Genomic DNA, 226,674 nt, shown 5'->3' with positions numbered 1-226,674 from the left:
CATCGGCGCGGGCCTGGGCGGGTTGACGCTCGCCCGCGTGCTGCACGTCCACGGCATCGCCGCCACCATCTATGAAGCGGATGCGTCGCCGCAGGCGCGCAGCCAGGGCGGCATGCTCGACATCCACGCGGACACCGGCCAGCGCGCGCTGCAGGCGGCCGGCCTGCAAGAACAATTTCGCGCCATCATCCATGCGGGCGGCGAAGCGAGCCGCGTGCTGGACCAGCACGGCACCGTTTTGCTCGACGAAGCGGACGACGGCACGGGCGGCCGTCCGGAAGTGCCCCGTGGCGAACTGCGCCGCATCCTGCTCGACGCTCTGCCGGCCGGCACCGTGCGCTGGGGCCACAAGCTCACGGCCATCACGGCGATGGACGACGGCCGGCACCTCGTCCACTTTGCGCATGGCGCCACGGCCACAACCCAGCTGCTGGTGGGCGCGGACGGCGCCTGGTCGCGGGTGCGGCCCTTGCTCTCCAACGCACAGCCCGCGTACTCGGGCATGTCCTTCATCGAAACGTATCTGCACGACAGCGACCGCCGGCACGGGGCCAGCGCGCAAGCCGTCGGCGCGGGCGCCCTGTTCGCGCTGGCGCCCGGCAAGGGCATCCAGGCCCACCGCGAACCCGATGGCGTGCTGCATGCGTATGTGGCCTTGAGCAAGCCTGAGGAATGGCTGGCCAGCATCGATTTTGCCGATGCGCCCGGCGCCAAGGCCCGCATTGCGGCGGAGTTCTCCGGCTGGGCGCCGGCGCTGACGGCCCTCATCACGGATAGCGACACGCCGCCCGTGCCCCGTCCCGTGCATGCCTTGCCGATCGATCACCGCTGGCACCGCGTGGCGGGCGTGACCTTGCTGGGCGACGCGGCCCACCTGATGGCGCCGGCCGGCGAAGGGGCCAATCTGGCCATGTTCGATGGCGCCGAGCTGGCGCGGGCGCTCGCTGCCCGCCCAGGCGACGCGGAGGCGGCCCTGCTGGCATACGAAACGGCGCTGTTTGCGCGCAGCAGCGCGGCCGCGGCCGAGTCGCAGCGGGTCTTCCGCCTGTGCTTTGGCGACGACGCCCCGCACAGCCTGCTCGATTTCTTTGCGCAGCAGCAGGAAGCCGTGTAAGCCGATCGGGCCGCCCCCGGCGCAAACACCGACGCCAGCCGCGTTTATCGGGGATAATACGTCTTTCCCCATTCCCAGCGTCCGTGCCCCGATGAAATACCCCGCAGTCCTGCCTTTCGGCGATATCCTGCCGCGCCTGAGCGAATTTGATGCCATCATCGATGTGCGCAGCCCGTCCGAATACGCGGAAGACCACTTGCCGGGTGCCATCAACCTGCCCGTGCTAAACGATGAAGAGCGCGTCCGCGTCGGCACGCTGTACAAGCAGACCAGTGCCTTCGAGGCGAAAAAACTGGGCGCGGCGCTGATTGCCAAGAACATCGCCCGGCATATCGAGGACGGTTTCCTCGGCCATCCGCAACAGTGGAAGCCGCTCGTGTACTGCTGGCGCGGCGGCAACCGCAGCGGCGCCATGGCGCATATCCTCGCGCGCATCGGCTGGCCCGTCACGCAGCTGGACGGCGGCTACAAGGAATACCGGCGCCACGTCAACGCCGAACTGGCCACCCTGCCCGCCCGCTTCGATTTCATCAACGTGCTGTGCGGCCCCACGGGCAGCGGCAAGAGCCGCCTGCTGCAAGTGCTGGACAAGCAAGGCGCGCAGGTGATCGACCTGGAGCAGCTGGCGGCCCACCGCGGCTCCGTGCTGGGAGGTTTGCCGGAAGAACATCAGCCGTCGCAAAAGGCGTTCGAGAGCGCCCTGTGGCAGCAGCTGCGCCATTTCGACCCGACAGCTCCCGTCTTCATCGAGTCCGAAAGCAAGAAAGTGGGCCGCTTGCGCGTGCCCGACGCGCTGATGGAACAGATGCGCGCGGCCGCCTGCACGGACGTGCAGCTCGATACAGCCCAGCGCGTGCAGCTGCTGATGCAGGACTATGCACATTACGTGGGCGACCCCGGGCGCCTGAACGTGCAGCTGGCATTGTTGACGCAGCTGCACGGCAAGGAGAAAATTGCCCATTGGCAGCAACTGGCGACGGCTGGCCGCATGCCCGAGCTGGTGGAAGAACTGCTGGTGCAGCACTACGATCCCGTCTACCGCCAGTCGATCCAGCGCAATTTCAGCCGCTACGCGCAGGCGACGCCGCTGGTCTTGCCCGACATTTCCGAACATGCTTTTGAGCAAGCTGCGCGTGCATTATGTGCTATCGTCGGCGATACCCGTACCGCCAGTGCCGCCTGACGCCTGGCTTGCTTACTTCTAATTATTTATTTCAGCAGGATGATGACCATGTCCGATAGCGATGCAACCCCAATCCGATTGACCGAATTTGCCCATGGCGGCGGCTGCGGCTGCAAAATTGCGCCGGGCGTGCTGGCCGAGATCCTGAAAGGCAGCGGCGGCTTTCCCCTGCCGAAGGAATTGCTGGTCGGCATAGAAACCTCCGATGACGCGGCCGTCTACCAGCTCAACGACGAGCAGGCGCTGATCGCCACCACGGATTTCTTCATGCCCATCGTCGACGACCCGTTCGACTTCGGCCGCATCGCCGCCACCAACGCCATTTCCGACGTGTACGCCATGGGCGGCACGCCCATCATGGCGCTGGCCCTGGTCGGCATGCCGATCAACAAGCTGCCGGTGGAAACCATCGGCCTCATATTAAAAGGCGGCGAAAGCATCTGCGCCGAGGCCGGCATTCCCATCGCGGGCGGCCACACCATCGACTCCGTCGAACCGATCTATGGTCTCGTCGTGCTGGGCCTGGTCCACCCGTCGCAGGTAAAGCGCAACGCGGGCGCGCGCCCCGGCGACAAGCTGGTGCTGGGCAAACCGATCGGCGTCGGCATTTTGTCGGCCGCGCTGAAGAAGACTGCGCTGGACAAGGACGGCTACGCCTCCCTGATCGCCAATACCACCAAATTGAATACCCCCGGCAAGAAGCTGGCCCTGCTGGACGGCGTGCATGCGCTGACGGACGTGACGGGCTTCGGCTTGCTGGGCCACGCGCTGGAACTGGCGCGCGGCGCCAAGTTGCAGGCACGCATCACCATGAACGACGTGCCGCTGCTGCCGCAAGTGCAGCAACTGGCCGAGAACGGCAATATCACGGGCGCATCCAGCCGCAACTGGCAAGGCTACGGCGCGCAGGTGCAGCTGGCCGACAGCCTCAGCGCCATCGACAAGGCCATCCTGACGGACCCGCAGACGGCCGGTCCGCTGCTGGTGGCGTGCGCGCCGGAAGCCGTCGAGCAAGTGCTGGCGATTTTCCGCGCAGAAGGGTTTGCCGACGCCACCGTCATCGGCGACGTGCTGGAAGGCAGTACCGGGGTTTCCGTCATTTAATGAACCATTTTTTTTGCAAAGGCAGTCCCATGACCACGTTCTCAAAATTCCCCGCCATCCTGGCCACCGTCGCCGCCACCCTGGCCATCCACAGCGGTCTGGCGCAGGCGCAGCAAGTGCTGCGCGTGTCCGCCATTCCCGACGAAGCGCCGACGGAGTTGCAGCGCAAGTTCAAGCCGCTGGGCAGCTACCTGGAAAAAAAGCTGGGCATGAAGGTGGAATTTACGCCCGTCACCGATTACGCGGCCTCCGTGGAAGGCTTGATCAATCACAAGCTGGACATGGTCTGGTTCGGCGGTTTTACTTTCGTGCAAGCGAACGTGCGCAGCGGCGGCAAGATCGTGCCCCTGGTGCAGCGCGAGGAAGACACGAAGTTCCGCTCGGTTTTTGTGACCACCAGCAAGGACATCAAGCAGTTGTCTGACCTGAAAGGCAAGAACTTCACGTTCGGCTCGGAATCGTCCACCTCCGGTCACTTGATGCCGCGCTACTACTTGCTGGCCGCCAAGATCAATCCGGACACGGACATGAAACGCATCGCTTTCTCGGGCGCGCATGACGCCACCGTGGCGGCCGTCGCCGGTGGCAAGGTGGATGCGGGCACCTTGAACATTTCCGTGTGGGAAAAACTCGTGGAAGCGAAAAAGGTCGATCCAAGCAAGGTGCGCGTGTTCTACACGACGCCCGGCTACTACGACTATAACTGGAGCGTGCGCGCCGACATGAACCCGGCCGTGCGCCAGAAGCTGACGGACGCCTTCCTGGCGCTGGACCCGTCCACGCCGGAAGGCAAGGAAATCCTGGAATTGCAGCGCGCCACCAAGTTCATCCCGACCAAGGCGGAGAATTACAAGGATATCGAAGCGGCCGCGCGCAATGCGGGTTTGCTGAAGTAATTTCCGACACGCGGCAGAAATCCGGGGTCAGACCCGTCGGGTCCGCCCCCGGCTCGTTGCCCCGGACTTCAATAGATGTAACAACTCTCCAGCAATCGTAGCCAACAAACGCATGACATTTCAACTTCACAAGGTCAGCGTCCACCACGCGGGCGCCGCCGGCCATGCGCTGGCCCTGCGCGAACTGAGCCTGGACGTGGCCCAAGGTGAACAGATCGCCCTCATCGGCCCTTCCGGCGCCGGCAAGACCAGCCTGCTGCACACCCTGGCGTGCGCGCTGCGCCCCGCGTCCGGCACCTTGGCCATCCTCGGCACGTCCCCCTGGCAACTGGCCAGCCGTGAACGCCACGCCCTGCGCGCGCGCCTGTTCCTGGCGCCGCAGACGCCGCCCCTGCCGCCGCGCCAGCGGGTCGTCAACGCCGTGCTGGCGGGCCGCCTGCCGCAATGGCGCTTGTGGACGGCCATCCGCTCGCTGCTGGCGCCCGTCGATCCGCGCGCCGCATGGGAGGCTTTAGGTAAATTCAACCTGCAGGACAAGCTGTATGCGAGAGTCGACCGCCTGTCCGGCGGCGAACGCCAGCGCTGCGGCATGGCCCGCGCCCTCGTGTCGGATGCGGAAATCTTCCTCGTCGACGAACCGCTGTCCGCGCTCGACCCCACCCTGGCCCTGCAGACCATCGCCGTATTGCAGGCCGAGGCGACACAGCGCCATGCCACCCTGGTCTGCAGCCTGCACCAGGTCGAGATCGCCCGCGCCTGCTTTCCGCGCATTATCGCCTTGCGTGACGGCCAGATCGTCTTTGATGCGCCCAGCAGCGAAGTCAGCGACGCCATGATCGAAGCCCTGTACCGTAACCAGGCCGACCCAGCGCCCCAGTTCGAGGCCGTGGAAACGCAACTGGACGCCGCGAGGCCCCTTTGCTGACGAGCACCGCCATCCCCCGCGACCCCGCCTGGCGCGGACGCCTGACGGCTGCCGCCATCGTTCTCATCGTGCTGTGGCCGATGCTGGTGCAGGCCGAATTCAAGCCGTGGATCTTGTGGGATGCGCAAAGCCTGGCCGCCACCTGGCAATTTATCGCCAGCTTCGTGCCGCCCGCCCACTCGCTGGAATTCCTGCAACTGGTGGCCACATCCGCCTGGGAAACCATCGCCATGGCCACGGCCGGCATGGCGCTGGCCATGCTGGGCGCCATCCCCCTGACCCTGCTGGTGACGGAACGCTTGTCGATTTCGCGCATCGGTTCCGGGCGGGTGTCGCCACTGGCCGCCGCCCTGCGCCACGCCGTCCGCGCCCTGCTGGTGCTGCTGCGCAGCGTGCCGGAACTGGTGTGGGCATTGTTATTGGTGCGCATCGTGGGACTGGGACCGACGGCGGGCGTGATCGCCATCGCCCTCACGTATTGCGGCATGCTGGGCAAGGTCTACGCGGAAATCCTCGAGTCGTCGGACTCTTCCGCCTGCAACGCCCTGCTGCACAACGGCAGCGGCCGGCTGCAAGCCCTGCTGTACGGCGCCCTGCCCGAATCGGCCGCCGAACTCGTGTCGTACACGATCTACCGCTGGGAATGCGCGATCCGCGGCTCCGTCGTCATGGGATTCGTGGGCGCGGGCGGCCTGGGCCAGCGCATGGATGAATCGATGAAGATGATGGCTGGCAGCGAGCTGGCCACCATGCTGATGGTCTTCGTGTTGCTGGTGGCGGGCGCCGACGCCGTCTCCGCCATGCTGCGCCGGAGGCTGGCATGAAGACGAAAGCGATGCTGCCGGGCTTGCCTACCCCTGCGCCCGTGCGCTGGTCCACCTGGGCCTTGCTGGCAGGTTTATTACTGCTGGTCATCGCCAGCTTCGCCACCTTGCCCCTGAAATGGGGCGAGTTCTTCAGCGCGGACGCCGTGCGCACCACCGGCGACTTCCTGCACGGCTTCGCGCCGCCTGAGCTGGCGCCGGCCTTTCTCATGAAAGTGGGCGTGGCCACCTTCGAGACCCTGGCCATGTCCGCCATCGGCACGGTGATTGCCGCCGTGCTGGGCGCCCTGCTGGCCCTGCCCGCCAGCGGACGCTTCGGCAATGTGGCGCGCAACGCCACGCGGGGCGTGCTCAATGTGCTGCGCTCGATTCCCGAACTGGTATGGGCGTCGATCCTGCTGATCGCCGCCGGCCTGGGCCCGTTCGCGGGCACCTTGGCGCTGGCGCTGCACACGGTGGGCGTGCTGGGACGGCTGTTTGCCGATGCATTTGAAAACTGCCCGCCCTTGCCTGCCGCCACCCTGCGCATCAACGGCGCGAAGCCCGCTGTGGCATTCCTGTACGCCACCTTGCCGCAATGCAGCCCGCAGATGATGTCCTACACCCTGTACCGCTGGGAAAACAATATCCGCGCCGCCGCCATCCTCGGCGTCGTCGGCGCCGGCGGCCTGGGGCAGATGCTGAAATACCATTTGTCGCTGTTCCAGATGCCCGGCGCCGCCACCGTCATCATCGCCATGCTGCTGATGGTGGCGGCCGTCGATGGCCTCAGCTACCTGCTGCGCCGCGCCATGACCCGTTAATCTTTTACCTTACCAAGGAGTGCCCATGGCAGGCTGGTGGACCATCATCTCGAGCGACACGCCGGAGCGCATGGCCGACATGACGCACGTCAACAAGGAAGCCTTCCTGGCCACCTGGGAAGCGGGCCTGTTCGGTGCCGACTGGATCGCGCAGCTGTGCCACGATGGCAAGGCGACCCAGCTGTCGTCGAACGGCTTCCCCAACCGCTACACGGCCTCGGCGGACGTCATCGTTCCCTTGCTGCTGGCCGGCATCGCCGAGGCGCAGGACGGCGAATTCCCCCAGGACAAGCTCACGGCCTGGCCCGGCAGCATCACCGTGCACCCGCAGCGCGTCGCCGCCTGCGCGCCCGGCCAGCTATTGACCATCGAAATATGGGACCAGTCATGACGCAATACAGCATCCGCCAGGAAACCGCGGCCGACATCGGCGCCATCGATGAAGTGACGCGCCAGGCTTTTTTGCAGGCCGAACACACGGACCATACGGAACAGTTCATCGTCCGGGCCCTGCGCGCCGCCGGCGCCCTGAGCGTTTCGCTGGTGGCCGAGCTGGACGGAGAACTGATCGGCCACGCGGCCGCCTCGCCCGTCCGCATCAGCGACGGCACGCCCCGCTGGTATGGGCTGGGCCCGGTTTCCGTTGCCCCCGCGCACCAGGCCCAGGGCGTGGGCAGCCGCCTCATCACCGAATTGCTGGCAGCCTTGCGCCAGCTGGGCGCGGCCGGCTGCGTGGTGCTGGGCGAACCCGCGTATTACGGCCGTTTCGGCTTCCGCGCGGAAAGCGCGCTGGTCTTGCCCGGCGTGCCGCCCTCGTATTTCCAGGCTTTGGTGCTGGAGGGAGCGCTGCCATCCGGCAGCGTCAGCTACCATCCCGCCTTTGACGCCAGGAGCTAGCCAGAGGCCGGGTGCGCATGCAACAGGGGCGCGAACAGGGACCACGCACGGCAAGGATGCTGTTAATATTATCAAATACTTACCTGGCATGCATTGTCGCGGCGGCATGCGCCACGCCGTTCAAGCCCATACGTAAGCTATTTTCCTGCGCTGCAGGCCACCTTTGCATAGACTGTCGCCAACATGATAAAACTGCTCTTGGGCGCCCTCGCCGGCTGCCTGCTGCTAGCCAATGCCAGCGCCGCCCCTGTCGAAGACTTTATCGGCACCTGGAAACTGGAACGCACCACCGTGCCGAACTATATCGTCATCAAGCAGGAAGGCGCGCACCTCGTCGCCCTGCGCTATACGCGCAACGTGCTCACCAGCAAGATCGTCGAACGGCGCTTTCCCGCCAGCTATGCGCACGGCGATGTCAGCATCGCTTCCGGCGACACGGTCATCGAGGCGCGCAGCGTCAACGACGCGGCGACCGTGACGATGCTGGCGGAAGCGTACAAGAAAATTTCCGCCTCCACGGCCCCACCCACCAGTTAAGGAATGCCGCAGCCTTGAATCCCGTTCTCATCCGCCCCACCACCGCCAGCGACTGGCCGGCGCTGAAGTCCACGCGCCTGGCCGCCCTGCTCGACGCTCCCACGGCCTTTGGCGCCAGCCACGCCAGCGCGGCTGCTTTTTCCGACGACGACTGGCAGCAACGCGCCACCAGCACCCCGCAGCGCACCTTCTTCCTTGCCTGGGATGGCGATCAAGCCATCGGCCTGGCCGCGCAAGTGGCGGCCGGCGACGGCGAGTGCCACCTGATCGCCATGTGGGTGCGCTCCGACTATCGGGGCCGGGACGTGGCGGCAGCCTTGGTCGACGCCGTCAAGCAGCGTGCCATGAACAATGGCCACGCCAGACTTGTACTCGACGTGGCGCCCGAGAACACCCGCGCCGCCGCGTTCTACGAGAAACAGGGTTTTGTCTTTTTACCGGAATGGGAAGCGCTGGACAGCCACCCGCATATCCAGGTGCAGAAGATGGAGTGGCGAGCGCTGGCATAAGCAGCGCATATCACCACGGCTCGCCATGCTTCCGCTTGCCGCTTCTGATCGGGCTGCCTCTTTCAACCAAGAACAAGTATCGTTATCTTATGAATATGAGAAACGTCCTCTTCTTTGCAATCGCTAGCTGTATCGTGTCGCCCGTGCCTGCGCGCACTTGCAAGATGGTTAACTGCGATATGGATGATCTCGGGCGATTCATGGCGTCGGACGGTGCATCGCTTGTGCGCGCAATCCAGCGTGAGTTGCCTGATGTGTTGCGCATGCCGCTTGACGGCCGGGTGCCGGCGCTCCCGGTCATGAATGGAAATCCACCGCCAGCCCAAACGGCCCTGTCAGTGGCATTTGCGCGCGCCTGGAAACAGGGCTTTATTGAAAAAGGTGTTGAAAAATCACGAAGCGCGCTGCTGGCATGCCAACGCGAAACATCCATTGTGTTAACCGTGCCATTCATGCGCAGCGAAGGCCAGCAGGCGCACTGTTTCCGATTTTAACCGGATGCATTCGCAACTATGCTCCAGGGAAACCAAGCCTCCACACGAGCGCTCCGGCGAGCGAAACAGCTACTGACAGTATCCGGCGATTGCATCCGCAGCCGCATCGTCGCGCCTACTTGACCCGCTGCTTCTCCAGCTTGCGCGCCAGGGTGCGCCGGTGCATGCCCAGCCGTCTCGCCGTTTCGGAAATATTAAAATCCGTCTCGGCCAGCATTTCGTGGATGCGTTCCCATTCCAGCGTCTTGATGCTGGTGGCGCGGCCCGTCAGTTCGATGTCGGCGTTGCCCGCCACGTGGCCGAAGGCGGCCTCGATGTCGTCCGTGTTGGACGGTTTCGCCAGGTACTGGCAGGCGCCCAGCTTGATGGCTTCGACGGCCGTGCCGATGCTGGCGTAACCCGTCAGCACGACGATCAGCATGTCCGGGTCGTGCTGGTGCAGCATCTGCACGCAGGCCAGGCCCGAGGTGTTGCCGTTAAGTTTTAAATCGACGACGGCGTAGTCGGGGCAATGCTGTTCCAGCAAGGCGCTGGCCTCGTCGAAATTGGTGGCCAGGATGACCTGGTAGCCGCGCCGCTCGAACGAGCGGCCCAGGGTGCGGGCAAACGCGGCGTCGTCTTCCACGATCAGTAACAGACGGTCATCCTGCATGGTGGTCGCTTTCTCTTTCCAGTTTGATGGCCGCCAGCGGCAAGGCCAGGTGCACCACCGCCCCGCCCTGCACCCGGTTGCGCGCCGTCACCGTGCCGCCCAGGGTACGCGCGACGTTGACCACCAGGAACAGGCCGAGGCCGCCACCGGGCTTGCCCTTGCTGCTCTGATACGGCTTGCCCAGGTGCGTCAGCATCGACGGCTCGAAGCCGGGGCCCGCATCGGTAATGACCAGGTGCAAGGCATCCGCTTCGCGCGTGGCTTCGAAGCGCAGCCAGTCGGGCGACGCCTCCAAAGCATTGTCGAGCACGTTGCAAATGGTTTGTTTCAGGGTCGAATCGAAAACGACGGGGACGTCGTGCTCGATACGGTTATCGTACTCGAAATCGTGGATGGGCCGGCTGCTGCGCCACTCGTCCACCAGGTCGTTGAGGAAGGTGTTGATGGTCGTCTTGACGGACGACTCGCCGCGCGCCTCGCCCGCCGACAATAAAATGCCGCTGACGATGCTCTTGCAGCGCTGCAACTGCGCCTGCATTTCCGTGATTTCTTCCAGCAATTCGCTGTTCTTGCTCAGTTCCGGCATGCGGCGCCAGTCGCCGAGGATGACGGACAGGGTTGCCAGCGGCGTGCCCAGTTCGTGCGCGGCGCCCGAAGCCAACAAGCCCATGCGGATGATGTGCTCCTCTTCCGCCGCGCGCTGGCGCAAGTCGGCCACCTTGGCGTCGCCGGCGCGCTGGTTACGGTTGATGCGCGTGATAAACACCACCAGCAAGGCGGCATTCAGGATGAAGCAGATCAGCAAGCCCTGCACGTACAGGCTGGAAAAACCCCGCTCGGGGTCGATCGGCAGGATCAAGGGGCCGGGCAGCAAGGCCAGGCCGGCCAGGCACAGGCTGGTAATGGCCACCATGATCCAGGTCGACCACACTTCCAGCAGGACGGCGCTGAGGATGACTTGCAACAGGTACAGGAAGGCGAACGGGTTGCTGATGCCGCCGCTCAGGTAGAGCTGGGCCGTCAGCACGGTAACGTCGACCAGCAAGGCGAGGAACAGCGCCGTGTTGGACACGGGCTGGCGCTCGTGCCAGCGCAGCAGGCTGGCCAGATTGAAGGCGATGAGGCAGGACAGCACTTCGAGCATGTAGGGCACGGGCAAGGCAATGCCCAGTCCTACCCCCACGCCGAAGATCGTGCTGATCTGGCCGATCACGGCCAGCCAGCGCAGCTGGATCAGCAGCTTCATGTTCTGGTGGCCGGCCGGGTGTTCCATCTCGGCCGCCACCGCACCGCGTTCCAGCACTTCGCGGTTGGGCAGGATCTCAATCCTGCCCGGCATGATCACTTTCTTGCGTACTGTTGCCAGCGGCGCGGCGCGCGCGGCGGCGCCTGTCGTCGCGCACGAGCCACCAGCTGATGCCGGCCACCATCAGTGCCAGCGCAAACCAGGTCAGCGCGTACACGAGGTGGCTGTTGTGGAAGGAAATCACGGTCAGGCCGCCGACGGGCGCGTCGCTGGCCGTTTCCGATTTTGCCTGCGCATCGACGAAGTATGGCGCCACATTGGTGAGCATGTGCGAGGCGCCGATGGCAGCCACGTCGCGAGAATACCAGTGCTGCGTGGCAGGACTGTTTTCGCGCAGGAAGCCGCCGCCCGTCTCGCTGATGCGCAGCAGGCCGTCCACGTGGACGATGCCGGCCGGGGTACTGGCGGCGATGCCTTCACGTTTCGGCACGAAGCCGCGGTTGACCAGCACGGTGCTGCCGTCGGCCAGGCGCAATGGCGTGATCAGCCAGTAACCGCTGCCCAGTGCCGTCGTTGCCTGCACCAGGGTATTGAATAGGGGGAGATAGGTACCGGAGAGTCGCACATGGCGGTATTCATCCGTTTGTTGCGTGACCTTGGCCCAGGCTGCGGGTCCAGGTGCGTCCGTTGCGGGCGCATGTACGCGTTGTTCGACGCGCTCGATCAGGTCAAGCTTCCAGAAGAGGCGCTTGACTTGCCAGGTGCCCAGGGCACAGAAACCGGCAAACAAGATCCCCGCCAGCAAGGCCAGTGCAATTTTTGAATATTGCACGACCATGCCGCGTGGGCCTGGCGCGGCATCTTGCGATGCGGCGCCAGGGGCGCGCCCGGTGTTGCTGGGGCGCGTTTGACTCATCATGGAGCCGTTTTCGTATGCATGTACTCAGGCATCAGATCCGGCATCATGTTGTGATTCATGTGGTACATGACCCACAGGGAACCGGCCATGGCAATGCCCACGATCATGATCGTGAAGATCAGCGCCATCATGTTCCAGCCGCCTTCCGACTTGGTGTTCATGTGCAGGAAGTACACCATGTGCACCACCACTTGCACCGCCGCGAACGCCAGCAGGACCAGGCCCATGGTGCCCGAGTTGGTGATGGCTTTCGTCATCACCAGCCAGAAAGGAATGGCCGTCAGGATCACCGACAGGATGAAGCCGATGGCATAGCTTTTCAGGCTGCCATGGTCGTGCTGGTCATGGTGGTGGCTATCGCCGTGTGTATGGTCGCTCATGGCAGGACTCCCATCAGGTAAACAAAGGTGAAGACGCCGATCCAGATGACGTCCAGGAAGTGCCAGAACAGCGACAGGCACATCATGCGACGGCCGTTTTCCGGGGTCAGGCCATGCTTGTTCAACTGGAACATCAGGGTCACGAGCCAGATCACGCCGAACGTCACGTGCAAGCCGTGGGTACCGACCAGGGCGAAGAACGAGGACAGGAACGCGCTGCGCTGCGGACCGGCGCCTTCGTGGATCAGGTGCATGAACTCATACATTTCCAGCGACAGGAAGGCCAGGCCGAACAGGCCCGTGATGGCCAGCCAGACCAGGGTGCTGCGCAATTGCTTGCGCTGCATGGCCAGCATGGCGAAGCCATACGTGATCGACGACAGCAGCAGCATGGCCGTGTTGACGGCGACCAGCGGCAGGTCGAACAGCGCGGCGCCCGTCGGGCCGTCCGCGTAGCTGCGGCCCAGCACCGCATAGGTGGCGAACAGACAGGCGAAGATCAGGCAATCGCTCATCAGGTAGAGCCAGAAACCCAGCAGGCTGCCGTTTTCCGGGTGGTGCTCGCGCACGAAGTAGCTGCGCGAGCTTGGTGCGGCGCCAGCGGCGCCGGTGTTATGGGCGATGGTATCAGACATGGCTGCTCAGCAATTTAGTATAAGCGTCTTCGGTACGGATTACTTCTTCCGCAGGAATGTAGTAATCGCGCTTGTAGTTAAAGGTATGGACGATGATGGCGGCCATCATGATCACGAAGCCGACGCTGGCGACGAGCCACATTTGCCAGATCAGGCCAAAGCCGACCAGTGCGGACAGTGCGGCGATCACGAAACCGGCCCAGGTGTTCTTCGGCATGTGGATCTTCGTGAAACCGGACGTCGGACGCTGGTAACCGTGTTTCTTCATGTCGGTCCATGCATCGAGTTCGTGCACTTGTGGCGTGAAGGCGAAATTATAGTCTGGCGGTGGCGACGACGTCGCCCACTCCAGCGTACGGCCGCCCCATGGGTCGCCGGTGACGTCGCGCAGGGCGTGACGGTTGCGGAAACTGACATAGAACTGCATCAACAGGGAACCGATGCCCAGCGCGATCGAGACGGCGCCAAACCAGGCGATGATGGTCCAGATTTGCAGCGATGGATCTTCAAAGTGGTTGACACGACGGGTCACGCCCATCAGGCCCAGCACGTACAGCGGCATGAAGGCCAGGTAGAAGCCGACGAACCAGAACCAGAACGAGCATTTGCCCCAGAACGTGTCGAGCTTGTAGCCGAAGGCTTTCGGGAACCAGTAGTTGATCGCAGCAAACACACCGAAGACCACGCCGCCGATAATCACGTTATGGAAGTGGGCGATCAGGAACAGGCTGTTGTGCAGCACGAAGTCCGCCGGTGGTACGGCCAGCAGGACGCCGGTCATGCCGCCGATGGTGAAGGTGACCATGAAGCCGATCGTCCACAGCATGGGCAGTTCAAAGCGGATACGGCCGCGGTACATGGTAAACAGCCAGTTGAAGATCTTCGCGCCCGTCGGGATCGAGATGATCATCGTCGTGATGCCGAAGAAGGAGTTGACGCTGGCGCCCGAACCCATGGTGAAGAAGTGATGCAGCCATACCAGGTACGACAGGATCATGATGACGCAGGTAGCGTAGACCATCGACGCATAGCCGAACAGGCGCTTGCTGCTGAAGGTGGCAACGACTTCCGAGAACACGCCGAACAGCGGCAGGATCAGGATGTAGACCTCTGGGTGGCCCCAGATCCAGATCAGGTTGACGTACATCATGGCGTTGCCGCCCAGTTCCGTCGTGAAGAAGTTAAAGCCGGCAACGCGGTCCAGCGACAGCATGGCCAGGACAGCCGTCAGCACCGGGAAGGCGGCGACGATCAGGATGTTGGTGCACAGTGCGGTCCAGGTGAAGACGGGCATTTTCATCCAGGTCATGCCAGGCGCGCGCATCTTGACGATGGTGGCGATCAGGTTGACACCGGACAATAGCGTCCCGACCCCGGCAATCTGCAGGGACCATATGTAATAGTCTACCCCCACGTCCGGACTGCCGACGATGCCCGACAGCGGCGGATAGGCCAGCCAGCCCGTGCGGGCGAATTCGCCGACGAACAGCGAGGCCATCACCAGGACGGCGCCCATGGTGGTCATCCAGAAGCTGAAGTTGTTCAGGAAAGGGAAGGCCACGTCGCGCGCGCCGATTTGCAGCGGCACCACGTAGTTCATCAGACCCGTCACGAAAGGCATCGCAACGAAGAAGATCATGATCACGCCGTGGGCGGTGAAGATCTGGTCGTAGTGATGCGGTGGCAGGAAGCCGGCATTGTCGCCAAAGGCGATTGCCTGCTGGGTACGCATCATGAGCGCGTCGGCAAAGCCGCGCAGCAGCATGATCAAGCCCAGGATCATGTACATGATACCGATTTTTTTATGGTCGATACTGGTGATCCAGTCGCGCCACAGGGTACCCCAGACGCGGAAATACGTCAGCGCCGCAACGAGTGCGATGCCGCCCAGGGCGACCATCGCAAAGGTCGCCAGCAGGATAGGTTCGTGAAATGGAATTGCATCCCAAGTCAGACGGCCGAATATAAGCTTCGTCAGATCAATATGGTCTAGCATTGTTACTCTCAGAGAAAAAAGGGAGGCGCCAGGCAAGCGGCGCCAGTATCTGCAGCGCGAACACGATGCGCTGCGGGATTCATGCAGTCGTTACTTGGCTTGAACGCCCTTTTCAACTACTGCATCGCTAGCGACTACTGCCGTTACGGCCGCTACCGGGCTATTTGCCACCGCCAGTTTGTATGGCTCGACCGGCGTCACGCACAGGGCGTCGGAAACGATGGTACGGTTCAGGATTGCCTTGTACAGATCGCTAGGAACAGCGCTGTAGTGGCGGACCGGGTCGCGTTCGCTAGGCTGGGCCAGCGACAGGTAGTCGTCGCGGTTCAGCGCGCCGCCGCCGGCACGCGCCGTGGCCACCCATTTGTCGAAGTCCGCATCATTCACGCCGTGGAACTTGAAGCGCATGCCCGAGAAACCGGCACCGCTGTAGTTGGCGGAAAAGCCCTTGTATTCACCAGGCTTGTTGATGACGGCATTCAGCTGCGTTTCCATGCCCGGCATGGCGTAGATCTGACCGGCCAGCGCAGGGATGAAGAACGAGTTCATGACGGACGACGCGGTGATCTTGAAGCGGATCGGGCGATCGACGGGCGCGTACAGTTCATTCACGGAAGCGATGCCTTGTTCCGGGTAGATGAACAGCCATTTCCAGTCCAGGGCCACGACTTCGACGATCATCGGCTTGTGGCTGGCAGGAATGGGGCGGTTGGCGTCGATACGGCTCAATGGGCGGTATGGATCAAGGGTATGGGTGCTGATCCAGGTCAGCAGGCCCAGCACGATGATGATCAGCAGAGGCGCGCCCCAGATAATCAGCTCGAGGCGAGTCGAGTGGTCCCAGTCCGGCTCGTATTTGGCCGCGGTGTTGTTTTTTCTATAGCGCCATGCGAAAAGCAGGGTCAGGGCGATTACCGGAACGATAATCAACAGCATCAGCAATGTCGAGATGACAATCAGATTGCCTTGCTGAACTGCGATGTCTCCGGACGGATTCAGTACCACCGTATTGCAACCAGCTAACAATGCGAGAGGTAAAAGAAGCAGTCCGCGACGAACTTTTAATGAAAACATACAGGAAAGTCCAGTACAGGGGATGAAGATATGGTACTGTATTCTCACTGGAGCGCGTTGGCAATTGGACGTTTTGTCCTACCCCATGCTCGGATTTTCACCCGGTAGTTGAGGAGTATTCCTACGACTACCTGATGAATAGTCCTACTCCGGGCGTGAGACACCCGGGGTATGTTACGCGTTGGCCGAACTCGAAACTATATTGGAGACGATCATCATGTCCAGCACACGCGCACACAGCGGGGATGTACCCGCCGACTTTTCCCCCCACTCCCTGCGCGACGCACGCGGGGCCGGCACGGTCGAATCGCATATCGACCCCGGTGAGATCGCCGTCGGCGTGATCATCGGCCGCGCTTCCGAATACTTTGACTTCTTTGTGTACGCCATCGCCTCGGTGCTGGTGTTTCCGCGCGTCTTCTTCCCCTTCGAGGAACGCCTGGAGGGCACATTATATGCATTCCTGATTTTCTCGTTCGCCTTCATCGCCCGTCCCTTCGGCACCGTGATCTTCATGGAGATCCAGCGCCGCATGGGGCGCAGCGCCAAGCTGACCTTCGCCCTCTTCCTGCTGGGCGTATCGACGGCCGGCATCGCCTTCCTGCCAACCTATTCCCACCTGGGCTTTGCCGCCATCATCTGGCTGTCCGTGCTGCGCATCGGCCAGGGCGTGGCGCTGGGCGGTTCGTGGGATGGCCTGCCGTCGCTGCTGGCCCTGAATGCGCCGGAAAACAAGCGGGGCTGGTACGCCATGCTGGGCCAGCTGGGCGCGCCCGCCGGCTTCCTCATCGCCGCCGGCCTGTTCTGGTTCATGCTGACCACCCTGACGGACGAGGACTTCCTCGACTGGGGCTGGCGCTATCCTTTCTACGTGGCCTTCGCCATCAACGTGGTAGCCCTGTTTGCCCGTTTGCGCCTGGTATCGACGAATGAATATGCACGCCTGCTCGACGAACGCGAACTGCAACCCGTGAGCGTGTTTGAAATGAGCCGCGGCCAGGGCCGCAACGTGCTGATCGGTGCCCTCGCCGCGCTGGCCAGCTACGCCCTGTTCCACCTGGTGACCGTGTTCCCCCTGTCGTGGATTTCCGTCTACCAGACGCGTTCGGCCCCGGACTTCCTGCAGATCCAGATGCTGGGCGCCGTGCTGGCCGCCATCGGCGTGGTGATTTCCGGCCTGCTGGCCGATAAGGTTGGCCGCCGCACCACCCTGGGCGTGCTGGCCGTGCTGATCGCCATCTTCAGCGCCTTCGTGCCGACCCTGATGGGCGGCGGCAATACGGGCCAGGACGTGTTCATCCTCGTGGGCTTCAGCCTGCTGGGCCTGTCCTACGGCCAGGCCGCCGGCGCCGTGACGGCCAACTTCCCTGCCCGCTTCCGCTACACGGGCGCGGCCCTCACGTCCGACCTTGCCTGGCTGGTGGGCGCCGGCTTTGCCCCGCTGGTAGCGCTGGGCCTGTCGGCCAACTTCGGCCTCGCGTATGTCAGCTTCTACCTGCTGTCGGGCGCCGTCGCCTCGCTGGCCGCCCTGAGCCTGAACCGGGCACTGGAAATCCGCGACTGATATATATAGTCAGTAGCGATATGGCCCGTACCGTATAGTTGGTGCCGTATTGCCAGTACTAATCAGCTGCAGGCCAAGAGCGCCGGATTCGTCCGGCGCTTTTTTATTGCTATTTCAATTGAGAAATAATTCTTTTTAACAATTATTAATATCGAGGAATGTTAAAATAGATAACAGATTACTGATATAGACCATCCGTGCACTTTCCCGCTCGTGCCGGCGCCAGCCTGCTGTTCCTTTTCCTGTCCCCGCTGTGCCATGCCGGCGCGCCAGCCGCCCCCCCCCCATCAAGGTGGAAGGCTATCAGATAAGGTGGGCCTCGAAATATTACCCGGCCGAAGCCAAGGCCAGACACGCGCAAGGCAGCACTGAAGTGCAGCAAAGCTTCATCAATGGCAAGGCCGTCGGTGCAGCCACCCTGGTATTGTCGCCCAAGGCGCCTGAACTCGATGCCAAGGCGCTGGAGCTCGTGCACGGCCGGGACTCAAGTCGAATGGAACGGACGAGGCGCCCGAGGCCGTCACCTATATTTTCCCCGTCGACTTCGTGCGCGACACCGTTGGCACCCTCAACAGCAAGCCATGCTCGGAAATCACGGAAGACATCGCCTACTTCAAGACAAGCAACCCTGGCGCCGAGATTGGCAACCGGCCCTTCGACGACATGGTGCTGGGCATGCTGGTCATTCAAGGCAGGGGGATAGGCAATACTGCGCGCAAAATGGCGAACCTCGGCAAGGCCTTCAGGCTGGCCAATCCGGCAGCCGCAGCGGAGTGCGAATAGCATGCTGACGCCCTGTTTATCGAGGTATTGCACAGGCAGCTGCGCAATGTCTCCTGATACCGGCCCGCTAAGGCAGGCGGGGCCGCCAAGCCGCACTACCGGGCCGGATGCGTCCGCCCCATGTTTCACGCCGGGCAGCTCACTACAAGCTGACTACTGTATCGCCAATTGCCGGCCGCCCGTGCCCGCTTTCTTGGGCAGGTCCAGCAGCAGCACGCCATCCTGGTAGCGGGCCTGGGCGCCAGCTTCGTCCACTTCATGCGGCAGCACGAAGCTGCGGTGTTGCTGGCCGTACTCGCGTTCGCTGCGCACGACCTTGCCGCCGCCATCGCGCGTCACTCTTTCATCCTTGAGTTCGGCGCTGATGGACACGCGGTTGCCATCGATCGACACCTGGATGTCGTCCTTGCTGACGCCGGGAATGTCGGCTTGCACCAGATAACTGTGTTCGGTTTCGGAAATGTCGACGCGGATGCGCGGCGCGGCGCCTTCGCGCAGGCGCAAGGCGGGCGCGAAGAAGTCGTGCATCAAGTCTTCCATGTCGCTGAAGGGATCAAAACGCCCCAAGGTGTGGAGCGGATCGCGGTGGATCAGGTGATTGGCCATGATGTCCTCCTGCCTAGCCTGTTGAATCATATGCCTGTTAAATCATATGCCTGTTGAACGATATGCCTGTTGAATCATCGGTCCGCTGACACACAGGCTGCTGTCCGGGCACAGGGGCAAATGGCGCAGCGCGCAGCGGTCTGCGCGACGCCACCATCCTGCATCTTAGCGCGAGAAGTTATGCGGACGTTGATCTGTCTCAATGCTTCAGACATTGACTTCCTGATAATGGGTGTTTGTACGGTGCCACGCATTTAGATGCCACGCGCGACCGCAAGCCCCTGCAAGGCTGCTATGCTAGCGCACGCCACGCATGGCGCCCAGAATAAATTGCAATTCAGTTAAAATTGATTTTTTGTGACACCCCCTCCCACCACGGACATGATGAATACCAAGACACCGATCGACTCCTTCAGCTTCCGCCGCATCCTGGCCCGCAATGTCACCTTGCCGCTAGTCATCGGGGTCGTCACCGCCCTGGTCTTCGTTGGCCTGATCGCCTACCTGCTCTCCGCGCTGCGCTCGGTCGAACATTCCGAGCGCGTCATCGGCAACGCCAATGAAGTCATGAAGCTGTCCGTGGATCTGGAAACGGGCATGCGCGGCTATCTGCTGACGGGCGATGAAACCTTCCTGGCACCATATAAATCGGGCAAGGCGAAGATCAGCGTTGAAATGAACACCCTGCTGGAACTGGTGCAGGACAGCCCCATCCAGGTGGACCGCCTGCGCCGCATCCGCGCACTGCAAGGCCAGTGGATGGAATATGCGGAAAGCGTGATCGCGCAGCGCCGCAACAACCAGGAATTCCTCGCGCGCGTGCGCCAGGGCGAAGGCAAGCTGGAGTTTGATGAAATCCGCCGCGAATTCCTCACCTTCCTGTCCATGGAGCAGCGTTTGCGCCAGGAACGGGCCGACACGGCCGAGAGCCGCACCATGCTGGCCGTGGTGATCTTCCTGATCCTCAGCCTGGGCATGTCCGGCATGCTGGCCTACCTGGGCCGGCGCGAACTGCTGCGCCTGTCCGACATCTACAATGAAGCGCTGGAACAGCGCGGCAAGGATAACGACGTGCTGCAAGAGCAAGCCTGGCTGCGCACGGGCCAGACGGAACTGGCCGCGCACACGAGCGGCCAGCTGGCCCTGCCGCAACTGGGACGGCAAGTGCTCGATTTCCTCGCCAACCGCCTGGACGTGGCCGTCGCCACCCTGTACGTGACCGATGACGACGGCAGCCTGCGCCGCACTGCCGTGTACGGGTTCAACGAACAAGGCGTGAAGGACAAGCAGGTATTCAAGCTGGGCGAAGGCCTGGTGGGCGAGACGGCGCGCGAGAAAAAGCTCAAGCATGTGAAGCAAGTGCCCGAGAATTACCTGACCGTGACGTCGAGCCTGGGCCGCGGCGCGCCGCTGGAGCTGATTTTGACACCCGTCAACAACGAAGGCGACGTGAATGGCGTGATCGAACTGGGCTTTACGCACCCTGTCAGCCAGCGCGCCAAGGAATTGCTGAACCTGATCGCCGCGAATGTCGGCACCTCGCTGGAGGCGGCCCTGTACCGCCAGCGCCTGCAAAACGTGCTGGAAGAAACGCAGCAATTGAATGAAGAGCTGGAAGTGCAGCAGGAAGAGCTGCGCACTGCCAATGAAGAGCTGGGCGAGCAGTCGCGCGTGCTGGAACAGTCGCAAGCGCACCTGGAAGAACAGAAGGCCGCCCTGGAGCAATCGAACGAACAGCTGGCCGTGCAGGCGCTGTCGCTGGACCAGAAAAACATGGCCATCGGCCAGGCCCATGCCCAGCTGGAAGCGCGCGCCGAAGAGCTGCAGCGCGCCAGCCGCTACAAGTCCGAGTTCCTGGCAAACATGTCGCACGAACTGCGCACGCCGCTGAACAGCTCGCTAATCCTGTCCAAGCTGCTGTCGGACAATAGCAGCGGCAACCTGACGCCGGAGCAAGTAACGTTCGCGCAAACCATTTATTCGGCCGGCAACGATTTGTTAACTCTCATCAACGACATCCTTGACATTTCCAAGGTCGAGGCAGGCAAGCTGGAACTGAACCCGGAAGCCGTGCCCTTCGATGAACTGCTGAGCAGCATGAAAATGCTGTTCGGCGCGCAGGCGCAGCAAAAGAAACTGGCGTTCAACGTCAGCGTGGCGCCCGACACGCCCGCCTCGTTCATCAGCGACCGCCAGCGCCTCGAGCAAATCCTGAAGAACCTGCTGTCGAACGCCATCAAGTTTACCGATGCGGGCACGGTGGGCCTGCACGTCGATACGGATGAGGCGGGCAACGTGCGCTTCCAGGTACAGGATTCCGGCATCGGCATCGCCGACGACCAGCAGCAAAAGATTTTTGACGCCTTCCACCAGGCCGACGGCACCACCAGCCGCCGCTACGGCGGCACGGGCCTGGGCCTGTCGATCTCGCGCGACCTGGCAGCCTTGCTGGGCGGCACCATTGAACTGTCCAGCACGCCGGGCCAGGGCAGCACCTTCAGCCTGATACTGCCGCCGGCCATGCCGGAACGCGCCGTGCCGGCCGAGACGCCAGCGCCGCCGCCAGCGTCATTCCCGCCGACGGCCAAGGCCGCCGTGCATGCCGCTCCTGCCGCGCCAAAAGCGGCGCCTGCCGTCAAGCCCGTGCCGCTGCCCACCTTCCAGGATGACCGCGACAGCACGCCGCCAGGCAAGAGCGGCCAGCGCTCCGTGCTGGTGATCGAGGATGAGCCGTCGTTTGCGGGCATCCTGTTCGAGCTGGCGCATGAAATGCAGTACCGCTGCCTGGTGGCGCACGGCGCCGAGGAAGGCTTGCGCCTGGCGGAACAATTCCTGCCTGACGCCATCCTGCTCGACATGGGCTTGCCGGACCGACCCGGCTTGCTGGTCTTGCAGCAGCTGAAGGAAAACCCGCTGACGCGCCATATCCCCGTGCACATCGTGTCCGGCAATGACCAGATGCAGGAAGCCATGCAGCTGGGCGCCATCGGCTACGCCACCAAGCCGCGCACGCGCGAGCAATTGAAGGAAGTATTCCGCAAGCTCGAATCGAAGTTTACGCAAAAGATGAAGCGCATCCTGCTGGTCGAGGATGACGAACGCCAGCGCGAGAGCGTGGTCCACCTGATCAGCGACGATGACGTGGAAATCACGGCCGTGGCGCTGGGCGAACAGGCGCTGGAATTGCTGAAAACGCAGATTTTCGACTGCATGATCATCGACTTGAAGCTGCCCGATATCCAGGGCAACGAATTGCTCGAACGCATGGAGCACGAGGAACTGTGCTCGTTCCCGCCCGTCATCGTCTACACGGGCCGCAACCTGAGCCGCGAGGAAGAAGCGGACCTGATGAAGTACTCGCGCTCGATCATCATCAAGGGTGCCCGTTCGCCCGAGCGCCTGCTGGACGAAGTCACCCTCTTCCTGCACAAGGTGGAGTCGGAACTGTCGACCGAGCGCCAGGGCATGCTGCAACAGGTGCGCAGCCGCGAGCGCGTCTTTGAAGGGCGCAAGATCCTGCTGGTGGACGATGACGTGCGCAACATCTTTGCGCTGACCAATGCGCTGGAGCAAAAAGGCGTGGTGGTGGAAATCGGCCGCAACGGCTTCGAAGCCATCAGCAAGCTCAACAGCGTGGACGATATCGACCTGGTCCTGATGGACGTGATGATGCCGGGCATGGATGGCCTGGAAGCGACACGGCTGATCCGCGCCGATGGCCGCTACAACAAGCTGCCCATCATCGCCATCACGGCCAAGGCCATGAAGAATGACCAGGAAGAATGCCTGCAGGCGGGCGCCTCCGATTACCTGGCCAAGCCCATCGACCTGGACCGCCTGTATTCGCTGCTGCGCGTGTGGATGCCGAAGATGGAACGCATGTGATGGCAGCGATGATGGCAGCAATTTAATGGAATACATGGAGCCGGAACGAATGGAGCGCACCTGATGCCAACGCGCTACACGGACGCGCAACTGCAAGCGCTGATGGAAGCCCTCTATCAGCGCTACAGCTACGACTTCCGCGACTACACCCTGCCCTCGCAGCGGCGCCGCCTGAATCACGCGATCGAGCGCTTCCGCTGCGCGAACCTGGCCGCCCTGCAGGAACTGGTCTTGGGCGACCCTGCCGCGTTTGGCGAGCTGCTGCAGATTTTGACCGTGCCCGTGACGGAAATGTTCCGCGACCCGGCGTTTTTTCTCGCCTTGCGCGAGCATGTGGTGCCCGTGCTGAAAACGTATCCGTCGCCAACGATCTGGGTGGCCGGCTGCTGCACGGGCGAGGAAGCCCTGTCGCTGGCCATCGTGCTGCACGAGGAAGGCATGCTGGAGCGCAGCCGCATCTACGCCACGGACATCAATCCGCAGGCACTGGCCACGGCCGCCGCGGGCGTGTATCCGCTGCACCGCCTGGCCGAATATGACGAGAATTACGTGGCGGCCGGCGGCCTGGGCCAGCTCAACGAGTATTACACGGTCGAGCACGCCACCGTGCGCTTCCAGCAGCGCCTGCTCGACAAGATCAATTTTGCCGACCACAGCCTGGCGACCGACAGCGTCTTTGTCGAAACACAGTTGATTTGCTGCCGCAATGTCTTGATTTACTTCAACAAGACCTTGCAGGAGCGGGCGCTGGGGCTGTTCCATGACTCGCTGTGCCACCGGGGATTCCTGGGCCTGGGCAGCAAGGAAAGCGTGCAATTCACGCGCTTTGCCAACGACTTCGAGCCATTGCCGGGTCCGGAAAAACTCTACCGCAAGCGTGCGCCATCGCGCGCCGCTTCCCACTACGCTGGACGGCAAGGTTTTGCCAGGAATGAAACATGATCACAGAAACCAGGACCAAATTACTCATCGTCGACGACTTGCCGGAAAACTTGCGCGCGCTCAATGCGCTGATCCGCGAGAGCGACCGCAGCGTCTACCAGGCGTCGTCCGGCGAAGAAGCGCTGGCCTTGCTGCTGGAGCACGACTTCGCGCTGGCCATCCTCGACGTGCAAATGCCGGAAATGGATGGTTTTGAACTGGCGCAACTGATGCGCGGCACGGAAAAGACGCGCCACATTCCCATCGTCTTCGTCACGGCGGCCGGCAAGGAAATGAATTTCGCCTTCCAGGGCTATGAAAGCGGCGCCGTCGATTTCCTGCACAAGCCGCTCGACATCAATGCCGTGCAAAGCAAGGTCAACGTTTTTGTTGCCCTGCACCAGCAGCGTAGCGAGACGCGGCGCCAGGTGCAGGCGCTGGAGTACAGCCGCCAGCAGCAGGAAGCGCTATTGAAGGAATTGCGCGCCACCCAGGCCGAGCTGCAGCGCTCGCTGCGCCTGCGCGACGAATTCATGTCGATGGTGGCGCACGAATTGCGCACGCCATTGAATACCCTGTTCCTGGAAACGCAGATGCGCACCGTTAACCTCGAACGGGGCAACCTGGCCGCCTTCGAGCCGGACAAGCTGGGCAAGATGGTGGCGCGCGACGGGCGGCAGATCCGCAGCATGGTGCGCCTGATCGACGACATGCTCGACGTTTCGCGCATCAGCAGCGGCAAGCTGTCGATCCGCCGCGAAGCCGTCGACCTGACGACCCTCGTGCGCCGCGTGGCCGACGACCTGTCGCCGTATGCGGCCGCCACGGGCAGCGTGCTTGAGGTGCTGGCCTTCGAGCCCATCAACGGCTACTGGGACGCCTTCCGCGTCGAGCAAATTGTTGTCAACCTGATCAGCAACGCCGTGCGCTATGGCCAGGGCCAGCCCGTGGAAATCAGCCTGGCGCACACGCAGAACAGCGCCGTCATCGAAGTGCGCGACCATGGCATCGGCATCAATGCGCGCGACCAGGAACGCATCTTCGACGCTTTCGAGCGCGTCATGCACCAGGACCGCACGGGCGGCCTGGGCCTGGGCCTCTTCATCACCAAGCAGCTGGTCGATGCGCACGGCGGCGCCATCACGCTGCAAAGCCAGCCTGGCAACGGCGCCCTGTTCAGCGTCACCCTGCCGCTGGCCGGCAGCTGAGGCGCGCATGAGCAGCGCACACAGCCCTGGCGCCAGCGGCGTGGCCTTCCTGCTGCAGCTGGAGCGCCGCCTGCGCCTGCTGCACGAGACGGGCGACATTCTTGCCCTGTCGGCGCAGATGCTGGGCCAGCGCCTGGGCGCGCAGCAAGTGGCGTGCTTCGACATCGCCCAGACCCTGCACTGCCCGACCCTGCAGCATGCGTGGAGCGATGGCCTGGCGCCGGGCGCGGCCGGCGAATATTTCCTCGGCGACTATGCGGCGGGCCTGGCCGATGCGCTGGCGGCGGGACAGGCGCTGGCCATCAGCGATGTGGGCAGCGATCCGCGCACGGCCATGCCGGCCGCGCTGGCCACCTTTGCGCGCCTGGGCATCCGCGCCTTCTTGAACATTCCCATCGCCAAGGATGGCCAGCTGGCGGCCCTGTTCGTCGTGCACAGCCGCGCGGCGCGCGTGTGGCATGCGGACGAGATCGAGCTGGCCGTGCAAGTGTCGGAGCGGGTCTGGTCCACCATCCTGCGGGCCCAGGCGGAAGAACAGCTGCGCCTGCTCAGTGCCAGCATGGAACGGCAAGTGGCCGAGCGCTCGCGCGAGTTTGGCCGCACCTGGCAGGTCAGCCCCGACTTGCTGGGCGTGCTCAACCTGGACGGCTATTTCGAGCACACCAACCCCGCCTGGCAAACCACCCTGGGCTGGTCGGCAGAGGAAATCCGCACGACACAATTCTTTAATCTGATCCATCCCGACGACTTGCCGCGCACCTATGCGGCGTGGGATGCGGCAAACCAGGGCCAGCCGGCGCTGCGTTTCGAGAACCGCTACCGCCACAAGCTGGGCGGCTGGCACTGGCTGTCGTGGGTGGCCGTGCCGGAAGGCGACAAGGTGTATTGCAGCGCGCGCGATATCACCATGGAAAAGAAACTGGAAGCGGACCTGGCGGCGCGCAACAGCGAGCGCGAGAGGCTGTGGCGCAGCGCGCAAGACCTGATGGTGGCCGTGCACGCGGACGGCAGCTTCGTTGCCGTCAACCCTGCCGCCAGCAGCATCCTGGGCTGGCTGCCCGAGGAAATGCTGGGCCGCAGCCTGTTCGAGTTCGTGCTGCCGGAAGACGCGCCGGCCACGCGCCTGGCGCTGCAGCAGGTGTCGAACACGGCCATGCCCAGCTTCGAGAACCGCTACCGCCACCGCGACGGCGGCTACCGCTGGCTGTCTTGGGTGGCCGCCCCCGAGGGCGACCTGATTTTCGCCACGGGCCGCCACATCACCCTGGAAAAGGAGGCGGAAAGCAGCTTGCGCAGCATGCAGGAATCCCTGCGCCACAGCGAGATGGCCCTGCTGCAATCGCAAAAGCTGGAGGCCCTGGGCAAGCTGACGGGCGGCGTGGCCCACGATTTCAATAATGTCCTGCAAATTATCTCCGGCAATCTGCAACTGCTGCAGATGACGGTGGGCGACGATCCGCAGGCGGCCAAGCGCATCGCCAGCTCCACGGCCGCCGTGGACCGGGGCGCGAAGCTGTCGGCGCAGCTGCTGGCCTTTGCCCGGCGCCAGCCGCTGAAACCGCTGGTGACGGACCTGGCGCACCTGCTGCGTTCGACGGGAGACCTGCTGCGCCGCGCCACCGGCGAGACCATCGAAACGCGGCTGCTGCTGGCCGACGACAGCTGGCGCGCCCTGGTCGACCCGCACCAGCTGGAAAACGTCATCCTCAACCTGGCCATCAATGCGCGCGATGCCATGGACGGCCAGGGCCAGCTGACCATTGAGCTGGGCAATATCGTGCTCGATGCCGCCTACGCGGCCCGCCATGCGGACGTGGCGCCCGGCGAGTATGTGCAGCTGGCCATTTCCGACACGGGCACGGGCATCCCGGCCGAGCTGCTGGACAAGATTTTCGAGCCCTTTTTCACCACCAAGAGCGAAGGCGAAGGCACGGGGCTGGGCCTGTCCATGGCATATGGCTTCCTGCGCCAGAGCGGCGGCCACCTGAAGGTGGACAGCGTGCCCGGCCATGGCAGCACTTTCCGCATCTACCTGCCGCGCTCGCTCGAAGCGGAAACGGAACTGCCGCTGCAGCTGAGCGGGCCTGTGCTGGGCGGCAAGGAAACCATCCTGGTCGTGGAAGACGACGTGCAGGTGCAGACGACGGTGGTCGACATGCTGCGCGGCCTCGGCTATTTCGTGCTGCGTGCCAGCGATGGCGAAAGCGCCTTGAACATCATCGGCAGCGGCATTCCCATCGACCTGCTGTTTACGGATGTGGTGATGCCAGGCAAGGTGGCCAGCACGGAACTGGCGCGCCAGGCCCGGCTGATGCTGCCGCAGCTGGCCGTGCTGTTTACGTCGGGCTACACGCAGGATGCCATCATGCAGGGTGGCCGGCTGGAACCCGGCGTCGAGCTGTTGAGCAAGCCCTACCGGCGCGAAGACCTGGCGCGGCGCATCCGCCATCTGCTGGCCAACGGCCAGCACGTGACGGCGCTGCACCAGTACCGCGCGCAGCTGCCGCCCCAGCCGGACGCGGCGGCCCTGGCGCCCGCGCCGCACGCGCGCCATATCCTGCTGGTGGAAGACAATGCGGATGCGCGCGCCATGACTGGCGAGCTGCTGGGCATGCTGGGGCACGTGGTGACGGCCGTCGGCACGGCCGAGGAAGCCCTGGACCTGCTGGGCACGCCGGGGCTGGATCTGCTGCTGACCGATATCAGCCTGCCGCACATGTCGGGCGCGGAACTGGCGAAAGTCGCCGCGCGCGACTATCCGCGGCTGGAAGTGGTGTTTTCCACGGGCCATGCACCCGCCAATTCCGGCGTCAGCGACCCGCAGGCGCGTTTCCTCGTCAAGCCGTTTACCATCGAGCAGCTGCAGCAAGCCTTGCTGGCGCCCGGCCGCTGATCAATCCGCGGGCAGGCGCGCCTTCAGGGCGCCGGCCAGCTCTTCCAGGCTGAATGGCTTGCGCAGGAAGCGCGCGCTGGCGTCCTGCATCAGGCTGGCGCCCCAGTCATGGCCGGAAGCAAAGATCACTTCCAGCCCCGGCCAGTGCTCGCGGGCATGGCGCGCCAGCTCCAGGCCGGACATCGTCGGCAGGCTGATGTCCGTCACCAGCACGTCCAGGCCCGGCAAGGCCAGCAGCGGCAAGGCGTCCTCGGCGCTGGCCACGCCATGCACGGTATGGCCCAGCATATGCAGCATTTCCGTCGTCATTTCGCGCGCATCGTCGTTGTCTTCCACCAGCAGGATGCGCCGTCCGGACGGATCGGGCGCGCCCACCAGGCGGCGGTCGGCCAGCAGATGGCGCAGGCGCCGCGCCAGGTCTTCGCGCCGGTAGGGCTTGCTCAGCAGCTCCACGCCCGGGTCCAGCTTGCCGTCCTGCATGATGGCGTTGTGCGTATACCCCGAGGTGTACAGCACGGCCAGTTCCGGCAGCAGCAGGCGCGCCTGCTGCGCCAGTTCCTTGCTGCTGACAGGTCCCGGCATGACCACGTCGGTAAACAGCAGGTCGACGGCCACGCCCGTGCGCAGCAGGGACAAGGCCGACGCGCCATCGTCCGCATGCAGCACGTCATAGCCTAGGCCGCGCAGCATGTCGACCACCGTATGCTGCACGGGCGCATCGTCTTCCACCACAAGGATGGTTTCGCCGCCGCCCAGCACGGGGCCGCCCAGCCCGGTCGGCGGCTCGGCCAGTTTTTCCAGCGAACGGGGCAGGTAAATCTTGAAGGTCGTCCCCGCGCCCGGCGCGCTATGCACCTTGATGTGGCCCGCGCTCTGGCGGATGAAACCGTACGCCATCGACAAGCCCAGGCCCGTGCCCTCGCCTTCGCGCTTGGTGGTAAAGAACGGCTCGAAGATCTGGTCGATCACCTCGCGTTCCATGCCGTGGCCCGTGTCCGTGATGGTCAGCAGCACGTACTGGCCCGCCAGCACGTCCGCATGCAGGCTGGCGTAGGCGGCATCGAGCGTGACATTGCTCAGGGTGAAGGTCAGGCGCCCGCCCTTTTGCATGGCGTCGCGCGCATTGATGGCCATGTTCAGGAGCACGTTTTCCATCTGGTTCGGATCGACCAGGGTATGCCACAGGCCATCGCTGATGAAGGTCTCTTCGAAAATATCTTCGCCCAGGGCGCGGCGGATCAGCTCATGCATGCGGCGCAGCAAATGCCCCAGGTCCGTCACCAGCGGATTCAGCGGCTGGCGCCGCGCAAAGGCCAGCAGTTGCGACGACAGCTTGGCGCCCCGCTCCACGGCCGAAGCGGCCGAATCGAGGCGGCTGGCCGCCTGCGGGTTGTCGGCCACCGTCAGCTTCAGCAATTGCAGATTGCCCGAGATGATTTGCAGCACGTTATTGAAGTCATGCGCCACGCCGCCCGTCAGCTTGCCGATCGATTCCAGCTTTTGCGCCTGCAGCAAGGCTTGTTCGCTGCGTACCAGCGCCAGCCGCGCATCCTTTTCATCCGTGACGTCGCGGCCGATGGCGTGGATCAGCTTTTGCGCAGGCACGGCAGTCCAGGAAATCCAGCGGTAGCCGCCATCGCGGCGACGGTAGCGGTTTTCCATGCGCAAGGTGGCGGCGCCGTGGGCCAGGCGCGACAGGTCCTGCAAGGCCGCCATGCGGTCATCGGGATGCACGAGGCTGATGAAATCCATGCCCAGCGACTCGATCTCGGGCCGGTCGAGGATACTCGTCCAGGCGGGATTGACGGCAATGATCATGCCGCGCATGTCGGCCACCAGCATGATGTCCGTCGACAGGCGCCACATGCGGTCGCGGTCGGCCGTGCGGTTGGCCATTTCCACTTCCAGCGAGGAATTCAGGTAGGCCATCTTTTCCAGCACGTTTTTCTGTTCCTGCACGTCCGTGTTCGTGCCGACCCAGCGCAGCACCTTGCCCGCCTCGTCGAACAGGGGCAAGGCACGCGCCAGGAACCAGCGGTACAGGCCGTCGCTGACGCCGCGCATGCGGAACTCGTACTCGTAGGCGCAGCAGGCGGCGAGGGCCTGGCTCCAGCTTTGCTGGGTCGCCATCTGGTCATCGGGATGCACGCAGTGACGAAAGCCGCCCGCCACCAGCGACTGCAGGGTCTGGCCCGTGTAGTCGCAGACCTGTTCGTTGACCCAGTAGGTGGCGCCATTGGCGTCCGCCAGCCAGGCCTGGTTGGGCATGGTGGAGGCCAGCGAGCGGAATTGCGCCTCGCTGTCGAGCAAGGCGTTGCGGGCCCGCCGGTGTTCGTCGATATCCTCGCAGGAGCCGTACCATTTCACGGGATTGCCGGACTCGTCTTGCCGGCAATACGCGCGCGAATGCACCCAGCGATACTGTCCGTCCTGTCGCCGCACGCGCATTTCCGCGTCGAAAGACTGGCAGCTGCCCACGCACTCGCTCCAAGCGGCCAGCGACTGGTCGATATCGTCCGGATGGATGGATTCCTGCCAGTTGGTGCCCAGGCCGCTGCTGCCCGTCCATTCGCGCCAGCGTTGCGCCACGTAATCGAGCTTGCCATCGAGATCCGCCGTCCACAGCACCTGGGTGTTGAGTTCGATGGCGTAGTGAAAATGTTCGCGGCTGTCGCGCAGGCTCTTTTCCAGCTGGCCCCGCTCGATGACGTGCGCAGCAACGCGCGCGGCCAGCGCCAGCAAGTCGATCTCGGGCTGGGTGGGGTGGCATGGCGTTTGGAACAGCAGGCCCAGCACGCCCAGGATATGGCCGCTGGCGCCAAACACGGGAGCGACCCAGCAGGCACGGTAGCCATGCAGCATGGCTTCCATGCGTCCGGCGCTCCATTGCAGGTCGCGCGTGATGTCGCCGCAATACACGGGCGCGCCGGAAAAGGCGGCCGCGCTGAACGGCGAAGCCTGTTCGCCGCCATGGCGCAGGGCCAGGCAAAGGTCTTGTGGCAGACTCGGTGCGGACAGGCCGCAAAAGCGGTCGGCGTCGTCGATCAGGACGAGGCCGGCATGCGTTGCCTCGTCGGATTGCTGCTCCAGCGCCAGCAGCAAATGTTCCAGGGCGTGCGCCAGGTCGACACCTGCCCCGATGCTTCCCAGCGCACTATGTTCGGCGTCCAGCAATGAAAGAATGTTGTTTGCGTGCACCGTGTCGATATGCGGATAACTGATGCCCGGAATATACCATGTGGCAACGCTTTTCTTGAGAGGGAGATGAAACGGCGTTTTATATTATTGCGCGCCCCGCTCCCGTGCGCTGTTCCAGTGCAAACCGCCTATGCTAAAGTGTTGCCATCCTCTTAAGCGCCTTCCATGACCATGTCCCTGCCTCCCTCGCTGATCGCCACTGCCCTGCTCGCCTCCGTCCACGGCGCCGTCGCCGCTCCCATGAGCCTCGACGATTACCTGGCCCTGCACGGTCCCGCTCCCACAGTACAGATCGCCTATGGCGCGGCGCCGTCGCAATACGCGCAGCTGTTCCGGCCGGCAGGCACGGGACCGTTTCCCGTCGTCGTGCTCGTGCATGGCGGCTGCTGGACGGTGGAGTTCGGCGGCATCACGCAGATGCGCAACGTGGCCGGCGCCCTCGCCGCGCAAGGCATCGCCGTGTGGAATGTGGAATACCGCCGCGTCGACGAGGCCGGTGGCGGCTATCCGGGCACGTATCACGACATGCACGCGGCACTGGACAGCCTGCAGCAACACGCCGGCCAGTACCAGCTCGACACGGCCCGCATCGTGGCCATGGGCCATTCGGCGGGCGGCCAGCTGGTGCAATGGATCGCCGGCCGCGGCCAGCTGCCGAAGAGCAGCCCCCTGTACCGCGACACCTTCCTGCCCGTGAAAAACATCGTCAGCCTGGGCGGCCTGGCCGACCTGCGCCATGAAAAGGAATTGATCAAGACCAGCTGCGAGCGCGACATCGCCCAGCTGGCAGGCAGCGCCAGCGCGCAGCGTCCCGACATCTACAGCGACACCAACGCGGCCGACCTGATGCCCAACGGCAGCCGCACCGTGCTGGCCACGGGCGAGCTCGACACCATCTCCCCGCCGCGGGTGGCGCACGACTACGCGGCCAAGGCCCAGTTGGCCGGCGACCATGCGGAAGTGCTGATCCTGCCCGGCGCCAGCCACTACGACGAGATCGCGGCCACGTCGAACGCGTGGAAGATGATCTTGCCGGTGATCCGGCAGATGCTGGGCATGGAGGCGCCATGAAACGCGCTATCGCCTTTGCCCTGCTTGCCGCATCTGCCGCCCCGGCCTTTGCCGCCGCTCCCCCGCCGCTGGAAAGCGGATTGCAGCACGCCATGCAGCTCAAGAAAGGCACGGACGAGCGCACCGGCACGTCCGGCAAGGCCATCCAGGCCTACATGCAGGCGGGCCTGATTGACAAGAAACCCAACCAGCGCGCCGACTACACCGACTACTACCTGCTCAAGCAGCCGGCGTCCTTCCTGGGCCACGAACTGGTGCTGATCGAGGAGGAATACATGGCGCAGTACATCGGCTGCTGCGTCAGCCCCGGTGTGGGCGTGACGGTAAGGGTGCACGGCAGCACGCAGAACCTGGCCCAATTCGCCCGCAGCCACCGCTGCTCCCTGACCGAGCATGTCGATTTCGCGCATGAGCTGCGCGATGTGGCGATCCGGAACAAGGTGCCCAAGGGCCACTATGCGTCGCTGAGCTGCCGCGAACGGGATGCCCAGCGGGATGAATCGTGACGTTTTCACGCGTGGCTAAGCCGTGCGTACATCATGAGCAAGTGAAAGCTGTTATGCAATCAATCGAAGATATCGACTCCAATGCAGTGGTCGCAAAAGCTCAAAAAAACCTGAGCGAATCATATTGTCTCTACAAAAGTGGCGAAGATGGATTGGCGCAAGAATTTGTCGAGATAAAGTTGCGCGCGGGCGAAGACAGTACGCATGTACGGCGAGCCCAAGCAACGCGGCCCTGGGTATTTTCTCAGGCCCGCGACGCCGGCCCGCCGTTGTTAATCAAGCAGCTCCGCCAACAAACTACTGCACGCGGGCCAGATACTGCGCCAACTGGCCAAACGTCGCCTTGAACCCCTCCTTCATCGACTCAAACCCCTGCTTGAACGTCTCATGCTGCTCGTCGCTGGCCTTGTGCGGCGTCGAGCGCAGGGTCATCGTCGTCTTGCCGTTCTCCTCCGTGAGGGTCATGGTATTGAACGACTCCAGCGGCCAGGTGGCGCTGACGGGGTGCTGCACGGCGTTGCCCTGCTTGTCGGCGAAGGACAGGATGGAGACGATTTTTTCCGGCGCGTCGATCTCCTGGTAGGTGAACTTGCCCCACATCTCGTAGCCATTGTCGGCGCGCATGCCGTAGTGGAAGATGCCGCCCGGCCGCAAGTCCAGCGCCAGCACGCTCAATTCAAAACCGACAGGCCCCCACCATTGCGCCAGGCGCTCCGGTTCCACCCACGCGCGAAACACCAGGTCGCGCGGCGCGTCGAAGGTTTGCGTGATGACAAAGTCGCTGCTGTCGCGGTGCTGCCCTTCTTGCTTCTGCTCTGCTGTGCTCATATGTGCTCCTCGTTGGGGTGGACTGGCACCCAATGTACCAGTGCGGCCAACAAACGGGAAGGCCTGCACGTGTTTCAAAACAGCATGCTAAAATATTAGTTCGATACCTAACTATTAGATGACTCACTTTATGACTTCTATCGAAGAGCGCTTTTCCGCCGCGCTCCACAAGACGGCGCGCGGCTGGCGCCATGCCATCGACCGGCGCCTGAAGGACCTGGACCTGGGGCAAGCGAGCTGGATGTGCATCGCCATGATCGCCAAATCGCCGCAGCCGCCCTCGCAAAGCGAACTGGCGCACCAGCTGGGCGTGGAAAACCCCACCATGGTGTCGATGCTGGACCGGCTCGTGAAATCAGGCTTCGTGCTGCGCCAGCCGTCGGAGACGGACCGCCGCGTCAAGCTGGTGGTGCTGACCGAGGCGGGCATGCGCGTGTATGACACGGTGCGCAAGGAAGCGGACGGCTTCCGCAAGGAGCTGCTGCAAGGCATCGACCCGGCGCAACTGCTGGCCGCCACGGAGTTGCTCGAAACGCTGCAGCGCACGACGGAAATCGGCGGCACGGACCAGGGTGGATGCGCCTGATGAGTTCCGCCTCCGCCAGTGCCGCAGCGGCCCTGCCCGCTTCACAGGACCCCACCCTGAACCGGCGCATGATCACCATTTCGATCATGCTCGCCACCATCATCCAGGCGCTCGACGGCACCATCGCCAACGTGGCCCTGCCCCACATGCAAGGCAGCCTGTCCGCCTCGCAAGACCAGATCACCTGGGTGCTGACCTCCTTCATCGTCGCCGCCGCCATCGCCACGCCGCTCACGGGCTGGCTGTGCGACCGCTTCGGCCAGAAAAACACCTTCCTCGTCTCCGTGGCCGGCTTTACCATCGCTTCCGTGCTGTGCGGCCTGTCGGGCACGCTTTCCGAGATCGTCGCCGCCCGTTTGCTGCAGGGCGTGTTCGGCGCGGCCCTCGTGCCGCTGTCGCAGGCGGTGCTGCTCGACATCAATCCACGCGAGAAGCACGGCTCGGCCATGGCCATCTGGGGCATGGGCGTGATGATCGGCCCCATCCTCGGTCCCACCCTGGGCGGCTGGCTGACGGACAGCTACAGCTGGCGCTGGGTCTTCTTCATCAACATCCCCATCGGCGCCATGGCTTTCTATGGCATCTGGCGCTACATCCGCAAGGATGCGCCCAAGGGCCGCATGACCTTCGACATGTTCGGTTTTGCCACCTTGAGCCTGTCCATCGGCGCGCTGCAGATGCTGCTGGACCGGGGCGAGCAGAATGACTGGTTTTCTTCGACGGAAACGTGGATCGAAGCCATCGTGCTGGCCATGAGCCTGTGCTACTTCATCGCCCACACGGCGCTGCGCCCGGCCGGCAAGTCCTTCCTCGACTACCGCCTGCTGAAGAACTCGAACTATGTCAGCGGCCTGCTGTTCATCTTCATCGTCGGCCTGGTGCTGTTCGCCACCCGGGCGCTGACGCCATCGATGCTGCAAGGCCTGATGAATTACCCGGCAGCAATCGCCGGCCTGGTGACGGCGCCCAGCGGCCTGGGCACGATGATGGCCATGCTGATCGTCGGCAAGCTGACGGGCAAGATCGACACGCGCATCCTGCTGGGCGTGGGCTTTTCCATCACGGCGTTCTCGCTGTGGCAGATGGCCAATTTCACCCTGGACCTGGTACCCAAGACCGTGGTGTGGAACGGCATCATCCAGGGCATCGGCCTGGGCCTCGTGTTCGTGCCCCTGAGCGCGGCCACGTTTGCCACCCTGTCGCCCGAGATGCGCGCGGAAGGCACGGCCATTTACAGCCTGGTGCGCAATATCGGCAGCAGCATCGGCATCGCCCTCGTGCAAACCCTGTTGGTGCGCAATACGCAGATTGCCCATGCGTCCTTGACGGAGCACATCAATATTGCCAATCCTGCCCTGCATGACCCCGGCATTGCCCAGGTGTTCGATTTGGGCACGAGCACGGGCATGGCGGCCCTGAATGGCGAGATCACGCGGCAAGCCTCGATGATCGCCTACCTCGACGACTTCTGGATGATGATGTGGCTGACCATCCTCGTGCTGCCGCTCTTGCTCCTGATCAAACCCCCGAAAAAGAATGCGCCTGTCGTGGTCGACCACGCGGCGATGGAGTAAACACCATGCGAACCACAATGAAACTTTCCCTTACCGTACTGGCGTTGAATCTGGCCCTGGCCGGCTGCGCCAGCATTCCGCCCGACACGCACGTGTTGCCGCAGCAAGATCTGGCCAAGATGCAGCTGGCGGCCGACATCCACCTGGCCAGCGAAGGCTGGCCAGCCGCCCAGTGGTGGCGCCAGTTCCAGGACAGGCAGCTGGACCAGCTGATCGAGAGCGCCCTGTCCGCCAGCCCCAGCCTGGACGTGGCGAATGCCCGCATCGGCTCGGCCCTGGCCGCGTTCGATGCCCAGCATGCGGAGCGCGGCCCCAGCGTAGACCTGGGCGCGAACGCCAGCCGCCAGCGCTACTCGGGCAATGGCCTGATGCCCGCCCCCATCGGCGGCAATTACTACAACGAGGTGACCGTGGGCGTGCAAGCCCATTACGACCTGGACTGGTGGGGCAAGCACAAGGCGCAGATCGCGGCCAGCCTGGGCGAAGTCAATGCGCGCCGCGCCGAGTACGCAATGGCGGAACAGATGCTGGCGGCCGAGATCGCCCGCCACTACTTCAGCATGCAAAGCAGCTGGGCCCGCATGGATAACCTGCATGCGCTGGTGGACTTGCAGCGCCAGCTGGTGGTCGACAAGGAAAAGCGCATCGCCAACGGCCTGGGCGTCAGCGACGACCATTTGTCCGCGCAAACACGCTTGAGTCTGCTGCAACAGCAGATCGCCCTGCTGGAAACGCAGATCGTCACGGAACGCGAAGCCTTGCGCGCCTTGCTGGGTCCATCCCTGGGGGCGGATGGCGCGGCCCTGTCCAGCTTGCAGCCGGCGCAGGCGCAAGCGCTGCCGCACGCCCTGCCCGGCAAGCTGGGCATGGAATTGCTGGCGCGCCGGCCCGACTTGCAGGCGGCGCGCTGGCGCGTGCAGGCATCGCTGAGCAAGATCGAGGCGGCGCAGGCGGCGTTCTATCCCGATATCGACCTGGGCGCGTCGTTCGGCCTGGACGCGGTGAAACTGGGCAAGCTGCTGCAATCGGGCAGCCGCACCCTGTTCATCGGACCGGCCTTGTCGCTGCCCCTGTTCGACAGCGGCCGCCTGCAGGCGCAACTGGGCGGCGCGCGCAGCGAACGCAACGAGCTGATCGCCGACTACAACCAGAACGTCTTCAACGTGGTGCGCGACGTGGCGCAGGCCGGCGCGAAGGTGCAGGGGGTGGAAAACCAGCTGCGCCTGCAGGAAGACAACCTGCGCGCCAGCGAGGCGCAGCTGCGCAACGCAAATGCGCGCATGAAACAGGGGCTGGCCGACCGGGCCAGCCAGCTCAACGCGGAAATGACCGTGCGCGGCCAGGTCGACCTGGGCATGCAGCTGCAAAACCAGCGCCAGAACGCGGAAATCAACCTGAATCTGGCGCTCGGCGGCGGCTACCGGGGCAGCAGCGATTTTACGGCCAGCGCCCAACAATAAAAAATCCAACATTTGACTACGGAACACATCATGAGCAGCGATAACACGAGCACCCCAGCAAGCACACAGGCAACGACGCCAGCCGACAAGCCGGGCAAGCGCAAGACCGTCCTCATCGCCATCACGGCCGCCTTCCTCGTGGCGGGCGTGGCCTGGGGCGCCTACTACCAGCTGGTGCTGGCCAAGGAAGAAGTGACGGACAATGCCTATGTGGGCGGCAATATGGTCACCCTGTCCGCGCAAGTGACGGGCAATGTCGACGAGATCCGCGCCGACGAGACGCAGATGGTAAAAGCGGGCGCGCCCCTGATCACCCTGAACGGCATCGATGCGGACCTGGCCCTGAGCCAGGCGCAGGCGCGGCTGGGCAATGTGGTGCGCCAGGAACGCGAGCGCTATGCGAACGTGGCGCAGTACGACGCCGTCATCGAGCAGCGCCGCCTGGCCCTGGCCACGGCGCAAGGCAACCTGGCGCGCCGCGCGCCGCTGGCGGCGGACCACACGATTTCCGGCGAAGACCTGGCCCATGCGAAACAGGCCGTCGATGATGCGAAAGCGGCCTTGGCAGTGGCACAGCGCCAGGCCGAGTCCGCCAAGTCGGGCGTGGCCGGCGTGAACCTGGCCAGCCATCCGGCTGTCTTGTCCGCCAAGGGCGACGTGGTGCAGGCATGGCTGGCCGTGCGCCGCAACGCCGTCGTTGCGCCCGTCTCCGGCTATGTCGCCAAGCGCAGCGTGCAGCTGGGCACGCACGTGACCCCGGGCACGCCTTTGATGTCCATCGTGCCGCTGGACCAGCTGTGGATCGACGCCAACTTCAAGGAGTCGGAGCTGCGCAATATCCGCGTGGGCCAGGCCGCCAGCATCGAGACGGACTTATATGGCAGCAAGGTGGTGTACCACGGCAAAGTGCTGGGCATGTCGGCCGGCACGGGCAGCGCGTTTTCCCTGCTGCCGGCGCAAAACGCCACAGGCAACTGGATCAAGGTGGTGCAGCGCGTGCCCGTGCGCATCACCCTGGACCCGAAGGAACTGGCCGCCCACCCGCTGCGCATCGGCCTGTCGACCACCGTGACGGTCGATACCAGCCATGGCGAAGGGGCGACGCTGGACCAGCCGATGGTGGCCTCGACCTTGTATACCACCAAGGCCTTGACGCAGCCGGTGGGGGAAGCGGAAAAGCTTGCGGATACGATTATTGCGCAGAATCTGGCGCATTGAATCTATGTAGAACCGTAGATACCGTAGATACCGTAGATACCGTAGATACCGTAGGTCGGATGAGGCGCGAAGCGCCGTCATCCGACAACCCGGCAGGCGCCAACAAAGTCGTCGGATGACGGCCCGATGGGCCTGATCCGACCTACGTGGCTACTTGGCTTTGCCCGCCGCCGCCACCTGGTCGAGGATATGCTTGGGCACGGCCGCATAGTGCTTGAATTCCATCGTGTAGGTGGCCCTGCCCTGGGTCAAGGAACGCAGCGTTGTCGAGTAACCGAACATTTCCGCCAGCGGCACGAGGGCCTTGACGATGCGCCCGGAGCCGCCGGGGATATCGTCGACGCCCTGCACCATGCCGCGCCGGGCCGTCAGGTCGCCCATGACGTTGCCCATGAATTCTTCCGGCGTTTCCGCCTCCACCTGCATCATCGGTTCCAGCAAGACGGGATTGGCCTTGCGCATGCCCTCCTTGAACGCGATGGAACCGGCCATGCGGAAGGCGTTCTCGTTCGAATCGACGTCGTGGTAGGAGCCAAAGGTCAGGGTCGCCTTGACGTCCACCACCGGATAGCCGGCCAGCACGCCCGCCTTCAGGGTTTCCACGATGCCCTTGTCGACAGCCGGAATGAATTCACGCGGCACCACGCCGCCCTTGATGGCGTCGACGAACTGGTAGCCCGTGCCGGGTTCCAGCGGTTCGAGTTTCAGCACCACGTGGCCGTACTGGCCCCGGCCGCCCGACTGCTTGACGAACTTGCCCTCGATATCTTCCACCGTGCGCGTGATGGTTTCGCGGTAGGCCACCTGCGGCTTGCCCACGTTCGCTTCCACGCCGAATTCGCGGCGCATGCGGTCGACCAGGATTTCCAGGTGCAGCTCGCCCATGCCAGACATGATGGTCTGGCCCGACTCTTCATCCGTATGCACCTTGAACGACGGGTCTTCCTGCGCCAGGCGGTTCAGGGCAATGCCCATCTTTTCCTGGTCCGGCTTGGTCTTCGGTTCGACCGCCTGCGAGATCACGGGTTCCGGGAAAATCATCTTTTCCAGCACGATGATGTGATCGAGCGCGCACAGGGTGTCGCCCGTCGTCACGGCTTTCAGGCCCACGGCGGCGGCGATATCGCCCGCATACACTTCCTTGATTTCCTTGCGTTCATTCGCATGCATCTGCAGGATACGGCCCAGCCGCTCGCGCGCGCTCTTGGTGGGGTTGTAGACCATGTCGCCCGAGTTCACCACGCCCGAATACACGCGGAAGAAGGTCAGCTGGCCCACGAACGGGTCCGTCATGATCTTGAAGGCGAGGGCGGAAAAATGCTCGTCGTCGGCCGGGTGGCGCTCCACCTCGTTGTCGTGCTCGTCATGGCCCATGATGGGCGGCACTTCCAGCGGCGACGGCAGGTATTCGATGACGGCGTCGAGCATCGTCTGCACGCCCTTGTTCTTGAAGGCGCTGCCGCACAGCATCGGCACGATTTCATTGCGGATGGTGCGCGCGCGCAATGCCTGCTTGAGCTCGGCCTCGGTAAACGTGTCGCCATTCAGGTAGCGTTCCGTCATGTCCAGGCTGGCCTCGGCCGCGTGCTCGACCAGGTGCTCGCGCCATTCCTGCGCCTGCGCCTGCAATGCGGCGGGAATCTCGCCATAGCTGAACTGCACGCCCTGGCTGGCGTCGTCCCAGGTGATGGCGCGCATTTTCAGCAGGTCGATGACGCCCGTGAAATGGTCCTCCGCGCCGATCGGCAGCTGGATGGGCACGGCCACGCCCTTCAGGCGGTCGGCGATCTGCTGGCGCACGCGCAGGAAGTCCGCGCCGATCCGGTCCATCTTGTTGATGAAGGCGATGCGCGGCACGTGGTATTTGTTGGCTTGCCGCCAGACGGTTTCCGATTGCGGCTGCACCCCGCCGACGGCATCGTAGACCATCACGGCGCCGTCGAGCACGCGCATCGAGCGCTCCACTTCAATCGTGAAGTCCACGTGGCCGGGCGTGTCGATGATGTTGATGCGGTGTTCGGGGAAGTTGCCGGCCATGCCTTTCCAGAAAGCCGTGGTGGCGGCCGAGGTGATGGTGATGCCCCGCTCCTGCTCCTGTTCCATCCAGTCCATCGTGGCGGCGCCATTGTGCACTTCGCCTATCCTGTGGTTGACGCCGGTATAGAACAGGATGCGCTCGGTCGTGGTGGTCTTGCCGGCGTCGATATGGGCGCTGATGCCAATATTGCGGTAGCGCTCGATAGGTGTTTTGCGGGTCATCACAATCTCCATGGCTAGCCCCGGCACGCCAGGGTTTGCGCCGGTTTTCCAGTGTAGCAGACATCGATTTGGGCGGCAGGCGGTGACCGGCTTTTACCATGCGCGCAACACTGTCAGTCTCGCGCACGGTAGACGCGCGGAGCAAATTGCGGATTCAGCTATACTTTCATAAGTACTAAATCAACAAAGATTAATCAGTATCAATACGCATGGCATCCTGCCGTGCAAGGCGACGCCGCCGGCATGCAGCCCAGGTGCGCACCGAACGACATGCCCCACTCAGCCTATGACTATCCAACTAAGAAAAATAATTCTCTCCTCCCTGCTGGCCTCGCCAGCGCTGGCCATGGCCGGCGAACTGGAACAGCAAATGCAGCGTTGCGCCGTGCTTGGCGATGCCAGCGCCCGCCTGGGTTGCTTTGATACCCTGGCCAAGGCGGCGGAAAAGGCCACCATCGCCGCCGGCGGCGATCCCAAGACGGCGGCCGTGGCCCTGGCAGTGGCCGCCGATGTCGCCCCCATCACGCCCGTCAGCCCGCCTGGCGTGGCCACGCCGGAAGCCGTCAATGCCGCCATTCCCGCCATCGCGCAGGCTGGCGCGGCGCCGCCGGAAGCCCCCATTTCGCGTACCCAGCAGTCGTGGGAATTGAACGAAGCGTCGAAACGGGGCCTGTTCAATTTCCGCCCCCACCGCGATACCTACCTGTTGCTGGCCAATTACAGCGATGCGTCCAACGATGAACCGTTCCAGGACTTCACGCCTGGCGGCATCAAGAGCCAGCACGTGGAACTGACTTTCCAGCTGAGCTTCAAGATGAAAATGCTGGAAGATATCGCCGGCACGCCCATCGACATGTGGTTTGGCTACACGCAGCAAAGTTTCTGGCAGGCGTATAACCGCAAGGCCTCGAGCCCGTTCCGCGAAACCAACTATCAGCCCGAGCTGATGCTGGTCATGCCGATCAATAAGAATGTGGCGGGCCTCGAATTCAATTACCTGAACTTCGGCCTCGTGCACCAGTCGAATGGTCAGACGTCGACCCTGTCGCGCAGCTGGAACCGCGTGTATGCGGAACTGGGCATGGAAAAAGACAATCTGGCCATCACGGCCCGCGTCTGGCACCGTCTCGACAATAGCGCCGTCGACAATGACAATATCGACATCATCGATTACATGGGGCATGGCGATTTGCGCTTGAGCTACCGCAACAAGGGCCATGAATACGCCGTGACGGCGCGCCGCAACTTCAGCAAGAAGCATGGCTCCATGCAAGCCAGCTGGGCTTTCCCGCTGAAAGCCAACCTGAAAGGCTATCTGCAATTGTTCTCCGGCTACGGCCAGAGCCTGATCGATTACAACTATTCGCAAAAATCGATCGGCGCCGGTTTCATGGTCGACCTGTAAAGCATCATGACACCAATAAAAATGGCGCCGACGGCGCCATTTTTTTATGCGAAACATGTTTTTAGCGCCGGCCGCCGCCCAGCACTCTGGCCGGCAGCATGACGATGGCGCGCAGCAATTCCAGCACGCCTTCCACGCCAACGCCGATCAGGCGAAATGGCAGCAGGAACAGCCACGCCAGCGGGTACAGAACCAGGGCCAGCAAGGCCAGGGGCCAGCACAGCATCAGCAATAACAGCCACAGCACGAATCCCAGCATGTTGTCCCCCTCAATGAAATGTGCGGAGCAAGCCGTGCTTGCCCCGCTACCGTGAGGGCACTATAGTAAAGCGCCGCCACGGCGGCAATCGCCATGCGATGAACTGCACGATGGGGGGATGGACGGGGCGAATGCGGGAATGAACGGTGGCGGATGGCGCGCTTACTGGCCGACGCAGATGACCTTGGTGACGTACTCGTGCGCGTTCGGCTTCTTGCTGGTGGCCCATTTGATGGCCTGGTTGGCATCCTCGATGGTCATGATGGTGGCCTTGTCCTTCGACTTGATGAAGGAAACGCCTTCAAACACGCCTTCCTTGCTGCGCATTACCTTGGCAAACACGGGCGGCCTGGTCTCGCCGTCGCTGATTTTATTCTGTTGCACGAGGTAACGCTGATCGATCTGTTCCATGATAATAAAGCTGTCCGGTGGGTAAAAGACGAAATATACCCTGAATGGACAAACGCCGCAGGATGAAATCGCTGCGGCGTTGCCTTTACCTGCATGGCGCTCCAGCAGATGCTCAGGCGTAGACGGCGTTCTGCACCACAGGCTGCAGGCTGACGTCGTAAATCACCTGCGCGCGCATCGACGCTTCCAGCGAAGGAATCGAGCCGCCGGCGCGGTACTGGAAGCTCACCTGCAGCACGTCGCCCGCCTTCACGGCCACCGGTGCTGCCAGCGGCAGGCACATGTAGTGATTCAGCCAGTCGATGGTGGTGGACCGCTCGGGCACCACGGCCAGGATATTCTTGGTGACGAAGCGCAAGGCGTTCAGGGTGCCGCTGCGCTCGACGACGAACTTGCCGTCGAACCCGAACACGCTATCCGTCGGCTGGCTGAAGTCGATGATGCTGTAGACGGAGGGTGGCGCCAGTTCCTGCACGCCGGGATGGATGGCCGTGGTTTCCTGGAATTGCACGATGGGCGCATAAAAGCCTTCGAAATCATATTCCTGCTGCATTGGCTGCACGGCCATGATCACGGCCTCGGGCAGGAAGATGGGCAGCGGGCCGCCAAAGCGGGCCAGGTAGCGGCGCTTGAACGATTCGATCACTTCCACCTGTTTTTCACGCAGCATGCCCACGTGGATCATTTCACAGATGACCACATCAACGGGCTCGGGCGGCAGGTATTCGAAGGCGTCCGCGTGCACCACTTCGACTTTCTCACCGTTCGGATTGAGCGCCAGCATCTTGCGCGCTTCCTTGACCATGTCCGGATTGAACTCCACGCACCACACCTTGTCGGCGCGCGCGGCCGCAAACCACGACAGCACGCCCGTGCCGCCGCCCAGCTCCAGCACTTTCATGCCGGGTTTTACCGCGTAATCGATGGCCGACTTGAACCCGTGCATGCGGTTCTGGTCCATCAGCATATTGTGGTGGTAATGGACGGGGATAAATTGCCCCAGGTAACAACTCTCGATTTCTCGTTCATTCAGCATGTCTGTCCTCTTGGAGCCTGGCTCCGATGGCCGATCGGTTTTGTCATTCCAGAAACCAGTGATATCGCACGGGCTGCGCGAGGGGCGGCGACAAACCAGCCGGCGCCTGACGTTGATGTGATTGCCCATGCGGTGATCTCCTGATTAATGCGACACGATCATTATCGTGAATCGGGAGCGGGAACAAAGGGCTGAGGTGAGAGGCAATTCCATGCCAGTTTGAGCGCTGGCATGGAAAGTATTGCTAAAAAATATATTATTTTCGTGCAGCGCGCGCCTGCTGCGCCGCCGTGATGATGGCCACCACGCCGGGCTTGTCGGCCGCCTGGGCAAACTGCACGGCCGTCCAGCCATGGTCGCTCTTCAGGCTGGCGTCGGCGCCCCAGGACAGCAGCAGCTTGACGGCGCCCTCCTGGCCTTCGCGGGCCGCAAACATCAGCGGCGTGATGTTCGCGGGGGCGCGCGCGTCGACCACGGCTTCACGGTCGAGAAAAATCTTCATGATGGGCAAATCGCCGGCCGAGGCCGCATAGTGCAGGGCCGTCCAGCCGCTCTGGTTGACCTTGGCGCCCTTGGCCAGCAAGGCGTTGACGGCATCGGCCTTGTGCTTGTAGGCCGCCATCATCAGCGCCGTATTGCCGTTCGCCGAGCGCGCTTCCAGATCGATGCCGGGGGTATTGAGCAAGAGGTCGAACACCTTGTCGGCATCGTCGCGCAAGGCCAGCACGAGCGGGACGTCGCCGCGCTGCGCGTCCGGCAGGTTCGGATTCATGCCCTCGGCCAGCATGCTGCGCACGCCGCCGGCGTTGTCGACTGACACGGCGCGGAAGAAGGCATCGGGCGACGGCGCCGCCTGGCCGCCGGCGGCCCAGCACAGCACCATCGCCAGCGCGAGTTTTTTCATCATGTCTGACCTTAAGTAGTTACGGCAACTGATTGAAAAGCTTGAAGAAATTATCCGTCGTCTGCTTCGCCACCTGGTCCAGCGGAATGCCTTTCAGGGTGGACAGGTATTCCGCCACGTGGGCCACGTAGCCGGGCTCGTTCATGCGGCCACGGAAGGGCACGGGGGCGAGATACGGCGAATCCGTCTCGATCAAAATACGCTCGAGCGGCACTTCCAGGGCCACGGCCTGCAAGTCTTTCGCGCTCTTGAAGGTGACGATGCCGGAGAAGGAAATGTAGAAACCCATATCAATGGCGGCGCGCGCCACTTCCAGCGATTCGGTGAAGCAATGCATGACCCCGGCCACGCCGCCGTCCGCCACGCCGGCGCCCTCTTCGCGCATGATGCGGATGGTGTCTTCACTGGCTGCCCTTGTGTGGATAATCAATGGCTTGCGCGTGATTCTTGAAGCTTTGATGTGAGTGCGGAAACGCTCGCGCTGCCACTCCAGGTCGCCCGTCAGGCGGAAATAGTCGAGGCCCGTCTCGCCGATGGCGATGATCTTCGGATGGTCGGCCAGACGCACCAGGTCTTCCACGGACGGCTCGGGCGTGTCCTCGTAATCGGGATGCACGCCGACGGAGGCGAAGATATGCGGATACTGCTCGGCCAGGGCCAGCACCTGGGGAAAGTCCGGCAGGTCGACGGACACGCACAAGGCGTGCGTCACCTTGTTCTCGGCCATCTTGGCGAGAATCTCGGGCATGCGAGCGGCCAGCTCGGGGAAATTGATATGGCAATGGGAATCGATATACATAAGGCGGGATTGTACCGGAGCACAGGAAAACTGGCAGGGGGAAAGGGTACCGCAGTACCCCGGGCATTCAGGACTGCGAGGCGGGATGGTCTGCCAGCGGCACGAAGTTGCCCGTCGACTCGTCGAGCGCGTCGAGCGAGCCGTTCTCGATGTCGTAGACCCAGCCGTGCAGGGTCAGCCGGTTTTGCGAGATGGCCAGCGCCACCGACGGATGGGTGCGCAGGTTATTCAGCTGCGCCACCACGTTGGCGCGCACCATGCCGTCGATGCGCGACTGTTCCGACGGATGGTCGATCGACTCGTTGATCATGCGCGCCGCATCGGCATGGTGCAGCCAGCTGCGGACGGCCGGCATGTGGTCCAGACAGGCGCAGGTGGCGATCGCCTTCATGGCGCCGCAATCGGAATGGCCGCAAATGACGATATCGGAAACGTTCAAGGCAGACACAGCAAACTCGACCGTCGCGCTCACGCCGCCCGGTTCCGGGCCATACGACGGCACGATGTTGCCCGCGTTGCGGATGACGAAGAGTTCACCCGGCTCCCGCTGCGTCACCAGCTCCGGCACCATCCGGCTGTCCGAGCAGGAAATGAACAGGGCTTTCGGCGTTTGTCCCGTGGCCAGCGTCTTGAACAGCTCGCGGCGCTCAGGAAAAACTTCCTTTTGAAAGCGTAGAAATCCAGCAATAATGTCGCGCATAAAAAATAGGAATCGTTATCTGAACCGATATTATCGCTGAATGCGGCGTGTCGCGCCTATTGCCCTGCCGGCGGCTGCCACAGTTCCACCTTGTTGCCCTCCGGATCGATGACCCAGCCAAACTGACCGTACTCGGAATCCGGGGCCTTCTCCAGCACCGTGCAACCCTCGTCGCGCAAGGCTTGCAGCAGGGCGTCGAGGTCGTCGACCCGGTAATTGATCATGAAGGACGCCTTGCCGGGCGCAAATTGCTCGTTGTCGGGCGCGCTGACCGACCAGATGGTGGTGCCGCCCGCGGGCTTGCCATCGGCGTCCGTCCACGCAAACGCGGCGCCGCCCCAGGGCTGCACGTCGAGTCCCAGGTGGCGCTGGTACCAGGCGCGCAGCGCGGCCGGGTCTTGCGCGTGGAAGAAGATGCCGCCGATGCCAGTCACCCGTTTCATTGACGCCTCCGTTGCGGGCCAGTGCCGCGTGGTTTGCATGGAAGACTTGACTGTAACACCGTGGCATGTCGATGGCAAACTGGCATGGCGAGAATGTTTCCGGCCTTGACTTGCCTTACTAGGCAGCAACGTTATCAAGCTGTATAGTGGATCGCTGGCGCGCAGCCATGGGGCCGCGCGCACATAATATCTGGAGTGTTTTCATGCTGCGAATGGCCCGTCCCCTGATACTGATGTTGCTGGCCTGCGTGGCGCAGACAGCGCTTGCACAAGACCAACAAAACAAGGCCAGCGAAGCGGGCCTGTGCAAGCAGGTCTGCGTCTCGGCACGGCAGGATTGCCGGGCGCAAGTGCAGACAGCCACGGAAAACGATACCAGCCCCATCTTGTCGATGAAGCCCAGCAGCAATCCGTACGCAGCCGCCGCCAGGGAAACGGGAGCCCAGTCGCAGCAGTTGCGCCCTACCGAAGCCCAGGCTTTCCGCGAACGGCGCGCCGAACGCTTGCACGCCTGCGAGGTACAGTACCGCAGTTGCACGCGCAGCTGCGGCTGAAGACGGTCAGCCGACGCGCTTGCCCAGGATAATCAGGTCGCGTTCCACGCCGTCGAGGTTCGCCACTTTCGGCAGATGCGCCCACGTCTCGAAGCCGAACTTCTTGAACAGGCCCAGGCTGGGCGCGTTATGACCGAAGATGAAGCCCAGCACCGTATGCACGCCCACCGCTGGCGCGTGGGCGATGGCCTGCGTCAGGCCGTAGGCGCCGATGCCCTTGCCGCGCGCTGCCTCGGCAATGTAGACGGACAACTCCGCCGTGCCCGAATACGCGGGACGACCGTAAAAATTCGAGTACGACAGCCAGCCCAGCGGCGTTGGCCGGTCGGACGCGTCGTCGGCCGCCTCGATGATCCACAGGGGCCGCGTCTGCGGATTGTGCTCGTGGAACCAGGCCAGGCGCGACTCGACCGTCACGGCTTCCGTATCGGCCGTTACTTCGCGCGAAGCAATCGTGGTGTTGTAGATGGCGACGATGGCAGGCAGGTCGGCAAGCGTGGCGATGCGGTGGCGGTAGCTCATGTTATCGATGAAGTAATTAACGTAAATAATTGATTTTATTGACAACTGGAAGCGTAATCGAGCAGCATGTCTTCCAGGAACAGCTTCGGCGACAGGGGGTGCTCGGCAATGGCGCGCCGTTCGTTGGCGGCCTTGATGGCGGCCATCAGGCGGCTCACATTGATGCGCCCCGCCAGCGCTTCCAGCTCGCGCCGGTGGCGGGGGTAGTAGCGGATGGTGCCGGACAATTTGACGGAAAACACGTCGTACAGCCAGCGCTGCAGCGAGGCCACCAGCGGCGCCAGCGGCGCCTTCTGCAACTTGTCCGCCGCCTTCAGGGCCGCTTCCACGCCCGGATTGGCGAGTACCTGCAGCAATTGCTCCGTTTCTTCGCGGCCACCCGATTCGGACTGGGCCAGCGCGGCCAGCGGCGCGCCGCCCTGCTCGCGCAGCCAGCTGTCGGCATCGTTCAAGCCTTGCTGCTTGAGCCAGGTCAAGGCCTGTTCATGGCTGGGCATGGGCAGGGCGAACTTGCGGCAGCGCGAAAGGATCGTCGGCAGCAGGCGGTCCAGGCTGTTCGAGGCCAGCAGGAACAGGGTGCCAGGCGGCGGCTCTTCCAGTGTCTTCAGCAAGGCGTTCGAGGCGGGCGTATTGAGCGCCTCGGCCGGGTACAGCACCACCACGCGCAAACCCTGCCGGTGCGTGGAAATGTTCATGAAGTCGGCCAGGTTACGGATCTGCTCGATCTTGATGTCTTTCGATGGCGTCTTGCTCTTGGCGCTTTTCTTCGCGCCCTCGCCTTCGGCATCGCCCTCGTCGGCCACGTCGTCTTCCAGCGCTTCCGGACGCACGCGGCGGTAATCGGGATGGTTGCCCTGGCTAAACCAGCCGCAGGACACGCAGCTGCCGCAGGCGTGGCCGTCGGCGCGCACGTCTTCGCACAGCAGCGCTTGTGCAAAGTGCTCGATGAAATCGGCCTTGCCGATGCCTTGCGCGCCATGGAACAGGATGGCGTGCGGCATGCGCGGACGCAAGGCTTGCAATTGCTGCCAGGCGTCCTGCTGCCACGGATAGAGAGAACTGGTCATATCATCTTCTTCTTTTAAATCAGCGCGTTACGGCGCCTTATTCAAGTGCTTTATTCGGCACTTTGCGCAAGCAAAACATCCAGCAGCTGCGCCAGCTGCACCTGGATATCGGCGATGCTTTGCGTGGAATCGATGATGCGGAAGCGTTCGGGGAACTGGGCCGCGCGGCGCAAATACTCGTTGCGCGTGGCGGCAAAGAAATCGGCCTGCTCCTGCTCGAACTTGTCCAGCGCGCGCGTGGCGTCCAGGCGGGCTCTCGCCACTTCCAGGGGCACGTCGAACAGGAAGGTCAGGTCCGGCTGCAGGTGCGGATGCACCCAGGCTTCCAGCTGCTCCATCTTGCGCAGGTCCATGCCGCGCCCGCCGCCCTGGTAGGCAAAGCTGGCATCGCTAAAACGGTCGGAAATGACCCACTCGCCCCGCTCCAGCGCGGGGGCGATGACTTGCGCGATATGTTCGCGGCGGCTGGCGAACATCAGCAAGGCTTCCGTTTCCAGATGCATTTTTTCATGCAGCAGCAGTTCGCGCAGCTTTTCACCGAGGCGGGTGCCGCCCGGTTCGCGCGATGACACGAGGCGCACGCCCCGTTGTTGCAGATAATCGGCGACAAAGCCGATATGCGTCGACTTGCCCGCGCCATCGATGCCTTCGAAGGTGATGAAGCGCGCTTGATATTGTTGTGTCATGAAACTCTTAATCTGGTGGTGATGAACGCCGGTCATGACGCTGACGACTAGCGCTGGTACTGGTTCACGGCGCGGTTATGATCCGGCAGGTTGGCCGAAAACTGGCTGGTGCCGTCGCCGCGCGCGACGAAATACAGCGCTTGCGTGCGGGCCGGCGCCAGCGCCGCCGTCAGCGATTGCGCACCGGGCAAGGCGATCGGCGTGGGCGGCAAGCCGCCGCGCGTGTAGGTATTGTACGGCGTGTCCGCTTCCAGGTCGCGTTTGCGGATCTTGCCCTGGTAGCTGTCGCCCATGCCATAGATCACGGTCGGGTCCGTCTGCAGCAGCATGCCCGTCTTCATGCGGTTGACGAAGACGCCGGCAATCATGGCCCGCTCGGACTTTTGCCCCGTTTCCTTTTCCACGATGGACGCCATGATCAGCGCCTCGTACGGATTTTTATACGGCAAGGCCGGGTCGCGCTTGAACCATGCCTCGGACAGGCGGCCGATCAGGGCCGTGTGCGCCTGCTTGAAAATCTGCATTTCGCTGGCGCCCTTGGCGAACAGATACGTGTCCGGGAAGAACAAGCCTTCCGGCAGCATGTATTCGGGGCTGATTTTCGCCATCAGTTCCTTGTCGGACAGGCCCGCCGTATCGTGCTTGAGGCCGGGATGGCTGGCCATCGCCTGGCGCATCTGCTTGAAGGTCCAGCCTTCGATGATGGTCAGGGATTCCTGCGCGAACTCGCCCCGTGCCAGCTGCGTGATGAGGCGCTGCGGCGAGGTGCCCGGCTTCAATTCGTAGGAGCCGGCCTTGATCTTCGAGGTCTTGCCTTCGATGCGCGCCAGTAAGTTGAACAGGATTGGCACGATGGGCACGCCCGCGTCCGCGATCTGCTGGCCGGCCGCATGCGCGCCGCTGCCTGGCGTGATCGTAAACGGAATGGCTTCGCCATCCGTGGTGATGGGCTGCTGCGCCCAGTACACAAAAGTACCACCGGCGCCGATGGCGGCGATGACTGAACTGACTACAAGTTTTTTAAAGAAAGCCATTGTTCCGATTCTTGTTATGCGCGCCTGACTGCTCCACGCGTGCTTGTTGTGATCGTTCATTACTGAATGAAGTCCGCGCAAAGCGGCACGAATGCGTGGAAACTTGCCGCTGCCGACGCGATCTGCCCGACATCACTATAATGAACCCGTAATGATAATGCTTAATCGCTGATCTAATGGAAATTATGAATAATTGGAATCAATTTTTAGCTGCGCAAGGCGCCCGTCCCGTCCCTCCCGAAGGCGCGCCTGACAGTGCCGTCCCCGCCACCGTTTCCCCCATTGCCGATTTTGGCCAGTCCCTGACAGTGTCCCAGCTGCAAGAAGGTTTTGTCGCGGCCATCACGGACCAGGGCCTGATCGGCTTGAACGGCGACGATGCGGCCAGTTTCCTGCACGGCCAGCTGACCAACGATGTCGAACACCTGACCCAGGAGCAAGTGCGCCTGGCGGGCTACTGCACGCCGAAAGGCCGCTTGCTGGCCAGTTTTCTGATGTGGCGCAACGCCACCACCATTTATCTGCAATTGCCGCGCACCATACAGCCCACCATCCAGAAGCGCCTGCAGATGTTCGTGCTGCGCGCCAAGGCCAAGCTGCACGATGCTTCACTTGATGATGCAAATCAGGTCGTCCTGGGCCTGGGCGGCCAGCGGGCCAGCGCGGCCCTGTCCGCCTGGTTCGCTACCCTGCCCGCCACGCCGTTCAGCAAGGTCGAGCATGCGCTGGGCACCCTGCTGCGCGTCGCCGATGCGTTTGGCAGCCCCCGCTACGAATGGCTGACCTCGGCCGCCACGGCGCGCGACGCGTGGCCACAGCTGGCTGGAACACTGGCCAAGGGCGGCAACGACGCCTGGCGCCTGGCCGAGATCCATGCGGGCATTCCGCAGATCACGGCCGCCACGCAAGAACAATTCGTGCCGCAGATGGTCAACTTCGAGCTGCTGGGCGGCGTCAATTTCAAGAAAGGCTGCTACCCGGGCCAGGAAATCGTCGCGCGCAGCCAGTATCTGGGCAAGCTCAAGCGCCGCACCACCCTCGCCGGCATCGATGATGCCGCGGCAGTGGCCGGCGGCGAACTGTTCGCCATCAGCGACCCCGACCAGCCTTGCGGCATGGTCGTCAACGCCGCGCCGAACGGCGCGGGCGGCATCGACGCCCTCGTTGAACTGAAGTTGGGGGCGATCGAAGAAGGTTCAAGCGCAGCCGGCGCCGTGCGCTACGGCTCGGCCCAGGGTGCTGCCGTGCGTTTCCTGCCCATGCCTTACGTGCTCGACGCACTCGACTTGTGAGAATGCCATGAAAGATCTGTACGTTTACTATCAGGTAAAAGAAGAGCACGCCCAGGCGCTGGAAGCGCGCGTGCGCGCCATGCAGGCGAAACTGGCGGCCGCCTCCGGCGTGGCGCCGCAGCTCAAGCGCCGTCCGGAAGCCAAGGATGGCTTGCAGACGTGGATGGAAATCTACCCCGTCGTCGGCGAAGGCTTTGCCGAACTGCTGGCCGGCGCAGCCGACGAAGCAGGCTTGCTGTCCTTGACGGCAGGCGCGCGCCATACGGAAGTGTTCATGGATTTGCCTCCATGTGCCTGATCGTTTTTGCCTGGAAAGTCAATCCGCACATCCCGCTGATTGCCGCCGCCAACCGCGACGAATTCTATGAACGCGCCAGCGCCCCGGCCGGAGCCTGGCCCGAGCACCCGCAAGTGTATGCGGGCCGCGACCTGCAGGCCGGCGGCAGCTGGATGGGCATTACCCAGTCCGGCGGCGGCAGCTCGCGCTTCGCCGCCATCACGAATATCCGCAGCCCGCAAGACCGCAACCCGCACGCCCCCTCGCGCGGCGCCCTGGTAGCCGACTACCTGGCGGGCAACATGTCGCCGCAGGACTACATCGCGCAGATCCGTCCCGGCAGCGATGTCTACAACGGCTTCAACCTGGTGCTGGGCGACGCCGATACCCTGATCTGGTTTTCCAACCGGGGCGACGCCGATGCGCGCAATGGCCAGCCGTTGGAACCGGGCATCTACGGCCTGTCGAACGCCCTGCTCGACGCGCCGTGGCCGAAGGTGCTGAAAACTAAAGCCCAGTTCGCCAGCCTGCTGTGCCAGGGTGCGCCCGACGACGCGTATTTCGACATGCTGGCCGACACCACGCGGGCCCCCGACTTCCGCTTGCCGGACACGGGCGTGCCGCTCGACCTCGAGCGCGTGCTGTCCGCCGTCTGCATCGAAACGCCGGGCTACGGCACGCGCACGTCCACCGTCGTGAAACTGTTCCCCGACTCGCCCGGCGAACTGCATGAGCTGGTGATCCAGTAGGGCCGCTTAGCGCGCAGCGCGTAAGCCGACAATACCGGCGGCCTGGCGGGCAACACCCGCCGTGCATCATTCTTTCCCGATGTCGTCCGCTTACGCGCGCCTCGCGCGCCCATACCACACCTAAACACCGCTGTCCTTATCCCCATCCCTTGAAATACCGGGGTCGGACCCTGAGGGTCCGACCCCGGTATTTGCCGTTGGGGTAAGGCGGGTAGGTCGGGTTAGCGCGCAAGCGCGTGAGCCGATAACACCGGCGCCCTCAACCGGCATCGCCAGCATCGCCGCTGTCGGATTACGCGCGCCTCCGGCGCGCTGATCCGACCTACGCCAGCGTCCCCTATCCGCATCGAGAACCCACACACCATTCATCCGCACAAAAAAGAAAGCGCTTGCGCAAGCGCTTTCTTTTGTTTACGATGGATTCCAACGCGGCGAGACAGCCGCATCCAATTGCAGCACATAAAAATAAAAATCATCAGGAGACACCATGGCCACCATGGAAGATGTAGCGCGGGCGGCGGACGTATCGCTGTCGACCGTCTCGCACGTGCTCAACGGCACCCGCAAGGTCAGCCCGAAAACCGTCGCCGCCGTCAACGCGGCCATGCAGCAGATCGGCTATGTGCCCAACATGCTGGCGCGCGCGCTGGCCGGCTCCTCGTCGGGCACCATTGGCGTGGCCATTTCCGCCTTCACCAATCATTATTTCAGCGAAACCGTGCGCGCCATCGAGGCGGCCTGCACGCGCCATGGCCTGATGATGCTGTTTTCCGATACGCATGACGACCCCGAGCAGGAACTCAAGGTGGTGCAGAACCTGCACCAGCGCCGCGTCGACGGCATCGTGCTGGCGCCGTCCGGCGATGCGCGCAACCGCGCCCTCGACTATTTGACCAGCAACAAGATCGCCTCCGTACTGGTCGACCGCATGTCGCCGCAGGCCTTCGACCAGGTGGGCGTGGAAAACACGCACGCCACGGCCGAGCTGGTCAGCCATCTGATCACCGTCCACGGCCACCGCCGCATCGGTTTCATCAGCGGCGCGCCCGGCCTGTCGACCACGGACGAGCGTATCGACGGCTACCGCTTGGCCTTGCAGCGCGCTAATATCGCCTTTGACCCGCAACTGCTGCGGTCGGGCGACTCCAACCTGGAGCGCAGCGGCGCCGCCACCCTGGAACTGCTGGCGCTGGCGCAGCGCCCCACGGCCATCGTTGCCGCCAATAACCTGATGACCATCGGCACCATGCACGCCTTGCGCGACGCGCAGATCGCCGTGCCGCACGACGTGGCCCTGGCCGGTTTCGATGATTTCGACTGGGCCGATTATTTCAGCCCGCGCCTGACGGTGATGGCCCAGCCGCTGGAAGAGCTGGGCGCCATGGCCGTGGATCTCCTGATCGAGCGCATCGCCCACCCTGAGCGTGCGCAGCACGTACAACGCTTGTCGCCGGTCTTGCGCGTGCGCAATTCCTGCGGCTGCCCCTGACTTTTACACGTAGACAAACATGCAACCAGCCATTTCCCTCGGTATCGATTTGGGCACCTCCGAACTGAAAACCGTGCTGATGGACCGCCATGGCACGGTGCGCGGCCAGGCGTCCGTGCGCATCGACGTCAGCCGTCCGCAGCCGGGGTGGTCCGAACAGTCGCCGCAGGACTGGTGGGCCGCCTGCGTCCAGGCCCTGGCGCAGCTGCGCACCGGCTGGCCGCAGGAATATGAACAGATCGCCTGCATCGGCCTGTCGGGCCAGATGCACGGCGCCGTGCTGCTCGACGCCAGCGATAACGTGATCCGTCCCGCCATCCTGTGGAACGATGCGCGCGCCGACGCCGAGGCGGCCGCGCTGGCGCGCGACTATCCCGCGTATGCCGAGGTGACGGGCAGCCTGCCGATGGCGGGCCTGACGGCGCCCAAGCTGCTGTGGCTGCGGCAGCACGAACCGGCACACTTTGCCGCCATCGCCTGCGTGCTGTCGCCCAAGGATTATTTGCGCCTGCAATTGACGGGCAACAAGCTCACGGACATGTCTGACGCGGCCGGCACCCTGTGGCTGGACGAGGCCCAGCGCGCGTGGTTCGCCCCCATGCTGGCCGCCTGCGGCCTGGGGCCGCAACACATGCCCGCGCTGGCCGAAGGCGATGCCGCCACGGGCAGCGTGCTGGCGCAGGTCGCCAACCAGCTGGGCTTGCCAGCGGACGTGGTGGTGGCCGGCGGCGGCGGCGACAATCCCGTCTCGGCCGTGGGCATCGGCGCCGTCAACGCGGGCGACAGTTTCATCTCGCTGGGCACCAGCGCCGCCATCGTTTCCGTCACGGAATCGCCGCTGGGCAACCCGGCCGGCGGCGTGCACAGCTTTTGCCACGCCCTGCCCGGCCGCTGGTACGCGATGGGCGCCATCCTGTCCGGCGCCAGCTGCCTGCGCTGGGCCACGGGCGTGCTGGGCTTGCCCGACGAAGCGGCCCTGCTGCAAGTGGTGGAAGCGGGCTTGCCGCTCGACATGCCCATCGCGCCGTCCGCGCCCCTGTTCCTGCCCTACCTGTCGGGCGAGCGCACGCCGCACAACGACCCGCAAGTGCGCGGCGCCTTCCTGCAACTGGGCCACGACAGCAATACGGCGCAGCTCGGTTACGCCGTGCTGGAAGGCGTGGCCTTCGCCTTGCGCGACGCCATGGCGGCCGTCACGTCCACGGGCGCCGTCGTGCCGCACTGCATGCTGGTGGGTGGCGGCGCGCGCAGCCAGTACTGGGCGCAATTGCTGGCCAATGTGCTGGGCCGCGAAATGCGCACGCTGCACAACAGCGAACTGTCCGCCAGCCTGGGCGCTGCCAAGCTGGGCTTTGCCGCCATCGGCGACACCCGGCTGCTGGCCACGGGCTTGCCCGTCAAAAACACGTTTTTACCCGATGCCGCGCAAAGCGCAGCCTTGAGCATCCGCTACGGCCGATACCGTAGCTTGTTTCCTGCCGTGCAGGCCTTGCACCAACTGAGCGAAGGATAAGTAGTAATGAACCAGCTGCAACAACTGAAGCAATACAGCACCGTCGTCGCCGACACGGGCGACTTCCTGCAACTGGCGCGTTTCGCGCCACAGGACGCCACCACCAATCCGTCGCTGATCCTGAAGGCCGTGCTGCAGCCCGAGTACGCGCCCTTGCTGGAAAGCACGGTCGCCGCACACAAGGCCGCCGCGCTGGACGATATCGTCGACCAGGTGCTGGTGCGCTTCGGCCTGGAAATTTTAAAGGTGGTGCCGGGCCGCGTGTCGACGGAAGTCGATGCCCGCCTGAGCTTTGACCGCGCCGCCACCGTGGGCCGCGCGCGCCGCCTGATCGCCCTGTACGAAGCGGCCGGCGTCCCCCGCGAGCGCGTGCTGATCAAGATCGCCGCCACCTGGGAAGGCATCCAGGCGGCGCGCGAACTGGAGCAGGATGGCATCTTTTGCAACCTGACCCTGCTGTTCGCGTTTTGCCAGGCCGTTGCCTGCGCGGAAGCGAAAGTGCGCCTGATCTCGCCTTTTGTGGGCCGCATCTACGACTGGCACAAGAAGTCGCAGGGTCCGGCATGGGACGAAGCGGCGCGCAGCTTGTCCAACGATCCAGGCGTGCAATCGGTCACGCGCATCTTCAATTACTACAAGCAGCACGGCATCGCCACGCAAGTGATGGGCGCCAGCTTCCGCAACGTGGGGCAGATCACGGCCCTGTCCGGCTGCGACTTGCTGACCATCAGCCCGGACCTGCTGGCCAAGCTGGAAGCCCTTGACGCGCCGTTCGCGCGCGCGCTCGGTAGCGACCTGGGCGCGCCGCAGCCAGCCGTCACGTACGACGAGGCGGCCTTCCGCTACGCGCTCAACGATGACGCCATGGCCACGGAAAAGCTGGCCGAAGGCATCCGCGGCTTTGCCGTCGATGCGGGCAAGCTGGACGCCATGATCGAGAAATTGCGCAGTCGCTAAGTTCGCAGTCACTCAGTTTTCACTCAGGTTTTACCCGTAGCACTTTTGCTTTTCACAATAAAAACCCTTGGAGATCCTCATGAAAAAAGTCATTACCGCCACCCTGCTGCTGTCCGCCGCCTGCGGCGCCTTCGCCGCCGACAAGCCCTTGAAGTCGATCGGCGTCAGCGTGGGCGACCTGGCCAACCCCTTCTTCGTGGCGATCGGCCGCGGCGCGGAAGAAAGCGCGAAAAAGCTGGGCGGCCCTGGCGTGAAAGTCACGACTGTTTCCAGCAAGTATGACTTGAACACCCAGGTGGACCAGATCGAAAACTTCATCGCCAACAAGACCGACATCATCATCCTGAACGCCGTCGATTCCAAGGGCATCGCGCCCGCCATCAAGAAGGCGCGCAATGCGGGCGTGGTGGTGATCGCCGTCGACGTGGGCGCCGTGGGCGCCTCGGCCACCGTGATGTCGGACAACACCATGGCGGGCGACGTCTCGTGCGCCTACCTGGCCAAGCAGATCGGCGGCAAGGGCAACGTGGTGATCCTCAACGGCCCGCCCGTCACGTCCGTCATCGACCGCGTGAATGGCTGCAAGAAAACCCTGGCCGCGTTCAAGGATATCAAGATCCTGTCCGACAACCAGAACGCCGGCGGCAGCCGCGACGGCGGCATGACCGTGATGTCGAACCTGCTGACGGCCCATCCGAAGATCGACGGCGTGTTCGCCATCAACGATCCGACGGGCATCGGCGCCGAACTGGCCATCAAGCAGTCGAAGCGCACGGACGTGAAACTGATCACGGCCGTCGATGGCGCGCCCGATGGCCAGAACGCCCTGAAAAACAAGGCCGGCCTGTTTGCCGCCACCTCGGCGCAAAACCCCTACCGCATGGCGACCGACGCCGTGCAGATGGGCTACGACATCATGAACGGCCGCACGCCGAAGCAGACCATGGTGCTGTTGCCGACGCCGGCCATCACCAAGGAAAACGTCGCCACCTACACGGGCTGGGTAAAGAACTGATCTGCCTGACCTGAACCACGTGGCGCCGCCTGCGGGCAGGCGGCGCCAGTTTCACCAGCAAGGAAGGACAGTCATGAGCGACGATATTATTTTTGAAATGCGCGGCATCGAGAAGCGCTTTGGCGCCACGCGCGCGCTGCGCGGCGTGCACCTGACGGTGCGCAGCGGCGAAATCCATGCCGTGATGGGCGAAAACGGCGCCGGCAAGAGCACCCTGATGAAAATTCTGTCGGGCGTGTACACGCCGGACGCGGGAGAAATCATCCTTGACGGCAAGCCGATCCGCATCCGCAACCCGGGCGAAGCGCGCGCGCTGGGCATCAACCTGATCTACCAGGAACTGAGCGTGGCCAAGAACATGACGGTGGCGCAGAACGTCTTCATGGGCAGCGAGCCGCAAGGACCGTTCTGGACCGTCAAGGGCGGCGAAATGCGCGCCCGCACGAACGCCATCCTGGCCGACCTCGGCTCCCGCTTCGATGCCGACACCATGGTGGCGACCCTGTCGATCGCCGAGCAGCAGCAGGTGGAGATCGCCCGCGCCCTGGTGCACGAAAGCCGCATCCTGATCATGGACGAGCCGACGGCCGCCCTGTCGGACCGCGAGACCGAACAATTGTTCCGCATCATCGAGGAGCAGCGCGACAAGGGCCTGGCCGTGCTGTACATCAGCCACCGCATGGCCGAGGTGGAGCGCCTGGCGCGCCGCATCACGGTGCTGCGCGACGGCGCCTACGTGGGCGAGCTGGGCAAGGATGAACTGGACCAAAAGAAAGTCGTGCAAATGATGGTGGGCCGCCCCGCCGACGACTTTTATGCGCACCAGCGGCGCACCTCGCGCGGCGCCGAGCGCTTGCGCGTGGAGAACGTCGGCGGCGGCAAGGTCAGGCCAGCGTCGTTCAGCCTGCACGCGGGCGAGGTCACGGGCCTGGCGGGCCTCGTGGGCGCCGGCCGCACGGAACTGGCGCGCCTGATCTTTGGCGCCGACAAAAAGCAAACGGGGCAAGTGTGGCTCGACGGCCAGGAAGTGCATATCGGCCAGCCGCTGGCGGCCATCCGCCACGGCATCGGCTACCTGCCGGAAGACCGCAAGAGCCTGGGGCTGTTCATGCAGCTGTCGGCCATGGAAAACATGTCGATGAATATCCTGTCCAGGCATGCGACGGCGGGCGTCGTCAACCGGGGCGCCCTGACGCAGCTCACGCGCGAGGCCATCGCCAACCTCAACGTCAAGGTATCGGGACCGGACGGCATCGTCGGCGGGCTTTCCGGCGGCAACCAGCAGAAAGTCCTGCTGGCGCGCTGGCTGGCCATCGCGCCGAAAGTCCTCATCCTCGACGAGCCGACGCGGGGCGTGGACGTGGGCGCGAAGAGCGAAATCTACAAGATCATCCACCAGCTGGCGGACGCGGGCACGGCCGTGCTGTGCATTTCCAGCGAACTGGCCGAGCTGGTCGGCATCTGCGACAGGGTGATGGTGATGTGCGAGGGACGTTTGACGGGCGAAGTGACGGGCGACGATATCACGCAGGAAAACATCCTCGCCTATGCGACCCAGCTGGAAGCGGCATAAAAACACCTGTCAAAACCTGTTGCGCGTCGCGGGTCGCGGTTTCCGATGCTCACTGACTCGGCATCCCCGTGCTTTGCACAGTGCCGTGTCTCAACCACAAGCCGCATCCGCTCGCTACGGTTTTGTCAGGCGTTTTAAGAATACGCCTTAAATAATCATTCAGGAGACTCATCATGACAACTAGCACCACCCGCGGCGCCGCGCGCGCCGGCGAACCCTTCAATGCCTCGAACCTGATGCGCCGCCTGGGCATGCTGCCCGTGCTGGTGGTGCTGTACCTGGCCATGTACGGCCTGACCGTGTATTTCTCCGCCGACGGCACGTCCACGTTCATGACCAGCAATAACACCATGAATATCTTCCGCCAGGTGTCGATCAACATCGTGCTGGCGTCCGGCATGACCTTCGTCATCCTGACAAGCGGCATCGATTTGTCCGTCGGTTCCGTGCTGGCCGTCTCGGCCGTGGCAGGCATGCTGATGTCGCTGTCGGCACAGTTCGCGGGCTTTTCGATTCCCACCTTCCTCATCGTCGGCCTGCTGCTGGGCGCGCTGAACGGCGTGCTGGTGGCTCTCGTCGGCCTGAACCCGTTCGTCGTCACCCTGGGCACCATGACGGCCCTGCGCGGGGCGGCCTACCTGCTGGCCGACGGCACGAGCGTGCTGAACACGGAAATCCCCAGCTTCGAATGGATGGGCAACGGCAGCTTCCTGGCCGTGCCCTGGCTGATCTGGCTGGCGGCCGCCGTCGTCGTGCTGACCTGGTTTATTTTGCGCAAGACCACCCTGGGCCTGCATATCTACGCCGTCGGTGGCAATATCCAGGCGGCCCGTTTGACGGGGATCAAGGTTGGCCTCGTGCTGATGTTTGTCTACACCATCAGCGGCCTGTTCGCGGGCCTGGGCGGCGCCATGTCGGCCAGCCGCCTGTATGCGGCCAACGGCAACTGGGGCACGGGCTATGAACTGGACGCCATCGCGGCCGTCGTGCTCGGTGGCACGAGCCTGATGGGCGGCGTCGGCTCCGTCTGGGGCACCGTCATCGGCGCCCTGATCATCGGCGTGATGAACAATGGCTTGACGATTCTGGGGCTGTCGTCGTTCTGGCAATATGTGGCGAAAGGCGTCGTGATCGTGCTGGCCGTGATCCTGGACAAATGGCGCCAGTCGCACGCGCAAAACTGATTGTGCTGGTGGTGTCGGGTTACGCGCTGCGCGCTAACCCGCCCTACCATAGCCGTAACAGGTCGGCGTAGGTCGGATTAGGCCGCAGGCCGTAATCCGACAACACCTGAAGCAAGGCCTATAACACTAGCCGCATCTCCACATGCGCAATCCCCGCCTCTTCGAATACCTCCCCCTGCTGCACGAATCCGTGGCGCGCATAGAATGGCGCGGCCACGGTTTGCGCGTTCAAGACCACCGCCTTGTCGCCCCGTGCGCGGGCCTTTTCCATCAGCAAGGTCAAGATGGCGCCGCCCACGCCCGTGCCGCGGCCAGGCTGGCGCACGGCCATGCGGCCGATGTGGCCGTCAGGCAGCAAGCGGCCCGTGCCGATGGCGTTGCCGGCGGCATCGTAGGCGACGGCGTGCAGGCAGACGGCATCCATGTCGTCGAGTTCGATCTCGGCCGGCACTTTCTGTTCATCGACGAAGACTTCAAAACGGATGGCGGTGGCGTCGGGACCGAGGGTGGCCCAGTCGCCGAGGCGGATGGTGTGGTTGGTCATGGTGTAAGGTAGAAAGAGACAGGCCGTTATTGTCGCACGGCCTGCCCTTCTTTAGCGGGGGACCCGGTACAACAGGTTCAAGCCAGCTTCACCAGCTGCTTGCCGAAGTTGCGCCCTTTCAGCAAGCCGATGAAAGCTTCCGGCGCGCTGGCCAGGCCGTCGGCCACGGATTCGCGGAAGGCCAGCTTGCCCGTCGCCACCAGCGAGCCCAGTTCCGCCAGGCCCTGCGGCCAGAATTCCGGCTGCTCGGAGACGATGAAGCCGCGCACCGTCAGGCGGTTGGTGAGGATGAAGCGCGCATTGTCGATCGGCGTCGGTTCGCCATTGTAGCCGGCGATCCAGCCGCACAGGGCGATGCGGCCAAACGCGTTGGTGCGCGCCAGGGCCGCGTCGAAGATGGCGCCGCCCACATTTTCAAAGATGGCGTCGATGCCGTCCGGCGTGGCCGCTTCCAGGTCGGCGACCAGATTGCCGGCCTTGTAGTCGACGCAGGCGTCAAAGCCCAGCGCATTGACGACATACGCGCATTTCTCCGCGCCGCCGGCGATGCCGACGACCCGGCAGCCCTTGAGTTTTGCCAGCTGCCCCACGACGCTGCCGACGGCGCCGCTGGCGGCCGACACCACCACCGTTTCGCCCGCTTTCGGCGCCATGATCTGGTTCAAGCCATACCACGCCGTCATGCCCGGCATGCCCACGGCGCCCAGGTAGGCGGACGCGGGGATGTGCGTCGTGTCGACCTTGCGCAGCATGGTGCCGTCCGACACGGCCACTTCCGTCCAGCCCAGGGTCCCCACGACGGTGTCGCCCACGGCAAACTTCGGATGCTTCGATTCCAGCACCACGCCCACCGTGCCGCCGATCATGGTTTCATCGAGGGCCTGCGGCGCCGCGTAGCTTTTATTCGTGCTCATGCGCCCGCGCATGTAGGGGTCCAGCGACAGATACTGGTTGCGCACCAGCAATTGCCCATCGTGGATGGCGGGAATGTCCTTGGTTTCCAGGCGGAAGTGTTCCGGCTGCACTTCGCCTGTCGGGCGCGAGGCGAGGACGATGCGTTGGTAGGTGGTCATGAATGCTCCTGTCAATAAAGTTGATAACTAACATTGATATTCACGACACCGAACAAAACCGTCGCGAGCGGAAGGGAGAGGTGGCCGAGAAGCGCAACCGTACTGTAGTACGGTGAGCATCGCAGGCCATCTATACCGATGCGCAGTAGGTTTGGTTCGGTGTCACTAGACTTCGTAGTCCATGCATTGCCTTGCTTCCCGCACGGCCCCAAAAAACGGCTTGATTTTCACGTGCTCGGGATGGTTCTGGTAGGCGTCGAGGGCTTCCCGGCTGGCGAATTCGCTGTACAGGACGATGTCGTAGGTCGCTTCCAGGCCCGGTTGGGCCACGGCGGCCTCGAAGGCCAGGATGCCGGGCACCAGGCCGGAGCAGGAGTCGAGCAGGGCTTTGAGTTTCAATGCATTGGTGGCGCGGTCGGCGCCTTCGGCGTGGTCCTTGAGTTTCCAGAAAACGATGTGCTTGATCATGGTGGCAGGCTGGTTGTTTATCAATGAAGCATTACTGTAACCGCTATCGCTCCACTCTGCAGGAACAGGAGGCGGAAGGCAAACGGGCGGCCCTGGAAGCCGCCCGCTGACTGGTTTTGATCCGGATTACAGCACTTCAAACAGGCCGGCCGCGCCCTGCCCGCCGCCGATGCACATGGTCACCACCACGTATTTGACGCCGCGGCGCTTGCCTTCGATCAGGGCGTGGCCCGTCAGGCGGGCACCCGAGACGCCATACGGGTGGCCGACGGCGATGGCGCCGCCATTCACGTTCAGGCGGTCCAGCGGAATGCCGAGGGTATCGGCGCAGTACAGCACTTGCACGGCGAATGCTTCATTGAGTTCCCACAGGCCGATGTCGGCCACCGTCAGGCCCGCCTTTTTCAGCAGCTTGGGAATGGCAAACACGGGACCGATGCCCATCTCATCGGGTTCGCAGCCGGCCACGGCAAAGCCACGGAAGATGCCCAGCGGCTGCAAGCCTTTCGCTTCGGCCACTTTCGCATTCATGACGATGGCCATCGAGGCGCCATCGGAAAACTGGCTGGCATTGCCCGCGCTAATGACGCCGCCGGGGATGGCCGGACGGATCTTTGCCACGGCATCGTAGGTGGTGTCGGCGCGGATGCCTTCGTCGGCAGCGATCGTCACTTCGCGCGAGACCAGCATGCCGCTGGCCTTGTCGGCCACGCCCATGGTGGTGGTCATCGGCACGATTTCCGCGTCGAACAGGCCGGCGGCCTGGGCCGCGGCGGCGCGCTGCTGGCTTTGCGCGCCGTATGCATCCTGGCGCTCGCGCGAAATCTGGTAGCGCTTGGCCACCGTCTCGGCCGTCTGCAGCATGGGCCAATACACTTCCGGCTTGTGCTGCTGCAGCCAGACTTCGCGGTACATATGCGTGTTCATTTCGTTTTGCACGCAGGAAATCGATTCCACGCCGCCGGCCGCATAGATGTCGCCTTCGCCGGCGATGATGCGCTGCGCCGCCAGGGCGATCGCCTGCAGGCCGGACGAGCAAAAACGGTTGACGGTCATGCCCGCCGTGGTGACGGGGCAGCCGCCGCGCAAGGCCACCTGGCGCGCGATATTGCCGCCCGTGGCGCCTTCGGGAAAGGCGCAGCCGACCAGCACGTCTTCCACTTCGCCCGCCTCGATGCGGGCGCGCTCGACGGCGGCCGCCAGCACATGGCCGCCCAGGGTGGCGCCATGCGTCATGTTGAACGCGCCCTTCCAGGACTTGGCCAGGCCCGTGCGGGCGGTCGATACGATGACGGCTTCATTCATGCTGTGTCTCCTTGTGGGAATGTTATGGGTGTATGCACCGGGCCCAGAATAGCACATTTAAGTACGGTCGTTCGCAAAGTTGCGCTCGCTTTTGGCGGGCAGCAAAGGCCGCGCACTGTAAGCTTGGTGTAAGTTTCAAGCAAGCATGACGTAAGGTTCGGAGAACACACTCGCCTGCAGCTGTTGCAAGAATGGTCAAAAAAGACCTCGGCACCAGTTCACTATAAATATAGGGAGACAAACCATGGCAACACCATCCGGCTCGGCCGACGTACGGAAAATTTCCACCAAGGGAACGCCGATTACGCCTGAGGAACGCAAGGTCATCTTTGCATCCTCGCTAGGCACTGTCTTTGAATGGTACGATTTTTACCTGTACGGTTCGCTGGCATCCATCATCGCCAAGCAATTTTTCATCGGCGACCCCACCACCACCTTCATTTTCGCGCTGCTGGCCTTCGCCGCCGGCTTCATCGTGCGTCCGTTCGGCGCGCTGGTCTTCGGCCGCCTGGGCGACATGATCGGCCGCAAGTACACCTTCCTGGTGACCATCATCATCATGGGCGGTTCCACCTTCATCGTCGGCCTGCTGCCGGGCCACGCTTCGATCGGCATCGCGGCGCCGATCATCCTCGTCATCCTGCGCATCCTGCAAGGCCTGGCGCTGGGCGGCGAGTACGGCGGCGCGGCCACCTACGTGGCCGAACATGCGCCGGAAGGCAAGCGCGGCGCGTTCACGGCGTGGATACAGACCACGGCAACCCTGGGCTTCTTCCTGTCGCTGATGGTCATCCTGGGCACCCGCCTGGCGACGGGCGAGCAGGCATTCGAGGCATGGGGCTGGCGCGTGCCGTTCCTGCTGTCCGTGGTGCTGCTGGGTATTTCCGTCTGGATCCGCATGGCCATGAACGAATCGCCAGCGTTTGCCAAGATGAAAGCCGAAGGCAAGACCTCGAAAGCGCCGCTGACGGAAGCGTTCGGCAAATGGAAAAACCTGAAGATCGTCATCCTGGCCCTGATCGGCCTGACCGCCGGCCAGGCGGTCGTCTGGTACACGGGCCAGTTCTACGCTCTGTTCTTCATGATCCAGACCCTGAAAGTGGACCTGGCGACGGCCAACGTGCTGGTCGCCATCGCCCTGCTGCTGGCCACGCCATTCTTCCTGTTCTTCGGCAGCCTGTCCGACCGCATCGGCCGCAAGTACATCATCCTCGGCGGCTGCCTGATCGCCGCCGTCACCTACTTCCCGATCTTCAACGGCCTGACGCACTTCGCCAACCCGCAGCTGGAAGCAGCACTGAAGAACTCGCCAGTGGTGGTGGTGGCCGATCCCGCCTCCTGCCACTTCCAGTTCAACATGACGGGCACGAAGAAATTCCCCTCGTCGTGCGACATCGCCACCGGCTTCCTGTCGAACAGCTCGGTGAACTACACGAAGGAAGACGCCCCGGCCGGCAGCATCGCCAAGGTGCGCATCGGCACGAAGGAATTTTCCTCGTTCAACGCCGTCATGACGGCCGACGGCTTGAACTTCGATGCGGAAAGCAAGGCCCACGAAGCGGCGCTGAAGAAAGAACTGGGCGCCGGCATCAAGGAAGCGGGCTACCCCGCCAAGGCTGATCCGGAACAGATCAACAAGCCGATGGTGGTCCTGCTGCTGTTCATCCTGGTGCTGTACGTGACCATGGTGTACGGCCCGATCGCCGCCATGCTGGTGGAAATGTTCCCGACCCGCATACGCTACACTTCGATGTCCCTGCCTTACCACATCGGCAATGGCTGGTTCGGCGGCTTGCTGCCCACCACGGCCTTCGCGCTGGTGGCCTTCAAGGGCGACATTTATTATGGCCTGTGGTACCCGATCGTCGTCGCCCTGGCGACTGTCGTGATCGGCACGCTGTTTGTCCGTGAAACCAAGGACAACAATATTTACGCCGACGACTGACCGCCACCCTGCCCCGGCCGCCATGCCGGGGCTAGAAAAACAAAACGCCGCTGACTTGTCAGCGGCGTTTTTCATGGAGCGGCGACGCCGTGCAAGCCTACTTGTCGCTGGCGCCCTGTTTCTGCTTGTCGCGGTGCTGCACGTATTCCTGATAGCTGGTCTGGTTGCGCTTGCGGCAGGCATTGCGGTCGTCGAAATTATTCAAGCTGTTGCAGTACTCGCCGATCTTGTCCCGGTTCGCGTCATACAGTACCTCGCAGCCGGTAATGGTCAACAGAAAGGGAACGATCAGATATTTCATTGCTACTCTCATGGATAGGGACGGGATTGCGCGAAAAAACACCAGATTGCCCACTTGATAAGCGGGCGGCTTATCTTAACGCGATCAAGGCGCAAAGTACAAGCGCTCGGTTATTACTTGACGGAAAGGATTGCCATGCGCCCCATCGCGCCCCATGCTATGGTGGCGCTTTTGTCCACCCCACCCTCGCCAGGCATGCCACCGACCGTACCCGCCACCTTGCCGCCCGCCCCAAGCGGCCCCCTGCAACCCGATTTTGCCCCGCTGCTGCAGGACGCGTGCGCCAGTCTGGCCGCGCGCGCCGGCGATTTGCTCGACAGCCTGTATGTGTATGGCAGCGTGGCGCGGGGCGACGCCACGCCGGGCGTGTCCGACCTGGACCTGACCCTGGTGCTGCGCCAGCCGCCCACGCCGCAGCAGGGCGACATGCTGGAAACCTTGCGCCTGGCCCTGCAGGCGCGCCATGACACGGTGCTGAAGATCGATTTCGATATCGGCCACCGGGCCCAGGTACTTGCGCCGGAAAACCTGTACAGCTGGGGCTACTGGCTCAAGCACCAGTGCCGCTGCCTGTGGGGCGCAGACCTGGCCGCGCACTTTGCGCCTTTCGCGCCGTCGCGCGCCATCGCCCTGGCCGTGAATGGCGACTTTGCCACCGTGCTGGAAGACTATGCGCAGCGCCTCGACGGGGAATGCGACCCTGCCGCCATCGCCCGCCTGCAGCGCGAGGCGTCGCGCAAGCTGATCCGCTCGTGCAACCTGCTGCGCGAAGATGGCGACAGCGGCTGGCCCGCCAGCCTCGAGGAACACGCGGCACTGCTGCTGCGGCGCCACCCGGCCATGCAGGCGCAGATGCGCTACTTCCTCGTCCAGGCCCGGCCCGGCGCCGCGCCGGCCGGCGGATTCAGCGCGGCATTGCGCGCCTTCACGGGCTGGCTGGAGCAGCAGCAGCAGCAGCAGCAGCAGCAGCAGCAGCAGCAGCAGCAGCAGCAGCAGCAGCCGGACGGCGCACCCGGCTAAGCGGCCCCGATGTCCTCGTTCAACAGGGGATTGCTTTCCGCGAACGCCGCCAGGTGCTCGAGCAGCACGCGCACGCGGGCGGGCAGGTAGCGCCGCTGCGACCACACGGCATACACGTGGCGCGGCTGCGGCATCCAGTCGGGCAGGACGCGCACCAGGCTGCCACGCGCCACTTCCTCGCGGCATTGCAATAACGGACACAGCAAGATGCCGATGCCCGCGTCCGCCATCTCCACGGCCAGGCGCATCTCGTTGACGCGCAGGCGCGCCTGCGGCTGGATCACCATTTCGGCGCCATCGCCGGGCCGCCGCAGGCGCCAGCTGCGCAGCGGCTCGGCCACGATCAGTTCATGCTGTTCCAGTTCCTGCAAATCGCGCGGCACGCCGGCGCGCGCCAGGTAGCCGGGCGCGGCCACCATCACCAGCGACGCACTGCCCAGGCGCCGCTGCATCAGCGAGGAATCGTCGAGCGCGCCCACGCGGATGGCCAGGTCGGCGCCGCTGCCCACCAGGTCTTGCAGCAGGTTCGACAGTTCCAGTTCCAGGCGGATGGCGGGATACTGCTGCATGAAGCTGACCCAGGCCGGCGTCAGCAAGCCGCTGGCGAAGTTGACGGGCGCCAGCACGCGGATGGTGCCGGACACGGCTGCCAGGCTGGCGTCGAGCTGCTGCGTCGCCTGCCGCAAGGCGTGCACGAGGGCGCGGCATTGCTCATAGTATTGCCAGCCTTCCGCCGTTGGCTGCATGCGCCGCGCACTGCGGTTCAGCAGGCGGTAGCCCAGCTGGCTTTCCAGCTTTTGCAGCCGCCGCGTGACGGTAGCGGGCGGCAAGTCTTCCTTCACAGCCGCCGCGTGCAGGCTGCCCGCCTCCACGATGGCGACAAACAGGGCGAGGTCATCTAGCATGAGTGTTTAATAATGATTCCGTTTATAGAATTTGAAATTAAAAATATGGCTCTAGTATAGATTGGCGCAAGTTGTTACGCTGTCTTCTTTCCAACTTATTTGAAAGCGCCCCATGTCCGATGCCCTGCGCCTGCGCTGCGTGTTTGCCTTCCTGATGTCGCTGGTGATGACCTTGCTGATGAGCGCCTGGGTGACCTGGCTCAATGTCGGCCTGCAGGCCGATTTTCTGCCGCGCTGGCGCCATGCCTTCTTTGCCGCCTGGCCCGTGGCCTTCTGCGCCGTGATGCTGTTCGCCCCGCGCGTGCAAACGCTCAGCCGCGCCATCGTGGCCAAGCTGGCGCGTCCCGCGCCGGCCTGCTCCGTGTGCGCATCGGCGTCACGCTGCTCCTGCCCGCGCTGACACCTGCCGCCTGACTGGCACGCGTAACCGCCGGTTTGCCGCCGCCGGTTTCACTCGGTCACTGCACGCCAGGAATGCCCACAGCCGCCCCGATCCGGGCTATGCTATGGCCGTCCCTGATTCCTGTGGAGTGTCCATGCTCGATCACGTTTCCCTCACCGTTGCCGACCTGGCGCGCGCGGAACGCTTCTATGACGCCATTTTCGCCGCGCTGGAGGTGCCCAAGGTGGGCAGCGACCACGCCAACGCCTGGATAGGCTACGGCGAACGCAGCGATGCGGATTTCCCTGAGCGCAGCTATTTTTCCGTACGCCTGGGTCCGGCGCCCGACGATGCGCCGCGCCGCCACTGCTGCTTCAAGGCGCCCACGCGCGCGGCCGTGGATGCCTTTTGGCAAGCGGGCCTGGCGCATGGCGGCTTCGACCTGGGCGCCCCCGGCCTGCGCCATTATCATGCCAGTTATTACGCCGCCTTTTTGTTCGATCCGGACGGCAACCGCATCGAAGCCGTCTGCCACCGCGCCGACGCCGCCTGAGAAGACGGAAAGCCCGTTCTGTTCGACATGTTCACTTCCCCCTGATTTGCCTATAATGGCTGGCACGCCATACCGGTCCCCGGTCCCTGCACCAAGAAGGAGATTCATGCATCATCTATTCGTCGGCCGCCCCGCGCGCACCCTGCTCCTTTCCAGCGCCGGCCTGCTGCTGGCAGGCTGTTTTTCCGGCTGTTCCCTGCTGCCCTCTTCCCCGGCCGCGCCCGGCATACCGGCCACGGCCGCCCTGCCCGACGCCAGCATCGCCTACGCCCTGAGCGGGCAAGGCGGCTTGCCCGTGGTCTTCCAGTCAGCCATGGGCGACGGCAAGGAAGTATGGGCCAAGGTGGTGCCCGAAGTGGCGCAGCAGCATCGCGTGCTCGTGTATGACCGTCCCGGCTATGGCGACAGCAAGAAAACCACCACGCCGCGCGATCCCTGCACCATCGCTGCGCAGCAGCGCGCCCTGCTGGCGCAAGCGGGCCTGAAACCGCCGTATGTGCTGGTTGGCCATGGCCTGGGCGGACTGTACCAGTACGTGTATGCGAAGCTGTACCCGCAGGACGTGGCGGGACTGGTCCTGCTCGACCCCACGCACCCGCAGCAATGGAGCCGCATGCAGACGGACGCCAGCACCTACGCCATGCTGGTCAAAACCCGTCGAAAGCTGATGTTCAACAGCACCGAATCGGCCGAATTCGATGCCCAGACGCAATGCCTGCAGCATGTCGACCTGGCCAGCCCGCTGCGCGTTCCCGCCATGCTGCTGGTGCGCGACAAGTTCGGCATCGAGGAGACGGGTTCGTTTGAAAGCCTGGTGCGGGCCCAGGAAAAGGATTGGCAGCGCCTGTCCGGCGCGCCTGCCATCGAGCGCATCACGGGCGCCGGCTATTACATCCAGAAAGACAACCCCGTCATCGTCAACGAGGCGGTCAAGATGGTGGTGAAGATGGTGGTGAAGAAGAAATAATAACGCAGGTCGGATTAGCGAGGCCAGGCATCGCGTAATCCGACAACATTGTTGGCGCCTTTGGTGATGTCGGATTACGCGCACCGCGCTAATCCGACCTACCCGGCTCACCGCGACATCAGCTGTTAAAGCCCTTGCCCTCGCCCGCCAGCCTCACCAGCAGGGGCGCCGGCGTCCACGCCTCGCCATGGCGGCCCTTGGCGTAGCCCTTGATGCTGTCTAGCACATTCGGCAAGCCGACCATGTCCGCGTAGAACATGGGGCCGCCACGGAACAGCGGGAAGCCGTAGCCCGTCAGATACACCATGTCGATGTCCGAGGCGCGCAGGGCGATGCCCTCTTCCAGGATGCGCGCGCCTTCGTTGACGAGCGCATACACGAGCCGTTCGACGATTTCCTGGTCGCTGACCTTGCGTCGCGCCACGCCGATGTCGACCGAGTGCTGCACGATCATGGCATTGACCTGTTCCGATGGATACGCCTTGCGGTCGCCCGCCTTGTAGTCATACCAGCCGGCGCCCGTCTTCTGGCCAAAACGACCCAGCTCGCACAGCAGGTCGGCCGTCTTCGAATACGTGACGTCCGGCTTTTCCACGTAGCGGCGCTTGCGGATGGCCCAGCCGATATCGTTGCCGGCCAGGTCGGCCATGCGGAACGGCCCCATGGCAAAGCCGAATTTCTCCACCGCCTTGTCCACCTGCTCCGGCAGGCAGCCTTCTTCCAGCAGGAAACCGGCTTGCCGGCTGTACTGCTCGATCATGCGGTTGCCGATGAAGCCGTCGCACACGCCGGACACCACGCCCGTCTTTTTCAGTTTTTTCGACAGCGCCAGCGCCGTCGCCAGCACGTCCTTGCCCGTTGCCTTGCCACGGACGATTTCCAGCAGCTTCATGACGTTGGCGGGACTGAAGAAATGCGTGCCGATCACGTCCTGCGGACGCTGGGTGAACGCGGCGATCTTGTCCAGGTCCAGGGTGGAGGTATTCGAGGCGAGGATGGCGCCCGGCTTCATGACGGCGTCGAGCTGCCTGAAGACGGTTTCCTTCACGCCCAGCTCTTCGAAGACGGCTTCGATGACGATGTCCGCCTGGGCGATGGCCGCATACGCCAGGGTGCCGGAGACGAGCGCGATGCGCTGCTCGGCCTTTTCCTGCGTCAGCTTGCCCTTCTTGACCGTGTTTTCGTAATTCTTGCGGATGGTGGCCAGGCCCTTGTCCAGCGCGTCCTGCTGCGTCTCCAGCAAGGTCACGGGGATGCCCGCGTTGGCGAAATTCATGGCGATGCCGCCGCCCATGGTGCCGGCGCCGACGATCGCCGCGCTGGCGATGGCGCGCACGGGCGTGTCGGACGGCACGTCGGGCACCTTGCTGGCCACCCGTTCGGCAAAGAAGGCATGGCGCAGGGCCTTCGATTCGGGCGACTGCACCAGCTGCATGAACAGTTCGCGCTCGTACTTCAAGCCGTCGTCGAATTTCATCGTCACGGCAGCGGCCACGGCGTCCACGCATTTCAGGGGCGCGGGGAACGGGCCGGACATGGCTTTCACCGTATTGCGCGAAAACTGCAGGAACGCTTCGTGGTTCGGGTAGTCGACCTTGCGCTCGCGCACTTTCGGCAGCGGGCGCACGTCCGCCACTTTCGTCGCAAAGGCCACGGCGGCGGCCAGCAGGTCGGCGCCGGGCGCGGTGACTTCATCGAACAGGGCCGTGCCGGCCAGCTTTTCCGACGCCACGGGCGTGCCCGAGACGATCATGTTGAGGGCCATTTCCAGGCCCAGCACCCGGGGCAGGCGCTGCGTGCCGCCCGCGCCCGGCAAGATGCCTAGCTTGACTTCCGGCAAGGCCATTTGCGCGCCGGGCGCGGCCACGCGGTAGTTGCAGCCCAGCGCCAGCTCCAGGCCGCCTCCCATGCAGACGCTGTGGATGGCCGCCACGACGGGTTTCGTCGATTGCTCCACCACATTGATCAGGGTGTGCAGGGTCGGTTCCGTGAGCGCCTTGGGCGAATTGAATTCCTTGATGTCGGCGCCGCCCGAGAACGCCTTGCCGGCGCCCGTGATGACGATGGCCTTGACGCTGTCATCGGCCAATGCCTGGCGGATGCCGGCCACGGCGGCCGTGCGCGTCGCCAGGCCCAGGCCGTTGACGGGTGGATTGCTCAGGGTAATGACGGCAACGGCACCGTTCACTTGATATTCAGCGCTCATGTCTCTTCCTTATTGGTTTTGCTCAACGTATGAGGTGGTTGCAAGGGATGAAGCTTCACTATACCGCATAAAAGAACGCTCGTATTATTTTTGTCGTGGCGCGCCAGGCGCCCGCATTGGCCGCCATGGTACAACATCGGCCCCGTCCGATGGCGGCGCGCGCCGCAGGCGATGCCAGCAGCTATCACATGGATATTCATCTTCAATAATAAAACCACAATAATAAAAACGCCGTTTTATTATGTAATAAATACGCCGATATATGCGCGCACAGGCCAATAACGACACTTTTCGCATTATTTATCCATGCCTCTTGTTTTTCCCCAGGCGCTGGGGAATAATAAAATTATTGATTCAAATCAATACTCTGCAATTGATTTAATATAAGGCGTCAGCGGTCGTCGGATATCGCCTGCCTTTATCGGGCAGATTCTCACCGATTATCACTTCGCGCCACATTAATAATAATGCTGAAGCGCTGCATTGAACCATTGCCTATTGTTATGCCAGTATGAGCGCCACCCATTCTTCGACCCACACTGAAGGAAATCTTATGGACGCAGCCAGCCATGTCAGCCACTCCCAGGACCTGGACTTACAAGCGATAAATACTGCATTGAACCGTGTCCAGGCCGTGATCGAATTCGAACTCGACGGCACCATCCTGCATGCGAACGACAATTTCCTGCGCGTCGTCGGCTATACGCTGGCCGAGGTGCAAGGCAAGCACCATGCCATCTTCTGCGATCCCGAGTATGTGAAAACGGCCGAATACCGCGACTTCTGGGCCAAGCTGGGACGGGGCGAGTTCGACCAGGGCGAATACAAGCGCCGCGCCAAGGATGGCCGCGAAGTGTGGATCAACGCTTCCTACAACCCCATTCTCGATGCGGACGGCAAACCGTACAAGGTCATCAAGTTCGCCACCGACATTACGGCCAGCAAGCGCCGCAATGCCGACTACGAAGGCAAGATCGACGCCATCAGCAAGGCCCAGGCCGTGATCGAATTCAGGCTCGACGGCACCATCATCCGCGCCAACGACAACTTCCTCCATTCCGTCGGCTACACGCTGGCGGAGATCGAAGGCAAGCATCACCGCATGTTTTGCGAACCGGAATACGCCAAGAGCGAGGAGTACGCGCAATTCTGGCAAAAGCTGGCCAAGGGCGAGTTCGACGCCGGCGAATACAAGCGCGTGACGAAAGATGGCCGCGAAATCTGGCTCAACGCCACCTACAATCCCATCTTCGACACGGAAGGCCGGCCGTTCAAGGTGGTCAAGTTCGCCAGCGACATCACGGCCCTGAAGAAGCGCAATGCCGAGTACGAAGGCAAGGTCAGCGCCATCGGCAAGGCGCAAGCCGTGATCGAATTCGACATGCAGGGCAATGTGCTGGACGCGAACGAGAATTTCCTCGCCGTCATGGGCTATGACCTGGCCGACATCCAGGGCGAGCACCACCGCATGTTTTGCGAGCCCGACTATGCCAGCAGCGCCGAATACAAGAAATTCTGGCAAAAGCTGAACCGCGGCGAATTCGACGCGGGCCGCTACAAGCGCCTGGGCAGCCATGGCAAGGTGGTGTGGATACAGGCCACCTACAACCCCATCCTCGACCTGAACGGCAAGCCATATAAAGTGGTCAAGTTCGCCATCGACATCAGCGAGCAGGTCAACATGGAAACCGGCATCCAGGCCAAGGCGGCCAATGACAGCCGCAAGGTGGAAGCCCTGCTGGCCTGCGTGGCGCGCGCGGCGCAAGGCGATTTGACGTGCGATATCGTGCCCGAAGGCGACGAGCCGATCGACTTGCTGGCCGGCGGCATCAGCAAGATGATCGTCGACCTGCGCGGCGTGATCGGCGACGTGGTGTCGGCGGCGAACGGCTTTGCCGACGCCTCGCACGCGATCGCCGAGCGGGCCACGGGCGTGGCCGTGGGCACGCAGGCGCTGGGCGCCACGGTGGAAGAAATGAACGCGTCCATCGACGGCCTGACGTTTTCCATCAATTCCATCGCGGAAAACACCTCGAACGCCGACTACCTGGCGAAAGCCACGCAGCAGGAAGCGGAAGCGGGCGCGCGCGCCGTCGCCAAGTCGATCGAGGCGATGGACCTGATCAACCGCTCGTCGGAAGACATCGGCGAAATCGTCAAGGTCATCAGCGAGATCGCCAACCAGACCAACATGCTGGCGTTCAACGCGGCCATCGAGGCGGCCCGCGCGGGCGAGCACGGCCTGGGCTTTTCCGTCGTCGCCGACGAGGTGCGCAAGCTGGCCGAGCGCTCGTCGCAGGCGACCAAGGAAATTTCCAAGCTGATCAACGAGTCCGTCAAGCGCGTCTCCACCGGCAGCGAGATTTCGCGCCAGGCCAGCGACGCCTTCGACAAGATCGTCTCGGGCGTGGCGAAAACCACGCTGGCCATCTCGGATATCTCGAAGGCGGCCAACGAGCAGCTGCTGACGGCGCGCGAAGTGTCGACGGCGATCCAGTACATCGCCGAGGAAACGGAGAAATCGGCCGCCAACTGCGACAGCATCGCCCGCTCGACGGATAGCCTGAACGACCGCGCGGGCAGCCTGAACCAGACTGTCTCCGGCTTCGTGGTGTAAGCCATGAGCCACGCGGCCACGCTGACGCCCGAGGTGCTGACGACCCTGATCGCGCTGGTGCGCGAGCATACGGGCATCGCCATGACGCCGCGCAAGAGTGTCTTGCTGGAACGGCGCTTGCAGCCCCGGCTGCAGGCGCTGTCCCTGCACAGCTACCAGGCCTACCTGGACCGCGTGGCCAGCGACCGCGACGAGATCGTCCATTTCATCGACCTGGTGACGACGAACGACACGCTGTTCTTCCGCACGCCGCAGATCTGGGACTACTTCCGCGACCGCTACCTGCCCGCCTGGGCGCGCGCGCATCCGGGCGGCTGCCTGAAAGTGTGGTCGGCGGCGGCGGCCAGCGGCGAGGAACTGTATTCGATCGCCATGCTGTGCGAACAGTTCCGCCTGCAGACGCCCACCTTCCGCTACCAGATCCTGGCCAGCGACATTTCCCGGCAAATCCTCGGTGCGGCCAAGGCCGGCCAGTACAGCGGCCGCTCCGTCGAGCGCATCCGCCTGTCGCACCCGGACTTGCTGCGCAAATACTTTACGCCGTCGCCGTATGGCGTGCAAGTCAACGAAGAACTGCGGCAACACGTCAGCTTTTCCCAGCACAATCTGCTCGAAGCACTGCGTCCGGCGCAGCAGTTCGACCTGGTATTCCTGCGCAATGTGCTGATTTATTTCGACGCGGAACACCAGGAAACGGTGCTGCGCCAGGCCCGCCAGAGCCTGAAGGACGATGGCCGGCTGATCCTGGGCGAGTCGGAGACCATCGCCAGGCTCGCTACGGGCTACCAGTTCGAATTTCCCATGATCTATAAAGCGGGGGTGGCATGAACCGTTCACTGGCAAGCGCCGCCGCGCCGCCGCTGCACCTGGTGGGCATGGGCCAGCTCAGCGTGGGCACGCACGACGAACAATTGCAGGCGCTGCTGGGCTCGTGCATCGGCATCGGCTTCATCTGGAAGAAAGGCCATTGCTGCGGCCTGGCCCACTGTCTGCTGCCGGAAGCGCCGGGGGCGGACCATTCCCTGGGGGCACGCTATGTCAGCCAGGCCGTGCCTTCGCTGCTGCGCCTGATGGGCGCGCGCCAGGCCGACTATGCCGACATCGAAGTGGTGCTGGCGGGCGGCGCCAGCATGTTTGGCCCGCGCAATGGACGCTTGCAGGTGGGACGGCAAAACGTGGAAGCGGCGCAAAAATACCTGGACCGCTGCGGCCTGCAGGTCAGTTTCTGCGCGCTGGGCGGGCGCCACGGGCGCCAGCTGCTGATCGATTGCGCCCATCTCAGCTACGCCGTCACGGACGTCGTGGCGCAAGCCCCTGTTTTACCTGCACGCAAGGAAGGCGCGTATGGACATGCATGAAGCGTCAGGATTGCAAGCCCGCACCGGCGGTGGCGGCGACGCCGCCACGGAACTGTTCGGCTCCTTCTACCTGGGCGACGACGAATTCGCCCTGCCCGCCAGCTGCATCCGCGAAGTGGTGAACTATCCCGCGAAAGTCACCGCCCTGCCCCTGGCGCCGGCGTATCTGGAAGGCATGTTCACCTTGCGCGGCAGCGTCATACCCGTCGTCAACCTGGGCAGGCTGTTCCGCGCCGACGCGCCGCGCGCCGCGGCCAGCGACAAGATCGCCATCCTCGATTTCCAGCAAGTGCTGATCGGCATCGTCTTCCAGGACACGGGCGAAATCCTGCGCGTGCCCGCCACCCAGCGCAGCGCCCTGCACTATGCGGCGGGCGACGCCCACGCCGTCATCGCCGGCACCATCTTGCACGATGGCGGCGCCCGCCTGCTGCAAATCCTCGACCCGCACGCCTTGCTGCGCATCGAAAACGTGCCCCACGTGCTGGCCCTGCAAGCCAGCGGCGCCAAGCTCGGCACGGCCCGCTACCACGCGCAGAGCGAACGGCGCCAGTGCGTCAGCTTCCACGCGGCCGGCGCCACGTTCGCCTTCGAGATGCTGGCCATCCAGGAAATCATCAAGGTGCCCGAGCTGCACAGCTCCATCCTGAATAGCGAGCTGTGCCTGGGACGCATGCATTTTCGCGGCAGCCAGGTGGCCGTCGTCGATTTTGCCGCCCTGCTGCAGGCGGCCGAGCCGGGCAAGGCGGCCACGCCGGAACAGCGCATCATCGTCGTGCGGCTGGAAGAGACGACCATCGGCTTTCTCGTCGATTCCGTCGACAGCATCGTGCATTTCTTTGGCGATGAAGTCTTGCCGATTCCCCTGCTGAGCAAGGCGCGCGCGGCCATGTTTGCCGGCTGCATCACCAAGGAAAGCCTGGGCGACATCATTTTCCTCGACCACCGGGAAATCCTGTCGCAAGGGGAAATCATCGAGATGCGCGACGGCCACAAGCGGCTGTACCCGAACGTGACGGAAACGGCGGCAGCGGCCACGCAGAAGGCGCAGCGCCGCGTGTACATCACGTTCACGGTGGAAAACCAGTTCGCCGTGGAAATCGGCCAAGTGCGCGAAATCATCGATTTCGGCGGCGCCATCACCACGCCGCCGGGCATGCCGGCCTGCATGCGCGGCATGCTGAACCTGCGCCAGCAAATGATCAGCATCATCGACCTGCGCCAGCTGTATGCCATGCCGCCGCTGGCCGACAGCAGCGCGGGCAAGATCCTGATCGTGGAACGGGGCGCCGAGCGCTATGGTTTTCTCGTCGACAAGGTCGACAACATCATGACGATTTCCGACAGCCAGCGCTTCGCGGCGCCACAGCTCATCCGCACGGGCGACCACGACGACCTGCGCAGCGACATGGATGAAATGATCGACGTGGGCACGGCGGACAAGCGCCAGACCCTGTCCGTCTTCCAGTGCGAGCACTTGCTGGAAAAACTGGGGTCGGTGCTGCCGCAGGCGGCGTGAAAGGCAGGCATTAACCCAAGGGCATCAAAGTACCGGGGTCGGCCCCAGATGGTCCTCCCCCGGCCCTCGCCCCCGGGTCAATCACGCCTGGGCTTGCTGATGCGTCAGATCCCCGGCAGCTTGTGCCCCTTGAACTGGTCGCGCAGCTTGTTCTTCTGGATCTTGCCCGTCGCCCCCATGGGCAAGGCGTCGATGAAGAGCACGTCGTCGGGCGTCCACCACTTGGCGATCTTGCCTTCAAAAAACTGCAACAGCGCTTCGCGCGTGACATCCATGCCGGGGCGCAGCACCACCACCAGCACGGGGCGCTCATCCCATTTCGGGTGGAATACGCCGATGCAGGCGGCCTGCAGCACGGCCGGGTGGGCCATGGCCAGGTTTTCCAGGTCGATGGTGCCGATCCACTCGCCGCCCGACTTGATCACGTCCTTGCTGCGGTCCGTGATCTGCATGTAGCCATCCTCGTCGATCGTCGCCACGTCGCCCGTGGGGAACCAGCCATCCTGCAGCGCTTCGCCCCCCTCGTTCCTGTAATACGAGGAAATGATCCACGGCCCCTTCACCAGCAGGTGGCCGTAGGCGACGCCATCCCACGGCAATTCCTTGCCATCGTCATCGACGATCTTCATGTCCACGCCGTAGATCGCATGGCCCTGCTTGTGCAGGATGTCGCGCTGCGCGGCCTTGTCCATGGCCAGGTGCTTGGTCTGCAAGCCGCCCGTGGTGCCCAGCGGCGACATTTCCGTCATGCCCCAGCCATGGATGACTTCCACGTCGAACTTGTCGATCAGGGTATCCATCATGGCGGGCGGACAGGCCGCGCCGCCGATCACGGTGCGGCGGAAGGTGGAAAATTTCAGGTCATTCTGCAAGGCATAATTCAGCAGGCCCAGCCAGACGGTGGGCACGCCGGCCGAAAACGTCACCTTTTCCGATTCAAACAGCTCGTACAGCGACTTGCCATCGAGCGCCGCGCCGGGAAACACCATGCGCGCCCCCGACAGCAGCACGGAATACGGCAAGCCCCAGGCGTTGACGTGGAACATGGGCACGACGGGCAGGACCGTGTCGGTGGCGCGCACGTTCAGGGCGCTGGGCATGGCCGAAGCGTAGGCGTGCAGCACGGTCGAGCGGTGCGAATACAGGGCGCCCTTCGGGTTGCCCGTCGTGCCGGAGGTATAGCACAGGGCGGCGGCCGAGTTTTCATCGAAGACGGGCCAGGCGTAGTCGTCCGAATGCGTGGCGATCAGGTCTTCATAGCACAGCAGGTCGGGAATCGTGCTGCTGGCCGGCATGCGGTCGCGGTCGCACATCAGCACGAAGTGGCGCACAAAGGTGCAGTCGGCGGCGATCTTTTCCACCACGGGCAGGAACGTCAGGTCGAACAGCAGCACCTGGTCTTGCGCATGGTTGGAGATGTAGGCGATCTGCTCGGGGAACAGGCGCGGATTGATGGTGTGCAAGACGGCACCCGAGCCGGACACGGCGTAATACGCTTCCAGGTGGCGATAACCGTTCCAGGCCAGCGTGGCGACGCGGTCGCCCATGCCGATGCCGAGGCCGTGCAGGGCATTGGCCAGGCGCCGCGTGCGCTGGTGGCAATCGCGGTAGGTATAGCGGTGCAGATCGCCTTCCACGCGCCGCGAGACGATTTCGCCGCTGCCATAATGACGCGCTGCAAACTCGAGAATGCTGGAAATCAGCAGGGGCTGGTTCATCATCTGGCCCATCACTGGACTCATGGGAAATGCCGGCATCGTGTCTCCTGGTAAGCGAATGGAACGTGGCCGGGAATAGCCCGTCTCTTTCTTGAGTTTTAACTAAGATGAACTAGTTTCGTACGGTCGTGCGGAAATCGTCAACGCATTTCGATATTGCGCTGCAACATGGAATTTTTGATTCCGTTTTGCAGCCCGCCAGCCCCCGCCATGGCCGCCTTCCGGCGGTCCGGCGCACGCCCTGGCGCCGTGCGGTAAAATCGTGTTTTGGCTGGCGCGGATCTTCCCTTTCCTGCCGGCGCATCTCTTAGACTGGAATAGCCATTACCGCTCATACCTTACCACTGGACAATGCATTTGCGGCCTTGCCGCCCGCGTTCTACACGCGCCTGATGCCCACGCCCCTGCCCGCTCCGTATTTCATTGCCGCCAGCGCCACGGCCGCGGCATTGATCGGCATCGATCCCGCGCACTTGGCCCAGCCCGATTATGTGGAGCTGCTGAGCGGCAATAGCGTGGCGCAACGCTCGCAGCCTCTGTCGGCCGTGTATTCGGGCCACCAGTTCGGCGTCTGGGCCGGCCAGCTGGGCGATGGCCGCGCCATCTTGCTGGGCGATATCGCCACGCAGCATGGCCCCATGGAACTGCAATTGAAAGGCGCCGGCGCCACGCCGTATTCGCGCATGGGCGATGGCCGCGCCGTGCTGCGCTCGTCCATCCGAGAATTCCTCTGCTCCGAAGCCATGGCGGCGCTGGGCATTCCCACCTCGCGCGCGCTGGCCATCATGGGCTCGCAGCAAGGCATCATGCGCGAAACGGTGGAAACGGCGGCCGTCGTCACGCGCATGGCCCCCAGTTTCGTGCGTTTCGGCTCCTTCGAGCACTGGTTTTACCGCAAGAAGCCGGACGAGCTGAAAATCCTCGCCGACTACGTCATCGATGGCTTTTATCCGCATTTGCGCGCCGCATCAAATCCATATCAGGGCTTGCTGGCGGAAGTATGCGTGCGCACGGCCGAGCTGATGGCGCAGTGGCAAGCCGTCGGTTTCATGCATGGCGTCATGAACACGGACAATATGTCCATCCTCGGCCTGACCATCGACTACGGCCCCTTCGGCTTCATGGAAGCGTTCGATGCGCAGCACATCTGCAACCACACGGACCAGCAGGGCCGCTATTCCTATGGCAACCAGCCGCAGGTGGGCCACTGGAACTGCTACGCGCTGGGCCAGGCCCTGCTGCCGCTGATCGGCGAAGTAGCGCTGGCGCAGGCGGCGCTGGACAGCTACCAGCCCGCGTTTGCCGCGAAGATGAACGCCTTGCTGCGCGCCAAGCTGGGCCTGCAGACGAGCCAGGACGACGACACGGCCCTGTTCGACAGCATGTTTGCGCTGATGCAAGCCAATCACGTGGATTTCACCAACTTCTTCCGCGCCCTGTCGACCCTGCAGGTGGCCGCGCCAGCATTCGACACGGCGCTGCGCGACATGTTCATCGACCGTCCCGCGTTCGACGCCTGGGCCGGCACTTACCGCGCGCGCCTGCTGCTGGAAAACAGCGTCGACGGGGAACGCCAGGCGGCCATGAACAGGGTCAACCCGAAATACGTGCTGCGCAACTACCTGGCGCAGGTGGCCATCGAGAAAGCCCAGCAGCAGGACTACACGGAAGTGGCGACATTGCTGGAAATATTGCAAAAGCCATTTGACGAACAGCCCGAACACCAGCACTATGCGGCCCTGCCGCCCGACTGGGCCAGCCACCTTGAAGTCAGTTGCTCATCCTGAGGAGTCATTATGACCACGAATAAAGTCAAGAAAACCGACGCCGAATGGCGCGCCATGCTCGATTCCATGCAATACGAAGTGACGCGCCACGCCGCCACGGAACGGGCCTTCACGGGCAAGTTCTGGGACCACCATGAACACGGCATCTACACCTGCGTCTGCTGCAACACGCCCCTGTTCGCCTCGGATACGAAGTTCGATTCCGGCTGCGGCTGGCCCAGCTATTTCCAGGCACTGGACCCGGCCAACGTGACGGAAATCACCGATCGCAGCCACGGCATGGTGCGCACGGAGATCGTCTGCGCCGTCTGCGACGCCCACCTGGGCCACGTCTTCCCGGACGGCCCGCCGCCCACCGGCCTGCGCTATTGCATCAATTCGGCATCGCTGCGCTTCGATCCGCAGCCATGAGACACGGGCGTGGCCCGCGAGCACCTTGCTCCTAAGCCATTCCTAAGATGAATTTAACAAGACCCATGTAAAGTCTCGCCATGAAATTTCTATTCGACCTCTTCCCCCTGATCGCCTTCTTTGCCGCATTTAAACTGGGCGGCATGTATGAAGCGGCCACGCACGATTTCGTGCAGCAATACCTGTCCGGCTTCGTGTCTGGCGGCCTGATCAAGGCCGACCAGGCGCCGTGGATACTCGCCACCCTGGTCGGCATCGTCGCCACGGCTTGCCAGGTCAGCTATCTGCTGCTGCGCGGGCGCAAGGTGGACGGCATGCTGTGGCTGTCGCTGTTCATCTTCGTCGTGTTCGGCGGCGCCAGCATCTACCTGCATGACGATTTCTTCCTGAAATGGAAGCCGACCCTGATCTACTGGCTGTCCGGCCTGGCCCTGCTGATCGCCTATGTGGGCTTCAAGAAAAACCTGATCCGCAAGACCATGGAAGCGCAAGTGCAATTGCCCGATGCCGTATGGAACCAGCTGCTGGCCGCATGGATCATCTTCTTCGGCGCCATCGGCGCACTGAACCTGTTTGTCGCCTTCGTGCTGTTCAAGGGCGACATGGCGGCCTGGGTCAGTTTCAAGGCCTTTGGCGCGACGGGCATCTTCTTTGCCTTCATCGTGGCGCAGACGCTGTTTCTGGCCAAACATATCAAGGAAGACGCATGATGCATACCGACAATAACGCTGCGCCGACAACGCGCATGGAGCGCATTCGTGCGCGCCTGGAAACCGCACTTTCCCCAGTGGAATGCGTGCTGGAAGACGACTCGGCTCGCCACCGGGGCCACGCGGGCGCCGCCTCGGGTGGAGGCCACTACAATCTGCGCATTATTTCTAGCCAATTTGAAGGCCTCAGACTCGTCATGCGCCATCGTCTGGTGTATGATTCCGTGCACGATATGATGCATAATGAGATACATGCATTGGCGATCGTTGCCTTGGCGCCGTCCGAAGTAGTGTAAGGATGGCGTTTTTGGCGTACCCGGACCACTTGGGTACGCCGCAACTAACGTCATGACATGCATTTTTTCCATGCGTTTTTTACGAAACTTTCCCTAACAGGATTTAATAATGACTTTTAAGCCAGCCCGCTTGCTGATCGCACTACTCGCCGTTGTCGCGGTACCTGTTTTTGCGCAAAATGTTGCTGTTGTTAATGGCAAGCCTATCCCATCGTCGCGCGTTGATGCAGTCGTCAAGCAAGTCGTCGCCCAAGGCCAGCAACCGGATTCGCCGCAACTGCGCGAAATGATCAAGAAGGACCTGATCGGCCGTGAAGTGCTGATGCAAGAAGCGGAAAACAAAGGTTTCGGTAAAGATGCAGCCGTCAAGCAGCAGATCGAGAACGCGCGCCAGGCCATCGTCATCAATGCCCTGGTCGGCGACTACCTGAAAAAGAACCCCGTCACCGACGCTGAAATCAAGGCGGAATACGACCGCTTCGTGGCACAGTCGGGCGACAAGGAATACCACGTCCGCCACATCCTGGTGGCTACCGAAGCCGAAGCGAAAGACATCATCGCCAAGCTGAAAGGCGGCGCCAAGTTCGAAGACCTGGCCAAGCAATCGAAAGATGCGGGCTCGGCCGACAATGGCGGCGACCTGGACTGGGCAGCACCATCGTCCTTCCCGAAAGTGTTCTCGGACGCCTTCGTGAAACTGCAAAAAGGCCAGGTCACGGACACTCCCGTGCAAACGCCTAACGGTTTCCACGTGATCAAGCTGGACGACACCCGCGCGGCAAAACTGCCGACCCTGGAAGAAGTCAAGCCACAGATCGCCGAAGCGCTGCAGCAAAAGAAACTGCAAGCGTATCAAGAAGAAATGATCAAAAAAGCGAAAGTTCAATAAGAACTGACCTGCCCGGCGCCCTTTTCGGCGCCGGTCGTGTATTCTGCGCCTGAATGCGCACTGCCCGCCAGGCGCGATCTTTTGTATATCTATTAGGAATGAACATGATTTTGAAGCCAGCCCGCCTGATCTTAGCCTTGGTAGCCGTCGTTGCCATCCCTGCGTTCGCGCAAAACGTCGCCACCGTGAATGGCAAGGCCATCCCATCGTCGCGCGTCGACCAGGTCGTCAAGCAAGTCGTCGCCCAGGGCAAGCAAGCTGATTCGCCGCAACTGCGCGAAGCCATCAAGAAAGACCTGATCGGCCGCGAAGTGCTGATCCAGGAAGCCGACAAGCAAGGCTACGGCACGCGTCCGGAAGTCAAGTCGCAGATCGACAATGCCCGTCAGAGCATCATCATCAATGCCCTGCTGGCCGACTACGTCAAGAAGAACCCTGTCAAGGACGCGGAAATCAAGGCCGAGTACGACAAGTTCAAGGCGCAAGCCGGCGACAAGGAATACCATGCACGCCACATCCTGGTGGCCACCGAAGCCGAAGCGAAAGACATCATCGCCAAGCTGAAAGGCGGCGCCAAGTTCGAAGAGCTGGCCAAAGTATCGAAAGACGGTTCCGCTGCCAATGGCGGCGACCTGGACTGGGCTAGCCCAGCGTCGTACGTGAAGCCATTCTCCGACGCCATGGTGGCCCTGAAGCCAGGCCAGATCACGCAAACGCCCGTGCAATCGCAATTCGGCTATCACGTGATCAAACTGGAAGAAACCCGTCCGACGAAGCTGCCGGCACTGGAAGAAGTCAAGGGCCAGGTGGCCGAGTCGCTGCAGCAGAAGAAACTGGCTGCTTACCGCGATGAACTGATGAAAAAAGCCAAAATCCAGTAAAAACGCCTGATATAAGCTGCTGCGCGTCGCGCTTTGCGGCCTGTGATGCTCACCGCCTCGGCGGCCCCGTACTTTCGTACGGTTGCGCGTCTCGGCCACAAATCGCTGCCGCTCGCTACGCTTCTATCAACCGTTTGGATGGCTGGACAAGAGCGCTCTTCGGGGCGCTTTTTTTACGCCTGAAACTTAACGGGATGCGATGGGCCAATCGATGGAATTTCACGCAGCACTGAAGACCGCGCTGGAAGCGGCCGCCGACCCTGGCCGCGCGGCGCCCATGCAGGCCTATATGCGCGGCCAGTTCGTGTTCCTGGGCGTGGCGGCGCCACAGCGGCGGCTGGCCGCCAGGGACCTGCTGGCGGGCTTGAAGGGCATCAGTGCCGGGGAACTGCTGGAACATGCGCAGCAGCTATGGCAACTGCCCGAGCGCGAATACCAGCATGTGGCGCTGGACATGCTGGCCCTGCACCGGCGCCAACTGGGCAAGGCACACATCCCCGCGCTGCTGGCGCTGGCGCGCCAGCGGGCCTGGTGGGACAGCGTCGACGGCGTGGCGGCCATCGTCGGCGACGTGCTGCAGGCGGAACGGCGGCGCGGCGGCGATGGCCATGCGCACATGGACGCCGCCTTGCGCCATGAGGACTTCTGGCTGCGCCGCATCGCGCTGCTGCACCAGCTGGGCTGGCGCGGCGCCACGGATGCCGCGTGGCTGTTCGACGCGGCCCTGGCGCTGGCCCACGAAGACGAGTTTTTCATCCGCAAGGCCATCGGCTGGGCCCTGCGCGACTACGCGCGCCATGCGCCCGCAGCCGTGATGGCGTTCGTCACGCGGCACGGCCGGCAGCTCTCTCCCCTCAGCCGGCGCGAGGCCCTGAAGCACCAGCCGCGCTGAACGCGCGCCCCTGCAACAGGCGCAGCGCGGCGTCGATGCGCGGCGCCGCGTCCCAGCCCGGCACGGGCGCCAGCAAACCCAGCGCCATCTGCCGCAGCGGCTCGGCGATCACCATCGCCAGCAGCAAGCCGGCCACTTCCTGCGCGTTCTCCACCGCGACGTGGCCATGCGCGGCCTGGCGCTGCAGCCACTCGGCCAGCAGGGCCGTGCCCCGCTCGATGCCATTGCGCTGGTACACGGCCAGCAAGTCGGCGCGCGCGGGAAAGTCCGTGCACAGCAGGCGGAACAGCCCCACGGCGTCCGCCGTCAGCACGCGCGCCGCCATCGCCTGCAAGATCTCTTTCAGCAAGAGCGGCACGTCGCCGGGCGCGGCCGCATCGTGCGCCATGGCCGGCAGGAAGGCATCCGTCCAGCCGCGCACCACCAGCGCGACCAGCTCCTCGCGGTTGGCCGCGTATTGATACAGCGACTTCTTCGCCATGCCCGCATGGCGCGCCACGGCTTCCATGGTCGTGGCCGCATACCCTTCGTGCAGCAGCAGCCAGGTGGCCGCCTGCACGGCCGCCTCGCGCGCTTCCTCCGGCGGGTGGGCGGGACGGCCCCGTCCCCGCATGGTCTTGCTCTCCGCTTGCCGCATGCCTGCTCCAGCTAATCTCGATGGGCGATTCTACACTGAAAAATAATTAGGAAACGCAATGCGTTTCTTTAATATATAATTGTTCCACCTAAACAAAGGAGAACGACATGGCAGACCCCATCCCGCATGACCATCCCTGGAGCATTGCCCGCACGGGCGACTTGCTCGACCCGTTTCCGCTGCACCTGGAAACGGGCATCACGCGCTTGGCCGACGGCTGCCTGCTGGTGGCGGCGCGCACGGAACTGCATGGATGCAGCGGCCGCATGCTGGACTGGTGGTTCACGTTTTTCGAGACGACGCAGCACATCAAATGGTGGCATCCGCACGACCACGTGGCGCACCACGGCTGGGACAGGCACTGGCGGAAGGGAGAAAATTATCATGGCGCCTCGATCGAAGCGGTGGAATCGCTGGGCGACATCGCGCCCGTGAAAGCCAAGCTGAAGTTCCATGATCCGAAAGACGTGTTTGATTCGACGCAGTTGCGCCACGCGCAGGACAGCGGCGCCCTGTCGGCGGCCATCTGCGCGCGCATCGGCTTTGGCGAGCACGTGGCGCTCGACGCGCAGGGCGATCCGCTCGATGGCGAAATGCTGCACCTGGCGCGCGACACGCCCACCGGCTGCGTGCTGCGCAGCCGCTTCCTGCTGGGGCGCAACAGCGCCGACCCCGGGCGCGACGTGCCCGACGTGCTGGGCCTGAACTTGCTGCGCCATTGCTACAGCGAATTTACCTATCTGTCGCGCTTCCTGCCCTCGCTGTACTACGGCGAACGCGCCAACGGAGAAAAGGCGCCGCTGCCCTGGTAAGCGCCGTTTTGGCCAGCACGCGCGCTACAGGCGCTTGTGCATGCGCGCCAGCGGCAGTTTGATATCATCTGGCAAGTCGAGATGAAACTCTTGCGTGACGACAAAGCCGCTGGCCAGGTAGAGGGGCACGCCGGGCAAGGTGGCAGCCAGCTCCAGGGTGCTGAAACCGGCCGCGCGCGCCTGGCGCTCGCAATGGCGCATCAGCATGCTGCCCAGCCCCTGGCGCGCGGCGGCCGGCTCGACAAAGAAGGCGCGGATGCGTCCCGCCTGGCTGGCGGGATCGAGCAGCGGGTCCGGCCCGCTCTTGGCCCGGTCGGCGCCATACAGGGTGGCGCGGCGGCTCCAGCCGCCGCAGGCCAGCATGGCGCCGTCGCGTTCGATGACGAAATACGTCCGGTCTTCCACCAGCTGCGTATCGACGCCGAACACGTGGCGGGTGACGGCCTCGGCCTGCTCAGGCGTATAAAAACCCGCGCTCAGCTGCACGCCGGAACGGGCGATCAGCGCATTCATGGCCGGCACGTCGGACGGCAGCGCCACGCGCAGGGACGTCAGCGCGCCAAAGCTGAACCAGGCGCGGCGGATGCGACCCTGCTCCACTTCATACGTCGCCACCAGTTCCTGCGCCGAAACGCCATCGTCCGTCTCGCCATGGACGATTTCATGGTCGATCACCAGTTTGCCGCAAGCGATACGGTTGAGCAACTGCGCCCGTGGCCGGCTGGCGGCGAAACGGGCCATGAAACGGGGACCGATCTGCGCGCTGCCCGTGGCCAGCAAGGTGTCCGGGTGCTGGAATTGCTGCGCGTCATCCGCGTAGATGGCCAGCAGCGCAGGCACATCGTGGGCGTTATAGGCGTCAAGCTGGGCCTGGACGATGGTCGTGGGCATGGAGCGAAGAAGGTCGGTCATGGCGTGCTTCCGTGGGAGATGGCGGATTTTATAATGTTTTCTTTCTCTTCTACAATGCGCTTCTGTGCGTGGGGGAACGGAAGCGCCGCCGCGCATGCGCCAGACTGGTCTTTTACAGCGATGAGGCCCTTTCATGCCCCGACAACGATCTTCCGCCGCGCCCCTGGCCGGCCACGTCAGCGTGCGCGGCGCGCGCGAGCACAACCTCAGGAACGTGGACGTGGACATCCCGCGCGACAGGCTGGTGGTCTTCACGGGCGTGTCCGGCTCGGGCAAGTCCTCGCTGGCATTCGGCACCCTGTACGCGGAAGCGCAGCGGCGCTACCTGGAGTCCGTCTCGCCCTACGCGCGCCGCCTGTTCCACCAGATGGCCGTGCCCGAGGTGGACAGCATCGATGGCTTGCCGCCCGCCGTCGCCTTGCAGCAGCAGCGCGGCGCGGCCACCACGCGCTCGTCGGTCGGCAGCGTCACCACCGTTTCGAACCTGCTGCGCATGCTGTATTCGCGCGCGGGCGACTATCCCGCCGGCCAGGCGCTGCTGTACGCGGAATCGTTCTCGCCCAATACGGCCGAAGGCGCCTGCCCCGATTGCCATGGCCTGGGCCGCGTGTATGCCGTCACGGAACGCTCGATGGTGCCCGACGACAGCTTGACCATCCGCGAGCGGGCCGTCGCCGCCTGGCCGACGGCCTGGCATGGCCAGAACCTGCGCGACATCCTCACCACCCTGGGCCATGACGTCGATACGCCGTGGCGCGAGCTGCCGCGGCAGGTGCGCGACTGGATCCTGTTTACCGACGAACAGCCGGTGGTGCCCGTGTATGCGGGCCTGACGCCAAAGGAAACCCGCGCCGCGCTCAAGGCCAAGCTGCCGCCCAGCTACATGGGCACGTTTACGGGCGCGCGCAAATACGTGCTGCAAACCTTCGCCAACAGTCCCAGCGCGCAAATGAAAAAGCGCGTGGCGCGCTACATGCTGGGAGCCGATTGCCCCCTGTGCCACGGCAAGCGCCTGCGGCAGGAATCGCTGTCGGTGCGCTTTGCCGGCCTCGATATCGCGGACATGTCGCACCTGAGCCTGGCCGCGCTGGCGGAGCTGATGGCGCCCTATGCCGCCGGCACGGCCAAGGTGCGCGACGGCAAGCGACACCCGGAAAAGGCCATCGTTGCGCAGCGCATCGCGCACGACCTGGCCGGCCGCCTGGACGTGCTGCTGGACCTGGGTCTGGGCTACCTGAGCCTGGACCGCGGCACGCCCACTTTGTCGCCCGGTGAATTGCAGCGCCTGCGCCTGGCCACGCAGGTGCGCTCGAACCTGTTCGGCGTCGTCTACGTGCTCGACGAGCCGTCGGCCGGCCTGCACCCGGCCGATACGCAAGCGCTGCTGCGGGCGCTGGCGCGCCTGAAGGCATCCGGCAATTCCCTGTTTGTCGTCGAGCATGACCTGGACGTCATCGCCAGGGCGGACTGGATCGTCGACGTGGGCCCGCATGCGGGCGAACATGGCGGACAGATCCTCTACAGCGGCGCGCCAGCCGGCTTGCGCGACGTGGCCGCTTCGCAGACGCGGCGCTACCTGTTCCGGCAAGACGCGCCTTCGCAACTCACGCAGCGCGCGCAGCGCACCCCCAGCGGCTGGCTGGAAGTGGCGGGCGTGACGCGCAACAACCTGCGGGGGCTGGACGCGCGCTTTCCCCTGGGCGTGCTGTGCAGCGTCTCGGGGGTCTCCGGCTCGGGCAAGTCCACCCTCGTCAGCCAGGCGCTGGTGGAACTGGTGGCGGCCGCCCTGGGACAAGGCGTGCCGGCGGGCGACGAAGAGGCGTCGCCGCTGGCGCCGGCCGCCATGCCCACGGGCGGGCGCATCACGGGGGGCCTGGACGCCATTCGCCGCCTGGTGACGGTAGACCAGAAAGCCATCGGCCGCACGCCCCGCTCCAACCTGGCGACCTACACGGGCTTGTTCGACCATGTGCGCAAACTGTTTGCCGCCACGCCGGGCGCGCAGCGCCGGCATTTCGACGCGGGACGCTTTTCCTTCAACGTCAGCAAGGGGCGCTGCGCCACCTGCGAAGGCGAAGGGCAAGTCATGGTGGAACTGCTGTTCTTGCCCAGCGTCTACACGCCCTGCCCCGCGTGCCACGGCACGCGCTATAACGCGGACACCTTGACCGTCGAATACCGGGGCAAAAATATCGCGCAAGTGCTGCAACTGACGGTCGATGGCGCACTGGCCTTCTTCGCGGGCGAGGCGGCGCTGGAGCGCCCCCTGTGCGTGCTGGCCGAGGTGGGCCTGGGCTATCTGCGGCTGGGCCAGTCGGCCACGGAGCTGTCGGGCGGCGAGGCGCAGCGGGTCAAGCTGGCCAGCGAATTGCAGCGCCCCCAGCGGGGCGACACCCTGTACATCCTCGACGAGCCCACCACGGGCCTGCACCCGGCCGACATCGACAGGCTCGTCGCCCAGCTCGATACCCTGGTCGCTGGCGGCAACACCGTCATCACTGTCGAGCACGACATGCGCGTGCTCGCCGCCAGCGACTGGGTCATCGATATCGGTCCCGGCGCGGGCGCCGACGGCGGCGCCATCGTGGCCAGCGGCACGCCCGCCCAGGTGGCGAAAAAGCGCGCCAGCCGCACGGCGCCGTTCCTGAAAAAAGCCCTGCAACAAGACGCTGCGCAAGCACGTTTGCTGAGATAATCACGACATGTAGTTACAAAAAACAGCCGCTGCGTCTTGTGCGGCATCAATAAAAATCATTGCAGCAGGAGTAAATATCATGAAATGGGATGGCAACCGCGAAAGCGACAATGTGGAAGACCGCCGTGGCGAAAGCGGCGGTGGTGGCGGGGGCGGCGGCTTTGGCTTTGGCGGGCGCTCGATCGGCATCGGCACCATCGTCATCGCCCTGGTGGGGTCCTATGTGCTGGGCGTCAATCCCCTGACCTTGCTCAACCTGCTCAGCGGTGGTGGCGGTGGACAGGTCAGCACCCAGCAAAGCCAGTCGCCGGCGCGCCAGCCGCCCGCATCGGACGACATGGCCCGCTTCGTGAAAACCGTGCTGGCCGATACGGAAGACACGTGGAGCGCCCTGTTCAAGGCCGAAGGCGGCAGCTATGTCAAACCGAAACTCGTGCTGTACTCGGGCAGCACGCCGACGGCGTGCGGCACGGGCCAGAGCGCCAGCGGCCCCTTCTATTGCCCCGGCGACCAGAAAGTCTACCTGGACCTCGATTTCTTTAATTTGATGCAGCAGCGCTTCAAGGTCTCGGGCGAATTTGCCGAAGCCTACGTGATCGCCCATGAAGTGGGCCACCATGTGCAAAACCTGCTGGGCCTGTCTGAAAAGGTGGACAACGCCCGCCGCACGCAGTCGGAACGCCAAGCCAACGCCATGTCCGTGCGCCTGGAATTGCAGGCCGACTGCTTCGCCGGCGTGTGGGCCTTCCATGCAAACCAGGACCGCAAGATCCTGGAACAAGGCGACGTGGAAGCGGCGCTGAAAGCGGCCACGGCCATCGGGGACGACGCGCTGCAGCGCCAGGCGCAAGGCCATGTCGTACCCGACTCGTTTACCCACGGCACCTCGGAGCAGCGCGTGCGCTGGTTCAGCAAGGGCATCGAGAGCGGCCAGATTTCACAGTGCAATACCTTCGAGGCACGCCAGCTGTAGGCTCTGCCCCTTGGGCACAGCGGGCAAGCCGGCGGCGGCCTGCCCGCCGTGCCAGCCGCAGAAAAACGCACCTGCCGTGCCAAACGCACCTGCCCGTGCCGCCCTGCCATGTGCACTGGCTGCACGGCCCCCTCGACCACCTGCCTCTTACTTCAGGTCGATGCGCCCGTACTGGCCGTGCGCCTCGTCATCCGGCCCGGCCGCATAGAACAGCGTATTGGCGGGTTGGCTGTTCAATCCATTGCCAAAGGCGATGCCCCACAGGCCATCGATCATCAATGGCGTGCCATCGGCCTTCTGCAGCGGCCCGCCCGTGGCGCCCGTGGAAGTGTCATAGGCATTGATCCTGCCATCGCCAAAATTTCCTATCAAGAGCAGATTGCTGGCCGTGCCGAAATCGGCCGGCGCCAGCGCCATGCCCCAGGGCGCATTCAAGGCCCCGCCCGTCACCAGGCGCTTGTGCAAGGTGCCGCCGCTGTCGTATACATTGACGATACCCAGTCCGGCGCCAGCCTGTTCATCGTCGCCGCTGGCTTCGCGCATGGCGTAGGCCACATAGATGCGTTCGCCGATCGCCTGGATGCCGAATGGCGCATAGCCGGCCGGCAGGCTGGGATCGCTGAACGCGCCGGGCAGGCTGACCTTGGCGAAATTGGCGTCGAAGACGTCGACGCGCCCGTTATGAAAATCCGTCGCGTACAGGTAGTTGGCGCCCGCATAGGCGGAAATCGCCAGGCCCTTGTAGACGCTGCCGCCGGCGCTGCCGTCGTACACGACGAGGGCCGTGACGGGGCTGACCGTGGGCGACCAGGCGGCAATGCTGCCGCTTTCGCTGGCGAAAATGAACGGGCTGGGCGCCGTCACGCCATTCTGGCTCAGCTTGAAATCCTGGGTGCCGTTGAACACGATGCCGGTCGGCCCCGCCGGCGTGCTGACCACCAGGGATTGCGGCACGCCGTTACCATCGTACAAGGTGGATTTCGCCGTGCCGTTGGCGACCACCCAGACGAAGCCGCGCGGGTTGAACGCCACGCCCCAGGCATTGACGAGGTTGGGGTCCGTATGCGCGGCCGGCAGTGCTGCCGTGTCCGATACCAGGCTGGTCGCCGCGTAGGCGCTTTGCACGGGGGGCTTGTGGTGATGGTGGCCGCCGCAGGCAAACAGTGCGGCGGCCAGCACGGTGGCAAGACAGGCGCAGGCAATGGCGCTGGCGCTGTGCGTTTTCATGGCGTTTCCCCTTCTGCGTAATAAGCAGTGTCTGGAGCAGTGTCTGAAAGTCCCCCGGCCGTGCGGGCAATGCGCCACTGCCTGTCATCAGGGTATAACCGGGCCATGCCGGACGCTTGAGGCGCGTCAACTGCAGAGGAGATAAGGGCCGCCTGGCTGCGGCCTGACGGTCAGGGCAGCGTGACGTCGAAGCGCCTGCCCAGTTTCTTCAGTTCGCCGCTGTCGATCAAGGCATTGAATTCCTGGTCAAACTGCAAGCGCAGCCTGTCGAAGGCGGGTGAGCGGGGAAAGGCGAAATAGCCGTTCTGCACGTCGACGACCCTGGGCAGCGGCTTGACCTGGCGCGCATAGCCCAGGCGGGCGATGACGGGGTCCGTATTGCGGCGGTTGCTGACGAACACATCGACGTGGTTGTGCACCAGCATCTTCAGTCCGTTTTCCACGTTGTTGGCCACGCTGACCTGCAGGCCGGGCCGCACTCTTTCCCAGTCGGAACCGTAGGCCCAGCCGTTGAGCAGCACGACGCGGCGGTTTTTCAGCACGCTGTAATCGCCATCCCAGCCGAAACTGGCATCCTGGCGCGTATAGAGCGCCATCTGGTCCTGGTAAAACGGCTTCTCGGAAAACGCCATGCTGGCGATGCGCTCGGGCGATTTGTAGGGGCCGATCAGGATATCGGCCTGGCCCTGCACCAGCATGGCTTGCGCGCGCGCCCACGGCACCATGCGGAAACGCACGGTATTGCCCGTGCGCGCCGCCATCAGGCGCAGCAGTTCCGCGCCCAGGCCGCCATATTCACCGTTGTCCTGGTATTCGAACACGCGCTCGAACTGCGCGCCGACGGCCAGCAGCTCGCGCGCTTGCGCCAGCAGGGGCGCGGCCAGTGCGGGCACCAGCAGCGCCAGGGCCAGCCGTCGCCGCCCCGCTCTGCTCATCAGCCGACGATGCGCAAGGAGTAATCGGTGGCCCGCACGTCCTTGGTCAGGCTGCCGATGGAAATGCGGTCCACGCCCGTTTCGGCGATGGCGCGCACGGTATCGAAGTTGATGCCGCCCGACGCTTCCAGCAAGGCGCGTCCCGCCGTCAGCTGCACGGCGGCCCGCATCATGTCGTTGCTGAAGTTATCCAGCAGCACGGATACGGCGCCCGCGTCCAGCGCTTCCTGCAATTGCGCCAGGGTTTCCACCTCGATCTGCACGGGCACGCCCGCGTCGAGGTTGCGCGCGTTCTCCAGGGCCTGGCTGACGCCGCCTGCGGCCGCGATATGGTTTTCCTTGATCAGGATGCCATCGTACAGGGCCAGGCGCTGGTTCTTGCCGCCGCCCACCCGCACCGCATACTTCTGCGCCAGGCGCAGGCCAGGCAAGGTCTTGCGCGTGTCGAGGATGGATGCCTTGGTGCCGGCCACCACGTCCACGTACTGGCGCGTGGCCGTGGCCACGGCCGACAGCAGCTGCAGGAAATTGAGGGCGCTGCGCTCGGCCGTCAGCAAGGCGCGCGCGGGGGCCTCGATCGTGCACACGACGCTGTCGGCCGTCATCATGTCGCCTTCGGCGTAATGCCAAGCGATGTCGATGCTGCGGTCCAGGCTTTTCATGATGCCTTCGAACCAGGGCGCGCCGCACAGCACTGCCGCTTCGCGCACGACGACCCGCGCCGTGACGATATGGTCTGGCGGCACCAGTTCGCCCGTCAGGTCGCACTGGCCCACGTCTTCCAGCAAGGCGGCCAGCAAGTTGCCCTCGAACGCGCGCGCCAGGGCCGGGTCGAAGGGAGCGAAAGAATTAACGAGGGTACTCATGCTGGACCGATTCCTTGGAACAATTTAGTTTCTTTTGCCAGATCGGCGCCCGGCTGCACACCGGCTTTTTTCGCGGCGGCGAAGTCGAGCATGCGGTTGATCGAGCGCACGGCCAGCTGGCCCACGGCAGGATCGACATGGATTTCGTTGTGCATGTTTTCCAGCGTCTGCGCCAGATTCAGCAAGCCATTCATGGCCATCCACGGGCAATGCGCACAGCTCTTGCAGGTGGCGCTGTTGCCGGCCGTGGGCGCCTCGATGAAACGCTTGCCCGGCGCGGCCGCGCGCATCTTGTGCAGGATGCCGTTGTCGGTGGCGACAATAAACGTGTCCGTGTCCATGGTTTGCGCTGCCGCGATCATTTGCGACGTCGAACCGACCATGTCGGCCAGCGCCACCACGTTGGCGGGCGATTCAGGATGCACGAGCACCTTGGCTTGCGGATATTCTTCCTTGAGCAGGTCGAGTTCGATGCCCTTGAATTCGTCATGCACGAGGCAGGAACCCTGCCACAGCAGCATGTCGGCGCCCGTTTCCTTTTGAATATAGCCGCCCAGGTGCTTGTCCGGCGCCCACAGGATTTTCTTGCCCTGCGCATGCAGGTGGGCCACGATGTCGAGGCCGATGGAGGACGTCACCATCCAGTCCGCGCGCGCCTTCACGGCCGCGCTGGTGTTGGCGTACACCACCACCGTGCGGTCCGGGTGGGCATCGCAGAAGGCCGTGAATTCATCGGCCGGGCAACCGAGGTCGAGCGAACAGGTCGCGTCGAGGTCGGGCATCAGGACGGTTTTTTCGGGGCTGAGGATCTTTGCCGTTTCTCCCATGAAGCGCACGCCGGCCACGACCAGGGTCTTGGCCGGGTGGTCGCGTCCGAAGCGGGCCATTTCCAGGGAGTCGGAGACGCAGCCGCCCGTGGCTTCCGCCAGGTCTTGCAGGTCAGCATCAACGTAATAGTGGGCAACGAGCACGGCTTCGCGCTCGATCAGCAGGCGCTTGATGCGCGCGGTGAGGTCGGCTTTTTCAGCCGGGGAAGGCGTCGCTGGCGTGCGTGCCCAGGCGTGGGCAGTGCAGCTGGCTCCGTCTTGCGGGTGTTCATACTCGACGGATTTGATGGCTAAAGTTTGCATGGCTGTGTCAAACAAAAACGGGATAGACCGGCACTATCGCAATGAAGCTGCTGCGCCGGAACGAAAGGACCGCGGCGCGTCCGTGTGGTGCCGGGTGGCCTCACTGGCCGGCATTGTCGGATTACGCTCCGCCTCGGCGGCACCGCTAATCCGACCTACGCGACCAACCCGGGCAACTCACCCTCACGTAGGTCGGATTAGCGCACAGCGCGTCATCCGACGCAACGCGAGCACACAAATTAATCGATACCCTGGCTCTTCAAGTAGTCTTCGTAGTTGCCGCGGTAATCGACCACTTCATCTTCCTTGATCTCGATGATGCGGTTGGCCAGCGACGAGACGAATTCGCGGTCATGCGACACGAAGATCAGGGTGCCCGCATATTTTTCCAGCGCGATGTTCAGCGATTCGATCGATTCCATGTCCATGTGGTTGGTCGGCTCATCGAGCATCAGCACGTTGTGGCGGCCCAGCATCAGCTTGCCGTACATCATGCGGCCCTTTTCACCACCGGACAGCACCTTGACGGCCTTTTTCACATCGTCGCCGCCGAACAGCAAGCGGCCCAGGATGGAACGCACGGCCTGGTCGTCGTCGCCCTCTTTCGTCCACTGGCCGATCCAGTCGGTCAGGTTGGTGTCCTTGGCGAAGTCTTCCGTCGGGTCTTGCGGCATATAGCCCACGTTGGCGTTTTCCGCCCACTTCACGCGGCCCTGGTCCGGCTGCAGGCCGGCGATATCGCCCGCGATGCAGCGCAGCATGGTGGTCTTGCCGGCGCCGTTGGCGCCGATGATGGCGATGCGTTCGCCCGCTTCCACCAGGATGCTGAAGTTCTTGAACAGCTGGCGGTCAAAACCTTTCGAGATGTTCTCGACTTCCACGGCCAGGCGGTGCAGTTTCTTTTCACCGTCAAAACGCACGAACGGATAGGCGCGCGACGATGGCTTGATGTCGTCGACCTTGATCTTTTCGATCTGCTTGGCGCGCGACGTGGCCTGGCGGGCCTTGGACTTGTTGGCGGCGAAGCGGCGCACGAATTCCTGCAGCTCGGCGACCTTGTCTTTCGCTTTCGCGTTATTGGCCAGCTGCTGGTTGCGCGCCTGGGTCGAGGCGAACATGTATTCGTCGTAGTTGCCTGGATAAATCTTCAGGGTGCCGTAGTCCATGTCGGCCACGTGGGTGCAGACCTGGTTCAGAAAGTGGCGATCATGGGAAATGATGATCATGGTGGAGTTGCGCTCGTTGAGCACGTCTTCCAGCCAGCGGATCGTGTTGATGTCCAGGTTATTCGTCGGCTCGTCGAGCAGCAGGATGTCCGGATTCGAGAACAGCGCCTGCGCCAGCAGCACGCGCAGCTTCCAGCCTGGCGAGACATTGCTCATCGGACCTTGATGCAGGTCGATGGCGACACCGGCGCCCAGCAGCAGTTCGCCGGCGCGCGATTCGGCCGTGTAGCCGTCGTACTCGGATACCTTGCCTTCCAGTTCGGCCGCCTGCATGTAGTCGTCGTCCGTCGCTTCCGGGTTCGCGTAGATCGCGTCGCGCTGCTGGATGGCGGCCCACATTTCCGTGTGGCCCATCATGACGACGTCAAGCACGCGCATGTCTTCAAACGCAAACTGGTCCTGGCGCAGCTTGCCCAGGCGCTCGTTGGTATCGAGCATGACATTGCCGCCCGACGGGTCCAGGTCGCCGCCGAGGATCTTCATGAACGTCGACTTGCCGCAGCCGTTCGCGCCGATCAAACCATAGCGGTTGCCGTCGCCGAACTTGACGGAGATATTCTCAAACAATGGCTTGGCGCCAAACTGCATCGTAATATTTGCGGTTGAAAGCATGTGATATTAAGTCTTTATTCAGTTAAAACAGCTAGTTAGGTACTTTTCTCCCATTATACAGCACCCACCCCCATCCACTCTATAGTGGTCCGACAAGCGCATCTGGAGCGGGAATGGAAAAATACAAGAGGCAGATGATGGCAAGAAAATATTATTGCTGAATTTCCATTTAGCGGCTACGCTGCGGCCAGCGCATCCCCCCCCCTTCTACTGACAGGCATCACTTGAAAAAAATTACTCTCGCCGCCGCCGCGGCCGCCGTAGCCATCCTGGCTACCGCCTACGCTTCGCCGTACTACGCCTTGCATCAGATTAAAACCGCCGTGGCGGAACGCAACGCCGACGCCCTGGCCAGCCACGTGGACTTCCCCGCCCTGCGCAATAGCGTCAAGACCCAGCTGGAAGCGGCCATGGCAGGCAGCATGCAGGCCGCCTCCGCCGGCGACAATCCGTTTGCCGCCATGGGCCAGGCCATTGCGGGCGCCATGATGGGCAAGATGGTCGATGCCATGGTCTCGCCCGCCGGCGTCGTCGCGCTGGTCAACAAGAGCGCCGTCAGCCCGCCAGCGGGCGCGGACGACGGCGACGGCACGGGCGCCGGGAGCACGCAGAAAAAAGCCGATTACTCGGCCGGCTACACCGCCGGGGACAGATTCGCCGTGCGCTCGAAAGATGGCACGCAGGAAGGCGCGCTGATCCTGCAGCGCCATGGCGTGTGGGGCTGGAAACTGAGCGCCATCGAGATTGCGCCGGCAGTGGCCGGCCGCTAATCACGCGGGCTGGCGTGTCGGCGGCCCCATGCGGGCAGCGGCGCTTGCGTTCTTGCAGTGCGCGCAGATGGCGTATTCGATGTCAGAATGCATGGCATCGTATCGCTACCCGAGCGCCGTGGCGCTCACCATCCCTGAGGTTATATGCTGACAAAACACATGTGGACACTGGCCATCGCCGCCAGCCTCACCAGCCTGGCCCAGGCGGCCGAGCCGCTGCTCACCAAACAGGTCGAGCGCATGCGCGCCGCCGAGGCGCAGATGCAGGAGGAAGCGTCGAAGGCGGGCAATCCGGACGCGCCAGCGCCGCTAGCCGTGTCCGGCGATATCTCGCTGGCGGAGCTGGAGCGCCGCTGGGCTCTGGCCCAGGCGCAAGTCAGCGAAAACCGCTTTTCCAGCGCGGCCGACCTGGCCCCGCTGACCCGCATGGCGCAGCAAGTCGGCTGCACGGATATCATTGGCGTGCAGCCGATGGGATTTCCAATGGCGCGCGAGCGGCCCGCCGTCCTGAACGGCGGCCACTTGCTGGCACGCTGCCCGGACCGGGCTTACCTGATGATCAGCGTGATGTCGATGGAAGGCAAGACGGGCGACCGCGTGCAGATTGCACCGCAAGCGTTCAAGCAGACGGTCGATGGCAAGCCGGCACGGCACCTGTATTACAAGGCACCCAGCGGACGCCAGAAAGAATCGCTGACCATCGCCGATGGCAACACCCTGTATTCGCTCAATTATTGGTCGCTCGACGATGCGCAGCTGCCCGGCATGGCGGGTGAACGGCGGCTGGAGAAATTGACGTCGCTGCCGGCGGCGCCCGCCGCGACGCCGTAAGAGGAAAAACGGCCGTGCGGGCCGCTGGGGCCGGCACAGCCGGGATCAGGATGGCGTGACCGCCAGCAAGCTGAAACTTACATGCCCAGCGACTTGAGCAGGTCGGAATTGTCGTCCTCGTCCGGCGCGGCTGGCGCCGGGGCGGCGGCCTGGCTGGCGTGCTCGGTGGCCATCAGCGCATCCGTATCGTACTCCTTGGAATCGAAGTCATGCAGCTTGATGAATTCCGTGCGGTCGATTGCCAGCTCCAGGTAGAAAATATTGTTCTTTTCCGTGTAGAACGTTACGCGGCGCATTTCCGGACGGTCCAGCGGCGTATCGACGCTGAGCATCACCTGCTTGTTCAGCACCAGCATCTTCGGCTGGTTCTGCGTGATATTCGTCTGCAGTTCGCGCCGCACCTTGCCAGTGAAGTCGCCCACGATCTGGTTCATCAGCTCGCCCATGATGTTCGACACTTCATCCGATGTGTAGAAGCTGGCCAGTTCCGACTTCGGCATCCCCATGTGCAACATGTAGCGCTCGTAGATTTCCATGGCCGTGTCGGCGGCGAAATTGAGCACCACCAGGCCCGTGAAACCACCATCGAACATCACGAAGCAGCCGATGTCCGGCTTCAGACCGGTCTTGGTAATGCGCTGCACCATGCCCGAATAATTGACCTTGCTCTGCGTTGCCACATTGAGCACCCGCACTACCGAGTTACACAAACTCATCAACAAATCTTCTGTACCGTACACAACTGCCTTTTCTTGATCCATGAACAACCTCTCTTACTTTTTTAGATGACAGCACAGTTTCCCTGTCCGATGGTGCCTGGCTACCATCCGCTTCTTCACGCCGATCGCAGCCATATTCTTACTTTTTTCTGTATAGAAATAAGTATCAGATGCGCAGAATACCCAGATGTAACATTTCCGTCCAGCCATACCTGCATTTACTTGATGATCTGTGCGGAAATGCAAAAGCACAGGCGAACACGCCGCAGCGCGGCCTGTCATGCAACATTATGCGAAAGATCACGATCAGCGCTGGCACCTCGGCAGCGTTGTGCGCGGCACCGGACGGCGCCATGTTTTATACTGCCGCGCAAGAATGACTCAAACGCAATATGAATGGAGAGGCAACAGACGATGAGTACACTGCAGGAACAGATAACGGCGGAAATGAGCGCGGCCATCCACGCCTGGTTCGATGAACGGCTGCAGCGCGCAGACCTGCGGCAGTCCGTCGACCGCACCTCCTTGCAAGTGGGTATCTTCAATGACTTCCTGCTCGACTACAAACCGGGCCGCGCCACGGCCGATGACATCGACCTGGACCTGGACATTGACCATGTGCGACCAACAACGTCGGCCCGGCTTGACGATGCGCAGATGCGCGAACTGGTCGTGCCGCAGCTCGCGGCCGTCGTGCAAGCCCGCCTGGCGCCGCTGGTCGACACGCCCATGATCGATTACCGCTTCAGCTGCCGCGGCAAGTTTCAGACGGCGCAGGGCAAGCTGCACCTGCCCGTGCTGGAGTATGTGAACGAGGCCAAGCGCCAGGACTTGCTGGCGCGCATCCATGCCTACGTCGAGCAACGGCTCACGCGCGGCAGCGAGCCGACGCAAGCGCTGGAAACCTTTTTCCTGGCCCGCCACCTGCTCGACGGGCACTTGTTCCCGCAGCTCGACGTGGCATGGGCCATCGCGCAATACGAACGCATCCAGGCATTGAACAAGACCCGGCCGGAGACGCTGGACGAACACCGCCACCACATCATCCGCGCCATCACGCAATGGGCGGAAAACGTTTTCCTGCCACAATTTTACGACCGCGCCCTGTCCGCCTACCGGGCCACGGAGTACACCTTGAAGGCGGGCGCCGCGCCTGACCGGCAAGCGCGGCAGTCGATCGACCTGCTGCTGTATGGGGCCGTGATGATCTTGCGCCATGATGCCAGCTATGCCAAATCGAAAGGCCTGAAGTTCCTGGAAATCGCCCGTGAACTGGGCAGCGAGCGGGCCGTGCGCATGCTGGCGGAAGGCAGCGGCACGTTCAAGGAGGAGGAAATCCATCTCGACAATACGCTGCTGGCATGCCGCGCCAACGATGTGTTCGCCACGATTACCATCAGCATTGTCCAGGAAGGGGAAGAGGCGTATGCGCAGGCGCTGGCCTTCATCACGCATTTGCTGCGCGCCGGTTTCCCGAAAAGCTACCAGATCAAGCTCAAATCGAAGGACAAGCAGTACCTGCCCATCAAAGGCTTGGCGAAATCCGATACGCACCGCTTCTTTGCCAACGCCCTCGCCTACCCCGCCCTGCATGCGCAACTGCAAGACTATGCGCGCGCGGCCATGCAGCAGTATGAATTTTATGCCGATACGGAAGGCGAAAAGAATTGCATGCCTGGCAGCTATGCCGTGTTCGGCCTGGGCTTGCTGGACAGCCGCCATTTCCCGCTGGTGCAAGACTACATGGCACAGGTGGATGAGGAACACCAGTCGGTGCAGGATGCCTACACTGCGGCTTTCGTGGCACGGCATGGCGTCACCTTGGAAAGCATTCCCGTACTGGTGGCGTGCCTGCGCGCGTGCACGGATGACGTGAAGCTCAAGGTGCAGGCGCAGTTCGAGGACGTGGAAAAGCTGGCTTGCCTGTACCAGCAGCTGCAGGAGCTGGAAGGCTATCTGGCGGAGCATGTGCTGTACGCCATCTGGGGCAAGCCGGAAAAGCTGGCGGCCCTGGCGCGCAAGGCGGATGGCCGCCGCAAGGAGCTGCTGCTGGCCTTGATCGCGGCGGCAGACAAGGCTGATGCCTAAAGTGCGCAACGTTATGACTTTCACCATATACAATGCGCAGCGCCAGAGTTGCCTTAAAGCATTTCTGGCGCCTGACATCGCATCGTGGAGAAAATATATGCAACAAACGAAACCATTCCCGGCCGCCCGGTTACTGGCCGCCACCCTTGCCGCCGCTGCGCTGGCGCAGCCTACCATGGCAGCCGAAGCCGCCACAACGGAACTGGCGCCGGTGGCCGTCGCCAATCTGTACATCCAGACCATCATCAACCAGGATGCGGCAAGCGTCGCCAAGCTCAACGCCTATTTGCGCCCTACGCGCCTGGCGGGCCAGCAGTCGGCCGAGTATGCGTCATTGAGCGCGCTGCAAGAGACCACCGCGCAATTCCCGAAGGAAACCGGCAAGCTGATCGCCGACCTGTTCCCTGCCAGCATGCGCGCAACGGTGACGCCAGCGGCCGAACTGCTGGCCGCGAACGTCATCGCCGCCAAGAACGGCGCCGTGTGCCAGGCCACCAAGGCCGACCCCGTGACGGTGGAAAACGGCATGCAGACGGCTGTCGTCAGCTTTGAATGCCAGGTCGTCAAGGTGCCCGTTGCGTGGGCGCCGGCGGCACAGCAACTGGCGAAGAGCGGTTGCAAGGTGGAACAATGCGTGGCCGGCCTGCAAAAAATCGCCGCGACGTACACCACTTCGCCGAAGCAGGCGTGGCGCGCCGTGTTTGCCGTCAGCCGCGAAAAGAATTCGGAAGCGTGGCGCAACGATTTTGCGCGCGAAACGTTCGATGAAATCTGGGAATACCTGTAATCGCGCGCCGGCCTGCAATCTGCCATGGATAAACCGAAGCTGACACCCGTCGCCCAGTCAGCAGGCCTGGCCTTGCTGCGCCTGCTCGATCCTGGCTACGTGGAAGGCGCGCTGAGCGAGCAGGCATTGGCGCAAGACCTGGCCAGCCTGCACGCCAGGCAATTGCTGGCCCTGCTGCGCCGCCTGCGCGCCGCGCAATCGAATCAGCACGATTATGCGGGCGCCAGTCCCGCCCAGGCCGAACGGGAGTTCGGCGCCGCCATCGCCGCCGTCAAGGCGGAACTGGCGACGCGTCCGCATATCCCGAACAAGCAGGAAGCCAGGGCCTTGCGCCAGGCGGCGGCGAAGCGGCGTTAAGCGGCATTCAGCGGGCAGCAGGCGCCCCGGCCCGCCAGCGGCGCCTCCCCAGGCACCGGGCGCCACGGGAGCGCGATGGCAGCCCCAAGATGCATGGCCTTCGTTTCGGCGAGGGCAGCGGGCTGCTGCGCCAGGCCATCAGCGGCGCGCCCGGGCCCGGCGTCAGACGGCCATCCTGCCGTGCGCGGCGGCGCGCCGCTGCCCTCCTATAATCAGGGCACGACCGCGCTATTGAAAGGATACTCCATGCCCACGCCGTTTTCCCGCCACCTGTTGCGCCTTGCCGCGCTCGCCGCAACCAGCCTGGCCAGCCTGCAAGCAGCCAGCGCCCAGCAAATCGGCCCCGTCGACGCGCGCGCCGTCTGGCAGGAACGCTCGCTGTCCGCCTGCCGCAGCGACACCTCCGCGAGCGCCCCCGACGTCTGCCTGCTGCGCACCATGCAGCGCAGCGGCGCGCGGCCGCAAGCCATCGCCGCCGCCAGGATGCTCGTAAAGGCGGACAAGGCGGGCTTCATTTCCGCCTGGCGGCCGCTGGGCAAGGCGGCGCTGGCCACCGTCACCTATCCGTTTCGCGCCAACACGAATGAAGGCACCTTGCTGATCGGCAGCGATGGCGCGGCCATCGACGTCGACGAGGGCTCCGTGCGCGAGGAAGACCGCGCCACGCCCGCCTGGCGCGCCTTTGTTGCCGCCCATCCGGACGCCATGCCGTTCGCGCCCGCCGAATTCGTCGGCGCCACGGCCACCGCCGACGGCGGCCACAGCGCGCTGTTTTCCACCCCGCTAAAAACCTGCCATGCCTGCGCCGACGATGGCGCCCTGCTGGTCGCCTATGCCATCGACAAGGATGGCATCGTGCGCGAACGAAAACTATTGGCGATCAAGTAATGCTGCATCAAAGATAAGTTAAAATTGCTCGATGGCATGTCTATACGAGTTACATGCCATCGATCCAATTACTTATCAAAGGAAAACATGCGCCTTTCACGCTTGACTCTGCACCTTGCCGCCGCCCTCCTGCTCTCCAGCGGCGCCACTTTCCAGCTTGCCAGCGCCGCCCCTGCCGCCGCCAGCGCGGCCACGCCGCTGATCATCGGCGAGAGTTTCACCATCGATTCGCAGGCATTGAAGGAAAAGCGCCACATCAACGTGTACATGGCGCGCGCCTGGGATACCCCGCCCGACGCGCCATTGCCCGTGCTGTACATGCCGGACGGCGGCGTGGCCGAAGACCTCCTGCATGTCGCCGGCCTGCTGCAGGTGTCGGTGGCGAATGGCACGATGCGGCCCTTCATGCTGGTCGGCATGCAAAATACCCAGCGCCGGCGCGACTTGACGGGACCGACCGAGAATGCGGAAGACCGCAAGATCGCTCCCGTGGTCAGCGGCGCGTCCGCCTACCGCTCTTTTATTCGCGATGAGCTGATGCCGGAAATCACGCGCCGCTACCGCACGACGGGCGAGACGGCCATCGTGGGCGAATCGCTGGGCGGCCTGTTCGTGGTGGAAACCTATCTGCTGGAACCGCAACTGTTCGACCATTACCTGGCGTTCGATCCCAGCCTGTGGTGGAACCATGGCGCCCTGCCGCGCCAGGCGGCAGCCCTGCTGGCCAAGGGCAAGCCCGGCAAGCACAGCCTGTACCTGGCGTCCAGCAGCGAAGCGGGCATTGCCGTGGAAGTGCAGCGCCTGGCCGACGTGCTGCAGCAACAGGCGCCCGCAGGCCTGCAATGGCATGTGGAAAAGATGCCGGAAGAAACCCACGGCACGATCTACCATCCGGCTGCCCTGAAGGCGTTCAGGACCGTGTTCAAGCCGCAGGCACCGGCCAAGCAGTAAAACATGGACAAACTGTAATCTCGCGCGCGGTTCAAGCGCGCGAGCGGGCGAGTAAAATCGGCTGCCCTTTCCGGCAGCCGTTTTTCCGCCCACCTGATTGCCAACGTCCATGAGCTTCCTACAACTGTTTATTCTCTCCATCGTCCAGGGCTTCGCCGAACTGCTGCCCGTTTCCAGTTCCGCCCACGTCATCATGGCGGAAAAACTGATGGGCCTGGATCCCACCTCGCCCGAACTGACCATGCTGCTGGTGATGCTGCACACCGGCACCATGTTTGCCGTCATCGTATATTTCTGGAAATCCTGGCGCGCTACCTACTTCAGCTCGACCGCGGCCTTTCGCGGCAATGTGCTGCTGCTCGTGGCCGCCACGGCCCTGACGGGCATCGTCGGCTTTGGCTTGCTCAAAGGCATCACCCACGTCATGCGCAGGGATGCGCCCGGCTTCGAGATCGAGCACCTGTTCGGCAACGCCAAGCTGATGGCAGGCGCGCTGGCCGCCGCCGGCGCGCTGATCATCGCCTCGTCGCGCCTGAAAGTGCGTGAAGGCGGCACCTTGTCCATTGGCAAGGCAATGGTGATCGGCGCCGTGCAAGGCCTGTGCCTGCCTTTCCGGGGCTTTTCCCGCTCCGGCGCCACCATTTCGGCCGGCATCGCCATGGGCGTGCCGCAGCGCCGCGCGGAGGAATTCAGCTTTGCCCTGGCCGTGGTGCTGACCCCGGCCGTGCTGGCGAAGGAAGGCTGGCGCTTCTACCAGGCCGTCGCCAGTGGCAGCCTGGACCATTTACAGCACGGCAACAGCCTGCTGCATTTGCTCGGCCCCAGCCTGCTGGGCATGCTGCTGTCGTTCCTCGCCGGCTTGCTAGCCCTGCGCTGGCTGTCGCGCTGGCTGGAACAGGGACGCTGGCATTTCTTTGGCGCCTATTGCCTGCTGGCCTCGTTGGTGGTGCTGTACGTAGGGTAAAATCGCCGGGTTTCTCGAACCACATCCCAGCCAGGTACCACTGAAAGCCAACGATGAATTTTGCCGCCACTGCCGCCCTCTCGCTCGCCATGTCCACGGACGCCTTCGCGGCCGCCGTGGGCAAGGGTGCCGCCCTGCACAAACCCCGATGGCGCGAAGCGCTGCGCACGGGCCTGATCTTCGGCGTCATCGAAGCCATCACGCCCGTCATCGGCTGGGCGCTGGGCAGCGTGGCCGCGCCGTACGTGGAAGCATGGGACCACTGGATCGCCTTCAGCTTGCTGGGCATCATCGGCCTATTGATGATACGCAACGCCCTTTCCGGCGCCGAGGAAGACGAAGCGCCGGCGCAAACGCATTCGTTCTGGGTGCTGGCCGTGACGGGCCTGGCCACCAGCATCGACGCCATGGTGGTGGGCGCCGGCCTGGCCTTGCTGGGGGCAAACATTGTCGTGACGGCCGCCGCCATCGGCTTTTCCACCTTCGTCATGGTGACCCTGGGCGTGATGCTGGGCCGCGTGCTGGGCACGGTGGCGGGACGGCGCGCCGAACTGGTGGGCGGCCTGGTGCTGATCATCATCGGCTGCGTGATTTTATACGAGCATATCGGCCATCCGGCAGGCTAAGCCCGGCAGCGCGCCTGCCATCATGATAGCCGCCGGCAGCGCGCCAAGCGGTTGCGCGCCAGGCTGTTCCTCGGCTATGCCGGCGCGCTGCCCTGTGGCGTAGCGGCCAGTCTGAAAGCGCTAATGAATCAGTGCATGCAGGCGATAGCGTGGGCGTCAGATGCTGCCGCCGCAGGATGACGGTGCCGTGCAGCGACGGCGACTGCTTCATCCATGAAGTAAACCGCGCGGCTGTCCTTGGCGTGGGCGACAACGACCATTATCTGTCCGAACAAGCCTGCCCGCAATGCGCGCTGGACATCCTGCGCACCGAACACCGGCACGGCCAGCGCGACGCCTGGCGCCCCGCGCGCACGCCACCGGCAGGCCACAGGGAATCCGAGCCGCTTTATGCTACATTAAACGCTCTGCATTCATGTCTCGCTAGGTGACCGATATGGAAACTCTGGAGCTGCTTTTTGCCTCGCTGGTGCGCGATACGGCCGAATCGATCCGCGACCACCACGTCCCTTTTGCCATCAAACACGACGAGCGCGCCTATTTCGAATGGATGGACGGGCATCCGATCGACGGGTATATCCAGGAAGCCTATCGCGAGATCGAGGAAACGGCCCAGCAGCTCCGCGCCATCCGCGCGGGGTGATCGCGCCTGGCAAAATCGGCTGCACGGGGCGCTTTGCGGCCGGCGATGCGCACCGTACTCGCGGACGCTTGCGCTTTTTAGTCACAAATCACGGCCGCCTGCCTTGACTTTGCCCGGCGTCATGACGCTGGTTGGATCGTGGATAAAAATTGGAGTATTGATCCAAATCAAACACTCCTTTATTTCAACCGTGCAGTGCATCCCGTACCGCGACAATTGGTGCTGGAGGCGACCAATATGGATCAGCAACAAAAACACCAGATCAGGGGCTATGAATTTCATGTGGCGGGGGCGCTGGAGAAGGATGGGCGCTACCGGGGCATGATCTTGATCAGCAAGCGCGGCGACACGCAGCAAGTGTATGCCAAGCCCGTGCTGATCGAGACGGCCAGCAGTTTCAAGTCCGTGCACGCGGCCCTGATCGAAGCGTCGGCATACGCGCAGGAAATTATCTATAACGGCGCCATCAAGGCGCTGTTGCCGGCGGACTTGCCTGTCGGCGGCAAAGCGACGCCGCAGCCGCCGAACTTGGTTGGCAATTAAAGAAGGGCAAGGCGATCCTGACGCCAAGGGCGGCGCGTATAATCACGCGCTTTCCTCGATCACACTCAACACCATGGAATTTGTCAATTTACCGCTGGTCTTCCTCGTCGGCTGTGCGCTGATCGCCTTGCTGGCCAGGAAGAATGGTCATTCGTGGTATCTGTTTTTCTTTGCCGTCGCCGTGCCGGCGCCGTTACTGCTGCTGGCCTTGCCACATGTGCTGGGCGCGGAAATCGCCTCGCTGACTTCCGTGCGCCTGGGTGCCGCCCTGCTCTTTCCACTGGCGGGCCTGCTGCTGGCCTTACGGCGCAAGCAATAAAGCAGCCCCGGCAAAAACTGCCTCAACGCATCTGCGCGCCATCGGCCAGGCGCCAGCCTACCGACAAGGCCAGTTGCTGCGCCTCTTTTTCATTGCTGCAATCGTCGTAATCGCAGGTATCGGCATACGCGCCGCACGCCTGGTTCTGGCTCACGTAGGAACCGACCCAGCGGCCGTCACGGCGCTGGCTGGCCGTGGCGCTGATGGTAAAACCTTTGTGGATGGTGGGATTTTCAAAAGGCATATTTCCTCCGAGGCAAGAAGCGTCAGGGATCTGACTGGCTCCACTGTGCACCTTGCGGCCGCCACTGTCTGTACGTTTGACCACACTCACGAAAAGGCCGGTCGCCGCGCCCGTGCCGCCAGGCGATCGGGTATGATTCCGCCATGTGTGGACGATTCGATCAAAATGACACGGCGCGCGTGCTGGCGTCGTCTTTCGGCTGGACCGACGCGGTGTTCGACAGCGAGGCCGAGCCGCACCTGAATGTCGCACCCGGCACGTACCGGCCCGTGCTGCATATCGACGATGGCGTGCACCGCGTCGACGACGTCTTCTGGGGCTACCGCCCCGCCTGGGCCGCACAGGCCACGCCGGCGCCCGGCAAGAAAAAAATCCCCATCGCCATCAATGCGCGCCTGGAAAAACTGGCCGGCGCCTACTGGAAGCCGTTGCTGCGCGCGGGACGCGGCATCGTCTGCGTCGATGGCTGGTATGAATGGACGGGCGAAAAAGGCGCGAAGCAGCCATGGCATATCCACCGCAAGGATCGCGCGCGCCTGTTCCTGCTGGTACTGGCCCAGTTCGGCCCGTACCGGCACAGCCGCGAGGAAGCGGGCTTCGTGCTGGTGACGGCAGACAGCCTGGGCGGCATGGTCGATATCCACGACCGGCGCCCCGTTGCCGTCAGCCGCGAAGACGCGCAGCGCTGGCTCGACCCCGCATTGCCCCCGGAACAAGCACTGCATGTGGCGCGCACCTGCATGCTCGATACCGAGTTATTTGAATGGCATGCCGTCGACAATCCCCTGGTGCCGTCCGCCAAGGCCAAGGCCGCGCCACCGGCCGCGGCGCAAAGCGCGTTCGACTGGGGCAGCGACGCATGAAGAAACTAAGGCAGCCGCGCCAGCCGGCGCCACAGCGCCTCCATGGGCCCTTGCCGGAAGTATCTGAGCCAGTATCGGCTGAGCACGACTTGCGCCGCCATCATCAGCACGGCCAGCCCCAGCATCTCGGCCGGACGCAGCGTGGCTCCCCAGCCCAGGCCCCAGCCCTGCAGCAGCCAGGTACCGATCACCGATTGCAACAAATAGTTGCTTAGTGCCATGCGCCCCACAGGCGCCAGCCACGCGGCCAGCCAGCGCAGCATGAACGGCCCGGCCAGCATCAGCGCCGCCACGTAGCCGGCCGCCAGCACGGGTCCGCCGGCAAACATGGCCGCCTCGAACAGGGGCGCATCGAACACTTGCTGATACGGGTCGGCAACTTGCAAGGCGATGGCGGCGGCGGCCAGCAAATTGAACGGCAGTCCCACGCCCAGCCCTACGCCCCGCACCCAGCGCCACACGCGCCGGTGGCGCTGCGGCCGCGTCAGCCAGCCACAGCGCACGGAGAGTATGCCCAGCAGGAACAGCACGATGATGTGCGGCAGCATGACGACGGCGTACAGCAGCGAGACGAGGAAATCGTTGGCGCGCAGCCTGGCCACGGCCCAGGCGCTGCCTTGCGTGTACACGGCAAAGCGGGCGGCAAAGCCTTGCAGGTCCTTTGCCGTATCCGCCACGCCGCCCTGCTGCCCGACGGGGATCAGCAAACACATGAACAGCAGGAAGCCGCCCGCCACCAGCCAGGCGCGGTTGCGCACGCGGCTCAGCCGCGCCCCCGCCAATGGCAGGATCAACATGCCGGCGACCGCATACGAGGTCAGCACGTCGCCGCTCCAGATGAGGAAACCATGCAGCAAGCCAGCCACCAGCAGCCAGCGCAGGCGGCGTGCATATGCCGCTTGCGCCTGCTCCCAGCCGCCCAGCTGGCGCTGCAGGGAACGTGTCTGCAGGGCAAAGCCGGCACCGAACAAAAAGGCGAAGACGGGATAGAACTTGAATTGCGCCAGTGCCGCCACGAGGAAGATCACAAGCTGGTCGAACACGGGCGGCTGCGCCGGCAAGGTGCCGTAACGCAAGGAAATGGTGCCCCAGGCAAAGCCCCATATATTCACCAGCAAAATGCCAAACACGGCGATGCCGCGCAGCACATCGAGCTGCAGCAGCCTGCCGGGCTTGGCGCGCACGGAGTCCAAGGCGGCGTTCAGGGGCGCGACAAGGTGGGGTAGTCCGTCACCTGCAGGGTGAAGCCGGCCGCATCCGATTGCAACCGTGCCTGCCCGCCGAACGGCAAGGTGACGCGGCGGCGGATATGGCCGAACTCCAGCCCCGTCAGCACGGGCACGGGCGAGCGCTGGCGCACATAGGCCAGCATGGCGTCGAAATCGTAGCCCTTGTCCATGGGACTCAATTTATAGGCGGAAAAGTCGCCGAGCACCACGGCCCGCTGGCGCTGCAGCACGCCCGCGTGCAGCAATTGCAGCAGCATGCGCTCGACCCGGTACGGGTGTTCGTTGACGTCTTCCAGGAACAGGATGCCGCCATCGATGTGAGGAAAATATGGCGTGCCCAGCAGATGCACGAGCATGGCCAGGTTGCCGCCCCATAATTTCCCCGTCACTTCGACGTGCGGATTGCCTTGTGCCACGCCCGTCACCGTGTGCGCGGGACCTTCCAGGCACGACCACAGCTGGTCCAGCGTGAACGGCTCCACCTCTTCACGCGTGAAATCGTCGCAGATCATGGGGCCGGCAAAGCTGGCGCGGCCCGCTTTCGCCATCAGACCCATGTGGAAGGCCGTGAAGTCGCTGTAGCCGACGAACAGCTTGCCGCTGTCCGCCATGCGTTCAAAATCGATCTCGGGCAGGAGGCGGCTGATGCCATAGCTGCCGCGCAAGGCGAGCACGACTTGCACGGTCGGGTCGCTTGCCGCCGCGTCAAGCTGCGCCAGACGGCCCGCGTCCGTGCCGCCGAAGCGCTGGAAGGTGTGCTCGGGGTCGTAGTAATTGTGGACGGTGGCGCCTTGCGCCCGCAGGCGGGCGATGCCGCGCGCCAAGGCCGCCTCGTCGGGCGCTGCACCGCCCGGCGCGACGATGGCGATGCCAATCTCAGGTGTCTTCAAAATATGCCCAAGCCTTCAAAAAATGGTGGGCGCGCCTAGGCTGGCTGGGAGCGCATCTGGGGCGCCATCTTACCTTGCAGATGCACATCGATCAAGGCGAGCAGGCGCTCGATCAGCTGGGGCGGCATGTCATGCCCCATGCCCTCGATGACTTCCAGCCGGGCACCGGGGATCAGCGCGGCCGTATCGATGCCGCAAGCGACGGGGATCAGGGGATCGGCCGCGCCATGGATCACCAGCGCCGGGCACGTGATGCTGGGCAGCAAGGCCGTGCGTTCGCCCGACGCGGCGATGGCGACCATTTGCCGCGCCACGCCTTCCGGGCAACTGCCCCGCTCCAGCGCCGCTTCGATGCGCTGGTACAGCAATCTTTCCGACACGGGATAGGCAGGACTGCCGATGACGCGCACGGTGGCGGCCATGTGCGCCATCAGTTCGGCGCGGCTGGCATTGCGTTTCGGACGTTGCAATAAGGCGTTGCGCGCCGCCCGCGTGGGACCGGGCAAACCGCGCCGGCCGCTGCTCGACATGATGGAGGTCAGGCTGAGCACCTGCTGCGGCGCGCGCGCCGCCATCACTTGCGCGATCATGCCGCCCATGGACACGCCGATCACGTGCGCCTGGGCGATGCGCAGGGCCGCCAGCAAGCCCAGCGCGTCCTCCGCCATGTCGTTCAGGGTGTAGGATGTTTTCAGGGGCCAGCCCAGCAGGTTTTTCACGTAGGCCAGCGGCAAATAGGGCTTGCCCGCCAGCGCCATCTTGCTCGACAGGCCGCTGTCGCGGTTGTCGAAGCGCACCACCCGAAAGCCCTGCTCGACGATGCCTTCGACAAAGTCGGCGGGCCAGGCGATCAGCTGCATGCCCAGGCCCATCACCAGCATCACGCACGGATCGTCGGGATCGCCGTGGCTTTCATAGGCTATGTTGAGGCCGTTCGCCATGATGGTTGCCATGATTGCCTCTCTTCCAGGAACCAGCACGCAGGCACGATCGCTGCGGCCTTGGAATCAGCATACCACTATTGTGCTTCAGACATGAGGCCGGCACGCGGCACCCACACTGAAGTGTTGCCGCACCGTTACGCCGGGCGGCAACACTGCCATGTCAGCGACGCTGCTTACTTGGCTTTTGGCAAGGAATCGGCCAGGTCCACCCAGCTTTGCGGCTGCGGCTTGCCGCGCTCGCGCACGCCGAAGAAGGAGACCACTTGCGTGCCGTCGTTATCGAAGAATTCCACGGATGTCACGCCGCCGCGCTTGACGACCCAGCCGCTGCGCAGGGCGGTGTCGCGGATGTGCAGGTTGAAGTCCGGGTCCAGCACGTTGAAGAAGCCGCCGGCGGCCATGGTTTTTTCGATCTTGCCGCTGTAGATCTGCGTCAAGCCGTCATTGCCCAGGAAGACCATGATGGCGACCTTGTTCTTCGCCGCGTTTTCCAGCAAGGTGCGCAGCGCTTGGGGCGTCACGCGCTCGACCACGCCGGCCGGCGCCAGGCGCAGCGCCTGTTCGCGCGACAGGTGGAATTCGCGCATGATTTGCGCAAACTGGTGCACGTCCGTCATGTCCTTCCAGGCCAGCTGGAATTCCTTGACGTCGATCTCGCTATCGGGTTTTTCCGCCGCTTTCGGCGCCACGGCCAGCACGTTCAGCTCCGCGCTTTGCTGCGGCATGCGGAAGGCGGCCACCAGCTTGTCGTAGACGGCCACGCCCGGCTCGTTGCGCAAATAAATCTTGTGCACGGCCGTGCCGTTGGCGTCGAAGAATTGCAGGCTGCGCGTGGGCTTGCCGTCACGACCGGGCTGGACCACGGCAAACGCATATTTCCAGTTGTCAAAATGGAAGCGCAGGTCGATCTGGCCGCCCAGGTAGCCGCCGGCGATATTGCGCTGGCGCGCTTCCGTTTCCGGATCCTGCTTCGCATCGGCCTGTTCCGACTTGTCGCCCGCCTGCTTGAACTTGCTGGCAGTGCCCGTCGTTTCGATGACGCCGTTTTCATTGCGCGTAATGGCTTGCACCACGCCCAGGTCCAGCGCGGCGCGCATGATTTCGCGCGGCTGGTTGCCGTCGGCCTGCAGGCGCGTGACGCCATTGCCGATATTGGTTGCCAGCAATTGCGCTTCCGAGACACCCAGCGCGCGCGCCGCGTCGCGGATCTGCAGCTTCGGCTGCTCCGCGCGCAAGGTGGACCAGCGTTCCGCCAAAGTGGCTGGGGCCGCATATGCGTTTGCAATCAGCAGGCTGCCTAGCAGGGATAGAACGAGTTTGGATAACTTCATAGAGAGACCATTCAATCAAACATGGATAAAAAGAGGGGCAGGCGCCCCTCCCCGGTACAAATCAATAATTGATGCTGAGGCTGGCGGCGACGTTGCGGCCCGGCTTGGCATAGCGCTCGATCTCGGCGCGGTTGGCGGCCGTGGTGCCGGCGGCCAGGCTGCGCGCGGCGGCGTAATCCCAGTACTTGCGGTCCGTCAAGTTGTACACGCCGACAATGATCTTGGCGTTCTTGTGCACGTTCCAGTACGTCGACAAGTCGAAGATGGTGTACGACGGCACCTTGTAGCGCGGCGCGGTCGTGCCCATCAACAGGTCGTTCGGCGCCTGTTTCTCGCCTGCATGCAGGGCCGTCAGTTCCATGCCGAACAGCTGGTTCGCATGGTCGTAGCCGAAGGTCAGCGCCGTCTTGGCCGGTCCCACCGAGGCCAGGCCGCCGCTCTCGCCCGTCTGGGTATTGAAGGAGCGGCCCTTGGCCACGCCCGTGGCCAGGTCGACGCGGTAACCCTGCATGGCGGGCGACCAGGCGCCCAGTTCCGCGCGCAAGCTCAGCTCGCCGCCCCAGGTGCGCGCGTCGCCGATGTTTTCAGGGCGGAACAGGCCTTGCACGATGGTGGGGAAGTTGACGGGATCATCTTCCTGCGCCACGTACTCGATCATATTCTTGTATTGCGTCTGGTAGACGGAAGCGTGCATGCTCAAGCCCTTGACGATGTCGCCCTTCAGGCCCAGCTCATAGGCCTGGCTGGTTTCCTTGCGCAGATTCGCATTGCCCAGCACGGCATAACCGGTGCCCGTGCCCGTGTAGCTGAAGGAATCGTAGGTGCCCGTGCGCTCGGCCGCCGTCGGCAGGCGCGTGCCGCGCGTCACGGTGGCGTAGGCGTTCAGTTGCGGCAGCACTTCCACGGACAGGCTCAGGCTCGGCGTGAAATAGGTATCGCTTTCCTTGCGCACTTCCTTGGCGGCATTGGGCACGGCGATGACATAGTTTTGCAGGTTTTTCGGCTCCAGCTTGCGATAGTCGGCGCGCAGGCCCGGCGTCAGCACGGCTTTCTTGCCGCCCACGTCAAAACTGTAGTCGTCGCGCACGTACACGGCCACCTTGGTGCTGTCCATGTCGGCCATGCGGTTCTTGCGCGTGATCTGGTGCACGCCCGTGGCGATGATGGTGCGGTCCTCCACCCATGGCCGGCGCGATTTGGCCTGCTCCAGCTGCACGCCGTACAGCAGCGCGTTGTCGGCGTTGAGCTGCTTGGTCGCTTCCGACGTCAGGCCGATGCTGTCATTCTTGAAGCTGGTGTCGATGGTGCGCTGCGACGGACTGCCGAAGGTGTAGCGGCCTTGCGTCTGGTCATCGATTTTCGCATTCTGCAGATACACTTTCGACGTCAGGCGGTCGAACAGGGCGAAGTCCTTCAGCGCCACGTCGTGGCCCAGGCTGACGCGCGTGCGTTTGGTGGTGGAATCCTGCTGCACGCCGGTCGGGTAATACGTGCTGACCTTGTTGCGCAGATCGCGCTTGTTCTTGCGCTCGAACATGTCGACCGTCAAGTCCAGCTTTTGTTCGCCCGGCAAGGCCCACACCAGCTTCGACAGCAAGGCGTTCGAATGCCAGTCATCCGGATTGACGGGGGCGCTGCCGCGGCTGTCCGTCTGCTCGCCATCGCGGTGCACGTACACGGCCAGGCCCTGCAGGCTGGCGCCGATCTTGGCGGCACCCGTCAAGGTATGCGCATTGCTGCGGTCGGCCGTGGCGCGGCCATATTTGTAGGCCACGTAATGGTCCACGCCTACCCCCAGGTAATCCTCGGGCGACTTGGTGATGAAAGCCACGCTGCCGCCCAGGCCAGGATTGGCGCCGCTGGCGGCCGTGGTGCCCGAGTCGATGCGCACTTCGCGGAAGGTGTCAGGATCAAAATAGTCACGGCCCGTGCCGAAGGCGTTCAAGGTGGTGCCATCCGGCTTCGGCGCCGCGTCCGGCAGCGAAATGCCGTCCACGTCCAGGCTGACCCGGTTGCCTTCCATGCCGCGGATGTTGTAGCCCGTGTTGCCCGAACCATCCCACACGCTGCCGGCGCCCGATGCCGCCATTGGCGTGCTGATCAATGGCTGATAGCGCACGATGCCGCCCATGTCCATCACGCCGCGGCGTTCCAGGTCTTCGCTCGTGATGACCGTCTTGGTGCCGGCGCGGCGCTCGTAGTCCTGCTTGGCATTGACGACGATTTCCGGGAAGACGGGCAGCCTGGCCGGTTCCTGGGCGGCCGTGCCCGCATTGATGGCGGCGTTTTGCGCGACGGCCGGCAGCATGGGGGCAGCAAACAAACCCAGCAAGGCGGCGCGCAGCACCAGGTTATGGCGGCGGGCAGGAACGGGGGATACGACGGGCGCAGCGGAGCGCTGCAGAAGCACTGTAGTCATGATGATCCGGTGGAAGAGTGAAGGCTGGCTCTTGAACCTGGATCGATGACGATGCGCAAGGGAAGTTTGCTGGCGAAAACAACACTGTAACACGAATCATTCTCATTTGAGAATGGCAAAGTGGTCTAGACAGATGTTATTTCGCAACAGTTATGAAAAATGCCAGCCGGATGGGCTGGCATGTGGCAAGGCGCAGTGGCAAGGCCTCGCTGCCCTGCCCGCCTTGACTGACGTCAGGCAGACGGCTGGGCCAACTTGCGCGCTTCCGCCTGCGCGCGGCGGCGCTCGGCGAAGAAGCGCCGCAGGAAGGCGCCGCACTCGTCGGCCAGCACGCCGCCCGCGATGGCCGTCTGGTGATTCAGGGCCGGCTGCTCGAACAGGTTCAGCACGGAGCCGCAGGCGCCCGTCTTCGGGTCGCCCGCGCCATACACCACGCGGGCCAGGCGCGCATGCAGCATGGCGCCCGAGCACATCACGCACGGCTCCAGGGTCACGTACAGCTCGCAGCCGGGCAGCCGGTAGTTGCCCAGCTTTTCGGCGGCCGCGCGCAAGGCCATGACTTCCGCGTGCGCAGTGGGGTCGTGGCGGCCGATGGGCTGGTTGTAGCCCACGGCGATCACTTCGCCATCCTTGACGACGACGGCGCCCACGGGCACTTCGCCCAGGTCCCACGCGTGCCGGGCCTGTTCCAGGGCCAGCTGCATGTAGCGCGCGTCGTCCGCATTCACGGCTGGCGCGGCGCTGTCAGGCATGTCAGTCATCGGTCACTTCTGCCCAGCAGTTCGGCGTTTCGTGCAGCACCAGTTTATGCAGGTGCAAGCCCGTGCCGAAGTGGTCGGTAAACGCCGCCTTGAGGATCTCGAAGGCGATGCGCGCCAGGTTTTCCACCGTGGGAATGCGGTCGATGATGACGGTCTTGTGGTCAGGCAGGCTGGCCAGGAAGTCGCGCACGGCCGTGTCTTTCTCGTAGACGAGGAAGGCGTGGTCCCAGACATCGACCAGGTGCTGCTTGGCCAGGGTCTTGACGTCGGAAAAGTCCATGATCATGCCATTGTCGGAATTGCCTTCCGCTTCGATGACCTTGCCGACCAGCGTGATTTCCACCGTGTAGCGGTGGCCGTGCAGGTTGCGGCACTGGCTTTTATGGTCGGGAATGCGGTGGCCCGCGTCGAATTCGAGCTTGCGTGTGATAGTCAGCATATTGTTGTATTAATACTACCTAATTAAGGAATTTGCAGGAGTTTATGGGTTTGCAGACTCAGCTTCCACTTCGGGTTGCTTTTGCACGTCTCGATGGCCAGCCGCATGTTGTGCGCGGCCAGGGGGCCATCCATCGCCTGGACGAAGAAGTTCTCGAAATCGAGCCCTTCGTAGGCGGCCAGGTCTTGCTGGAACTGGGGTATCACCACCTTGATTTCATTACCTTTGTGCACGACCAGCGTGGAACCCATCTTCGGGCTGACGCAGATCCAGTCCACGCCCGGCGGCACGGGCAAGGTGCCATTGGTTTCGATGGCGATGGTAAAACCCACCGCGTGCATGGCATCGATCAGGGCCGCATCGAGCTGCAGCAGCGGTTCGCCGCCCGTAAATACCACGTACTTGCTGGCAGGATAGCTGGTGGGCCACAGGCTGTCGATCAGCGCGGCCAGCTCGGCCGGCGTCTTGAACTTGCCGCCCAGTTCGCCATCGGTGCCGACGAAATCCGTGTCGCAGAACTGGCACACGGCCGTCGATCGGTCGCTTTCGCGCCCCGTCCACAGATTGCAGCCGGAAAAGCGGCAAAACACGGCCGGACGGCCCGCGTGCGCGCCTTCACCCTGCAGGGTGTAAAAAATCTCTTTAATGCTATAAGTCACTGTATTTCCTAAGAGCTGGCTGGCGCCGCCGCGCAAGGCGGGCGCATGGACGCGCACGGCGCAATACACGAGGCCGGGGCCGCAAAGCCGATTGACAACCCTCTATTATATGCCGCCACGACATTTTTCGTGCAAATGCCGCGCCCGGCACAGCGACAGGCCGCACGGCGCGGCGAAAAGGCGGCCAGGAAGCCAACAACGGCACGCCTATCTGCGTAGTTTTTGCGTTTAGACAATATAAATAACCCCAAGCTAATATATTTTCTGTAAGAGCATTGCCTGTTGGAAAACATTCGGGAAGCGAGGAGATGATGCAACACAGCACACGCCTGCCGGTCCGCCTGGTCATTCTTGCCTGCCTGGCGGCGGGCGCCGGCCTGTCCCTGCATGCGGGCCAGGCCGGCGAACCGCTGGCGCTGGAAACCACGCCCCTGAACCTCATGACAGCCTGCGCCATTTTCCTCGGCGTGCTGGCCGCCCTGCTGCTGTGGCGCCAGCATCGCCTGGCCGTGCGCCTGCACCTGCAGGAGCAGGGGCGCGCAGGCGCGGAGCAACGCCGCATGGCCGGTGAGCAGCAAAAGGCGCGCCTGCAGGAACGCCTGCGCATCGGGCGCGACATCCACGACGACCTGGGCCAGCATTTGCTGACCCTGAAGATCGACCTGTCCATGCTGCAGACCAGCGCGTCCGGCACGGCGCCGCTGCTGGCACAGAAGCTGGCCCTGATTTCGCACAATGTGGACCTGAGCATCGCTGCCTTGCGCTGCGTCATCCACGACCTGCATCCGCCAGCCCTCGGGCACGGCTTGCGGGCCGCCTTCGACACCCTGCTGGCCGAGTTTTCCCGCAGCACGGGCATCGCCTGCGAGTGCGCCTGCGACGCTGCGCTGGCCGATGGCGCCGCCGGCATGCACGATGTGCTGCTGTACCACGCGCTGCAGGAAGCGCTGGCCAATATCGCCCGCCATGCGCAGGCCAGCCGCGTGCAAGTGGCGCTGCGCCGGCATGCGGCCACGCTCGAATTGTGCATCAGCGACAACGGCGCCGGCATGCCGGCCAGCACGCGCCTGGGCTGCGGCCTGTCCGGCATGCACGAACGCCTGGCCAGCGCCGGCGGCCGCCTGCACATCGACAGCCGCACTGGCGGCGGCACCACCTTGCAGCTGACCTTGCCGCTGGCGCCAGCGCCGGACGATACTGCCAGCCAGCATTGACGAATATTGCTCAATATCAACACTTACCGCCCGCCACGCTGCATCATGGCCATCGAGCCAGCCCCTTTCACGCCCTACAAGGACGCTTTCATGCCGGACAGCCACGCACACGCCAGCGCCTCACCCTATGGAGAAGCCCAGGGCTTCGCCGTCAAAATGATGGAATTGCTGGTCGTGCCGACCTTCGTGCTCGACGTGCACGGCAAGTTGATGATCTGGAACCGTGCTTGCGAGCAACTGACCGGCGTGCCCGCCGCCGAAGTACTGGGCACGCGCCAGCCTGGACGCTGCTTTTACACCGACCAGCGCGCCACGTTGGCCGACCTGCTGCTGGCCGGCCATGCCGGCGACGCGCGCGCCCTGCTGGAACAGCAACCGTACCGCGGCAGCACGGGCGACAATCTGTGCGCCGAAAACTGGTGCGACATGCCGCGCACGGGACGCCGGCGCTACCTGGCCGTCGATGCCAGTCCCATTTTCGGCAATAGCGGCGAACTGGTCGCCGTCGTCGAGACCCTGCGCGACATGACCGATGAAAAGCGCGCGCAAGTGGCGCTGGAACGCCTGGCCACGCGCGACGGCCTGACGGGCCTGGCGAACCGGCGCTGCTTCGACGACACCATCCACGCCGAGTGGCAGCGCGCCCAGCGCCAGCAGCAGCCCTTGTCGCTGCTGATGGTCGATGTCGACAACTTCAAGGAGTACAACGACAACCACGGCCACCAGGGCGGCGACCTGTGCCTGCGCAAGGTGGCTGGCGCCGTCGCCAGCGAAATGCGCACGAATGACCTGGTGGCCCGCTATGGCGGCGAAGAGTTTGCCGTGATCCTGCCGAACCAGTCGCTCAAGGGCGCGGCCATCGTGGCCGAACGCATCCGCCGGCGCGTGGAACGCCTGCAATTGCCGCGCAAGCGCGCCGACGGCGCCTGCGTCACCGTCAGCATCGGCGCCGCCACGGCCCTGCCCGGCGCGGGCACGGAACTGGGGCAGCTGATCCACACGGCCGACTGCGCCCTGTACCGCGCCAAGCACCTGGGCCGCAACCGCATCAGCCTGCCGGAAACGACGCTCACCTGATTCCCTGCCTGCCGCCACGCGGCGCCATGCCGCCTGCAGCACACCCGCCACCGCCCCATGGTGCCCGCGGCGCCCTGCCCCTATGCACGGCGGCGCGAATATTCTATGCTGTGGCGTTGCACTTTCCACATTCCAAAAAAAGAAGGAGCCTTCGTGTCAAGAATCATGCCCTTATTACCCGCGTTCGCCCTGGCCCTGTCGGCCATGGCCTCGTCCAACCTGGCCGCCGCGCCGCAAAAAACGCCAGCCGCCAGCAGCGCGGCCGCTGCCCAGGCCGACCTGCTGCCGTTCAAGGCCACGGAAAAAACCCTGGCCAACGGCTTGAAGATCATCATCGTGCCGACGGGTTTCCCGAATATCGTCTCGCTGCAGATCCCCGTGCAGACGGGCTCGCGCAATGAAGTCGAGCCGGGCAAGTCCGGCTTCGCGCATTTCTTCGAACATATGATGTTCCGTGGCACCAAGGCCTATCCGCCGGAAAAATACCAGTCCATCATCACCAAGGCCGGCGCGCGCCAGAACGCCTACACGAGCGACGACCTGACCAACTACCACACGACGTTTGCCAAGGATGACCTGGAAACCGTGCTGAAGGTGGAAGCGGACCGCTTCCAGCACCTGGACTATGCGGAAGACGCGTTCAAGACGGAATCGCGGGCCGTGCTGGGTGAATACAACAAGAACAGCGCCAACCCCGTCTCGAAACTGTTCGAGGTGATGCGCGACAGCGCCTACACGACGCATACCTACAAGCACACGACGATGGGCTTCATCCAGGACATCGAAGACATGCCGAACCAGTATGCGTATTCGAAGATCTTCTTCGACCGCTGGTACCGTCCCGAGCGCACCACCATCATCATCGCCGGCGACGTGGAGCCGCAAAAAGCCATCGCCCTGGTGGAAAAATACTGGAGCGCCTGGCAGCGCGGCAAGCAGCAGGCGGCCGTGCCCGTGGAACCGACCTCGCGCGGCCCCGTCTACAAGCACGTGGCCTGGCCCACGCCGACCCTGCCATGGGTGGCCGTCGGCTTCCATGCGCCCGCATTCTCCGTGAAGGACAAGGACCAGGCCGCTCTGGCGACCTTGCTGTCGCTGTCGTTCGGCCGCACCTCGCCGCTGTACAAGCGCCTGGTGCAGGACGAGCAGAAGGTCGACCAATTGTTCGACATGACGCCGGACCGCGTCGACCCGACCCTGGCCGTGATCGGCGCGCGCGTGAAAAACATCGACGACGCCGTCTACGTGCGCGATGCGATCCTGCGCACCGTGGCCCGGCTGCGCGACACGCCCGTCAGCGAGAAAGACCTGGCTGACGCCAAGTCGGCGGAAAAATACGGCTTGATCCGCACCCTGGACAACACGGAGCAGATCGCCGGCACCCTGGCTTCCTTCGTGCACTTCGACCGCTCCTACGCCACCATCAACCAGTACTACCGCCTGATCGACACGCTCACGCCGGCCGACCTGCAGGCGGCCGCGCGCAAGTACCTGACGGACGAAGGCCTGGTCGTCACCACCCTGTCGAACGCGCCGATGGCAGCGGCCATCGCCACCACGCCGACACTGGCCAGCCTGCTGCCGGCCGCCTCGACCGCGAAGTTCGACATGCTGGTGCAAAAGTCGGCGCTGCCGCAAATCCGCTACAAGCTGCTGTTTACGGCCGGTTCCGCGCAAGACCCGCAAGGCAAGGAAGGCCTGGCCGCGCTGACGGCGTCCATGGTCGCGTCGGGTGGCTCGTCCGAGCGCAAGATCGACGAAGTCAACCAGGCCCTGTTCCCGCTGGCCGGCAGCTTTTCCCAGCAGACGGACAAGGAAATGACGACGTTTACGGGTTCCATCCACAAGGATAACTGGAGCCAGTTCAACGCCATCGCCCTGCCCCTGCTGCTGTCGCCCGGTTTCCGCGAAGACGACTTCCGCCGCCTGAAGGATGCGCAGAAGAACGCGCTGCTGCTGGACCTGAAGGACAATAACGAAGAGGAATTCGCCAAGGAGCGCCTGCAAACCAACGTCTACGCGGGCACGCCGTACGGCCACCCCGTGCTGGGCACGGTGGCCGGCATCGACGCCATCACCCTGGACGACGTGAAACAGTTCTGGAAAACGGCGTATGCGCAAGGCGCCGTCAAGGTGGGGATCTCCGGCGACGTGTCGGACGCCATGACGGCGTCGCTGACGCAGGCGCTGGGCAAGCTGCCAGCCGGACCCGGCCTGCCGGCCACGGCAAAACCCGTGGGCCGCAAGGCGAACGGGCTGGAAGTGGAAATCATCGAGAAAAACACGCGCGCCACGGCCATCTCGTTCGGCCTGCCGCTGGACGTGACGCGCACGCACCCGGACTTCCCCGCCCTGTGGCTGGCAAAGACGTGGCTGGGCGAGCACCGCGCCTCGAATTCCTACCTGTACCAGCGCATCCGCGAGATCCGCGGCATGAACTATGGCGATTACGCGTATATCGAAGCCTTCCCACGCGGCATGTACCAGTTCTTCCCGGACCCGAACCTGGGCCGCAAGGCGCAGCTGTTCGAGATCTGGATCCGCCCCGTGGCGCCGGACAATGCGCACTTCGCCCTGCGCGTGGCCCTGACGGAACTGGGCAAGCTGGTCGACAACGGCCTGACGCAGGAAGACTTCGCCACCACGCGCGACTACCTGATGAAGAATGTCTTCGTCATGACCTCGACGCAAAACCAGCAGCTGGGCTACGCGCTCGATTCGCAATGGTACGGCACGCCCGAGTTCACCAAGCTGATGCGTGACGGCCTGGCCAAGCTGACGGTACAAGACGTCAACCGCGCCATCGGCCAGCACTTGTCGGCGAAGAACCTGTCCGTGGTGATCGTCGCCAAGGACGGGGCCGGCTTGAAGGATAAGCTGGTCAGCGACGCGTTTTCTCCCATCAAGTACGACGGCAACAAGCCGCAAGCCTTGCTCGACGAAGACAAGGTCATCGGCGCGATGAAGCTGGGCATCCCCGCATCGGCGGTGACGGTCACGCCGGCGGCGCAGGCGTTCGCCAAATAAGCCCCATGCCGCACCAACCTCATCCGATGCAAACAGTCGGATGAGGTTTCCCGGCACACTCAACACGCTCTTCCACGCCTTCAGGCCGCAAATCCCGGCCTTGGTCGGAAAATAGCATCATGACAAGCTGGTTATCCGCATACTGTTTTTCACTCCAGCCGGGAGAAAAACACGACAAGGACAACCATGCAGCCGTTGCGCCCCCTCTCGCTTCCCCCCCTCATTTACGCCAGCTGCCTGCTCGCCGCCGCGCTGCCCGGCACCCTGTATGCCCAGGCGCACGCGCTTGCCGGCCACTGGCGTTTCCAGACGGCGACCGGCAGCACGACGAATAACGGCGTAACGGCCGACCTGATCGACACGGGCATGCTCGACATCCGCGCGGACGGCGGCCGCCTGACGGCAAGCATCGCCTGGCTCGACGAGCAAGGCCAGCTCACGTCGCCGCGCCAGGTGCAGGGCACGCCAGTCCCTGGCGGCGCCGTGTTCCGCCACGCCGGCCAGCGCGTCAGCACGGGCCGCAACGGCAAGGAGACCAGCACCGACGTGACGATACGCTGGACCCTGCAGGCGCACGGCGACGCGCTGAGCGGCACGCGCCTGGTCGAGACGGACGAGAACGAACCCAAGCCGGTCACCGGCACGCGCCTCCAGGCGCCGTATATGCCGCCTGCGCTGTCGCCCGCCGCAGCGCACAGCGAGGCCGCGCGCGGCCCTTCCACGCCGGCCGAGCGCGCCCGCGTCGTGCAGATGGCGCTGGATGCGCAGCAGGACCCGTTGGGCGTGTCGCGGCGCGACGGCGCCTGGCTCGCGGCATGGATAGCGGCCGTTCCCGACCTCACGCTGGCGGCCAGTCCGCTGGAAAGCTGGCTCGATCTCGCGCCCGCCGCCGCGATGCGCGAGGCGGCCGGCTTCCAGTACCTGGCCAGCGTGATGGCCTTGCAGATCCGGCAGCCGCACCTGGCCAGCGACCGGCCGGCCAGCGACTTGGCGGGGATGGAAGGCGTGCTGCGCGCCTACGAGACGCTGGTGCGCCAGGATGCGCGCTACCGCTCCGCCAAGCTGGACCTGGCACTGGCGGCACGCCAGCAAGGACGCCTGCCCGCCTTCCTGTCCGCCCTGTCCGGCAGGGATGTCTCGCTGGCCGGCACGCCGTCGCCGTCGCCCGACGCCACGGCACGGCGTATCGTGGCGCTGGGAACCGGCGAGCCGCGCGTCATGGACTGGCTCGATATCCTGAGCAACCGCTTCGGCGGCCGCATGGCCGGCAGCGACGCCTACACGCATGCCTCGCAGTGGGCGCACATGCAACTGCGGCAATGGGGCGTGCAGGCCGAACTGGAAGAAGCGGGCCAGATGCCGCTGGGCTTCAATCGCGGCCCCTGGGCGGCGCGCATGCTCACGCCCGTCGCGCAGCCCTTGCGCATGGCGACGCCGGCCTACACGGCAGGCACCCGCGGCGTGCAGCAGGGCCTGGCCATGGTGGGACCGGCCACCCTGGAAGAGGCGCAGGCGCGCGCCGGGCAGTTCAAGGATAAATGGGTATTGATCGGCGGCGACAGCGGCGGCACCGGCCGCGACGGAGAATTCCTACACCAACCGAAGGCCATCACCCGGCTGCTGCTGGCGGCAGGCGCCCTGGGCACCGTGCAATCCGGCGAAGAGCCCCTGTACTGCGCTTCCGCCGCGCCCACCACCTGGGAAACCCTGCCGGCCCTGCCGGACATCAAGCTGGCCGCGCCCCAGTATGCCGATATCCGCCAGCGCCTCGTCCGTGGCGAAGCCGTCACCCTCGAGTTTGACATCCGCAACTGGTTTTATCCCGGCCCCGTGACGTACCACAACGTCGTGGCACGAATTCCCGGCACGGACAAGCCGGAGGAAATCGTGCTGATCGGCGCTCACCTGGACAGCTACGATGGCGGCACGGGCGCCGCCGACAATGGCGCCGGCGTGGCCAGCATGATGGAAGCGATGCGCCTGCTGGCCAGGTCCGGCGCGCGGCCTCGCCGCACCATCATGATGGTGGCCTTCGGCGCGGAGGAACTGGGCAGGAAGGGAGCGTTCGCCTTTGCCGAACGGCATGCGGGCGAGTTGCAGAACATCGTCATGATGCTCAACCGCGATGGCCGGCCCGGTGCCATCAGCGGCATCACGGTTCCCTCGGCCTGGAAGAGCATTTTCCAGCGCGTGGAGCTAGACCTGGACGGCATCCATCCCGTGTTCGGCTACGCCGCGACGCTCGACGATGCGCCACGCGATGCGGGCAAGGCGATGCGCGCAGGCACCGGCAGCGATGACGCCGTGTTTGCGGTGAACGGCGTGCCCGCGCCGCGCTTCACCATGCTGGGCGATTTCGACTATGCGCGCGTGCACCACACCGTGCTCGACACCTATGACAGCGTGCTGCCGTTCCGCACGGCGCAGCAGTTTTCGGCCATCGCCATCGCCCTGACCGCGTATGAGGTGGCAAATGCGCCGGAAGCGATCAGCCGCAATGGCTACTACCGCCCCGCCAAGGCGGCGCCATAGCAGCGGGCGGCGGCCTCGCGGCGCCTGACAAGCCCCTGGCTGGCGCAACGATACTGTGCCTGCGCGGCGCCGCTGTACGCAGGCACCGCGCGCATCGCAGGCCGCGCTTGCCGGCGCGCCGCAGGCGTCGACAGGGGGGGCTTACTCGAAGGGATTGGCCACCGACGTCACCTCGGGCGGCGGCAGCTGGTCCGGCAACGCCTGTTTTTCCAGCTGCGCCACCACGTCGGCGAGCAGCGTGTGCAGCTGCTTTGCCAGCGCCAGGCCCGGCTTATCGAGAGTCAGGTCGATGTCGCCGCTGAGACTGACGCGGTCGATGCGGTTTTCAATGCTCAGATTGCCAATTTCCAGCACATCGCTTTCATTGGCGTAGGGAACGAATTTCTTTGCGCACATAAGGCTTCCTCTTCAGACGGATTATTTTTTGGACTTGCTATTTACCTTCGGCAAACTCAGCATGCGCAGCTTCTGCTGCCGCGTCAGCGACGGTAACAGATCGATGCCTATCCTGTCTTCCAGTTGCGCAATGCTCAGCACCTCGTACGCCTTGGTATCGGTGTTCTCGATGAAATAGGCGGCGCCGGCGCGCTGGCGCGGGCTGTACACGGCCTTGTACAAATGGCTGGGCACGATGACCCGTCCCACCTTGCGCAGGTTGCCGCCGATGAAGGCCGGCCCCGTGATCACGTACAGGTCGCCTTCCTTTTTGGCCATCTTGCGCACGGCGCCTTCGATGCCGGCCCACACATAGCGGTTGTTGCGCGCATCTTGCGGCACCATGTTGGCCAGGGTAAAGCTGTCGCGCTGGCTCTGGCGGTCCGGCATGTCGCCGTTCGGCGCCATGTGGCCACGGTCGAAGCCGCTGCGCGCATAGTCGGCCAGTTCCGCCCGCTGGGCGGCGGGCAGCTTGCGTTCGGCATGGAAGGAGTTTTCGCGCGACAGGTCCTGCGCCGCTTCCAGGTTGCTCGCCTTTAAATGCTCTGCCGACCACAGCGGCGTGCGGGTGATCCCCGAGTGCATCACGCCGAACACGTTGTAGCACAGTTCCCTGGTCGCCACGTCCAGCTTGGGATTGGTGATTTCCGGCTTGCGGCCATCGACATAATGGGAAGGACAGGCATCGGCATGCGCCAGGTTCGCGGCAAAGGCGGTGGCCAGCACGCCGCACGCCAGGGTCAGCCTGGCGATCGATCGTTGAATCATATTTCCCTAATTGAAATCTTTGCAGGCCAGCATTCTAGCGGAGGAAGCTGCCCCGCGACAAACCTGCCGTGCGCCGGTGCGCCAGGCTGCAAGCGGCCCGGCAACGCGCCGGCGCAAATAAAGGCCAGGGGCTCGCGCACAGCCATTCATATCTGCTAAGATTGCCTTGATTCGTTCGCATCGACCATTCAAGATTTGGAGAGCATATGATCAAAAAAACCCTGCTGCTGATCGTTGTCGTCGTCGCCGCCATCCTCGGCTATGCCACCACCAAGCCCGACACGTTCAGTGTCCAGCGCGAAATCACCATCAACGCGCCGCCCGAGAAAATCGCCCACCTGATCACGGACTTCCACTATTGGGCCGCCTGGTCGCCGTGGGAAAAACTCGATCCCGCCATGCGCCGCACGTTTACCGGCCCCACCAGCGGCGTGGGCGCGCAATATGCGTGGCAGGGCAACGACAAGGTCGGCGCCGGCAGCATGGAAATCACCGAGGCTGCCCAGCCCGAACGCACCGTCATCAAGCTCGATTTCCTGAAACCGTTCGAGAGCCACAACACCACCACCTTTACCATGGCGCCCGAAGGCGCCGGCACCAAGGTCAACTGGACCATGACGGGCCCCAGCCCTTATGTCAGCAAGGTCATGACCGTCTTCGTCAGCATGGACCGGATGATCGGCAAGGACTTCGAAAAGGGCTTGAACAGCCTGAAAGCGGCGGCCGAGCGCTAGACTGGCGCCACCGTCACGGCAACAGGGCCCGCGCGGCCCTGTTTTGCATTGCGCCGTCCGCCCGGGCCGCCAGCGTCAGAACTGCTCGATCCAGGCCGCCAGGTGGTCGGGCGTGAGGGCCGGTTCGGCCTGCGCCAGCTTGCCCTGCAAGCCCTGCTCGCCCTTGCTCAGCTGCAGGGACCAGCCGCGCCGCGCCAGCCACAGCAAGCTGGCCAGCCAGAACGCGTGGATGGACGAAACGGGCGTCGTGGTCGGCGTTTCCAAAAATTCCGTCAGCAGGCGTCCGTCGAGGAACAGCGCCGTGCCGCCCTGGTTTTGCAGCGCCGCGCCAAACGCGGGCAGCAGCATGTCGACCGCCTGCTCCACGCCGCGCCCCGGATGCTCGCGTTCCAGCGTCTCGAGCTGCAGGCGCACGGCGGCGCCAAAGGCCGTGCTGCGGAACGCTTCCGAGCTGACCAGGTCGGCATAATCCATCAGCAGCCAGTCCGGTTCGGGCGGCGTGACGCCGGCCGTCAGCGCCGCCGACAGGTACGCTTCCACGGGCAATTGCTGTTCCGGCCCCGCCAGGCTGGCGCACAGGGCGTACAGGGCGCCGATGCGGTTGGCGATGGCTTGCCGCTGGCGCACCATCAGCTTTTCGCGCAGCAATTGCGCATGCTCATTGCGCAGCCGCGCCAGTTCCAGCGCCTGTTTCAATTCCATGCGCAGGGCCGCGATATCCCATGGCTTCTGGATGTAGCGGTGAATCTGTCCCTGGTTGACGGCTTCCACCGTGTGCTCCAGTTCGGAATACGCTGTGGTCAGAATGCGCACGATGTGCGGATGGCGATCCCATGCGTACGACAGCAATTCATTGCCATACGCGCCAGGCATGCGCTGGTCGGACACCAGCACGGCGATGCGGTCCGCGTGTTCGTCGAGAATGCGCTTGCCCTCCTCGACCGAGGTGGCCGTCAGCACGTCGGCCAGCGGCGCGATGGCGCGCTGGAAGTATTTGAGGGCGTTGGCCTCGTCATCGACATAGAGTATCGTCGGCAAGCCTTGCGCCGACTCACGCTGAGCCGGTAAACGCAGATTGGCGTCAATCATGCTCGTTCCTTATATGTACTGGAAAATTCAGGGTTACCGTGGTGGAACTGCCAAATTCGGTGGCGATGTCGAGGTTGCCGCCGAACGATTGCATCATGCGGTGGCAAAATACCATGCCCCAGCCCTTGCCTTCCTCGCTGCCGGCACTGACGGGGTCGATCAACAGCTGCTCGACAATTTCGGGGGCGATGCCGGCGCCATTGTCGCGCACCTGGATGCGGCCGGCACCGATGCGGATGCGGATCGCCGGCCGCGCCTGCCCTTCGACCGAGCGCAAGGCATTGCTCAGCACGGACGAGAGGATCAGCGCCACGCAATTGGGCGACTCGGCGATGGCGAAATCCTCGCCATCGCCGAGCGTGATGGCGGCGCGCTGCTCCGCGCTCAAGGGATAGCTGTCGAGCAGGGTGGCCAGCAGCTGGCGCGCGGAGCCGGCGCCGCGGCCGCCCTGCATGCCGGGCCCGGCACTGGCCAGGCGCACCGTATCGACGAAGCTGGCCAGTACGGACAGGCAATAGCGGGCATTGTCGTGCATCAGGGCGGCCGCTTCGCCAATCTCGGCCTGCGGCGTGCCCGCCGCCTGCGCGCGCCGTTCGATGCCGCGCGCGAAGTTGGCAATGGCCGCCAGCGGCGTATTCAATTCATGCGCCAGGAAAGCCAGCGACTCTTCCATCGCCACCAGGCCCTGGCGCCGCGCGGCCCGTTCGCGGCCCGTCTGCACGGCCAGCTGCAGCGCCGTCTGCATGGCGGCCATGTCGAGCGGCTTTTCCAGCAGGCGGAACAGGGTGCCGCCATTGATCAGTTCGAGCAGCACGTCCTTGTCCGCATACGCGGTGACCAGCATGCAGACGATGTGCGGGTAGCGCTGCGCCACTTCCTGCAGCAGCTCGCTGCCCAGGCGGTCCGGCATGCGGTAATCGGTGACGAGCACGTCGATATGGGCGCCGTCCTCGTCCAGCAAGGCCAGCGCCGCATCGACGCTCAGCGCCGTCAGCACGCGGTAGTGCGTGCTGTAGGCCCGCTCGAAATACTTGCAGGCGAGCGCCTCGTCGTCCACGTAGAGCACGCTGGCGCGGCTATCGTTCTCCATGCTAGCGGCCCTCCCAGTCGGAGCGCTGCAAGTCGAAGTTCATGCTGGCCCACTCGCCCAGCACGCTTTCGGCGCTGAGGGTGCCGCCGTGGCGCTCGATCACGCCATAGCTGATGCTCAGGCCCAGGCCCAGGCCCTGCCCCACCTCGCGCGTGGTGAAGAACGGTTCGAAGACGCGCGCCAGGTTTTCCGGCGCGATGCCGGGGCCGTTGTCGCGCACGCTGATGCGCAGGCGGTCCTCATCCCAGTGGGCCGTGATGCGGATCTCGAACGGTTGCGCATTGCCCTTGCGCATGGACAGCACGGCATTGCCCAGCAAATTGATCAGCACGCCCACGATGGCCGCCTCGTCGCCGCGCACCAGGGTGTCGATCGGCAAGTCGTGGCTGATGCTGACATTCTTCGTTTCATGCCCGACCAGGCGGATGGCCGCGTCGAGCGCGCTGCGGAACTGGAAGTGGCCCGTTTCCAGCTGGTTGCCGCTCTTGCGGTAGGCAAAGGTCTTCAGGTCCGAGACGATGTGCTGCACGCGCAGCATGCCCTGCTTGGCGTCGGCCAGGCATTCGCTGACCAGCGAACTCTGCTTGGCGGCCGGGTCTTCGATGGCCACCTCGATGGCCATCATGCAGAAATTCACGGGATTGTTCACTTCATGCAGCATGCCGGCCGCCAGGGTGCCGAGCGCGGCCATCTTTTCCTGCTGCAGCATCTGTCCCTTGATATCGGCCAGGCTTTTATTCGTTTCTTCCAGCTGCGTATTTTTCAGCGCCACTTCCGCCTTCAGCTGGAACAGCATGAAACGGGCACGCTCGTTGAAATAGGTAAACACGGCGCTGATGCTGGCCGACATGATGAGGAACAGGCAGTTGACGACAAACGTGCCCGGCAAGTCGAAGCCGCCCGCATGCCAGACACAGGCGCCGATATACAGCAGGCAGGAAATGGCGCCGAAGACCATGTTTTGCCACAGGCCGAACGCCAGCACGATGCCCGAGGAATAAATGGCCAGGGTCATGCCCACGTAATAGATCGAGGTGGCCCCTTCCGTGACGGCGATCATCCAGGCGATCATGATCTGCGGCAGGATCAGCCAGACGAAGGTCAGGCCCTGGATGCGGTCCTGCGCCCAGCGCGTGCGCATGGCCAGCACGACGATAAAGATCAGCACGGAGACCAGCACGCGCGCGCTGGTAAACGCCGACTGCATGTCCGGGTACAGGGCCGAATCGAGGCCCATGCCCAGCAGGATCAGGACGATGCCCGTGTAGGCTCCGCCGCGGCTGAATTCCAGGCGGAAATCACGCAAAACGGCCGAGTAGCCGGCCTGCAGGCCCGGGTTATCCATCAAGGGATGCTCACTTCCGCAAATACATTCACGCCGGTGGCGTCGACATAGATATGGTGTCCGGTCGCATGCTCGGGCAGCAAGGCTGACAAGGTGGCTTCATTGCGATAGATCAAATGCCATTCCAGCAAATGCTCCATGCCGAACTTGCCCGGATTGTCGGCATGCACATTCGTCACCAGCAGGCGCCCGCCCGGCCCCACGCGCGAGGCGAAGTGCAGCAGCAGGCGCGCGCACACCTTGTCGGACAGGTAGTCGAACAGGCCGGCGCAATACACGGCGTCAAAACTGCCGGGCAAGCCCGTCGCGCCCGAGCCATGCCGGCGCTTGAGCAGGTTGTGCACGGAGTCGTGCACATAATCGATCTCCACGGCGCGCCCCGTGCGCTGCATGATGGTGGTCAGGCGCGCGCGCGTCCAGTCCAGGGTTTCGCTGCTGAAGTCGACCAGCTCGAACGCCAGCCACTGCGCGTCCGCGCAGGTTTCCAGGAAGCGCTGCACTTCGATGGCCGGGCCGCAGCCCACGTTGAGCACTTTGTACACGCGCCCCGCCGCGCGCGCCGCGGCCGCCTTCTGCGCCAGAAATTCCGTCAGGATATCGATGCGGTTGCGGTGCGCCGTGGCGACGGCCGCCTGCAGGAACGCCGCATTGACGATCTGAAAGTAGGTGCTGGGGCCCTGGCGCGGATCGTCGAGCAGCTGGTTGACCATCTGGTAGTCGCCCGCATAGCCCAGCGGCTTGGTAAATGTGCGGAAGACGAAGGGCGCGCGCAGGATCAGGGGGTGCAGCGCCGCCTGCGCGAACGCGCGGTGGGCCGGCGCCCGCTCTTCCTCGACGAGGGAGGCTTCCACTTCCAGCTGGCGCAAGTACAGCTGGGTTTGCTCCATCAGGGGCAAGGCCAGCTCATCGAAAATGTCGGCGCGCAGGCGGCCGTTTTCTTTCGGCAGCGAGTCGGACATGTCGACCTGCTCGACCCAGCGCGCCACTTCCGACAGGAAGGCGCGCATTTCATTGACGACGATCTGGTAGTCGCGGCGGATGCGGAAGCGCTCGCCCCAGCCCGCCACAAAGGCGCTGGACTCTTTCGCCACGGCGCCCTTGACCACCACCACGTCGCTCAATTCGCGCCACTCGTCGATCAGGGTGACGGAAACGATGGCCGTCAGCCCCGTGTTGACGCTGCTGATGACGACAGCCTTGCCGACGTAGGCGTTTTTCGCCCCCATGCGCACCGTCAGCTCGTTGAGCACCTCGCTGACCTGCACAATCGAGTAGGGATTGTAGATTTCCATCACCAGCGAATTACGCTGCAAGTTGAAAATCGTGCCGCGCACCGCCTCACCCTGGGTGTTGCGGAAACTGACGACTGGATCGATTTGCGATTGTGAATACACGATTGAGCATTATCAAGTGCCCGGTTTCCGGCGCGCCAATTGCTTGGGGGCGCCAGTCGCCAGACTGGGTTAAGGCAAGGCAAACCGGTCGTTTGCCGCCGGCCCGCCATCGATATGGGGCGCTGCGGCGTCGTGTGACGCCACGCTTGCCGGACCGCCTCAAAGCGCGTCTGTTCGCTCTCTCATCGAGTGTACTATGGATGTAGCAGAACGGGCAATTGTTCCCTCTGGAACGACTTGCTGTGGCGCTGGCGCGCAACGCTGCCCGGCGGCTGGCAGGAAAATGCCTTCAGCCGGCCACGAACAGCGCCAGCGCATGGCGCAGCAACTGCGGCGTTTGCCCCGTCCAGCGCTTGAACGAGCGGCGAAAGTTGGTGGCATCATGAAAGCCGAGATACGCGGCGACCGCGTCATTGTCATAGCCGCGGGCCTGGAACAGGTAGATCGCCTTGTGCGCGCGCACCTGGTCCAGCTCGGCCTGGAAATGCGTGCCATGGCGCGCCAGGTGGCGCTTCAGGGTGGCGGGACTGACGCCGAAGTCCTGCGCCGTGCGCTCCAGGGTGGGCGCGCAGCGGATGTTGGCCAGCAGATAGTCGTACAGCGCGCCAAGCAGGCTGGCGGCAGGCACTGGCGCCGCTGCCGCCGCCCGCAGGGCCAGCGCGGCCGCCGTGGCATTGCCGCGTGGCCAGGGTTTATCCAGCCAGCTGGAGTCGATCAGCATGGCATCGACCTGGCAGTCGAAGCGCAAGGCGTGGCCCAGGTGGACTTCATGCTGCTCCACGTGGCGGGGCCGCGCGCGGTTGAAACAGAAGCGCCACGGCAAGGCGACGCCGGCCAGCCAGCGGCACATGGCAGCCAGCGCCGTCATGTGCATCTCGACCAGGAAGGGCAACTGGCTGGGCGCGCCGAACGCATCGACCCAGTACAGCACGTGCATGTCGCCCGCCTCGCGCAAACGGGGCTGCAGCAGCGGACACAGCAAGGTATGGAAGTCGCACAGGATGGCCAGCGCCTGGCGCAAATTCTGCGCCTGCAGCAAGGCATGGCTGACGGCGCCGTAATGGCCGGGCAGCATTTGCTGGCCCAGCATGAAGCTGGTGTCGGCGCTGTCCAGGCCGCGCGCCACATTGGCCAGCAATTGCAGGTATTGCGCGGCGCTGACCTGGCTTTCCTCGGACGGCAGTGCGCCATCGTCGAGACCCGTGCCCTTGAGCAGCGGTGCCGTCGCCAGTTCGCGGCTGCGCGCATAGTCGAGCACCAGCGCCGGCTGGTGCCGCGCCGCGATGCCGGGGTCGCCTTGCTGGTTCAGCTGCATCAGGCGGGCGCGGCGGCGCGGGGAGCCGGCCCGGCGCCGCGGCCGGGCGCTTCCACCGCCCGGCTCAGTTCGGCCAGCACCACTTCCGGCACGCCATCGGTCAGCGCACAGGCATGGCGCAGGCTCAGGCGGATGGCGCGGTTATCGTTCGTGTGATGCCGCATCTGCCCCACCATGGCGCACAGGTGGCGCGCATTCGCCGCCGCGTCTTCGCGCGACACGCCCGGCATCAGCACGGCAAAGCGGTCGCCCGCATAGCGGCACAGCAAGTCGTCATTGCGCAAGTTCAGCAGCAGCATATGGCCCACGGCCTGCAGCACGCGGTCGCCTTCGCGGTGGCCGTGCTCGCGGTTGATCAAATGAAAGCTGTCGATGTCGAGCAAGACCAGCGCGCAATCGAGGCCGGGGCGGCGTTCCTGCTCCAGGCGCATCTGCGTGCGCAGATAGCTGGCGTCGGCCAGCTGCGTGATGCGGTCGAACGCGCGGTGGTCGCGGAACAGGCGCTCGCGCTTTTGCAGGTGCTCGTTCAGGCGGAATTGTTCCTGGCGCCAATAGTACATGCCGATGGTCAGCACCAGCATGCCGAAGGGGATCAGCGCTTCGAGCCAGTTGTCCCACACTTCGCGCTTGTCGATGGCAAAGAATTCGTCCAGGCAATCAGCCCAGGACCCCAGCATGATGGCGCACAGGCCGCCGGCGATCAAGCTCGTCACCAGCCCGCGGGGCCGGCTGCTCAAGGTAAACAGGAACCACACGCCAGCCATGATGGCCGTGCCGCCTTCGCAGACGATGTCCATCCACTTCCAGATGGCAAACGGTTTCGGCTGTCCGAGGGTGGCATACAGGACAAAGAACAGGGGCAAGGCCAGCGCGGCGGCGATCAGGCTGTTACGGTGCAATGGCAGCATGTGGGGAAACCTTTAAAAGTGGTGCTGCCGCCACGATAGCGCCCGCCCATGACGCCACGATGACACGCCGCGCAGCCGTGCGACAGGTGCAAACGGCTCATCAACGCCTGCGCCGCTGATGCAAATACGGCAAGCCATTGTCGCTGCGCCCTGCGGCGGCAGGTCATTTCAGCTCACCATGGTTCATTTCCGCCTGGAAAGCGCTTGCCAGCCGTTGTTTTCAGGGTGACAAGCCCGCCCCTGTCACGCAACCGTCATATTTGCTGCCTAGAATCCGCCCGGTTCCTTCCCCCTAACCGAGCCCTTCATGAAAACCATGCACACTTCGACTCCCTCCCCGCTGCGCCTGACGGCCCTGGCCCTCGGCATCATGGCCGTCTTCGGCGGCGCCAGCCAGGCCCAGGCACAGGCGCCGGCCCAGGACGATGGCCAGGCCGCCACCGTGGTCGTCAGCGGCCAGCGCGCCAGCCTGCGCAACGCCATCGCGGCACAGGAAAAGGCCGACAACATCATCAGCGTCATCAGCAGCGACGATATCGGCGGCCTGCCCGACAAAAATGCGGCCGAGGCGCTGGCCCGCTTGCCGGGCGTGTCCGTGCAGCGCGACCAGGGCGAAGGCCGCTACATCACCGTGCGCGGCCTGGGCCCGGACTTGAACGCCGTCACCATCAATGGCGCGCTGGTGCCGTCGCCGGAAGCGGGCCGCCGCGCCGTGGCCCTCGACATCCTGCCTGCCGGCCTGATCCGTACCCTGGAAGTCTCGAAAACCTTGCTCCCGGAAATGGACGCCAACTCGCTGGGCGCCACCGTCGAAGTCAAGTCCCTGTCCGCCTTCGACTTGCCGGGCACGCTGCTGTCGGCCAACGTGGGCGCCAGCCATGATGAAAAGACGGGCAAGACCAGCCCCAGCGGCGGCGCCCTGTGGGCCCAGCGCTTCCTTGACGGCAAGCTGGGCGTGGCGGCCGGCCTGAGCGCGGAGAAGCGCTCGTTCGGCTCCGATGACGTGGAAACGGGCGGTTCCTGGAGCAAGGGCAAATTGTCAAGCCTGGAATTGCGCGACTACCTGCCCGTGCGCAAGCGCGGCGCCCTGGCCGTCAACCTCGATTACCGTCCGGAGGCGGGCAACAGCTGGTTCCTGCGCTCCTTCCTCAGCGAATTTTCCGACAATGAAGTGCGCGACCGCCTGACCATCAGCAACATTGCCGGCGGCAGCCTGGCCGAAGGAGAAACGGCCAGCGCGCGCGCCGAGCGCCGCATCCGCCAGCGCAAGTACACGCAGCAGGTGCGCTCGCTGGTGCTGGGCACGCAGCAGAAATCGGGCGACTGGACGCTGGACGTGAAAGGCGGCATGAGCCGCGCCACGGAAGACACCCCGGAATCCCTGAACGACGGCCGTTTCCGCGGCATCAGCAACTTTACGGGCATCAGCTTCACGGATACGCAGGAGCCGAAATTGAGCGGCCCGGCCGCGCTGTACGATCCTGCCAGCTACGCCCTGAACGCCATCACCCTGCAACAGCGCTACTCGAAGGACAACGAGCACCACGCGCGCATCGACCTGGCGCGCAAGTTCGACATCGCCACCCTGAAATTCGGCGCCAAGGTCAGCCGCCGCGAAAAGAGCAATGACACGGAGCAATGGGCCTACAACAGCAGCAAGGCCACGAGCGGCAATTACTGGGGTGCCGGTTCCACCTCGATGAGCGCCTTCGTACAGGGCCACAACCTCGACTACGACCTGGGCAACATCGGCGTGGCGCTGGACCCGGCCCTCATCCGCGCCCGCGTGGCGGGACTCGACCGCGCCAAGGCGCGCCTGGCCACGGAATCCGTCATCAACGACTACCGCATGCATGAAGACATCAACGCCATGTATGTGCAGAACAGCTATGACTTCGACGCCTGGCACATCCTGGGCGGCGTGCGCGCCGAGCGCACCAGCTTTGAAGCGGCCGGTTCGCAAGTGGACAGCGCCGGCGTGGCCACGCCACTGACGCGCGAACGCGCGTACACCAAGTGGCTGCCCAACCTGCAGACGCGCTACGACCTCGACCACAAGACCAGCGTGCGGGCGGCCTGGACGCAAGCCGTGGTGCGCGCCAACTTCAGCCAGCTGGCGCCCGGCATCAGCCTGGCCAGCAACACGGAAGCCGTGATCGGCAACCCGGATTTGAAGCCGCTGAAGGCGAACAACCTGGACCTGGGCATCGAAAGAGTGCTGGGCAACGACGGCGTGATGTCGGCGTATGGCTTCTACAAGGACATCAAGAATTTCACCTATACCACCAACCTGGCGGGCACGGGCCAGTGGACGGGCTACACGACGGCGACATCGTATGCGAATGGCGACACGGCGAAAGTGAAAGGCATCGAGCTGGCCTACATGCAGCCGCTGCGCATGCTGCCGGCGCCATTCAACAAGTTCCTCGTCGGCGTGAACGGCACCCTGAGCACCTCGAGCGCGCAGATCGGCCGCTTCGACAAGGCGGCAAACAGGCAGGTCAGCCGCGATATCCGCCTGCCGGGCCAGTCGAACCAGGTGATGAACTTGATGCTGGGCTATGAAACGGGGCCCGTCAGCGCCCGCCTGGCCCTCAACTACAAGTCGCCGTACCTGCTGGAAATGGGCGGCGACATCCTCGACGCTGGCCAGGACCATATCGTCGACAGCCAGAAGCAGCTCGATTTCTCGCTGTCCTACCAGATCAGCAAGCAGTTCCAGGTGACGTTCGAGGCGGCTAACCTGAACAACGAAAAATACTATGTTTACCAAGGCACGAAGCAATACAACGTGCAGAACGAACAATACGGCCGCACATTGAAAGTGAGCCTGAAAGCCAACGCCTTCTGATGATGATCGTAAATACCATGAAAAAAACCGTACTCTGCAGCGCTTTGCTGGCCGCCTTTTGCCTAGCGGGCGCGGCGCAAGCCGCTCCCGCCAACGCTTTGCCTTCCTTCACACAGGAGGCGGAAGAACTGGCCCGCCTGCCCGGCGGCGGCTGGCTGACCCTGGACAAGCACGGCTTGCGCCTGTTCAACGCCGCAGGCCAGGAGCAGGACCGCATCACCGTGCGCGCCAAGCAGCTCGACACGCGCATCGATGCCGGCAAGGTGCTGGCCGTCTTCCTGGAAGCGGACACGCAGCGCCCGCTGCCCGTGTCCGTCGACGTGCAGGCCGGCAAGCTGCTGAAACTGGCGCCGTTCCCTGTGCCGGGCTTTTCCGTGGAAGCGTCGTGTTTGTACCGCGACGCCCAGCAGCTCGATCATTTATTTTTGATCGGCAAGGATGGCCAAGCGGAGCAGTGGGTGATGCAGGGCGGGCAGCGCCAGCTGGTGCGCAGGCTGGCCTTGCCGCCGCACGCCAAGCATTGCCGGGCGGACGACGGCGCCCGGCGCCTGCTGGTAAGCGAATCGAACATGGGCGTGTGGGCGTATGACGCCGAGTCCGAAGGCATGGGCAAGCGCGAAGTGGTCGCCCTGCGCAAGCCGTATGGCCAGCTGGAAGGCGGCGCCGGCGCCCTGGCCGTGCTGCCAGGCGGCGTGGCCGTGCTCGACGGCAAGGCGGAAAAGCTGCACCTGTTCGCCCGTCAGGACGGACGGTGGTCGGCCCAGCCAGCGCAAACGGTGGCCTTGAACGTGCGCAAGGGCGAAAGCCAGCTGGCGCTCGATGCGCATGCCTTGTTGTTGCGCGACAAGAATGGCTGGCAGGCGCGTCCCTTGAAATGGACGGGCAAGGCGCAAACGCAGCCCGCCGTCGCCATCATCGCGCCGCAGGCGCAGACGGAACCGATGGCGCGCCAGGGCGACGCCGCCGATGATCCGGCCATCTGGCTGGCCAGCGATCCGGCCCACGCGCGCATCCTCGGCACCAACAAGAAACAGGGCTTATTGGTTTACGACCTGCAGGGCAAGCAAACCCAGCTGCTGGAAGTGGGCCGCCTGAACAACGTCGACGCGCGGCAGAACATCGCCCTGGGCGACAGGAAGGTTGACCTGGCCGTGGCCACGCAGCGCGATGACAACAGCATGATGCTGTTTACCATCAATGCCGAAGGCGTGGTGGCGGAAGCGGGCCGTTTCCCTACCGGCTTGAAAAGCATCTACGGCATGTGTTTGTACCAGCCGGCCAGCGGCGGCGTGGAAGCCTTCATCAATGACAAGGACGGCACCTTCCAGCAGTACCGGATCGGAATGGATGGCGACAGGTTCACCGCCAGCCTGCTGCGCAGCTTCAAGGTCGCCACGCAACCGGAAGGCTGCGTGGCCGACGACGCCAACGCCCGCCTGTTCCTGGGCGAGGAAACGCGCGGCGTGTGGACCACCTCCGCCGATGCCGCCAGGCCGGACGCGCTGGCCATGGTCTTGCCCGTCGGCCCGCACCTGAGCGCCGACGTGGAAGGCATGGCCATCTACCGCCAGCCTGGCGCCAAGGCAAACACCGGCTACCTGGTCGTCTCCAGCCAGGGCGACAGCAGCTACGTGGTGCTCGATGCCGCTGCGCCATACCAGGTGCGCGGACGCTTCAGGGTGGGATTCAATTTACAGGCCGGCATCGACGGCACGTCGGAAACGGACGGCATCGACGTCACCTCCGCCAACCTGGGCGGCGCGTATGCGCAAGGCATGCTGGTGATCCAGGACGGCTACAAGCGCCTGCCCGATGGCCCGCAGAACTTTAAGTATGTAGCGTGGGCAGATGTGGCGAAGGCCTTGACGCTGGAGTAAAGTCGCCGCAACGGGGCCGGTCCTGCCGGTTCCTGCCGGTTCCTGCCCCGCGCAGCGCAAGCGCCCTGCCCGCTGCGCGGCAGATCAATAAGATATAAGAAATGGCAAGCGCTTGCCAGACAAGTCCACCATGCCCGACACGGCCAGGCGCCGCGCGGACAATTCCATGATGTCGACGGCCGATATGTCGCCGTACTCCATCATGTAGATGCCGGAATCCCCGGCATCGGCATGGCGCTCAAGGGGACCGGTGACGGCCGCGCCTTGCGGTATCTTCAGACCGTGCAGGAAAAAGGCGGGAGGATGGAGTGCCCACGACCATTCCCCGTCTTCCGGTTCCGTCAAGCGCATGAACACCTCGTCGTCGCCATGGATATCGATATCGATCTCCACCATGCCATTGTCCAGCGCATCGAGCCGGATGCGCGATTTCCTCGCATCCACCGCAAAATTGGTGTCACCGATACTGAAAATACGCATGCGCTACCGCTCCTCATTGACCTGTGCCTGTGGGGGCAAGCCTGCCCCGGCCGCGAGTGTAGCAAACCCCGCCCCCCTGCGTCGCGCGGGAGAGCCGGGTTCACGCAACGGTCAGTACGGCCAGGCGGGCGTGCCGCTTTCCAGGTCCACCCACTTGCCGGTGGCAAGCTGGTTGTGCTTGCCGGCCGGCAGCGCATAGAAGCTGCGCGGCGCCAGCGGCAGACCCAGGTCGGCGACGGAGCTGAGCGCGTCGCTGCTTGGCGCCAGGCCATACATCCAGAACAGCTGGCGCATGTCGCGGCCGATGATCTTGGAACTGAGCACGTACAGCAAGTCGTGATTGCTGATGCTGTTCGTGGCGTAGCGTCCCATGCCGTAGCGCGCCGCCGTGGCGGTGCTGAAGTCCTTGGCCACCAGGCGGTCGCCCTTGGTCAACAGGCTGAAGTAGTCCAGGGTCGCCGGCATGCTGGGTGACGCCAGTGCGCCGCGGTAGCGGGTGAACTGGAAAGCCAGCTGGAAGTGCACGGCGCGCATGACGTCCTGTCCGCTGTCCGTCCACACGCGCTTTTGCATGTTGGCAACTAACGCATCGCCCGTCAATCCCGTGGCGCGGTTGGCCACGACGGCCGCGTACAGGCCTGCATGGTCGAGCGGATGGCCGCTGCTGATCTCCAGCCCGTGCAAGTCATACACCCGCAATGCCGTGGCGCTGGCAAGGATGTTGTTGTCGCACTCCACGCCGCAGCCATGCGTGCCGTCGGGCATGATGCGCATGACGCGCTGCACCGTGTTATGGCCCATTTCATGCGCATAACCCCAGCCCAGGTCGATGCCTGCCGCGCCATCGATGGGATTGCCTGAACACAGGAAGCCGCAGGTGGCGATCCAGCCGACGAAGTGCTGCACCAGCGGCTGCTTGTGCACGCTGCCATCGCAAGTCCAGGCAAAATTGCTGCACAGCGCGCTGACGGTGGCCGTCATGCCGGCGTCGTTGTAGCCGTTGGTGATGTGGTTGCTCATGAACAGGCCGTCGCGGATGGACTTGTTCGCATACACGTCAGGGGCCGTATTGCCGATCACCTTTTGCGCAAACTTGATGATTTGCTGGATTTCGCCGCCCGACACCTTGGTCGTCTGCCAGCCGAACGTGCCAGCCGTCAAGGCGGCCGATGCCTGGGCCAGTTCGCTGTTGCTCATGCTGCGCGTGTAGTCGAAGTGCGCGTAGCTGACCACGCCCTTGATGCGCAGCTTGACCACCGTGTCGGCCGTCGCGCCGCTATAGCTGAGCATCAGCGGCCCGCCATTCGGCGTGACGAACGGCACGGTGCCTTTGCCCAATGGCACGCTGAACGAATGGGGCTGCAGGGGACGCGCATAGGTATTGGCCGCGTCCGTCAATGGATTGCCCCAGCTGCGCAGGTAGCTGGTCTGGATGCCCAGGCTGGCCGCGCCGGCCGCGTCGAGCACTTCGACCTGCACGCCCTTGGCAGGCAAGGCGCCGCGGCCAATCAGGGTGATGCCGCTCGTCTGCGGCAATGTTACCTCGATGTCTTCCCAGTCGCTGCTCGGCACGAGGGTTTGCGCGACGGCAGGCATGTAGTCGCCCTGCCCGGCCGTGGCCGCCGTGGTGGCGCCCCGTCCGAACCACAAAAAGGCGTCGCTGGCATAGGTGCGCAAGAACGGCACAGGAAGGGCGCGGCTGATGTTGCCGTAGGTAATCGCGCCGCGCTGCGTGTCCGCCCACAGCACCAGCAGGCGGTGCAGCAGATAAGTGCTGTCGCCCGCAAAAATGTTGACGCCGGCGCCATTGATGGCGGCCAGTTCGCCCAGCATGGTCTTGAATGGCGTGACGGCGGAACTGTCGGTGGCCAGGTTCACGTTCAGCGTGCCCTGCTGCAGCAAGCCCAGCGATGCCACCAGCGCGCCCAGCTTGTCGGCCGCGCTCAGCGACTGCGCCACCGTGCGGCTGGACGACACGGACACGCCGCTGGCGGCCGCGTAATAATTGCCCGGATAGCCGCCCAGGGTCATGCCCATGGCTGCCAGCACCTGGATGCCGCCCGCCGATTGTGTCCAGTTCGGGTGCATATAGATCACGGCCTTGCCGGCGGCCAGGTATTTCTGCACCAGCGCGCTCAAGCCCGCGCTTGCCGGCACGCTGCCGCCAAAGACGATCAGGTCGGCATTCACCCAGCACGTGTTGCTGCTGTCGGCGACGGCGCAATCGACGGCCGCCGGCGTCTTGCCCGTGCGGCTAATGAAGTTCTTCACGTAGGACGCGGTGTAGCCCGCGCTGGCGTACTTGATCGTCGCCGGCAAGGTGCCCGTGCCCGACCCCGTCATCAGCCACGTGAAGGCGCGCAGGAACTGGGGATAGTGCTGCTGTTCCTTGCTCGTGCCCGCCATCCACTGCAGCACGTCGGCGCCGTATGCCATGCCGCGGCCGGCGCCATTGTTGCTCAGTGCCGCGATACCGGCGCCGCTGTCCGACACGATGTACGGCGTCGCCGTCGTCGACGCGAGGACGCCGATGATGGCGCTGCTGCTGGTCCCCACGTTCAGCGCCAGGTTGAGGCCTTCATTGCCATTGCCGTAAATGGATCTCAGCGCGTTCATGTGGCCGCTGTTCTTGCCGCTGGCTTCGGCAATGGCTTGCTCCAGCAGGCTGCTGGCATCGGCGCCTTGCAAACCGGCGGGATTGCCGCTGGCCAGGGCAGCGCTGATGCGCAGTGTGGCGGGATTGCCATTGGCGTCGCCGTCGGCGCCGGAGCCAGCGCCGTTATCGCTGCCGCTGCCGGTGCCATTACCACTGCCGGTGCCGCCATCGCCAGCCGTTCCGCCATTGCCCGCGCCGCCAGTGCCGGTATCGACGGCGCCGCCAGTGCTGCCGCCGCTGCCGATTTGAATATTGCCGTTACTCGTGCTGCTGCCGCTCGTTCCACCGCCACCGCAAGCGGCAAGCGCGGACACCATGGCCAAGACCATGACTGGCCTGAGGATTTGTTTCATTGAGTTTCCCTGATGTGATGCTGTAACCGAAGGCGGGCAAGCCGGTACTGCGGCACGTCCCGATCAACGCCTGCGTGTGCCAGCCGGCATCAGCGGTTCGTGCCTTGCGGCATGACCACTGTAATTGGCCAAACAATTACATTCGTTTCCCGGAAGTTAACTTGCCCCCATTCCGTCAGCATGGATTTATTGGTTTTATACTTTTCGAAACAAGACGTGATGAATCAATGATGATGCTGCGAAACCTGCTAAAACAACATAATCCCACCCTTGCAGGCGATGCCATAAAATCACATGCCCTACCGTATTTTCATATATTCAATAATCGCCAGGATAATATTATGAGCGGCTCCCGGCACTGGCTGGTCCGCCATCGCCGGCAAGCGCCGAATAACAGTCCGCAGCGCAGTGATGCCAATTACCATCGCCGCAGATACCGATATTGATATCGGCCGCATCCGGCCAATGGGGCCGAGCCTATCCTTGCCGCTGGCGCGGGCTGCCACATGGTGTCGCCATGCAACGCCCTGCCAGCCAGGTGGCCCGGCATCTGCGACGCCTGGCATTATCAAAAACAATAATCGAATAATGAATTCACAATAAAATACGGTTTATATGAATAACTTTATGAATTGATTCATTTTTATTTTCTCATACTATTCTTCTGCCAAGCAAATAAAAATATGCCACGAAAATAAGGAACAAAGCCGGCGCATAAGCCGGATTGCAAACAAAACCGGTTAATCAATGCAGTCCAGGCATTATCAAGGCAATGCGATAAATAGCAAATAATCAGTGAAATTGACAAAATACTTCCGCCAACTTCGCCAGCCATGCGCCCTGCCAGTTTTCGATGCTGCGGATAAGCTTTACGGCCAGAAATTCTTGCCATTGCCATTAACATCATTATTCTGGCATTCCCGCCATCACGCCGCCGCCACCCATGGCGTGTGGCTCAGCGGCAACGCGCAGCCAGCACCGCGCGGCACTGCGGGACAGGGAATCAGGAATGGCATCCATTGCATCGCTTGGGCTTGCCGGTTTACAGGCGGGAGACGATGGCAGGCAGACGGGCGTCGGCCGGGCGAGCGCGATGGCCGCATGCCAGCGGGGAAGCACGCCTTCCTTGCAAGGCCATCCCGCCCTGACAGGGCGGCGACGATATCCCCGGCAATTTCTGGCGACTGCCAGGCTCCGGCGTATTAAAATGTCGCCCCATGACCTCCCCTGCCTCCACCACTCCCCTCCCCGACAGCATCCTGCTTCCTTCCCTGGCCGTGTTGGGAGGGCAGATTTCCGTCAACCTGGGGGCGGCGATCGCGAAAAACCTGTTTCCTGTGATCGGCGTGGAAGGCATCACGGCATACCGGGTCGGCTTTTCGGCCCTGATCCTGCTGGCCATCTTCCGCCCCTGGCGTTTCCGCCTGACGCGCAAGGATGTGCTCAACCTGCTGGTCTACGGTTCCGTGCTGGGATTGATGAACTTGCTGATTTACCGCGCGTTTGCGCTGATACCGATCGGTATCGCAGTGGCGATCGAGGTGACGGGACCGCTGGCCGTGGCCATGCTGTCGTCGCGCCGGCCGCGCGACCTGCTGGCCGTGGCCTGCGCCATGGTTGGCTTGTATTTGCTGCTGCCCCTGCAAGGCAGCCCGGGCAGCCTGGACCCGGTTGGCGTCGCCTATGCGCTGGGGGCGGCGCTGTGCTGGGCGCTGTACATCATCTTCGGCAAGCGCGCCTCCACCTTGCAGGGCGGCCAAGCCGTGGCCTGGGGCATGACGGTGGCGGCACTGGTGACGGTGCCCATCGGCGTCGCGTATTCCGGCACGGCCCTGCTGATGCCGTCGGTCGCCCTGCTGGGCCTGGCGATCGCCATGCTGTCCAGCGCCCTGCCGTACTCACTGGAAATCTTTGCCCTGCGCCGCCTGCCGCAAGGCGTATTCGGCATGTTCAGCAGCGCGGCGCCCGCCGTCAGCGCGCTGGCCGCCATGCTCGTGCTGGGAGAAATGCTCAGCCTGACACAGTGGCTGGCCATCGGCTGCATCGTGTTTGCTTCGGCCATGGCAGCGCTGGGAGCGCAAGGCGGCAGGCGCTAAGGCGCGCAGCTTGTCGGCCTGTCAGTCGCCTGGTCAGATACGGGCAAGGCCGGCGATGCCTTTCGGCCTGCTGCCACGCACCTGTCCCCGCCTGCCGAACGCTTGCCCGTGTCGATGGGCAGCTTATGACAGGCTGATGGCTGGCTAATGGCAGGTTTTGATAGCGGCCTGTAAAATACGCCATCCCCTGCCATGTTGCGCCTGTCCGACTGCCTGCACGCCCCACCGATGACATTACCGTTCCATTTACCGTTCCAGTCTTTACCGTCCCATGCGCGCCGCGCTGGCGCTCTCGCCGCCGCGGCACTGCTGCTCGCGCAAAGCGCCGCCAGCCATGCCGCCACGCCACCTGCCCTGAAAGGCAACGCCGAAGCGGGCAAGGCCGCGTTTCGCAAGTGCGCGTCCTGCCACCAGGTAGGGCCTTCGGCGCGCGGCGGCTTCGGCCCCAAGCTGTCAGGCGTGATCGGCCGCAAAGCCGGCGCCACCACCGATTACCGATACTCAACAGCAATGAAAAACGCGAATATCGTGTGGACGGAGCAAAACCTGGCCGCCTTCCTGAAAGCGCCCAGCGACTTCATCCCCGGCAATAACATGCGTTTCTGGGGTATCGGCAACACGCAGCAGGTAGCCGATTTGCTGGCCTATCTGCGCACGCAATAACGCTGCGAAAAAAACGGCAACGCAAATCAGAAAACAAATGTAAAAACCTGGCGCAAGCCAAGCGTGTAGATATGCAGCACACGGCAGGCTCACGATTGGCAACGCCACCCTATGGCAGTATCGCAAGGCACAATACGGCACGAATACGGCACGAATAAAGCACGAATACGCGGCACGAATACGCGGCACGCAAGTCACGGCCCAGCTTTGCGCTGTCCGGCCCGCCCGCAGCTGCCAACTCCCCTTGCCCACTCAGTTCCCCAGCTCAGTCCCCCAGCGCCTGCAACACACCCTTGCGCTTCTTGTGCGCCGCCTCGTACGCACGCAGCCGTTGCAGCTGGGCGGCGGACAAGCCGGCCAGCCGGTCGCGGATCTGCGCCACCGTCAGGTACTGGTAGCCGTCGAACGGCAGCCCCTGTTCAGGAGGCGCGCGCCTGGGCTTGCCCGCCCGCTGCCCAAGCTGCCCCGCCTGCGTTTCACCCGCCTGCGCCCTTTGCTTGTTCACGATGCGGGCCGCGACCTGTTCTTCACGGCCCGGGTAGCGTCCGTCCTGCTTGAACTCTTTTTCCAGTTTCTTGAATTCGCGTTCACGCTTGGGCTTGGCACCAACAGGCATGGGTTTCCCCTAGGGCTTGGCGGGCAGCTTGCGCACGCACAGGTAGATCGAATAGATGGCGGCCAGCCCCACCAGAATGTACACCGTGCGCGACGCCGTCGTCATGACGCCCAGGATGCGCGCCACCACGTCGATGTCGAACAGGCCCACCAGGCCCCAGTTCAAGCCGCCCACGATCAGCAGCGCCATGGCAACCCAGTCCAGCGCATTGAGGCGCATGGCCGTCAGTTCCGTGCGCACTGTTCCCTCCGTTCCCGATTGTATATTCGCCATCTCGGCCTCCTTGGTAGTACATCATTGATCGCACCGCCGGCAGCAGCCGGCAGGCCAGGATTGGAGTGTAGGCACGAGCGGCGAAATGACTAGTCGGACAATCCCGCCGTGATGAGTAGGAAAACTCCTGATTGTCTACCGTGATGCAAACCGACGTCGGATGGGCTGGTGTTGCTTAATAATCAGCAAAAAATTCCAATATGGAAATATTTATAGATTACTTAGTACCGCGCTGCTACACTCATTTCACCCCAGCAACTTCAGGGGCAACAGCGCCGCGATTCGCCTGGCTAAAGGCTGGCGGCCACCATGGGACAACCGCTGAGGGGACATGAATATTTCGAATATACGCATCGGTGTACGCCTGACAACAGGCTTTCTGCTCACGTCGCTATTGCTGGCCGTCGTGGTGATCATCAGCACCTGGCAACTGTCGACGGCAAGCGGGGAAATCGATGCCAGCGTGTACCAGCGCTATGCGCGCATCGAGCAATTGCATGCCTTGCGCACGCAGGCCCCGGCCACCGACGAGGCCGGCCTGCGCGGCATCGACCGGCAGATCGCGGAGCAATCCCGGCAGATGCGCGCGGCGGCCGATGCGGCCATCGGCCAGGCCCGGAGCACGAACACCCTGGTCATCGCGCTGGGCGTGGTCGGCGGCATGCTCAGCCTGGTCACGGCGTGGTTCATCAGCAGCGGCATCGTGCGCCCCCTGCGGCATGCCGTCAAGGTGGCGCGCAAGGTGGCTGGTGGCGACCTGAGCGGCAATATCCGCGTCGAATCCCGCGATGAGGTGGGCCAGTTGCTGCAGGCACTCAAGGAAATGAATGCCAGCCTGATTAACATCGTCGGCGAAGTGCGGGGCGGCACGCAGGATATCGCGGGCGCCTCGGCAGACATTGCCGCGGGCAATCTGGACTTGTCGCAGCGCACGCAGGCGCAAGCAAGCGCGCTGGAACGGACGGCTGCCTCCATGGAAGAGCTGACTGGCACCGTCAAGCAAAACGCCGACAATGCGCGGCAAGCCAACCAGCTGGCGCAATCGGCCGCCGAAGTGGCGGGCAAAGGGGGCACGGTGGTGGCGCAGGTGGTCGAGACCATGTCGTCGATCAATGCCTCATCGAAAAAGATCGTCGACATCATCGGCGTCATCGACGCCATCGCCTTCCAGACGAATATCCTGGCCCTGAACGCGGCCGTGGAAGCGGCACGCGCCGGTGAACAGGGGCGCGGCTTTGCCGTCGTCGCCAGCGAGGTGCGCAGCCTGGCGCAGCGTTCGGCGGGCGCGGCAAAGGAAATCAAGCAGTTGATCGGCGACTCCGTCGAGCGTGTCGACGCGGGCGCGCGCCTGGTCGACACGGCCGGCGCCACCATGCGCGACATCGTCGCCAGCGTGCACCGCGTGACGGACATCATGGGCGAAATCAGCATGGCCAGCGGCGAGCAATTGTCCGGCATCGAGCAAGTCAATGCGGCCATCGTGCAGATGGAACACGTGACGCAGGAAAACGCTGCGCTGGTGGAGCAGGCGTCGACGGCCGCGGCGGGCATGCAGCAGCGTGCCACCGAGCTGTCGGGCACCGTAAGCATCTTCAAGCTGGGCCATGAAGCGGGCCAGGCAGGGAACCAAGCTGCCGGCCAGTCAGTTGGCAACTCGTCGGCAAGCGCCCACGCGCCCGCCGCCATCAGCCTTGTCGCGGCGCGGGAACCCGCCGCCGGCGCCAGGGCGCCAGCGCGCCGGCCATCCGTTAGAGCGCGCCTGAAAGCCTGAGTTCCCGTGCCTGATGCCGTCCTAGCGCCCCGCTTGCTGTAGCTGCTTGTACAGGATGGTGGTGGCGTCGAGCCGGTCGCCCGCCGGCGCCAGCGCATATGCGGGAATGCTGCCTGCCACCACATAGCCCAGTGACAGATACAGCCCTTCCGCGTGGTCGCTGCTGCGCGTGTCCAGGGTCAGGAGGCTGCGCGGCAGTTCGCGCGCCCGCGCTTCGACGGCCTGCATCAGCTGGCGGGCGATGCCGCGCCGGCGCAGCGCAGGGGCGACCAGCAGCTTGCGCACCTCGGCCCGGTGAACCTGGTTGGGATTGGTATCCCAGTCCAGCTGCACGGCGCCCGCCACCTTGCCTTCCACCTCGGCCACCAGCAGCAGGCGCACGCCGCGCGTGACGGCGGGCAAGACATTCTCCGTCCAGAAGGCCTGGCTGGCCGCCGCGTCGAACGGCAGGATGAAACCGATGCTGGCGCCGTCGTGCACGCACGCTTGCAGCAAGGCGCCCAGTTCCGGCAGGCGCTGACGAATATCGGTGGAGGTAAACAGACGCAGTGATGCTTGCATGGCGGCCTCAGACGATGAACAGGAAATAGCGGGCGCCGCTGCCGGGCGGCGTAACGAAGGCGCTGGCGCCGTGCAACTGGTAGCGCAGGCAGTCGCCAGGCAGCAAGTCGTGCGATTGGCCATCGACCGTCACGCGCAGCGCGCCTTCTTGCAGCAGCAGATGGTGTTCCATGCCGGGCCGGGGCGAGGCGGCATAGGCGATCGTCGCGTCAGCGTCCAGCTCGCATTCGAGCGCTTCGCCGGCCAGCGCGCGCGACGGGGGCGAGACGCCGCGGCGGCGAAAGCCCGCGTCCGGATCGCTCCACACGCTTTGCTGGGCGCGCCGCAGCACGGGCGGAAAGCCGTCTTCCACCATGCGCAGCAAGCGCGACATGGCCAGCCCGTAGGCGGCGCACAGCTTGCCCAGCACGGCCGTGGTCGGGCTGACTTCGCCGTTTTCCAGGCGCGACAAGGTGGCACGGCTGACTTCGCTCGCCTTCGCCAGCTGGTCCAGCGACCAGCCCTGTTCCACGCGCAATTGTTTCAAGCGCTGCGCCAGGCGCTGTTCTGTATTGCTTTCATCATTATTTTCCATATATGGGAATTTATCCCAAAATAGGAAATATGGCAAGCGGCGGTGCTTATCCATGCGCGACAGTTGCTCAACGCACAGACCAGCGGCGCGCGCCGCTGCAACATACCCTATCTGACCAAGGAGAAGCCATGTCCGCCACTCCCCCGAATGCCACGCCCCCCGCCATTCCCGTCCCGACGCCGCGCCAGGGCCAGGCGCCCAAACCGCTGGGCAGGGTCGAATTTCATTTGCAGTTCATCCGATCGTACGCCGATCCCACGTTTGACGCCGTGCGCGGCGCGCTGGTGCAGGTGGAGGAAGTGGCGTGGAAGAATTACCAGGACGGCCGCAAGGCGCCCGTCACGCAGAAAGCGGGACCGGGTTTTGCGGATCCCGACTACGACTTGTCGGTGGAATGGAAAGCCACGCGCGACCGCCTCCTGGCCGCCGAGGCGCGCCAGAAGGATACCGCCACGCCATCGCGCGTGCTGCTGATCTGCGGCGCGGCGCGCAATGACGGTTCTTGCCCCGGCGAAATCTCGAAAAGCTGGCGCATGACGCAATGGGCCAGGGAAGTGCTGCAGGCCGACAATATCGAAGCGGACGTGCTGGACCTGAGCCTGCTCACTTCCGCGTATGACTTGCACATTCACCCCTGCAAGGGCTGTGTCTCGACGGCCATGCCCTTGTGCCACTGGCCATGCAGCTGCTACCCCAACCATGGCGAACGGCAGACGAATGACTGGATGGCGGACATTTACGAACGCTGGACGGCCGCGCATGCCGTCATCATCGTCACGCCCGTGTACTGGTACCAGACGCCCAGCGTGCTCAAGCTGATGATAGACCGGCTGGTGTGCGCCGATGGCGGCAACCCGGACCCCACGTCCACGCACGGCAAGAAGGCCGTGGAAGCGAAGGCGCTGGAGTTGAATGGCTGGGATTATCCGAAACACCTGGCCGGGCGCGCGTATGGCCTCGTCGTGCATGGCGACGTGGCCGGCATCGAAGGCGTGCGGCGGGGGCTGTCGGACTGGCTGGACTGGATGGGCCTGGTCGACGCGGGCGCCAAGTCGCGCCTGGACCGCTACATCGGCTATTACGACAGCTATGCGCAAAGCCATGAAACCCTGGACCGCGACACGGCCATGCAGGAAGAAGTGCGCAACGTGGCGCGCGCCGTGGCCGAAGCCGTCAAGCGCCAGCGCGCCGGCACGCTGGCGCCACCGGATGCGGGGCTACCGCCGCCTAGACCGAAGTGACAAGCAACGTGACAAGCGACGTGACAAGCGAAGTGACAACATCTCCTACCCCGCGATGCGCGTGGCGTGGCGGCACAGTTCCAGGAAGCCCGTCAAGCGGGGCGAGAGGATCTTTTTAGACTGGCGGATCAGGTAAAAGTTGCGCTCCAGGGGCGGCAGCATGGTCTCCAGTTCCACCAGTTGCCCGCTGGCCAGCAGATCGGCCACCACGACCCGCGACAGGCAGGCGATGCCCAGCCCCGCCGCCGCGCCATACTTGATGGCTTCCGAATTGCTGAATTCGCCAGCGGCGCGCAGGTAGTGCAAGTACGGCACCAGGGCCTGCTCCACCGCTTCGCGCGTGCCCGAGCCCGCCTCGCGCAGCAGCCAGCCCGCCTGGTTCAGCTCCGCAAAGCTGAGCAGGTGGCGCAGCTGCGCCAGCGGATGCGTGGGCGCCGCCACGATCAGCATCTGGTCCGTCAGCCACGGCTCCACCAGCAAGCCCGCTTCGTGGCACGGGCCTTCGATCAGGCCGATATCGACACGGAACTCCGCCACGGCGGCGGCGATGTCGGCCGTGTTGGCGATGGTCACTTGCGGAATGCTGCGCCCGTACTGCTGCGCCGCCTGCGCCAGGATCTGCGGCAGCAGGTAGATGCCGATGGTGGTGCTGGCGCCGATCTGCAGGCTGACGGGCACGGACGGGTCGGCGCCCGCGAACTGGCGCTCGATGCTGGCGGCGGCGTCGCGCATTTGCCGCGCCTGCGGCAGCAGCAGGCGGCCATTATCATTGAGCACGAGTCGCTTGCCCACCCGGTCGAACAGCTGCGCGCCCAGCAAGGTTTCCAGTTCATTCAGCGCCGCGCTGGTGGCCGACTGCGACAGCGCGATCTGTTCCGCGGCCGCGCTGGTGCTGCCCGTGTCCGCCACGGCGAGGAAAATCTGCAGTTGCCGCAAGGTCAAAGCCATGGCGCCCCCCCAATTACCTATTTTTCAGGTTAAACATACAAAAACAATCCATTTTACCATTTAATTGCCGAGCTGTACAGTCATGCCATACGAACCAAGAACCATGGAGCACGGCATGTCATCCCTATCGACCACGAATACCAACAGTGTCAGCGACCGCTACGGCCGTTTGCTGCCCGGCCTGCTGCTGAGCGGCGTGATCGCCTATGGCGCCATCCAGCTGGGCAAGCTGGCATGGATGCAAAACCACGGCATGAGCGCCCTGACCCTGGCCATCATCCTCGGCATCGTCCTCGGCAACAGCGTGTATGCGCGCCTGGCGCCTGCCTGTGGCGCGGGCGTGGCGTTTTCCAAGCAAACATTATTGCGCCTGGGCATCATTTTGTACGGCTTCCGCCTGACCTTCCAGGACATCGGCCAGGTGGGCCTGGCCGGCATCGCCATCGACGCGCTGGTGCTGACGTCGACATTTGGCCTGGCCATGTTCCTCGGCACCAGGGTCTTCAAGCTGGAACGCAACAGCGCCATCCTGATCGGCGCCGGCAGCTCGATCTGCGGCGCGGCTGCCGTCATGGCGACGGAACCCGTCGTCAAGGGGCGCAGCGAAGACGTCACCGTGGCCGTGTCGACCGTCGTGGTGTTCGGCACCATCGCCATCTTCCTGTACCCCCTGCTGTACCAGTTGAACCTGGGCTGGCATGTGCTGGCGGCAACACCTTCCGCGTTCGGCGTGTACATCGGCTCGACCGTGCATGAAGTGGCGCAGGTGGTGGCGGCCGGCAAGTCGATCGGGCAAGAGACGGCGAATGCTGCCGTGATCGCCAAGATGGTGCGCGTGATGATGCTGGCGCCATTCCTCGTCATCCTGTCGGCCGTGCTGGCGCGCGGCAAGGCCAGGGCGGGCGGCGGCGACGGCAAGGCGGCCAAGCTGGCCATCCCCTGGTTCGCCTTCATCTTCATCGCCGTCGTCGCCTTCAATTCGCTGGGCTGGCTGTCGGGCGGCGTGGTGGCCACCATCACCGATATCGACACGGCCCTGCTGGCCATGGCCATGGCGGCCCTGGGCTTGACGACGCATATGTCGGCCATCCGCCGCGCCGGCATCAAGCCCCTGCTGCTGGCCGGCCTGCTGTTCTGCTGGCTGATCGCCGGCGGCGCCGCCATCAATCACGTGGTGACGGGCCTGTTTGCATGAATTGAGGCGAGGCGGGGTTTGCGCCAGGCGGGGCCGCCGGCAAGGGAGCCGAAAACTTCGTACAATACGCGTGTGTTGACTCTCGAACCGGCCCCGGCCCCACCCAGGAATATCCATGCATCTCTCGAACTGGCTGCTTTTCTGCAGCGTTGCCCTGCTCGTCACGTTTTCCCCCGGCCCGGCCGTCCTGCTGGCCATCTCGAATGCCATCGCCGTCGGCCCGCGCCGGGCGATGATCAGCAGCATGGGCAATGGTTTTGGCCTGTTCATCATTTCCGGCGTGGCCATGGCCGGCATGGGCGTCGTGCTGGCCACCTCGGCCACGGCCTTCATGCTGCTGAAACTGGCTGGCGCCCTGTACCTGGTGTACCTGGGCATCAAGCAGTGGCGCAGCAAGGCCAGCATCGTGGCCGCGGCGCCCCTGGTGCAAGGCGCGGCGAATCCCAATTCGTTCTGGAAACTGTTCCGCCAGGGCTTGACGGTGGCGCTGACGAACCCGAAAGCCATCCTGTTCTTCTCGGCCCTGTTCCCGCAATTCATCACGCCGGGCGAACCCGTGGCCATCCAGTTCACCGTGCTGACGACCTCGTTTGTCGCCTGCGCCATGCTGGCCCATTTGTTCTACGCCAACCTGGCGCGCCTGCTGAAAACCCAGCTTGCCACGCCGGGGCGCGCCAGGCTGTTCAACCGCATCTGCGGCGGCGCCTTCGTGCTGCTGGGCCTGAGCCTGCTGCGCCTGCGCGCCAAGACGGCGTAACTAGCCTTGCTCCGATAAAAACGCCTCGATGCTGGCCGCCAGTGCCAGCGGCGTTTCATTCATCGGGTAGTGTCCCGCATTGGCCAGCACTTCCAGCCTGGCCTGCGGGTACCACGCCAGATACGTGCGGCGCATCAGAGCCGCATTGAAGCGGGGATCGTGCTCCCCCACCAGCGCCAGCACGGGCAGTTGCGGCGCCGCCCGCCGCACTTCCCCGCTGAAATCCGTTTCGCTCCACGCGAGAAAATAGCGGGCGAACGCGGCCGGGTCCGAACTATCCCATGAGTATTGCGCCTTCCAGTCCAGCCAGCTGGCGGGCAAGCGGCCACCCGTGCTGCGGTCGATGATGGCGCGCCGCGCCGCCAGGCTATCGCGAGCGGCAAGAAACGCCGCGCGGCCCGCCGCATCGAAGGCCACGCCGCAGCCGGGCACGGGCGCCACGGCCACCAGCTTGCGCAGGCGCCGCGGCGCCAGCAAGGCCAGTTTTTCCAGCACCATGCCGCCCATCGAGTGGCCGACCGCGCTGAAGGTGGCAAATCCCAGCGCATCGGCCAGCGCCAGCGCATCGCCGGCGATCTCGTCCATCGAATACGCGCCCGCCGCGCCGCGCATGCCGCCATAGCCGCGGCTGTCCATGAAGATATATGTGAAAGCGGCGCCGTCGAGGCCCCCTTCCATGGGCGCAAACGCATGCGCGTCGCCGAACCAGCCGTGCAGGACGATGACGGCGTGGGGACCCGCACCCACGCGGTGATAAGTATTGTGCATGCACCCTCCTGAAAAGAGAGGATGGTAAGCGTCCGCCGAGCGGCCCGCTCGCGACAACAGGCCAAATACTGTAGAGTACGGGCCATGGATGATTTTTATACGGAAGTGCCGCGCCCCTTGATCGCCACGGCGCGCGACTATGGCCCAGGCGACATCTTCCCCCGCCACAGCCATGCGCGGGGGCAATTCGCCTATGCAGCCCAGGGCACCATCAGCGTGCACACGCCGCAGGGCAGCTGGCTGGTGCCGCCGCAGCGCGCCTGCTGGGTCCCGGCGGGGCTCGCCCACGGCATGCGCATGCATGGCGCCGTGACCATGCACAATGTATTCATTGACGACAAGGCAGCCGCCGCGGCGGGCTTGCCATCCCACTGCCAGGTACTGGACGCGTCGCCCCTGCTGCGCCAGTTGCTGCAGGAAGCCGTCAAGGTCGATGGCGCGTATGCGCAGGCGTCGCGCGCGGGCCGGCTGATGGCCTTGCTGCTCGATGAAATCGCCGCCATGGCGCCCTTGCCCCTGAGCGCGCCCCTGCCGCAGGACGCCAGGCTGGCGCGGCTGTGCACGCAGCTGTTGCGGCAGCCCAGCCTCGACAGCAGCCTCGATGCGATGGCGGCGCAGGCGGGCATGAGCCGGCGCACGTTCACCCGGCATTTCCGCGAGCAGACGGGACTGGGCTTTGCCCAGTGGCGCCAGCAAGCCTGCCTGCTGGCCGCCGTCATGCGGCTGGCCGAGGGCCAGGCCGTCACGCGCATCGCGCTGGACCTGGGCTATGCCAGCCCCAGCGCCTTCACGGCCGCGTTTCGCCGCGTGCTGGGCCAGGCGCCCAGCGACTATCTGGGCTAGGCGATGATGGCGGCGATGCGCTGCGACAGCTCCTGCGCCAGTTTCTGCACATGGTAGCCATCGACGAAGCCGTGATGGGCCTGCGCGGAAAACGGGATGCGCATGCGGCCATCGTCCTGTGCGGGGCCGAATTTTCCCCAGGTAAAGGTGGGGATATCGGCGTCGCGGTGACGGTAGACGGGATGCTCGATGGCGGCCAGCTCCAGCCATGGCAGACAGGTGATGAAGATGTTGTTGCGCTGCTCGCGCTCGCTCTCGCCTTCGCCCGTGTTGATCAGCGCGGAGCTGGCTTCGGCGCTGCGCTTCGCTGCCAGGCTGCGCGCGATGAACAGGTCCAGCTGGTCCGTCATGGTGAAGCGCGTGTAGTTGAGGTTTTCGTCGCCATTGATGACGGTGTACGAGGCAGGAAAATCGTCGATCCTGATCACCTCGCCCTGGTAGATGCGGTACATGAACTGATCGATTTCCTTCACCGTGTTCAGCACGCAGAACAGGAAGAAGTGGAACACGGGAATTTCCCGTTCCTTACACCAGGACCGGAAATCCGGCACGTCGAGCTGGAAATTGATGTTGACGAGGGGATTGTCAAACTTGCGGAACAAGTCATAGCGGTCGCGCCGCTTTTCAAAATTTTTCATGCGGCGAGTGTAGACGATGGGGTGCGCGCGGGCAAGCGGGCATGCCGGCCATCACCTGGCGCGCGCCGGCGCATGGGATTGCAGCAGTGCGGCAATGTGCATGCCCGCATCGTCCTTGCGCTTGCGCGCGCAGCCGCGCCGTCAGCCCCGCCCGGCCGGGGATGTCCGGGTCCGCGCCATGGCGCAGCAGCAGCGCCACCATTTCCACATAATCACCCTGCACGGCCAGGCTCAATGGCGTTTCGCCTATCCGGTCTTCTTGATGAATCTTGACGGGTGTGCCGGCAGCGAGCAGCAATGCGACGGCGCGGTAATGTTCGCCCGCGACGGCGTCATGCAGGGGCGTCTAGCTCAGCTCATCGAACAGCTGCGACGCAAAACCGGCGTCTAGCAGGCGCCGCATTTCCTTCAGGTCGCCGTCCTGCGCGGCGCGGTGCAACTGCTCCCGCACAAACCAATCGTCTGCTGCCATGTGCCGGCCATTGCCTTGCCTCATGTGGGCAAGCCCCGCTGCACCTTCCACGCCAGCGGCAAGGTCAGCAGCAACAGCGCCGCCAGCGCCAGCAGGGCCGTGGGCACGCCGGCCTGGTCGCCCAGCGCGCCGAACAGCACGGGCGACAGCGCCCCGCCGCCGATGCTGCCAGTATAAAACAGGGCGAACGCATGCTCGCGCTTGCCGGGTTCGGCCAGTTCCGGCACCACGCCGTACAGCACGGACGAGGTGCCATTCAGCGCCAGGCCCAGCAAGGGCAGCATGGCCATGATGCCGGCCAGCGGCAGCCACAGGGCCGCCACGACCAGCAGCGAAGTCATCGATTCCGTCAGCCACACGGTCTTCATCATGCCGATGCGCGCCCCCAGGTAGCCGCACAGCAGCTTGCCGAAGGCGCCGCCCACAAACAGCAGGGACAGGGCCACGCCGATGCCGGCCGTGCCAGCGCCCTTGCTTTTCAATAAAAATGGCAAAAAGGTCAGAAACCCCATGCGCACGGCGCTGTCCAGGGTGCCCGTGGCCAGCAAGGCACGGAAGCTGGCAGGCGACCCGCCGCCCGCCATGGGCTTGATGACTTTCTTCTGGCTGGCCCGGATATCGCCCGGCTTGGGCAGCAGCCACCACAGCAGGCCGGCCGCCGCCAGGCCCAGCAGTCCCAGCAAGGAGACGCTCGCTTGCCAGCTGCACACCAGCAACAGCAAGCCCACGAGCGCGGGAATCAGGGTCTTGCCGATATCGCCGGCGAAATTGTAGTGCGACAGCGCTTCCTTCACGCCGCCGCCGGCCTCGTGCGTGTCCGTGACGATGGACGAGGCCAGCGGATGCTGGGTGCTGGCGCCCAGGCCGCCCAGCAGCAAGGCGAGCAGCAGCACGGCCAGGCCGCCCGCCTGCCCCGCGACGAGATAGGCGATGCCGGCCAGCGCCGTGCCGCCCACCAGCATGCGCTCGCGCCCCCAGCGTTTCGCCAGGCGGCTGGCCAGCAGCTGGAAACCGGCCATCATGCCCGAATACGATCCCCGCAGCAGCCCCACCATCGCATAGCTGATGGCAAACTGCGCCTGCCAGATGGGCAGAAGTACGTAGATCACGTCCGTCAAGCCGTCATGCACGGCATGCGCGCTGCAGGCGGCGAACAGCGAACGGCGGCGCAGGGATTTATCGGAAGGAGAAGATACGGCGGCAACAGCGGCGGCGGATGGTTCGGTCATGACTTCGGCAGAAAAACGATGTGGACAGCGCAAGCTTACTACAGGGGCTGGCGGTGCAGCAGCACCTTGCCATACGTGCTCCAGCTGCGCGTGCCAGCCACCTCAGGATCGATGGCAAAACGGCAACCCTGCACATAGGTTACAGCCGCCTCGACCAGTTCCGCTGGCAGGCCCGGCGCTTCGGCCACGATGCGCGCAGGGACGCCTTCGCTGCCGATCAACATGCGCAGCACGACGCCGCTGTCATTGCTGGCCGACTTGTCGAGATTGTTATAGCCCTGGACGCGGCGGGAAGGCTGGCAGCTGCCGGGCACCAGCAAGGGACGCAAGAGCTCGGTATCGTCCAGGTGCCATGCATATTGAACACTAAAAGTTTCCTTGCCCCCCCTGTCAGCCGGGAACACGCACTGGCGCACATTGCTCAGCGCCGCATCGTCCAACATTTTCCACCCCGAACTGCGTGCCACGGACGCCGTTGCCACCTTGCCATCCTGCCCTACGGAAAAGCGCATGGTCGTCTTGCCATCGAGCTCATACCGGCGCGCTTCCTGCGGATACACTTGCGGCGGACAGGTCGCGCCCGGCATCGCCTGGCCAAGCCCGGGCAGGATGGCCAGCACCGCTGCCACACGGCGGAATGGGAAGCTTGCTTCATGCATCGGCATCGTTACTCCAGCAATTGCTATTGAATAATTTTTCAATTTTAGCAAATTGTCATGCATGCCAGCAAGCCGCTGGCCAAGCGACGGCAGGCGCGCCACCGTGCAACGATGGCGCGCCTGCCTGTGCGAACCTTGCCTGCCCGCTTATTTGGCCATCGCATCCTTGTCCATCGCATCCTTCTTCATTTCATCCTTTTTCATAGCATCTTTCTTCATGCCGTCTTTTGCCATGCCATCCTTGGCCATGTGGTCCTTCTTCATATGCTTCTTCGCCATCGGTTTTTTCATGCCATCCTTGTCCATCGCATCCTTGTGCATGGCATCGGCCGAGGCGTCCTTGGCCATCGGGTCTTTCTTCATGGCGTCCTGGGCGAAGGCGGCGCCCGACAGGAGGATGGCGGAAGCGAGGATGGCGGTGATGGTGGTTTTCATGATATGTCCTTGTCTCAGTGTTGGATGGGCGAGATTGCCCGGTGGTAAAGCTGTTGCCGTGCTACGGGTGCTGCTTGCTAATAAATAACAGGAAGGCCGGGAGGTGGTCAGGGCCAGGCGCATTGCCGCAGGCAGTACGCCTGGTACGGCAAGGCAAGGCAACATGGCCGCCTTTGGCGTCTTCCTAGGAACCGCCGAACCAGTTGTAGCCCTGGTCCTCCCAATACCCTCCCGGATAGGTGTTCGTGACGAACATGGCCTGGATATGCTTGGGATTCTTGTAGCCCAGCTTGGTCGGCATGCGCAGTTTCATCGGGTAGCCGTACTTGGGCGGCAATTCCCGGCCGTCGTAGCTCAGGGCCATGATGGTTTGCGGATGCAGGGCCGTGGCCATGTCGATGCTGGTAAAGTAATCGTCGGCGCACTTGAAGCCGATGTATTTCGCCGTCGTGTCGGCGCCGATACGCTTCAGGAAGTGGGCGAACGGCACGCCGCCCCACTTGCCGATGGCGCTCCAGCCTTCCACGCAGATGTGGCGCGTGACTTGCGTTTCCTGCGGCAAGGCGCGCAGCTGCGGCAAGCTCCACGGCCTTTTGTCGGCGACCAGGCCGCTCAATTCCAGCCGCCAGGCGTCGCCATCGACCTCTTCCACCTCGTCCTCGCCGTAATACGCGTTGAATGGAAACGGCCGGGTAATCATGGAATCGGGATACGTCGGCGCCAGTTTGTTCGGATCGAAGAGCCAGCCCTGTACCCGGTCGTTCATGCGCGACACGGCAGCCAGGGCCGTATCGATGCTGGCAGCGTCGCTGACATTGCAGCCCGTCAGCAAGGACAAGCCGCCCAGGGTCAGGCCGCGCTGCAGGAACAGGCGCCGCGACGGCTGCTCTATCCTGCGCAGGGCGTCCGCCAGCATGGCCTGGCCCTGTTCCTGCACGATGATGGTTTTTTTCATGCTCATCTCCTTTAGCGTCCCCGCAGCATGGCCAGCAAGGTGCGCGGCACCAGCGCCACCATTACCAGATGCACGCCGACAAAGCCCGCCAGCAGCGCCATGGCGATGAAATGCACGCGGCGCGCGCCCTCGTAGCCGCCCATCAGCTCGCGCAGCAGGGGAAACTGCACGGATTTCCACAACACCAGCCCGGACAGCACCAGCACGATGCAGTCGAGCATGACGAACAAGTAGGCGGCGCGCTGCACCATGTTGTAGTGGCGCGGGTCCGCATGCGCCAGCCTGCCTTTCAAGGCAGCGATGAAGTCGGCCAGCAGCAGGCGCGGCGAAAGCGGAAAGAACTGGCGCCGCAGGCGTCCCGAGGCAATATTGATCAGCAGATACAGCAGGCCATTGGCCGCCAGCAGCCACATGGCGGCGAAGTGCCATTGCAGGGCGCCGCCCAGCCAGCCGCCCAGGGTCAGCGCGCGCGGCAGTTCGAATGGAAAGAATGGCGCCGCGTTATAGATGCGCCAGCCGCTGGTGGCCAGCACGACGACGGCCACGGCATTGAGCCAGTGCGTGATACGCAGCCAGGCGGGGTGGATGGTGGTGTGGGCAGGCATCACAGGACTCCCTGGGCGCATTGCGCCGTGCTGACGGCTTGCAGGATGGCGCTGCTGTCGGGCCGCTGCACGAAGGCCACCACTTGCAGGCGCTCGGGGCGCCAGCTGGCGGGCAGCGTGACTTCACGGCGCAGCCGGGCACGGCCCTGCGCCAGCGCCACGGGCCCCAGCCACAGCCGCACGGCCGCGTCGTGGTGCAGGGTGGCGCCGCGGTTTTCGCCGCGCAACACGGTCGAGACGATGCCGCTTTCGCTGATGGCCAGGTACAGCTCGCCGCTGGTGCGCGCATCGGGCGCCGCCGCCTGCGCTTCCAGCAGCAGCTTGCCGTCCGGCCCCGGCGTGGCGCTCAAGCTGATGTTGACGGGCGCGCCCGTCGCATTGATGCGGCGGATGGCCGTCGGCAGCTGCGCATCCCAGTTGCGCAATTCCGTGCCGCCGACGAAAAACTGTGGCGTGTAGGCCACGTGGCGCGGCTGGTGGCGCAGCAGGCCGGCCTGGCGCGCATCGAACTGCGGCTGCGCCAGCGGGTCTTTCCAGCCGATCTGGTCCCAGTACGTGACGTGCAGGGCCAGGGGCACGATCAGGCTGGACGCCCCTGCTTCCTGGCGCAGGGCGTTCAGGCGCTGGTCCGCGGGCGGGCAGCTGGAGCAGCCTTCGCTGCTGTACAGCTCCACCAGCGCCGCCGTCTGCGGCCCGCTTTTCACGGCGCAGGCCTGGCCGCCAGCCATTTGCGCCATGGCCGGCCCTGCCACGACCGTGCCCAGCACGGGTAAAAGGAATGTTGCAAGGCGGTGCTTGATGTCCATGGTCTTTCACCGGTATATTGAATTAAGAAGCGTGCTTGCCAGTCAATTCGACGCCGCATGCGGATTGGTTACAGCCGCCAGCAAATAATTTGAGATTTATTTTTTTCAACGCCTGTCACCAAAGGCCTGCATGCAACGAATACCCGTAAGCGAACACCTGCATGGCACGGAATTGCGGCTGCATGGCTTGATGCTGCGCGGGCTCGACGGCGATGCGTTGGCTTACCGCAGCTTCCTGCAGGCTACCAGCGGCCACTTGCGCGCCTTCCTGCGGCGGCGCCTGCAGCGCTGGCCGGACGAGGTGGAAGACCTGGTACAGGAGTGTCTGCTGGCCATCCACAACCAGCGCCTGACATATGACACGGGCGTGCCGCTGACGTCGTGGATCCACGCGATCGCGCGCTATAAACTGATCGACTGGCTGCGCCGGCATGCGCGCCGCGAGGCGCAGCACTTGCCGTATGACGAAGAAGACGGTACGCAGGAACTGTTTTCCAGCGCCGATGCCGAGGCGGCCGAGGCCAGCCGCGACCTGGCGCAATTGCTGCAGACCCTGCCGGCGCAGCAGCGCGACGCCATCGTGCATACCAAGCTCGATGGCTGGTCCGTGCGCGACACGGCAGCCGCCATGCATATTTCGGAAGCCAGCGTCAAAGTGGCCGTGCATCGCGGCTTGAAGGCACTGGCGGCCAACATAAGGACAAGCAATGAAGGGATCGCACCATGAAAACCGATGACTTGATCGCCATGCTGGCCAGCGGCCCGGACGTGGCCGCCGCGCCGCCGCCGGGCGCGTACTGGCGCGCCAGCGCCACCCTGGGCGCAGGCATGCTGGCCAGCGTGGCGCTGATGGCCATGCTGCTGGGCGTGCGCCCCAACCTGGAACAGCTGGCCCTGCTGCCGGACTTCTGGATCAAGGTCGGTTTCGTCATTGTTCTCTCCCTGGCGGCCTGGCATGTCAGCCGCCGCCTGTGCGTGCCGGGTGCGCCGACGCGCGCCCTGCCCCTGCTCATCGCCGTGCCCTTGTTCCTGATGTGGGCGCTGGGCGCCATCATCTTGCAGGAAGCGCCCGCCGAACAACGGGCCGAGCTGTTCTGGGGCGCCACCTGGCGCAGCTGCCCGCTGCTGATCGCCATGCTGTCGCTGCCCATCCTGGCCGCCGTGCTGCGCCTGATGCGCCAGCTGGCGCCCACGCGCCTGCGCCTGGCGGGTGCCGCTGCCGGGTTTGCCGCCGGCGGCATGGCCGCCCTCGTCTACTGCCTGCACTGCCCGGAAATGGCCGCCAGCTTCGTCGGCTTCTGGTATGTGCTGGGCATGCTCGTGCCCACCGCCATCGGCGCCGCCATCGGCCCCAAGGCGCTGGCCTGGTAAGCGCACTGTCGCCGCAAGCGGCCAGCCGGTCAAGCGGCTTTTTTGCGTCTATCGACTTCATATCCGCAAAATCACGCATTCTCACGCACTTCTGCGCTTGCCCGCGTGCCCCTGCACACGCGCCGGCATAGTGCAAGCGGCTATCGCCAGCGGCCACCGAGCTGTCTTTTCTTGTCCACAAAATATTTATTCTTACTAGCGTGCAAGATACGCGTAGATTCGATCTCGTGCGCCAGCCACTGACGATCCGACGGCCGTTCATTCCGCCACCAAAAAATAAATCGTGGGAAATTGAATCTGATCGTGCTGGCGCCCCGTACAAGTCCTGCAGCCCCGTAATTCCAGCAAGTCCTGTCACTGCGTATAACAATTCAGGGAGAATCGACATGTCTTTGTACCATTCGAGAACCGCACTGGGCACCGCCCTCCTGGGCAACCTGCTCGCCGTATCCATCACCTTGGCCTTCGCGCCAGCCGCCTTCGCTTCGAGCCACCGCGAAGCACCGTTCATCACGCAAAACCCGAAAGTCGACGCCACTGACTTTTACATGTTCCGCAGCTATGAAGCGGGCCGCGGCGCCTACACCACCCTGGTGGCCGACTACGTGCCGCTGCAGGATGCCTACGGCGGCCCGAACTATTTCGCCATGGATCCCAACGCCCTGTACGAAATCCATATCGACAATAACGGCGACGGCAAGGAAGACATCACCTTCCAGTTCCGCTTCACCAACACCATCAAGGATGGCCAGTTCACCGTGGGCGGCAAGAAAGTCTCGATTCCCCTGGTGATCAACGGCGGCGCCATCGACACCGTCAACCCTGCCGGCCTGAATGTGCGCGAAACGTATAGCGTGACCGTGGTGCGGGGCGACCGCCGCAGCGGCACGCGCAGCAGCGTCACCAATGCCACGGGCGGCGGCACGACGTTCGACAAGCCCGTCGACAATATCGGCAACAAGGCCATCCCCAACTATGCCGCGTATGCGGCCCAGCACGTGTACTCGGTGAATATCCCCGGCTGCGCCACGCCGGCGCGCATGTTCGTCGGCCAGCGCAAGGACCCGTTCGTGGTGAACCTGGGCGAAACGTTCGACTTGATCAACATCAAGGCGCCCGCCACGGAATTCGCCGCGAATGCGGAGTCGGCCGCCAAGGACGACCTGGCCAAGAAAAACGTCACGGCCATCGAAATGGAAGTGCCGACCGCCTGCCTGACGGCGGGCAGCGACCCCGTCATCGGCGGCTGGACCACGGCCAGCCTGCGCCAGGGCCGCTTGCTCAATCCGGCGCCGGGCACTACCACCACGGCGTCGAAAGAAGGCGGCGCCTGGGTGCAGGTGTCGCGCCTGGGCATGCCGCTGGTGAATGAACTGGTGATCGGCCTGAAGGACAAGGACCGCTTCAACGCCAGCAGGCCGTCGGCCGACGCGCAATTTGCCGATTACGTCACCAACCCGACGGCGCCGGCGCTGGTGGAAGTGCTGTATGGCTCGGCTGGCGCCAAGGCGCCCACCAACTTCCCCCGCAATGACCTGGTGGCCACCTTCCTGACGGGCATCAAGGGCGTGAACCAGCCGGCGACCGTCGTCGCCTCTGAAATGCTGCGCCTGAATACCTCGATCGCCGCCACAGCCGTCGGCGGGCAAAACCGCCTCGGCGTGATCGGCGGCGATAACGCGGGCTTCCCGAACGGCCGCCGCCCCGGCGACGACGTCGTCGACGTGGTGCTGCGCGTGGCCATGGGCAAGCTGTGCACCCTGAACATCGGCTGCGCCCCGGCCGATGCGCCGGCCGGCGGCCTGCACTTCACGGATGGCGCCTACCTCGATGAGACCTTCTTCACGGCAGGCTTCCCTTACCTGAAAAATCCCGTGGCCGGTTCGCCACAAATGTAAGCCAGACAGGAGAACGCGATGAAAAAGTTCCATGCAATCGGCGCCCTGGCGCTCGCTGCCCTGCTGGGCGGCTGCGGTGGCGGTGGCGGCAGCAGCACGGACAGCGGCAAAGTCGACGGCACGCCGCCGCCCGTAGCCCTGTTCGATGCGTTTTATGTGGCTGTCAGCAACGTCATCCTGACCACCAGTGAAGACAAGGAAGGCGTCAGCATCGATGCCATCATGGCAACGTCTCCGGAAACCACGGAGCCGGTGCCGCTGTAAGTCGTTGGCGGGCGCCGGCAAGCTCATGCTCCGGCGCCCGTGCCTGCCCCCCATCCTGCGGACACGATGAAAATAGCCCTTTCCCTGCTGTGCGCCGGCCTGCCCCTGCTGGCATGGGCCGCGCCCTACACGCCGACCGATGGCAGCGCCGTCATCGAGCAGTTGCCGCGCCGCGCCGACGCCACGCAGCTCGCATTGCGCGGCTTGCGCCAGCAATTGAATGCCACCCCACAAGACCTGCCCCTGGCCAGCGGCCTGGCGCAGCGCTATATTTCCCTGGCCCGCAGCGAAACGGATCCGCGCTACCTGGGCTACGCGCAAGCGGCGCTGGCGCCGTGGTGGCGGCAGGCCGCGCCGCCCGTGCCCGTGCGCCTGCTGCGCGCCACCATTTTGCAAAGCACCCACCAGTTCGGTCCCGCGCTGCAGGATCTCGACGCCGTCATCGCCCAGGAACCGGGCAATGGCCAGGCCTGGCTGACGCGCGCCACCGTGCTCACCGTGCAGGGCGACTACGCGAAGGCGACGGCCAGCTGCGCGCGCCTGTCCGCCCTGACCACCCAGCTGGTCACCGTCACCTGCATTGCCAACGTGGCCAGCGTGACGGGCCGCGCGGCCAGCAGCGAGCGCCTGCTGGACCTGACCTTGCAGCGCAGCGCCGGCGTGGCGCCCGAGCTGGAAAGCTGGGCCTTGACCCTGCTGGCGGAAATGGCCACGCGGCGCGGCGAGACGGCCCTGGCCGAGGCCCGCTACAAGACGGCGCTGGCGCGGCAGCCGCGCGACAGCTATCTGCTGGGCGCCTACGGGGATTTCCTGCTCGACCAGCAGCGCCCGCGGGAAGTCGTCCAGTTGCTCAAGGACCAGCAGCGCATCGACGCCCTGCTGCTGCGCTACGCGCTGGCCCTGCAGACGCTGCCCGGCCAGCAGGCGCCATTCCAGGCCGCGAAGGCGGAACTGGCGGCCCGCTTCAACGCCGCCATGCAGCGCGGCGACACCGTGCACCAGCGCGAGCAGGCCCGTTTCGCCCTGTTCCTGCAGCAGGACGTGCCGGCCGCCGTGCAGCTGGCGCAAAAGAACTGGGCCATCCAGAAGGAAGTGCCGGACATGCGCATCCTGCTCGAAGCGGCCCTGGCTGCGCGCAACTACGGCGCGGCCCAGCCCGTGCTGGCGTGGATCGGCGCCAACGGCGTGGAAGACGTGGCCCTGCACCGACTCGTCAGGCAGCTGGGGCCGCTGGACGGCCAGAAACTCAGCGCCGCCAGGAAAGCGGGGGCATCGTGACACGGCGCCTGTCCTTGCTGTTCCTGCTGCTATGCGCCTGGCTGGCCCCCGCGCAGGCGCACAAACCCAGCGACAGCTATCTGAGCCTGGCCGTGCACGGCCAGCAGATCGAGGGCCAGTGGGACATCGCCCTGCGCGACCTTGATTTCGCCATCGGCCTCGATGGCAATGGCGACGGTGCCCTGACGTGGGATGAAATCCGCGCGCGCCACGATGCCATCGCCGCCTACGCGCTGCAGCGCCTGCAGGTGGCCAGCGACCAGGGCGCCTGCCCCCTGCGCGCCACGCAGCAGCTGATCGACAGCCACACGGACGGCGCCTACAACGTGCTGCGCTTCCAGGCCACCTGCCCCGGCACCGCGCCAGCGACCCTGTCCATCGGCTACACCCTGTTCGCCGACCTCGATCCGCAGCACAAGGGCTTGTTGAAACTGGCCGGCGATGGCGCCACGCAAACGGCCATCTTCGACCCGGACCGCCCGCGCCAGACCCTCTCGCTGGCCGCGCCCGACCGCCTGGCGCAGTTCGGCGCCTACGTCAGGCACGGCATCTGGCATATCTGGATCGGCTACGACCATATCCTGTTCCTGCTGTCGCTGCTGCTGCCGGCCGTGCTGCTGCCTGGCTTGCGCGAGCAGCAGCAAGGCTTGAAGGCGGCCTTCTACGACGTGCTGAAAGTCGTCACGGCCTTTACCCTGGCCCATTCCATCACCCTGACCCTGGCCAGCCTGTCGCTCGTCTCGCTGCCGTCGCGCTGGGTCGAGTCGGCCATCGCCGCCTCCGTGGTCCTGGCCGCGCTGAACAACCTGCTGCCCCTGTTCCGCGGCAAGCGTCCCGTGGCCGCCTTCGCCTTCGGCCTGATCCACGGCTTCGGCTTTGCCAGCGTGCTGCGCGACCTGGGCTTGCCGCAGGGGGCATTGCTGGCCAGCCTGTTCGGCTTCAACGTGGGCGTGGAAATCGGCCAGCTGGCCATCGTCGCCGCCTTTTTGCCCCTCGCCTGGCTGTTGCGCAAGACCTGGTTCTACCGGCAAGTGCTGACCGTGGGCTCGCTGGCCATCGCCCTGGTGGCCGCCGTGTGGCTGGTGGAGCGCTTGGCCGATATCAAGCTCATTTCCGCCTAGCGGCGACCGGATCGTTGCTGGCCCGACTGCGCCGTGGCCCCTGGCATGGAAAGCGTGCAGGCCAGGCTAGGCGCTGGAAACGCATCGGCACATCGAAGTCCCGTACAGCGCCCACCACGGCTCGCTGCTGCTCTGGCGCCCGCCCTGGCTGCTGCGCCGCCACGGCGGCAACAACCAGCGCGTGTTCAAGCTGCGTCACGCGGGCGGCCTGTGGTCGAGGAAAACGCGCTGGCGTGCGAGCGCGCCAGGCGTCGACCGCTATAACGTGCGCAGCAGCCGCGACGTGCGCGCGCATAATGGCTTGACCACCGTCTTTTTCGATGCGGCCAGCGGCGACACCATCCGCAGCTGGATCAGCGCCCTGCACATGGCGTCGATGTGGGGCTGGCCCTTAAGCTTTTCATCTGCGCCATGGGCGCGATGGGCGCGATGGTGGCGGGCCTGAGCGTATCGGGCGTGCTCGTCTGGCGCCGCAAGCGCCGGGGCAAGGCAAAGCCCAGGCCAAAGATGGCGGCGATTCATTAGTGCAGCTAATAGGAGCATGCGGTTTATGGCGGCTTATCAACTAACTGGCTTGCCGCTAGACTGATTCATATCTGGCTGCTACCGCGACCATACCTTCAAGGAGTCCCAAATGAACCATGTCACCCTGAACAATGGCATCCGCATGCCCATCGCCGGCTACGGCGTCTTCCAGATCCCCGACCCGGCCGAATGCGAGCGCAGCGTGATCGACGCCATCGCTGCCGGCTACCGCCTGATCGATACGGCCGCCTCGTACATGAACGAAGCGGCAGTCGGCAAGGGCATCCGCCAAGGCGGGGCGCCGCGCGAAGACCTGTTCGTCACCAGCAAGCTGTGGGTACAGCACACGGGCTACGAGCGCACGGCGCAGGCGATCGACGACTCGCTGCGGCGCCTGCAGCTGGACTACCTGGACCTGTACCTGATCCACCAGCCATTCGGCGACGTCCATGGTTCCTGGCGCGCCATGCAGGACGCCTGCCGCGGCGGCAAGCTGCGCGCCATCGGCGTGAGCAATTTCCATACGGACCGCCTGATGGACATCATCGCCTTCAACGAGATCGCGCCGGCCGTCAACCAGATCGAAGTCAACCCCTTCCACCAGCAAGCCGACAGCGTGGCCTTCATGCTCGAACATGGCGTGCAGCCGCAGGCATGGGCGCCGTTCGCCGAAGGCCGCAACAATCTGTTCCAGAATGAAGTGCTGCTGGGCATCGCCGGCAAACACGGCAAGTCCGTCGGCCAGGTGGTGCTGCGCTGGCTGACGCACCGGGGCATCGCCGTGCTGGCCAAGACCGTGCGCCGCGAGCGCATGGCGGAAAACCTGGCCATCGTTGATTTCGACCTCGACGACGCCGACATGGCCGCCATCGCCACCCTGGAAACGGGTGTCAGCAGCTTCTTTTCGCACCGCGATCCCGCCATCGTCCAGTGGATGGCCGAACGCAAGCTCGATATCTGAGGGAAGCGCCATATGCCAACGAGACAAGCGACGGCCACGGGCCGCCGCGGCTTCCTGCTGGCCGCGGGCAGCCTGGCCGCCACGCCCATGCTGGGCCAGGCACAGCTGGCTGCGCAGACGACACCGCCCGGCCGCCGCAAGCTGGGCACGCTGGAAGTATCCAGCCTGGGCCTGGGCGTGCAAAACATGAGCCGCACTTACCAGACGACGATTCCCAGCCGTGCCGAAATGCACCGCATCATCCGCGCGGCCTACGAGCGGGGCATCACCTTGTATGACGCGGCCGAAGCCTACGGCCCGCACGAAGTGGAACGCATTCTCGGCGAAGGCGTGGCGCCCTTCCGCGACCAGGTGGTCATCGCCACCAAGTTCGGCTGGAATATCGACCAGCAGACGGGCGAGCGCCGCCCCGGCCTGAACAGTCGCCCCGCGCACATCAAGCTGGTCGTCGAGGGCATGCTCAAGCGCCTGCGCACGGACCGCATCGACTTGCTGTACCAGCACCGGGTCGACCCTCAAGTACCGATCGAGGACGTGGCCGGCGCCGTGCAGGACCTCATGCGGGAAGGCAAGGTGCTGCACTGGGGCATGTCCGAGATGGGCTTGACCACCCTGCGCCGCGCCCATGCCGCCCTGCCCGTTTCTGCCGTGCAAAGCGAATACTCGATGCTGTGGCGGGGCCCGGAAGATGGCGTGCTGCCCCTGTGCCAGGAGCTGGGCATCGGTTTCGTGCCGTGGAGCCCGCTGGGCGTGGGCTTCCTGACGGGCGCCATCGATGCGAAGACCCGCTTTGCCGAGGGCGACATCCGCCAGCTCGAATCGCGCTTCGCGCCGCCGAACTTGCCGCACAACCTGGCGCTGCTGGCCCTGCTGCAAGTGTGGGCCGCGCGCAAGCAGGCCACGCCGGCGCAAATCGCCCTGGCCTGGCTGCTGGCGCAGCAGCCGTGGATCGTGCCCATTCCCGGCACCACGCAGATGGCGCACATGCTGGACAACATCGGCGCGGCGCGGGTGCGTTTGACGCCGGCGGAAGTGGCCGAGCTGAACCAGGCCGTGGCCGCCATCAAGGTGCAAGGGGCCAGGCTGCCCGATGCCGTGCTGGCGTATTCCGGGGTCGAGGCGGCCAGTCGGTAGGGCGCGGGGTCGCCTGCGACGGGAAATGCAAAAAAACAAGGCCTTGACCCCACGGCCCTGGATCCGGGGGCGCCCCCGGCATTTGCGCCCGCGGTAAAGCAACAATCTTGATACCGTACGCCGTTCAGGGGAAGCCGATACATCCCGCCGGCACGGCAGCGGCCAGCCACACGCCATTGTCCGCCACATGAAACACGTGGCCTTGCGCCTGCATGGCGGCCGCGTCCACCGTCAGCACGACGGGCTTGCCATGGCGCGCGCCGACGGCCATGGCCGTTTCACGGTTGGCCGACAAATGCACATGGTTGCGCGACCCGGGCAGCAAGCCTGCCGCGCGTATCGCGTCGACGAAGCGGCTGGCCGTGCCGTGGTACAGCATGGCCGGCGGCGTGGCGGGCGGCAGACCGATATCGACGGCGGCCAGCGAATGGCCCTGGTTGGCGCGGATGCGCGTGCCGTCGGCACTGATGGCATAGCGCGTCTTGCTGTCGCGTGCCACCACGTCCTCCAGTTGTTCACGGGAAAGGTGGCGGCCATGCCGGGCCGATTGCGCCAGCAACTGGCCGATGTCGGCCCAGCCATGGGGATCGAGCACGAGACCGATTTTCTCGGGAGCATGACGCAGGATGAGGGAGAGGAATTTGCTGGTTTGTACTAAATTATCTGTCATTCAATCTTGTTATGTTAATTATCCACTGGCGCCCACGACGGGCGCCATGGCTGCAGTCTACCCTTGTCAGAACGCATAGGACAAGGTCAGGCGAACGGAACGGGGTTCGACGGGATGAAAATGCCGGTCATTCACGCCCTCGGCCGCCTCGCCGGGCAGGCGCGAGGCATAGTAATAATCGATGTCGCTGGCGCGCTTGTCGAACAGGTTGAAGACGTCCAGCGACAGCCTGGTCTTGCGGTTGAGCCGGTACGCCAGGCGCGCGTACGCCAAAGTCGTCGAGGCGGAACGCACGCTGTTGTCCTCGATCAAGGGACGGGGGCCGAAGTAGCGCAGCTGGAAGGCGCCAGACCACGGGCCCTGGTCCGTCACCGTCACGCCAAATGACGCCACCTTGTCGATCGAACCGGGAATGAAATTGCCGGCCGGATCGTTTTCCGTGTAGCGCGAGCGCGAGGCGGCCAGGTCCAGGTCGAACAGCAGCCACGGCGCGGCAATATAGTGGTTGTTCCACTCGATGCCGTGGCGGCGGCTGGCCCGGCTCGGCTCCGTCTCGCCCGCATCGCCCACGAACAGCAGTTCCGAGGCGATATCGAGCCGCCACAGGGCCAGCGAGCTTTGCAGGCCCGGCAGCCATTCCGTGCGCGCGCCCAGTTCCATGCCCTTCGTCGGCACCAGCGGCGTGACGGGCGTCGACGCCTCGCCGTCAGGCAGGCGCGTCTGCGTCGTGCCCCGCGCATCGTTGCTATGAAAACCCTTGCCATAGTTGACGAAAAACTCCGTCTTGCGCCATGGACCAAGTATCAAAGACAGCTTCGGCGACACCACGTGGTCGTTCGCCGTGCCGCTGTTGCCGTCTATGCTGCTGGCCACCTTGAAACGGTAGGCGTCATAGCGCAAGCCCGCCACCGAGCGCAGCCACGGCAGCCACTGCACGGTATTTTCGCCATACAGGCCGATGCTGCTCTCGCGCACGCGGTCTTCGCGCACCGTGCTTTGCCGGATGCGCTCCACCGTGTTGTACAGGCCGACGGGCGACAGCCGGTCGTAGCGCGCCTGCACGCCCAGCTTGTTGCGCATGGCCAGGCCTGCCACCTCGCTGTTCCAGCTTTCAGCGGCGTTTACGCCCGCCACCGTGCGCCGTTCGCTCTGCTGGAACTGGTCGCCCGCTGCCGGATCAGCGAGGAAATACGTGAAATCGCTATTGAGTTCCAGCTGCGAGCGGATCACATAGGCGTCGACTTCAAACAGGCGCTGCTCCGTGCGCTTGCGCATGGCATACGACAGGCTGTAGCGCGACGTGTCGCCGCCGTCGCTGGGCGCCAGGCTGCCGAAGCGGCCGATCTGGCCGGATGCCACGGCCCGCAGCGGCACCTGGTCCGTGGCATTCCAGCTATTCCTGTAGGCCATGCCCGTCACGCTGAAGCCGTCGTCCTGCGTGCCCTGGCTGTAGCGCAGCACGCCGCTGTATTTGCGCACGCTTTCCGGCACGTCCCAGGGACCGTTGTTGCGGTTCACTTCCAGGCCGTACAGCAAGGTGCCCGGCCCGGCGCCGAATGCGTCGGCGACGACGCCGCGCACGTAGCCGTGCTGGCCGATGGATACGCTGGCCTGGCCCTGCGGCAATTTGTCGGCCAGGCGGATGCGGGCACTGCCCGCCGAGGCGAAATCGCCTTCGCTGGCGAAATACGGCCCCTTCTTGTAGTCGATGCGCTGCACCAGTTCGGGAATGAGGAAATTGAGGTCGGAATAGCCTTGCCCGTGCGCATGCGTGCGCATGTTGACGGGCATGCCATCGACGTAGGTGGCGAAATCCGTACCGTGATCGAGGTTGAAGCCGCGCAGGAAATACTGGTTGGCCTTGCCGTCGCCGCTGTGCTGGGTGACGATCAGCCCCGGCACGAATTCCAGCAATTCCCCCGTGCGCAGGGCGGGCCGGTTGACAATCAATTCGGTAGTGATGACGCCCTGGCTGGCCGCATCCGAGGTGCCGACGGCGTTGTCGTAGTGGCCCGTCACGCGCACCGTGCGCGTGGCATCTGCGACTGGCGTGGCCTCCGCCGCCCCTTGCGCCCCCGCCTGGCGCCCCATGCCCAGCAATGCCAACGCACAAGCTGCCACCAGTTTGCTTTTTCTCAATCGCATCGCGTCTCCAGTTTTTATGATGTCAGTACGGGCCGTTCGTACTGGTCTAGCCTACCCGATATATACGTACCCGGACGACTTTCCGGATTCAGCCTTTTTTGAAGAAACCCAAGGACGCCACCGTGGACCCGACCGACAGCGCAGGCAAGACCACGAAAACCGTCACCGCCGCCGCGCGCAAGCGCGACGTGCTGCCCTACATCCTGCTGTTCATCCTGCTGGCGGGCTTGCTGGCCGTACTGGCGGGCGCCGTGCTGCCTCCCCATTACGACGCCGTGCCGGCGCTGCTGTGGAGCCTGGGCTTTTGCGTCAGCGGCATGCTGCTGGGCTTCTTGTTCGGCATCCCCCGCACCCTGCCTTCGGGCACCGTGAACATGGCGCCCGATGACAGGCGCAACGGCAAGAGCCGCGCCACCGACGAGCCGGCAGCGACGGCCGCCGGCGCCGGCGCCGACGCGAATCCCGCTACCGCCAGCAATACCCTGTTCCTGGGCACGCCCACGCCCATGGAGATCAATTCCAACCTGGTGGAAGTGTCGGACTGGCTGACGAAAATCATCGTCGGCGTGGGCCTGATCGAGTTGAAAAGCCTGCCCGGCAGCGCCCGCAGCATGGCCGCCTTCATCGCCCCCAGCCTGGCCATCGACACGGCCACGGCCATGGCGGTGGTCGGCGGCATCATGCTGTTCTTTTCCGTGCATGGCTTTTTGATCGGCTACCTGCTCACGCGCATTTATCTCTCCATCATGATCAAACGCGCCGACAGCCTCGTCAAGAACGAGTCCGTGCGCCTGGAAAGCGGCAAGGAAATCGAAGTCACGGAACTGAGCCGCTTGCAGCAAAAGTCGCTGGACGACATGCAGGAAGCCGTCACCCAGCTGCTGCTGGCGCACCAGCAGGACGGCGCACCCGCCGTCGCGGCCCTGGCCGGCATGCCGACGGCGCAAAAGCCCGCCAGCCTGGTGCTGTGGCTGGACGACCACCCGCGCAACAACACCTTGCTGGTGGAACAGCTGGAACGGGAAAACATCAAGGTGGACCAGGCCGTTTCGATGCGGCAGGCCCTGGCCATGCTGCAGCAGAAGCGCTATGCGCTGCTGATCACGGACATGGCGCGGGCGGAGAACGGGCGGAGGATCAAGGACGCGGGCGTGCGCACGGTGCGCGACGTGCGCCAGGCGCATGCCGATCTGCCCATCATCGTGTATTGCAGCAAGGACACGCTGGCCAGCTACGGCACGGAAGCGGAAGCGGCCGGCGCCCGCTTCATCACCACCTCGGGCACCAGCCTGCTGGCGGCCGTCAACAAGCTATTGCACGAGCAACAGGGCGCTGGCAGCTAGTCGTCCGCGCGGCAAGGGTAGCTGCCCACATGGCGCAGCGCGCTGCGCTGCGGATGCGCGAGCTGGTTGGGCGAAAAGACGCACACGCCCGTGTCGGCCAGCAGGCCCTGCGCATCCGCGCACGCCTGCGCCAGCCAGCTGCCGCCATACGACGCGCCATCGAGCAGCTGCGCCAGCGGTGCCGGCGCTGGCAGCATGGCGCTTTCAAAACAGGCAGGCTCATACTGCGTCAAGCCCGTTTCCAGGAAAAAAGGCGGCGGCAGCGCGTCGCCATCGTCCGTGTAGGCGGGCGCCAGGTAGGCCTGCAGTTCTTCCCAGCTGGCAAAGCGGCCGCTGCAGACAAATACGTGGACGACCGGCAAGGTGAAGGCCAATTACAGCTTCTCCATCTTTTGCCGCACGGCGGGCGCCATCGACGCCGTCGGCGCCAGTTCCAGATAGGTCTTGTACGCCGCCCTGGCCTTGGCCGGCTCGCCTGCCCGGGCATATGCGTCGCCCAGATTCAGGTAGGCGATGGCGCGCGAGGGGTCCATCCTGACCGTGTTTTCAAACCAGCGGGCCGCTTCGCGGTATTTTTCCTGCTTGTAGAAGACAAAGCCCAGGTTGTTCGCCGCCAGCGCGAAGTCGGGGCGCAGTTTCAGCGCTTCCGTGAATTGCGCTTCCGCCGCCGCATACTGTTTCTCCTTGTACAGCTGCAAGCCGCGGTCGTTGGCCCGCTGCGCCAGCTGGCGCGCCGAGGTCGGCACGGCGCCCGGCGTGACGATCTTCTGTTCGCCGCCCTGCAAATCCTTCACCGTCACGCTCGCTTCCACCGGCTTGGCATCGAGCTTGCTGTTCAAGGCAATGGCTTCCGTCGACAATTGCGTCGTCGTCGGGCTGAGGAATTCCGTCTCGCCCGGCAACTCGAAGACGAAATCGCCCCCTTCCGAGCCGGGCAGGCTGCCAAACGCGGGCGTCTGGTTTGACACGCTGGAAACGGCCGGCGCCACATAGGCCGCCAGTTCCGTCGCCGTAATAAGGCCGTCTCCGTTGAGGTCAGCCTTGCCGGCCAGGCCTTGCAGCAGGGTCCAGGTGAAGACGGAATGGCCGTTCGGCCCGCCATCGGCCACCAGCTGGTCGCCGCCGCCGGCCGTCAGCATCTGCCGGCCGATGCGCTTGGCGTTGTCGCGCAGGAAGTTGGTGGAACCGGCGCCGCGCGTCAGGCCCAGGCCGCTGTAGCAGGCATCCATGACGAAGAACGCATGCTTGGCGGTGAGACTCTCCGCGATATTCTGGATTTCCGTCATCGGAATCGCGTCCGTGGCAAATTGCGCCGGGTCGGAATCGGCCGGCACGATGTAGCCCAGGTCGCGCCCGGAACTGAGCTTGCGCGTGGCGCCGTGGCCGGCGAAAAAGACGAAGATGCGGTCATTCTTTTGCACCCCGCCGTGGGCCAGCTTGTCGTGGAAGGCGGCCAGGATGTTGTTGCGCGTCGCCTCGCCATTTTTCAGGGTCACGACACGTTCCGGCGCGAAGGCGAATTTCTCGATCAGGGTTTCGCGGATGCCTTGCGCATCGCGCACCGCGTACTGCAGTTTCGGCCATTTGGCATAATCGTCGATGCCGATCACCACGGCCCAGGAATTCGCATAGCCAGTGCTCACGGGCACTTTGTCCGGCGTGGGCGCCGTGCTTTTCGCCACCTGGAAACTCGTGCCATCCCAGCCGGCGAACTGGTAGCCTTCCGCGATCAGCTTGTCCAGCACGGCCGGCAAGGCTTTCACCGTGCGCTCATGGATGTCGTGGAACAGGACGATGCCGCGCCCCGCCTTGTCGACGGAGGCCAGCACCCGGTTCGTGATGGAGCTGGGCACGGGGTCGGCCCAGTCCAGCGAATCGATATTCCACATCACGGATTTCAAATGCGCATCGGCCAGCGCGGCCATGCCTTCGCTGTTGCGCGCGCCATAAGGAAAGCGGAACAGCGCAGCCCGCTCGGGACTGATGGCCTTTAATAAGGTATCCGTGCCGAGGATTTCGCCTTTCAGCTTGTCGCCCGTCTGCTTCGACAATTGTGCGTGGCTGAAACTGTGGTTGCCCACGGCATAGCCTTCCTTCATCAGCTTGCGGCTCACTTCCGCGCCCGCGTTCAGCTTGGCGTGGCCTTCCGCGTCCAGGCTGCCCAGGTTGCGGCCCACGTTGAAAAACACGGCCGGCACGCCGTACTGTTTCAAAATGGCGCTGATTTCTTCCGTGTAGCGGCGGTGCGGGCCGTCGTCAAACGTCAGCACGATGGTTTTTTTCGGCAAGCCCAGGCCAAAGATTTCCGCTTCCTCTTTTTTGGGCACGGGCTTGGCTTCCGGCACGGTGCCGGCCGGAGGTAGCGCATACGGCACGACGATGCCGTTTTCCTTCAAGATCTGTTCGCGGCTGTAGAGCTTTTTCAGCTGCGCCACGTAGTCGTCCCACCGTTCACGCTTGAGTTCGATGGCGCGCTGGCCCAGGTTGCCGAAAATCTGCCGGATTTCCTTCTCGTAATTGCGCTCGATCTCGCCCAGCGCGTCGAGGTCTTCCGAAATGCGCTTGTGCAGCTTGATGGCTGGCAGGGAGGTATCCTTGGCCACGTCCGCCAGCATGCTTTGCAGCAGCTCGCGGAAGGCCAGGCGGTCCGCGTCGTACAGGCCGGGATCGGATTCGACATAGGTGAGCAGGCTGTCGAGCGCTTCGAAGCGGCCCGGATTGGCGGGCGCCGTCAGCTGGTCCAGCGCCGCGTCCAGCCTGGCGATGCGTTCCTGGTTTTCATGGAACAGGGCCTGCCCCACCTTGCGCGCCTCGTCGCGCGCGCCTTCGGGCAAACTTTGCTCGTCGGCCAGCAGCACGATGATCTTGCGGAAGTTGGCCAGCAGGTCGCGGAACTGGCTGGCCACGGCGGCCGTGTCCGCTTCGGTCTGCGGCGCGGCGGCCGCATTGCCCGAGACGGGCGCGCCAGGCGTGGCCGTGGCGGCGGGACGGGTCAACGTGTAAATGCCGGCCCCAGCGGCGAGTGCCACGACGACGGTGGCGGCGATCTTGATCGGCTTGGAAGTCACAGGCTTGTCATTCCCTTCACATACTATGCATAAAATTCAGATGGCGCGGATGCGCACGATGCATAATTGTAGAGCACGCTTGGCAAAATGCTCATCCGCACGCTGAATTTCGGCAATAATATGGCCGTAAATATGGCAATCAGGCTCCGCTGAACATAAAAACAGGAAAGATGATGCACAAGAAACTCTGCGCCGCTGCGCTGATGCTGGGAATGGCCCTGATGCTGCTGCAACTGCGCGCGCATGCGGGCGACGGGGTGGTGAAACTGGTGGGGCGCGTGTGCCTGCCGCACTAAGCCGCGCCCCGCAGTGAAGCACGCCCACTCGGTGAAAAACATTCTCTTCTTGCTGCGCTACACCTTGGCCGGTTCCCAGTAATTGGCCAGGCCCAGTTTTTTCAAGCCGGCCGCCACGAAGCGCGGCTCCAGCAATTCTTCCGCCGTCAGGGGCTGGCGGATCAATTTTTGTTCCTGCGCAAACGCCAGCACCCGGCGGTAATGGCGGTACACGGCGTCGTCGTAGAGGGGCGACCAGCGCTCCTTCCACTGCAAGCCCGGATCGTCGTAGCTGCGCCGCACCACGCTGTCGGGCGTGCCGTTGCGCGTGCCATCCTTGATCACGGCTTCGCGGTTGCCGTCCAGCGCCGCCCAGTGCTGGGCCCGCAGCCAGGCCGTGGCCACCAGTTCGGCGATGTCGGGATGGGCTTGCGTAAAGTCGCGCCGCGCCCACAGTTCCGCCCGCATTTTTCTCTCTGGCAAGCCCTTGCTGGACCAGATGATGCGGCCGATGCCCTTGTCTTCCAGCGGATAGCCATTGATCATGAACAAGGCATCGACGGCGCCCGTGGCCAGGGCCGCCGTGCCAGGCTTGAGGTCCATGTTAATCAGGCGGAAATCCGTGGGCGACATGCGCTGGTCGGCGATCAGCTGGCGCAAGCCCAGTTCCCACGGCCGGCCCCGGTGCACGCTGATGCGCTTGCCCTTCAGCTCGGCCAATGAGGTGGCGCGCGAAGCGGTGGGCACCAGCAGGAACTGGTCCGTGCCCCGCCCTGCCGGCACGATCACCTGCGTGCGCACGCCGCCCGCGTTGAGTATGACGGACGGCAAGTCGCCATACGCGGCCATGTCGATGCGCCCGCTGGCGAACGCTTCGTTCATGGTCGCGCCCGTATCGCCCGTGACGGGCAGCCATTCCAGCCGCACGCCACGCTGCTTCAGTTCGCGCGCCAGCCAGCCTTCCTGCTGTACCCGGTAAGCGATGCCGCCCAGCTCCGCCCTGCCGTTTTCCGCAAAGCCCGTCGAGGCGATGCGCAGGGCCGCCAGCGGCGCCCCCGCCGTCTTCGCCGCCGCTGCCGCCTGTCCCGCCAGGGGCAGCAAGGCCAGCCCGCCCATCACCGTGCGTCGCCGCATCGCATTCTCCTCATCATCAAGCATGGCCACTGTCGACGTGCTTCCCGCTCAAGCCGCCCGGCGCGTCTGCGCCAGCGCCGCTTCCAGGGGACGGGGATCGATCCAGGCGCGCACGTCGACCTTGCTGGGCAGGAAATTCCAGCGGAACAGGAAGTCGCTGAAATCCTGCAAGCCGGCCACCGACGTTGCCGCCAGGTCCGTATCCAGGCGCAAATGCGCATCCTTGCCATACGCCACTTGCACCCAATGTTCGCTGGCATTCGATTCGCGCGCCAGGAAGCGCCGCGTCTCGTCCGCATGGCCGCGCGCCCACGCTTCGGCCCGTAGCACCTGCTCCACCAGGGTCACGGCGGAAGGGAAATGGTGGTCGAGCAAGTGCGCATCGACACTCAAAGTGCGCGGCGTGCCATTGTTGGCGCGGATCAAGGGCTCCGGATGGCTGCCAGTGTCGATCACCGTGTGCAAGCCGAATTGCTGCGCCAGCTGGGCGGCGGAAGCGCCTTTCAGGAAGACGGCATCCACTTCGCCCCGCAGCAAGCCCAGCAGTTCCGGGCTTTGCCCGCCGCGCCGCGTGCCGCTGAACAGGTTCACCGCCGCGCCCTTCTCCGGCGGCGTCTCGCTCTGGCCCGTCTTAATCACGTAATCGACCAGTTCCACGTCGGACACGGCCAGGCCTTCCAGGCTGAGGGCATTTTCCAGCCCCCGCAAGGCTTGCGCGCGCGCAAAGTCAATCTGCGCCCTGGCCCACAAAGGCAAGCCGAAGCGCCGGCCCTTCAAGTCGCGCACCGTCTCGATGCCGCTGCCGGGCAGGGTCAGTATCAGCTGCGTCTCTTCCGACCACGACAGGCCGATGACGCGCGTCTCGCGTCCCGCCGCGCGTGCCCACAGGGCGGGAATATTGCCGCCGTGGCGCACGGAATTTTGCAGGGTATGGTCGAAATGCGATTCGCGCACGGCTTCCTGCTCCGACTCGCGCAAGGAGCGCAAGCTGGTGCCGTCGGCGCGCAGGGCGGCTTCCAGCCAGCCCTGCTGCAGGGCGATGCCCAGGCCGGTGGGCACGGGGCAGCGCGTGTACCACAGAGTGTCGAGTGCTTGATTTTCATTGCTCATCTTGTTTCTCCAGATAGGTCGATAGGGTAGGAACTACAGCGCCATCCTGCGCGCCCATTCATTGCCATCCCACAAGCTGCTGGGATGCACATCGTGCGCCGCCCGCGCATGCGATTCGTCGAGGTCGCTGAAATCCGCATGCAAGCCATCGCGGATGGCGACAAAGCCGGCCGAGCCCCGCTGGCGGGGATGGGCCAGCGGCACATCCTGCACCCGCCGCACCTTGCCGGGACGCGCATCGAGCACGACGATGCGGTCGGCCAGGTAGACGGCTTCGTCGATGTCATGCGTGACCATCACCATGGTGATGCCCTCGTCCTGCCACAGGCGGCGCAATTCCTGCTGCAGGCGCAAGCGGGTCAGCGCGTCGAGCGCGCCCAGCGGTTCATCCAGCAGCAGCACGTCGGGCCGCCCGACCAGGGCGCGGGCAATCGCCGCCCGCTGCGACATGCCGCCCGACAATTGATGCGGATACGCGTCCGCATAGCCATCGAGGCCCACGCGCGTGATTTCCGCCGCCACGCGGACGTCGCGCTCGGCCAGCGGCACCTTGGTATTGCTGAAGGCCACGGCCACGTTCTGCTGCACCGTCAGCCACGGGAACAGGCGATGGTCCTGGAACACGAGACCGCGGCGCAGATCCGTGCCACGGATGGGCGCGCCATCGTGCAGCAGCAAGCCCGTGTAATCCGTGTCAAGGCCCGCCAGCAGGCGCAGCAAGGTGGACTTGCCGCAGCCGGACGCGCCCACGATGGCGACGAACTCACCGGGCGCAATCGTCAGCGAAATATCGTCGAGCACGGGCAGCGGCGCGCCTTTCAGCGCAAACGACTTGCTCACGTGCTGCACCTGCAGCCCGCCGCTCAGCTGCCGCGGTTGCGGCGACAAGGCCGAAGGAGAAACGAGATCATTCATGGCGCACTCTCTGAGGTTGGGGCAAGGGAAGACACGGCTGGCGCCGTGGCACGGCGCAGCCAGCGGCTGCCGTGGAAGGACAGCCAGGCGGCCAGCCACGGCGCCAGCCAGATGAGAAAGACATTGCGCAAGCCCGTCAGGTCTGCCAGGCGGCCCGCCGCCAGCGCCCCGGCCGTGCCGCCCACCATGCCGAACAGGGTCAGGTGGGCGGAAACGCGGGCCTTGTCGACGGGCGCGCGGGCGATATTGTCCGTATTGACGAGGTTATTCACGCCCAGTCCCAGGCCCAGCAGCACGGACGCGCCCAGGTAGGCGATGCTGGAGGGCCACAACCCCAGGATCAGCAAGGCCCCCATGATGGCCAGGTGCGCGCCACCGTACAGCTGTTCGCGGTAGCGGCTGGCCAGCACGAAGCGCCCAAGTAACAGCAGCACGAGCACGCAGCTCAGGCCCTGCACGGCCATCAGCCAGACGGCATGGTGCGCGGGCCAGTGCAGCACGCGGATGGCCAGCAGGATGGAAAACACGCCCACGCTGGACGCCGTGAAGCTGGCAAGGATTTCGAACAGATACGTGCTGCGCACGATGGGCAGGCGCAGCAGGTCGCGCAGGCTGGCCGCGCCCGGCAGCGACGCCTGTCCCGCCGGCTTGCGCGGCGCCGTATTGCTGGGCAAAGTATTGTTGGGCAATACGTGCCAGCCCAGCACGGCCAGGATGGCGAACATCAGGGCGGAAACCAGGAAACCCGCCTTCAGCCCCATCTGCGCGATCAGGTAATTGCCGCACAGGGGCCCGAGAAACTGCATGCCGAGGATCAGGGTGCCCTTGTACCAGCCCGCCTTGCCCTGCCCCAGTTCCGGCAGGCGCACGAGGAACACGGTGCTCATGGCCACGATGCGCAGCGAGATGCACAGGCCCACCAGGAACATCAGCAGGGCCACCCACTGCCAGCCTGGCAGCCACGGCAGCACGCAAAAGGCCAGCGCCAGGCTCAGGCTGACACCGGCGTACAGGTGCTTCGGGTTGCCGCGCGACAGAATATAGCCAGCTGGAATGGTGCCCAGCGCCATGGCCAGGGTCTCCGCGCTGCTGATCGCGGCCAGCTGGAAATTGCTCACGTGCAAATGCAGCCCCAGCAAGGTGGCCAGCACCTTGTTCATGCCGATGGTCACGCCCGACAGCAGGGTCAATCCGATAAAACGCAGCAAGAAGGCGCGCAGCTCCCCGTCACGGGCGCTAACGGCCGCCTCCGCCGTCAATGGCAAGGATTCACTCACTGCTGCGCCCCTTCACCAGCAGGCGCGCGAGCCGCGCAAACGCCATGTTCATGGCCTGCGCCAGCAGGGCGATCACCAGCACGGCCAGCAGCACGACATCCATGCGGCCCGATACTTCGCCGTTGAGCAGCAAGGAACCCATGCCGGGGCCGGCCGCGAACAGCAGTTCGCCGCCCAGGCACGCCAGCCAGGCAAAGGCCAGCGCATGCGTGACACCCGTGACGATGGCCGGCATGGCGCCCGGCAGCAATATCTGGCGCAGGGTCTGCCAGCGCGTCAGGGTCAGCACCTGCCCCACTTCGCGCAATCTGCCTTCCACCTGGCGCATGCCCGCATACGTGTTGAGCACGGTGGGATAAAAGGCGGCGATGGCGATCACCAGCAGCTTGGCGCCGTCGCCATTGCCCACCCACAAGCCCAGCAAGGGGATCAGGCCCAGCAAGGGAACCTGGCGGATGCTGTGGAACAGGGGGCCGATCAGGCGGTCCGCCAGCGGCGACTGCGCCATCAGCGCGCCCGTGACGATGCCGGCGCTGCCGCCCAGCAGCAGGCCGGCCACAGTCCGGCCCAGGCTGGCGCGCAGATGCACCCACAGCTCGCCCGTGACGAGCAGGTCGCGCAGGCTGTGCGCCAGGTCGCCCAGGGAGACAAAGATGTAGGCGGCGGCCGCGCCCTGGCCGGACGCCCATTGCCAGGCGCCCAGCAAGGCCAGCGGCAACAGCGCGCCCTTGAGGAGCAATAGCAGACGCGGCTTCATGCGGACGCTCCCTTGCCGCTGCCGCTGTCACTACGCTTCCAGCGCATCAGCCGTGCTTCCAGCGCATGGCAAGCCCGGTCCAGCCCGAAGCCGATCACGCCCGTCAGCACCACGCCCACCATCACCACGTCGAGGCGGAACATTTGCCGGCCCATTTCCATCATCTGCCCCAGGCCGCTGTCGGCGGCCAGCAATTCCGCGCCCACCAGCACCATCCACGAACGCGACAGGGCGATGCGCATGCCTGTCAGCGCGGCCGGCACGATGGCCGGCAAAACGATCAGGCGGATGCGCTGCCAGCGCGAAAAGCAATACACTTGCGCGACTTCGAAATAGCGCTGCGACAGGTTGCGGATGGCGTCGTGCACGGCCAGCGCGACGATGAAGAAGCTGGCCTTGGCGACGATAAACACCTTGAAACTCTCGCCTATGCCGAACAGCAAGATAAACAGGGGGATCAGGGCGACAGTGGGCAGCTGGCGCAAGACATTGAAGGTGGGGTCGACATAGGTGCGCAAGCCGGGGGACAGGCCCAGCACGACGCCAAAGGCCAGGCCACAGCTGGCGCCCAGGCCGAATCCCGCCAGCAGGCGGAACAGGCTGATGCCCAGGTGCTGGCCGAGTTCGCCGCTTTCGGCCAGGTCGCGGGCCGTCAGCAGCACTTGCCACGGCGACATCAAAATGTGCGCAGGCATCCATTCGAAGGTGGTGGCGGCCGTCCATAGCAGCAGCAAGGCGAGCGGCGACGCCCACACGGACCAGGGCGAGCGCACGAAGCGCCGCAGCAAGGGGACAGAGGCGGCACGCGCTGGCGCGGGAGCGCGCGGCAAGGCAATGGCGCGGGCGATGGAAGTCATGGCGTCCAGTAGGTTTGCAGTTTCAATTGCGCCAGCGCCTGGTTGACGAACTGGGGCGCGAACAGGCTGTCGACCTGCAGGGGCCGCCCGATCAGGCCCGCGCTCTTCGCATACGCCGCCTCGCCCACGTAATGCTGGCGCAGGCCGGCCGTAAACAAGGGCGACCAGCGCGCCTGCCACGGCGTGTGGTCGCCCGCCAGTTCGCGCCGCACGACGCTTTCCACCTGGCCGGCAGCCGCTTCGGTGCGCACATAGTCGGCTTCGCCGCCGGCGCCAGCGGCCCGGTGGTGCTCGCGCACATAGGCCGTCACCACCAGCTGGGCCAGCTGCGGATAGCGCTGCAGGAAACCGCTGTCGGCCCACAGCTCGGCCCGCATCTTCCAGTCCTGCGGCGGCGCCTTGCTCGACCAAATGATCTTGCCCACCTTTTTATCTTCCAGCAGGAAGGCGTCGCTGAGCGTGAAGAAGGCATCCGCGCCGCCCGTCGCCACGGCTGCCGCGCCCGCCTGTGGATTGAGGTTGAGAATCTTCACATCGCGCAAGGTCATGCCATTCGCTTCCAGCAGGCGCGCGAACGGGTATTCCCACGGCCGGCCCCGGTGCAGGGCGATCTTCTTGCCCTTCAATTCCTTGATGGATTTCACCGTGGAACCGTTCGGCACCACCAGGTAAGTATTGTTGGCGCTGCCGCCGGGCAGGATCAGCCGCGTCTGCAAGCCCGAGGCATTGGCGATAATCGAGGGCAAGTCGCCATACTGGGCCAGGTCGATCGACCGGTTGGCAAACGCCTCGTTGACTTGCGTCGCCACGGAATTGGTGGTGACGGGCACCCATTCCAGCTTCACGCCCAGCTTGCCCAGCTCGGCCGCCAGCCAGCCCGCTGACGCGACTTGGGCGGCCGAGCCGGCAAACACGGTCTTGCCCGATGGCGCCGTGCGGGCCACGACGGCGATGCGCACGGCGGCCGGCAGCGGCTCGGCGGCGGCCGCGAAGGCTGGCGCCAGCAGGCTGGCGGCCACGATGGCGGCAGACAGCTTGCGCCAGCTCAAACCTAATAATTTCAATGACATTGCGGACCTGTTCTTGATTAAAGATCATTCAGACAGCGACGCTTGAGAACAGCGTCGCGCGCGGCAGCGCCTGTGGCCGGGAAGCTGCCGTGCCTGGGCACAAGCGAGCATCACAGGCCGCAAGGCGCGACGCGCAGCAGCTTTGCTCAGGTGTTGACCAAGTCGGTGGCGGGCAGCAGGGACAGCGCGCGCGCCGTATCGATCAGCTTGCTCATCTTCCATTGCTGCAGCAGCACGCCGGGGCCGAAATCGCGGGAACCGCCGATGGCTTCGGCCGCGATCTGGATCTGTGCGCCCTCTTCCAGCAGCAGGATGAACTCGGCCAGCTTCAGCAAACCCTGCTTGCCCCATACGGTGGCGCCGCCATTCGCTTCCAGGATGGCCGTGGCATGCGTGTTGCGGGCGATTTCGCCGAGGATGAAATCGACTTCCGGCTGGCGGCGGTCGATATAGATGGGAATTTCGCGCACCAGCTGGTAGCGCTGCACGGGCACGTAGCGGATCGGCAGGGTGCGGTGCGTCTGCGCCCACGCGCCCAGCGATGGCGAGTGCACGTGCGAAATCGAGGTCACTTCCGGCCGTTCGCGGAACAGCTTCAGGTAGCGCGCGCCGCCGTTGTTCGCGTCGCCCGCAAGCACCGTGCCGTCCAGCGCCAGCACGGCCGCCTTCAGGGGCTGGCCGCGGCGGAACGGGCCGGGATCGTTGACCACCACGACCTTGTCGCCGCCCGGCGTGCGCTCGACGAAGCCCACCGTGCCGTTGGCCGTCAGGCTGCCCGTCTCGCGCAAGCCGTCGAAGGCCGTCTGCGCATCGCGCCGCACCTGCTCCACGAAGGCCAGTTCGGCCGCCGTCAACTCCTGCACCTGTACTTGTTGTGCTTCTGCTTGTGCCACGTCCGTCATGTCATGCTCCATTCTGTGGGGTTGGAATACGGGTCTGTCCTGCCTCTACTTTTGCAAGACGCATGCCAGCGCCAGGGCCGGGGAAATGCGGGAATGCTGCTGCCTGCGCAGCAGCGGCTGCTGGCATGGCAGCAGCATGGCGGATGCGCGCTGTCGGCCAGCCAGCAGGCACAATCCGGGCGCCGATCCGGCGGCTCAGACACCGGCAGCAGGCATGTTTCGTGCAGCGTTCGGTCTTCCTCACCTCACCAAGGAATCCCATGACTACCGAAACTGTCCCCGCCGTCGATACCGTCTGGTTCACGCGCTGCCCCGTTCCCACGGCCACGGGCCTGGCGTATAAGCTGGGCTGGCTGGACGCGGAATTCGCCCGCGACGGCATCGCGTTAAAGACCCTGCAGGAAGTGGGCGGCGAACTGGCGCGCCACCATTACGACCACGGCCTGTCCACGCTCGTGCGCGAAGGCGGCAACCTGCTGGCCCTGCCCGCCCGCGCGCAAGGGGCGCCCACGCGCCTGATCGGCCTGACCTGGATCGACGAGTGGCAAGCCATCCTCGTGCGCCCCGGTTCCGGCATCGCCACGCCCGCGCAGCTGCAGGGCAAGCGCCTGGCGCTGCCCGCGTTCCGCGCCGAGGACTTGCGCGACAACCGGCGCGGGCGCAGCATTGCGCGCGGCATGAGCCTGGCCGGCTACAAGGGCGTGCTGGCCTCGGCCGGCCTCACGCTGGACGATGTGCAACTGGTGGAAGTGGGAGCCGAGGCGCCAGCGCAAGCCAATCTGGGCGCGGGCCTGTGGCAGGGCATCGCGCCGCTGCTGCGCGGCGAAGTCGATGCCGTCTACGTGAAAGGCGCGGCGGCGGCCGAAGCGGCCCGCGCGGCGGGGCTGGAAGTGGGCATCGCCATCGACGCCCTGCCCGACCGGCGCTTCCGCGTGAATAACGGCACGCCGCGGCCGATCACCGTGCATGAATCCATGCTGGAACAGCATTTCGAGCTGGTCGTGCGCTTTTTGACGCAGACCCTGCGCGCCGCGCACTGGGCGCGCAGCCACAAGGAGGACGTGCTGGCCATCCTGCAGGGCGAAACGCGGGCCGGTGCCGACGCCGTGGCCGCAGCCTACCGCGACGGTTTTCATTTGACGCTGGCGCCCGACCTGTCCGAGGAAAAAGTGGCACTGTTCCGCCAGCAGAAAAACTTCCAGCTGCAGCACGGCTTCCTGGACCGCGACGTGGATATCGATGCGTGGATCGACCGCCGGCCACTGGAAGAGGCGCAGCGGCGCCTCGACGCGCTGCTGCACGTGGCTGCATAAGGTTGCGGCATGAGCGACAAGGCCGGCGATTGCGCCGGCCTTTTTTACGTCAGCCACGCATGATCAGAACTGGATGGCATACGACGCCCCCACCGTGCGGCCCTGGCCGATGATGACAGTGTCGCCATTCACGGAACCGGGCACGAAGCTGGTCAGCGTATGGTTGCGGTACACCTTGTCGGCCAGGTTGTTCGCATACGCCGTGATGCGCTGCTTGCCGCCCGGGAGCACGTAGGACAGGCGCGCATTGGCCAGCGCGAAGCCGCCCTGGTTCAGCAAGTCGCGCGCGGCGCTTTGCGGGTCGACATAGTAGTACTGCTTCGACGTGTAGCGCACGTCGCCGCTGAAGACCAGCTGCGCGCCATTGCCCAGCGGGTAACGGTAGTCGGCCGCCAGCAGGGCCGTCACGTGGGGCGAACGCACGAATTCGTTGCCGGAGCGGTCGCCGCCATTATTCTGGATGGCGAAGTCGTCGAACTCCGTGCGCAGCAGGCCCAGGTTGGCGTTGATATGCAGGTTGTCCGTGGGCTGCGCCTCGATCTCGAATTCCGCGCCGTTCACATGCGCCTTGCGCACGTTCTGCAGGTAGCTGACGTTTTGCGTCGGGTCGCCGTTGTACACGCCCGTGATATTCACCTGCACGTTCTTGTAGTCATAATGAAAAACGTTGGCGTTGAAATTGAGGCGCCCGTCCAGCCATTCGGACTTGATGCCCGCCTCGACGGAGTTCAGGGTTTCCGGCTGCACCGTGTTCAGCGCCCGCACGTCCGTGGCGCTGGTGTTGTAGCCGCCCGACTTGATGCCGTGCGCGTATTTCAGATAGCCGCGCAAGGTGCGGCTGAAACGGTATTCGGGCGTCACGTCGTACGTCAGCGCATTCCACGTGGTCGAGGGATTCGACGTGAAGTTATTGTTGGCCACGGAGGCGGCCGTGTAATTGCCGCCTTGCACCGTGTTCCACCAGTTGGACGGGTCGCCGAACGTCACCGTGTTCGATGCGGCCTGCACGCGCCGCAGGTTCAGGTCCTTGGTCTCCGTCGTCCAGCGCAGGCCGAAGGTGGAGAGGAACTGCTCGCTGAAATTGACGGTCGTGCTGCCGAAGATGGCCGCGCTGCGCGCCTTGTGCTGGTAGACGCTGCGGTTGTAGCCGACGGGCTGCGTGCTGCCCGCCAGCGCCGGCACCGTGCCGTTGGGCAGGCGCGCGCCAGCCGAATCGGAATCGATCTTTTCATTGAAATAAAACAGGCCCGCCACCCAGCTCAGGGTGCCGTTCTGCGGCGACGTCAATCGCAGCTCCTGCGACACTTGCCGGCTGCTGGCCTTGGAGCGGCTGCGTCCCACCTCCAGCGGCGTGTTGTCGCTGTCGCCCGTCGCTTCGTTGCGGAAGTTTTCGTAGCCCGTGATCGAGGTCAGGGTCAGCTCGCCCAGCGCATACTCCAGGTTCAGCTGCGCGCCGCCCTGCTGCACCTCGCTGTCGGCCGGCGCATTCGTGCTCACGTCGTCGGGATTCGTGCTGGGAATGTAGCCGTTGCGGTACACGCCATCGGCGCCATAGCTGGCCACCGTGGTGGTGGCGCCCTTGGTCGTGTAGTCGCGGTAATGCAGGTTCAGGTTGGCCGTCAGGTCGCGGCCGATCAGGGCCTTGAGCTGGCCGCGGATGGCGCTGTCCTTGAGCTTCCCGTCGCGCTCGCCCGTAAACAGGTTGTGGAAGCGGCCTTTATCCTGCTGCTCCGTGTGGAAGGAGAGGCGCCCCGCCAGCACCTCGTCGACCAGCGCGCCGCCGATGGCGCCCTCGGCCAGCTTGGTGTCGTAGCTGCCGTAGTCAAGCTTGGCATAGCCGCTGGACTTGAACGACGGCTTGCGGGAAATGACGTTGATGGCGCCGCCCGTCGTGTTCTTGCCCCACAAGGTGCCTTGCGGGCCGCGCAGCACTTCCACCCGGTCCAGGTCGAACAGGGGAAAGCCCGTGGCGCTGGAATTACTGAGGTAGACGTCGTCGAGGTAGAAGCCGACGGGATTCGGGAAATCGATCTGCTGCTGGCCCGCGCCCACGCCGCGTATCCACCAGCGCGGGCGGCCATGCTGCTGCGTGCCGGCCGAGGCGTTCGGCACGTAGTTGAGGATTTCGCTGGCCGAGCGGCCGATGCCCGTGTCGAGCAGTTCCTTGCCGCCCAGGACCGTGATCGCGCTGGGCACCTTCTGCGCCGATTCCTCGCGCTTTTGCGCCGTCACCGTCACCGATTGCAGCGAGGCGCCCTCGCCGGCGCCATTCGCGTCGGCGGTGGCGGCGACATCGGCGGCAGGCGTTTCCGCCTGCGCCATGCCTGACACGAGCACGATGCCGCCGATGGCGAAGGCCGAGCGCAGCGCGCGGCGCAGCGGGGTCGGAGGAAAGGGAAAGGAAGAAACGGCGGCGGGGGCAGTGGAACGGCGCATGGGGGATTATCCTTGAGTAAAATCAAAACGCGAGATGGTGATGACCTGCATTGCAAGGGACATGCCTGCTGCCGCAGCGCAGCAAAATACCACGTAAGCCATTGATTTAAAAAGAAGACTATCATGATGATAGGGCTGTTGATTTGGCAGCAGCGGCGTCGCCGCTTGCTGCCTGCGCGACAGCAGTCCGTGGCGCTGCTGTCGCGGCAACAGGTGGTGGAAACTACGCGGCGCGCAGCAAGGCGGTGCCATGCCCGCGCACGAGGGGCAGCACTTCCTCGCCCACCCGGTACGCTTCTTCCAGGTGCGGCGTGCTGGCCAGGATGAAGGCGTCGGCGCCCAGCTGCACCAGTTCGTCGAGGCGCTCGGCCACCTGCTGGTAGCTGCCGACGATGCCCTGCGTCTGCCCGCCGCGCAGCAGGTTGAAGCCCGACCAGATATTTGGCGCCGTGATCAGGTCCTTGTAGCTGCTCAGGGTCGTCGGGCGGTTGCCCCGCTGGCGCGCCGCGCCCACGGAGTCGCCGCCGTCCGCGCCGAGGAACTGGCGCAGGGTGGCCGCATCGACTGCCTCGAAACCCTTGCGCACCTCGTCCCACGCCTCTTCCTCCGTGGCGCGGGCCACGATATCGACGCGCACGGCGCACTTGATCTTGCGTCCCAGCAGTGCCGTCTTTTCATGCACGCGGGCGAATTTCTCGCGCAGCTGCTCGAACGGCTCCAGCCACGTCAGGTAATAATCGGCGTGCTTCGAGGCCGAACCGAGGGCCGCGTCGGAGGAGCCGGAAAAGTAAATCTCGGGGAAGTCCTGTTCCGACAGCGGCGCGGCCAGGCCCGCGTCTTCCACCTGGTAGAACTTGCCCTGGTAGGAAAACGGCCCGCCGCGCCACACGCCGCGCACCACGTCGAGAAATTCCGTCGTGCGCGTGTAGCGGTCGTCGTGGCCCGCCGAATCGCCCCACCACAGCTGCGCCGGGCCGCCGCCGCCCGTGATGACGTTGTACAGGGCGCGCCCGCCCGTGGCCCGCTGCAGGCTGGCCGTCATGCGCGCGGCCACCACGGGATTCAGGAAGCCCGGCTGGAACGGGATCATGAAGCGGAAGGTGCGCGTCTCGCGCGCCAGCAGTGCTGAAATGGCCCACGGTTCGTCCGTCATGGGAAACGACGGAATCAGTCCGCCCTGGAAGCCGGACAATTCGGCTGCGCGGGCGATCTCCGCCAGGTAGTCGATATAGGTAAAACCGTCGGCGCCGCCGCCACCGAGGCCGGCCTGGCGCAGGTTGTCATTGCCGGGAAACCAGTCGCCGCGAAACGGCGTGCGGGCGCGGTGCGAACTGGGTTCGCCATGCGTGGGAATGCGCCAGAAAAAATCGATTGCCATCAGGGATGCTCCTTCAGTCAGGTGTCAGTAAGGTGGATACGGGGATTCAGGCCGCTTGCTGTCGCGCGGCATGCAGCGATGCCCGCACGCGCGGCAGCACGTGCTCGCCGATGCGGTAGGCTTCCTCGAAATGGGGGATGGCCGCCAGCACGAAGCTGGCCACGCCGGCCTGCGCGTACGCCTGCAGCGCGGCGGCGACTTGCGCGTAGCTGCCGACCAGGGCGGCGCTGGCGCCCGTCTGCGCCTGCGCAAAGCCGGGCCAGAAGGCGACGTCGCTGCCGCCGAATGGCGCAGCGTCGGGCAAGCCTGCGCCGCTGCGGTAGCGGCGCGCATCGCGCAAGGCTTCCTCGAAGGTTTCGCGGGCCAGCACGTCGATGCGCAAGCCCGCCGACACCGGACGCCCATGCTGGCGCGCTTGCGCGGCCAGGCTGGCGATGGCCGGCCGCAGGTCCGCCAGCGGCGCCGCGTCGAAGACGTGCACGTCGGCCTGGCGCGCCGACAGCGCCAGCGCCTCGGGCGTCCCGCCTGTCAGGTAAATGCCGTTGAGCGCATGGTTTGCCAGCGGCCCCTTGAAGCCGCCATCCTGCACTTCGAAGAACTTGCCCTTGAAGCTGAACGGCGAAGTGCTCTGCACGCCGCGCGCCACCGTGATGAATTCATCGATGCGCGGCAGGATATCGGCATCCGGCACGGCATCGCCCTGGCGCCGGCGTTCTGCCCCATCGCCGCCATGGCCGATCTGCCAGGCGAAGCGCCCGCCCGTGAAGCGCTGGAAGCTGACCGCGTTCTTTGCCGCATACACGGCCGAACCCCAGGCCGCGTCGAATTCGGCGATCAGTTTCAAATGCCGCGTGCTGCGCGCCAGATACCCTGCGACGATCCAGCTTTCATCGCCCTGCGTATCGTGGCGCACCTGGATGCCGTCGAAACCGGACAGCTCGGCCGCGCGGGCGATCTGGTGCAGGTAGTCAAAGTAATTGAACGGCGGACGCGCGCCGCGCGGGTCGCTCACGCCCGCCTGCAGGGGACTGGGCGCACCGGCGGCCCGTTCGCCTCGGCGCGTGATACCGGGTGCGGCGTAGCGGCCATCGCCGCCGGTGGGCAATTGCCAGATGAATTCGATGGTCATGCATGGACTCCTGTCGTGGGTCGAAGAAAAGGCCGTACGCGCAACGCGCAGCGGCCCGCCCTTCCCTCCTCGCAGAAAACATGCCATGCCGCGTGGCGCCTTCAAGGCCATGCGCTGCTGATTTGGCAGCAATCCGCTGCACCTGTGGCAGCAGCGTGCTGCGCGCGCAGCAGGCATAAAAAGGCCGGAGCCCGCGGCGCTGCGGGTCCGGCACGAAGGGTCTGGCATGTTGCGGGACCTAGTCGATGGCGCCCGCCTTTTTCAGGAAGGTGCGCAGGATGTTGCGGCTGATATTCAAGTGCTTCGCCGTGCGCACCTGGTTGCGCTCGTTGCGCTCCCACGCGGCGCATACGAGTTCCTGCTGCAAGGCTTCGAACGCCACGGCCTCGCCCGAGTCCAGCAAGGCTTGCCAGGCACGGGCGAAGCGCTCGGCGGCCAGCAGGTCGTCCTGCCCGGCCGCGCCATGGGCCGCATAGGCGATATCGGCGCCACCGGGCCAGGCTTCCGGCACGGGCGCCGGGGCCGGAGCCGGCGTGGGCGCCGAAGCGGCAGGCGTGGCCGGCGCACGGTGCCAGCCCGACAGGCTCAAATCGTCGGCGCGCACCTCGCCGCTGCGGCACACGAGCAGCGCGCGGTGGATGACGTTTTCCAGCTCGCGGATATTGCCCGGCCATGGATAGGCCAGCAAGGCTTGCTGCGCGTCCGGGCCCAGCGCCACCTCGCCCAGGTGCAGGCGCTGCGCGTAGATGGCCATGAAGTGGCGCGTCAGCGGCATGATGTCGCCCGGGCGCTCGCGCAGGGGGCGCAGCGGCAGGCCGATCACTTGCAGGCGGTAATACAGGTCTTCGCGGAAGCGCCCGGCCCGCACGGCTTCGGCCAGGTCCACGTTGGTGGCGGCGATCAGACGCACGTCGATGGGAATGGCGCGCCGCGCGCCCAGGCGCACCACTTCGCGCTCCTGCAGCACGCGCAGCAGCTTGACCTGCATCGCCAGCGGCAAGTCGCCGATTTCATCGAGGAACAGGGTGCCGCCGCTGGCCGTCTCGAACCAGCCGGGCTTGCCCTGCTGGGCGCCCGTAAATGCGCCCTTTTCATAGCCGAACAGCTCGCTCTCGACCAGGGTTTCGGAAAACGCGCCGCAGTTGATCGCCACGAAGGTCTGCTCGGCGCGCCCGCTCAAGCCGTGCACGTGGCGGGCAATCAGCTCTTTTCCCGTCCCTGTTTCGCCCGTGATCAGCACCGTCGCCTCGCTGGGCGCGATGCGCTCGATCAGTTCATGCAGCTGGCGCGAGCGGGGGTCGGCAAACACAAAGGCCGTGGCGCGCACCAGCAGGCTCATTTGCTGCGGGTCGCGGAAGGCCACCAGCGCGCCCTCATCGCTGCCACCGGCAGTGCCGGCGCTACGGGCAAGGTGGGCGCTGCGCGCGAAATCGCTGCTGAAATTGTGGGCTAAGAGTTCCATGGGCCGACTATACCGCGCTGCATCCGCAGGCGTGAACGAATGGTGCCGCGCTAGCTTATCCGGATTTTGCATATGCCGACGCGCGTCCCATGCTGGCCCGAAGCTTGCATGGTAAATAGGGAAACGCCCTGTCGCCCACCCACCACGGAGCTTCTTCCATGCCAGCACGCCAGCTTGTCCTCAACGTTTTCTTGCAGCGCCACGGCCACCATCCCGCCGCCTGGCGCCATCCCTCGGCCAGCGCCAGCGGCCGCCCCGACCTGGCCTGGTGGCTGCGCGCCGCCAGGCTGGCCGAGGCGGCCAAATTCGACAATTTCTTCATCGCCGACTTCATCGGCCGCGGCGGCGACGTCACGCCGGACACGGGACGCGCCGCCATCGGCCTGCCGTTCGAGCCCTTCACCCTGCTGTCGGCGATCGCCGCCGTCACCCGCCACATCGGCCTGATCGCCACGGTCAACACCAACTACGAGCACCCCTACCATGTGGCGCGCAAATTCAGTTCGCTCGACCACCTGAGCGGCGGACGCGCTGGCTGGAACGTCGTCTCCTCGTTCGGCGAGCACACGGCGCGCAATTTCGGCATCGCCGCGCGGCGCAGCCACGACGAGCGCTATGCGCGCGCCGGAGAATTCGTCGCCCTGTCCAAGATGCTGTGGGACAGCTGGGACGACGACGCCTTCGACCGTCCCGACCGCGCCAGCGGCCAGTTCTATGCGCCCGCGCAAGGCCATCCGCTGGACTTCCGGGGCGAGTATTTTGCCTCGCAAGGCTTGCTGGACTTGCCCCGCCCCGTGCAGGGCCACCCCGTGCTGGTCCAGGCAGGCAATTCCGAGACAGGCCGCGAGTTTGCCGCCCGCCTGGCCGAGATGGTGTACTGCTCGGCCACCTCGCTGCCCGTCGCCCAGGCGTACTACGCGGACGTAAAGGGCCGCATGGCCAGATATGGCCGCGCCGAGGATCAATTGAAAGTCACGCCGGGGCTGTCCGTCGTGGTGGCGGAATCGGACCAGCAGGCGCAGGACCAGTTCGGCGAATTGCAGGCGCTGGTCGACTTCAGCAAGCTGGAATTCGGCGGTTTTGACCTCTCCGGCTATCCGCTCGACGGTCCGCTGCCCGACCTGCCCTACGAGGCGGGCGACAATGGCAAGGGGCGTTTCCAGCAGCAGCTTGAGCTGGCGCGCCGCGACAACCTGACCTTGCGCCAGCTGGTGCTGCGCTTCCGGGTCGCGCGCGGCCATTTGCAAGCCATCGGCTCCGTCAGGACGGTGGCCGACCTGATGGAGCAGTGGTTCGTGGAACGGGGTGCGGACGGTTTCAACGTCGTGCCGCCCCTGCTGCCGCAAGGCTTCGAGGCGTTTACCCGGCTGGTGGTGCCGGAACTGCAGCGCCGGGGCCTGTTCCGCACGGAGTATGCGGCCAGCACCCTGCGCGGCCATTTGGGATTGACGCGGCCCGCCAGCCCGCACGCCGTGGCGCGGGCGCGGGCCGCCTGACCGGTGCGAGCTAGGCCTGCTCCGGGTCGAAGTGCTTGCGCAAGCCTTGCCAGCACTCGAAATAGTCCTGTTGCAGCAGGCCGCTGTCCAGGGCAAATGGCGTGGGCCTGATGATGGTGCGCGTCTCGAACATGAAGGCCATGGTGTCGCCCACTTTCACGGGCGCGGACGTGTCGCTGCGCGAGGCCTTCTCGAACGTCTGCGCGTCGGGGCCGTGGCCGGACATGCAGTTGTGCAGGCTGGCGCCGCCCGGCACGAAACCGGCCGCCTTGGCGTCGTACACGCCGTGGATCAGCCCCATGAATTCGCTGGCCACGTTGCGGTGGAACCAGGGCGGCCGGAAGGTATGCTCGGCGGCCAGCCAGCGCGGCGGGAAGATGGCGAAGTCGATGGCGCCCAGCTGGGGATTCTCGCTGGGGGCCTGCAGCACGAGGAAGATCGACGGGTCCGGGTGGTCGTAGCTGATCGAGCCGATGGTATTGAAGCGGCGCAGATCATATTTGTATGGCGCGTAATTGCCGTGCCAGGCCACCACGTCCAGCGGCGAATGGTCCAGCGTCGTGCGCCACAGGTGGCCGCCGAACTTGGCGACCAGCTCGCACTCGCCATCGATATCCTCGTAGGCCGCGTGCGGCGTGAGAAAGTCGCGGCTGTTGGCCAGGCCGTTCGAGCCGATGGGCCCCATGTCGGGCAGGCGGAAGGCCGTGCCGAAGTTTTCGCACACGTAGCCGCGCGCCTGGCCGTCCGGCAGGGTCACGCGGAAGCGCACGCCGCGGGGGATGACGGCGATTTCCTGCGGCTCCAGCTCGATCAGGCCCAGTTCCGTGGCTATGGCCAGGCGGCCCTCCTGCGGCACGACCAGCAGTTCGCCATCGGCCGAATAAAAGAAGCGCTGCATGGAACGGTTGGCGGCATACACGTGGATGGCGCAGCCGCTCATCGCTTCGGCGCCGCCATTGCCGGCCATGGTGTGCCAGCCGCCGATGAAGTCCACCGGCGTGGCGCTGTCAGGCAGCGGCAGCGGGTCCCAGCGCAGCTGGTTCGGCGGCGTCGGCGGCATGGCGTGGAAATCGCTGACGATGCGCGTATTGTTCAGCATGGTAAACGGCGGATGCTGGCTGGCGGGACGGATGCGGTACAGCCAGGAACGCCGGTTCTGCGCGCGCGGCGCCGTGAAGGCCGTGCCCGAAAGTTGTTCCGCGTACAGGCCCAGCGGTGCCTGCTGCGGCGAATTTTGCCCCTGCGGCAAGGCGCCGGGCAAGGCTTCCGTGGCAAACTCGTTGCCGAAGCCGCTTTGGTAGCCGGCGCCTATCATGCCGGCTCCGCCAGGCCTTCGGCCGCGTCGCGCAGCAAGCCCTGCACCACGTCGGCCTTGCCGATGGCGCCCATGGCCAGCAGGGCGAAACGGGCCAGGAACAAGGGCGAGCGCTGCTCGCCCAGGCCGCCCATGATGTGGCACAGCTCGGTGTACAGATTATCCAGTTCGATGTCGGTCATATTGTCTCCTTGTCCTTTGATTGGGCGATGCCGGCCGCCGCCAGCGCTGCCGCCACCTGCCCCGCCCGCACCTGCCGCCAGCGTCCCAGCACATGGCCATCCGGACGCACGAGGTAAAACGTGCCGGGCTGCGCGTCGAACAGCGAGCATACCTGCGCCGTGTGGTCCCAGGCGCACTCCTGCGCCCCGTTGCGGGCGATCGCCACGCTCGTCAGCGGCAAGGTGTCGCCCAGCGCCAGCAGCTCGGCGGGCACACGGCCATCCTCGCTGAAATACAGCCCCGTGAAACGGCCATCGGCGCGCTGCAGCAAATCGGTAATATACCCCGCTTTCCGCCCGCCGTCGTGCGGCAGCGCCAGCGGACACTCGGGCAAGACGGTGCCCGGCGCGGGGCCGGCAGCAAAGCCATCGACCTCGCGTGCATTCAGCGGCGACTGTGCATACGCGATGGCGCTGGTCTGGCGCGGGTTGATCAGGGAGCGCACGTGCGCATGCCTGCCCGCCAGGCCCAGCACGGCCGTGCGCATCAGCTCGAAGGCGAACGTGGGCGGCGCCATGAATTCCGTGCTTTTCGTGCCGTGGCGCAGGTTTTCACGGGCGGCGAACACGCGCTCGTCCGAATAGCTGTCCAGCAGGGTGTGCGGTGCCTGGCCCTTGACGACATACGCCAGTTTCCACGCCAGGTTGTCCGCGTCGTCGATGCCGGAATTGGCCCCCCGCACGCCGAAGATGGGCACCAGGTGGGCCGCATCGCCCGCGAACAGCACGCTGCCGTGGCGGTATTTTTCCAGGGTCAGCGCGTTGGCTTTGTAGATGGTGATCCACACGGGATGCCAGGGTGCCGTTTCACCCATCATGGCCAGCAGGCTGTCCACGCGGGGCGCCACGTTTTCCAGCAGCACGGCCGCCTGCGCATCCTCGTCGTCGCGCAACTGGTAGTCGATGCGCCAGATATCGTCGGGCTGCTTGTGCACCAGCACGGTCGAACCGGGATTCGACGGCGGGTCGAAATACGCAAGGCGCTCCGTCGGGCGCGCACTCTTCAGGTGGATGTCGACGATGACATAGCGCCCTTCATAGCTGGTGCCCTGCAATTTCAGGCCCAGCGCCTCGCGCACCACGCTGCGCCCGCCATCGGCCGCCACCAGCCAGTCAGTCTCGATCTGGTAGGTTTCATCGGGCGTGGCCACGGTGACGGTGGCGCCATCGGCGCGCTGCTGCACGCCCGTGACCCGCGTTTGCCAGCGGATATCGATCAGCCCGGGCTGGCGTTCGGCCGCGTCGAGCAGGAATTGCTCGATATGGTATTGCGCCAGGTTGACCATGGGCGGCAGCTTCTGGTTCGCGTCCTGCGGCATCGTGAAGTGCAGCACTTCTTCCTCGCGGTAAAAGCTGCGCCCGCCCGCCCACGGCAAGCCCTTGGCCAGAAAACCGTCGAGCGCGCCCAGGCGGTCGATGATTTCCAGGCTGCGCCGCGAAATGCAGATGGCGCGGCTGCCCGTGCAGACGCCGTCGTCGGCTTCGATCAGCACGCTGCGCACGCCATGGCGGGCCAGGCCCAGGGCCGTGGCCAGGCCCACGGGGCCGCCGCCGACGATCAGGACCCGCGCGTGCTGCGTGGCGGCGCCGGCCGGTTTGCCAGGCGGATAGACTTTCGGCACATGCGGGTATGGGTGAAACGTGTGGCTCATGATGCTCCCTCTTCAAGAATGTGTTTTGCCGCCACGGGCGATGGGCAGGGTCAGCACGATGGCCGCGCCCGCCACCAGCAGCACGCTGGCGTACAGCAAGCCCGTGGAAAAACTGTGCGTGATGTCCTTCAGCCAGCCCACGACGACGGGGTTCAGGGCCGAGCCGATATTGCCCGTGGCATTGATGACGGCGATGCCGATGGCGCGCGCGCCCAGGCTCAGGGCCCGGTCCGGCGTCGTCCAGAACACCGACATGGCCGTATAGGCGCCCGTCGAGGCCATGCACACGCCCAGCAGCTGCACGACGGGATGGACGGAATAGGCCGTGCACAGCCAGCCGGCGGCCGACAGCAGCATGGGCCAGACGATGTGCCAGCGGCGCTCCTGCAGGCGGTCCGAGCGGCGGCCCCAGGCAATCATGCCGATGACGGTGCACACTTGCGGGATGGCGGCCAGCAGGCCGATTTTCGTGTTGCTGGCGTCGCCGCTGAAACTTTTCACGATCAGGGGCGTCCACACGGCCACCATCGCCAGGGTGTTCACCAGGCAGAAATAGGCGATGCCGAATTTCAGCACCGTGGGCGAACACATCTCCGCCAGCACCGAGGTTTTCGCTGGCGCCACGGCTTGCGGCGCTACCGGCTTGTGCTCGGCCGCCAGCATGCGCGCCAGCACCTGCTGTTCCAGCTTGCCCAGCCAGTTCGCCTTGTGCGGCGCATCGTCGAGGTAGCCGTAGACGGCCAGGCCCAGCAGCACGGACGGCATGCCTTCGAGCAGGAACAGCCATTGCCAGCCCTTCAATCCCCAGTGCCCATCGAGGCCCAGGATCAGGCCAGACAGGGCCGACCCGATGGCGGCCGTGACGGGCATGGCGATCATGAACAGGGCATTGGCGCGCGCCCGGTAGGCGCTGGGAAACCAGTAGGTCAGGTACAGCAGCATGCCGGGCAGGAAACCCGCTTCCGTCACGCCCACCAAAAAGCGCAGCGCATACAGGCTGGCCGGGCCGCTGGCGAACAGGGTGGCCGTCGAGGCCAGGCCCCAGGCAATCATCATGGAACCGATCCATTTACGTGCGCCGATGCGCGCCAGCACGATGTTGCTGGGAATGCTGCAAGCGATGTAGGCGATGTAGAACAAGGTGGTGGCAAAACCGAACTGGGTGCCGGACAAGCCCAGGTCCTGCATCATGGTCAGGCCGGCGAAGCCGATGTTGATGCGGTCCAGGAAGGAAAACACGAACAGCAGGAACAGAAATCCCAGCAGGTGGCGCGACACCTTGCGCATCACTTGCTGTTCCAGCTGGAAGGTGGCCGCGTCGAGGACGGGCGCGGGGGTGGCGGGGGTGGCCGCCTGGGCGATGGTCATGCTGGTCTCCATAAGGTGTCGCCCTCCCCTGGCTATTATTATTGGGTGAGAGCGGCCGGATGCTCCGGCTTGAACACAGTATGCAGACGACCAGGCCGGACGCTGTCCCCATTTTGGGGACAAACCCTGGCCGGAAGGACTAGAAAGAAGACGCACAAACGGCGGCGCCCCCGGAAAGAGCGCCGCCGTCAGACCAGGCTGCCGTCAGCGGGCAAGCTTAGCCGCGTTTCTTGATCGGCACGTTATCGACCTTCTGCCGGTCGTAGCTGAAGGAGCCGTGGCCGCTCCAGTTATTGTCGGTGACGAAGGTGGCTTCAAATTTGGCCAGGTAGCTGCCGATGGCCGGTGGCGGCACGGAGACGACATATTCGCCGCTCAGGCTGAACACGCGCGTGGCCTTGCCCAGGCCCAGGCCGTGCACGGGACCGCTGACCGGGCGGATCACCACGCGGCCATGCGGTGGCGCGATCGATTGCGTAATCAGCGCTTCGCCGCTGACGGTGCCGTCGTCGGGGTTGTAAAACAGGGCGAGGTTGAGGATCGGCGCGCCAGGCAGGCCGAGATTGCCGGCCGTCAGATACACGTGTTCTACCGCATTCAATTCAGATGTGGACACAATCTACTCCTTCTGTGAATGAGTTATGAGCCATGGACATGGGAGATCGCTGGACGCGACAGGCACTGGCTGTCAGCCTTGCCGGTGACCGCTATTGCCCGGCGCACCAGCACTCTGCAACCAGCATAGCCAGGATTTTGATGGCAATATGCTCACATTATTGCCTTGATTTCCGGCAATTTTATGCTGTGCCCGGTTTGGAGGATTGACTAGCACTCAAGCCGCTTGCGGCCCTAGACATAGCGCAAACAATTGGCGCTGGCTGGCAATGCCCAGGCGCTTGTACGCGCGCTTCTGGTACGTGATCACGCTCGATGGCTGCACGCCCATGGTCTCGGCGATCTCCGCGGCCGTGAGGCCTTCGAGCACGCCGCGCAGCGCGTCGAGTTCGCGCTTGCTCAATTGCGGGCCATGCTGGCGCAAGCGGGCCAGCATCATGGGCGAGACGCCCTGCGCGGGCTGGCCGTTCAGGCGGTAGTGGTGTTTGGCCGCATGCGCGAACAGCGGCGACAGGGTTTCGATGGCGCCGATTTCGCCGGGCTGGAACTGGCCCTGGCTGCTGTCGCGGTAAAAATTGACGGATAGCCAGATCTCGCTGGACGGCTGCACCAGCAGCGCCAGGCGGTCCGAGACGTTGGGCTTCTGGTAGCACGCGGCGCGGTAGCCGGGATGCCGGATCTCGTCGCTCGCTTGCTGGTGCAGCACGATGGCGGGCTCGATCTTTGGCTGGCGCGCGGGCGCGATGACGCTCTGGTTGCCGTCGAGCGCATAGTAATGGCGCGCGTAGCTGTCGGCGATATCCTGCAAAAAACGCCCGCCGCGCCGGTCGGCCACGGCCACCGTGCGGGGACGGTTGCCGAATTCATATGCAAAGATCGTGCATTGGGCAATGGAGGCGGCCGTGCTGGCCGTTTTCAGGATGGCGCCCGCCATCGCATTGACGTCCGCGTGGCCGATGGCCGACACCAGGTCGAGGGCGCGCCCCAGATCCAGCTGTCCGTCGGCCTGCCGCCGCTCCACCTGCCAGTAACGCATGTCGCCCCCTGCCCGCCCGCGCTTACTGCGCGCGCTGCGGCAAGACCCAGTCCGGCCGGATGTAGTGGCAGGTGTAGCCATGCGGCAAGCGCTGCAGGTAGTCCTGGTGTTCCGGCTCCGCTTCCCAGAACGGCCCGGCCGGCGCCACTTCCGTCACCACCTTGCCGGGCCACAGGCCGGACGCGTCGACGTCGCGGATGGTGTCTTCGGCCACGCGTTTCTGCGCGTCGCTCGTATAGAAAATGGCCGAGCGGTAGCTGGTGCCGCGGTCGTTGCCCTGGCGGTTTTCCGTGCTGGGGTCGTGGATCTGGAAGAAAAATTCCAGGATCTTGCGGTAGCTGATGACCTTCGGGTCGAAGATGATCTCGATCGCTTCCGCATGCGTGCCATGGTTGCGGTAGGTGGCGTTGGCCACGTCGCCGCCGCTGTAGCCCACGCGCGTGGCCAGCACGCCCGGATAGCGGCGCAGCAAGTCCTGCACGCCCCAGAAGCAGCCGCCGGCCAGGATCGCGGTGTCGTTGTCTTGTGCCATGGTGTCTTTCCCGTTCGATTCAGAAGCAGCTATCTTACCGCGTCGCGCCATTTCCTTCAGGGCGCGCCAAAAGGCGCTTCAGCTGCGCCGCCTGGTAGGCGCCGATGGCGTCGTTGAACAGGCAGCGGATCAGCGGATCGTCGACGATGTCGGCCTCCTCCAGCCCTGCCCGCGCGGCGGCGTCGAAAGGGCCATCGTTGATGCGCATGTACATCGACGTCAGCGATTCGCCCAGCACCAGCGCCGCATGGCATTTCACCAGAGGCACCTCGGTGGTCCAGCCAGGGGCTTCGCCGGTGTCCGGCACCAGGTCGATCAAGTCGCCGTGCGTGCGGTAATGCAGGACGGTGGCCGCGCCGTCATGCCCGTACAAGGCCAGGCGCCACAGGCGCGGCGCCTGGAAATAGCTGTCCTCGGGCAGCTCCATGTCGCGGTAGCGTTCGAGCAGGCCGTGGCGGCAAAAATCCAGCACCAGCGCTTCTTCCGTTGCGCCCAGGGGCGCGAAGCGGCGCGCGATCTCCGCCGTGGCGGGCGCAAGCGCCTCGGGACGGTAGTCGAAATCCACGTCCTGCGGCCCCGTGGGAATCACCCAGGGCAGCGCTTCGGCCGCGCTCACGCCGTGCGCGTCGAGCAGCACGGAGGTGGACGGGTCGAGGCGGAAGATGCGCGCGTCGGACAGCGCGGCGCCGATCTCTTCGGCAAAGCGGCGGTAGGTGATGGGGAACATCGCGTGGTTGTACCAGGACCAGTCTTCCTGCACGAACTGGCAGGAGCTGGGCACGAGGAAACGGGGCGCCAGCGCGCGCAGCTGCGGCACCCAGTCGTCGGGAAACTCGACATGGCCGCGCGGTGCCTGCGACGGCGCGATGACGGCGATCTCGCGCATGGTCTGGAATGGCCACAGCACCATGTCCCACGGCGCGAACGCGGCCAGCTGCGCCAGGGTCTCGGGGCCGATCCAGGAATCGACGACATTGAGCACGTTCATGCCCGCCGCGCGCACCTGGAACAGCGAGTCGACATCGTCGTCCAGCGCCCGGCGCGGGATCACCTCGATCGCGCCCACCCGCACCGGCGCGTCGACGTGCAGCCGCTCGACGCGGGTAAAACCCAGCGCGCGGATCATGGCGAACAGTTCGTCGAAGACGCAGTACAGGTAGATGGGCGTGGCGCGGTCCAGCACGTCGAGGCTGTCGAGCGAGCAGTGGTCGTCGTGGAAGTGCGAGATGAAGACGGCATCCCAGCGCAGCCGGCGCACGGCATCGAGGTCGAAGCGCACGGCGGGAAACGCGTGGCAGTTGCGGCTGAACGGATTTTCGACGATGGGGTCGAAGGCGATGGCCGTGCCTTCGCATTCGAAGACATAGCCGGCGTGCAGAATGCGGGAGATTTTCAGGGGCATTATGAGGGCTGAATAAACCCAATTGCGAGTACCGGGGTCGGACCCTACGGGTGCGACCCCGGAATTTGCTTCTGGGGTAAAGATTGACACTAAAGCTACGGCACCGGCAGAAACTTAATACGGATTATTCAGCACATCCATCGCGAAATACGTGAAGATCATGTCGGCGCCCGCGCGCTTGATGGCGCCCAGGGTTTCCTGCACCACGCGGCGCTCGTCAATGGCGCCGGCCTGGGCGGCGAACTTGATCATCGCGTACTCGCCGCTGACCTGGTAGGCGCCGATCGGCAGGCGCGTCACTTCGCGCAAGTCGCGGATGATGTCCAGGTAGGCGCCGGCCGGCTTGACCATCAGCGCGTCGGCGCCTTCGGCTTCGTCGATCAGCGATTCGCGCACCGCTTCGCGGCGGTTCATCGGGTCCATCTGGTAAGTCTTGCGGTCGCCCTTCAGGGTGCTGCCGGCCGCGTCGCGGAACGGGCCGTACAGGCCGGAAGCGAACTTGGTCGAATACGCCATCACGGGCGTGTCGTGGAAGCCGGCCGCGTCCAGCGCGCTGCGGATGGCCGCCACCTGGCCATCCATGGCCGCCGACGGGGCGATGATGTCGGCGCCCGCCTGGGCGGCGATGACGGCCTGCTTGCCCAGGTTCAGCACCGTGCTGTCATTGTCCACCGTGTCGCCATGCAGGATGCCGCAATGGCCGTGGTCCGTGTATTCGCAGAAGCAGGTGTCGGACATGACCACCATTTCCGGCACGGCGTCCTTGATGATGCGCGACATGCGCGCCACCAGGCCGTCCGGGTTCAGGGTGTCGCTGCCATGGCCATCCTTGTGGTGAGAAATGCCGAAGGTCATGACGGAACGCAGGCCCGCGCGCGCGTAGCGCTCCACTTCCTGCGCCAGCTTCGCTTCGGGAATGCGGCGCACGCCGGGCATGGAAGTGATGTCGATGAAGTCGCTGGCGCCTTCGTCGACGAAGATCGGCAGGACCAGGTCGCGCGGATTGATCTCGGTCTCGCGGAACAGCTCGCGCAGTTGCGGGGTCGCGCGCAGGCGGCGCATGCGCGAAGTGGGAAATTGTGCTGGCATGGTAACTGGCTTCAGGTTGAGAACGCCGGTCAGTATACGCCCATCACGCCGATCGCGCCGGGCCGTCCGGCAAAAAAGCCGCGCAGGTCAAGAAACGCCGGCGCACAGCGGCGCCGAATGGCCGCCCGGAGCGGGCACCGGCGGATGCAGCAGGGCCGACAGCTGCCAGCGCATGTCGGCCGCCAGCCGCACCAGCATGGCGCCGCGGCGGCGCGCATCGGCGCGCTTCTTCGACGGCAGCAGTTCCAGGTCCGGCATGCGGCATGGGCCGCACGGCAGGCGGTAATTGCCATCGCTGGCGGGCAGCGCGTGCAGTTCCTGCCACGCCTGGTCGTAGTCGCACGAGATATGCCGGCGCCGGCGCCAGTTCAGCGCGATGCGGTTGGCGTTGCTGACCAGGCTCAGATGGTCGCAACCAAAAAAGTCGCCGAAGTCGCGCAAGGCGGCCACCATCAGGTTTTTCGGCCGGCAGCCATGCAGCGCCCGCGTGGCGTCGCGCACGGCTTGCGCGCCCGCCGCCGAGCGCAAGCCCTGCAGCGCCCCCAGGACGATGGCGGCGCCGCCAGGCTGGGGGCGGAACAGGAAACTGGCCAGGTACAGCGAGACGCCGTCGCGCGTCAGGCGCAGGCACAGGTCGCCTTCGCGGTGGCTGTCGTGGATGGCCGTCAGCTGCACGCGGTAGGTGGCGCCATCCTTGCCCTCGATGGCGGCCAGCACCAGCGCGCGGCGCGCCACGTATTCCACCAGCGGCCGCGCGCCCGCCTGCCACAGGAAACGGTAATGCCCGCATAGCAGGTCCACGCGCGCCGCGCAGGGGAGCTGGCGGTTGGCATAGGGCCGGTAGATTTTATACAGCAGGCTGGGATGGACTTGCGCCAGTGCGGCCAGGCCCGGCGTGCCGGCGATAAAGGCTTGCCAGCGTGCCCGCTGCAGGGGAAACACCAGGGCGCCCAGCGCGGCCTTGAGGCGGTGGCCATGCTGGCGCAAAGGGCGTTGCGATGACGCGGCCGGCTCCCCGGTGGCGGTAAAAGTGTGCATGCGAACGGTTCTGCGACGGAGAGGAACAGACAATCCGCGGCAAGCCGCGGGCAGCCCGGAACAGGCGGCTGCACGCAGGCAGCCGCTCTACGCCGGGTAGAGCGGATGATAGGGGGAGCTGAAAATGAAGGGGGTTACAAGTTGGTAATGTGACGGGCAGCCACTGGCGCTGGCAACTTAGCGCAGCAGGCGCAGCCTCAGCCGCAAGCCCGGCGCCGCATCCTCGATTTCCAGGCTGCCTCCATGCAGTGCGGCGATGGCCGCCACGATGGACAGGCCCAGGCCATTGCCGGGCAAATGGCGGCTCTTGTCGAGGCGGTAGAAGCGCTGCGTCAGCTTCGGCAGCTCCTCGGCCGGCACCCCGGGGCCGTTGTCGCGCACGGCCAGCCAGCTGCCGTGATCATCGCTGCCGGCCGACACCTCCACCGTGGCGCCCCGCCCCGCATACTTGATGGCGTTGTCGACCAGGCTGGCCAGCGCGCTGCCCAGCAGGTTGCGGTCGCCGCGCGCGGGCACGCCGTCGCCATACATCTGCACCAGCAGCACGCCCTGCTCGTCGGCCGTGGCCTCGTACATTTCCACGATGTCGGCGCCGATCTGCTGCAAGTCGATGGCGCTGAAGTTCTCGGGGCGCATGCCCGATTCGGCCGCCGCGATCTGCAGCAGCTTGTCGAACACGCTGGTCAGGTCGTCGATATCGCCGATGGCCGCCTGCGCCGCGCTTTCATAGCCGGCCACGCCCTGCTGCTGGCGCAAGGCGCCATCGAGCTTGTTGCGGATGCGTCCCAGCGGCGTGCGCAGGTCGTGGGCGATGGCGTTCGAGACGTGGCGCACGCCTTCCATCAGGTGTTCGATGCGGTCGAGCATGCGGTTGATGTCGCGGCTCAGCAAGCCGAACTCGTCTTCGCTGGTCACGGGAATGCGCCGGCTCAGGTCCCCTGCCTCGATTTCGCCCGCCGTGCGGCGGATCTGGCCGATGCGCGCCTCGAGCTGGCGGCGGAACAGCCAGGCACCGGCCACCACCAGCAGGATGGCAACGCCGCCGCCATAGGCCAGCGAGCGCAGCACCAGGGCGCGGATCGACTTGCCCTCTTCCATGTCGCGCCCGACGAACAGGCGCGCGCCGCCATCGAGGTCGCGGATCAGCAGGCGCGCAGGCACGCGCCGCCCTTCGCGCGTGACGTCGCGGTGCATCAGCTGCCCCACGGGGCTGTCCGCGTCGGGCCAGGACGACAGGTTGCCGGCCACGCGCCGCCCATCGGCGCCGGTCAGCAGGAAGATCTCCGTGTCGCTGTCGGTGCGGTCCGTCAGCAAGTGGGCGATCTCCGCCATCGTGCGGCTGGCGTCGTCCGGCTGGTACAGGGCGGCCAGGCGCTCCGAGAGCAGGGTCAGCTTGCGGTCCACGCTGCGATCGAGCACGCCGATGGTGCCGAAATAGAAAACGGCGCAGACGATGCTGATGGAGACGACCACCAGCACGCCGTAGCCGAGCGCCAGGCGCGCCGCGATCGAGCGGTGCAGCTTACGCACCGTCAAGCACGCCCAGGGTATAGCCGACGCCGCGCACCGTGTGGATCAGCGGCGGAGAAAATTCCTTGTCCACCTTGGTGCGCAAACGGCTCACCTGCACGTCGATGACATTCGTCTGCGGGTCGAAATGGTAATCCCACACGGCTTCGAGCAGCATGGCGCGCGTGACGGACTGGCCCTGGTGGCGCATCAGGTATTCCAGCAGGCGGAACTCGCGCGGCTGCAGGGCGATCTGCCGGTTGGCGCGCGTCACGCGCATGGTGCGCATGTCGAGCACCAGGTCGGCCACCTGCAGCTGCGTCGATTCGGGCACGGGCGCGGCGCGCCGCAGCAGCGCCTCGATGCGCGCCAGCAGTTCGGCGATGGCAAACGGCTTCGACAGGTAATCGTCGCCGCCGCTGCGCAGGCCGCGCACGCGCTCGTCGACGCTCGACAGCGCCGACAGCACCAGCACGGGCGTGTTGCGGCCCATGCCGCGCAGGCGCGCGACGATGGCCAGGCCGTCGATTTCGCCGGGCAGCAAACGGTCCAGCACCAGCGCATCCCACTCTTCGCCGCAGGCCAGGCGCATGCCGTCGATGCCATTGTCGCAGGCGGTCACGTCGTGGCCCGCCTCGCGCAGGCCGGCACAGATATAGCGGGAAGTTTCGGCTTCGTCTTCGATGACCAGGCAGCGCACGGTGGTTCCTTGTAAAAATCGGGACGGCAAATATGCGCAGCATACGCCAGGCGCGCGCCACTTGCCAGCCCCGCCCCGCACACGGGCCGCCATGGGGGGCAGTCTGGCGAGCTTTTGCGCGCAGCCTGGCGAGCGCCGCGAAGGACAAGGCGCCTGCGCCGCCACGCACAGCGACGCCCGCGCCATGCGCCGACACGCCGGTTCATCGGTATTTTCCCGCCATTGTCCGCACATGCCAGGTTTGCAATCTTTCCCTCCATATAGCAGCGCTCCTGCGCGCCGCCGCGTGCGGCGGACGATGGCAGGGTCGGGTACAATACAGCCTCGACAATGTATGGCCGCGCCCGCGCGCGCACGCTTCCAGCGCCTTCCGGCACGCTGCGGCCAGCACCGACACCACTATCACGAGCCACTTACGAACCGCAGGCACGCCGCCACGCATGGCGCGCGCCACAGACAAGCACACAGCCATGAAATCGACCCACTCTCTCGCACTGGCGCTGGCCCTGGCCATCACCTGCGGCGGCGCCGCCGCCAAAGATACCAAGCAAAGCCTGCTGTTCGATGAAATCCCCATCGGCAGCTGGAGCACCTCGGCCGAACTGGGCGCCATCACCACCTCCGGCAATACGGTCGGCACCTCCGTCACGGGCAAGATCGACGCGCGCCAGGAGCTCGACGACTGGAGCAACCAGTACATCTTCAGCGGCTACTTCAAGGAAGATGAAACGACGAACGACGATGGCACGAAGATCCGCGAACGCTCGGCCGAACGCTTTTCCGCCTCCGCCAAGGCCGCCTACAAGCTGATGTCCGATAATGAAAAGCTGTTCGTGCTGGCCTCGCACGTGAACGACAAGTTCGGCGCCTATACCAAGTATTCGACCCTGGCCGTCGGTCATGGCTCGCGCTGGTACCAGTCGAACGACAAGAGCGTGGACGTGGAAGTCGGTCCTGGCTACTTCAGCGGCACCAACGACACGGGCGAATCGGAACACGGCCTGACGGTGCGCGGCGCGGCCGCGATGAAATGGAAGATCAGCCAGTCGGCCATGTTCACGCAGACGGTCAGCGTGGAACGCGGCACGTCGAATACCCACTCGATCGCCGAAACGGCCCTCAGCACCAAGATCAACGGCACCATGCAGATGAAAGCCGCTTTCAGCGCCCGCAACGACACGCGCGTGCCTGACGACAAGAAGAACACGGATACGCAGACCTCGCTGACCCTGGTCTACTCGTTCTGACATGCCGGCCTTGCTGATGCGGCGCCTGCGCCTGTGCGCCCTCGTGTGCGCGGCGGCGCTGCTGAGCGGCTGCGCCGCCGTCACCGTCAGCGCCATTTCGCCGGCCGACTACCTGCAGCAGCGGCGCGGCGACATCCTCACCACGGGAAAATTGAGCGCCGCGGCCAGCGAAGTGCTGCGCATCATCGGCAGCGACATCGCCGCCTGCGAGGCCAATGCGGGCAGCTGCCGCGCCGACCTGGCCCGCTCCGACCTGCTCAGCGACGAGCAGCGCCTGGCCACCCTGTCGGAACTGTGGCTGGAAAGCGCGCTGGCCGAGGAAAAACAGGGCGACCACGCCAGCGCCGAACTGCTGGCCGCCTGGCTCGAATCGGCGCGCTACGCCTACGCCTATCTGTTCTACACCGCCCGCACGCCGGGCCAGCGCGCCTTCGAGGAGCGCCAGACGCAAATCCGCGACTACTATAACTACGCCGTGCAGAAGGCCGTCGGCAATCTGTTCCGCCACCGCGGCGAATACCGCCCCGATGGCCATGTCATCCATGTCGCAGGCTGGCAGATCGACAGCGAACTGTCGGCCCTGCGCCTGCCTGCGGACGGCACCCTGCCCGAAGAGCTGCTGCCCGCCACGTCGCTGTCGTTTTCCGGCCTGCGCAATGTGTACCGGCGCGACGGCTTCGGCGCCGACCTGGTGGCCGTCATGCCCAAGCCAGCGCAGGCGAATGACATGGCGTTCCAGGAAACCCGCTTCCCCGTCGTGACGGCGCTGATCCGCTTTGAGGGCGACAGCCTGCAGGCAGTGCTGGCCACGCAGCAGCTGATGGTCATGCTGGTCGATCCCTACCGCAGCGCCACTATCCGCATGGCGGGCCAGCAACTGCCCGTGGCGGCCAATTTCACGGCCGGCTACGGCCTGTGGCTGGCCCGCTCCGGCTTCGGCGTGCAGGCGCTGCGCACCCTGTTCGGCCGCGCCGACGGCATCTCGCGCCCGCAGGTGCACCTGATGCAGCCGTACGATCCGTCGCGCCGCACCATCGTCATGCTGCACGGCCTGGCCAGCAGCCCGGAAGCGTGGATCAACGTGGCGAACGAACTGATGGGCGACGAACAGCTGCGCCGGCGCTACCAGATCTGGCAGGTGTACTACCCCAGCAACGCGCCGCTGGCCGCGAACAACGCCGCCATCCGCAAGGCGCTCGACGCCACGCTGGCGCATTTCGACCCGGCAGGCAAGGCCGATGCCGCGAACGACATGGTGCTGATCGGCCACAGCATGGGCGGCGTGCTGGCGCGCCTGATGGTCTCGAACGCCAGCAACACGCTGCTCGACGCCATCACGGAAGAATACAATTTGAAGGGCAAGAAGGCGGAGAAAGTGCGCGCCGGCCTGGCGCCCTACCTGAATTTCACGGCCATGCCGCAAGTGAACCGCGCCATCTTCATCGCCGCGCCGCACCGCGGCACCTCGTTCGCCAACCACAAGGTGGCGCGCTGGATCGCCAACCTCGTCACCCTGCCCATCACCATGCTCGACCAGTTGTCGGACGCGGCCGGCAGCCTGGCGCAGCTCGACACGGGCGGCAGCGAGCCGCTGCGCATCCCCAACAGCATCGATAACCTCAGCGACAAGGACCCGTTCGTGCGCCTGGTGGCCGACCTGCCCATCAGCCCGAAAGTGCGCTACCACTCCATCATGGGCAACGACACGCCGGACCTGCCGCTGGCGGACTCCAGCGACGGCGTGGTGCCCTACGCCAGCGCCCACCTCGAAGGCGCCCTGTCGGAAAAAGTCATCCCCTCGTGGCACAGCGTGCAGGAAAGCCCGCAGGCGATTTTGGAGATCCGGCGCATCCTGCGCCAGCCCGACACCCTGCCGTAAGCGGGCGCAGGCCGGATCGAGCCGCCATCGCGATAGCGGCGCAGCAGCGTAGGTCGGATTAGCGCATGGCGCGTAATCCGACAGCGTTGCTGGCCGCGCCCGTGGTGATGTCGGCTTACGCGCTCCGCGCTAAGCCGACCTACCCGACCGGGCCGATGACCGGGCTGTTGGCCACAGGCCGGATCGAGCCGCCGTTGCGATAGCGGCGCAGCAGCGTAGGTCGGATCAGCGCATGGCGCGTAATCCGACAGCGTTGCTGGCCGCGCCCGTGGTGATGTCGGCTTACGCGCTCCGCGCTAAGCCGACCTACCCGACCTCCCCCACCTGCACAGGTCCAGTACCTTGCCTACGCCGGCTCGCGCCACTGGTCCCTGATCTCCAGCATGGCCGGCAACTGCCCGATGAACAGTTCCAGCAGCTGCGGGTCGAAGTGGGTGCCGCTGTCGCGCCGCATGGTGGCGATGGCTTCGTCGATGGTCCAGGCGCGCTTGTACGGGCGTTCGCTGGTCAGGGCGTCGAAGACGTCGGCGATGGCGACGATGCGCCCTTCGTGGGGAATTTCCTCGCCCTTCAAGCCATGCGGATAGCCGCTGCCATCCCATTTTTCGTGGTGCGTCAGGGCGATGGTGCGGGCCATTTTCAGCAGGCCGCCCGCGTGCTCGCCGATGATGGCGGCGCCGATTTCCGCGTGGCTGCGCATGACTTTCCACTCTTCCTCATTGAGCTTGCCCGGCTTTTGCAGGATGGCGTCGGGGATGCCGATCTTGCCCACGTCGTGCATGGGCGCGGCGTTCAGCAGATCTTCCGCCTGGGCCGCGCCATAGCCGGCCGCCAGCGCCAGCTGGCGCGCGTAATAGCTCATGCGGATGACGTGCATGCCCGTCTCGTTATCCTTGTATTCGGCCGCCTGGCCCAGGGTCTGGATCACCTGCAGGCGCGAGCGGCGCAATTCCTGCGCATCCACCAGCGACAGATGCGTGCGCACGCGGGCGCGCACGATGGGCGGGCTGACCGGCTTGGTGATGTAGTCGACGGCGCCCGCGTCAAAGCCGTCCGCCTCGTCCTTCACGTCGCACAGGGCCGTGACAAAAATGACGGGAATGGCAGCCGTGGCCGGCATGGCCTTGAGCTGGCGGCACACTTCGTAGCCCGTCATGGCGGGCATCATGATGTCGAGCAGGATCAGTTCGACGGCATTGTTCTGCGCCAGCTCCAGCGCCTTGTCGCCATCCTTGGCGTACAGCAGGCGGTAATCGTCCTGCAGGATCTGGCGCAGCACTTGCAGGTTGGTCGCTTCATCGTCGACCAGCAGCAGGATCGGTTTGTCTTCGTGTAAGGTCATGTCTCGTTCCAGATCAGGAAAGCGCGGCCGGCGCGGGCGCCTCCAGCCACTCCAGCAATTGCCGCAGCACGGCCACGGCGCGCGCGAATTCAAAGTCGTCGACGGCGCCGGCCAGCGCCTGCAGGCGCTGCTGCTGGCCGTGCGGCGCCAGCATGGCGGCGATCCGCGCCATCAGCGCGTCATCGAGCTGGCCGCCTTCCAGGCTGGCCATGGCCTGGCGCAGCAAGGCGCCGGCGGCGGCGCCGTCGAGCGGCGCGGCCGCATCAGGCGTCGCGCCGGCCTGCGCGGGCAGCTCCCCTTCCAGTTCGCCGGCCAGCGCCATGAAGGCGGCCGCCAGCTGCACCAGCAATTCGGTGACGGGCAGCTGGCGCGCGATGGCTTGCTCGATGCGCCCAAGCAGGCTTTCGACCTGCACCAGGCACAGGTTGCCGGCCGCGCCCTTGAGACGGTGCAGCAGATGGCCGGCCACGCTGCTGCCGCCCCGCTCCAGCTCGGCCGCCAGCATGGCGGCGCAATCGCCGTTGGCCTGCACGAAGCGCGCGATGGCACGCTGCAGGGTCTCGCGCCCGCCCCACAGAGCGATGCCGCGCTGCCAGTCGACCTGGCCGGAGGCGGCCCGCGCCGCCGCGCCGGAGGCAGGCGGCGGCATGGCCACGGAGATATCGAGCAGGCGCGCGATTTCCGCCGTCAGCTTGTGCATCTCCAGCGGCTTCGAGGCGAAGCCGTTCATGCCCGCCGTCTGCGCGGCGCGCCGGTCCTGTTCCAGCACGCTGGCCGTCAGGGCGATGATCGGCGTCGCCTTCAGGCCCTGTTCGCGCTCGTGCACGCGGATCAGGCGCGCCGCTTCCAGGCCGTCCATGCGCGGCATCTGCACATCCATCAGGACGATGTCGAAACTGCCCTTGCCAAATTCGCGCACGGCGCTTTCGCCATCGCCGGCCGTGATCACCTGATGGCCGGCCGCGCCCAGGCTGATCAACAGCAGTTCGACGTTCTGCGGCACGTCGTCGGCCGCCAGGATGCGCAGCGGCGGCAAGGCCACTATCTGCTGCTCGCTGCGGCGCGACACGGCCTTGCCCGGCGCCAGCGGCAGCAGCACGTGAAACACGCTGCCCACGCCCAGGGTGCTTTCCACCGTGATGGTGCCACCCATCAGCTCGACCAGCTGCAGCGAGATCGTCGTGCCCAGGCCCGTGCCGCCAAAGCGCCGGCTCATCGACGAATCGGCCTGCGTGAACGGGGCGAAGATCTTGTCCAGGCGGTCGGCGGGAATGCCGATGCCCGTGTCGTGCACGGCGATGTGCACCTGCTCGCCCTGCATGCCGACGGCCACGCGCACATGGCCCACTTCCGTGAACTTGACGGCGTTGCCGATCAGGTTAGTCAGCACCTGCTGCACGCGGCGCGCGTCGCCGAGGAAAAACTGGCCCATGCCCGGATCAATGTCGACATGCAGCACCAGGTCGCGCGCATGCGCCGTGATGCGCAGCGACGCGGCCACGTGGTCGACCAGGTCCGGCAGCGAAAAGTCCACCAGTTCCAGCTCGGTGGCGCCTTTTTCCAGCTTCGCCGTGTCGAGGATATCGTTGAGCAGCTCGAGCAGCGAGCGCGCCGACTGGCGCACCGTGCCCAGGTGGCGGCGCTGCAGGCTGTCCAGAGCCGTTCCCAGCAATACTTCCGTGAAACCGATGATGGCATTCATGGGCGTGCGGATTTCATGGCTCATGTTGGCCAGGAAGCTGGTCTTCGACTCGGCGGCCAGCTCGGCGCGGTCTTTCGCCGCGCGCAGGTTTTCCTGCATGGCGCGCCGCCCGCTGACGTCGGTGGCAAATTTCACCACCTTGAACGGCTTGCCGTCCGTATTGAAAATCGGGTTGTACGAGGCCTGTATCCACACTTCCTTGCCATCCTTGCCGATGCGCTTGTATTCGGCCGCGTCGAATTCGCCCTGCGCCAGTTGCTGCCAGAACGCCGCATAGGCGGGCGACGTCACGTACGCCGGCTCGCAAAAGACGCTGTGATGCAGGCCCAGCACGTCGTCGAGCTGGTAGCCGACGAGGTCGAGGAAGTTCTGGTTGGCCGTCAGAATGCGGCCCTGCAGATCGAACTCGCACACGGCCAGCGCGCGCGAAATGGCCGTCACCTTGCCTTCGTACTCGGCGTTGCGCAACTCGCTTTCCGTGATGTCGAGGATGACGCCGTCGATCCAGCGCACCACGCCGTCGTTGTCCAGCACGGGGCCGCTGCTTTCGCGCACCCAGCGCTCGCGCCCGTCGCGGTGGATCATGCGGTAGACGTTCTCGAAATCGCGTTTTTCACTGGCCGCCTGCACGCAGGTGTCATTGACGCGCTGGCGGTCATCCGGGTGCACCAGGTCGAACACGCTGATACGGCCCTCGATGAAGTCCTGCGGCATCCAGCCCGTCAGGTTGAAGACGGCGTCGCTGATGAAGATCATCTTCCATTCGGGCGCAAAGCTGCAATGGAAGGAGACGCCGGGAATATTGCGGATCAGGGTGCGGTACTGGCGCTCGCTGTCCTTCAGCGCCTGCTCCATGTTGCGCGACGAGCGCATGTCCGTGACGAACGCCACGAACAGGGCCTGGCCCGGCGTGTCGATCTTGCCGATCGCCACGCGCATCGGCAGCACGGCGCCGTCCTTGTGGCAGCCATCGAGTTCGCGGCCGCTGTCGAGGATGCGCGAAGTGCCCGTTGCCAGGTAGTCGCGCAGATAGCCCAGGTATTGCGCCGCATCGGCCGGCTGCAGCAGCATGCTGGCGTCGCGCCCCACGATGTCGGCTTCGCGCCAGCCAAACAGCGCTTCGGCGGCCGGATTGAAGGAGCGCACCTTGCCTTGCGCATCGATGGTGATCAGGCCGTCGGCGGCCGTGTCGACGATGGCGCGCAGGCGCGATTCGCTGGCATTGGCATGGCGCAGCAGCTGGCGGTAGCGCAGCAAGCCATTCGCGGCCGCCACGAAGACGGTCAGGGTGACGGTAATGAGGGCCACGGCCAGCGCCACGAACGACGCCTGCACGGTGATCGTGTTGTCGCCCAGGGTCGGCGTGCCGGAAAAGCGCGCCGCCAGCATGCCCGTATAGTGCATGCCGGAGATGGCCAGGCCCATCACCGCGCTGCTGACCAGCAGCGAAGTCAAAGCACTCAAGCGCACGCGCAAGGCGTTCAGGCCAAAGCGTATCCACAGCGCCAGCATGGCCATGGCGACGGCCACCAGCAGCGACAGGGCGAACAGCCACGGCTGATAATGCAGCGTGAGCGAAGTTTGCATGGCGGCCATGCCGCTGTAATGCATGGAGCCGATGCCCATGCCCACCAGCACGCCGCCCACCGCCAGCTGGCGCCAGCTGATGCGCGGGCGCGCCAGCAAGTGCAGCGCCACCCACGAGGCAGCCACGCCTGGCAGCATCGACAGCAGCGTCAGGCTGGGATCAAACGATACGCGCGTGCAGATGTCGAAGGCCAGCATGCCGATGAAGTGCATCGACCAGATGCCGCCACCGAGCGCAATGGCGCCCGTGATGATGGCCGTCTGCCGTTGAAAGCCGCGCTCGCTGCTGCGCGCCATGCCGGCGATCTGCAAGGCCATGAACGAAGCAAAGATGGCGATGCCGATGGAAAACAGCACCAGCCAGTAATTGTGCGTGCCATAGATATACGGCAGCGCTGCGTCAGAGACGTCAAACATGGAACTAAACATACGGTCGTGGCATAAGTAGGGTGAAAACTAACGTCGCAAGACATGACGGCGCACCGCGCGCCGGCGCCAGGCTTTTTACTAAAGCGGCAACACAGCGGAAATGACAACGGTAGCAGTCGACCAGGGCAAGGCTCGGTCATCACGCCCGCGCCTGCCGCGCGGGGGAAAGGTGCTATTTCAGACAGAAAAAGCGGATTGCGTACGAACTCTGGCGCGGATTTCTGGCCGCCAGCGTGACGATGATTTTTTCAAGAGCCATGAGTATAGTTGCTTTACGAAAATATTCATAGGACTTCAGCAATATAGTTGCCACAAAATACATATTCTGCGGCCAGGCCGCGACACTCGCCCGCCGCCGGCCCCTATTTGCTTTCGCGGTGCCCGTAGCTGAGCACGCGCGTCATTTGCCAGCCGCCGGGGCCGTGCTTCCAGATGATGGTGAAATCGGCCAGGCCATCGCAGCTGCCCGTGTCAAATTGGCAAAAACGGTGCGCGCCCTGCTCGATGGCGCCAAAATCCTTGATCGGATAGACGCGCTGGGAACCGGCGACGAGCTCGCGGCGGAACTTGCCGCATACATATTTTTGCGTGTTGGCCAGCATGGCGTCGCGGGTCCACGTCACCCCGCCCTGGTCGTGGTAAAACTCCACGTCCGGCGCAAAATACGTCGCATGTTCCTGCAGGCGCCCCGCTTCCGCGCAGTGATTGAAGGCATCGAACGCCTTCGCGTCCAGCGCCGCGATGGTCGCTTCCAGCGTCGGCTCGGCCGCGCTGGCAGGCAGGGAAAACGCAGCGCAGGCAAGCATGGCGCACAGCTGCGGCAAGGGACGGGACAAGCAAAAACGCATGGCATTTCCTTTGCACCGGTACTCACGGGGCCGGCGTGTCTGCATCATACCAGGGTCAATTACGCCTGCGGCCAGCCTGCGCGGATGGCGGCGCTCGGCTGGCAATGGGGGCCGACCGTCGCGCTGACGGCAATACCGGCAAGCTTACAGCGGCGGCACAGCTCTTCCTTGATTTGCAGCAACGACCACCGCTGCGGCACGGGCAAGTCCAGGCCCACCACGCGGATCAGGGGGAAATCCGCCCGCGTGGTATGCAGCAGCAAGTCCACGCGCGCCAGCGGCGGTGAACCCCGGTAGACGGAAAATGCGCCCGCATGGCTGACCAGTTCCAGCCGCTGCAGTTGCGCCAGGTCCAGCTGTACCGTCTTGTCCCAGCCCGGCAAGCGCCGTGCCTGGCGCCGCAGCCGCAAGCCTGCGTCGTTGAGCTCGACATGGAAGAGAAAATTACGCGCCGGAAATACGAGCAGGCCGATGATCCAGGCGGCCAGGGCCAACGGACTGAACAGCACGGCCTCGCCCGCATACGGCAGGTCGCGCCAGACGGCCTGGGCGACGAAACCAAGGATCAGCGCGCATCCGCCCAGCAGCACGCTGCGCCACAGCAGGGGCCGCGCGTTTTCCTGCAGCGCCGCATCGGCCGCGGCTTCGTCGGCGGGCGCAAAGCGTATCCATTCCGCGCGCGCCGGTTTCAGCTGGCGCGCCGGCGCGCCACTCAAGCGGTTGCCGCCAGCATGCCGCGGAACCATGCCAGCTGCTCGCGCGTCAGGTAATTGGCGCCATCGCCATGCAGGAGGATAATTTCGATCTCGGCCGGAATCGAGGCGAGCAATTGCGCGCCCGTCACGGGGATGGTCGGGAAAGCGATGCCCGCGAGGAAGGCCGGGTCTTCCGCCACCGTCACGCACTGGCGCTCGGGATTCGGCGACGGCACGAGGAACAGGTCGATCTGCTCGCTTTGTCCGCCGATGACGACGTGCAACTGCGCGGCCAGCAGCTCCGGCAGGATCAGTTCGATATTATTCTGCGCGCGCGACTGCTGGAAGGCGTTTTTCAGGGGCGTGAGGATGGGCGTGGCGGACATGGGAAGCATGAAAAAGTGGGGACGGCGGCAGTGTAGCAGAGGCGCCGCAAGGGGCGCGCTCCGCTAAGCCCCCCTTACATCTTGTAGCTGAGCGAGAACAGCACGCTGCGCGGCGCGCCGTAGCGCTCCAGCCCGCCGGACCAGGCATAGCCCAGCGCCTGGTAGTAGCGGCGGTCGAGCAGATTGTCGATATTCACGCGCAGCTGGACCTGCTCGCTGAAGCGGTAGCCGGCCATCAGCCCGACGAGCGCATAACCGCCCTGCCGCGTCAGGTAATCCGTGTCGCGGCGGTAGATCTGGTCCTGCGCGGTGACGGAGCCGCCCACGTTCCATTTTGCCAGGCGGCCGCTCAGCTGCACGTTCGTGAAAAGCTTGAACAGCTGCTTCGGCTCGTCGGTGGCGATGCGCTGGCCGATATTCGCCGCCACCCTGTCCTGCGCGTACCGGGCCAGCACATAGGTGTAGCCGCCCGTGATCTGCCAGCCCGGCAGCGGCGAGCCGGACACCTGCAAGTCGATGCCCTCGCTTTTCACCTGTCCGGCCGCGCGGGCGCAGTAAATGGCGCCGCCCGTGGGACAATTCTGTTCATCGGCCATGGCGCGGTTGTTTTGCTTGACGCGGAACACGGCGCCGCTGGCATTGAGCCTGCCGCCGAAATACTCGCCCTTCACGCCCACTTCCAGGTTGGTGCCGCTCAAAGGCGGCAAGGTGTTGCCGCGCACATCGAGCGAACTTTGCGGCTCGAAAATCTGCGTGCCGCTCGCATACACGGAATGGTGCCGGTCCACGTCATAGACGAGGCCAGCGTACGGCGTGAATTTGGCGTTTTCCGTCAGGCTGCGGCGCCAGACGGGATCGGTGGAGTACCAGCCCGTGACATCCTGCGCATACCAGCCGAAGCGCCCGCCCAGCACCAGGCGCAGCGGATCGGCCAGGCTGAAATTGCCCGCCGCATACAGCCCCTTTTCATCCGTCTTGCGCCCCCAGTTGTACGGCTCGAAGGCCGTGCCGCGCATCGGGTAGGCATGCGGGTTCCAGTGGCGGATGTCGATCACGCGCGTTGCCGCCCCCTCCCAGCTCTGGCCCGCATCCGAATCGTCGTGGCGATAGCTGGCGCCCACGATCACATCATGCCGGCGGCCAAACCAGTCGACGGGACCGCTCAGGCGCCAGTCCGCCACCACTTGCTCGGTGTTGTACTTCCAGCCCGTTTCCGACTGGTTGAAGCGGTAGACTTCGCCATCGATGCGGCTGTTGGTCGTGTTGCGCGTCGACGAGGAGGCATCGATGCGCGTGATGGCGAAGCGGCTGCGCCAGCCCTGCGCCAGCACTGTTTCCAGGTCGGCGAAGACGACGTTGTTGTCGCGCTTCTGGAACGAGTCGGCGTTATTCAGGAACGTCGAGCGGGGCAAGTCCATGTGGCGACCATCGGTGAAGGTCGGCAAGCCGACGAACACGCCATCGGTGCGGCTGTGCTGGCGCGACAAGCCGACGGCGGCCGTCGTCGATGGCGTCAGGTCTGCTTCCACGATGGCATACACGGTGCCGTTCCTGTTGTTGACCACGTCGACGAAGCTGTCGCTGTCGCGCCAGCTGGCCGCCGCGCGCCCGCGCACGGTGCCCGATGCATTCAGCGCATTGCTGGCGTCGACCGTCCATTGCCGGTCCTTCCAGCTGCCCAGCTGCGCCGTGGCATTCAGCAGGGGCGTGGCCGTGGGACGCTTGCGTATCATGTTGATGCTGCCCGAGGGCGCGCCCGCCCCTTCCATCAGGCCCGTGGCGCCGCGCACCACTTCCACCCGGTCGTACATCAGCATGTCGGCCGAGACGTTGCGTTCGTTGAAACCCGTGACGTCCAGCGGCAAGCCATCGACATTCACGTGGCTCAAGGCGAAGCCGCGCGCGAAATACGTGGTTTCCTGGTCGGACACGCCTTGCGACTTGCCATAGATGCCAGGCGTGGCGCGGGCCACGTCCTGCAGGGTGGTCAAGTCAAAGTCTTCCATTTGCTGGCGCGAAATGACGCTCACCGTCTGCGGCGTATGGCGCTGCGACAGGTTCAAGCCCGTGGCCGTCGACATGTTGCGCGCCGTGTACAAGCCCGTGCCTTCCGTGGCGCGCTCCGCTTCGGCACTGACGACGACGGCAGGCATGCTGTCCAGGCCGCCATCGTCCGCGCCGCCGGCCACGCTGCTCACTTTGCGCAACTGGTAACTGCCATTGCCGCCGCCATTGCCGACCTCGACGACCTCCAGGCCGCTGCCCTGCAACAGCTTTTGCAAGCCGGCCGCGACGCCATGGCTGCCTTGCAAGCCAGGTGTCGCCAGGCCATCGAGCGCCACGCCCTGCATGGACAGGTTGACGCCGGACGCGATGGCAAACGACGACAGCGCGCCGCGCAAGCTGCCAGCGGGAATATGGTAATCGCGCGCGCCGGCCGCCTGGCTGGCCTCGGCCGCCAGCGCCATCTGCGGCAGGCTGGCGCCGGCGGCGCCCACGGCGAGGAACAGGACCAGCGCGGCACGCACGGCGCCGGTGGTGGGATGGAGCGTCAGTCGTGCTGGTGCAAAGATACGGTGCTGCAAAGCCATGTCTACCCTTTCGGTGGTTCGGATGATTCCTTCTCTACCTTGTATGACGAAGGAAGCCGCGAAAAGGGACAGGCGATGCGTCATTCTGTCTTCAAGCTGCCTCGACACTGATCCAGTAGCGCGTGCGGCGCGTCATGCGTACCGGCAGCGAGTGCTGCAGCAAGGCGAGGATCTTCTCCGGCTCCCGCAACTGGAAGATGCCGTCCACCGGCATGCCGGCGAGCGCCGGATCGCAGCGGATCACGCCGTAGCGGTAGCGCGCCACGTGCTCCAGCACCTGGCCCAGCGGCATGCGCTCGGCGATCAGCACGCCCTGCAGCCACGCGCCCGCATGCGGCGCCAGCGGCGTCAGGGCGGATACGGCCACGTCATCGAAACTGCCCTGCTGCCCCGCACTGACCCGGCGCAGGGCATCGGGCGCCCGGGCCGGCCGGACATCGACGGCGCCCAGGCTGACGCCGACCTGCGTGCGCGGCGCCAGCAGGGTGCCGCCATGGCGCACGCTGAAATGCGTGCCCAGCGCGCGCACCACGCCATTGCTGGTGTGCACGAGGAACGGTCGCGCCGGCGCGGCCCGGTCATGCGCCGTCCCCGCGTGCAGCTCGCCCGCATGCAGCACGATGGCGCGCGCCAGCGCATTGAAATGCACGTCGATGGCCGTGTCCGTGTTGAGCACCAGTTGCGTTCCATCGGGCAAGTTCATGTGCCGGATCTCGCCCCTGGCCGTACGGATGGCGGCGCGCCACGCCTGCCACGGTGCCGACTGGCTGGCCAGCCACAGCGCGGGGCCTGCCACGATCAGCCCGGCCAGGCCAAGCACCACGGCGCGCCGGCGCGGCGAGCGCGGCATTTCTTCCGCCGCCTGGCGCAGCGCGGGCGGTACCCTGGCCAGCGTGCTGCATACCAGCTCGGCCCGCTGCCAGGCCGCTTCATGCGCGGCATCGCTGGCGCGCCAGGCCTGGAATGCCAGTTGCTCGTCCGCTTGCAAGGCGCCCGCATGCAGGCGCACCAGCCACTGGGCCGCTTCGCGCGCGGCACGCGGATCGATGGCCGCCATGCCGGCGTTCACAGGATCAGCAGGATGCAGCGCTCGAACGCCTGCACCATATAGCGCTTGATGCTGCGCTCGCTGACGCCCAGGCGCCGGGCAATCTCCGCATAGCCGAGGCCATCGACATGGGCCAGCAGAAAGGCGCTGCGCACCAGCGGCGCCAGGCCGTCGAGCATGGCGTCGATGCGCTGCAATGCCTGCAGCACGATCAGGCGCTCTTCCGGCGACTGCATCAGCAAATCGGGTTGCTGCGCCAGGGTTTCCAGCCACGCTTGCTCCAGCGACAGGCGCCGGTAATGGTCGATCAGCAGGCGCTGCGCCACGGTGGTGAGGTAGGCACGCGGCTCGCGCAATGACTGGCGGCTGTCGTGCGGCGCCGTGAGCAGGCGCATGAAGGTGTCCTGCGCCAGGTCGGCCGCATGGTCGGCGCACTGCAGCTTGGCACGCAGCCAGCGCATCAGCCAACCATGATGATTGCTGTAGATGACGGCTATCGACTCGCTGGATTGCGCAATGCTCACTGGGAACTCCGTTGCGCCCGGTGCGAGGCGCTGCGTGGGATGATGGCTGGCTGAAAAACAGGCAAGCCAATTGATAATAGTTCTCATTATCACAAATCATCCTGCCCGGCGTCAATGCCGGCGCCGCCTCTTTCCGGCAAACTGTTGTTTCAGGCGCGCTGGCGCCAGCGTTCAGGGGCGCATCACCTTGTCGGGCGTCATCGGCGTGCTGCGCAAACGGCGGCCCGTGGCGTGGTAGATGGCGTTGGAAATGGCGGCCGCCACGCCCACGATGCCGATCTCGCCCACGCCCTTGGCGCCCAGGCGGCTGACGATGCGGTCATCTTCCTGCACGAAGATGACGTCGATGGCGTGGATGTCGGCGTTCACGGCCACGTGGTATTCGGCCAGGCTGTGGTTCATGAAACGGCCCAGTCCATGGTCCATCAGGGTTTCCTCGTGCAAGGCCTGGCTGATACCCCATACCACGGCGCCGCTGACCTGGCTGGCAGCCGTGCGCGGGTTGATGATGCGCCCCGCCGCCACGGCGCTGACCACGCGCGTGACCTTGACCGTGCCCAGCTCCTCGTCCACGCGCACTTCGCAGAACACGGCCGAATGCACGGCGCGCGCATATTTTCGCTGCTTGAGCGCGTTCGGCAGCAGCAGGTATTTTTCCTCGATCCGGCTGACCTCGGCCGCCTGCAGCAGCTGCGCCAGGGCGATGCCCGTGTCGTGCGCCCGGCGCAGGCGGACGCGCCCTTCGGCAAACTCCACGTCGGCCAGGCGCGCGCCGGGAAAGGGCGACTCTGGCAGCTGGCTGGCCAGCTTGAACAGGGATTTTTTCAGCTTTTCGCAGGCACCCTGCACGGCCGAACCCACCGTCGCCACGTGCGAGGAACCGCCTTCGACGGGCGCCACCGGCAGGGTCGAGTCGCCCAGCTGGAAGGCGACCATTTCCAGCGGCAGGCCCAGCGCCTCGGCGGCGATGGTGGCCATGACGGTGTAGGTGCCGGTGCCGATATCGGTGGCCGCGCTGCTGACCACCAGGCGCCCATCGGCATGCAGCACGGCGCTGGCGCGCGCGAACATCTGCAGCGCATCCCAGATGCCGGTGGCCATGCCCCAGCCTACCCATTCCGTGCCTTCCTGGCGGCTGCGCGGCGCCAGCGGACGGCCGCTCCAGCCGAAGCGCTCGGCTCCCTGCGCATAGCAGGCGCGCAGTTCCTTGGTCGAATACGGCAAGCCGTCGACGGGATTGACTTCAGCATAATTTTTCAGGCGCAAGGCCAGCGGATCCATGCCCAGTTCGTACGACAATTCATCCATGGCCACTTCCAGCGCATGCACGCCATGGGCAGCGCCCGGCGCGCGCATGTCCATGGGGCTGAACTGGTCCAGCGCCACCAGCCGGTAGCCCAGGCGGATGTTTGCGCACGCATACAGCTGCCCGGACCAGTTGACCACCGCTTCCACGTAATCTTCGAAGCGCGACGTTTCCGCCACCGCCTCGTGCCAGATGGCTTGCAGGACGCCGTCGCGGCTGGCCGCCAGCCTGACCCGCTGCCACGTCTCGGGCCGGTGGCCAAAGCTGAACATCTGCTGGCGCGTCATAGCCACGCGCACGGAACGCTGCCATTTCAACGCCGCCATCACGGCCAGCGGCAGCTGGTACTGGGGCCGCAGGCCGGCGCCGAAGGCGCCGCCCACATAGGGATTGCGCAGCGTGACCTGCGACTTCGGCAGGCCGAACACGCGCGACACATACCAGCGGCTGTTTTGCGAACTTTGCGTCTTGTCGTAGATGGTCAGGTGGCCGTCAGCGGCGCGGATCACGGTGGAAGCAAACAGCTCCATGGGATTATGGTGCTCCACGCCGCCGTGGAATTCGGCGTCGATCCGGCAGTCGGCGGCCTGCCAGGCCTGTTCCGCATGGCCTTTTTCATCGGGCGGCGGCGCGTAGCCCGCCTTCCATCCTTTCGGCTGGTGCGTGTGCGCCAGATGCCGCAGCAAGCCCGTCGCGTGCGGCTGCCGCGCATACGCCACCTGCACCAGCGCCGCCGCATGGCGCGCCGCCTCGAACGTTTCGGCCAGCACCAGCGCCACGGGCTGGGCGCTGCTGACGATCTGATCATCGTACAGGGGCCGGAACGGCGCGCCGCCGGGGGCCGTCATGTCCTTGTAAAACAGGTCGTAACTGCGCATCTTCGGCCGGTTCTGGAAGGTGATGACATCGACCACGCCTGGCTGGGCCAGCGCCGCGCCCGTGTCGAACGAGACGATGCGGCCCCGCGCGATGGTGCTGTTGACCACCACGCCGTACAGCAGGCCGTCGGCCGGAATTTCCGCCGCATAGCGCGCCGCGCCCGTGACCTTGTCGCGTCCGTCGACGCGCGCCACGGGCGCGCCCGTCTTCACGTAGCCGGTACCCGGGTCCGCCATGGGCGTCTGCAGTTCGGCAATCAGTCCCTCCGCCGATGCGCTCATGCCGCGCCCCTTGCCATCACGGTGCTGCCATGGCCCGTGCCGGCATGCGTGCCCGCCACCGCCATCGCCAGGGCCCGCACGATGGCGCGCCGCGCCATGACCATCTTGAAATCATTGCCGCCCTGCCCTTGCGCCCCCTCGAGCAGGCGGTCGGCAAAGGCGGCGAAGCGGGCAGCATCGGGCGCGCCCTGCAGCATCGCTTCCGCTTCCGGCACGCGCCACGGCTTGTGCGCCACGCCGCCCAGCGCCACCCGGCCTTCGCGTATCTCGCCGTCTGCGCCGATGTCGAGCATGGCGGCCACCGACACCAGCGCGAAGGCGTAGGAAGTGCGCTCGCGCAGCTTCAGGTAGACGGCATGGGCGGCGAACTGCGGCGCGGCCGGCAGCGCGATGTGCGTGATCAGTTCATCGGGCGCCAGCGTGGTGTCGATGTGCGGCTGCCCGCCGGGCAGGCGGTGGAAATCGCCAAACGCGATGGCCCGTTCGCCGTCCTGCGAGGCCACGTGGACGACGGCGTCGAGCGCGCGCAGCGCCACGCACATGTCGGACGGATGGGTGGCGATGCACGATGCGCTGGCCCCCAGGATGGCATGCTGGCGCGACAGGCCGCCGATGGCCGGGCAGCCGCTGCCCGGTTCGCGCTTGTTGCACGCCACGCCCACGTCGTAAAAATAATGGCAGCGCGTGCGCTGCAGCAGGTTGCCGCCATTGCTGGCCATGTTGCGGATCTGCGGCGAGGCACCGGCGAGGATGGCGGCGCTGAGCAGCGGATAGCGCTCCAGCACCAGCGGATGGTAGGCCGTGGCCGCATTGCGCGCCAGCGCGCCCAGCAGCAAGCCGCCTGCGTCTTCCTCTTCGATGGTATCGAGCGCCAGGCGGTTGATGTCGATCAGCCGCTGGGGCAGCATCACGCGCTCTTTCATCAGGTCGATCAGGTTGGTGCCGCCGGCAACAAAGCGCGCGCCTTCCGCGCGGATCTGCGCCAGCGCGGCCGGCACGTCGAAGGGCACGACGAAGGAGAGCGGATTCATGCGGGCACCATGCCGGCCGGCGCACTGGCCTGGCCGTCCCCGGTTTCGTCCGGCAAGCACATGACCTCGGCCAGCGCGGCGGTGATTTGCGGATAGGCGCCGCAGCGGCAGAGATTGCCGCTCATCAGCTCGCGCAGCTGCGCGCGCGTGTGCGCCTGGCCTTCGGCGATCAGTCCCATGGCGGAACACAGCTGGCCCGGGGTACAGTAACCGCATTGCAACGCATCATGCGCGATGAAGGCCTGCTGCAGCGGATGCAGCTGCGCGCCGTCGGCCATGCCTTCGACCGTGGTGACATCGCGCCCTTCCTGCATCAGGGCCAGGGTCAGGCAGGCATTGATCCGCCGTCCATCGACGAGCACCGTGCAGGCGCCGCACTGGCCGTGGTCGCAGCCCTTCTTCGTGCCCGTCAGCCCCAGGCGATCGCGCAGCAGGTCGAGCAGGCTGACCCACGCTTCCACGTACAGCTGATGGCGCTGGCCATTGATGCCCAGGCTGAGCGGATACAGGGGAACGGGCGGCGCGGCCTGCCCGGAGGCAAGCGGAAGTGCAGGTAAACGGGTATCCATGGCAAACCCTTCGTGAGGTATCGTGGGGATGCCTGAATATTAAGATTGTAGCGGGGGTTCTTATATGCGCTTACGCACATATGGGCAATTCAAGCCGGCGGTGCGTCGGTCTGCCGCACAAGCAGACGCCATCAACATGGACCGCCGCGCCGGCATGGCGCATCGCCTCGCGCCCGAGCGCAGGTGTCGGGCCTTGCCAGCAGCACGCAGGGAATGGCAAGCGGTCCCAGCACGGCCACCAGCGACGCCCTGAACGCGGTGGCCCCGAGATGCCGGCGTTTGGCAAGGCAGAGGCAGGCGAAAGCCGACAACAGCCAGGTCAGGGCAGGCAGGCAAGCGGTCATGGCGAACCCCAGACAGGCATTGCTGGGCAAAGGAGGCATGCTGCCATGAAAAAGTTGCCACCGCAATGCCAAAGCAAGGGCGCAGCTGGCGGCGTCTTTTTCCGCCATTCTTAAGGCTGCAGGCCTGCTCTTTTCACCCTGCCATCTGCCTGTCGACAACAGCGAGGCCGCCGGCATCCCCCTCCCCTATCCACGCTGCAGGCACCATACGGCAGCCTAGTTTCCCGCTCAGCTTGCAGGCGACAAGGCACATGGCGTCCTATCGGCCATCTGCGCATAGTCGCTTGCTGGCCCGCCGATATGGATGAAGTCGGTATAGATTACCCGCTTGCCCAGCACCGCATCCTGGAAACCGCCGAGATACACGCCGGTCTTGGGGTAGTTGCCACGCGACGGCAGGTCCAGATTCATATAGTGCGTAGGAAAGTTGCTGCCTTCATACACCAGTCTGCCATTCAGCCACAGGCGGGATGCGCCCGTCCCTGACGCATGCTGCCAGTCCGCGTCGAGCACCAGGCAATACCATTTTTCACGCTCGATCTTTCCAAGCATCAATCGTTGCTGCATCGTATTTTCCGGCGTGGCATCAGGCACCATGACATTGTTCTTCAATGTATAGGTATCGCGATGGTTGGCCCGTGTTTCCAGCAGCAGGTCCGGGCCATCGGCAACGATCGAAAACGGCGGCGAAGTAACCACGATGCCCCTGGCGCTGTGCACCTGGAACACGACGATCCAGCCATCCTTGCCGGTCAAATCCCAGTCCGCAGGAAAATACACGCCGCCCGCATACCAGCGCCGCCCCTGCGGCACTCTTTCGTACGATGGCGTCACCTCGGTGCGCTTGCCATATTCATCGGGATCGCCGGCATTGACGGTCATGCGAAACACCTTGCGCGTTTCGACCCCGTGCGCGACGGCGGGATCGCCCGCCAATTCCACGCCGGCCGGATTGCCGGCGCTGATGCCGTACAGCCAGCTGAAATAGCGCGTCGTCACGTTGTCAAAACTCGCCGGTCTCGGTGTCGCCGTCTGCGCCATCGTGGTCACCGGCCCGCCGATGCTGTTGATGACTTGTGCGTGCAGCGGCGCGGCCGCCAGCAAGGCAAGCACGGTAACAGTGAAAAATGGGCGCATGGGAAGTCCTTTGCTCAGCGAAAGTTCAAGAGGCCACATAGCAAGGCGTCTTGCGCGTCATGTCGTTGAATGACGCCGCGGCATCCCCCACCCATACAAAGTCGGCATACATCATGCGATGGCCGGGCTCCGCCCCTTCCGGCACGCTCAGGCCGACGCGCGGCACATGCAGCGCGCCG

209 protein-coding genes (2 of these 209 running past the window's edge) are annotated in these 226,674 nt (G+C 64.7%); 96 read left to right on the top strand and 113 right to left on the bottom strand.

Features of this window, described 5'->3' with window-relative positions; translation table 11 throughout:
* The 12 genes from ACZ92H_RS15585 to ACZ92H_RS15530 all read left to right on the top strand — a co-directional run.
* Positions 1–1,114, top strand: the 3' portion of a protein-coding gene (locus tag ACZ92H_RS15585) for an FAD-dependent oxidoreductase (RefSeq protein ID WP_465050041.1). It extends 14 nt beyond the left edge of the window; 1,114 of the gene's 1,128 nt are visible here — the last part of the coding sequence; its start codon lies off the left edge, out of view; it ends in the stop codon at positions 1,112–1,114.
* A 91-nt stretch (positions 1,115–1,205) separates the two neighbouring features.
* Positions 1,206–2,297, top strand: coding sequence for a tRNA 2-selenouridine(34) synthase MnmH (gene mnmH / locus ACZ92H_RS15580; RefSeq protein ID WP_465050040.1), 1,092 nt, complete (start codon positions 1,206–1,208; stop codon positions 2,295–2,297).
* 48 nt (positions 2,298–2,345) lie between these two features.
* On the top strand, positions 2,346–3,401 hold the full coding sequence (gene selD, locus ACZ92H_RS15575) for a selenide, water dikinase SelD (RefSeq protein WP_465050039.1): 1,056 nt from the start codon (positions 2,346–2,348) through the stop codon (positions 3,399–3,401).
* Positions 3,402–3,430: 29 nt separating this feature from the next.
* Entirely contained in the window at positions 3,431–4,297 is an 867-nt protein-coding gene (locus ACZ92H_RS15570; protein WP_465050038.1) for a putative selenate ABC transporter substrate-binding protein, read from the top strand.
* 112 nt (positions 4,298–4,409) lie between these two features.
* A complete protein-coding gene (locus tag ACZ92H_RS15565) occupies positions 4,410–5,222 on the top strand; it encodes a phosphonate ABC transporter ATP-binding protein (protein ID WP_465050037.1) in 813 nt (270 codons plus the stop codon).
* Entirely contained in the window at positions 5,216–6,046 is an 831-nt protein-coding gene (locus tag ACZ92H_RS15560; RefSeq protein ID WP_465050036.1) for a PhnE/PtxC family ABC transporter permease, read from the top strand. Before ACZ92H_RS15565 ends, ACZ92H_RS15560 begins: the two co-directional genes overlap by 7 nt.
* On the top strand, positions 6,043–6,849 hold the full coding sequence (gene phnE / locus ACZ92H_RS15555) for a phosphonate ABC transporter, permease protein PhnE (RefSeq protein ID WP_131369230.1): 807 nt from the start codon (positions 6,043–6,045) through the stop codon (positions 6,847–6,849). The genes ACZ92H_RS15560 and phnE overlap by 4 nt, the downstream gene beginning before the upstream one ends.
* Positions 6,850–6,874: 25 nt before the next feature.
* On the top strand, positions 6,875–7,240 hold the full coding sequence (locus ACZ92H_RS15550; protein ID WP_131369228.1) for a hypothetical protein: 366 nt from the start codon (positions 6,875–6,877) through the stop codon (positions 7,238–7,240).
* Positions 7,237–7,746 (top strand): GNAT family N-acetyltransferase, encoded by a 510-nt coding sequence (locus tag ACZ92H_RS15545; RefSeq protein WP_465050035.1) that lies wholly within the window; start codon positions 7,237–7,239, stop codon positions 7,744–7,746. Before ACZ92H_RS15550 ends, ACZ92H_RS15545 begins: the two co-directional genes overlap by 4 nt.
* 183 nt (positions 7,747–7,929) lie before the next feature.
* On the top strand, positions 7,930–8,283 hold the full coding sequence (locus ACZ92H_RS15540) for a hypothetical protein (protein WP_465050034.1): 354 nt from the start codon (positions 7,930–7,932) through the stop codon (positions 8,281–8,283).
* A 14-nt stretch (positions 8,284–8,297) separates the two neighbouring features.
* A complete protein-coding gene (locus tag ACZ92H_RS15535; RefSeq protein WP_465050033.1) occupies positions 8,298–8,792 on the top strand; it encodes a GNAT family N-acetyltransferase in 495 nt (164 codons plus the stop codon).
* A 35-nt stretch (positions 8,793–8,827) separates the two neighbouring features.
* A complete protein-coding gene (locus ACZ92H_RS15530; protein WP_131369220.1) occupies positions 8,828–9,286 on the top strand; it encodes a hypothetical protein in 459 nt (152 codons plus the stop codon).
* A 115-nt stretch (positions 9,287–9,401) separates the two neighbouring features.
* Here the strand turns inward: ACZ92H_RS15530 and ACZ92H_RS15525 are convergent, their stop codons facing one another.
* From ACZ92H_RS15525 to cyoA, 7 genes are all read right to left on the bottom strand, one after another.
* A complete protein-coding gene (locus ACZ92H_RS15525; RefSeq protein WP_131369218.1) occupies positions 9,402–9,938 on the bottom strand; it encodes a response regulator transcription factor in 537 nt (178 codons plus the stop codon).
* Entirely contained in the window at positions 9,928–11,277 is a 1,350-nt protein-coding gene (locus ACZ92H_RS15520; protein ID WP_092797722.1) for an ATP-binding protein, read from the bottom strand. The genes ACZ92H_RS15525 and ACZ92H_RS15520 overlap by 11 nt, the downstream gene beginning before the upstream one ends.
* Complete coding sequence (locus ACZ92H_RS15515; RefSeq protein WP_131369216.1) at positions 11,261–12,103, bottom strand: SURF1 family protein; 843 nt, start codon at positions 12,101–12,103, stop codon at positions 11,261–11,263. The genes ACZ92H_RS15520 and ACZ92H_RS15515 overlap by 17 nt, the downstream gene beginning before the upstream one ends.
* Positions 12,100–12,483, bottom strand: coding sequence for a cytochrome o ubiquinol oxidase subunit IV (gene cyoD, locus ACZ92H_RS15510; RefSeq protein ID WP_131369214.1), 384 nt, complete (start codon positions 12,481–12,483; stop codon positions 12,100–12,102). Before cyoD ends, ACZ92H_RS15515 begins: the two co-directional genes overlap by 4 nt.
* The gene (cyoC, locus tag ACZ92H_RS15505) at positions 12,480–13,118 is read right to left on the bottom strand and encodes a cytochrome o ubiquinol oxidase subunit III (protein WP_092797725.1); all 639 of its coding nucleotides are present in this window, start codon (positions 13,116–13,118) and stop codon (positions 12,480–12,482) included. The genes cyoD and cyoC overlap by 4 nt, the downstream gene beginning before the upstream one ends.
* Complete coding sequence (gene cyoB / locus ACZ92H_RS15500; protein ID WP_131369212.1) at positions 13,111–15,114, bottom strand: cytochrome o ubiquinol oxidase subunit I; 2,004 nt, start codon at positions 15,112–15,114, stop codon at positions 13,111–13,113. Before cyoB ends, cyoC begins: the two co-directional genes overlap by 8 nt.
* Before the next feature lie 90 nt (positions 15,115–15,204).
* Positions 15,205–16,188 carry a ubiquinol oxidase subunit II gene (gene cyoA, locus ACZ92H_RS15495; protein ID WP_254786049.1) on the bottom strand — a complete coding sequence of 328 codons (984 nt, stop codon included), beginning with the start codon at positions 16,186–16,188 and terminating at the stop codon, positions 15,205–15,207.
* Positions 16,189–16,405: 217 nt separating this feature from the next.
* Here cyoA and ACZ92H_RS15490 point away from each other — a divergent pair, with 217 nt between their 5' ends.
* Positions 16,406–17,752 carry an MFS transporter gene (locus tag ACZ92H_RS15490; protein ID WP_131369210.1) on the top strand — a complete coding sequence of 449 codons (1,347 nt, stop codon included), beginning with the start codon at positions 16,406–16,408 and terminating at the stop codon, positions 17,750–17,752.
* A 546-nt stretch (positions 17,753–18,298) separates the two neighbouring features.
* A complete protein-coding gene (locus ACZ92H_RS15485) occupies positions 18,299–18,535 on the top strand; it encodes a hypothetical protein (protein WP_465050032.1) in 237 nt (78 codons plus the stop codon).
* A gap of 153 nt (positions 18,536–18,688) precedes the next feature.
* Here the strand turns inward: ACZ92H_RS15485 and ACZ92H_RS15480 are convergent, their stop codons facing one another.
* Positions 18,689–19,141, bottom strand: a complete 453-nt coding sequence (locus tag ACZ92H_RS15480) for an Hsp20/alpha crystallin family protein (RefSeq protein WP_131369206.1) — start codon at positions 19,139–19,141, stop codon at positions 18,689–18,691.
* Between the two features lie 384 nt (positions 19,142–19,525).
* Here ACZ92H_RS15480 and ACZ92H_RS15475 point away from each other — a divergent pair, with 384 nt between their 5' ends.
* From ACZ92H_RS15475 to ACZ92H_RS15460, 4 genes are all read left to right on the top strand, one after another.
* Positions 19,526–23,026, top strand: a complete 3,501-nt coding sequence (locus tag ACZ92H_RS15475; protein ID WP_465050067.1) for a response regulator — start codon at positions 19,526–19,528, stop codon at positions 23,024–23,026.
* 63 nt (positions 23,027–23,089) lie between these two features.
* Positions 23,090–23,968 (top strand): CheR family methyltransferase, encoded by an 879-nt coding sequence (locus ACZ92H_RS15470; protein ID WP_131369205.1) that lies wholly within the window; start codon positions 23,090–23,092, stop codon positions 23,966–23,968.
* Entirely contained in the window at positions 23,965–25,155 is a 1,191-nt protein-coding gene (locus ACZ92H_RS15465) for a hybrid sensor histidine kinase/response regulator (protein WP_131369203.1), read from the top strand. The genes ACZ92H_RS15470 and ACZ92H_RS15465 overlap by 4 nt, the downstream gene beginning before the upstream one ends.
* A 7-nt stretch (positions 25,156–25,162) precedes the next feature.
* Entirely contained in the window at positions 25,163–28,048 is a 2,886-nt protein-coding gene (locus ACZ92H_RS15460; RefSeq protein ID WP_465050031.1) for a hybrid sensor histidine kinase/response regulator, read from the top strand.
* On the opposite strand, the gene ACZ92H_RS15455 is transcribed toward ACZ92H_RS15460, so the two are convergent.
* The gene (locus ACZ92H_RS15455) at positions 28,049–31,246 is read right to left on the bottom strand and encodes a PAS domain-containing protein (RefSeq protein WP_465050030.1); all 3,198 of its coding nucleotides are present in this window, start codon (positions 31,244–31,246) and stop codon (positions 28,049–28,051) included. It abuts the gene before it with no gap.
* Positions 31,247–31,411: 165 nt separating this feature from the next.
* On the opposite strand from ACZ92H_RS15455, the gene ACZ92H_RS15450 reads away from it, so the two are divergent.
* Together ACZ92H_RS15450 and ACZ92H_RS15445 are read left to right on the top strand one after the other, a co-directional pair.
* The gene (locus ACZ92H_RS15450) at positions 31,412–32,317 is read left to right on the top strand and encodes an alpha/beta hydrolase (protein WP_465050029.1); all 906 of its coding nucleotides are present in this window, start codon (positions 31,412–31,414) and stop codon (positions 32,315–32,317) included.
* Positions 32,314–32,823 (top strand): hypothetical protein, encoded by a 510-nt coding sequence (locus ACZ92H_RS15445; RefSeq protein WP_465050028.1) that lies wholly within the window; start codon positions 32,314–32,316, stop codon positions 32,821–32,823. Before ACZ92H_RS15450 ends, ACZ92H_RS15445 begins: the two co-directional genes overlap by 4 nt.
* A gap of 297 nt (positions 32,824–33,120) precedes the next feature.
* On the opposite strand, the gene ACZ92H_RS15440 is transcribed toward ACZ92H_RS15445, so the two are convergent.
* Positions 33,121–33,651: an SRPBCC family protein gene (locus tag ACZ92H_RS15440; RefSeq protein ID WP_465050027.1), complete on the bottom strand. Its 531-nt coding sequence runs from the start codon at positions 33,649–33,651 to the stop codon at positions 33,121–33,123.
* Positions 33,652–33,781: 130 nt separating this feature from the next.
* Between ACZ92H_RS15440 and ACZ92H_RS15435 the strand changes: the two genes are divergently transcribed.
* From ACZ92H_RS15435 to ACZ92H_RS15420, 4 genes are read left to right on the top strand one after another with little or no spacing between them, the layout of a single operon-like run.
* Entirely contained in the window at positions 33,782–34,237 is a 456-nt protein-coding gene (locus ACZ92H_RS15435) for a MarR family winged helix-turn-helix transcriptional regulator (protein ID WP_465050026.1), read from the top strand.
* Entirely contained in the window at positions 34,237–35,811 is a 1,575-nt protein-coding gene (locus ACZ92H_RS15430) for a DHA2 family efflux MFS transporter permease subunit (RefSeq protein ID WP_131369192.1), read from the top strand. Before ACZ92H_RS15435 ends, ACZ92H_RS15430 begins: the two co-directional genes overlap by 1 nt.
* Positions 35,812–35,828: 17 nt before the next feature.
* Positions 35,829–37,271 carry an efflux transporter outer membrane subunit gene (locus ACZ92H_RS15425; RefSeq protein ID WP_465050025.1) on the top strand — a complete coding sequence of 481 codons (1,443 nt, stop codon included), beginning with the start codon at positions 35,829–35,831 and terminating at the stop codon, positions 37,269–37,271.
* 30 nt (positions 37,272–37,301) lie between these two features.
* Positions 37,302–38,489 (top strand): HlyD family secretion protein, encoded by a 1,188-nt coding sequence (locus tag ACZ92H_RS15420; protein ID WP_465050024.1) that lies wholly within the window; start codon positions 37,302–37,304, stop codon positions 38,487–38,489.
* 150 nt (positions 38,490–38,639) lie between these two features.
* Here ACZ92H_RS15420 and fusA read toward each other — a convergent pair whose 3' ends face one another.
* Positions 38,640–40,748 (bottom strand): elongation factor G, encoded by a 2,109-nt coding sequence (gene fusA / locus ACZ92H_RS15415; RefSeq protein ID WP_465050023.1) that lies wholly within the window; start codon positions 40,746–40,748, stop codon positions 38,640–38,642.
* A 286-nt stretch (positions 40,749–41,034) separates the two neighbouring features.
* On the opposite strand from fusA, the gene ACZ92H_RS15410 reads away from it, so the two are divergent.
* Positions 41,035–42,153, top strand: a complete 1,119-nt coding sequence (locus tag ACZ92H_RS15410; RefSeq protein ID WP_465050022.1) for a phospholipase A — start codon at positions 41,035–41,037, stop codon at positions 42,151–42,153.
* Between the two features lie 61 nt (positions 42,154–42,214).
* Here ACZ92H_RS15410 and ACZ92H_RS15405 read toward each other — a convergent pair whose 3' ends face one another.
* The 7 genes from ACZ92H_RS15405 to ACZ92H_RS15375 form a co-directional block, all read right to left on the bottom strand.
* The gene (locus ACZ92H_RS15405; protein WP_131369184.1) at positions 42,215–42,412 is read right to left on the bottom strand and encodes a hypothetical protein; all 198 of its coding nucleotides are present in this window, start codon (positions 42,410–42,412) and stop codon (positions 42,215–42,217) included.
* Positions 42,413–42,574: 162 nt separating this feature from the next.
* Entirely contained in the window at positions 42,575–42,823 is a 249-nt protein-coding gene (locus tag ACZ92H_RS15400) for a hypothetical protein (protein WP_077404685.1), read from the bottom strand.
* A 112-nt stretch (positions 42,824–42,935) separates the two neighbouring features.
* A complete protein-coding gene (locus ACZ92H_RS15395) occupies positions 42,936–43,859 on the bottom strand; it encodes a class I SAM-dependent methyltransferase (RefSeq protein WP_465050021.1) in 924 nt (307 codons plus the stop codon).
* 256 nt (positions 43,860–44,115) lie between these two features.
* Positions 44,116–44,766 (bottom strand): ankyrin repeat domain-containing protein, encoded by a 651-nt coding sequence (locus ACZ92H_RS15390; protein ID WP_131369181.1) that lies wholly within the window; start codon positions 44,764–44,766, stop codon positions 44,116–44,118.
* A 16-nt stretch (positions 44,767–44,782) separates the two neighbouring features.
* Complete coding sequence (locus ACZ92H_RS15385; RefSeq protein ID WP_070288475.1) at positions 44,783–45,562, bottom strand: TatD family hydrolase; 780 nt, start codon at positions 45,560–45,562, stop codon at positions 44,783–44,785.
* A 67-nt stretch (positions 45,563–45,629) separates the two neighbouring features.
* Positions 45,630–46,262, bottom strand: a complete 633-nt coding sequence (locus ACZ92H_RS15380) for a carbonic anhydrase (protein ID WP_131369179.1) — start codon at positions 46,260–46,262, stop codon at positions 45,630–45,632.
* Positions 46,263–46,318: 56 nt separating this feature from the next.
* Entirely contained in the window at positions 46,319–46,705 is a 387-nt protein-coding gene (locus ACZ92H_RS15375) for a VOC family protein (RefSeq protein WP_131369177.1), read from the bottom strand.
* Between the two features lie 203 nt (positions 46,706–46,908).
* On the opposite strand from ACZ92H_RS15375, the gene ACZ92H_RS15370 reads away from it, so the two are divergent.
* The gene (locus ACZ92H_RS15370; RefSeq protein WP_465050020.1) at positions 46,909–47,259 is read left to right on the top strand and encodes a hypothetical protein; all 351 of its coding nucleotides are present in this window, start codon (positions 46,909–46,911) and stop codon (positions 47,257–47,259) included.
* 6 nt (positions 47,260–47,265) lie between these two features.
* On the opposite strand, the gene ACZ92H_RS15365 is transcribed toward ACZ92H_RS15370, so the two are convergent.
* Genes ACZ92H_RS15365 through mltG form a run of 4 tightly spaced genes read right to left on the bottom strand, consistent with a single transcriptional unit; the run spans position 47,266 to position 50,568 of the window.
* Positions 47,266–47,781, bottom strand: a complete 516-nt coding sequence (locus tag ACZ92H_RS15365; RefSeq protein ID WP_131369173.1) for a GNAT family N-acetyltransferase — start codon at positions 47,779–47,781, stop codon at positions 47,266–47,268.
* A 35-nt stretch (positions 47,782–47,816) separates the two neighbouring features.
* Positions 47,817–48,848: a DNA polymerase III subunit delta' gene (locus ACZ92H_RS15360; RefSeq protein ID WP_465050019.1), complete on the bottom strand. Its 1,032-nt coding sequence runs from the start codon at positions 48,846–48,848 to the stop codon at positions 47,817–47,819.
* 50 nt (positions 48,849–48,898) lie between these two features.
* Complete coding sequence (tmk, locus tag ACZ92H_RS15355; protein WP_465050018.1) at positions 48,899–49,534, bottom strand: dTMP kinase; 636 nt, start codon at positions 49,532–49,534, stop codon at positions 48,899–48,901.
* A 47-nt stretch (positions 49,535–49,581) separates the two neighbouring features.
* The gene (gene mltG, locus ACZ92H_RS15350) at positions 49,582–50,568 is read right to left on the bottom strand and encodes an endolytic transglycosylase MltG (RefSeq protein WP_131369167.1); all 987 of its coding nucleotides are present in this window, start codon (positions 50,566–50,568) and stop codon (positions 49,582–49,584) included.
* A gap of 185 nt (positions 50,569–50,753) precedes the next feature.
* Here mltG and ygfZ point away from each other — a divergent pair, with 185 nt between their 5' ends.
* The 9 genes from ygfZ (at position 50,754) to ACZ92H_RS15305 (ending at position 60,617) form a co-directional block, all read left to right on the top strand.
* Positions 50,754–51,860 carry a CAF17-like 4Fe-4S cluster assembly/insertion protein YgfZ gene (gene ygfZ / locus ACZ92H_RS15345; RefSeq protein ID WP_465050017.1) on the top strand — a complete coding sequence of 369 codons (1,107 nt, stop codon included), beginning with the start codon at positions 50,754–50,756 and terminating at the stop codon, positions 51,858–51,860.
* A 7-nt stretch (positions 51,861–51,867) separates the two neighbouring features.
* Positions 51,868–52,158: a DUF4936 family protein gene (locus ACZ92H_RS15340; RefSeq protein WP_131369163.1), complete on the top strand. Its 291-nt coding sequence runs from the start codon at positions 51,868–51,870 to the stop codon at positions 52,156–52,158.
* Positions 52,149–52,886, top strand: a complete 738-nt coding sequence (locus ACZ92H_RS15335) for an NRDE family protein (RefSeq protein WP_465050016.1) — start codon at positions 52,149–52,151, stop codon at positions 52,884–52,886. Before ACZ92H_RS15340 ends, ACZ92H_RS15335 begins: the two co-directional genes overlap by 10 nt.
* Positions 52,887–53,373: 487 nt before the next feature.
* Positions 53,374–54,375, top strand: coding sequence for a LacI family DNA-binding transcriptional regulator (locus ACZ92H_RS15330; protein ID WP_465050015.1), 1,002 nt, complete (start codon positions 53,374–53,376; stop codon positions 54,373–54,375).
* A gap of 31 nt (positions 54,376–54,406) precedes the next feature.
* On the top strand, positions 54,407–55,888 hold the full coding sequence (gene xylB, locus ACZ92H_RS15325) for a xylulokinase (RefSeq protein WP_465050066.1): 1,482 nt from the start codon (positions 54,407–54,409) through the stop codon (positions 55,886–55,888).
* Between the two features lie 6 nt (positions 55,889–55,894).
* Complete coding sequence (gene tal / locus ACZ92H_RS15320) at positions 55,895–56,845, top strand: transaldolase (RefSeq protein ID WP_465050014.1); 951 nt, start codon at positions 55,895–55,897, stop codon at positions 56,843–56,845.
* 79 nt (positions 56,846–56,924) lie between these two features.
* Complete coding sequence (locus ACZ92H_RS15315) at positions 56,925–57,860, top strand: ABC transporter substrate-binding protein (RefSeq protein ID WP_121669532.1); 936 nt, start codon at positions 56,925–56,927, stop codon at positions 57,858–57,860.
* Between the two features lie 73 nt (positions 57,861–57,933).
* Positions 57,934–59,433 (top strand): sugar ABC transporter ATP-binding protein, encoded by a 1,500-nt coding sequence (locus tag ACZ92H_RS15310; RefSeq protein ID WP_465050013.1) that lies wholly within the window; start codon positions 57,934–57,936, stop codon positions 59,431–59,433.
* Between the two features lie 173 nt (positions 59,434–59,606).
* Entirely contained in the window at positions 59,607–60,617 is a 1,011-nt protein-coding gene (locus ACZ92H_RS15305) for an ABC transporter permease subunit (protein ID WP_131369151.1), read from the top strand.
* A gap of 118 nt (positions 60,618–60,735) precedes the next feature.
* Here ACZ92H_RS15305 and ACZ92H_RS15300 read toward each other — a convergent pair whose 3' ends face one another.
* From ACZ92H_RS15300 to ACZ92H_RS15285, 4 genes are all read right to left on the bottom strand, one after another.
* Entirely contained in the window at positions 60,736–61,161 is a 426-nt protein-coding gene (locus ACZ92H_RS15300) for a GNAT family N-acetyltransferase (protein WP_465050012.1), read from the bottom strand.
* A 77-nt stretch (positions 61,162–61,238) separates the two neighbouring features.
* Positions 61,239–62,234, bottom strand: a complete 996-nt coding sequence (locus tag ACZ92H_RS15295; protein ID WP_465050011.1) for an NADP-dependent oxidoreductase — start codon at positions 62,232–62,234, stop codon at positions 61,239–61,241.
* Between the two features lie 165 nt (positions 62,235–62,399).
* Positions 62,400–62,702, bottom strand: a complete 303-nt coding sequence (locus tag ACZ92H_RS15290) for a Dabb family protein (protein ID WP_465050010.1) — start codon at positions 62,700–62,702, stop codon at positions 62,400–62,402.
* A gap of 126 nt (positions 62,703–62,828) precedes the next feature.
* A complete protein-coding gene (locus ACZ92H_RS15285; RefSeq protein ID WP_131369143.1) occupies positions 62,829–64,007 on the bottom strand; it encodes an acetyl-CoA C-acyltransferase in 1,179 nt (392 codons plus the stop codon).
* Between the two features lie 244 nt (positions 64,008–64,251).
* Between ACZ92H_RS15285 and ACZ92H_RS15280 the strand changes: the two genes are divergently transcribed.
* A complete protein-coding gene (locus ACZ92H_RS15280) occupies positions 64,252–65,952 on the top strand; it encodes an MFS transporter (protein ID WP_131369141.1) in 1,701 nt (566 codons plus the stop codon).
* Between the two features lie 97 nt (positions 65,953–66,049).
* On the opposite strand, the gene ACZ92H_RS15275 is transcribed toward ACZ92H_RS15280, so the two are convergent.
* Entirely contained in the window at positions 66,050–66,253 is a 204-nt protein-coding gene (locus ACZ92H_RS15275) for a hypothetical protein (RefSeq protein WP_131369139.1), read from the bottom strand.
* A gap of 171 nt (positions 66,254–66,424) precedes the next feature.
* Between ACZ92H_RS15275 and ACZ92H_RS15270 the strand changes: the two genes are divergently transcribed.
* Positions 66,425–67,273, top strand: a complete 849-nt coding sequence (locus ACZ92H_RS15270) for a nucleotidyltransferase domain-containing protein (RefSeq protein ID WP_465050009.1) — start codon at positions 66,425–66,427, stop codon at positions 67,271–67,273.
* Here the strand turns inward: ACZ92H_RS15270 and ACZ92H_RS15265 are convergent.
* On the bottom strand, positions 67,270–68,178 hold the full coding sequence (locus ACZ92H_RS15265; RefSeq protein WP_465050008.1) for a LysR family transcriptional regulator: 909 nt from the start codon (positions 68,176–68,178) through the stop codon (positions 67,270–67,272). The genes ACZ92H_RS15270 and ACZ92H_RS15265 overlap by 4 nt on opposite strands.
* A 112-nt stretch (positions 68,179–68,290) precedes the next feature.
* On the opposite strand from ACZ92H_RS15265, the gene ACZ92H_RS15260 reads away from it, so the two are divergent.
* From ACZ92H_RS15260 to ACZ92H_RS15250, 3 genes are all read left to right on the top strand, one after another.
* Positions 68,291–68,578 carry a DUF2798 domain-containing protein gene (locus ACZ92H_RS15260; RefSeq protein ID WP_131369135.1) on the top strand — a complete coding sequence of 96 codons (288 nt, stop codon included), beginning with the start codon at positions 68,291–68,293 and terminating at the stop codon, positions 68,576–68,578.
* A 136-nt stretch (positions 68,579–68,714) separates the two neighbouring features.
* Positions 68,715–69,113, top strand: coding sequence for a VOC family protein (locus ACZ92H_RS15255; RefSeq protein ID WP_131369133.1), 399 nt, complete (start codon positions 68,715–68,717; stop codon positions 69,111–69,113).
* Between the two features lie 106 nt (positions 69,114–69,219).
* Complete coding sequence (locus ACZ92H_RS15250; protein WP_465050007.1) at positions 69,220–70,080, top strand: alpha/beta fold hydrolase; 861 nt, start codon at positions 69,220–69,222, stop codon at positions 70,078–70,080.
* 118 nt (positions 70,081–70,198) lie between these two features.
* Here ACZ92H_RS15250 and ACZ92H_RS15245 read toward each other — a convergent pair whose 3' ends face one another.
* Complete coding sequence (locus tag ACZ92H_RS15245; RefSeq protein WP_465050006.1) at positions 70,199–72,286, bottom strand: 3-hydroxyacyl-CoA dehydrogenase NAD-binding domain-containing protein; 2,088 nt, start codon at positions 72,284–72,286, stop codon at positions 70,199–70,201.
* Positions 72,287–72,839: 553 nt separating this feature from the next.
* Here ACZ92H_RS15245 and ACZ92H_RS15240 point away from each other — a divergent pair.
* From ACZ92H_RS15240 to ACZ92H_RS15225, 4 genes are read left to right on the top strand one after another with little or no spacing between them, the layout of a single operon-like run.
* Positions 72,840–74,903: a methyl-accepting chemotaxis protein gene (locus tag ACZ92H_RS15240; protein ID WP_131369127.1), complete on the top strand. Its 2,064-nt coding sequence runs from the start codon at positions 72,840–72,842 to the stop codon at positions 74,901–74,903.
* Positions 74,904–74,906: 3 nt separating this feature from the next.
* Positions 74,907–75,731, top strand: coding sequence for a CheR family methyltransferase (locus ACZ92H_RS15235; RefSeq protein ID WP_465050004.1), 825 nt, complete (start codon positions 74,907–74,909; stop codon positions 75,729–75,731).
* Positions 75,728–76,261, top strand: a complete 534-nt coding sequence (locus ACZ92H_RS15230) for a chemotaxis protein CheD (protein ID WP_465050003.1) — start codon at positions 75,728–75,730, stop codon at positions 76,259–76,261. The genes ACZ92H_RS15235 and ACZ92H_RS15230 overlap by 4 nt, the downstream gene beginning before the upstream one ends.
* Positions 76,248–77,780, top strand: coding sequence for a chemotaxis protein CheW (locus ACZ92H_RS15225; protein ID WP_465050002.1), 1,533 nt, complete (start codon positions 76,248–76,250; stop codon positions 77,778–77,780). Before ACZ92H_RS15230 ends, ACZ92H_RS15225 begins: the two co-directional genes overlap by 14 nt.
* A gap of 104 nt (positions 77,781–77,884) precedes the next feature.
* Here ACZ92H_RS15225 and ACZ92H_RS15220 read toward each other — a convergent pair whose 3' ends face one another.
* Positions 77,885–79,537: a 3-(methylthio)propionyl-CoA ligase gene (locus tag ACZ92H_RS15220; protein WP_465050001.1), complete on the bottom strand. Its 1,653-nt coding sequence runs from the start codon at positions 79,535–79,537 to the stop codon at positions 77,885–77,887.
* A 278-nt stretch (positions 79,538–79,815) separates the two neighbouring features.
* Here ACZ92H_RS15220 and ACZ92H_RS15215 point away from each other — a divergent pair, with 278 nt between their 5' ends.
* The 7 genes from ACZ92H_RS15215 (at position 79,816) to ACZ92H_RS15185 (ending at position 85,364) form a co-directional block, all read left to right on the top strand.
* Positions 79,816–81,285: a protein adenylyltransferase SelO gene (locus ACZ92H_RS15215; protein WP_465050065.1), complete on the top strand. Its 1,470-nt coding sequence runs from the start codon at positions 79,816–79,818 to the stop codon at positions 81,283–81,285.
* A gap of 9 nt (positions 81,286–81,294) precedes the next feature.
* Positions 81,295–81,696 (top strand): peptide-methionine (R)-S-oxide reductase MsrB, encoded by a 402-nt coding sequence (msrB, locus tag ACZ92H_RS15210; protein WP_070311881.1) that lies wholly within the window; start codon positions 81,295–81,297, stop codon positions 81,694–81,696.
* Positions 81,697–81,776: 80 nt separating this feature from the next.
* A complete protein-coding gene (locus ACZ92H_RS15205; RefSeq protein WP_131369118.1) occupies positions 81,777–82,406 on the top strand; it encodes a septation protein A in 630 nt (209 codons plus the stop codon).
* On the top strand, positions 82,403–82,702 hold the full coding sequence (locus ACZ92H_RS15200) for a BolA family protein (RefSeq protein WP_465050000.1): 300 nt from the start codon (positions 82,403–82,405) through the stop codon (positions 82,700–82,702). The genes ACZ92H_RS15205 and ACZ92H_RS15200 overlap by 4 nt, the downstream gene beginning before the upstream one ends.
* A gap of 109 nt (positions 82,703–82,811) precedes the next feature.
* Positions 82,812–83,591: a peptidylprolyl isomerase gene (locus ACZ92H_RS15195; protein WP_131369115.1), complete on the top strand. Its 780-nt coding sequence runs from the start codon at positions 82,812–82,814 to the stop codon at positions 83,589–83,591.
* Between the two features lie 104 nt (positions 83,592–83,695).
* Positions 83,696–84,472, top strand: coding sequence for a peptidylprolyl isomerase (locus ACZ92H_RS15190; RefSeq protein WP_131369113.1), 777 nt, complete (start codon positions 83,696–83,698; stop codon positions 84,470–84,472).
* A 211-nt stretch (positions 84,473–84,683) separates the two neighbouring features.
* Complete coding sequence (locus tag ACZ92H_RS15185) at positions 84,684–85,364, top strand: DNA alkylation repair protein (protein ID WP_465049999.1); 681 nt, start codon at positions 84,684–84,686, stop codon at positions 85,362–85,364.
* Here ACZ92H_RS15185 and ACZ92H_RS15180 read toward each other — a convergent pair.
* Positions 85,327–86,001, bottom strand: coding sequence for a TetR/AcrR family transcriptional regulator (locus tag ACZ92H_RS15180; protein WP_465049998.1), 675 nt, complete (start codon positions 85,999–86,001; stop codon positions 85,327–85,329). The two genes, ACZ92H_RS15185 and ACZ92H_RS15180, sit on opposite strands and share 38 nt — an antisense overlap.
* Before the next feature lie 107 nt (positions 86,002–86,108).
* On the opposite strand from ACZ92H_RS15180, the gene ACZ92H_RS15175 reads away from it, so the two are divergent.
* Positions 86,109–86,813: a DAPG hydrolase family protein gene (locus ACZ92H_RS15175; RefSeq protein WP_465049997.1), complete on the top strand. Its 705-nt coding sequence runs from the start codon at positions 86,109–86,111 to the stop codon at positions 86,811–86,813.
* A gap of 24 nt (positions 86,814–86,837) precedes the next feature.
* Here ACZ92H_RS15175 and ACZ92H_RS15170 read toward each other — a convergent pair whose 3' ends face one another.
* A complete protein-coding gene (locus ACZ92H_RS15170; protein WP_465049996.1) occupies positions 86,838–87,725 on the bottom strand; it encodes a GNAT family N-acetyltransferase in 888 nt (295 codons plus the stop codon).
* A gap of 133 nt (positions 87,726–87,858) precedes the next feature.
* Here ACZ92H_RS15170 and ACZ92H_RS15165 point away from each other — a divergent pair, with 133 nt between their 5' ends.
* The gene (locus ACZ92H_RS15165) at positions 87,859–90,420 is read left to right on the top strand and encodes an excinuclease ABC subunit UvrA (RefSeq protein WP_465049995.1); all 2,562 of its coding nucleotides are present in this window, start codon (positions 87,859–87,861) and stop codon (positions 90,418–90,420) included.
* Between the two features lie 79 nt (positions 90,421–90,499).
* Entirely contained in the window at positions 90,500–91,393 is an 894-nt protein-coding gene (ypfJ, locus tag ACZ92H_RS15160; RefSeq protein ID WP_465049994.1) for a KPN_02809 family neutral zinc metallopeptidase, read from the top strand.
* Between the two features lie 147 nt (positions 91,394–91,540).
* Here ypfJ and ACZ92H_RS15155 read toward each other — a convergent pair whose 3' ends face one another.
* The 5 genes from ACZ92H_RS15155 to ACZ92H_RS15135 form a co-directional block, all read right to left on the bottom strand.
* Positions 91,541–92,620, bottom strand: a complete 1,080-nt coding sequence (locus ACZ92H_RS15155; RefSeq protein WP_465049992.1) for a TIGR03118 family protein — start codon at positions 92,618–92,620, stop codon at positions 91,541–91,543.
* A gap of 170 nt (positions 92,621–92,790) precedes the next feature.
* Positions 92,791–93,555, bottom strand: a complete 765-nt coding sequence (locus tag ACZ92H_RS15150) for a substrate-binding periplasmic protein (RefSeq protein ID WP_131369097.1) — start codon at positions 93,553–93,555, stop codon at positions 92,791–92,793.
* The gene (gene nadC, locus ACZ92H_RS15145) at positions 93,555–94,421 is read right to left on the bottom strand and encodes a carboxylating nicotinate-nucleotide diphosphorylase (RefSeq protein WP_131369095.1); all 867 of its coding nucleotides are present in this window, start codon (positions 94,419–94,421) and stop codon (positions 93,555–93,557) included. Before nadC ends, ACZ92H_RS15150 begins: the two co-directional genes overlap by 1 nt.
* Entirely contained in the window at positions 94,418–95,551 is a 1,134-nt protein-coding gene (gene nadA, locus ACZ92H_RS15140) for a quinolinate synthase NadA (RefSeq protein ID WP_465049991.1), read from the bottom strand. The genes nadC and nadA overlap by 4 nt, the downstream gene beginning before the upstream one ends.
* 239 nt (positions 95,552–95,790) lie before the next feature.
* On the bottom strand, positions 95,791–97,389 hold the full coding sequence (locus tag ACZ92H_RS15135) for an ABC-F family ATPase (protein ID WP_152255603.1): 1,599 nt from the start codon (positions 97,387–97,389) through the stop codon (positions 95,791–95,793).
* A 224-nt stretch (positions 97,390–97,613) separates the two neighbouring features.
* Here ACZ92H_RS15135 and ACZ92H_RS15130 point away from each other — a divergent pair, with 224 nt between their 5' ends.
* Together ACZ92H_RS15130 and ACZ92H_RS15125 are read left to right on the top strand one after the other, a co-directional pair.
* Entirely contained in the window at positions 97,614–98,159 is a 546-nt protein-coding gene (locus ACZ92H_RS15130) for a DUF2939 domain-containing protein (RefSeq protein WP_465049990.1), read from the top strand.
* 144 nt (positions 98,160–98,303) lie between these two features.
* Entirely contained in the window at positions 98,304–98,990 is a 687-nt protein-coding gene (locus tag ACZ92H_RS15125) for a hypothetical protein (protein WP_465049989.1), read from the top strand.
* Positions 98,991–99,067: 77 nt separating this feature from the next.
* On the opposite strand, the gene ACZ92H_RS15120 is transcribed toward ACZ92H_RS15125, so the two are convergent.
* The gene (locus tag ACZ92H_RS15120) at positions 99,068–99,751 is read right to left on the bottom strand and encodes a DUF3334 family protein (protein WP_131369085.1); all 684 of its coding nucleotides are present in this window, start codon (positions 99,749–99,751) and stop codon (positions 99,068–99,070) included.
* 372 nt (positions 99,752–100,123) lie between these two features.
* Here ACZ92H_RS15120 and ACZ92H_RS15115 point away from each other — a divergent pair, with 372 nt between their 5' ends.
* From ACZ92H_RS15115 to ACZ92H_RS15070, 10 genes are all read left to right on the top strand, one after another.
* Positions 100,124–101,797, top strand: coding sequence for a DUF6138 family protein (locus tag ACZ92H_RS15115; protein WP_465049988.1), 1,674 nt, complete (start codon positions 100,124–100,126; stop codon positions 101,795–101,797).
* 97 nt (positions 101,798–101,894) lie between these two features.
* Positions 101,895–102,584, top strand: coding sequence for a hypothetical protein (locus ACZ92H_RS15110; protein WP_465049987.1), 690 nt, complete (start codon positions 101,895–101,897; stop codon positions 102,582–102,584).
* A 24-nt stretch (positions 102,585–102,608) separates the two neighbouring features.
* Positions 102,609–102,941: a hypothetical protein gene (locus ACZ92H_RS15105; RefSeq protein ID WP_465049986.1), complete on the top strand. Its 333-nt coding sequence runs from the start codon at positions 102,609–102,611 to the stop codon at positions 102,939–102,941.
* A 246-nt stretch (positions 102,942–103,187) separates the two neighbouring features.
* A complete protein-coding gene (locus tag ACZ92H_RS15100) occupies positions 103,188–103,829 on the top strand; it encodes a hypothetical protein (RefSeq protein ID WP_131369077.1) in 642 nt (213 codons plus the stop codon).
* A gap of 87 nt (positions 103,830–103,916) precedes the next feature.
* Entirely contained in the window at positions 103,917–104,780 is an 864-nt protein-coding gene (locus ACZ92H_RS15095; RefSeq protein ID WP_465049985.1) for an alpha/beta hydrolase, read from the top strand.
* 109 nt (positions 104,781–104,889) lie between these two features.
* Positions 104,890–105,744, top strand: a complete 855-nt coding sequence (locus ACZ92H_RS15090) for an undecaprenyl-diphosphate phosphatase (protein ID WP_465049984.1) — start codon at positions 104,890–104,892, stop codon at positions 105,742–105,744.
* A gap of 53 nt (positions 105,745–105,797) precedes the next feature.
* Complete coding sequence (mntP, locus tag ACZ92H_RS15085) at positions 105,798–106,370, top strand: manganese efflux pump MntP (RefSeq protein ID WP_131369072.1); 573 nt, start codon at positions 105,798–105,800, stop codon at positions 106,368–106,370.
* A 436-nt stretch (positions 106,371–106,806) separates the two neighbouring features.
* On the top strand, positions 106,807–107,013 hold the full coding sequence (locus ACZ92H_RS15080) for a hypothetical protein (protein ID WP_131369070.1): 207 nt from the start codon (positions 106,807–106,809) through the stop codon (positions 107,011–107,013).
* A gap of 237 nt (positions 107,014–107,250) precedes the next feature.
* Entirely contained in the window at positions 107,251–107,556 is a 306-nt protein-coding gene (locus ACZ92H_RS15075) for a hypothetical protein (RefSeq protein WP_131369069.1), read from the top strand.
* Positions 107,546–107,875 (top strand): hypothetical protein, encoded by a 330-nt coding sequence (locus tag ACZ92H_RS15070; RefSeq protein ID WP_465049983.1) that lies wholly within the window; start codon positions 107,546–107,548, stop codon positions 107,873–107,875. Before ACZ92H_RS15075 ends, ACZ92H_RS15070 begins: the two co-directional genes overlap by 11 nt.
* Before the next feature lie 22 nt (positions 107,876–107,897).
* Here the strand turns inward: ACZ92H_RS15070 and ACZ92H_RS15065 are convergent, their stop codons facing one another.
* Entirely contained in the window at positions 107,898–108,119 is a 222-nt protein-coding gene (locus ACZ92H_RS15065; RefSeq protein ID WP_131369063.1) for a hypothetical protein, read from the bottom strand.
* 143 nt (positions 108,120–108,262) lie between these two features.
* On the opposite strand from ACZ92H_RS15065, the gene ACZ92H_RS15060 reads away from it, so the two are divergent.
* Positions 108,263–108,982, top strand: a complete 720-nt coding sequence (locus ACZ92H_RS15060) for an SOS response-associated peptidase (protein WP_465049982.1) — start codon at positions 108,263–108,265, stop codon at positions 108,980–108,982.
* A 5-nt stretch (positions 108,983–108,987) separates the two neighbouring features.
* Here the strand turns inward: ACZ92H_RS15060 and ACZ92H_RS15055 are convergent, their stop codons facing one another.
* The 8 genes from ACZ92H_RS15055 to queE all read right to left on the bottom strand — a co-directional run bounded on the left by ACZ92H_RS15055 (position 108,988) and on the right by queE (position 117,654).
* On the bottom strand, positions 108,988–110,166 hold the full coding sequence (locus ACZ92H_RS15055; protein WP_465050064.1) for a DUF418 domain-containing protein: 1,179 nt from the start codon (positions 110,164–110,166) through the stop codon (positions 108,988–108,990).
* Positions 110,167–110,183: 17 nt separating this feature from the next.
* Entirely contained in the window at positions 110,184–111,101 is a 918-nt protein-coding gene (gene ldcA, locus ACZ92H_RS15050; RefSeq protein WP_465049981.1) for a muramoyltetrapeptide carboxypeptidase, read from the bottom strand.
* Between the two features lie 35 nt (positions 111,102–111,136).
* Complete coding sequence (locus ACZ92H_RS15045) at positions 111,137–112,054, bottom strand: alpha/beta fold hydrolase (RefSeq protein ID WP_465049980.1); 918 nt, start codon at positions 112,052–112,054, stop codon at positions 111,137–111,139.
* A gap of 164 nt (positions 112,055–112,218) precedes the next feature.
* Complete coding sequence (locus ACZ92H_RS15040; RefSeq protein WP_465049979.1) at positions 112,219–113,376, bottom strand: hemin-degrading factor; 1,158 nt, start codon at positions 113,374–113,376, stop codon at positions 112,219–112,221.
* Between the two features lie 61 nt (positions 113,377–113,437).
* Positions 113,438–115,795 (bottom strand): TonB-dependent hemoglobin/transferrin/lactoferrin family receptor, encoded by a 2,358-nt coding sequence (locus ACZ92H_RS15035; protein ID WP_465049978.1) that lies wholly within the window; start codon positions 115,793–115,795, stop codon positions 113,438–113,440.
* A 233-nt stretch (positions 115,796–116,028) separates the two neighbouring features.
* Positions 116,029–116,556, bottom strand: a complete 528-nt coding sequence (tadA, locus tag ACZ92H_RS15030; protein ID WP_131369048.1) for a tRNA adenosine(34) deaminase TadA — start codon at positions 116,554–116,556, stop codon at positions 116,029–116,031.
* Positions 116,549–116,995: a 6-carboxytetrahydropterin synthase QueD gene (gene queD, locus ACZ92H_RS15025; RefSeq protein WP_065308536.1), complete on the bottom strand. Its 447-nt coding sequence runs from the start codon at positions 116,993–116,995 to the stop codon at positions 116,549–116,551. Before queD ends, tadA begins: the two co-directional genes overlap by 8 nt.
* A 23-nt stretch (positions 116,996–117,018) precedes the next feature.
* Entirely contained in the window at positions 117,019–117,654 is a 636-nt protein-coding gene (gene queE, locus ACZ92H_RS15020) for a 7-carboxy-7-deazaguanine synthase (protein WP_465049977.1), read from the bottom strand.
* A gap of 311 nt (positions 117,655–117,965) precedes the next feature.
* Between queE and ACZ92H_RS15015 the strand changes: the two genes are divergently transcribed.
* From ACZ92H_RS15015 to ACZ92H_RS15000, 4 genes are all read left to right on the top strand, one after another.
* Positions 117,966–118,868, top strand: a complete 903-nt coding sequence (locus tag ACZ92H_RS15015) for a sensor histidine kinase (protein ID WP_465049976.1) — start codon at positions 117,966–117,968, stop codon at positions 118,866–118,868.
* Positions 118,869–118,913: 45 nt separating this feature from the next.
* Positions 118,914–119,945 carry a sensor domain-containing diguanylate cyclase gene (locus ACZ92H_RS15010; RefSeq protein WP_131369043.1) on the top strand — a complete coding sequence of 344 codons (1,032 nt, stop codon included), beginning with the start codon at positions 118,914–118,916 and terminating at the stop codon, positions 119,943–119,945.
* Positions 119,946–120,110: 165 nt separating this feature from the next.
* Entirely contained in the window at positions 120,111–122,972 is a 2,862-nt protein-coding gene (locus tag ACZ92H_RS15005) for a M16 family metallopeptidase (protein WP_465049975.1), read from the top strand.
* Between the two features lie 186 nt (positions 122,973–123,158).
* Complete coding sequence (locus tag ACZ92H_RS15000) at positions 123,159–125,504, top strand: M28 family metallopeptidase (RefSeq protein WP_465049974.1); 2,346 nt, start codon at positions 123,159–123,161, stop codon at positions 125,502–125,504.
* A gap of 141 nt (positions 125,505–125,645) precedes the next feature.
* Here ACZ92H_RS15000 and ACZ92H_RS14995 read toward each other — a convergent pair whose 3' ends face one another.
* Positions 125,646–125,900, bottom strand: a complete 255-nt coding sequence (locus ACZ92H_RS14995; RefSeq protein WP_465049973.1) for a hypothetical protein — start codon at positions 125,898–125,900, stop codon at positions 125,646–125,648.
* 21 nt (positions 125,901–125,921) lie between these two features.
* Complete coding sequence (locus tag ACZ92H_RS14990) at positions 125,922–126,707, bottom strand: DNA/RNA non-specific endonuclease (protein ID WP_131369036.1); 786 nt, start codon at positions 126,705–126,707, stop codon at positions 125,922–125,924.
* Positions 126,708–126,913: 206 nt separating this feature from the next.
* On the opposite strand from ACZ92H_RS14990, the gene ACZ92H_RS14985 reads away from it, so the two are divergent.
* Positions 126,914–127,441: an SRPBCC family protein gene (locus ACZ92H_RS14985; protein ID WP_465049972.1), complete on the top strand. Its 528-nt coding sequence runs from the start codon at positions 126,914–126,916 to the stop codon at positions 127,439–127,441.
* 75 nt (positions 127,442–127,516) lie between these two features.
* Here the strand turns inward: ACZ92H_RS14985 and ACZ92H_RS14980 are convergent, their stop codons facing one another.
* The 6 genes from ACZ92H_RS14980 to ACZ92H_RS14955 form a co-directional block, all read right to left on the bottom strand.
* Positions 127,517–128,530, bottom strand: coding sequence for a response regulator (locus tag ACZ92H_RS14980; protein WP_131369033.1), 1,014 nt, complete (start codon positions 128,528–128,530; stop codon positions 127,517–127,519).
* Positions 128,523–129,620, bottom strand: a complete 1,098-nt coding sequence (locus ACZ92H_RS14975; RefSeq protein WP_131369032.1) for a hybrid sensor histidine kinase/response regulator — start codon at positions 129,618–129,620, stop codon at positions 128,523–128,525. The genes ACZ92H_RS14980 and ACZ92H_RS14975 overlap by 8 nt, the downstream gene beginning before the upstream one ends.
* A gap of 1 nt (position 129,621) precedes the next feature.
* Positions 129,622–130,965, bottom strand: a complete 1,344-nt coding sequence (locus ACZ92H_RS14970; RefSeq protein ID WP_131369031.1) for a sensor histidine kinase — start codon at positions 130,963–130,965, stop codon at positions 129,622–129,624.
* A complete protein-coding gene (locus tag ACZ92H_RS14965) occupies positions 130,965–132,359 on the bottom strand; it encodes a class I SAM-dependent methyltransferase (RefSeq protein WP_465049971.1) in 1,395 nt (464 codons plus the stop codon). The genes ACZ92H_RS14970 and ACZ92H_RS14965 overlap by 1 nt, the downstream gene beginning before the upstream one ends.
* Before the next feature lie 289 nt (positions 132,360–132,648).
* The gene (locus tag ACZ92H_RS14960; RefSeq protein ID WP_131369029.1) at positions 132,649–133,674 is read right to left on the bottom strand and encodes an AraC family transcriptional regulator; all 1,026 of its coding nucleotides are present in this window, start codon (positions 133,672–133,674) and stop codon (positions 132,649–132,651) included.
* A complete protein-coding gene (locus ACZ92H_RS14955) occupies positions 133,674–134,582 on the bottom strand; it encodes a GGDEF domain-containing protein (RefSeq protein WP_465049970.1) in 909 nt (302 codons plus the stop codon). The genes ACZ92H_RS14960 and ACZ92H_RS14955 overlap by 1 nt, the downstream gene beginning before the upstream one ends.
* Positions 134,583–134,898: 316 nt before the next feature.
* On the opposite strand from ACZ92H_RS14955, the gene ACZ92H_RS14950 reads away from it, so the two are divergent.
* Both ACZ92H_RS14950 and ACZ92H_RS14945 read left to right on the top strand, forming a co-directional pair.
* Positions 134,899–137,433 carry a TonB-dependent receptor gene (locus ACZ92H_RS14950; RefSeq protein ID WP_465049969.1) on the top strand — a complete coding sequence of 845 codons (2,535 nt, stop codon included), beginning with the start codon at positions 134,899–134,901 and terminating at the stop codon, positions 137,431–137,433.
* A gap of 17 nt (positions 137,434–137,450) precedes the next feature.
* Positions 137,451–139,310, top strand: coding sequence for a phytase (locus tag ACZ92H_RS14945; RefSeq protein WP_465049968.1), 1,860 nt, complete (start codon positions 137,451–137,453; stop codon positions 139,308–139,310).
* A gap of 84 nt (positions 139,311–139,394) precedes the next feature.
* Here ACZ92H_RS14945 and ACZ92H_RS14940 read toward each other — a convergent pair whose 3' ends face one another.
* The 3 genes from ACZ92H_RS14940 to ACZ92H_RS14930 all read right to left on the bottom strand — a co-directional run bounded on the left by ACZ92H_RS14940 (position 139,395) and on the right by ACZ92H_RS14930 (position 143,706).
* Complete coding sequence (locus tag ACZ92H_RS14940; RefSeq protein ID WP_465049967.1) at positions 139,395–139,790, bottom strand: hypothetical protein; 396 nt, start codon at positions 139,788–139,790, stop codon at positions 139,395–139,397.
* A gap of 111 nt (positions 139,791–139,901) precedes the next feature.
* Entirely contained in the window at positions 139,902–142,799 is a 2,898-nt protein-coding gene (locus ACZ92H_RS14935; RefSeq protein ID WP_465049966.1) for an ImpA family metalloprotease, read from the bottom strand.
* A 643-nt stretch (positions 142,800–143,442) separates the two neighbouring features.
* Positions 143,443–143,706: a hypothetical protein gene (locus tag ACZ92H_RS14930; RefSeq protein ID WP_465049965.1), complete on the bottom strand. Its 264-nt coding sequence runs from the start codon at positions 143,704–143,706 to the stop codon at positions 143,443–143,445.
* Positions 143,707–144,016: 310 nt separating this feature from the next.
* On the opposite strand from ACZ92H_RS14930, the gene ACZ92H_RS14925 reads away from it, so the two are divergent.
* The gene (locus ACZ92H_RS14925) at positions 144,017–144,895 is read left to right on the top strand and encodes an EamA family transporter (RefSeq protein WP_465049964.1); all 879 of its coding nucleotides are present in this window, start codon (positions 144,017–144,019) and stop codon (positions 144,893–144,895) included.
* A gap of 228 nt (positions 144,896–145,123) precedes the next feature.
* Entirely contained in the window at positions 145,124–145,558 is a 435-nt protein-coding gene (locus ACZ92H_RS14920; RefSeq protein ID WP_465049963.1) for a c-type cytochrome, read from the top strand.
* Positions 145,559–145,823: 265 nt separating this feature from the next.
* Here ACZ92H_RS14920 and ACZ92H_RS14915 read toward each other — a convergent pair whose 3' ends face one another.
* Positions 145,824–146,174 carry a DUF8129 domain-containing protein gene (locus tag ACZ92H_RS14915; RefSeq protein ID WP_465049962.1) on the bottom strand — a complete coding sequence of 117 codons (351 nt, stop codon included), beginning with the start codon at positions 146,172–146,174 and terminating at the stop codon, positions 145,824–145,826.
* 9 nt (positions 146,175–146,183) lie between these two features.
* The gene (locus ACZ92H_RS14910) at positions 146,184–146,447 is read right to left on the bottom strand and encodes a DUF378 domain-containing protein (protein WP_465049961.1); all 264 of its coding nucleotides are present in this window, start codon (positions 146,445–146,447) and stop codon (positions 146,184–146,186) included.
* A gap of 331 nt (positions 146,448–146,778) precedes the next feature.
* Between ACZ92H_RS14910 and ACZ92H_RS14905 the strand changes: the two genes are divergently transcribed.
* On the top strand, positions 146,779–148,218 hold the full coding sequence (locus tag ACZ92H_RS14905) for a methyl-accepting chemotaxis protein (protein WP_465049960.1): 1,440 nt from the start codon (positions 146,779–146,781) through the stop codon (positions 148,216–148,218).
* 21 nt (positions 148,219–148,239) lie between these two features.
* Here the strand turns inward: ACZ92H_RS14905 and ACZ92H_RS14900 are convergent, their stop codons facing one another.
* Entirely contained in the window at positions 148,240–148,779 is a 540-nt protein-coding gene (locus ACZ92H_RS14900; RefSeq protein ID WP_465049959.1) for a GNAT family N-acetyltransferase, read from the bottom strand.
* A 7-nt stretch (positions 148,780–148,786) separates the two neighbouring features.
* A complete protein-coding gene (locus tag ACZ92H_RS14895; RefSeq protein WP_465049958.1) occupies positions 148,787–149,353 on the bottom strand; it encodes a helix-turn-helix domain-containing protein in 567 nt (188 codons plus the stop codon).
* Positions 149,354–149,481: 128 nt separating this feature from the next.
* Here ACZ92H_RS14895 and ACZ92H_RS14890 point away from each other — a divergent pair, with 128 nt between their 5' ends.
* Entirely contained in the window at positions 149,482–150,594 is a 1,113-nt protein-coding gene (locus tag ACZ92H_RS14890; protein ID WP_465049957.1) for a flavodoxin family protein, read from the top strand.
* A 45-nt stretch (positions 150,595–150,639) separates the two neighbouring features.
* On the opposite strand, the gene ACZ92H_RS14885 is transcribed toward ACZ92H_RS14890, so the two are convergent.
* Positions 150,640–151,542, bottom strand: coding sequence for a LysR family transcriptional regulator (locus tag ACZ92H_RS14885; RefSeq protein ID WP_465049956.1), 903 nt, complete (start codon positions 151,540–151,542; stop codon positions 150,640–150,642).
* A gap of 115 nt (positions 151,543–151,657) precedes the next feature.
* Here ACZ92H_RS14885 and ACZ92H_RS14880 point away from each other — a divergent pair, with 115 nt between their 5' ends.
* A complete protein-coding gene (locus ACZ92H_RS14880; RefSeq protein WP_465049955.1) occupies positions 151,658–152,737 on the top strand; it encodes a YeiH family protein in 1,080 nt (359 codons plus the stop codon).
* 115 nt (positions 152,738–152,852) lie between these two features.
* Positions 152,853–153,494 (top strand): LysE family translocator, encoded by a 642-nt coding sequence (locus tag ACZ92H_RS14875; RefSeq protein WP_465049954.1) that lies wholly within the window; start codon positions 152,853–152,855, stop codon positions 153,492–153,494.
* Here the strand turns inward: ACZ92H_RS14875 and ACZ92H_RS14870 are convergent, their stop codons facing one another.
* The gene (locus tag ACZ92H_RS14870; protein WP_465049953.1) at positions 153,495–154,262 is read right to left on the bottom strand and encodes an alpha/beta fold hydrolase; all 768 of its coding nucleotides are present in this window, start codon (positions 154,260–154,262) and stop codon (positions 153,495–153,497) included. It lies immediately after the preceding gene.
* Between the two features lie 84 nt (positions 154,263–154,346).
* Here ACZ92H_RS14870 and ACZ92H_RS14865 point away from each other — a divergent pair, with 84 nt between their 5' ends.
* Positions 154,347–155,105 carry an AraC family transcriptional regulator gene (locus tag ACZ92H_RS14865; RefSeq protein WP_465049952.1) on the top strand — a complete coding sequence of 253 codons (759 nt, stop codon included), beginning with the start codon at positions 154,347–154,349 and terminating at the stop codon, positions 155,103–155,105.
* Here ACZ92H_RS14865 and ACZ92H_RS14860 read toward each other — a convergent pair.
* From ACZ92H_RS14860 to ACZ92H_RS14825, 8 genes are all read right to left on the bottom strand, one after another.
* Positions 155,102–155,743, bottom strand: a complete 642-nt coding sequence (locus ACZ92H_RS14860; protein WP_465049951.1) for a CatA-like O-acetyltransferase — start codon at positions 155,741–155,743, stop codon at positions 155,102–155,104. The genes ACZ92H_RS14865 and ACZ92H_RS14860 overlap by 4 nt on opposite strands.
* A complete protein-coding gene (locus ACZ92H_RS14855; protein ID WP_465050063.1) occupies positions 155,730–156,083 on the bottom strand; it encodes an ankyrin repeat domain-containing protein in 354 nt (117 codons plus the stop codon). The genes ACZ92H_RS14860 and ACZ92H_RS14855 overlap by 14 nt, the downstream gene beginning before the upstream one ends.
* Positions 156,084–156,235: 152 nt before the next feature.
* On the bottom strand, positions 156,236–157,444 hold the full coding sequence (locus ACZ92H_RS14850; RefSeq protein ID WP_465049950.1) for an MFS transporter: 1,209 nt from the start codon (positions 157,442–157,444) through the stop codon (positions 156,236–156,238).
* Positions 157,445–157,482: 38 nt separating this feature from the next.
* A complete protein-coding gene (locus ACZ92H_RS14845) occupies positions 157,483–158,109 on the bottom strand; it encodes an energy transducer TonB (RefSeq protein ID WP_465049949.1) in 627 nt (208 codons plus the stop codon).
* Between the two features lie 141 nt (positions 158,110–158,250).
* The gene (locus tag ACZ92H_RS14840) at positions 158,251–158,538 is read right to left on the bottom strand and encodes a pentapeptide MXKDX repeat protein (protein ID WP_465049948.1); all 288 of its coding nucleotides are present in this window, start codon (positions 158,536–158,538) and stop codon (positions 158,251–158,253) included.
* A 184-nt stretch (positions 158,539–158,722) separates the two neighbouring features.
* Positions 158,723–159,454, bottom strand: a complete 732-nt coding sequence (locus ACZ92H_RS14835) for a molybdopterin-dependent oxidoreductase (RefSeq protein ID WP_465050061.1) — start codon at positions 159,452–159,454, stop codon at positions 158,723–158,725.
* A 50-nt stretch (positions 159,455–159,504) separates the two neighbouring features.
* Positions 159,505–160,098 carry a cytochrome b/b6 domain-containing protein gene (locus ACZ92H_RS14830; protein ID WP_465049947.1) on the bottom strand — a complete coding sequence of 198 codons (594 nt, stop codon included), beginning with the start codon at positions 160,096–160,098 and terminating at the stop codon, positions 159,505–159,507.
* The gene (locus tag ACZ92H_RS14825; RefSeq protein WP_465049946.1) at positions 160,098–160,904 is read right to left on the bottom strand and encodes a DUF1223 domain-containing protein; all 807 of its coding nucleotides are present in this window, start codon (positions 160,902–160,904) and stop codon (positions 160,098–160,100) included. Before ACZ92H_RS14825 ends, ACZ92H_RS14830 begins: the two co-directional genes overlap by 1 nt.
* Positions 160,905–161,034: 130 nt before the next feature.
* On the opposite strand from ACZ92H_RS14825, the gene ACZ92H_RS14820 reads away from it, so the two are divergent.
* The 9 genes from ACZ92H_RS14820 to ACZ92H_RS14780 all read left to right on the top strand — a co-directional run bounded on the left by ACZ92H_RS14820 (position 161,035) and on the right by ACZ92H_RS14780 (position 169,456).
* Complete coding sequence (locus ACZ92H_RS14820; protein WP_465049945.1) at positions 161,035–161,631, top strand: sigma-70 family RNA polymerase sigma factor; 597 nt, start codon at positions 161,035–161,037, stop codon at positions 161,629–161,631.
* Entirely contained in the window at positions 161,628–162,275 is a 648-nt protein-coding gene (locus tag ACZ92H_RS14815; RefSeq protein WP_465049944.1) for an NrsF family protein, read from the top strand. The genes ACZ92H_RS14820 and ACZ92H_RS14815 overlap by 4 nt, the downstream gene beginning before the upstream one ends.
* Positions 162,276–162,661: 386 nt before the next feature.
* Entirely contained in the window at positions 162,662–164,173 is a 1,512-nt protein-coding gene (locus ACZ92H_RS14810; protein ID WP_465049943.1) for a DUF4331 domain-containing protein, read from the top strand.
* A gap of 18 nt (positions 164,174–164,191) precedes the next feature.
* Entirely contained in the window at positions 164,192–164,437 is a 246-nt protein-coding gene (locus ACZ92H_RS14805; protein WP_131368999.1) for a hypothetical protein, read from the top strand.
* A 66-nt stretch (positions 164,438–164,503) separates the two neighbouring features.
* Positions 164,504–165,715, top strand: a complete 1,212-nt coding sequence (locus ACZ92H_RS14800; RefSeq protein ID WP_465049942.1) for a tetratricopeptide repeat protein — start codon at positions 164,504–164,506, stop codon at positions 165,713–165,715.
* Positions 165,712–166,836 carry a HupE/UreJ family protein gene (locus ACZ92H_RS14795; RefSeq protein ID WP_465049941.1) on the top strand — a complete coding sequence of 375 codons (1,125 nt, stop codon included), beginning with the start codon at positions 165,712–165,714 and terminating at the stop codon, positions 166,834–166,836. The genes ACZ92H_RS14800 and ACZ92H_RS14795 overlap by 4 nt, the downstream gene beginning before the upstream one ends.
* Before the next feature lie 181 nt (positions 166,837–167,017).
* Positions 167,018–167,281: a hypothetical protein gene (locus tag ACZ92H_RS14790; RefSeq protein WP_465049940.1), complete on the top strand. Its 264-nt coding sequence runs from the start codon at positions 167,018–167,020 to the stop codon at positions 167,279–167,281.
* Between the two features lie 189 nt (positions 167,282–167,470).
* Positions 167,471–168,322, top strand: a complete 852-nt coding sequence (locus ACZ92H_RS14785; RefSeq protein ID WP_131368995.1) for an aldo/keto reductase — start codon at positions 167,471–167,473, stop codon at positions 168,320–168,322.
* 12 nt (positions 168,323–168,334) lie between these two features.
* Complete coding sequence (locus tag ACZ92H_RS14780) at positions 168,335–169,456, top strand: aldo/keto reductase (RefSeq protein WP_465049939.1); 1,122 nt, start codon at positions 168,335–168,337, stop codon at positions 169,454–169,456.
* 124 nt (positions 169,457–169,580) lie between these two features.
* Here the strand turns inward: ACZ92H_RS14780 and ACZ92H_RS14775 are convergent, their stop codons facing one another.
* Entirely contained in the window at positions 169,581–170,126 is a 546-nt protein-coding gene (locus tag ACZ92H_RS14775) for an RNA 2'-phosphotransferase (RefSeq protein ID WP_465049938.1), read from the bottom strand.
* A gap of 66 nt (positions 170,127–170,192) precedes the next feature.
* Positions 170,193–172,271 (bottom strand): TonB-dependent receptor, encoded by a 2,079-nt coding sequence (locus ACZ92H_RS14770; protein WP_465049937.1) that lies wholly within the window; start codon positions 172,269–172,271, stop codon positions 170,193–170,195.
* Between the two features lie 98 nt (positions 172,272–172,369).
* On the opposite strand from ACZ92H_RS14770, the gene ACZ92H_RS14765 reads away from it, so the two are divergent.
* Positions 172,370–173,614, top strand: a complete 1,245-nt coding sequence (locus tag ACZ92H_RS14765) for a response regulator (RefSeq protein ID WP_465049936.1) — start codon at positions 172,370–172,372, stop codon at positions 173,612–173,614.
* On the opposite strand, the gene ACZ92H_RS14760 is transcribed toward ACZ92H_RS14765, so the two are convergent.
* Together ACZ92H_RS14760 and ACZ92H_RS14755 are read right to left on the bottom strand one after the other, a co-directional pair.
* Positions 173,611–173,988, bottom strand: a complete 378-nt coding sequence (locus ACZ92H_RS14760; protein ID WP_131368990.1) for an immunity 22 family protein — start codon at positions 173,986–173,988, stop codon at positions 173,611–173,613. The genes ACZ92H_RS14765 and ACZ92H_RS14760 overlap by 4 nt on opposite strands.
* On the bottom strand, positions 173,989–176,682 hold the full coding sequence (locus tag ACZ92H_RS14755; protein ID WP_465049935.1) for a polysaccharide deacetylase family protein: 2,694 nt from the start codon (positions 176,680–176,682) through the stop codon (positions 173,989–173,991). It lies immediately after the preceding gene.
* A gap of 173 nt (positions 176,683–176,855) precedes the next feature.
* Here ACZ92H_RS14755 and ACZ92H_RS14750 point away from each other — a divergent pair, with 173 nt between their 5' ends.
* The gene (locus ACZ92H_RS14750) at positions 176,856–176,978 is read left to right on the top strand and encodes a hypothetical protein (protein ID WP_264372532.1); all 123 of its coding nucleotides are present in this window, start codon (positions 176,856–176,858) and stop codon (positions 176,976–176,978) included.
* A 57-nt stretch (positions 176,979–177,035) separates the two neighbouring features.
* Here the strand turns inward: ACZ92H_RS14750 and ACZ92H_RS14745 are convergent, their stop codons facing one another.
* From ACZ92H_RS14745 to ACZ92H_RS14710, 8 genes are all read right to left on the bottom strand, one after another.
* Positions 177,036–178,091, bottom strand: a complete 1,056-nt coding sequence (locus ACZ92H_RS14745) for an ABC transporter substrate-binding protein (protein WP_465049934.1) — start codon at positions 178,089–178,091, stop codon at positions 177,036–177,038.
* Between the two features lie 48 nt (positions 178,092–178,139).
* Positions 178,140–179,201 (bottom strand): ABC transporter substrate-binding protein, encoded by a 1,062-nt coding sequence (locus ACZ92H_RS14740; protein ID WP_465049933.1) that lies wholly within the window; start codon positions 179,199–179,201, stop codon positions 178,140–178,142.
* A gap of 33 nt (positions 179,202–179,234) precedes the next feature.
* On the bottom strand, positions 179,235–180,116 hold the full coding sequence (locus ACZ92H_RS14735) for an ABC transporter ATP-binding protein (protein WP_131368986.1): 882 nt from the start codon (positions 180,114–180,116) through the stop codon (positions 179,235–179,237).
* A complete protein-coding gene (locus ACZ92H_RS14730) occupies positions 180,113–181,393 on the bottom strand; it encodes an MFS transporter (protein WP_465049932.1) in 1,281 nt (426 codons plus the stop codon). The genes ACZ92H_RS14735 and ACZ92H_RS14730 overlap by 4 nt, the downstream gene beginning before the upstream one ends.
* Complete coding sequence (locus tag ACZ92H_RS14725) at positions 181,386–182,150, bottom strand: ABC transporter permease (RefSeq protein WP_465049931.1); 765 nt, start codon at positions 182,148–182,150, stop codon at positions 181,386–181,388. The genes ACZ92H_RS14730 and ACZ92H_RS14725 overlap by 8 nt, the downstream gene beginning before the upstream one ends.
* A complete protein-coding gene (locus ACZ92H_RS14720) occupies positions 182,147–183,007 on the bottom strand; it encodes an ABC transporter permease (protein ID WP_131368983.1) in 861 nt (286 codons plus the stop codon). The genes ACZ92H_RS14725 and ACZ92H_RS14720 overlap by 4 nt, the downstream gene beginning before the upstream one ends.
* Positions 183,004–184,077 (bottom strand): ABC transporter substrate-binding protein, encoded by a 1,074-nt coding sequence (locus tag ACZ92H_RS14715; protein WP_465049930.1) that lies wholly within the window; start codon positions 184,075–184,077, stop codon positions 183,004–183,006. Before ACZ92H_RS14715 ends, ACZ92H_RS14720 begins: the two co-directional genes overlap by 4 nt.
* Positions 184,078–184,223: 146 nt before the next feature.
* The gene (locus ACZ92H_RS14710) at positions 184,224–184,979 is read right to left on the bottom strand and encodes a class II aldolase/adducin family protein (RefSeq protein ID WP_131368981.1); all 756 of its coding nucleotides are present in this window, start codon (positions 184,977–184,979) and stop codon (positions 184,224–184,226) included.
* 260 nt (positions 184,980–185,239) lie between these two features.
* Between ACZ92H_RS14710 and ACZ92H_RS14705 the strand changes: the two genes are divergently transcribed.
* Positions 185,240–186,292 (top strand): ABC transporter substrate-binding protein, encoded by a 1,053-nt coding sequence (locus ACZ92H_RS14705; protein WP_465049929.1) that lies wholly within the window; start codon positions 185,240–185,242, stop codon positions 186,290–186,292.
* 63 nt (positions 186,293–186,355) lie between these two features.
* Here the strand turns inward: ACZ92H_RS14705 and ACZ92H_RS14700 are convergent, their stop codons facing one another.
* The 4 genes from ACZ92H_RS14700 to ACZ92H_RS14685 all read right to left on the bottom strand — a co-directional run bounded on the left by ACZ92H_RS14700 (position 186,356) and on the right by ACZ92H_RS14685 (position 192,574).
* Positions 186,356–188,728, bottom strand: coding sequence for a TonB-dependent receptor (locus ACZ92H_RS14700; RefSeq protein WP_465049928.1), 2,373 nt, complete (start codon positions 188,726–188,728; stop codon positions 186,356–186,358).
* Between the two features lie 223 nt (positions 188,729–188,951).
* Positions 188,952–190,106 (bottom strand): LLM class flavin-dependent oxidoreductase, encoded by a 1,155-nt coding sequence (locus ACZ92H_RS14695; protein WP_131368978.1) that lies wholly within the window; start codon positions 190,104–190,106, stop codon positions 188,952–188,954.
* Between the two features lie 46 nt (positions 190,107–190,152).
* Positions 190,153–191,235, bottom strand: coding sequence for an LLM class flavin-dependent oxidoreductase (locus ACZ92H_RS14690; RefSeq protein ID WP_131368977.1), 1,083 nt, complete (start codon positions 191,233–191,235; stop codon positions 190,153–190,155).
* A 238-nt stretch (positions 191,236–191,473) separates the two neighbouring features.
* On the bottom strand, positions 191,474–192,574 hold the full coding sequence (locus ACZ92H_RS14685) for a sigma-54 interaction domain-containing protein (protein ID WP_465050060.1): 1,101 nt from the start codon (positions 192,572–192,574) through the stop codon (positions 191,474–191,476).
* 281 nt (positions 192,575–192,855) lie between these two features.
* Here ACZ92H_RS14685 and ACZ92H_RS14680 point away from each other — a divergent pair, with 281 nt between their 5' ends.
* Positions 192,856–194,193 carry an LLM class flavin-dependent oxidoreductase gene (locus ACZ92H_RS14680; RefSeq protein WP_465049927.1) on the top strand — a complete coding sequence of 446 codons (1,338 nt, stop codon included), beginning with the start codon at positions 192,856–192,858 and terminating at the stop codon, positions 194,191–194,193.
* Positions 194,194–194,203: 10 nt separating this feature from the next.
* Here the strand turns inward: ACZ92H_RS14680 and hmgA are convergent, their stop codons facing one another.
* From hmgA to ACZ92H_RS14620, 12 genes are all read right to left on the bottom strand, one after another.
* The gene (hmgA, locus tag ACZ92H_RS14675) at positions 194,204–195,508 is read right to left on the bottom strand and encodes a homogentisate 1,2-dioxygenase (RefSeq protein ID WP_465049926.1); all 1,305 of its coding nucleotides are present in this window, start codon (positions 195,506–195,508) and stop codon (positions 194,204–194,206) included.
* Complete coding sequence (locus ACZ92H_RS14670) at positions 195,505–195,690, bottom strand: hypothetical protein (protein ID WP_465049925.1); 186 nt, start codon at positions 195,688–195,690, stop codon at positions 195,505–195,507. The genes hmgA and ACZ92H_RS14670 overlap by 4 nt, the downstream gene beginning before the upstream one ends.
* Complete coding sequence (locus tag ACZ92H_RS14665; RefSeq protein WP_465049924.1) at positions 195,687–197,381, bottom strand: FAD-dependent oxidoreductase; 1,695 nt, start codon at positions 197,379–197,381, stop codon at positions 195,687–195,689. The genes ACZ92H_RS14670 and ACZ92H_RS14665 overlap by 4 nt, the downstream gene beginning before the upstream one ends.
* 12 nt (positions 197,382–197,393) lie before the next feature.
* Positions 197,394–198,749 (bottom strand): MFS transporter, encoded by a 1,356-nt coding sequence (locus tag ACZ92H_RS14660; protein WP_465049923.1) that lies wholly within the window; start codon positions 198,747–198,749, stop codon positions 197,394–197,396.
* A gap of 217 nt (positions 198,750–198,966) precedes the next feature.
* Positions 198,967–199,365 carry a DUF1842 domain-containing protein gene (locus ACZ92H_RS14655; RefSeq protein WP_131368970.1) on the bottom strand — a complete coding sequence of 133 codons (399 nt, stop codon included), beginning with the start codon at positions 199,363–199,365 and terminating at the stop codon, positions 198,967–198,969.
* Between the two features lie 216 nt (positions 199,366–199,581).
* Positions 199,582–200,400: a helix-turn-helix transcriptional regulator gene (locus ACZ92H_RS14650; RefSeq protein WP_465049922.1), complete on the bottom strand. Its 819-nt coding sequence runs from the start codon at positions 200,398–200,400 to the stop codon at positions 199,582–199,584.
* A 22-nt stretch (positions 200,401–200,422) separates the two neighbouring features.
* A complete protein-coding gene (gene msrA / locus ACZ92H_RS14645) occupies positions 200,423–200,932 on the bottom strand; it encodes a peptide-methionine (S)-S-oxide reductase MsrA (RefSeq protein ID WP_131368968.1) in 510 nt (169 codons plus the stop codon).
* Positions 200,933–200,966: 34 nt separating this feature from the next.
* Positions 200,967–202,334: an MBL fold metallo-hydrolase gene (locus tag ACZ92H_RS14640; protein ID WP_465049921.1), complete on the bottom strand. Its 1,368-nt coding sequence runs from the start codon at positions 202,332–202,334 to the stop codon at positions 200,967–200,969.
* A 114-nt stretch (positions 202,335–202,448) separates the two neighbouring features.
* Positions 202,449–203,423, bottom strand: a complete 975-nt coding sequence (gene hemB, locus ACZ92H_RS14635) for a porphobilinogen synthase (protein WP_131368966.1) — start codon at positions 203,421–203,423, stop codon at positions 202,449–202,451.
* Positions 203,424–203,510: 87 nt separating this feature from the next.
* Positions 203,511–204,461, bottom strand: a complete 951-nt coding sequence (locus tag ACZ92H_RS14630; RefSeq protein WP_465049920.1) for a VirK/YbjX family protein — start codon at positions 204,459–204,461, stop codon at positions 203,511–203,513.
* A gap of 177 nt (positions 204,462–204,638) precedes the next feature.
* Positions 204,639–205,991 carry a sensor histidine kinase gene (locus tag ACZ92H_RS14625; RefSeq protein WP_465049919.1) on the bottom strand — a complete coding sequence of 451 codons (1,353 nt, stop codon included), beginning with the start codon at positions 205,989–205,991 and terminating at the stop codon, positions 204,639–204,641.
* Complete coding sequence (locus ACZ92H_RS14620; RefSeq protein ID WP_131368963.1) at positions 205,984–206,670, bottom strand: winged helix-turn-helix domain-containing protein; 687 nt, start codon at positions 206,668–206,670, stop codon at positions 205,984–205,986. Before ACZ92H_RS14620 ends, ACZ92H_RS14625 begins: the two co-directional genes overlap by 8 nt.
* A gap of 470 nt (positions 206,671–207,140) precedes the next feature.
* On the opposite strand from ACZ92H_RS14620, the gene ACZ92H_RS14615 reads away from it, so the two are divergent.
* Positions 207,141–207,917, top strand: coding sequence for a DUF481 domain-containing protein (locus tag ACZ92H_RS14615; RefSeq protein WP_131368962.1), 777 nt, complete (start codon positions 207,141–207,143; stop codon positions 207,915–207,917).
* 1 nt (position 207,918) lies between these two features.
* The gene (locus ACZ92H_RS14610; protein WP_465049918.1) at positions 207,919–209,796 is read left to right on the top strand and encodes an esterase/lipase family protein; all 1,878 of its coding nucleotides are present in this window, start codon (positions 207,919–207,921) and stop codon (positions 209,794–209,796) included.
* 346 nt (positions 209,797–210,142) lie between these two features.
* On the opposite strand, the gene ACZ92H_RS14605 is transcribed toward ACZ92H_RS14610, so the two are convergent.
* From ACZ92H_RS14605 to ACZ92H_RS14545, 13 genes are all read right to left on the bottom strand, one after another.
* Positions 210,143–211,138, bottom strand: coding sequence for a response regulator (locus ACZ92H_RS14605; RefSeq protein WP_465049917.1), 996 nt, complete (start codon positions 211,136–211,138; stop codon positions 210,143–210,145).
* Between the two features lie 13 nt (positions 211,139–211,151).
* Entirely contained in the window at positions 211,152–214,844 is a 3,693-nt protein-coding gene (locus ACZ92H_RS14600) for a PAS domain S-box protein (protein ID WP_465049916.1), read from the bottom strand.
* A 374-nt stretch (positions 214,845–215,218) separates the two neighbouring features.
* Positions 215,219–215,704, bottom strand: coding sequence for a nuclear transport factor 2 family protein (locus ACZ92H_RS14595; protein ID WP_131368958.1), 486 nt, complete (start codon positions 215,702–215,704; stop codon positions 215,219–215,221).
* Positions 215,705–215,763: 59 nt separating this feature from the next.
* Positions 215,764–216,450: a hypothetical protein gene (locus ACZ92H_RS14590; RefSeq protein ID WP_465049915.1), complete on the bottom strand. Its 687-nt coding sequence runs from the start codon at positions 216,448–216,450 to the stop codon at positions 215,764–215,766.
* Positions 216,417–216,785 (bottom strand): hypothetical protein, encoded by a 369-nt coding sequence (locus ACZ92H_RS14585; protein ID WP_131368956.1) that lies wholly within the window; start codon positions 216,783–216,785, stop codon positions 216,417–216,419. Before ACZ92H_RS14585 ends, ACZ92H_RS14590 begins: the two co-directional genes overlap by 34 nt.
* Before the next feature lie 74 nt (positions 216,786–216,859).
* Positions 216,860–219,376, bottom strand: a complete 2,517-nt coding sequence (locus ACZ92H_RS14580) for a TonB-dependent siderophore receptor (protein ID WP_465049914.1) — start codon at positions 219,374–219,376, stop codon at positions 216,860–216,862.
* 91 nt (positions 219,377–219,467) lie between these two features.
* A complete protein-coding gene (locus ACZ92H_RS14575; RefSeq protein ID WP_465049913.1) occupies positions 219,468–220,433 on the bottom strand; it encodes a FecR domain-containing protein in 966 nt (321 codons plus the stop codon).
* An 8-nt stretch (positions 220,434–220,441) separates the two neighbouring features.
* A complete protein-coding gene (locus ACZ92H_RS14570; protein WP_465049912.1) occupies positions 220,442–220,948 on the bottom strand; it encodes a sigma-70 family RNA polymerase sigma factor in 507 nt (168 codons plus the stop codon).
* 171 nt (positions 220,949–221,119) lie between these two features.
* Positions 221,120–223,414 carry a xanthine dehydrogenase family protein molybdopterin-binding subunit gene (locus tag ACZ92H_RS14565; protein WP_465049911.1) on the bottom strand — a complete coding sequence of 765 codons (2,295 nt, stop codon included), beginning with the start codon at positions 223,412–223,414 and terminating at the stop codon, positions 221,120–221,122.
* Complete coding sequence (locus ACZ92H_RS14560) at positions 223,411–224,445, bottom strand: FAD binding domain-containing protein (protein ID WP_465049910.1); 1,035 nt, start codon at positions 224,443–224,445, stop codon at positions 223,411–223,413. The genes ACZ92H_RS14565 and ACZ92H_RS14560 overlap by 4 nt, the downstream gene beginning before the upstream one ends.
* A complete protein-coding gene (locus ACZ92H_RS14555; RefSeq protein ID WP_131368950.1) occupies positions 224,442–225,014 on the bottom strand; it encodes a (2Fe-2S)-binding protein in 573 nt (190 codons plus the stop codon). Before ACZ92H_RS14555 ends, ACZ92H_RS14560 begins: the two co-directional genes overlap by 4 nt.
* A gap of 572 nt (positions 225,015–225,586) precedes the next feature.
* On the bottom strand, positions 225,587–226,495 hold the full coding sequence (locus ACZ92H_RS14550) for a heparin lyase I family protein (RefSeq protein WP_465049909.1): 909 nt from the start codon (positions 226,493–226,495) through the stop codon (positions 225,587–225,589).
* 25 nt (positions 226,496–226,520) lie between these two features.
* Positions 226,521–226,674, bottom strand: the 3' portion of a protein-coding gene (locus tag ACZ92H_RS14545) for a heparin lyase I family protein (RefSeq protein WP_465049908.1). Its footprint extends 644 nt past the window's final position; 154 of the gene's 798 nt are visible here — the last part of the coding sequence; its start codon lies beyond the right edge, outside the window — the gene reads right to left on this strand; it ends in the stop codon at positions 226,521–226,523.

This window comes from Janthinobacterium foliorum (assembly GCF_978021625.1).
This window is presented reverse-complemented; position numbering and strand designations above follow the sequence as displayed.

Coding starts and splice junctions, on each gene's coding strand:
- ACZ92H_RS15250 (WP_465050007.1), top strand. CDS start 69,220: ATGCATCATCTATTCGTCGGCCGCCCCGCGCGCACCCTGCTCCTTTCC.
- ACZ92H_RS15370 (WP_465050020.1), top strand. CDS start 46,909: ATGCTGCGAATGGCCCGTCCCCTGATACTGATGTTGCTGGCCTGCGTG.
- ACZ92H_RS14705 (WP_465049929.1), top strand. CDS start 185,240: ATGACTACCGAAACTGTCCCCGCCGTCGATACCGTCTGGTTCACGCGC.
- ACZ92H_RS15000 (WP_465049974.1), top strand. CDS start 123,159: ATGCAGCCGTTGCGCCCCCTCTCGCTTCCCCCCCTCATTTACGCCAGC.
- ACZ92H_RS14890 (WP_465049957.1), top strand. CDS start 149,482: ATGTCCGCCACTCCCCCGAATGCCACGCCCCCCGCCATTCCCGTCCCG.
- ACZ92H_RS14550 (WP_465049909.1), bottom strand. CDS start 226,495: ATGCGCCCATTTTTCACTGTTACCGTGCTTGCCTTGCTGGCGGCCGCG.
- ACZ92H_RS14700 (WP_465049928.1), bottom strand. CDS start 188,728: ATGCGCCGTTCCACTGCCCCCGCCGCCGTTTCTTCCTTTCCCTTTCCT.
- msrA (WP_131368968.1), bottom strand. CDS start 200,932: ATGGCACAAGACAACGACACCGCGATCCTGGCCGGCGGCTGCTTCTGG.
- ACZ92H_RS15260 (WP_131369135.1), top strand. CDS start 68,291: ATGTCCGATGCCCTGCGCCTGCGCTGCGTGTTTGCCTTCCTGATGTCG.
- ACZ92H_RS15490 (WP_131369210.1), top strand. CDS start 16,406: ATGTCCAGCACACGCGCACACAGCGGGGATGTACCCGCCGACTTTTCC.
- ACZ92H_RS14930 (WP_465049965.1), bottom strand. CDS start 143,706: ATGATGTTAATGGCAATGGCAAGAATTTCTGGCCGTAAAGCTTATCCG.
- ACZ92H_RS14780 (WP_465049939.1), top strand. CDS start 168,335: ATGCCAACGAGACAAGCGACGGCCACGGGCCGCCGCGGCTTCCTGCTG.
- ACZ92H_RS15195 (WP_131369115.1), top strand. CDS start 82,812: ATGACTTTTAAGCCAGCCCGCTTGCTGATCGCACTACTCGCCGTTGTC.
- cyoA (WP_254786049.1), bottom strand. CDS start 16,188: ATGTTTTCATTAAAAGTTCGTCGCGGACTGCTTCTTTTACCTCTCGCA.
- ACZ92H_RS14970 (WP_131369031.1), bottom strand. CDS start 130,965: ATGGATAACCCGGGCCTGCAGGCCGGCTACTCGGCCGTTTTGCGTGAT.
- nadA (WP_465049991.1), bottom strand. CDS start 95,551: ATGCAAACTTTAGCCATCAAATCCGTCGAGTATGAACACCCGCAAGAC.
- ACZ92H_RS14595 (WP_131368958.1), bottom strand. CDS start 215,704: ATGCGTTTTTGCTTGTCCCGTCCCTTGCCGCAGCTGTGCGCCATGCTT.
- ACZ92H_RS14885 (WP_465049956.1), bottom strand. CDS start 151,542: ATGGCTTTGACCTTGCGGCAACTGCAGATTTTCCTCGCCGTGGCGGAC.
- ACZ92H_RS14815 (WP_465049944.1), top strand. CDS start 161,628: ATGAAAACCGATGACTTGATCGCCATGCTGGCCAGCGGCCCGGACGTG.
- ACZ92H_RS15430 (WP_131369192.1), top strand. CDS start 34,237: ATGAGTTCCGCCTCCGCCAGTGCCGCAGCGGCCCTGCCCGCTTCACAG.
- ACZ92H_RS15460 (WP_465050031.1), top strand. CDS start 25,163: ATGAGCAGCGCACACAGCCCTGGCGCCAGCGGCGTGGCCTTCCTGCTG.
- ACZ92H_RS14680 (WP_465049927.1), top strand. CDS start 192,856: ATGCCAGCACGCCAGCTTGTCCTCAACGTTTTCTTGCAGCGCCACGGC.
- ACZ92H_RS15035 (WP_465049978.1), bottom strand. CDS start 115,795: ATGACTACAGTGCTTCTGCAGCGCTCCGCTGCGCCCGTCGTATCCCCC.
- ACZ92H_RS14870 (WP_465049953.1), bottom strand. CDS start 154,262: ATGCACAATACTTATCACCGCGTGGGTGCGGGTCCCCACGCCGTCATC.
- ACZ92H_RS14610 (WP_465049918.1), top strand. CDS start 207,919: ATGCCGGCCTTGCTGATGCGGCGCCTGCGCCTGTGCGCCCTCGTGTGC.
- ACZ92H_RS15280 (WP_131369141.1), top strand. CDS start 64,252: ATGGCAACACCATCCGGCTCGGCCGACGTACGGAAAATTTCCACCAAG.
- ACZ92H_RS14875 (WP_465049954.1), top strand. CDS start 152,853: ATGCATCTCTCGAACTGGCTGCTTTTCTGCAGCGTTGCCCTGCTCGTC.
- hemB (WP_131368966.1), bottom strand. CDS start 203,423: ATGCCAGCACAATTTCCCACTTCGCGCATGCGCCGCCTGCGCGCGACC.
- ACZ92H_RS15540 (WP_465050034.1), top strand. CDS start 7,930: ATGATAAAACTGCTCTTGGGCGCCCTCGCCGGCTGCCTGCTGCTAGCC.
- ACZ92H_RS15150 (WP_131369097.1), bottom strand. CDS start 93,555: ATGAGCAGAGCGGGGCGGCGACGGCTGGCCCTGGCGCTGCTGGTGCCC.
- ACZ92H_RS14800 (WP_465049942.1), top strand. CDS start 164,504: ATGAAAATAGCCCTTTCCCTGCTGTGCGCCGGCCTGCCCCTGCTGGCA.
- ACZ92H_RS14980 (WP_131369033.1), bottom strand. CDS start 128,530: ATGATTGACGCCAATCTGCGTTTACCGGCTCAGCGTGAGTCGGCGCAA.
- ACZ92H_RS14850 (WP_465049950.1), bottom strand. CDS start 157,444: ATGACCGAACCATCCGCCGCCGCTGTTGCCGCCGTATCTTCTCCTTCC.
- ACZ92H_RS15015 (WP_465049976.1), top strand. CDS start 117,966: ATGCAACACAGCACACGCCTGCCGGTCCGCCTGGTCATTCTTGCCTGC.
- ACZ92H_RS15240 (WP_131369127.1), top strand. CDS start 72,840: ATGGACGCAGCCAGCCATGTCAGCCACTCCCAGGACCTGGACTTACAA.
- ACZ92H_RS14865 (WP_465049952.1), top strand. CDS start 154,347: ATGGATGATTTTTATACGGAAGTGCCGCGCCCCTTGATCGCCACGGCG.
- ACZ92H_RS15520 (WP_092797722.1), bottom strand. CDS start 11,277: ATGCCGGGCAGGATTGAGATCCTGCCCAACCGCGAAGTGCTGGAACGC.
- ACZ92H_RS14565 (WP_465049911.1), bottom strand. CDS start 223,414: ATGAGCGCATCGGCGGAGGGACTGATTGCCGAACTGCAGACGCCCATG.
- ACZ92H_RS15185 (WP_465049999.1), top strand. CDS start 84,684: ATGGAATTTCACGCAGCACTGAAGACCGCGCTGGAAGCGGCCGCCGAC.
- ACZ92H_RS15360 (WP_465050019.1), bottom strand. CDS start 48,848: ATGACCAGTTCTCTCTATCCGTGGCAGCAGGACGCCTGGCAGCAATTG.
- ACZ92H_RS15380 (WP_131369179.1), bottom strand. CDS start 46,262: ATGCGCGACATTATTGCTGGATTTCTACGCTTTCAAAAGGAAGTTTTT.
- ACZ92H_RS15310 (WP_465050013.1), top strand. CDS start 57,934: ATGAGCGACGATATTATTTTTGAAATGCGCGGCATCGAGAAGCGCTTT.
- ACZ92H_RS15205 (WP_131369118.1), top strand. CDS start 81,777: ATGAAATTTCTATTCGACCTCTTCCCCCTGATCGCCTTCTTTGCCGCA.
- ACZ92H_RS14745 (WP_465049934.1), bottom strand. CDS start 178,091: ATGCGGCGACGCACGGTGATGGGCGGGCTGGCCTTGCTGCCCCTGGCG.
- ACZ92H_RS14935 (WP_465049966.1), bottom strand. CDS start 142,799: ATGAAACAAATCCTCAGGCCAGTCATGGTCTTGGCCATGGTGTCCGCG.
- ACZ92H_RS15470 (WP_131369205.1), top strand. CDS start 23,090: ATGCCAACGCGCTACACGGACGCGCAACTGCAAGCGCTGATGGAAGCC.
- ACZ92H_RS14665 (WP_465049924.1), bottom strand. CDS start 197,381: ATGAGCCACACGTTTCACCCATACCCGCATGTGCCGAAAGTCTATCCG.
- ACZ92H_RS14955 (WP_465049970.1), bottom strand. CDS start 134,582: ATGCTGCCATTGCACCGTAACAGCCTGATCGCCGCCGCGCTGGCCTTG.
- ACZ92H_RS15265 (WP_465050008.1), bottom strand. CDS start 68,178: ATGCTAGATGACCTCGCCCTGTTTGTCGCCATCGTGGAGGCGGGCAGC.
- mltG (WP_131369167.1), bottom strand. CDS start 50,568: ATGGCTTTCTTTAAAAAACTTGTAGTCAGTTCAGTCATCGCCGCCATC.
- ACZ92H_RS15040 (WP_465049979.1), bottom strand. CDS start 113,376: ATGAAGTTATCCAAACTCGTTCTATCCCTGCTAGGCAGCCTGCTGATT.
- ACZ92H_RS15005 (WP_465049975.1), top strand. CDS start 120,111: ATGCCCTTATTACCCGCGTTCGCCCTGGCCCTGTCGGCCATGGCCTCG.
- ACZ92H_RS15365 (WP_131369173.1), bottom strand. CDS start 47,781: ATGAGCTACCGCCACCGCATCGCCACGCTTGCCGACCTGCCTGCCATC.
- ACZ92H_RS15390 (WP_131369181.1), bottom strand. CDS start 44,766: ATGATGAAAAAACTCGCGCTGGCGATGGTGCTGTGCTGGGCCGCCGGC.
- ACZ92H_RS14805 (WP_131368999.1), top strand. CDS start 164,192: ATGAAAAAGTTCCATGCAATCGGCGCCCTGGCGCTCGCTGCCCTGCTG.
- ACZ92H_RS14940 (WP_465049967.1), bottom strand. CDS start 139,790: ATGCGTATTTTCAGTATCGGTGACACCAATTTTGCGGTGGATGCGAGG.
- ACZ92H_RS14960 (WP_131369029.1), bottom strand. CDS start 133,674: ATGCAGCTGAACCAGCAAGGCGACCCCGGCATCGCGGCGCGGCACCAG.
- ACZ92H_RS15235 (WP_465050004.1), top strand. CDS start 74,907: ATGAGCCACGCGGCCACGCTGACGCCCGAGGTGCTGACGACCCTGATC.
- ACZ92H_RS15135 (WP_152255603.1), bottom strand. CDS start 97,389: ATGCTTTCAACCGCAAATATTACGATGCAGTTTGGCGCCAAGCCATTG.
- ACZ92H_RS14735 (WP_131368986.1), bottom strand. CDS start 180,116: ATGAATGATCTCGTTTCTCCTTCGGCCTTGTCGCCGCAACCGCGGCAG.
- ACZ92H_RS15285 (WP_131369143.1), bottom strand. CDS start 64,007: ATGAATGAAGCCGTCATCGTATCGACCGCCCGCACGGGCCTGGCCAAG.
- ACZ92H_RS15480 (WP_131369206.1), bottom strand. CDS start 19,141: ATGGCCAATCACCTGATCCACCGCGATCCGCTCCACACCTTGGGGCGT.
- phnE (WP_131369230.1), top strand. CDS start 6,043: ATGAAGACGAAAGCGATGCTGCCGGGCTTGCCTACCCCTGCGCCCGTG.
- ACZ92H_RS15450 (WP_465050029.1), top strand. CDS start 31,412: ATGACCATGTCCCTGCCTCCCTCGCTGATCGCCACTGCCCTGCTCGCC.
- ACZ92H_RS14650 (WP_465049922.1), bottom strand. CDS start 200,400: ATGCGTTACTGGCAGGTGGAGCGGCGGCAGGCCGACGGACAGCTGGAT.
- ACZ92H_RS15570 (WP_465050038.1), top strand. CDS start 3,431: ATGACCACGTTCTCAAAATTCCCCGCCATCCTGGCCACCGTCGCCGCC.
- tal (WP_465050014.1), top strand. CDS start 55,895: ATGAACCAGCTGCAACAACTGAAGCAATACAGCACCGTCGTCGCCGAC.
- ACZ92H_RS14925 (WP_465049964.1), top strand. CDS start 144,017: ATGACCTCCCCTGCCTCCACCACTCCCCTCCCCGACAGCATCCTGCTT.
- ACZ92H_RS15335 (WP_465050016.1), top strand. CDS start 52,149: ATGTGCCTGATCGTTTTTGCCTGGAAAGTCAATCCGCACATCCCGCTG.
- ACZ92H_RS15565 (WP_465050037.1), top strand. CDS start 4,410: ATGACATTTCAACTTCACAAGGTCAGCGTCCACCACGCGGGCGCCGCC.
- cyoB (WP_131369212.1), bottom strand. CDS start 15,114: ATGCTAGACCATATTGATCTGACGAAGCTTATATTCGGCCGTCTGACT.
- ACZ92H_RS14895 (WP_465049958.1), bottom strand. CDS start 149,353: ATGGAAAATAATGATGAAAGCAATACAGAACAGCGCCTGGCGCAGCGC.
- ACZ92H_RS14995 (WP_465049973.1), bottom strand. CDS start 125,900: ATGTGCGCAAAGAAATTCGTTCCCTACGCCAATGAAAGCGATGTGCTG.
- ACZ92H_RS14810 (WP_465049943.1), top strand. CDS start 162,662: ATGTCTTTGTACCATTCGAGAACCGCACTGGGCACCGCCCTCCTGGGC.
- ygfZ (WP_465050017.1), top strand. CDS start 50,754: ATGAATAATTGGAATCAATTTTTAGCTGCGCAAGGCGCCCGTCCCGTC.
- ACZ92H_RS14670 (WP_465049925.1), bottom strand. CDS start 195,690: ATGACCGACATCGAACTGGATAATCTGTACACCGAGCTGTGCCACATC.
- ACZ92H_RS15165 (WP_465049995.1), top strand. CDS start 87,859: ATGCCCCGACAACGATCTTCCGCCGCGCCCCTGGCCGGCCACGTCAGC.
- fusA (WP_465050023.1), bottom strand. CDS start 40,748: ATGACCCGCAAAACACCTATCGAGCGCTACCGCAATATTGGCATCAGC.
- ACZ92H_RS15435 (WP_465050026.1), top strand. CDS start 33,782: ATGACTTCTATCGAAGAGCGCTTTTCCGCCGCGCTCCACAAGACGGCG.
- ACZ92H_RS14835 (WP_465050061.1), bottom strand. CDS start 159,454: ATGCTGGCGGACGCCCTGCGCAGGATAGAGCAGCCGTCGCGGCGCCTG.
- ACZ92H_RS15330 (WP_465050015.1), top strand. CDS start 53,374: ATGGCCACCATGGAAGATGTAGCGCGGGCGGCGGACGTATCGCTGTCG.
- ACZ92H_RS14900 (WP_465049959.1), bottom strand. CDS start 148,779: ATGCAAGCATCACTGCGTCTGTTTACCTCCACCGATATTCGTCAGCGC.
- ACZ92H_RS15095 (WP_465049985.1), top strand. CDS start 103,917: ATGCGCCTTTCACGCTTGACTCTGCACCTTGCCGCCGCCCTCCTGCTC.
- cyoD (WP_131369214.1), bottom strand. CDS start 12,483: ATGAGCGACCATACACACGGCGATAGCCACCACCATGACCAGCACGAC.
- ACZ92H_RS15425 (WP_465050025.1), top strand. CDS start 35,829: ATGAAACTTTCCCTTACCGTACTGGCGTTGAATCTGGCCCTGGCCGGC.
- tadA (WP_131369048.1), bottom strand. CDS start 116,556: ATGACTGACATGCCTGACAGCGCCGCGCCAGCCGTGAATGCGGACGAC.
- ACZ92H_RS15340 (WP_131369163.1), top strand. CDS start 51,868: ATGAAAGATCTGTACGTTTACTATCAGGTAAAAGAAGAGCACGCCCAG.
- ACZ92H_RS15220 (WP_465050001.1), bottom strand. CDS start 79,537: ATGCCGGCATTTCCCATGAGTCCAGTGATGGGCCAGATGATGAACCAG.
- ACZ92H_RS14575 (WP_465049913.1), bottom strand. CDS start 220,433: ATGGCGGCCATCGATCCGCGTGCCGCGCGCGAAGCGGCCCAGTGGCTG.
- mnmH (WP_465050040.1), top strand. CDS start 1,206: ATGAAATACCCCGCAGTCCTGCCTTTCGGCGATATCCTGCCGCGCCTG.
- ACZ92H_RS15230 (WP_465050003.1), top strand. CDS start 75,728: ATGAACCGTTCACTGGCAAGCGCCGCCGCGCCGCCGCTGCACCTGGTG.
- ACZ92H_RS14860 (WP_465049951.1), bottom strand. CDS start 155,743: ATGAAAAATTTTGAAAAGCGGCGCGACCGCTATGACTTGTTCCGCAAG.
- ACZ92H_RS14555 (WP_131368950.1), bottom strand. CDS start 225,014: ATGGATACCCGTTTACCTGCACTTCCGCTTGCCTCCGGGCAGGCCGCG.
- msrB (WP_070311881.1), top strand. CDS start 81,295: ATGACCACGAATAAAGTCAAGAAAACCGACGCCGAATGGCGCGCCATG.
- ACZ92H_RS14775 (WP_465049938.1), bottom strand. CDS start 170,126: ATGACAGATAATTTAGTACAAACCAGCAAATTCCTCTCCCTCATCCTG.
- cyoC (WP_092797725.1), bottom strand. CDS start 13,118: ATGTCTGATACCATCGCCCATAACACCGGCGCCGCTGGCGCCGCACCA.
- ACZ92H_RS14630 (WP_465049920.1), bottom strand. CDS start 204,461: ATGCACACTTTTACCGCCACCGGGGAGCCGGCCGCGTCATCGCAACGC.
- ACZ92H_RS14945 (WP_465049968.1), top strand. CDS start 137,451: ATGAAAAAAACCGTACTCTGCAGCGCTTTGCTGGCCGCCTTTTGCCTA.
- ACZ92H_RS14710 (WP_131368981.1), bottom strand. CDS start 184,979: ATGACGGACGTGGCACAAGCAGAAGCACAACAAGTACAGGTGCAGGAG.
- ACZ92H_RS15375 (WP_131369177.1), bottom strand. CDS start 46,705: ATGAAACGGGTGACTGGCATCGGCGGCATCTTCTTCCACGCGCAAGAC.
- ACZ92H_RS15420 (WP_465050024.1), top strand. CDS start 37,302: ATGAGCAGCGATAACACGAGCACCCCAGCAAGCACACAGGCAACGACG.
- ACZ92H_RS15305 (WP_131369151.1), top strand. CDS start 59,607: ATGACAACTAGCACCACCCGCGGCGCCGCGCGCGCCGGCGAACCCTTC.
- ACZ92H_RS14750 (WP_264372532.1), top strand. CDS start 176,856: ATGCACAAGAAACTCTGCGCCGCTGCGCTGATGCTGGGAATGGCCCTG.
- ACZ92H_RS15125 (WP_465049989.1), top strand. CDS start 98,304: ATGCTGACAAAACACATGTGGACACTGGCCATCGCCGCCAGCCTCACC.
- ACZ92H_RS15275 (WP_131369139.1), bottom strand. CDS start 66,253: ATGAAATATCTGATCGTTCCCTTTCTGTTGACCATTACCGGCTGCGAG.
- ACZ92H_RS15155 (WP_465049992.1), bottom strand. CDS start 92,620: ATGAAAACGCACAGCGCCAGCGCCATTGCCTGCGCCTGTCTTGCCACC.
- ACZ92H_RS14825 (WP_465049946.1), bottom strand. CDS start 160,904: ATGGACATCAAGCACCGCCTTGCAACATTCCTTTTACCCGTGCTGGGC.
- ACZ92H_RS14950 (WP_465049969.1), top strand. CDS start 134,899: ATGCACACTTCGACTCCCTCCCCGCTGCGCCTGACGGCCCTGGCCCTC.
- ACZ92H_RS15045 (WP_465049980.1), bottom strand. CDS start 112,054: ATGGCAACCATCATGGCGAACGGCCTCAACATAGCCTATGAAAGCCAC.
- ACZ92H_RS14580 (WP_465049914.1), bottom strand. CDS start 219,376: ATGGCTTTGCAGCACCGTATCTTTGCACCAGCACGACTGACGCTCCAT.
- ACZ92H_RS15010 (WP_131369043.1), top strand. CDS start 118,914: ATGGCCATCGAGCCAGCCCCTTTCACGCCCTACAAGGACGCTTTCATG.
- ACZ92H_RS15105 (WP_465049986.1), top strand. CDS start 102,609: ATGGATAAACCGAAGCTGACACCCGTCGCCCAGTCAGCAGGCCTGGCC.
- queD (WP_065308536.1), bottom strand. CDS start 116,995: ATGCTGACTATCACACGCAAGCTCGAATTCGACGCGGGCCACCGCATT.
- ACZ92H_RS15525 (WP_131369218.1), bottom strand. CDS start 9,938: ATGCAGGATGACCGTCTGTTACTGATCGTGGAAGACGACGCCGCGTTT.
- ACZ92H_RS14880 (WP_465049955.1), top strand. CDS start 151,658: ATGTCATCCCTATCGACCACGAATACCAACAGTGTCAGCGACCGCTAC.
- ACZ92H_RS14975 (WP_131369032.1), bottom strand. CDS start 129,620: ATGGAGAACGATAGCCGCGCCAGCGTGCTCTACGTGGACGACGAGGCG.
- ACZ92H_RS15065 (WP_131369063.1), bottom strand. CDS start 108,119: ATGCCTTTTGAAAATCCCACCATCCACAAAGGTTTTACCATCAGCGCC.
- nadC (WP_131369095.1), bottom strand. CDS start 94,421: ATGAGTACCCTCGTTAATTCTTTCGCTCCCTTCGACCCGGCCCTGGCG.
- ACZ92H_RS14785 (WP_131368995.1), top strand. CDS start 167,471: ATGAACCATGTCACCCTGAACAATGGCATCCGCATGCCCATCGCCGGC.
- ACZ92H_RS15465 (WP_131369203.1), top strand. CDS start 23,965: ATGATCACAGAAACCAGGACCAAATTACTCATCGTCGACGACTTGCCG.
- ACZ92H_RS15300 (WP_465050012.1), bottom strand. CDS start 61,161: ATGACCAACCACACCATCCGCCTCGGCGACTGGGCCACCCTCGGTCCC.
- ACZ92H_RS14830 (WP_465049947.1), bottom strand. CDS start 160,098: ATGCCTGCCCACACCACCATCCACCCCGCCTGGCTGCGTATCACGCAC.
- ACZ92H_RS14725 (WP_465049931.1), bottom strand. CDS start 182,150: ATGAAGCCGCGTCTGCTATTGCTCCTCAAGGGCGCGCTGTTGCCGCTG.
- ACZ92H_RS14820 (WP_465049945.1), top strand. CDS start 161,035: ATGCAACGAATACCCGTAAGCGAACACCTGCATGGCACGGAATTGCGG.
- ACZ92H_RS14740 (WP_465049933.1), bottom strand. CDS start 179,201: ATGAGCAATGAAAATCAAGCACTCGACACTCTGTGGTACACGCGCTGC.
- ACZ92H_RS14770 (WP_465049937.1), bottom strand. CDS start 172,271: ATGCGATTGAGAAAAAGCAAACTGGTGGCAGCTTGTGCGTTGGCATTG.
- ACZ92H_RS14660 (WP_465049923.1), bottom strand. CDS start 198,749: ATGACCATCGCCCAGGCGGCCACCCCCGCCACCCCCGCGCCCGTCCTC.
- ACZ92H_RS14910 (WP_465049961.1), bottom strand. CDS start 146,447: ATGGCGAATATACAATCGGGAACGGAGGGAACAGTGCGCACGGAACTG.
- ACZ92H_RS15080 (WP_131369070.1), top strand. CDS start 106,807: ATGGAAACTCTGGAGCTGCTTTTTGCCTCGCTGGTGCGCGATACGGCC.
- ACZ92H_RS15445 (WP_465050028.1), top strand. CDS start 32,314: ATGAAACGCGCTATCGCCTTTGCCCTGCTTGCCGCATCTGCCGCCCCG.
- ACZ92H_RS14690 (WP_131368977.1), bottom strand. CDS start 191,235: ATGACCATCGAATTCATCTGGCAATTGCCCACCGGCGGCGATGGCCGC.
- selD (WP_465050039.1), top strand. CDS start 2,346: ATGTCCGATAGCGATGCAACCCCAATCCGATTGACCGAATTTGCCCAT.
- mntP (WP_131369072.1), top strand. CDS start 105,798: ATGAATTTTGCCGCCACTGCCGCCCTCTCGCTCGCCATGTCCACGGAC.
- ACZ92H_RS14845 (WP_465049949.1), bottom strand. CDS start 158,109: ATGCCGATGCATGAAGCAAGCTTCCCATTCCGCCGTGTGGCAGCGGTG.
- ACZ92H_RS15440 (WP_465050027.1), bottom strand. CDS start 33,651: ATGAGCACAGCAGAGCAGAAGCAAGAAGGGCAGCACCGCGACAGCAGC.
- ACZ92H_RS15060 (WP_465049982.1), top strand. CDS start 108,263: ATGTGTGGACGATTCGATCAAAATGACACGGCGCGCGTGCTGGCGTCG.
- ACZ92H_RS14715 (WP_465049930.1), bottom strand. CDS start 184,077: ATGTCATTGAAATTATTAGGTTTGAGCTGGCGCAAGCTGTCTGCCGCC.
- ACZ92H_RS14985 (WP_465049972.1), top strand. CDS start 126,914: ATGATCAAAAAAACCCTGCTGCTGATCGTTGTCGTCGTCGCCGCCATC.
- ACZ92H_RS15245 (WP_465050006.1), bottom strand. CDS start 72,286: ATGAGCGCTGAATATCAAGTGAACGGTGCCGTTGCCGTCATTACCCTG.
- ACZ92H_RS14685 (WP_465050060.1), bottom strand. CDS start 192,574: ATGAGCCTGCTGGTGCGCGCCACGGCCTTTGTGTTTGCCGACCCCCGC.
- ACZ92H_RS14990 (WP_131369036.1), bottom strand. CDS start 126,707: ATGATTCAACGATCGATCGCCAGGCTGACCCTGGCGTGCGGCGTGCTG.
- ACZ92H_RS15100 (WP_131369077.1), top strand. CDS start 103,188: ATGCCCACGCCGTTTTCCCGCCACCTGTTGCGCCTTGCCGCGCTCGCC.
- ACZ92H_RS14605 (WP_465049917.1), bottom strand. CDS start 211,138: ATGACCTTACACGAAGACAAACCGATCCTGCTGCTGGTCGACGATGAA.
- ACZ92H_RS15090 (WP_465049984.1), top strand. CDS start 104,890: ATGAGCTTCCTACAACTGTTTATTCTCTCCATCGTCCAGGGCTTCGCC.
- ACZ92H_RS14840 (WP_465049948.1), bottom strand. CDS start 158,538: ATGAAAACCACCATCACCGCCATCCTCGCTTCCGCCATCCTCCTGTCG.
- tmk (WP_465050018.1), bottom strand. CDS start 49,534: ATGACACAACAATATCAAGCGCGCTTCATCACCTTCGAAGGCATCGAT.
- ACZ92H_RS15225 (WP_465050002.1), top strand. CDS start 76,248: ATGGACATGCATGAAGCGTCAGGATTGCAAGCCCGCACCGGCGGTGGC.
- ACZ92H_RS14600 (WP_465049916.1), bottom strand. CDS start 214,844: ATGTTTGACGTCTCTGACGCAGCGCTGCCGTATATCTATGGCACGCAC.
- ACZ92H_RS14915 (WP_465049962.1), bottom strand. CDS start 146,174: ATGCCTGTTGGTGCCAAGCCCAAGCGTGAACGCGAATTCAAGAAACTG.
- ACZ92H_RS15515 (WP_131369216.1), bottom strand. CDS start 12,103: ATGATGAGTCAAACGCGCCCCAGCAACACCGGGCGCGCCCCTGGCGCC.
- ACZ92H_RS14640 (WP_465049921.1), bottom strand. CDS start 202,334: ATGCCCCTGAAAATCTCCCGCATTCTGCACGCCGGCTATGTCTTCGAA.
- ACZ92H_RS14585 (WP_131368956.1), bottom strand. CDS start 216,785: ATGTCCGCCACGCCCATCCTCACGCCCCTGAAAAACGCCTTCCAGCAG.
- ACZ92H_RS15475 (WP_465050067.1), top strand. CDS start 19,526: ATGAATACCAAGACACCGATCGACTCCTTCAGCTTCCGCCGCATCCTG.
- ACZ92H_RS15385 (WP_070288475.1), bottom strand. CDS start 45,562: ATGTATATCGATTCCCATTGCCATATCAATTTCCCCGAGCTGGCCGCT.
- ACZ92H_RS14695 (WP_131368978.1), bottom strand. CDS start 190,106: ATGGCAATCGATTTTTTCTGGCGCATTCCCACGCATGGCGAACCCAGT.
- ACZ92H_RS15180 (WP_465049998.1), bottom strand. CDS start 86,001: ATGCGGCAAGCGGAGAGCAAGACCATGCGGGGACGGGGCCGTCCCGCC.
- ACZ92H_RS15170 (WP_465049996.1), bottom strand. CDS start 87,725: ATGACCGACCTTCTTCGCTCCATGCCCACGACCATCGTCCAGGCCCAG.
- ACZ92H_RS14920 (WP_465049963.1), top strand. CDS start 145,124: ATGACATTACCGTTCCATTTACCGTTCCAGTCTTTACCGTCCCATGCG.
- ACZ92H_RS15400 (WP_077404685.1), bottom strand. CDS start 42,823: ATGGAACAGATCGATCAGCGTTACCTCGTGCAACAGAATAAAATCAGC.
- ACZ92H_RS15395 (WP_465050021.1), bottom strand. CDS start 43,859: ATGCTGAATGAACGAGAAATCGAGAGTTGTTACCTGGGGCAATTTATC.
- ACZ92H_RS14590 (WP_465049915.1), bottom strand. CDS start 216,450: ATGGTTCCGCGGCATGCTGGCGGCAACCGCTTGAGTGGCGCGCCGGCG.
- ACZ92H_RS15550 (WP_131369228.1), top strand. CDS start 6,875: ATGGCAGGCTGGTGGACCATCATCTCGAGCGACACGCCGGAGCGCATG.
- ACZ92H_RS14615 (WP_131368962.1), top strand. CDS start 207,141: ATGAAATCGACCCACTCTCTCGCACTGGCGCTGGCCCTGGCCATCACC.
- ACZ92H_RS15410 (WP_465050022.1), top strand. CDS start 41,035: ATGACTATCCAACTAAGAAAAATAATTCTCTCCTCCCTGCTGGCCTCG.
- ACZ92H_RS15120 (WP_131369085.1), bottom strand. CDS start 99,751: ATGGATCAAGAAAAGGCAGTTGTGTACGGTACAGAAGATTTGTTGATG.
- ACZ92H_RS14560 (WP_465049910.1), bottom strand. CDS start 224,445: ATGAATCCGCTCTCCTTCGTCGTGCCCTTCGACGTGCCGGCCGCGCTG.
- ACZ92H_RS14720 (WP_131368983.1), bottom strand. CDS start 183,007: ATGACTTCCATCGCCCGCGCCATTGCCTTGCCGCGCGCTCCCGCGCCA.
- ACZ92H_RS15255 (WP_131369133.1), top strand. CDS start 68,715: ATGCTCGATCACGTTTCCCTCACCGTTGCCGACCTGGCGCGCGCGGAA.
- ACZ92H_RS15175 (WP_465049997.1), top strand. CDS start 86,109: ATGGCAGACCCCATCCCGCATGACCATCCCTGGAGCATTGCCCGCACG.
- ACZ92H_RS15200 (WP_465050000.1), top strand. CDS start 82,403: ATGATGCATACCGACAATAACGCTGCGCCGACAACGCGCATGGAGCGC.
- ACZ92H_RS15075 (WP_131369069.1), top strand. CDS start 107,251: ATGGATCAGCAACAAAAACACCAGATCAGGGGCTATGAATTTCATGTG.
- ACZ92H_RS15295 (WP_465050011.1), bottom strand. CDS start 62,234: ATGACCACCTACCAACGCATCGTCCTCGCCTCGCGCCCGACAGGCGAA.
- ACZ92H_RS15315 (WP_121669532.1), top strand. CDS start 56,925: ATGAAAAAAGTCATTACCGCCACCCTGCTGCTGTCCGCCGCCTGCGGC.
- ACZ92H_RS15115 (WP_465049988.1), top strand. CDS start 100,124: ATGAGTACACTGCAGGAACAGATAACGGCGGAAATGAGCGCGGCCATC.
- ACZ92H_RS14905 (WP_465049960.1), top strand. CDS start 146,779: ATGAATATTTCGAATATACGCATCGGTGTACGCCTGACAACAGGCTTT.
- ACZ92H_RS15405 (WP_131369184.1), bottom strand. CDS start 42,412: ATGCTGGGATTCGTGCTGTGGCTGTTATTGCTGATGCTGTGCTGGCCC.
- ACZ92H_RS15110 (WP_465049987.1), top strand. CDS start 101,895: ATGCAACAAACGAAACCATTCCCGGCCGCCCGGTTACTGGCCGCCACC.
- hmgA (WP_465049926.1), bottom strand. CDS start 195,508: ATGATAGGCGCCGGCTACCAAAGCGGCTTCGGCAACGAGTTTGCCACG.
- ACZ92H_RS15545 (WP_465050035.1), top strand. CDS start 7,237: ATGACGCAATACAGCATCCGCCAGGAAACCGCGGCCGACATCGGCGCC.
- ACZ92H_RS15190 (WP_131369113.1), top strand. CDS start 83,696: ATGATTTTGAAGCCAGCCCGCCTGATCTTAGCCTTGGTAGCCGTCGTT.
- ACZ92H_RS15290 (WP_465050010.1), bottom strand. CDS start 62,702: ATGATCAAGCACATCGTTTTCTGGAAACTCAAGGACCACGCCGAAGGC.
- ypfJ (WP_465049994.1), top strand. CDS start 90,500: ATGAAATGGGATGGCAACCGCGAAAGCGACAATGTGGAAGACCGCCGT.